General features: G+C 39.0%; 170 protein-coding genes, 2 tRNA genes and 1 riboswitch. Of the genes, 103 read left to right on the forward strand and 69 right to left on the reverse strand.

Annotated features, from left to right (window positions below; all coding sequences use genetic code 11):
• Nucleotides 1–327: 327 nt before the first annotated feature.
• Nucleotides 328–762, forward strand: coding sequence for a carboxymuconolactone decarboxylase family protein (locus DRW42_RS14665; protein WP_113949584.1), 435 nt, complete (start codon nt 328–330; stop codon nt 760–762).
• Between the two features lie 86 nt (nt 763–848).
• Here DRW42_RS14665 and DRW42_RS14670 read toward each other — a convergent pair whose 3' ends face one another.
• Entirely contained in the window at nt 849–1,631 is a 783-nt protein-coding gene (locus tag DRW42_RS14670) for a rhamnogalacturonan acetylesterase (RefSeq protein WP_113949585.1), read from the reverse strand.
• Between the two features lie 3 nt (nt 1,632–1,634).
• A complete protein-coding gene (locus DRW42_RS14675; protein ID WP_113949586.1) occupies nt 1,635–3,275 on the reverse strand; it encodes a glycoside hydrolase family 43 protein in 1,641 nt (546 codons plus the stop codon).
• 399 nt (nt 3,276–3,674) lie between these two features.
• Here DRW42_RS14675 and DRW42_RS14680 point away from each other — a divergent pair, with 399 nt between their 5' ends.
• From DRW42_RS14680 to DRW42_RS14730, 11 genes are all read left to right on the forward strand, one after another.
• Nucleotides 3,675–4,631, forward strand: coding sequence for a pectinesterase family protein (locus DRW42_RS14680; protein WP_113949587.1), 957 nt, complete (start codon nt 3,675–3,677; stop codon nt 4,629–4,631).
• A 159-nt stretch (nt 4,632–4,790) separates the two neighbouring features.
• Complete coding sequence (locus tag DRW42_RS14685) at nt 4,791–6,461, forward strand: glycoside hydrolase family 28 protein (RefSeq protein ID WP_113949588.1); 1,671 nt, start codon at nt 4,791–4,793, stop codon at nt 6,459–6,461.
• Between the two features lie 6 nt (nt 6,462–6,467).
• Nucleotides 6,468–8,399, forward strand: a complete 1,932-nt coding sequence (locus DRW42_RS14690; RefSeq protein WP_113949589.1) for a glycoside hydrolase family 88 protein — start codon at nt 6,468–6,470, stop codon at nt 8,397–8,399.
• A 166-nt stretch (nt 8,400–8,565) separates the two neighbouring features.
• On the forward strand, nt 8,566–9,597 hold the full coding sequence (pelA, locus tag DRW42_RS14695; RefSeq protein ID WP_113949740.1) for a pectate lyase: 1,032 nt from the start codon (nt 8,566–8,568) through the stop codon (nt 9,595–9,597).
• 112 nt (nt 9,598–9,709) lie between these two features.
• The gene (locus tag DRW42_RS14700; protein WP_113949741.1) at nt 9,710–11,221 is read left to right on the forward strand and encodes a tagaturonate reductase; all 1,512 of its coding nucleotides are present in this window, start codon (nt 9,710–9,712) and stop codon (nt 11,219–11,221) included.
• 1 nt (nt 11,222) lies between these two features.
• The gene (locus tag DRW42_RS14705) at nt 11,223–12,869 is read left to right on the forward strand and encodes a UxaA family hydrolase (RefSeq protein WP_113949590.1); all 1,647 of its coding nucleotides are present in this window, start codon (nt 11,223–11,225) and stop codon (nt 12,867–12,869) included.
• A 283-nt stretch (nt 12,870–13,152) separates the two neighbouring features.
• On the forward strand, nt 13,153–14,553 hold the full coding sequence (gene uxaC / locus DRW42_RS14710; RefSeq protein WP_113949591.1) for a glucuronate isomerase: 1,401 nt from the start codon (nt 13,153–13,155) through the stop codon (nt 14,551–14,553).
• Between the two features lie 114 nt (nt 14,554–14,667).
• Nucleotides 14,668–15,726 carry a sugar kinase gene (locus tag DRW42_RS14715; RefSeq protein WP_113949592.1) on the forward strand — a complete coding sequence of 353 codons (1,059 nt, stop codon included), beginning with the start codon at nt 14,668–14,670 and terminating at the stop codon, nt 15,724–15,726.
• Nucleotides 15,716–16,378, forward strand: a complete 663-nt coding sequence (locus DRW42_RS14720; protein ID WP_208643569.1) for a bifunctional 4-hydroxy-2-oxoglutarate aldolase/2-dehydro-3-deoxy-phosphogluconate aldolase — start codon at nt 15,716–15,718, stop codon at nt 16,376–16,378. The genes DRW42_RS14715 and DRW42_RS14720 overlap by 11 nt, the downstream gene beginning before the upstream one ends.
• A gap of 21 nt (nt 16,379–16,399) precedes the next feature.
• Nucleotides 16,400–17,839, forward strand: a complete 1,440-nt coding sequence (locus DRW42_RS14725; RefSeq protein ID WP_113949593.1) for an MFS transporter — start codon at nt 16,400–16,402, stop codon at nt 17,837–17,839.
• Between the two features lie 117 nt (nt 17,840–17,956).
• A complete protein-coding gene (locus tag DRW42_RS14730; protein ID WP_113949594.1) occupies nt 17,957–19,582 on the forward strand; it encodes an NADP-dependent glyceraldehyde-3-phosphate dehydrogenase in 1,626 nt (541 codons plus the stop codon).
• Between the two features lie 269 nt (nt 19,583–19,851).
• On the opposite strand, the gene DRW42_RS14735 is transcribed toward DRW42_RS14730, so the two are convergent.
• From DRW42_RS14735 to DRW42_RS14755, 5 genes are all read right to left on the reverse strand, one after another.
• Nucleotides 19,852–20,592 (reverse strand): rhamnogalacturonan acetylesterase, encoded by a 741-nt coding sequence (locus DRW42_RS14735; protein ID WP_113949595.1) that lies wholly within the window; start codon nt 20,590–20,592, stop codon nt 19,852–19,854.
• Between the two features lie 7 nt (nt 20,593–20,599).
• On the reverse strand, nt 20,600–21,622 hold the full coding sequence (locus DRW42_RS14740; RefSeq protein WP_113949596.1) for a pectinesterase family protein: 1,023 nt from the start codon (nt 21,620–21,622) through the stop codon (nt 20,600–20,602).
• 180 nt (nt 21,623–21,802) lie between these two features.
• On the reverse strand, nt 21,803–23,452 hold the full coding sequence (locus tag DRW42_RS14745; protein ID WP_113949597.1) for a fibronectin type III domain-containing protein: 1,650 nt from the start codon (nt 23,450–23,452) through the stop codon (nt 21,803–21,805).
• A gap of 18 nt (nt 23,453–23,470) precedes the next feature.
• Nucleotides 23,471–25,312: a RagB/SusD family nutrient uptake outer membrane protein gene (locus DRW42_RS14750; RefSeq protein WP_113949598.1), complete on the reverse strand. Its 1,842-nt coding sequence runs from the start codon at nt 25,310–25,312 to the stop codon at nt 23,471–23,473.
• A gap of 12 nt (nt 25,313–25,324) precedes the next feature.
• Nucleotides 25,325–28,546, reverse strand: a complete 3,222-nt coding sequence (locus DRW42_RS14755; RefSeq protein ID WP_113949599.1) for a SusC/RagA family TonB-linked outer membrane protein — start codon at nt 28,544–28,546, stop codon at nt 25,325–25,327.
• Between the two features lie 264 nt (nt 28,547–28,810).
• On the opposite strand from DRW42_RS14755, the gene DRW42_RS14760 reads away from it, so the two are divergent.
• Together DRW42_RS14760 and DRW42_RS14765 are read left to right on the forward strand one after the other, a co-directional pair.
• Nucleotides 28,811–29,827: a LacI family DNA-binding transcriptional regulator gene (locus tag DRW42_RS14760; protein ID WP_113949600.1), complete on the forward strand. Its 1,017-nt coding sequence runs from the start codon at nt 28,811–28,813 to the stop codon at nt 29,825–29,827.
• 165 nt (nt 29,828–29,992) lie between these two features.
• Nucleotides 29,993–31,177, forward strand: a complete 1,185-nt coding sequence (locus DRW42_RS14765) for a class I SAM-dependent rRNA methyltransferase (RefSeq protein WP_113949601.1) — start codon at nt 29,993–29,995, stop codon at nt 31,175–31,177.
• A 353-nt stretch (nt 31,178–31,530) separates the two neighbouring features.
• Here the strand turns inward: DRW42_RS14765 and DRW42_RS14770 are convergent, their stop codons facing one another.
• Nucleotides 31,531–31,782, reverse strand: coding sequence for a DUF6814 family protein (locus tag DRW42_RS14770; protein ID WP_113949602.1), 252 nt, complete (start codon nt 31,780–31,782; stop codon nt 31,531–31,533).
• Nucleotides 31,783–31,792: 10 nt separating this feature from the next.
• Nucleotides 31,793–33,316, reverse strand: a complete 1,524-nt coding sequence (locus DRW42_RS14775; protein WP_113949603.1) for an MFS transporter — start codon at nt 33,314–33,316, stop codon at nt 31,793–31,795.
• 146 nt (nt 33,317–33,462) lie between these two features.
• Here DRW42_RS14775 and DRW42_RS14780 point away from each other — a divergent pair, with 146 nt between their 5' ends.
• Nucleotides 33,463–34,353 carry a bestrophin family protein gene (locus tag DRW42_RS14780; RefSeq protein ID WP_113949604.1) on the forward strand — a complete coding sequence of 297 codons (891 nt, stop codon included), beginning with the start codon at nt 33,463–33,465 and terminating at the stop codon, nt 34,351–34,353.
• Here DRW42_RS14780 and DRW42_RS14785 read toward each other — a convergent pair.
• From DRW42_RS14785 to DRW42_RS14815, 7 genes are all read right to left on the reverse strand, one after another.
• Nucleotides 34,350–34,979, reverse strand: a complete 630-nt coding sequence (locus DRW42_RS14785; RefSeq protein WP_113949605.1) for a Pr6Pr family membrane protein — start codon at nt 34,977–34,979, stop codon at nt 34,350–34,352. The genes DRW42_RS14780 and DRW42_RS14785 overlap by 4 nt on opposite strands.
• Nucleotides 34,980–35,129: 150 nt before the next feature.
• The gene (locus DRW42_RS14790) at nt 35,130–35,681 is read right to left on the reverse strand and encodes a TlpA family protein disulfide reductase (protein WP_113949606.1); all 552 of its coding nucleotides are present in this window, start codon (nt 35,679–35,681) and stop codon (nt 35,130–35,132) included.
• A 68-nt stretch (nt 35,682–35,749) separates the two neighbouring features.
• A complete protein-coding gene (locus DRW42_RS14795) occupies nt 35,750–37,036 on the reverse strand; it encodes a hypothetical protein (protein WP_244215288.1) in 1,287 nt (428 codons plus the stop codon).
• A 162-nt stretch (nt 37,037–37,198) separates the two neighbouring features.
• Nucleotides 37,199–37,726 carry a hypothetical protein gene (locus DRW42_RS14800; RefSeq protein WP_244215289.1) on the reverse strand — a complete coding sequence of 176 codons (528 nt, stop codon included), beginning with the start codon at nt 37,724–37,726 and terminating at the stop codon, nt 37,199–37,201.
• Nucleotides 37,719–38,276: an RNA polymerase sigma factor gene (locus tag DRW42_RS14805; RefSeq protein WP_208643570.1), complete on the reverse strand. Its 558-nt coding sequence runs from the start codon at nt 38,274–38,276 to the stop codon at nt 37,719–37,721. Before DRW42_RS14805 ends, DRW42_RS14800 begins: the two co-directional genes overlap by 8 nt.
• 1,049 nt (nt 38,277–39,325) lie before the next feature.
• Entirely contained in the window at nt 39,326–42,163 is a 2,838-nt protein-coding gene (gene carB, locus DRW42_RS14810) for a carbamoyl-phosphate synthase large subunit (protein ID WP_113949608.1), read from the reverse strand.
• A gap of 212 nt (nt 42,164–42,375) precedes the next feature.
• On the reverse strand, nt 42,376–42,693 hold the full coding sequence (locus tag DRW42_RS14815) for a carboxypeptidase regulatory-like domain-containing protein (protein WP_113949609.1): 318 nt from the start codon (nt 42,691–42,693) through the stop codon (nt 42,376–42,378).
• Between the two features lie 421 nt (nt 42,694–43,114).
• Here DRW42_RS14815 and DRW42_RS14820 point away from each other — a divergent pair, with 421 nt between their 5' ends.
• The 7 genes from DRW42_RS14820 (at nt 43,115) to DRW42_RS29310 (ending at nt 50,668) form a co-directional block, all read left to right on the forward strand.
• Nucleotides 43,115–43,645, forward strand: a complete 531-nt coding sequence (locus DRW42_RS14820; protein WP_113949610.1) for an AAA family ATPase — start codon at nt 43,115–43,117, stop codon at nt 43,643–43,645.
• Nucleotides 43,646–44,881: 1,236 nt separating this feature from the next.
• Entirely contained in the window at nt 44,882–47,326 is a 2,445-nt protein-coding gene (locus tag DRW42_RS14830) for a TonB-dependent receptor (protein ID WP_113949612.1), read from the forward strand.
• Between the two features lie 231 nt (nt 47,327–47,557).
• The gene (locus DRW42_RS14835) at nt 47,558–48,202 is read left to right on the forward strand and encodes a thiamine phosphate synthase (protein WP_113949613.1); all 645 of its coding nucleotides are present in this window, start codon (nt 47,558–47,560) and stop codon (nt 48,200–48,202) included.
• A gap of 59 nt (nt 48,203–48,261) precedes the next feature.
• Nucleotides 48,262–49,554, forward strand: coding sequence for a hypothetical protein (locus tag DRW42_RS14840; RefSeq protein ID WP_113949614.1), 1,293 nt, complete (start codon nt 48,262–48,264; stop codon nt 49,552–49,554).
• A gap of 63 nt (nt 49,555–49,617) precedes the next feature.
• Complete coding sequence (locus DRW42_RS14845) at nt 49,618–50,178, forward strand: thiamine pyrophosphokinase (protein WP_113949615.1); 561 nt, start codon at nt 49,618–49,620, stop codon at nt 50,176–50,178.
• Nucleotides 50,175–50,474 (forward strand): hypothetical protein, encoded by a 300-nt coding sequence (locus DRW42_RS29305; RefSeq protein ID WP_244215290.1) that lies wholly within the window; start codon nt 50,175–50,177, stop codon nt 50,472–50,474. Before DRW42_RS14845 ends, DRW42_RS29305 begins: the two co-directional genes overlap by 4 nt.
• Entirely contained in the window at nt 50,447–50,668 is a 222-nt protein-coding gene (locus tag DRW42_RS29310) for a GNAT family N-acetyltransferase (protein WP_244215291.1), read from the forward strand. The genes DRW42_RS29305 and DRW42_RS29310 overlap by 28 nt, the downstream gene beginning before the upstream one ends.
• 135 nt (nt 50,669–50,803) lie before the next feature.
• Here DRW42_RS29310 and DRW42_RS14855 read toward each other — a convergent pair whose 3' ends face one another.
• Nucleotides 50,804–53,245, reverse strand: a complete 2,442-nt coding sequence (locus DRW42_RS14855) for an outer membrane beta-barrel protein (RefSeq protein ID WP_113949616.1) — start codon at nt 53,243–53,245, stop codon at nt 50,804–50,806.
• Between the two features lie 891 nt (nt 53,246–54,136).
• Nucleotides 54,137–55,816 carry a dipeptidyl-peptidase 3 family protein gene (locus DRW42_RS14860; RefSeq protein ID WP_113949617.1) on the reverse strand — a complete coding sequence of 560 codons (1,680 nt, stop codon included), beginning with the start codon at nt 55,814–55,816 and terminating at the stop codon, nt 54,137–54,139.
• Between the two features lie 114 nt (nt 55,817–55,930).
• Here DRW42_RS14860 and DRW42_RS14865 point away from each other — a divergent pair, with 114 nt between their 5' ends.
• Nucleotides 55,931–56,764 (forward strand): N-acetylmuramoyl-L-alanine amidase, encoded by an 834-nt coding sequence (locus tag DRW42_RS14865; protein ID WP_113949745.1) that lies wholly within the window; start codon nt 55,931–55,933, stop codon nt 56,762–56,764.
• 457 nt (nt 56,765–57,221) lie between these two features.
• Here the strand turns inward: DRW42_RS14865 and DRW42_RS14870 are convergent, their stop codons facing one another.
• Nucleotides 57,222–58,877, reverse strand: coding sequence for a glutamine--tRNA ligase/YqeY domain fusion protein (locus tag DRW42_RS14870; protein ID WP_113949618.1), 1,656 nt, complete (start codon nt 58,875–58,877; stop codon nt 57,222–57,224).
• Nucleotides 58,878–59,123: 246 nt separating this feature from the next.
• Between DRW42_RS14870 and DRW42_RS14875 the strand changes: the two genes are divergently transcribed.
• The 7 genes from DRW42_RS14875 to DRW42_RS14905 all read left to right on the forward strand — a co-directional run bounded on the left by DRW42_RS14875 (nt 59,124) and on the right by DRW42_RS14905 (nt 64,213).
• Nucleotides 59,124–59,543, forward strand: a complete 420-nt coding sequence (locus DRW42_RS14875; RefSeq protein WP_113949619.1) for a cobalamin B12-binding domain-containing protein — start codon at nt 59,124–59,126, stop codon at nt 59,541–59,543.
• A gap of 3 nt (nt 59,544–59,546) precedes the next feature.
• Nucleotides 59,547–60,326 (forward strand): enoyl-CoA hydratase/isomerase family protein, encoded by a 780-nt coding sequence (locus tag DRW42_RS14880; protein ID WP_113949620.1) that lies wholly within the window; start codon nt 59,547–59,549, stop codon nt 60,324–60,326.
• Between the two features lie 168 nt (nt 60,327–60,494).
• Nucleotides 60,495–61,901, forward strand: a complete 1,407-nt coding sequence (locus DRW42_RS14885; protein ID WP_113949621.1) for a sigma-54-dependent transcriptional regulator — start codon at nt 60,495–60,497, stop codon at nt 61,899–61,901.
• A 66-nt stretch (nt 61,902–61,967) separates the two neighbouring features.
• Nucleotides 61,968–63,017: an AI-2E family transporter gene (locus DRW42_RS14890; RefSeq protein WP_113949622.1), complete on the forward strand. Its 1,050-nt coding sequence runs from the start codon at nt 61,968–61,970 to the stop codon at nt 63,015–63,017.
• Between the two features lie 73 nt (nt 63,018–63,090).
• Complete coding sequence (locus tag DRW42_RS14895; RefSeq protein WP_113949746.1) at nt 63,091–63,357, forward strand: YtxH domain-containing protein; 267 nt, start codon at nt 63,091–63,093, stop codon at nt 63,355–63,357.
• 54 nt (nt 63,358–63,411) lie between these two features.
• Nucleotides 63,412–63,789 (forward strand): phage holin family protein, encoded by a 378-nt coding sequence (locus DRW42_RS14900; RefSeq protein ID WP_113949623.1) that lies wholly within the window; start codon nt 63,412–63,414, stop codon nt 63,787–63,789.
• Nucleotides 63,776–64,213 (forward strand): hypothetical protein, encoded by a 438-nt coding sequence (locus DRW42_RS14905; protein ID WP_113949624.1) that lies wholly within the window; start codon nt 63,776–63,778, stop codon nt 64,211–64,213. The genes DRW42_RS14900 and DRW42_RS14905 overlap by 14 nt, the downstream gene beginning before the upstream one ends.
• A 235-nt stretch (nt 64,214–64,448) precedes the next feature.
• Here the strand turns inward: DRW42_RS14905 and aspS are convergent, their stop codons facing one another.
• The 6 genes from aspS to DRW42_RS14935 form a co-directional block, all read right to left on the reverse strand.
• Nucleotides 64,449–66,194: an aspartate--tRNA ligase gene (aspS, locus tag DRW42_RS14910; RefSeq protein ID WP_113949625.1), complete on the reverse strand. Its 1,746-nt coding sequence runs from the start codon at nt 66,192–66,194 to the stop codon at nt 64,449–64,451.
• Nucleotides 66,195–66,453: 259 nt separating this feature from the next.
• Nucleotides 66,454–67,023, reverse strand: a complete 570-nt coding sequence (locus DRW42_RS14915) for a Crp/Fnr family transcriptional regulator (protein WP_113949626.1) — start codon at nt 67,021–67,023, stop codon at nt 66,454–66,456.
• A 27-nt stretch (nt 67,024–67,050) separates the two neighbouring features.
• The gene (locus DRW42_RS14920) at nt 67,051–67,275 is read right to left on the reverse strand and encodes a DUF2798 domain-containing protein (protein ID WP_113949627.1); all 225 of its coding nucleotides are present in this window, start codon (nt 67,273–67,275) and stop codon (nt 67,051–67,053) included.
• Between the two features lie 87 nt (nt 67,276–67,362).
• On the reverse strand, nt 67,363–67,767 hold the full coding sequence (locus tag DRW42_RS14925; protein ID WP_113949628.1) for a Cif family virulence factor: 405 nt from the start codon (nt 67,765–67,767) through the stop codon (nt 67,363–67,365).
• 291 nt (nt 67,768–68,058) lie between these two features.
• Nucleotides 68,059–69,366 carry a M20/M25/M40 family metallo-hydrolase gene (locus tag DRW42_RS14930; protein ID WP_113949629.1) on the reverse strand — a complete coding sequence of 436 codons (1,308 nt, stop codon included), beginning with the start codon at nt 69,364–69,366 and terminating at the stop codon, nt 68,059–68,061.
• Between the two features lie 207 nt (nt 69,367–69,573).
• Nucleotides 69,574–70,707, reverse strand: a complete 1,134-nt coding sequence (locus DRW42_RS14935) for a DUF4407 domain-containing protein (RefSeq protein ID WP_113949630.1) — start codon at nt 70,705–70,707, stop codon at nt 69,574–69,576.
• Nucleotides 70,708–70,835: 128 nt separating this feature from the next.
• Here DRW42_RS14935 and DRW42_RS14940 point away from each other — a divergent pair, with 128 nt between their 5' ends.
• Complete coding sequence (locus DRW42_RS14940; RefSeq protein WP_113949631.1) at nt 70,836–71,153, forward strand: rhodanese-like domain-containing protein; 318 nt, start codon at nt 70,836–70,838, stop codon at nt 71,151–71,153.
• Nucleotides 71,154–71,270: 117 nt separating this feature from the next.
• Nucleotides 71,271–71,468 (forward strand): DUF6358 family protein, encoded by a 198-nt coding sequence (locus DRW42_RS14945; protein ID WP_113949632.1) that lies wholly within the window; start codon nt 71,271–71,273, stop codon nt 71,466–71,468.
• On the opposite strand, the gene DRW42_RS14950 is transcribed toward DRW42_RS14945, so the two are convergent.
• Nucleotides 71,446–72,477 (reverse strand): dipeptide epimerase, encoded by a 1,032-nt coding sequence (locus DRW42_RS14950; RefSeq protein ID WP_113949633.1) that lies wholly within the window; start codon nt 72,475–72,477, stop codon nt 71,446–71,448. The genes DRW42_RS14945 and DRW42_RS14950 overlap by 23 nt on opposite strands.
• 78 nt (nt 72,478–72,555) lie before the next feature.
• Between DRW42_RS14950 and DRW42_RS14955 the strand changes: the two genes are divergently transcribed.
• Together DRW42_RS14955 and DRW42_RS14960 are read left to right on the forward strand one after the other, a co-directional pair.
• The gene (locus DRW42_RS14955) at nt 72,556–73,692 is read left to right on the forward strand and encodes a hypothetical protein (RefSeq protein WP_113949634.1); all 1,137 of its coding nucleotides are present in this window, start codon (nt 72,556–72,558) and stop codon (nt 73,690–73,692) included.
• A 161-nt stretch (nt 73,693–73,853) separates the two neighbouring features.
• On the forward strand, nt 73,854–74,837 hold the full coding sequence (locus DRW42_RS14960; protein ID WP_113949635.1) for a hypothetical protein: 984 nt from the start codon (nt 73,854–73,856) through the stop codon (nt 74,835–74,837).
• A gap of 345 nt (nt 74,838–75,182) precedes the next feature.
• Here the strand turns inward: DRW42_RS14960 and DRW42_RS14965 are convergent, their stop codons facing one another.
• From DRW42_RS14965 to DRW42_RS14975, 3 genes are read right to left on the reverse strand one after another with little or no spacing between them, the layout of a single operon-like run.
• Nucleotides 75,183–75,803, reverse strand: coding sequence for a rhomboid family intramembrane serine protease (locus DRW42_RS14965; protein WP_208643571.1), 621 nt, complete (start codon nt 75,801–75,803; stop codon nt 75,183–75,185).
• A gap of 5 nt (nt 75,804–75,808) precedes the next feature.
• Nucleotides 75,809–77,548: a M14 family metallopeptidase gene (locus tag DRW42_RS14970; RefSeq protein WP_113949637.1), complete on the reverse strand. Its 1,740-nt coding sequence runs from the start codon at nt 77,546–77,548 to the stop codon at nt 75,809–75,811.
• Nucleotides 77,549–77,578: 30 nt separating this feature from the next.
• Nucleotides 77,579–78,310 carry a hypothetical protein gene (locus tag DRW42_RS14975; RefSeq protein ID WP_113949638.1) on the reverse strand — a complete coding sequence of 244 codons (732 nt, stop codon included), beginning with the start codon at nt 78,308–78,310 and terminating at the stop codon, nt 77,579–77,581.
• Between the two features lie 59 nt (nt 78,311–78,369).
• Between DRW42_RS14975 and pepT the strand changes: the two genes are divergently transcribed.
• The 4 genes from pepT to DRW42_RS14995 all read left to right on the forward strand — a co-directional run bounded on the left by pepT (nt 78,370) and on the right by DRW42_RS14995 (nt 82,173).
• Complete coding sequence (gene pepT, locus DRW42_RS14980; RefSeq protein WP_113949639.1) at nt 78,370–79,623, forward strand: peptidase T; 1,254 nt, start codon at nt 78,370–78,372, stop codon at nt 79,621–79,623.
• Between the two features lie 149 nt (nt 79,624–79,772).
• Complete coding sequence (locus tag DRW42_RS14985) at nt 79,773–80,639, forward strand: aldose 1-epimerase family protein (protein ID WP_113949640.1); 867 nt, start codon at nt 79,773–79,775, stop codon at nt 80,637–80,639.
• A 112-nt stretch (nt 80,640–80,751) separates the two neighbouring features.
• Nucleotides 80,752–81,180: a DoxX family membrane protein gene (locus DRW42_RS14990; protein WP_113949641.1), complete on the forward strand. Its 429-nt coding sequence runs from the start codon at nt 80,752–80,754 to the stop codon at nt 81,178–81,180.
• Between the two features lie 567 nt (nt 81,181–81,747).
• Nucleotides 81,748–82,173 (forward strand): VOC family protein, encoded by a 426-nt coding sequence (locus DRW42_RS14995; protein WP_113949642.1) that lies wholly within the window; start codon nt 81,748–81,750, stop codon nt 82,171–82,173.
• Between the two features lie 270 nt (nt 82,174–82,443).
• On the opposite strand, the gene DRW42_RS15000 is transcribed toward DRW42_RS14995, so the two are convergent.
• Nucleotides 82,444–83,010, reverse strand: a complete 567-nt coding sequence (locus DRW42_RS15000; protein WP_113949643.1) for a Crp/Fnr family transcriptional regulator — start codon at nt 83,008–83,010, stop codon at nt 82,444–82,446.
• A gap of 135 nt (nt 83,011–83,145) precedes the next feature.
• Here DRW42_RS15000 and DRW42_RS15005 point away from each other — a divergent pair, with 135 nt between their 5' ends.
• Entirely contained in the window at nt 83,146–83,853 is a 708-nt protein-coding gene (locus DRW42_RS15005) for a DUF1349 domain-containing protein (protein WP_244215292.1), read from the forward strand.
• Nucleotides 83,854–83,960: 107 nt separating this feature from the next.
• Here DRW42_RS15005 and DRW42_RS15010 read toward each other — a convergent pair whose 3' ends face one another.
• Nucleotides 83,961–85,253, reverse strand: a complete 1,293-nt coding sequence (locus tag DRW42_RS15010) for a leucine-rich repeat-containing protein kinase family protein (protein ID WP_113949644.1) — start codon at nt 85,251–85,253, stop codon at nt 83,961–83,963.
• A 51-nt stretch (nt 85,254–85,304) separates the two neighbouring features.
• On the reverse strand, nt 85,305–86,891 hold the full coding sequence (gene abc-f / locus DRW42_RS15015; protein WP_113949645.1) for a ribosomal protection-like ABC-F family protein: 1,587 nt from the start codon (nt 86,889–86,891) through the stop codon (nt 85,305–85,307).
• 357 nt (nt 86,892–87,248) lie between these two features.
• Nucleotides 87,249–87,337: riboswitch (TPP riboswitch) on the forward strand.
• Nucleotides 87,338–87,400: 63 nt separating this feature from the next.
• Here abc-f and thiS point away from each other — a divergent pair.
• The 7 genes from thiS to moeB all read left to right on the forward strand — a co-directional run bounded on the left by thiS (nt 87,401) and on the right by moeB (nt 93,810).
• The gene (gene thiS, locus DRW42_RS15020; protein WP_113949646.1) at nt 87,401–87,604 is read left to right on the forward strand and encodes a sulfur carrier protein ThiS; all 204 of its coding nucleotides are present in this window, start codon (nt 87,401–87,403) and stop codon (nt 87,602–87,604) included.
• Between the two features lie 145 nt (nt 87,605–87,749).
• Complete coding sequence (gene thiC, locus DRW42_RS15025) at nt 87,750–89,633, forward strand: phosphomethylpyrimidine synthase ThiC (protein ID WP_113949647.1); 1,884 nt, start codon at nt 87,750–87,752, stop codon at nt 89,631–89,633.
• A 6-nt stretch (nt 89,634–89,639) separates the two neighbouring features.
• Nucleotides 89,640–90,254, forward strand: a complete 615-nt coding sequence (locus DRW42_RS15030) for a thiamine phosphate synthase (RefSeq protein ID WP_113949648.1) — start codon at nt 89,640–89,642, stop codon at nt 90,252–90,254.
• On the forward strand, nt 90,251–90,886 hold the full coding sequence (locus tag DRW42_RS15035) for a thiamine phosphate synthase (RefSeq protein ID WP_113949649.1): 636 nt from the start codon (nt 90,251–90,253) through the stop codon (nt 90,884–90,886). Before DRW42_RS15030 ends, DRW42_RS15035 begins: the two co-directional genes overlap by 4 nt.
• Before the next feature lie 11 nt (nt 90,887–90,897).
• Nucleotides 90,898–91,668: a thiazole synthase gene (locus tag DRW42_RS15040; protein WP_113949650.1), complete on the forward strand. Its 771-nt coding sequence runs from the start codon at nt 90,898–90,900 to the stop codon at nt 91,666–91,668.
• The gene (gene thiH, locus DRW42_RS15045) at nt 91,655–92,779 is read left to right on the forward strand and encodes a 2-iminoacetate synthase ThiH (protein ID WP_113949651.1); all 1,125 of its coding nucleotides are present in this window, start codon (nt 91,655–91,657) and stop codon (nt 92,777–92,779) included. The genes DRW42_RS15040 and thiH overlap by 14 nt, the downstream gene beginning before the upstream one ends.
• Entirely contained in the window at nt 92,773–93,810 is a 1,038-nt protein-coding gene (moeB, locus tag DRW42_RS15050; RefSeq protein ID WP_208643572.1) for a HesA/MoeB/ThiF family protein, read from the forward strand. The genes thiH and moeB overlap by 7 nt, the downstream gene beginning before the upstream one ends.
• Before the next feature lie 243 nt (nt 93,811–94,053).
• Here the strand turns inward: moeB and DRW42_RS15055 are convergent, their stop codons facing one another.
• Complete coding sequence (locus DRW42_RS15055; protein ID WP_113949653.1) at nt 94,054–95,283, reverse strand: hypothetical protein; 1,230 nt, start codon at nt 95,281–95,283, stop codon at nt 94,054–94,056.
• Nucleotides 95,284–95,648: 365 nt separating this feature from the next.
• On the opposite strand from DRW42_RS15055, the gene DRW42_RS15060 reads away from it, so the two are divergent.
• The 10 genes from DRW42_RS15060 to DRW42_RS15105 all read left to right on the forward strand — a co-directional run bounded on the left by DRW42_RS15060 (nt 95,649) and on the right by DRW42_RS15105 (nt 105,530).
• Nucleotides 95,649–95,849, forward strand: a complete 201-nt coding sequence (locus DRW42_RS15060) for a hypothetical protein (RefSeq protein WP_113949654.1) — start codon at nt 95,649–95,651, stop codon at nt 95,847–95,849.
• A 70-nt stretch (nt 95,850–95,919) separates the two neighbouring features.
• Complete coding sequence (locus DRW42_RS15065) at nt 95,920–97,575, forward strand: tetratricopeptide repeat-containing sensor histidine kinase (RefSeq protein ID WP_113949655.1); 1,656 nt, start codon at nt 95,920–95,922, stop codon at nt 97,573–97,575.
• A 10-nt stretch (nt 97,576–97,585) separates the two neighbouring features.
• Nucleotides 97,586–98,251: a response regulator gene (locus tag DRW42_RS15070; RefSeq protein ID WP_113949656.1), complete on the forward strand. Its 666-nt coding sequence runs from the start codon at nt 97,586–97,588 to the stop codon at nt 98,249–98,251.
• Nucleotides 98,252–99,026: 775 nt separating this feature from the next.
• Nucleotides 99,027–99,359, forward strand: a complete 333-nt coding sequence (locus tag DRW42_RS15075; RefSeq protein WP_113949657.1) for a YegP family protein — start codon at nt 99,027–99,029, stop codon at nt 99,357–99,359.
• A 9-nt stretch (nt 99,360–99,368) separates the two neighbouring features.
• Nucleotides 99,369–100,433 (forward strand): type I restriction endonuclease, encoded by a 1,065-nt coding sequence (locus DRW42_RS15080; protein WP_113949658.1) that lies wholly within the window; start codon nt 99,369–99,371, stop codon nt 100,431–100,433.
• A gap of 827 nt (nt 100,434–101,260) precedes the next feature.
• The gene (locus tag DRW42_RS15085; protein ID WP_113949659.1) at nt 101,261–101,590 is read left to right on the forward strand and encodes a hypothetical protein; all 330 of its coding nucleotides are present in this window, start codon (nt 101,261–101,263) and stop codon (nt 101,588–101,590) included.
• A 276-nt stretch (nt 101,591–101,866) separates the two neighbouring features.
• Nucleotides 101,867–103,861 (forward strand): phospholipase D-like domain-containing protein, encoded by a 1,995-nt coding sequence (locus DRW42_RS15090; protein ID WP_113949660.1) that lies wholly within the window; start codon nt 101,867–101,869, stop codon nt 103,859–103,861.
• Nucleotides 103,861–104,799: a hypothetical protein gene (locus tag DRW42_RS15095; RefSeq protein WP_113949661.1), complete on the forward strand. Its 939-nt coding sequence runs from the start codon at nt 103,861–103,863 to the stop codon at nt 104,797–104,799. The genes DRW42_RS15090 and DRW42_RS15095 overlap by 1 nt, the downstream gene beginning before the upstream one ends.
• Nucleotides 104,800–104,811: 12 nt before the next feature.
• Nucleotides 104,812–105,024 carry a hypothetical protein gene (locus DRW42_RS15100; RefSeq protein WP_113949662.1) on the forward strand — a complete coding sequence of 71 codons (213 nt, stop codon included), beginning with the start codon at nt 104,812–104,814 and terminating at the stop codon, nt 105,022–105,024.
• Nucleotides 105,006–105,530 carry a thermonuclease family protein gene (locus DRW42_RS15105; RefSeq protein ID WP_113949663.1) on the forward strand — a complete coding sequence of 175 codons (525 nt, stop codon included), beginning with the start codon at nt 105,006–105,008 and terminating at the stop codon, nt 105,528–105,530. Before DRW42_RS15100 ends, DRW42_RS15105 begins: the two co-directional genes overlap by 19 nt.
• Nucleotides 105,531–105,562: 32 nt before the next feature.
• Here the strand turns inward: DRW42_RS15105 and DRW42_RS15110 are convergent, their stop codons facing one another.
• The 4 genes from DRW42_RS15110 to DRW42_RS15125 all read right to left on the reverse strand — a co-directional run bounded on the left by DRW42_RS15110 (nt 105,563) and on the right by DRW42_RS15125 (nt 108,661).
• Nucleotides 105,563–105,880, reverse strand: coding sequence for a low molecular weight protein tyrosine phosphatase family protein (locus DRW42_RS15110; protein WP_113949664.1), 318 nt, complete (start codon nt 105,878–105,880; stop codon nt 105,563–105,565).
• A 60-nt stretch (nt 105,881–105,940) separates the two neighbouring features.
• Nucleotides 105,941–106,585: a uracil phosphoribosyltransferase gene (gene upp, locus DRW42_RS15115; RefSeq protein WP_113949665.1), complete on the reverse strand. Its 645-nt coding sequence runs from the start codon at nt 106,583–106,585 to the stop codon at nt 105,941–105,943.
• 168 nt (nt 106,586–106,753) lie between these two features.
• Entirely contained in the window at nt 106,754–108,022 is a 1,269-nt protein-coding gene (locus DRW42_RS15120; protein WP_113949666.1) for a DUF7033 domain-containing protein, read from the reverse strand.
• A 132-nt stretch (nt 108,023–108,154) separates the two neighbouring features.
• Nucleotides 108,155–108,661, reverse strand: coding sequence for a DUF6702 family protein (locus DRW42_RS15125; protein WP_147243754.1), 507 nt, complete (start codon nt 108,659–108,661; stop codon nt 108,155–108,157).
• 193 nt (nt 108,662–108,854) lie between these two features.
• On the opposite strand from DRW42_RS15125, the gene DRW42_RS15130 reads away from it, so the two are divergent.
• The 6 genes from DRW42_RS15130 (at nt 108,855) to DRW42_RS15155 (ending at nt 116,226) form a co-directional block, all read left to right on the forward strand.
• Nucleotides 108,855–109,439 carry a HupE/UreJ family protein gene (locus DRW42_RS15130; RefSeq protein ID WP_113949668.1) on the forward strand — a complete coding sequence of 195 codons (585 nt, stop codon included), beginning with the start codon at nt 108,855–108,857 and terminating at the stop codon, nt 109,437–109,439.
• Between the two features lie 11 nt (nt 109,440–109,450).
• Entirely contained in the window at nt 109,451–111,823 is a 2,373-nt protein-coding gene (locus DRW42_RS15135; protein ID WP_113949669.1) for a M1 family metallopeptidase, read from the forward strand.
• Nucleotides 111,824–112,182: 359 nt separating this feature from the next.
• Nucleotides 112,183–114,225, forward strand: coding sequence for an excinuclease ABC subunit UvrB (gene uvrB / locus DRW42_RS15140; protein ID WP_113949670.1), 2,043 nt, complete (start codon nt 112,183–112,185; stop codon nt 114,223–114,225).
• 79 nt (nt 114,226–114,304) lie between these two features.
• Nucleotides 114,305–115,597 carry a DUF3472 domain-containing protein gene (locus tag DRW42_RS15145; protein ID WP_113949671.1) on the forward strand — a complete coding sequence of 431 codons (1,293 nt, stop codon included), beginning with the start codon at nt 114,305–114,307 and terminating at the stop codon, nt 115,595–115,597.
• A 50-nt stretch (nt 115,598–115,647) separates the two neighbouring features.
• Nucleotides 115,648–115,845: a YwbE family protein gene (locus DRW42_RS15150; protein ID WP_090497912.1), complete on the forward strand. Its 198-nt coding sequence runs from the start codon at nt 115,648–115,650 to the stop codon at nt 115,843–115,845.
• Nucleotides 115,846–115,974: 129 nt separating this feature from the next.
• Nucleotides 115,975–116,226: a DUF4834 family protein gene (locus tag DRW42_RS15155; RefSeq protein ID WP_113949672.1), complete on the forward strand. Its 252-nt coding sequence runs from the start codon at nt 115,975–115,977 to the stop codon at nt 116,224–116,226.
• A gap of 277 nt (nt 116,227–116,503) precedes the next feature.
• Here the strand turns inward: DRW42_RS15155 and DRW42_RS15160 are convergent, their stop codons facing one another.
• Nucleotides 116,504–117,829, reverse strand: coding sequence for a paraquat-inducible protein A (locus DRW42_RS15160; protein WP_113949673.1), 1,326 nt, complete (start codon nt 117,827–117,829; stop codon nt 116,504–116,506).
• 31 nt (nt 117,830–117,860) lie between these two features.
• Nucleotides 117,861–119,186 (reverse strand): paraquat-inducible protein A, encoded by a 1,326-nt coding sequence (locus DRW42_RS15165; RefSeq protein ID WP_113949674.1) that lies wholly within the window; start codon nt 119,184–119,186, stop codon nt 117,861–117,863.
• 225 nt (nt 119,187–119,411) lie between these two features.
• On the opposite strand from DRW42_RS15165, the gene DRW42_RS15170 reads away from it, so the two are divergent.
• The 4 genes from DRW42_RS15170 to DRW42_RS15185 all read left to right on the forward strand — a co-directional run bounded on the left by DRW42_RS15170 (nt 119,412) and on the right by DRW42_RS15185 (nt 123,037).
• Nucleotides 119,412–120,383 (forward strand): aldo/keto reductase, encoded by a 972-nt coding sequence (locus DRW42_RS15170; RefSeq protein ID WP_113949675.1) that lies wholly within the window; start codon nt 119,412–119,414, stop codon nt 120,381–120,383.
• 45 nt (nt 120,384–120,428) lie between these two features.
• On the forward strand, nt 120,429–121,232 hold the full coding sequence (locus tag DRW42_RS15175) for a helix-turn-helix domain-containing protein (protein WP_113949676.1): 804 nt from the start codon (nt 120,429–120,431) through the stop codon (nt 121,230–121,232).
• 214 nt (nt 121,233–121,446) lie between these two features.
• Nucleotides 121,447–122,571 carry an NADH:flavin oxidoreductase gene (locus DRW42_RS15180; RefSeq protein WP_208643573.1) on the forward strand — a complete coding sequence of 375 codons (1,125 nt, stop codon included), beginning with the start codon at nt 121,447–121,449 and terminating at the stop codon, nt 122,569–122,571.
• 100 nt (nt 122,572–122,671) lie between these two features.
• Nucleotides 122,672–123,037: a DsrE family protein gene (locus DRW42_RS15185; RefSeq protein ID WP_113949677.1), complete on the forward strand. Its 366-nt coding sequence runs from the start codon at nt 122,672–122,674 to the stop codon at nt 123,035–123,037.
• A 199-nt stretch (nt 123,038–123,236) separates the two neighbouring features.
• Here the strand turns inward: DRW42_RS15185 and DRW42_RS15190 are convergent.
• A tRNA-Arg gene (locus tag DRW42_RS15190) sits at nt 123,237–123,308 on the reverse strand.
• A gap of 285 nt (nt 123,309–123,593) precedes the next feature.
• Between DRW42_RS15190 and DRW42_RS15195 the strand changes: the two genes are divergently transcribed.
• The 4 genes from DRW42_RS15195 to DRW42_RS15210 all read left to right on the forward strand — a co-directional run bounded on the left by DRW42_RS15195 (nt 123,594) and on the right by DRW42_RS15210 (nt 128,168).
• Nucleotides 123,594–124,595, forward strand: a complete 1,002-nt coding sequence (locus tag DRW42_RS15195; RefSeq protein WP_113949678.1) for a hypothetical protein — start codon at nt 123,594–123,596, stop codon at nt 124,593–124,595.
• Between the two features lie 78 nt (nt 124,596–124,673).
• Complete coding sequence (locus DRW42_RS15200) at nt 124,674–125,114, forward strand: hypothetical protein (protein WP_113949679.1); 441 nt, start codon at nt 124,674–124,676, stop codon at nt 125,112–125,114.
• 108 nt (nt 125,115–125,222) lie between these two features.
• Nucleotides 125,223–127,100, forward strand: a complete 1,878-nt coding sequence (locus tag DRW42_RS15205) for a hypothetical protein (protein ID WP_113949680.1) — start codon at nt 125,223–125,225, stop codon at nt 127,098–127,100.
• A 552-nt stretch (nt 127,101–127,652) separates the two neighbouring features.
• Complete coding sequence (locus DRW42_RS15210) at nt 127,653–128,168, forward strand: hypothetical protein (protein ID WP_113949681.1); 516 nt, start codon at nt 127,653–127,655, stop codon at nt 128,166–128,168.
• Nucleotides 128,169–128,189: 21 nt separating this feature from the next.
• On the opposite strand, the gene DRW42_RS15215 is transcribed toward DRW42_RS15210, so the two are convergent.
• A complete protein-coding gene (locus tag DRW42_RS15215) occupies nt 128,190–128,438 on the reverse strand; it encodes a helix-turn-helix domain-containing protein (protein WP_113949682.1) in 249 nt (82 codons plus the stop codon).
• Between the two features lie 83 nt (nt 128,439–128,521).
• Here DRW42_RS15215 and DRW42_RS15220 point away from each other — a divergent pair, with 83 nt between their 5' ends.
• The 3 genes from DRW42_RS15220 to DRW42_RS15230 all read left to right on the forward strand — a co-directional run bounded on the left by DRW42_RS15220 (nt 128,522) and on the right by DRW42_RS15230 (nt 130,600).
• Nucleotides 128,522–129,187, forward strand: a complete 666-nt coding sequence (locus tag DRW42_RS15220) for a hypothetical protein (RefSeq protein ID WP_113949683.1) — start codon at nt 128,522–128,524, stop codon at nt 129,185–129,187.
• Complete coding sequence (locus DRW42_RS15225) at nt 129,187–129,726, forward strand: hypothetical protein (RefSeq protein ID WP_113949684.1); 540 nt, start codon at nt 129,187–129,189, stop codon at nt 129,724–129,726. Before DRW42_RS15220 ends, DRW42_RS15225 begins: the two co-directional genes overlap by 1 nt.
• Before the next feature lie 85 nt (nt 129,727–129,811).
• A complete protein-coding gene (locus tag DRW42_RS15230; protein WP_113949685.1) occupies nt 129,812–130,600 on the forward strand; it encodes a hypothetical protein in 789 nt (262 codons plus the stop codon).
• A gap of 492 nt (nt 130,601–131,092) precedes the next feature.
• Here the strand turns inward: DRW42_RS15230 and DRW42_RS15235 are convergent, their stop codons facing one another.
• Nucleotides 131,093–131,290, reverse strand: a complete 198-nt coding sequence (locus tag DRW42_RS15235; protein ID WP_113949686.1) for a hypothetical protein — start codon at nt 131,288–131,290, stop codon at nt 131,093–131,095.
• 239 nt (nt 131,291–131,529) lie between these two features.
• Between DRW42_RS15235 and DRW42_RS15240 the strand changes: the two genes are divergently transcribed.
• From DRW42_RS15240 to DRW42_RS15270, 7 genes are all read left to right on the forward strand, one after another.
• Nucleotides 131,530–132,228: a uracil-DNA glycosylase family protein gene (locus tag DRW42_RS15240; RefSeq protein WP_113949687.1), complete on the forward strand. Its 699-nt coding sequence runs from the start codon at nt 131,530–131,532 to the stop codon at nt 132,226–132,228.
• A gap of 430 nt (nt 132,229–132,658) precedes the next feature.
• Nucleotides 132,659–134,179 (forward strand): P-loop ATPase, Sll1717 family, encoded by a 1,521-nt coding sequence (locus DRW42_RS15245; RefSeq protein WP_113949688.1) that lies wholly within the window; start codon nt 132,659–132,661, stop codon nt 134,177–134,179.
• 169 nt (nt 134,180–134,348) lie between these two features.
• Nucleotides 134,349–134,957 (forward strand): phospholipase D-like domain-containing protein, encoded by a 609-nt coding sequence (locus tag DRW42_RS15250; RefSeq protein ID WP_113949689.1) that lies wholly within the window; start codon nt 134,349–134,351, stop codon nt 134,955–134,957.
• A 276-nt stretch (nt 134,958–135,233) separates the two neighbouring features.
• On the forward strand, nt 135,234–136,427 hold the full coding sequence (locus DRW42_RS15255) for a PDDEXK-like family protein (RefSeq protein WP_113949690.1): 1,194 nt from the start codon (nt 135,234–135,236) through the stop codon (nt 136,425–136,427).
• Entirely contained in the window at nt 136,420–137,073 is a 654-nt protein-coding gene (locus DRW42_RS15260; RefSeq protein WP_113949691.1) for an 8-oxoguanine DNA glycosylase OGG fold protein, read from the forward strand. Before DRW42_RS15255 ends, DRW42_RS15260 begins: the two co-directional genes overlap by 8 nt.
• A 181-nt stretch (nt 137,074–137,254) precedes the next feature.
• Nucleotides 137,255–137,917, forward strand: coding sequence for a hypothetical protein (locus DRW42_RS15265; protein ID WP_113949692.1), 663 nt, complete (start codon nt 137,255–137,257; stop codon nt 137,915–137,917).
• 203 nt (nt 137,918–138,120) lie between these two features.
• Nucleotides 138,121–138,582 (forward strand): JAB domain-containing protein, encoded by a 462-nt coding sequence (locus tag DRW42_RS15270; protein WP_113949693.1) that lies wholly within the window; start codon nt 138,121–138,123, stop codon nt 138,580–138,582.
• Nucleotides 138,583–138,655: 73 nt separating this feature from the next.
• Here DRW42_RS15270 and DRW42_RS15275 read toward each other — a convergent pair whose 3' ends face one another.
• Together DRW42_RS15275 and DRW42_RS15280 are read right to left on the reverse strand one after the other, a co-directional pair.
• A complete protein-coding gene (locus tag DRW42_RS15275; protein WP_113949694.1) occupies nt 138,656–139,771 on the reverse strand; it encodes a tyrosine-type recombinase/integrase in 1,116 nt (371 codons plus the stop codon).
• Between the two features lie 53 nt (nt 139,772–139,824).
• Nucleotides 139,825–139,897 (reverse strand) — tRNA-Arg (locus DRW42_RS15280).
• Between the two features lie 243 nt (nt 139,898–140,140).
• Between DRW42_RS15280 and DRW42_RS15285 the strand changes: the two genes are divergently transcribed.
• Nucleotides 140,141–140,863, forward strand: a complete 723-nt coding sequence (locus tag DRW42_RS15285; RefSeq protein WP_113949695.1) for an SDR family oxidoreductase — start codon at nt 140,141–140,143, stop codon at nt 140,861–140,863.
• Between the two features lie 77 nt (nt 140,864–140,940).
• On the opposite strand, the gene metG is transcribed toward DRW42_RS15285, so the two are convergent.
• A complete protein-coding gene (metG, locus tag DRW42_RS15290; RefSeq protein WP_113949749.1) occupies nt 140,941–143,049 on the reverse strand; it encodes a methionine--tRNA ligase in 2,109 nt (702 codons plus the stop codon).
• A 40-nt stretch (nt 143,050–143,089) separates the two neighbouring features.
• Here metG and DRW42_RS15295 point away from each other — a divergent pair, with 40 nt between their 5' ends.
• Nucleotides 143,090–143,989 carry a S66 peptidase family protein gene (locus DRW42_RS15295; protein WP_113949696.1) on the forward strand — a complete coding sequence of 300 codons (900 nt, stop codon included), beginning with the start codon at nt 143,090–143,092 and terminating at the stop codon, nt 143,987–143,989.
• A gap of 1 nt (nt 143,990) precedes the next feature.
• Nucleotides 143,991–144,398 carry a DoxX family protein gene (locus DRW42_RS15300; RefSeq protein ID WP_113949697.1) on the forward strand — a complete coding sequence of 136 codons (408 nt, stop codon included), beginning with the start codon at nt 143,991–143,993 and terminating at the stop codon, nt 144,396–144,398.
• 52 nt (nt 144,399–144,450) lie between these two features.
• Here the strand turns inward: DRW42_RS15300 and DRW42_RS15305 are convergent, their stop codons facing one another.
• From DRW42_RS15305 to DRW42_RS15360, 12 genes are all read right to left on the reverse strand, one after another.
• Nucleotides 144,451–145,914, reverse strand: a complete 1,464-nt coding sequence (locus DRW42_RS15305; protein ID WP_113949698.1) for a RagB/SusD family nutrient uptake outer membrane protein — start codon at nt 145,912–145,914, stop codon at nt 144,451–144,453.
• An 18-nt stretch (nt 145,915–145,932) separates the two neighbouring features.
• Complete coding sequence (locus DRW42_RS15310; protein WP_113949699.1) at nt 145,933–149,115, reverse strand: SusC/RagA family TonB-linked outer membrane protein; 3,183 nt, start codon at nt 149,113–149,115, stop codon at nt 145,933–145,935.
• Nucleotides 149,116–149,914: 799 nt separating this feature from the next.
• Nucleotides 149,915–151,432 (reverse strand): RagB/SusD family nutrient uptake outer membrane protein, encoded by a 1,518-nt coding sequence (locus DRW42_RS15315; protein WP_113949700.1) that lies wholly within the window; start codon nt 151,430–151,432, stop codon nt 149,915–149,917.
• A gap of 14 nt (nt 151,433–151,446) precedes the next feature.
• Entirely contained in the window at nt 151,447–154,677 is a 3,231-nt protein-coding gene (locus tag DRW42_RS15320) for a SusC/RagA family TonB-linked outer membrane protein (RefSeq protein WP_113949701.1), read from the reverse strand.
• 419 nt (nt 154,678–155,096) lie between these two features.
• The gene (locus tag DRW42_RS15325) at nt 155,097–155,636 is read right to left on the reverse strand and encodes a DUF1735 domain-containing protein (RefSeq protein ID WP_147243755.1); all 540 of its coding nucleotides are present in this window, start codon (nt 155,634–155,636) and stop codon (nt 155,097–155,099) included.
• 30 nt (nt 155,637–155,666) lie between these two features.
• Nucleotides 155,667–157,304: a SusD/RagB family nutrient-binding outer membrane lipoprotein gene (locus DRW42_RS15330; RefSeq protein ID WP_113949703.1), complete on the reverse strand. Its 1,638-nt coding sequence runs from the start codon at nt 157,302–157,304 to the stop codon at nt 155,667–155,669.
• A 10-nt stretch (nt 157,305–157,314) separates the two neighbouring features.
• Nucleotides 157,315–160,449, reverse strand: a complete 3,135-nt coding sequence (locus tag DRW42_RS15335) for a SusC/RagA family TonB-linked outer membrane protein (RefSeq protein WP_244215293.1) — start codon at nt 160,447–160,449, stop codon at nt 157,315–157,317.
• A 285-nt stretch (nt 160,450–160,734) separates the two neighbouring features.
• Complete coding sequence (locus DRW42_RS15340; RefSeq protein ID WP_113949705.1) at nt 160,735–161,217, reverse strand: lipid-binding protein; 483 nt, start codon at nt 161,215–161,217, stop codon at nt 160,735–160,737.
• Nucleotides 161,218–161,244: 27 nt separating this feature from the next.
• Nucleotides 161,245–161,886, reverse strand: a complete 642-nt coding sequence (locus DRW42_RS15345) for a DUF5011 domain-containing protein (RefSeq protein ID WP_113949706.1) — start codon at nt 161,884–161,886, stop codon at nt 161,245–161,247.
• 20 nt (nt 161,887–161,906) lie between these two features.
• Nucleotides 161,907–163,382, reverse strand: coding sequence for a SusD/RagB family nutrient-binding outer membrane lipoprotein (locus tag DRW42_RS15350; protein WP_113949707.1), 1,476 nt, complete (start codon nt 163,380–163,382; stop codon nt 161,907–161,909).
• 11 nt (nt 163,383–163,393) lie between these two features.
• Nucleotides 163,394–166,564, reverse strand: coding sequence for a SusC/RagA family TonB-linked outer membrane protein (locus tag DRW42_RS15355; RefSeq protein WP_113949708.1), 3,171 nt, complete (start codon nt 166,562–166,564; stop codon nt 163,394–163,396).
• A 196-nt stretch (nt 166,565–166,760) separates the two neighbouring features.
• Nucleotides 166,761–169,256: a M14 family metallopeptidase gene (locus DRW42_RS15360; protein ID WP_113949709.1), complete on the reverse strand. Its 2,496-nt coding sequence runs from the start codon at nt 169,254–169,256 to the stop codon at nt 166,761–166,763.
• A gap of 84 nt (nt 169,257–169,340) precedes the next feature.
• On the opposite strand from DRW42_RS15360, the gene DRW42_RS15365 reads away from it, so the two are divergent.
• Nucleotides 169,341–170,642, forward strand: coding sequence for a UDP-N-acetylmuramoyl-tripeptide--D-alanyl-D-alanine ligase (locus DRW42_RS15365; RefSeq protein ID WP_208643574.1), 1,302 nt, complete (start codon nt 169,341–169,343; stop codon nt 170,640–170,642).
• Nucleotide 170,643: 1 nt separating this feature from the next.
• On the opposite strand, the gene DRW42_RS15370 is transcribed toward DRW42_RS15365, so the two are convergent.
• The 4 genes from DRW42_RS15370 to DRW42_RS15385 are packed head-to-tail and all read right to left on the reverse strand — an operon-like array spanning nt 170,644 to nt 174,279.
• Nucleotides 170,644–171,117, reverse strand: coding sequence for a hypothetical protein (locus DRW42_RS15370; RefSeq protein ID WP_147243756.1), 474 nt, complete (start codon nt 171,115–171,117; stop codon nt 170,644–170,646).
• Nucleotides 171,118–171,129: 12 nt separating this feature from the next.
• On the reverse strand, nt 171,130–171,627 hold the full coding sequence (locus DRW42_RS15375; RefSeq protein WP_113949711.1) for a gliding motility lipoprotein GldH: 498 nt from the start codon (nt 171,625–171,627) through the stop codon (nt 171,130–171,132).
• Nucleotides 171,596–173,128, reverse strand: coding sequence for a regulatory iron-sulfur-containing complex subunit RicT (gene ricT, locus DRW42_RS15380; protein ID WP_113949712.1), 1,533 nt, complete (start codon nt 173,126–173,128; stop codon nt 171,596–171,598). Before ricT ends, DRW42_RS15375 begins: the two co-directional genes overlap by 32 nt.
• A gap of 2 nt (nt 173,129–173,130) precedes the next feature.
• Nucleotides 173,131–174,279, reverse strand: a complete 1,149-nt coding sequence (locus DRW42_RS15385; protein WP_113949713.1) for a DNA polymerase III subunit — start codon at nt 174,277–174,279, stop codon at nt 173,131–173,133.
• Nucleotides 174,280–174,822: 543 nt separating this feature from the next.
• On the opposite strand from DRW42_RS15385, the gene ruvX reads away from it, so the two are divergent.
• The 7 genes from ruvX (at nt 174,823) to DRW42_RS15425 (ending at nt 179,951) form a co-directional block, all read left to right on the forward strand.
• Nucleotides 174,823–175,239 (forward strand): Holliday junction resolvase RuvX, encoded by a 417-nt coding sequence (gene ruvX, locus DRW42_RS15395; RefSeq protein ID WP_113949715.1) that lies wholly within the window; start codon nt 174,823–174,825, stop codon nt 175,237–175,239.
• Between the two features lie 7 nt (nt 175,240–175,246).
• Nucleotides 175,247–175,885, forward strand: coding sequence for an O-methyltransferase (locus DRW42_RS15400; protein ID WP_113949716.1), 639 nt, complete (start codon nt 175,247–175,249; stop codon nt 175,883–175,885).
• A 78-nt stretch (nt 175,886–175,963) separates the two neighbouring features.
• On the forward strand, nt 175,964–176,635 hold the full coding sequence (locus tag DRW42_RS15405; RefSeq protein ID WP_113949717.1) for a glucosaminidase domain and LysM peptidoglycan-binding domain-containing protein: 672 nt from the start codon (nt 175,964–175,966) through the stop codon (nt 176,633–176,635).
• Between the two features lie 254 nt (nt 176,636–176,889).
• Nucleotides 176,890–177,732, forward strand: a complete 843-nt coding sequence (locus tag DRW42_RS15410) for a glucosaminidase domain-containing protein (RefSeq protein ID WP_113949718.1) — start codon at nt 176,890–176,892, stop codon at nt 177,730–177,732.
• Nucleotides 177,733–177,780: 48 nt separating this feature from the next.
• Entirely contained in the window at nt 177,781–178,533 is a 753-nt protein-coding gene (locus DRW42_RS15415) for a hypothetical protein (protein ID WP_113949719.1), read from the forward strand.
• A 2-nt stretch (nt 178,534–178,535) separates the two neighbouring features.
• A complete protein-coding gene (locus DRW42_RS15420; protein WP_244215294.1) occupies nt 178,536–178,853 on the forward strand; it encodes a hypothetical protein in 318 nt (105 codons plus the stop codon).
• Nucleotides 178,854–178,946: 93 nt separating this feature from the next.
• Nucleotides 178,947–179,951 carry a DUF3078 domain-containing protein gene (locus DRW42_RS15425; RefSeq protein ID WP_113949720.1) on the forward strand — a complete coding sequence of 335 codons (1,005 nt, stop codon included), beginning with the start codon at nt 178,947–178,949 and terminating at the stop codon, nt 179,949–179,951.
• 2 nt (nt 179,952–179,953) lie between these two features.
• On the opposite strand, the gene DRW42_RS15430 is transcribed toward DRW42_RS15425, so the two are convergent.
• On the reverse strand, nt 179,954–180,685 hold the full coding sequence (locus tag DRW42_RS15430; protein ID WP_113949721.1) for an SIP domain-containing protein: 732 nt from the start codon (nt 180,683–180,685) through the stop codon (nt 179,954–179,956).
• A 96-nt stretch (nt 180,686–180,781) separates the two neighbouring features.
• Here DRW42_RS15430 and DRW42_RS15435 point away from each other — a divergent pair, with 96 nt between their 5' ends.
• Nucleotides 180,782–181,771, forward strand: a complete 990-nt coding sequence (locus DRW42_RS15435) for a helix-turn-helix domain-containing protein (RefSeq protein ID WP_113949722.1) — start codon at nt 180,782–180,784, stop codon at nt 181,769–181,771.
• A 69-nt stretch (nt 181,772–181,840) separates the two neighbouring features.
• On the opposite strand, the gene DRW42_RS15440 is transcribed toward DRW42_RS15435, so the two are convergent.
• The 3 genes from DRW42_RS15440 to DRW42_RS15450 form a co-directional block, all read right to left on the reverse strand.
• The gene (locus DRW42_RS15440; protein ID WP_113949723.1) at nt 181,841–184,264 is read right to left on the reverse strand and encodes a DUF5916 domain-containing protein; all 2,424 of its coding nucleotides are present in this window, start codon (nt 184,262–184,264) and stop codon (nt 181,841–181,843) included.
• Nucleotides 184,265–184,554: 290 nt separating this feature from the next.
• Nucleotides 184,555–186,711: a M56 family metallopeptidase gene (locus tag DRW42_RS15445; protein WP_244215295.1), complete on the reverse strand. Its 2,157-nt coding sequence runs from the start codon at nt 186,709–186,711 to the stop codon at nt 184,555–184,557.
• A complete protein-coding gene (locus DRW42_RS15450; RefSeq protein ID WP_113949724.1) occupies nt 186,708–187,070 on the reverse strand; it encodes a BlaI/MecI/CopY family transcriptional regulator in 363 nt (120 codons plus the stop codon). Before DRW42_RS15450 ends, DRW42_RS15445 begins: the two co-directional genes overlap by 4 nt.
• 207 nt (nt 187,071–187,277) lie before the next feature.
• On the opposite strand from DRW42_RS15450, the gene ffh reads away from it, so the two are divergent.
• A complete protein-coding gene (ffh, locus tag DRW42_RS15455; protein WP_113949725.1) occupies nt 187,278–188,615 on the forward strand; it encodes a signal recognition particle protein in 1,338 nt (445 codons plus the stop codon).
• Between the two features lie 835 nt (nt 188,616–189,450).
• Complete coding sequence (locus DRW42_RS15460; protein ID WP_113949726.1) at nt 189,451–190,989, forward strand: YifB family Mg chelatase-like AAA ATPase; 1,539 nt, start codon at nt 189,451–189,453, stop codon at nt 190,987–190,989.
• A gap of 3 nt (nt 190,990–190,992) precedes the next feature.
• Here DRW42_RS15460 and DRW42_RS15465 read toward each other — a convergent pair whose 3' ends face one another.
• Entirely contained in the window at nt 190,993–191,382 is a 390-nt protein-coding gene (locus tag DRW42_RS15465; protein WP_113949727.1) for a hypothetical protein, read from the reverse strand.
• 113 nt (nt 191,383–191,495) lie between these two features.
• Between DRW42_RS15465 and DRW42_RS15470 the strand changes: the two genes are divergently transcribed.
• The 3 genes from DRW42_RS15470 (at nt 191,496) to DRW42_RS15480 (ending at nt 193,467) form a co-directional block, all read left to right on the forward strand.
• A complete protein-coding gene (locus DRW42_RS15470) occupies nt 191,496–192,167 on the forward strand; it encodes a hypothetical protein (RefSeq protein WP_113949728.1) in 672 nt (223 codons plus the stop codon).
• 77 nt (nt 192,168–192,244) lie between these two features.
• Nucleotides 192,245–192,862, forward strand: coding sequence for an XAC2610-related protein (locus tag DRW42_RS15475; RefSeq protein ID WP_147243757.1), 618 nt, complete (start codon nt 192,245–192,247; stop codon nt 192,860–192,862).
• A gap of 230 nt (nt 192,863–193,092) precedes the next feature.
• Entirely contained in the window at nt 193,093–193,467 is a 375-nt protein-coding gene (locus DRW42_RS15480) for a hypothetical protein (RefSeq protein ID WP_113949730.1), read from the forward strand.
• 50 nt (nt 193,468–193,517) lie between these two features.
• Here the strand turns inward: DRW42_RS15480 and DRW42_RS15485 are convergent, their stop codons facing one another.
• Complete coding sequence (locus tag DRW42_RS15485) at nt 193,518–193,772, reverse strand: hypothetical protein (protein ID WP_113949731.1); 255 nt, start codon at nt 193,770–193,772, stop codon at nt 193,518–193,520.
• A 93-nt stretch (nt 193,773–193,865) separates the two neighbouring features.
• On the opposite strand from DRW42_RS15485, the gene DRW42_RS15490 reads away from it, so the two are divergent.
• Both DRW42_RS15490 and DRW42_RS15495 read left to right on the forward strand, forming a co-directional pair.
• Entirely contained in the window at nt 193,866–194,216 is a 351-nt protein-coding gene (locus DRW42_RS15490; protein ID WP_113949732.1) for a hypothetical protein, read from the forward strand.
• Between the two features lie 82 nt (nt 194,217–194,298).
• The gene (locus DRW42_RS15495; RefSeq protein WP_113949733.1) at nt 194,299–195,681 is read left to right on the forward strand and encodes an MBL fold metallo-hydrolase RNA specificity domain-containing protein; all 1,383 of its coding nucleotides are present in this window, start codon (nt 194,299–194,301) and stop codon (nt 195,679–195,681) included.
• A 243-nt stretch (nt 195,682–195,924) separates the two neighbouring features.
• Here the strand turns inward: DRW42_RS15495 and DRW42_RS15500 are convergent, their stop codons facing one another.
• Nucleotides 195,925–197,172 carry a glutamate-5-semialdehyde dehydrogenase gene (locus tag DRW42_RS15500; RefSeq protein WP_113949734.1) on the reverse strand — a complete coding sequence of 416 codons (1,248 nt, stop codon included), beginning with the start codon at nt 197,170–197,172 and terminating at the stop codon, nt 195,925–195,927.
• An 81-nt stretch (nt 197,173–197,253) separates the two neighbouring features.
• Nucleotides 197,254–198,333, reverse strand: coding sequence for a glutamate 5-kinase (gene proB / locus DRW42_RS15505; protein WP_113949735.1), 1,080 nt, complete (start codon nt 198,331–198,333; stop codon nt 197,254–197,256).
• Nucleotides 198,334–198,907: 574 nt separating this feature from the next.
• Between proB and DRW42_RS15510 the strand changes: the two genes are divergently transcribed.
• The 4 genes from DRW42_RS15510 (at nt 198,908) to def (ending at nt 203,609) form a co-directional block, all read left to right on the forward strand.
• On the forward strand, nt 198,908–201,058 hold the full coding sequence (locus DRW42_RS15510; protein WP_113949736.1) for a S9 family peptidase: 2,151 nt from the start codon (nt 198,908–198,910) through the stop codon (nt 201,056–201,058).
• A 128-nt stretch (nt 201,059–201,186) separates the two neighbouring features.
• Entirely contained in the window at nt 201,187–201,639 is a 453-nt protein-coding gene (locus DRW42_RS15515) for a hypothetical protein (protein WP_113949737.1), read from the forward strand.
• 26 nt (nt 201,640–201,665) lie between these two features.
• Entirely contained in the window at nt 201,666–202,898 is a 1,233-nt protein-coding gene (locus DRW42_RS15520) for a M16 family metallopeptidase (protein WP_113949738.1), read from the forward strand.
• A gap of 150 nt (nt 202,899–203,048) precedes the next feature.
• Nucleotides 203,049–203,609, forward strand: coding sequence for a peptide deformylase (gene def / locus DRW42_RS15525; RefSeq protein ID WP_113949739.1), 561 nt, complete (start codon nt 203,049–203,051; stop codon nt 203,607–203,609).
• Nucleotides 203,610–203,988: the final 379 nt, after the last annotated feature.

Here is a 203,988-nt window from a genome sequence, read left to right on the forward strand (position 1 = left end):
TTATAAATAGCTTAAGTTAATAGCATTGGTGGAGACACGAATCACTAAGCTATTATATACTTTGATATGTTATCCGTGTATCCGTGGCAAAACGAGATATTTTTTGTGCAATCGATGATTCGAGCAGTGGAATGAAGAAACCCTGAAGTGTGTGATCAAGCAAAATATCGAAGTCATAAAACAAAAAACTTTGTGTCTTTGTGCCTTTGTGGTCAGAATTACTGCTATAACCAACCCTTCCTACTACAAGATTCATTTCTTAAACTACATTAAGTTTTTTGTTTTTTATGATGCCGACCTTTACATCGTAATCAAAAAACAAATAACATGGAAAGTAGAATTGATATCCCAAAAGTAGAGCCTGCAGCTTATCAGGCCATGTATGGTTTAGAGAAATATTTATCAACCAGCAAAATAGATCCGATCCTTTTAGAGCTGATCAAAATGCGTGCTTCTCAAATTAACGGCTGTGCATTTTGTTTAAACATGCACTCAACCGATGCACGTAAAATTGGTGAAACTGAACAACGTTTGTATCTGTTAAACGCCTGGAAAGAAACCACTTTGTTTAGCGAAAAAGAAAAAGCTGTTTTGGCTTTAACAGAAGAAGTAACATTAATCAGCCACCACGTTGCTGATGCCACTTACCAAAAAGTAGCAAGCTTTTTTAACGAGCAGGAGGTAGCGCAAATTATTATGGCCATTGTAACCATTAACGCCTGGAATAGATTAGCTATTACTGCAAAAGTAATGGTTGGGTAATTTACAGCTTAAGGTTAACCACAAAGACACTAGGGCACAAAGTCAGGGTTAGAAAATCCTTCGTGACTTCGTGTCTTCGTGGTTATTTACTGCACGCCACTAATTTCTTTCAATCCCTCATACACCAACCTTGCCACTTCTTTAGCTCCCTCTGGCTGGAAATGCGTATTGTCTTTCTGCCCTTTCGGGTAAGCCTCATATTTGCCCGAATCTAAATTCATAAAATAGTGTTTGCTTATAAATTCGTTTCCTTTAGTGGTGAAAAAATCAGCTGAAAGTGAAGTAAGATCAATTATGGGTACATTTAATTCTTTAGCCACATCTTTTACAGCCTGTGGATATTCGCCATGTGCACTGCCCAGTTTACCGTCTTTCCATGGATAATTTCTGGTAACAGGCGTAATGAGGATGAGTAAAGCACCTTTAGCCCTCGTTTCTTTTACATACATCCTTAAAAATTCTTTATAACCGGCAATAGCTACATAACGTTCGGGTTTATCTTTGGCGGCATCATTGTGCCCAAACTGGATCAATACCAGATCATTTTTGTCTAAAGTGGATAAAACATCTTTCCATCTGCCCTCTTCAAAAAAAGTGCGGGTGCTTCTGCCACCCTTTGCTTTGTCAACAACCAAAGCGCTATCGCTTTTAATCAGATTCGTTAATTTTTTTAAGCTATCTTTTGCTAAAAATTGCTGAAAAACCTGCCCCCAGCCCGTTATGGGATATTTCTTTTGCATATAACCTTCATCCAAAGTATAATCTGCAACAGTTGAGTCGCCTATTAAATAAACTTTAACAGGTTTAGGTTTGATGGTGAAAGACATGAATAAAACAGCTGCAATAAGAAATTTATATTTTTTCATCATATTTTACTTTAAAGCTTCTACACGGAACCAATCATACTCTGCAATTCCCGAATCATTCGTTTGTGTATCTCTGATGGCAAATATTCCCACTTTTGCCCCAATCCATTGCCCGGCTGTGGCCTGAAATTCATCACCCGCATTGCTGAAATTTATTCCGTCCTCACTGTAACTAAACTGGCATTTAGCACCTGCGGTAACCTTTACACGGAGATAAACCGAAGCAGATTTTAGTTTAATTATTTCTTTTTCGTTCTCCGTTTTTTCCTTATCGGCATTTTGACAAGTGCCATAAACCAGATACAATCCTTCCTTTTTGCTTTTGATGCTGATCTCCGCATAACTGCGTCCCATGATCACTAAACCCGTTTTTTCGTTTTCCAGTTTAGGATTAGGTTTAAACAAAAGTTTTGTGGTTGCCATAAATTCATCGGCAGGGAATTTCTGCATCAATAAATTCGGAACATCCCACAGGTTTTTCGCTTCATCAGGCATCCTGGCCGTATATAATTTTAATGTACCTTTAGCGGCATCGGTAAATAGCCAGGTTGGCTGCGGATTGGCCTGCCATTGCCATTGCAAACCTAACTTCGCGGTATTAAATTCATCACTTTCAATCGGAGTTTCAATCGGGTATATCTTGCCCACATTTGGTTTTTTATAAGTACTAACCGGTTCTCCTTTTCCATCACCATCTTTATCAATACCGATAACCGGCCAGTTATTGATCCATTTCATAGGCTGTAAATGCACCACTCGTCCGTAGGCATCTTTATCCTGAAAATGCAAAAACCAGTCTTCACCGCTTTGTGTGTTTACCCAGGCACCCTGATGCGGCCCGTTAACAGCAGATTTCCCCTGATCCATCACCACTTTTCTTTCATACGGACCGTAAATGTTTTTACTCCTTAAAACGAGTTGCCATCCTGTAGAAACTCCTCCGGCAGGTGCAAATAAATAATAATAAGCATTGCGTTTGTAAAATTTTGGACCTTCAATGGTGGGGTCCAATTCGTGCCCATCGTAAACAATTCTACCGGTTTCTGTTGCCTTAGAGCCATCGTTGATGAGCGGCATAATGGCCAGTACACTTTTAATCCCCGCACGACTGCCGGCATAGGCATAGGCCAGATAAGCCCTGCCATCTTCATCCCACAGCGGGCAGGGATCGATCAAACCTTTACCTGCCGCGACTAATTTAGGGGCACTCCACTCGCCTGCAATGGTTTTGGCTTTAGTTAAATAAATGCCAAAATCGGGATCAGGGTAATAAATGTAAAATTCGCCATTGTGGTAACGGATAGCAGGTGCCCAAACGCCGTTGCCATGCTGTGTTTTTTCGAAATGCTCGAAAGGAGGCTGGCGTTTTAAAGCATGACCAATAATTTTCCAGTTCACCAGATCTTTCGAATGCAATATCGGTAACCCGGGGATGGCATCGAAACTGGAGGCGATCATATAAAAATCGTCACCTACGCGAATGGCATCAGGATCAGAATAATCGGCATTAATTACCGGATTTTTATAAGTTCCATTACCCTGATCGGCAACCCAAACTTTAGAAACATATCCTTTATCCGGCATTTGCTGGGAAAATGCATTTATAGTAAAACTTAAAATCAGAATTGAACTGTATAGATATTTCATCTTACAATGATGTTTGTGATAAATTTGGTTAGTGCTAATTAAAAAAAGCAGGCCGTCGTGAAATTATTTCTTAAACAGTTTGTCCCATTGATCCTCCCGACGAAAAAAGTCGAAACGTTTCGTAATACTTTAATACAAATCCTTCGATAAGCTCAGGACGACAATTCTCTATTTATGATGAATTTAGCCTAACAACAAGATTAAGCCTTTTTTTATTTTAAGGCAAACTGATATTGTGCAATCGTTCCCGACATCGTTTGCGATGTTTAATATTTGAAAAATTTCTTTCTGATAAATATTAATGTTTAAAATTGTTCATCATATATTTTAAAACACGGCTGCGTTACGAAGTTTATACTTTTACGTGGCCGATTTTAATTTAAGCCTAACCAAATTAATATGAGAGCAATCATTTTATTTTTCCTTGTTATTATTTCGTCGGCTGTAAATGCCATAAATATTAAACCCGATTTCGTGGTGGCAGCAGATGGCAGCGGAAACTTTAAAACCGTACAGGAAGCCATTCATGCCGTTCCCGATTTCAGAAATAAAACCACCATAATTTTTATTAAAAAAGGCATTTACAAAGAAAAACTGGTACTGGCGGCTTCTAAAAAGAATGTAAAGTTTATCGGCGAGAGCCTGAATGAAACCATTTTAACCTACGATGATTATGCCCAGAAGAAAAATACTTTCGGCGAAGAAAAAGGCACTTCGGGTTCATCAAGTTTTTACATTTATGGCGAAGGTTTTTCTGCCGAGAACATCACTTTCGAAAATTCTTCTGGTCCGGTAGGGCAAGCTGTAGCCGTTTGGGCCGGCGGTGATAAACTGGTTTTTATCAATTGCAGGTTTTTGGGTTTTCAGGATACACTTTATACTTATGGAGGCAATAACCGCCAGTATTATAAAAACTGCTACATCGAAGGAACAGTCGATTTTATTTTCGGTGCCTCCACGGCCTGGTTCGAAAGTTGTACCATCTTTTGTAAAAAGGCGGGCTACATCACGGCTGCTTCAACAGCTGATACCACAAAATTTGGCTACATCCTGAACAAATGTAAAATCAGGGGAGATGCTCCTGCCAATAGTTTTTACCTGGGTCGCCCCTGGAGGCCTTATGCAAAAGTTGCCTACCTTAATTGCGAACTACCCGATTTTATCCGTCCCGAAGGCTGGAACAACTGGGGGAAAGAAAGCAACGAAAAAACGGCTTATTACGCTGAATATAAAAGCACTGGCAAAGGTGCCGATCCTAAAAACAGGGCCAATTGGTCGCACCAGTTAACGGATAATGAGTATAAGGCTTACATTTTGGAAAACGTTTTCCGTGGGTGGAATCCCGAAGTCAAATAACAGCTATAACTACCTGCTTTTCAGTCATTAATGAAGTTTTTAAATTGGTTTTCTTGTCCGGGTTTCCGGTAACGATTGCATAGATTTCTCTTCTGTTTTAAATGCAAACAACGTACACTTGTTATTACAATAACCAAGTATAATTTAACAACGCGAATAATGAAACATATTTCTGGTCGTTTATGCCATATTAAAATAGCGCTCGCATGCTTAATTTTATCTTCTGCAATGGCTATGGCTCAACAAAAGCAAAGCTTACCCGTTATTCAGCAGGTTAAATTTAAAAAAGATACTACGAGCATTGTAAGTTTTGGTGCAAAAGGCGATGGAATTACCTTAAATACCCAAAGCATTAATAAAACCATTGCCAGTGTGAGCCAAAAAGGCGGTGGTGTGGTGTTAATTCCATCCGGCTTATGGTTAACCGGGCCTATTGAATTAAAAAGCAATGTAAATTTACACATCAAACGCGACGCAATTCTTCAGTTTACTGCCGATTTTAGTCAGTATAAACTCGTTCAGGGAAATTGGGAAGGCCAGCCGGCATGGCGCAACCAGAGTCCGATTTCGGCTATAAACCTCGAAAATATTGCCATTACCGGCAGCGGGATCATTGATGGTAACGGTGGTGCCTGGCGCATGGTTAAAAAAGATAAACTCACCGAAACACAGTGGAAAAACCTGGTGGCATCAGGTGGTGTGGTTAAAGCTGACGGGAAAATGTGGTATCCGTCAGAGAAAACTGTTAAAGGTTCGAATACCAAAAATGCCGGCGTAATCGAAGCAGGAAAAACTGCGGCAGATTATGATGATATCAAAGATTTTCTTCGCCCTAATTTATTGGTATTAACGGGCTGCAAAAAAGTGCTTTTAGAAGGCGTTACTTTTCAGAATTCGCCAGCGTGGAATTTACATCCTTTATTATGCGAAGATTTAACTTTAAGGAATTTACAGGTAAAAAATCCATGGTTTGCGCAAAATGGTGATGGTGTTGATGTAGAATCGTGCAAAAATGTATTGATCGAGGGCAGCACTTTTGATGTTGGCGACGATGGGATCTGTATAAAATCTGGTCGCGATGAGGCCGGACGTAAACGCGGTGTGCCAACAGAAAATGTAATTATAAGAAATAATATTGTTTATCACGCCCATGGCGGTTTCGTAATCGGTAGCGAAATGAGTGGTGGTGCCAAAAATATCTGGGTGTACGATTGCTCCTTTATCGGTACCGATATTGGTTTGCGTTTTAAAACCACCCGCGGACGTGGCGGAGTGGTAGAAAATATCTATATCAATAACATCAACATGATTGATATCCCTGGCGAAGCCATTTTATTCGATATGTATTATGCAGCCGTTGATCCGGTTCCGCTGGCCGGCGAAAAACGCGAAGCTGTTAAAACGGTTACTGTTCCGGTTACCGAAGCAACCCCTCAGTTCAGGAATTTTTACATTAAAGATGTAGTAGCCAACGGTGCCGAAAAAGCAATCTTTTTCAGGGGATTACCTGAAATGAATATCAAAGATGTGCATCTGGAAAATGTAACCATAAAAGCTAAAAAAGGCATCGAGATTATTGAAGCAGCAGGAATTTTCCTTAAAAACGTAAATATAATTGCAGAAGATACCAGTCCGGTGGTAATGATCCAGAACGGATCCAATATTAACATCAGTAAACTCACCTACCCAGCTAACAGTAAGGTTTTATTCGATGTTTCAGGCGAAAAATCAAAAGGCGTAAGAATTAGCGGAACAGATGTTTCCAAAGCAAAAACAACTTCGCTTTTAGCCGTAGAAGTAGATAAAAAAGCACTGGAAATTTCAAAATAACGAAAAATGAAGAAATCAATCTTATATACAGCAGCTGCATTTATCGGTTTTTCCATTTTAACACAAAGTGGATTCGCCCAAAAGAAATTGTCGGAACAGTTAACCCTAACGGCCATGGAACAGCTTTGGCAGGATACAACGGTTTTAAAAGGCCCAAAGGGGCCGAGATGGAGCTACGATATGGGTGTGGTTTTAGAAGGTGCTGCAGCAGTTTGGCGCAATACCGGAGATGGAAAATATTTTAAATATATCCAGAGTTCGATGGATGCTTATCTGGATAAAGAAGGCAATATCACCACCTATAAACCCGATGATTTTAACATTGATAATATCAAAAACGGTCGGTCATTATTATTACTGTATAAAGTAACCGGACAACAGAAATACCTTTTAGCGGCAACTAAACTGTACGACCAGTTGCAAAAACAGCCGCGTACCAAAGAAGGTGGCTTTTGGCACAAGAAAATTTATCCAAACCAGATGTGGCTGGATGGTTTATACATGGGTGAACCTTTTTATGCTGAATACGCAAAGCTGATGAAAAAGGATGCGGCTTTTGATGACATTGCCAAACAGTTTATCCTGATGGAAAAAAACTCTCGGGACGCTAAAACGGGTTTGCTTTATCACGGCTACGATGAAAGCCGAACCGAACAATGGGCTGATAAAACCACTGGCCAATCGCCAAATTTCTGGGGAAGGGCAATGGGATGGTACATTATGGCCCTGGTTGATGTGCTGGATAATTTCCCTACTAATCATCCACAACGAAAAGAATTACTGGCCATTTTAAACCGTACAGCAACGGCTGCCGTAAAATACCAGGATCCGAAATCAGGGGTTTGGTTTGATATTCTGGATATGCCAGCCCGTAAAGGAAATTACCTTGAAAGTTCGGCATCGAGCATGTTTGTATATGGCCTGGCCAAAGGGGTACGTAAAGGCTGGTTAGCACCATCATTTATGGCTGCTGCAAATAAAGGTTATGCCGGTTTAAAGAAAGAATTTATCGAAAAAGCAGGCGATGAAAGGGTAAACCTCACTAAAACCGTTTCAGTATCAGGCCTCGGCGGAAAACCGAAATATCGCGATGGCAGTTTCGATTATTACATCAGCGAAAAGGTAATTACGAACGATCCGAAAGGAATGGGCGCATTTGTTTGTGCAGCCGCCGAAATGGAAGTAGATCAGTTACCGAAACCGGGCACAGGCTTGACCGTAACCGTTGATAATTTCTTTAACAACGAATACATGACAGGGCCAACCGGCGATAAAATCCCTTTCCATTACCTTTGGGAAGAAGATGACAACAACGGTTTCTCTTTATTCGGAAAAGTATTTAACGATGCCGGCGTAAAAACGACTACGCTTAAAACTTCACCAACTACTTCAAATCTAAAAGGAAGCAATATTTACATTATTGTTGATCCTGATACGGAAAAAGAAACCGCTAATCCAAATTTCATGAATGCCGCACATGCCAAACAGATCAGCGAGTGGGTAAAAGCAGGTGGTGTTTTGGTATTGCTGTTAAATGATGCAGGCAACTGCGAAATTTCGAAATTTAATGTATTGCCCGAAACTTTTGGAATCCATTTTAATGAAGACAGCCGCAATAAAGTACAGGGAACAAACTTTGAACAGGGTGCAATAAAAATCCCAGCCGGGAACTCCATTTTTAAAACCGCTAAAAAAGTATACATCAAAGAAATTTCGACTATCGTGGCGAAAAATCCGGCAGTTTCGGCCTTAACTGATCAGGGAGATGTAATCGTTGCCATTGCTAAGTATGGCAAAGGAACAGTTTTCGCGGTTGGCGATCCATGGTTTTATAATGAATATATCGATGGAAGAAAATTACCTGCAGATTTTGAAAACTTTAAAGCCACCAATGATTTAGTGAACTGGCTAATTAAACAGGTGCAGGTAAAGAAATAGAGTTGTCATCCTGAGCCTGTCGAAGGATTTGGCTAAACTATTAATCCGTGTCTCCGTGGCAAAAAGAATAAATGCAAAAAAGAGAATGGTTACTGGTGACACATACCATAGCGTAGGAAAAAGAAAATTAGTGGTTTATGAGGACACAGACCACGGAACAAACAAAATGATGAAAATAAAAATATTGTTCACCCTTATCTGCAGCACTTTATTACTATCGTGTTATGCGCAGCAACCAACCGATGCTACAGCAGATAAAATGCTTGTATACCAATTGGGTAATGGCGGCTGGCCAAAACAACTGGAAGATAAAAGTGTGGTTAATTACGGCGCTGCTTTAACCCCCGAACTGTTAGCTAAAATAAAAGCAACTCAAGATCTTCATGCTACCTTCGATAATAAGGCCACCAGCAGAGAAGTAGTATACCTGGTAAAAGCCTATAAAAAAACACAGAATAAAACTTACTTAACTGCTGCCGAAAAAGGACTGGATTATATTCTGTCTGCCCAATATGCAAATGGAGGCTGGCCGCAATATTATCCTGATAAGGCCTTGTACCGCTCAGAAATTACTTACAATGATGATGCAATGATTAATGTGCTGAACATTTTGCAGGATATAGCTACGCAAACAAACGATTTCGAGGTGGTAAATCCTGCTTACATTGAAAAAGCAGAAAAAGCAGTTGCAAAAGGTATCGATTGCATTTTAAAAACCCAGGTAAAACAGAACGGAGTTTTAACCATCTGGGCTGCGCAATACGATAAAGATACCATGTTACCTGCAAAAGCCAGGAATTTCGAGCCGGCTTCGTTAAGTACAAGTGAATCAGCCGGGATTGTGAGGTTTTTAATGCGGATGAAAAATCCTTCAACAACAGAAAAAAATGCAATAACAGCAGCAATTAAATGGTTTGATACCTATAAAATTGCAGGCTACCGTTTCGACAGGCCGAGCGACCCAAAAACCAATATTAAAACCGCTGCTTTGATTGCCGACAATACCGCCAGTACCTGGGCACGTTTTTACGACCTGGAAAAAAACACCCCGATTTTCGGTGATCGGGACAATACCATAAAAACAAAATTAGAAGAACTAAGTCCCGAAAGACGCAACGGTTATGCCTGGTATGGTAACTGGGGGCAAAAATTAATTGAAAAAGAATACCCGAAGTGGTTAGCCACAAACGGGAAATAAACATCATATAACTCGTCATTGCGAGGCACGAAGCAATCCTACTACTATGGGTGGGCATTACTACCGCTTTAAGATTGCTTCGTTCCCCGCAATAACGGAAACAGGAAGACCAATGATTTTAAACAAAGAAAATTTAAAAAGCATTAACGGCGATAAGGTTATAAAACCAACTGCCGGAATTTTAGCCTTACCCGAAAAAGTAATCCAGTTTGGAACAGGCGTTCTATTACGTGGATTGCCAGATTATTTTATTGATAAAGCCAATCAGAACGGCATTTTTAACGGTCGGGTTTTAGTGGTTAAGTCAACCTCAAGAGGTGGATCTGATGAATTTTCCAAACAGGATAACCTGTATACCCTTTGCGTAAAAGGAATTGAAGATGGCGTGAGTGTAGAAGAAAATTCAATTAACGCCTCCATAAGCCGTGTTTTATCAGCATCGCAGGATTGGGCAGAGATTTTAAAAGCAGCACACCAGCCCGAAATGCAGGTGGTAATTTCGAATACTACTGAAGTGGGCATTGTGAAAAGTGAAGATAAAATTAGCGATAATCCACCACAATCATATCCGGGCAAATTACTGGCTTTTCTGCACGAAAGATATAAAGCTTTTAATGGTTCTGCCGAAAGCGGAATGGTGATCGTACCTACAGAACTCATCAGCGATAATGCCGATAAACTAAAAGAAATTTTATTGGACCTTGCCATCCAGAATAAACTGGGCTGGGATTTCGAAAACTGGTTAAAAACAGCTAACCATTTCTGCAAAACCCTGGTTGATCGCATCGTTCCAGGAAAACTTCCTGCGACCGAACAAAAAGCCATCGAAAATGAATTGGGTTATGAAGACGAACTCATGATTATGGCCGAACCTTTCAGGCTTTGGGCTATAGAATCCTCAAATGAAAAAGTGAAAGAGATTTTATCTTTCGCCAAGGCCGATAAAGGCATTTTTATTGTTCCTTCTATCGATAAATTTAAAGAGTTAAAACTCCGTTTACTTAACGGTACGCATACCATTAGCTGCGGATTAGCCATTTTAGCTGGTTTCAACACTGTAAAAGAGGCAATGGCAGATGAAGATTTCGCCAACCACGTGCTAAAACTGATGAAAGAAGAAATTGCCCCTGCCGTGGTTAACGAAGATATTACCTACGATGAGGCCCTGGCCTTTGCCGAAAGTGTAACCGATCGTTTCAGTAATCCGTTTTTAGAGCACCAGTGGCAGGCCATTACCTTAAACTTTACATCAAAAATGCAGATGCGTAACATTCCGCTTATCAGAAAATATTACGCCTTAAAAAATGAAGTGCCACAGCTTACCGCTCTTGGCGTTGCTGCTTATATTCTTTTTATGAATGTGGCTAAAGAAGGTGAAAATTATATTGCAAGTGCGAATGGAAAAACTTATCCGGTACAGGATGAATTTGCAGAAATAATAGCCGGTTACTGGAAAAATCCTGAAACGGTTATAGACAATACGCTTGGCGACAGACGCCTTTGGGGCAAAAACCTGAATAACTACCCTGGCTTTAACGCAGCCGTAAAATCATACGTCGAATTATTACAAAATAAGGGTGCTAAAGAAACTTTAAGTAATTTGCATTCAGAAAGAACTATTTAAAATGGTGACAAGAATTTTAAAAATCCACCCCAACGATAATGTGCTTGTAGCCTTGCAAAACCTGGCAAAAGGCGAAACGGTTATCTATGATGGACAGGAATATACTTTGCAGGACGATATTCAGGCAAAACATAAATTTTTTATGCAGGATATGAATGCCGGTGATCATATTATTATGTATGGTGTACTGGTTGGTAAAGCACAGCATTTTATCCTCAAAGGTGGTTTAATGGATACCGAAAATACCAAACATGCATCCGATCCTTACGAATTCCGCCCGTACCATTACGAGTGGCATGCTCCGGATGTTTCTAAATTTGCAGGACGCACTTTTAACGGGTATATCCGTAGCGATGGCCGTGTGGGAACCGCAAATTACTGGTTATTTATCCCCACAGTATTCTGCGAAAACCGCAATCTGGACGTGATCCGCGAGGCTTTACACAATGAGTTGGGTTATGCGGTAACCGACAAATACAAATCGTACGCTCACCAGTTGGTAGAAGCCTATAAAAATGGCGAGATTTTAGAAGAAGCTGATCCAAATTCTATCGGATTGGCCAATCCATCAGCCAACCGCGTTTTTAAAAATGTAGATGGCATTAAATTCCTGAACCACCAGGGTGGTTGTGGTGGTACCCGTCAGGATGCCGCTGTGTTGAGCAAGCTTTTAGCTGCTTATGCCGATCATCCCAATGTGGCTGGTGTAACCGTGTTAAGCCTGGGTTGCCAGAATTTGCAGGTGAAAGATTTTGTGGACGATTTAAAACAACGCAGTCCTAATTTTGATAAACCACTATTTATTTTTGAGCAGCAACAATCGCAGAGCGAAGAACAATTGGTTAAGGAAGCTATCCGTAAAACTTTTATCGGTTTAACCGAAATCAATAAAATAGAGCGTCAGCCGGCACCATTGAGTAAATTGGTTTTAGGCGTAAAATGTGGCGGTAGCGATGGTTTTAGTGGTATCAGTGCTAATCCCGCAGTAGGTTATACTTCTGATTTATTAGTGGCGTTAGGCGGAACGGTACTTCTGGCCGAGTTCCCTGAACTTTGCGGTGCTGAACAACAACTTATAGATCGTACCAAGGATGAAACTGCTGCCCGTAAGTTTATCCAGTTGATGACGGCTTATAACCAGGCTGCTGAAAATGTGGGTTCTGGTTTTTTTATGAATCCATCTCCAGGCAATATCAAAGATGGTTTAATTACCGATGCCATTAAAAGTACCGGTGCAGCCAAAAAAGGTGGTACATCACCCGTTGAAGATGTATTGGATTATACCGAACCTGCAACAAAACCAGGTTTAAATCTGGTTTGTACCCCAGGAAACGATGTAGAAGCCACCACCGGAAAAGCAGCATCGGGTGCAACCTTAATTTTGTTTACTACCGGTTTGGGAACACCTACCGGAAATCCGGTTTGCCCTACCATCAAGGTATCAACCAATAATGCCTTAACCAAACGCATGGGCGATATCATCGATATCAACTGCGGACCGGTAATCGAAGGAGAAAAAACCATTGAACAAATGGGGGAGGATATTTTGGAATATTGTATTAAAGCGGCCAGTGGTGAAGTCATACCGAAAGCAGTATTGCTTAATCAGGATGATTTTATACCATGGAAACGGGGTGTGAGTCTTTAGTCGTGAGACCTTAGTCTTGGGTGTAGAAAAACCTAACGCCGTGGGCTGTGGTCTGTGTCTCCACAGACCATTAAGTAATCTTCCGGTTCGTGATGACACGAACCGGGGCGAGGGGGACACAGACCGGGGACAAACTATAAACAACGTGCTATTTAGATTAATTGAATAGAAATACGCATAAAAAATAATACCTTGGTCTGCATCATCTCAAACCAAATAAAAAGAATAAAATATTAACTGGATATGATCAGAAACAGCTTCATATCATACATCTAACCATAGAATGAAACCTTTTTTAGACGAAAATTTTCTTTTGCAAAATAAAACAGCAGAAAAGCTTTATCACAATTTTGCAAAACCACTACCAATTATCGACTATCACAATCACCTCATCCCTGAGCAGATTGCCAATAATACACAGTTTGCCAATATCAGTCAGGTTTGGTTATATGGCGATCACTATAAATGGAGGGCCATGCGTGCCAATGGCGTTAATGAAAAATACATCACTGGCGTAGGATCAGATTATGAAAAATTTGAGAAATGGGCTGAAACCGTTCCTTACACTTTGCGTAATCCGTTATACCACTGGACACATTTAGAACTTCAGCGTTATTTCGGTATAACAGATCTGCTTTCGGGCAAAACGGCACAGAAAATTTACGACGAATGCTCGGCTAAGTTGCAAACGCCCGAATATTCCGTACGTGGTTTATTGGCCAAAATGAATGTGGAAGCTGTTTGTACTACCGATGACCCTTTAGATAGCTTAAATTTCCACCAGCAACTGGCACGGGAAGGTGCAAACCTGAAAATGTTACCTGCTTTCCGTCCGGATAAGGCCATGAACAGTGATGATGTTACAGCCCTGAACGAATATATCGATAAACTCGAAAGCGTGGTTGATAAAACCATCAGTAACTTTCAGGATTATATCGATGCCTTAAAAAGCCGTCACGATTACTTTGCCGATAATGGCTGCTCGGTTTCAGACCATGGTTTAGAGCAAATTTATGCCGAGGATTATACCGAAGCCGAAATTTCATCAATTTTTGATAAAATCCGCAGCAAACAACATATTTCTCACGAAGAGAACCTGAAATTTAAATCGGCCATGCTGGTTTATTTTGCAGAGTGGGACCACGAAAAAGGTTGGGTGCAACAATATCACCTCGGTGCCTTGCGTAACAACAATGCCCGTATGTTAAGGCAGTTAGGTCCTGATACCGGCTGGGATTCGATGGGTGATTTTAGCCAGGCCCGTATGCTTTCTAAATTCCTGAACCGTTTGGATAACCAGGATAAACTGGCCAAAACCATTATTTACAACCTAAATCCTGCCGATAACGAATTAATTGCAACCATGATCGGCAATTTTAACGATGGCTCAGTTGCCGGTAAAATTCAGTTCGGTTCGGCATGGTGGTTTTTAGATCAAAAGGATGGTATGATCAAACAGTTAAATGCACTTTCAAACATGGGGCTTTTGAGCCGCCTGGTGGGTATGCTTACCGACTCGCGCAGCTTCCTTTCTTTTCCCCGTCATGAATACTTCAGAAGGATCGTTTGTAACCTCTTTGGAGAGGATATCGAGAATGGAGAATTACCTAACGATTTGGAGTGGGTTGGCAAGATTGTTCAGGATATTTCGTATTTTAACGCAAAAAATTACTTTAAATTTTAACCAAAATCAGGCTTTAAGGCGGTATTTCGTTGGAATCAATTCATTTCAATCGTTTTCCTTCCTTTTTCATACCGTTGCAGAAAACAGCATGAAATACGCCGATTAGATATAAAAATGAGCACCCAAATATTCGCTTCATCAAAAAAAGGAAAAAAAGTTTTAAGCTTTGGTGAAATACTTTTACGCATCTGCCCTGATATGGATGGTGCATGGTTAAAAGAAAATAAACTTCCGTTTTATGTTGGCGGTGCAGAGCTGAACGTAGCTACTGCACTGGCCCTTTGGAATGTTCCTTCTGCCTATTTATCGGCTGTGCCCGATAATTCGGTAACCAGGGAAATTATGGATTATCTTGATGCCCGGAATATTGATACTACACCAATGGTATACGATGGCGAGCGTTTGGGTTTATATTATCTTCCTAAAGGAAAAGATCTGAAAAATGCCGGCGTAATTTACGATCGGGCAAATTCTGCTTATGCAGGTTTAAAGGTTGGCCAGATCAACTGGGATGAAGTTTTTGAAGAGGTGAGCTGGTTTCATTTCAGCGCGATATGCCCGGCCATTAACCAATCTATCGCCGATGTTTGTCTGGAAGCCTTAAAAGCAGCAACCGAGCGAAACATTACCATTTCACTCGACCTGAACTACCGTGCCAAACTTTGGAAATATGGTAAAGATCCGATTGATGTGCTACCGGAACTTGCTCAATACTGCAGCCTGATAATGGGAAATGTTTGGGCAGCCAATAAAATGCTGGGTACGGCAATCCATGATGATTTATTGCCAACCGAAGGTTACGCTAAAGAAACGCTTTTACAACAGGCAACCGATACTTCTAAAGAAATATTAAAGTTATTCCCTGCATGTAAAGCAGTGGCCAATACCTTCAGGTTCGATCATGGTAAAGGTATCAGGTATTACACCGCTATTTACACCGAAGGTGAATTAACCGTATCAGAAGAATATGTTTCTGAAGAAATTTTAGATAAAGTGGGCAGTGGCGATTGTTTTATGGCAGGCTTGATTTATGGTTTTTACAACCAGCTCCCGGCTAAAGAAACTTTAAACTTTGCCACCGCAGCAGCTTATGATAAATTATACATTCCAAGCGATGCTACAACCAGCACCGTTGCCGATATAGAAAAAAGAATTATACGCAATGATCAGTAACAAACACAAAATTTTAGATGCCATTTTAGAGCAGGGCATGTTACCCCTGTTTTATCAGGATAGCGAATCGGGTAGTGTAGAAATATTACGCACGCTGTATAAAGCTGGTGTGCGCGTTTTCGAATACACCAACCGCGGTAAATCTGCTTTGCCGAACTTTAAAAAACTAAAAGAAATCCGCGATGCCGAAATGCCCGATCTGTACCTGGGTATCGGAACCATCAAAACCCCTGCCGATGCACATGCTTTTATCGAAGTCGGAACAGATTTTATCGTTGCACCAATTGTAAATCCGGCTGTTGCCGAAATTGCAAACAAAATTGGCATGTTGTGGATCCCGGGCTGTATGACGCCGACCGAAATCAGCGTAGCACAGGAACATAAAGCCATGTTAATTAAAATTTTTCCTGCCAATATTTTGGGCCCGGAGTTTATATCTTCGATTAAAGATCTTTTTGCCGGACAGCTATTTATGCCAACCGGTGGAGTAGAAATTAATGCCGATAACCTCAAAACCTGGTTTAAAGCCGGCGTTTGTGCTGTTGGTATGGGTAGTAAATTAATCAGTAAAGATGTAATGAGCAAAGGTCTTTACGATGAATTATTCGACAACACCAAATTAGCACTCGAACTTATTCAGCAGAGCAAATAAAAACTTAACATCCCTAACCAAATGAACCAACCCAAAACAAGCAAATATAGATGGACCATCTGTTTGCTGTTATTTTTAGCCACTACGATAAATTATTTAGACAGACAGGTTCTTTCTTTAACCTGGACGGATTTTATTAAACCAGAATTCCATTGGGACAATAACGACTATGGAAATATAACGGCGCTGTTCTCTATTTTTTATGCCATATCGATGCTTTTCGCAGGTCGTTTAGTTGATAAACTTGATACCAAAAAAGGTTTTTTATGGGCTATCGGGGTTTGGTCGGTAGGAGCTTGTTTACATGCTTTTTGCGGTATTGCAACCGCAGGTATTGTTAACGGAAACTGGTTTGTAGGTTTTGAAGGTGCTAAAGAAGTAATTGCCCGTATTAACGATACCGGTTTAGTGGTTTCGGTAAGTGTTACCCTGTTTATTTTTGCCCGTTTTGTACTGGCAGTTGGGGAGGCAGGTAATTTTCCGGCAGCGATTAAAGCTACAGCCGAGTATTTCCCTAAAAAAGACCGCGCATTTGCCACCAGTATATTTAATGCCGGTGCTACTGTTGGTGCTCTTGCTGCACCCATTACCATTCCTTTTATTGCCAAAGCTTACGGCTGGGAAATGGCTTTCATCATTATTGGCGCGTTGGGTTTTGTATGGATGGGCCTTTGGGTTTTTGTATACAACAAACCAGAATTGCATAAAAGGGTGAGTGCCGAAGAACTGGCTTACATTCAGCAGGATATAATTAACGATAGAAAACTGGCAGATTACGTTGAAGAGACGAAAGAAAAGGTTTCATTTATCGATTGCTTTAAATACAAACAAACCTGGGCTTTTGCTTTTGGTAAATTTATGACCGATGGCGTTTGGTGGTTCTTCTTATTCTGGACACCAGCTTACCTGAAATCAGTGTATGGAATGGATTCAACACAAAGTGCATTGCCATTATTTGTACTTTATATGATTACCTTACTGTCTATCGTTGGCGGATGGTTACCCACTTATTTTGTTGATAAAAAAGGCATGAACCCTTACGAAGGCAGGATGAGGGCCATGTTGATTTTTGCCTTTTTCCCGCTTTTGGCTTTAGCAGCACAACCTTTAGGCCACATTACCTACTGGATCCCTGTAATTATTATCGGTATTGCCGGTGCGGCCCATCAGGCATGGTCGGCTAATATATTTTCTACTGTTGGCGATATGTTTCCTAAAAAAGCCATTGCAACCATTACCGGTATCGGTGGGATGGCTGGTGGTATAGGCGCTTTTATCATCAATAAAGGTTCTGGTTTACTGTTCGATTATACGGGCAAAAACGAGATCGTTTTTATGGGTTTTAAAGGTGAAGAAGCCGGGTATTTTATTATCTTTTCCATTTGTGCGGTATGTTATTTAATCGGCTGGACCGTAATGAAAACCTTGGTGCCAAAATATAAAGTTATCGAACTAAAATAATTGCAGATTTAATACGCAGGTAAAGTTAAACTATCTGCGTATTGATATATTTGCAACAAGGTTAATCTATACTTAAACCATAGATTAACAATTATAAACCCTAACAACCAACCCAAATTGAGTACACCTCTAAACCTCGAAAGTATTTTCGTTGAAGAGAGCCAGATTCCAGATGAATTTAGGCTCACGGAAGAAATCAATCAAAAGGAGTTTCTTTCAAATGGAGAAATGAAACCGTGGAACGGACCATTTAACGAAGTGTTTTCTCCAGTATGCGTAAAAACCCCTGAAGGTTTGAAACGAAAGCGTATCGGTAGTTTTCCGGTATGTACAGAGAAAGAGTCGACAGAAGCATTGGATGCCGCTGTAGCTGCTTACGATAACGGCCGCGGACAATGGCCAACCATGAGTGTTGCCGACCGCATTGCCTGTGTAGAAAATTTTACCCATAAAATGATCGAGCAAAAAGAAATTGTTGCGAAACTGATTATGTGGGAAATCGGAAAATCTTATGCCGATTCGGTAAAAGAATTCGACCGTACAGTTGAGTATATCTATGCTACCATCGATGCGTTAAAAGATATCGACAGACAGTCATCACGTTTTGAGATAGAGCAGGGTATTGTGGCCCAGGTGCGCCGTTCGCCGCTTGGAGTGGTACTTTGTATGGGGCCGTTCAACTATCCGTTAAATGAGACCTTTACTACGCTGATTCCGGCTTTGATTATGGGCAATACTCTTTTATTCAAACCACCTAAACATGGTACTTTATTGCACTATCCTTTGCTTGAAGCCTTCCGTTCAAGTTTCCCTAAAGGTGTGGTAAATACAATCTATGGTCGTGGTAATACCATTGTTCCGGGATTAATGAAATCGGGTAAAATCAATGTGCTTACTTTGATCGGTTCGAGTAAAGTAGCCAACGAATTAAAAAAACTGCACCCTAAAGTTAACCGCTTAAGGGCAATTTTAGGTTTGGATGCTAAAAATGCAGCCATTATTACCAAAGATGCAGACCTGGATTTAGCCGTTTCTGAAACGGTTTTAGGTTCGCTTTCTTTTAACGGACAACGTTGTACCGCAATAAAAATCGTTTATATACACCGCAGCCTGGCACAGGAATTTTTAAAGCGTTTATCTGCAGAAGTAGAAAAACTGAAATTCGGTATGCCGTGGGAAAAAGGCGTAAACCTTACGCCATTGCCAGAGCTTAATAAACCAGAATATTTAAAAGAATGCATTGATGATGCGGTTTCGCACGGAGCGAAAGTGGTTAATAAAAACGGTGGACAAACTTTAGAAACTTTTGTTTATCCCGCCATTGTTTATCCGGTAAACAGCAATATGAAATTGTATCGCGAAGAGCAGTTTGGTCCGATTGTGCCGGTTGTACCTTTCGACGATCTGGAAGAGCCAATTGAGTATTTAATCGGTTCGCCGCACGGACAACAGGTAAGTATTTTCAGCAATAATGCCGCGGTGATTTCTTCACTGATTGATCCTTTGGTGAACCAGGTGAGTCGTGTAAATATCAACTGCCAATGTCAGCGTGGACCAGATGTTTTCCCTTTCACAGGTCGTAAAGATAGTGCCGAAGGAACGCTTTCTGTAGTGGATGCCCTGCGTTCATTCTCGATCCGCTCGTTGGTAGCTACCAAATTTACTGATGATAATAAAAAATTACTGAACGAAATTGTGAGGGGAGATGATTCGAACTTCTTAAGTACGAAGTATATTTTCTAGTTGCTAATTAACTAGCGCAGATCGTCATTGCGAGGAGGAACGACGAAGCAATCTTAAACGATGAACTAATCATCAGTTCTAAGAAGATTGCTTCGTCGGCTGAAAAAGCCTTCTCGCAATGACGATTTTTTTTATTTCGAACTGTTAATAGCCCTCGTTTATAACGAAGATTAGCGAGGTTCGCATTTGTAATGCATTAAGAGCAATTATTGGCGATACAATCACCTTTTTCGTAAATCCCGATTGCAAATCGGGACGATATTTTGTTTCTACTTCAAACTTTTAACCAAACTCAATTTTAACTCTTTAATCCCTTTCACCACCAAACCTGCCACCTGTTTAGCTCCCGCCGGACTTAAATGGGTATCGTCTTTTTTGCCATTTGGGTAATTTACATTTCCGGAATCAACATAGTTGAATAATTTAATTGATGGCTCATCTCCCAATCGGGTTAACAAACTTTCTGTTTTTGCCAGCATATCAATTAAGGGCACATCTAACGAATCGGCCACCTGACGGGTGATTCTGGGATAATCGCCATGAGAATCAATCAAAATACCATTTTTGAAACTCCTTCTCGAAATGGGTGTTAATAAAACCGGAAAAGCTTTTTTGCTCCGGGTTTCCTTCACATAATTAATCAGGTTGAGTTTAAAATCTGATAAGGAAACACCAATATTCGGCTTGTCGACTTTTTCATCATTGTGCCCGAATTCGATAAACACATAATCACCCGGGGCTAATTGTGCCAAAATTGGATCCCAGCGTTTTTCTGCGCGGAACGATTTTGTACTGCGTCCGTTCAGTGCCCGGTTATCAACCGTAACATCAGGTTTAAAAAAAGATTGCAGCGCCATGCCCCAACCCGTTTCCGGATAAGCTTTTTCTTCTTTGTTGGCAGCAGTAGAGTCACCAATAATGTAGAGTTTTGTTTTCTTCTGGATAAGCGTAAAAGAGCATAAAATAACTAAAGTTATTGCCGCAAAAAGTTTGAAGAAATTCGTTTTCATGTTATAGTTAATTTGTGAGTGGATTCCATGCGTCCGTTCCACCCAATATATTTTTTAAAGTATATTTTTTTGCTTCTTTATCTGTAAGCTGTTTCGTCCAGGCTAACCTTGTTTTTGGCGATGCCCCTGCACCTGTATTTTTATATTCTGCATAAAAAACAGTTTGTTCTTTATCCGGAAACATCTGATCACCTTTCCATGGGTTCCAGCCTTCTGCCACAATGTGTTTCCCTAAATCACAATTAATAAATACCGTTTTGGCATACGGTCGCCATGGCCGGCCTAAATAAGCTTTCTTCACCGATGCCGCTGCAATGAGCTTACAATTTAGAAAAACAAATCCGAATTTTTGCTGCGCAGAAGTAGAAGCTGCTGTAACATAAGAGTCGCTTAAATTTTTGACCGTACAATCCTGGAAAACCACGGTAGCCTTACCAAAAATAAAATCGGTTGTACCTTCGATATAACAGTTTTGATAATATTGCCTGCTATTTTCAACAGCGGCATAAAGGGTATCCTGATTGCCTAAAAACCGGCAATTTTTTGCCGTAAAACGATCGCCCTCCACATGTAAAGCTACCGCCTGACCAACGCGACCAGCTGAATTACTAATGGTTAAATTTTCAAGGTGGATATCATTGCCCTGAACCAATACTGTAAAAGAGGTATAAGTGCTGAATTTGGCATTGCCATAAACATCTTTGCCACCAGGATTAGGTTTGCCCGAATAACCGTCAAAAGTAATAATGGTATTTTCTACATCTTCTCCTATAATCGAGATTCTGATTTTCCAGGAGGGAATAATCAGTTTTTCTTTATAAGTTCCTTTTTTAACATAAATTTTTACCTCTTTTTCACCTAAATCCCTTACCGAATTTACAGCTTCCTGTATGGTCTTATAATTTGCATCACCATCCTTCGAAACGGTTATTGTTGAAGGGTATTTTGGATCCTGAGCCTGTGCGAAAAGGGTAGAAATGGTATAAAAAAGAAGTATGGTAATTAACCTAAAACAGGATGATGTTTTCATTTTTTATTAAAATCTGATTAACGGTTCATCATCTCGAAGCAGATCTCTCCACTTCGCAATGCTCCGGAGATGACGATTTTTTAGTGGGACCTCCCCGCATTAACGAACGCTTTTGCTCCGCATAAATTTCATTAAAAAAGGGCAGATTAAAACCTGCCCTTCGTAAAATAACTGTTGTTTTTAAAAAGCCCAGCGTGGATCGCCTATCGCGGTTCCAGTGGTGCTCGAAGTTCTCAATGTTGAACCAACAGGTAAAGTAAAATCGGTGGTGGTTGCTGTCCAACCTAAATTTTGCTGTTGCGTAACGCTTAAAGTTGCCGTACCAAATGTTAAAGCCGTACCAGCGGTTAATGCGCTGTTCAGGTTAAAATAATTGGTATTAGAAATGGTAATCGAACTTCCTGCTCCGGTACCTCTTATCGCTGCAGCATTAACTGTTCCTGCTTTTGGGGTATTGGCCAAAATACTATTCTGAATGCTGAAATTGACCGGATTGGTATTGGCATCCAGCAAGGCATATTTAGCGCTTCCGCCAAATGCATTGATGGTAGAATAACTGATCAGCACAGTTGGGGTTTGATCGCCAACGAAAGCAGTTGAAGTAAGCACCAAACCCGGACCGCAGTTATAAAATGTAGATTTCGATACCGTAAGCGTATTAAACTGCAACTTAGTGATGTTGAAAGTATAATAGGTAGAGGTTCCATTGGCACCCATATCGTAAACAATAGAGTTGTTAATGGTGATACCCGTAATTTTAAAATCTTTCGCCGCAGTACCCCGGTCTCCACGTAAAAACGCGGTGGTAGATCCATGTGCAATACAGTTATCAACCACAAGGTTGGTAAAGGTTGCGGCTGATGCATTATTGGCCTGCGAGCCGATCAGGTTGATAAAATAAGGCGAAGCGCCGATTGTTCCATCAAGTTCTAATCCTGATAAGGTTAAACCAGCTCCTGTACCTTCCAGATCAAATTCCTTGTAATTGATTTTTGTATCTGTGGCATTGCCCGAAGTTGATTTTAGGGTGATGGTTTTTTGTGTGATAAATGTTGTTGCCGCAGTTAGGTTATAGGTACCCGGATTTAAGCCGATTACTGCACCATTTGCTGCAGAAGTAATTGCAGCAGCTAAATCATCGCCTGGATTTAATTTTACGGTGTACGTGGTTGGTGCAAGAGTGGTAAAAGTGGTAATGCCTTTACTTTTTGTGCCCGCAAATAATTCGGCACTGTATTTAATGCCTGCAGTTAAACCGGTAATGTTTTTTAATCCTGCAGCTGCTTCGGCTGTACTTAAAGTAGCTGTTATTGCAGTGCCAGCGGTTGGTGTTAATACAATCGAGGTAAGCCCTACCGTTGGGGTATAACGCAGGGTGATCCCGGTTTCTTTAATCTCCGAATCCCTAACCGGTAAAAACAACTGGATCCCGGTTAACTGGAAGGATGAACTTACCAGGTATTTTGATTCCGGCTGTGCATCAGTTGCATTTGCTTTTATCCTCGCAAAATATTTTGTCCTTACGGATAAGTTTTCTTCTGTTACCGAAACACCAGTGGTATCAGATGTTGTAGAATATTTTACCGTTGAGAAGAGAGAATCCGTAGAAAAATCGATGCTGTATTTTAAAGCTTTTCCTGTCGACATTAAAGGCGCTGTCCACGTTAATTTGGCTGAAGTTGCCGATGCACTTACCTTAACCTCACTTGGTTTAAAGGAGCGGGCGGGCTCAGTTGGCTGATCAACGTCTTTTTTACAGGCCCAAATAGAAATCATTATTCCTAAAAGAAAAGTTATTTTAAAGCCCGATTGGTTGATATATTTTTTCATGATTTATACTTAAAACGGTTAATAACTAACGTTCTGTTTAATTTTAGGGTTCTGGATAATGGCCGTTGCCGGAAATGGAAACAACGATTTTGCCGGAACATAACCTGGCGCCACACCTTTGGCCGCGCTGGTAATTACATCTTCGGTAATGTTGGTAGACCAGGCCAGAGAAGTATAACCCGAAGGCGTAGAAACAGCTGTTGTTGGCTGGAACAATACCGTATTTGCATTACCCCCGTAAAAGTTTATCGTAGCCACCTCTGTAACGCTTGGCGATAAATTATAAGCAGAAGCAATGTAATACACTGTTTTAGGCACACTTGCAAACGCACCTGCATTGGTCATAAATAACCTTAATTTATCCCTTGTTTCTTCAAACTTAGTTTGTAAAAGGTTCCATCTGATCAGATCGTACTTGCGGATACCTTCGCCACCAAACTCCAGTAATCGTTCTTTTACAATAGCATTAAAAAAGCCGGTTTTATCGGTAGCAACGGCAGGGATTTGTGTTTCATAACCTGCATAGGCACGTTTCTGAACTTCCTGTAGAGCCGAAATGGCTGCTGCAGAAGGTGCACCATTAATTTCGTTATCGGCCTCGGCATACATTAACAGCACATCAGCAAAACGCAGGATCGGCCAGTTGATTGAGAAATTCTGCGAGGTACTCGCATTGTTAAACGCTGTCCACGATTTGCGGAATTTAGAGTTGGTTTGCGAAGTAGGCAATACGGGTATTTTTAATGAAGAAGCATTGATCTGGTAAGAACCGATGGTTACATCCCTGCGGCAATCTTTGGTTTGATCGAACTCGTAAAAATAAGTCGGGATGGCATTTACCCCACCACCAGCGGCCTGTGCAGCATAGGCTGAGCCTGCTGCGAATAATAAACCGTCGTAATAACCAATTTTACTATCTGTAGAGGCATTGGTACCAAAAGCACCAACTTCGAACATCAGCTCGTGGGCATCGTCATAACGGGTGGTGGTATGCAGTGGTTTAAAAACATTTTCAAAAACCGGATTTAGGCTGTGATCGCCCCTGTGGTTCATAATGTCAAGGCACTCCTCTTTAGCTATTTTGTAAAAATCTAAATAATCAGCCCTGCGTACCATTGCATTTTCGGTAGCACGGAAAGAATAACCTCCTCTGGCCAATGCAATCCTGGCCCTTAATCCTTTTATCGCACCTTTTGTAAAGCGGAAATCACCATAAGTTGGAAACTCACTTCTCCACGGTACCAGGTCTTCAGCTATTTTTAAATCTGCAATTATTCGGTTATAGGTTTCGTCGCGGTTAGTATTGGGGATATACACATCTTCCACATCGGTAGGTGCATCAAAATAAGCCGGCACATCGCCCCAGTTGCGCAACAATTCGGCATAAAACTGTGCCCTGAGTGCTAAAGCCTCACCATAGTAACGTTTCATTTCTACTTTTTCGGCATCCGACCCACTGGTATACAGCTGCGAAAGCGGAATATATTTTATGGCATAATTTGCCCTCGAAATCCCGCTGTATAACTGCAGCCATGGATTATACAAATCAGAGTTATCGGGCGTGGCCGCATACATGCTGATTCCCCTGCGGTCTGATCCGTTAGTGAAATTTCCGGATGTTCTGAAATCGTCGGCCATTTGTGGGAAAAGGGCTGATAGACGGTTACCGTAGCCATTATCGCCACACAGTTTATTGTACACGCCAATTAATACGGCATTGGTGTTTGATGTACTTCCAAAAGCCGATTCGGGAGAAGTGGTTGATGGAGAAGTTACATCAAGGTATTTTTTGCAGGAGGTAAATGTCATCAGTCCCAACAGCACCGCCAATAATTTATATTTTAAATATGTTTTGTTCATGATCAGTTCAAATTAAAATGTAACATTTAAGCCCGCCAAAATGTAACGGCTCCGTGGATAGGCCGCATAATCTACACCTGGTGTTAGGGGGTTGCTTCTGCGTGTACTGGCTTCAGGATCATATCCGGTATAGCCTGTAATGGTATAAAGGTTATTTACAGTAGCATAGAAACGCACCTTGTTGATTACTTTGGTTCTGGCAAGTAATTTTTGAGGTAACGAATAACCTAAAGTGACATTGGTGATCCTTAAATAAGAAGCATCTTCGATACTGTAAGAGGTTAAGAAATAGTTATTGGTAACCGGTGTCCAGATTTTTGTATCCGCATTGGCAGCAGCAAGCTGATCCCAGTTGGTAATCAAAGAACCGTTTGAATTGTACCATTTCCACCTGTCGTTCATGGTTGATAACAGGTTATTGTCTTTTACATTGTATTGAGAAGTAAACTCCACCTTGTTGGCATTATATTCTTTTCCACCAACCGAGAAGTTAACAAATATGCTCATATCAAAACCTTTGTAAGCAAATTGCTGGTTTAATCCACCTGTAAACTTCGGTTGTGCATTACCCAAAACGGTTCTGTCATCAACAGTAATTACGTTACTGGCCGAATTGGTGGTTTTGAGTAATTTCATATCGCCAGGCGCAACTGTTGCTTTACCAATGATGGCTGCATTATCTGTTATACCAGGTTTTAAAACCCATCTGTTTGTCGATTCGTAAGTGGCACGGTCAAAATCATCAAGGGTATAAAAACCGTTTGAAACATAGCCATAAAACTGCCCAACAGGTTTACCTACTTCAACGTAGAAATCATCTAAACTATTTACCCATCCCGAAGCTGCTTTAACTGCAGTAACGCCCGATGCAAGTCCCAAAACCTTATTTCTGTTAAAAGCAATGTTAAAGCTACTGTTGTAGGTAAAATCTTTGGTTTTGGCAATTAAGCCGGTCAACTGAAATTCAAGCCCCCTGTTCTGCGTAGAGCCCACATTTTGAAGCTGGAATGCATTTCCCAGAATAGAAGGAATATCGGCATTTAAGATCAGGTTTTTCACATGGTTCTGATACACGTCAATCGAACCTGATAAACGGTTTTTGAATAAACTGAAATCAACACCGAAGTTTAATGAAATGGTAGTTTCCCATTTTAATCCGGGATTGGCTAGGGCGGTTGTTGCAAGGCCAGGGGTAATAGAGGCATCACTCGCCGGGTAACCGGCACTCACCGAATTGGTGTAAAACAATGTTTTATAGAGGTCTGGATCAATCCGGTTGTTTCCTGCCGAACCATAACTGGCCCTGATCTTTAAATTATCCAGCCAGCTTAACTGTGCATTTTTGATAAAACCTTCTTCTGAGGCCCTCCATGCAAATTGTGCAGAAGGAAAAGTTCCCCAACGGTTGTTTGCGGCAAAGAGTGAAGAACCATCACGTCTTACCAACGCTGTTAAAATGTATTTGTTATCGAAAGTATAGGTTGCCCTTCCAAAATAAGAGAATAACCTGAAGCCGCTTATGCCTGTTGTAGGAGCATCCTGCACCTGTCCGGTTCCCGGACTTGCTTTCTGAATATTCCCAAAAGCTTCTTCGGCAGTAATGTTAAGCGGGAAATATTTAACTGTAGTGCTGTTCTGGTTGTTATCAGATTGGTTAATTTCCTGACCGATTAAAATGTCAAGTTCATTTTTTCCGCCCAGATTTGGCCTGTAATTAAGCGTATTGGAATTGGTTAAGGTAGTAGTGCTCGAATTGGCCAAAACCACAACCGGTAAGCCTGCCGCGTTACGGGCTACACCACTTAAAGGGCCATTAAAAGTATTCGTTTTACGATCGGTAAAGTTTAAACCAAGTGTACTTTTAAAGCTTAGGTTTTTTAAGATCTGATAGCTTAAATAAGCGCTGCTGATAAAATCGTTACGGTAATCATATTTCAACTCCTGATTAGCCAGAGTAATCGGGTTGGTTAATAAAGTTGCTCCATAATCTGCATCAAACTGATCGCCCGAATCGCCGGCGCCATTGTAAGGCTGGTAACGAACCGAGTTACGCAAACGGTTGGTACCTTGCGAACCTGTGCTCGAAGTACCAACGCCATCTATACGCTGACGGCTGTAACGCAAATTGATGCCTGTACGAAATTTATCAGAAATTTTATGGTCGAAACGTAGCGATGCAAAAGTACGGCGGTAACCTGAATTTAGCATAATTCCATCTTCCTGCGTGTTATTTGCAGTAAAATTGAAGGTAGTGGTTTTGGTACCACCAGCCAGGTTGATTACCTGGGTATTCGAAAAAGCCTGACGACCAAAAACTTTGTCCTGCCAATCGATATTCTGAACATTTTTATAGATGTCAAGATCTTCAAAAGTGCCATAACGTTTTGTAAATGCATCTTTCACATCCTGAGAAGTATTGTAGTTATAAAGCTGGTACTGGTATGAAACATAATCGTAAGGATTCATTACCGATAATTCATTAACAATCTGTCTTGCCCCTGCATAAGCATCAAAAGAAACGGAAGTTTTCATTTCCTTGCCACCTTTTGTGGTAATAATAACCACGCCATTGGCAGCACGCGCACCATAAATGGCGGTTGAGGCAATATCTTTTAACACGTCGATCGATTGAATCTCGTTTGGTGACAATAGCGATAACGCATTATCCAGCTGAACCCCATCAACAATGTACAGAGGTTCATTACTTTGCGTTAATGAGCCACCGCCCCTTACTTTAACCTCAATTTCTGCACCCGGAGAGCCCTCAGTTGTGGTTACCGAAACACCGGCAAGTTTACCAGCCAGTGCCTGTGCTGCAGTACTTACCGGAAAATCAGCCAGATCTTTAGCGGTTACACTCGAAACGGCAGAAGAAAGTTTATCCCTCGAAACGGTTCCGTAACCCACATTTACCGTAACCTCCTGAAGATTGTTTGCATCCTCTTCCAAACTAACATCAACCTTAGTTTGGTTGGTTACGGTTACATTTTTGGTTTTGTAACCTACATAGGTAAAAGTAACTGTTGCGCCATTGGCCGGAATGTTGATTTTGTAGGTTCCGTTTGCATCGGTACTGGCTGCAATTTTAGAATCTTTAACGTTTACACTAACCCCTACCAATACCTGGCCATCAGCTTTATCTTTTACCGTTCCGGTAAGCTGTCTGTTCTGTGCTTTCGCTACAGATAATCCAAAAAAAGCGAAAAATGCTAAAAAGAGTAGAACTCTGCTCATAAATTATTTATTTGAAGTGATTTGGTTATTTTTAAGATGCTGCAATCGCTTGCATGTAGAATTAAATTCTATTTCGGGATGTTATTGTTTGTTTATATTTGGTTACGTTGATGTAACAATTTTACAAACTAAAAACCGTTTGAAACCATTTTTAACTAAAAAAGTGTGCAAACGTTCCCAAAAACGTCTTTACGACGTTTATTAATATTGCTTTTGTAATCTACCTTAAATGGATATTTTTTGTAACTTGTACACAATACGAAAATGAGATTTGAAACATCTACCATAAAGGATATTGCTAAAGCACTAGGACTGTCAACCTCAACGGTATCCAGGGCTTTAAGAGACCGTTACGAAATTAGCGAAGAAACAAAAAAACTTGTTCTGGCCTATGCCGAAAAAGTAAATTACCGAGCCAATCCTATTGCCCGGAGTTTAAAGGAACGCCGTAGTTATTCTATCGGTATCATTGTAAGCGAGATTGCCAATAACTTTTTTTCGCAGGTCATAAACGGCATTGAATCAATAGCTTACGACCGTGATTACCACGTCATCATTTCTCAGAGTCACGAATCTTACAAACAGGAAAAACTGAATGTTGAGCACCTTGCCTCGCGTTCTATTGATGGGTTATTAATTGCACTTTCATCCGAAACACAGGATATTGATTACCTGCGAAACCTCTATGCTAAAGGTTTGCCGATTGTTTTTTTTGATCGGGTACCTGAGGATTTTGAAACACATAAAGTAATCGCCAATAATTTTAAAGGTTCTTTCGACGCTACCGAACACCTCATTTTATCTGGAAAAAGGACCATTGCCCATTTAACCAATTCGGAAAACCTTTCGATAACGAAAGAAAGGCTCGAAGGTTATAAGGCAGCACTTACCAAATACCATATCGAATTTAAACCCGAACTGGTTAAATATTGCCAGCACGGCGGCATGCATAGTGCCGAGCTCGAACAAGCCGTTAAAGAACTTTTACCCTTAAATCCGGATGGGATTTTTATTTCGAGCGACCGCTTAACTACAGGCTGTATCATGGCCCTGAAAAAAACCAATCCCGAAATTGTACATAAAATTGCCATTGCCGGTTTTACAAATTCCAACCTCGTTGAACTGTTTTCTCCATCATTAACCTCTGTAAAACAGCCCGCTTTCGAAATGGGACAGGTAGCAACCGAACTGTTAATTTCGATGATCGAAGCCAAACGTTCGGTAACTGAATTCGAAACGAAAGTGCTTGATACCGAGTTGGTTAAAATGGTTAAGCGCTAGGCGTGTGGCGGTTGGCGTTTAAGGCTATCCTCTCCAAACTAATTTACTACACTTAACGCTAGGCGCTAAACGCCATCTCATCCAAACCCTCAACTCCAAACTATCTACCACGCTTGGCGCCAACCGCTATACGCTAAACTCCTTACAAATTATTACCTTTGCACCATGGTAGAAATCGTATTAAAAAAGGGTAAAGAAAAAGCAGCATTACAAAGACATCCATGGGTATTTTCCGGAGCATTGGAAAAAGTTAAAGGTAAACCCGAAGATGGTGATGTGGTAAAAGTTTTTGCTTTCGATAACGAATTTCTGGCCTATGGTTATTTCAACAGCAATTCGCGTGTTGCCGTTCGTTTGCTGGAGTGGGATGAAACACAAACCATCAATAACAACTGGTACCAAAACCGTTTAAAACAAGCCATTGCCTCGCGTCAGTTTATCTTGGATGAAAATACCAATACCTGTAGACTGGTATTCAGCGAGGCTGATTTTCTGCCGGGTTTAATCGTTGATCAATATGCTGATTTTCTTTCCCTGCAGATTTTAAGTTCGGGCATTGAAAAAGTGAAAGCAGAAATTGTCGACATTTTAAGAACAGAGTTAAAGCCCAAAGGCATATTCGATAAAAGTGATGCCACTGCCCGTACCCACGAAGGTTTACCTGTTGAAAACGGTTTGCTTTGGGGCGAAAATCCGCCTGAATTTTTAGAGGTAAAAGAAAACGGGATTACTTATAACATCAATATTGCCGAAGGACAAAAATCGGGATTTTATTGCGATCAACGCGATAACAGAAGTATCTTGGCAAGTTATACCAAAGGTAAAAAAGTGCTGGATTGCTTTAGCTACAGCGGTGGTTTCAGTTTAAACAGTCTGGCCAATGGAGCAGCTACTGTAACCAGTGTTGATAGTTCTGGTTTAGCGGTTGAAACCTTAAAGCAAAATGTAGCTTTAAATAAATTCAACGTAGATAAAGTAACGGCAATACAGTCGGATGTAAACAAACAATTACGTGCTTTTAAAGAATCAGGAGAATTATTTGATGTAATTGTACTCGATCCACCTAAATATGCGCCATCACGCTCCGCATTAGATCGTGCAGCAAGGGCTTATAAAGATTTAAACCGCCTGGGCATGTTATTGCTTGAAAAAGGAGGTTTATTAGCCACGTTCTCTTGTTCAGGAGCAGTTGATATTGAAACCTTGAAACAGATTATTGCCTGGGCCGCACTCGATGCCGGTAAAGAAGTACAGATTATTAAACAATTCTGCCAGCCGGAGGATCACCCGGTAAGGATTTCTTTCCCGGAGGGAGAGTATTTGAAAGGGTTGTTACTGAGGGTTTTGTAGAGGTTCATTGGTTCATTTGTCATTTGTTTATTGGTTAGCATGATGCAGAAACCTGAGCATTGCCAAATGAAAACTTTCTTGTGTCTCCGTGCCTTGGTGGCTAAGGATGGTTCATTTGTCATTCGTTCATTGGTTAGCGTGGTGCAGAACCCAGTTCTCTGGTCTGTTTCCCACAAACCATGACGTCATTTCGAGCGGAGTGTAACGTAGCCGAGAAATCTATCTAGAGCGATATTACCAGATAGATCTCTCCCTGCCCGTAGCAGGCGGGCGTTCCACTTCGTTCCAGTCGAGATGACGGCACTTTTTTTGTAAAAAACTTTGTGTCTTCGTGCCTTGGTGGTTAAAATACGCTACAGCTCCTCCGAGTTTTCCGGCAAACGATCGTACTCACCTTTCCAGGCATAAAAACCAAAAATCATCAAGCCTAAGCTAATCGGCAGAAAGATGAACAGGATAATGGCCCATTGCAAAATCGTATTGGTACGCTCGATATCGGTGTGCGTTAAACCAACCTTTTCAATCGCTTGTAAAAACAGGAAAGTCATGGTTAAGGGACCTAACACCATCCAAACCAAACCTAAAAATTTCTTTAACGTGTTCATCTTTTTTGTGTTAATCGTTAATGCTTTCGTCTCTTTTATTGGATAAATAAATGGCTCCGATAATCAGGCTTAAAGTTGCAATACCTATCGGATACCATAAGCCCGATAATGGCGTAGAACCCGAAAAGCTTGCAATCAATGTGGCGATAAACGGAACAAGCCCTCCAAAAACACCGTTACCAATGTGGTATGGTAACGACATGGAAGTGTACCTGATCTTTGTCGGGAACAACTCCACCAGAAATGCCGCAATCGGACCATAAACCATGGTTACCAATAAAATCTGAAAGAAAATTAAACCCACAAACTTCCAGAAAACCGGTGTAGGCAAAACTTTGTCTTTGATAAGCGCTTTGCCTGGCAGAATTCCTTTAGTAGCAGAAACAGTATCTATCTGAACTTTATTAAACGATGCTCCGTTTTTGAGGAGTACTTTAACAGATGTTGTTCTTAAGCTATCTGGCGAATCTGCAATTAAAACAGAACTTATGGGCGCCGGTGTTGATGATAAAACAGCTGTCTGTTCAATTTTTGTATAATCCGTATCATCCAAAAATACCTGATAAATTGGCCGGTAAAAAAGAATTCCCAGCAACATCCCGCTCAACATAATCCATTTTCTTCCTACTTTATCACTCCAGGCACCAAAAACCACAAAAAATGGTGTGGCAAAGGCAATTCCCCAAAGTAAAATATACCTCGAATCGTTAAAATCCAGTTTGCATGTATTCTCTAAAAACGATTGTGCATAAAACTGACCTGTGTACCATATTACACCCTGCCCCATGGTAGCTCCAAAAAGTGCCAGCAGTACCATTTTAAAGTTTGCTTTATTGTTAAAACTTTCTTTGAGCGGATTTTTAGAAACATTACCTTCAGCCTTTAGTTTAGAAAACATAGGCGATTCGTGCATTTTCATGCGGATATAAATCGACACCACCACCAGTACAATTGATAGCAGAAAAGGAATCCGCCAGCCCCAATCGCCAAAAGTTTCAGCGCCTAAAATATTCTTGGTAATCACGATAATCCCTAACGAAAGAAACAGTCCAAGCGTAGCGGTAGTCTGGATCCAGCTAGTAAAAAATCCCCGTTTATTTTTCGGTGCATGTTCGGCTACATAAGTTGCCGCACCACCATATTCGCCGCCCAAAGCCAGGCCCTGAATCAATCTCAATACCAAAACCAGAATCGGTGCCGCATAACCAATGCTTTTATAGGAAGGAATTAAACCGATAAAAAATGTCGATCCACCCATCAGTACCAGTGTGAGCAAAAAGGTGTATTTCCGGCCAATTAAATCGCCGAGCCTTCCAAAAACCAATGCACCAAAAGGGCGAACAATGAAACCTGCAGCAAAAATAGCAAGGGTATTAATTAAGGCAGAAGCACCTGCATCTTCGGGGAAAAGCTGATGGCCAATGATAACAGCAAGGCTCCCGAAAATGTAAAAATCATACCATTCTATCAGTGTGCCCAGTGATGATGCACCAATAACTTTAAAAATATTATTTCTGGGTAGGGTTTCGCTCATAAGAAAAGGATATTTGGTTCTCCAAGATAAACATTTGAGCGACAATCGGCAACCTGTACTGTCTGTCAATTAATTTGTTACATTCTAAAACATTTCAGCTTTAGTTTTGTATTTTCAACCGTAACAATTGTTTCCAATCAAAATATATGCTTTTAATACAGAACATCCGGTTAAGCAGGATTTTAAGAAATACATGGCACGTTGATCTGATTATGATCGCTTCCTGTACGGCAGCGTATCTTGTGCGCGAATATTTAATTGCCCACCATTTCTCCATTCCATCCATTATTCCAACCGTTTTAGGTACAGCAATTGCCTTTTTTATCGGTTTCAACAATAATCAGGCTTACGATCGGTGGTGGGAAGCCCGGAAAGTTTGGGGTGCATTGGTAAACGATTCCCGCTCATATGCACGGGCTTTGATTAATTATGTTGATGAGGATGAAGAAAGTGTGAAACGTATGGTTTACAGGCATATTGCCTTTTTATATGCACTAAAAGCAAATTTAAGGAACACGGTTGATGAAATTTATACCAAATACCTGTCGGAAGGCGATTTAAATGAAATCAAAAAACACAATAATGCGCATAATGCCCTGCTTAACATCCAATCGCGGGATCTGCAGAAGTTAGCAAAAGCAAATAAAATTGATGGTTTCCGTTTTATAGAGATCAACGAAATGCTGACGCGTTTTTCGGATTCGATGGGTATGAGCGAAAGGATAAAAAATACCATATTCCCTACAACGTACACTTACTTAACCAAAGTTTTTATCTGGTTGTTTGTGGTAACTTTTACCCTTGTAATTAGCCAGGATGCTGGGCCCGCAGCCATATTTTTGGGTTGGTTAATCGGTTTTGTATTTGTGTCGACGCAAATTAACGGAATGAGCCTGGTAAATCCTTTCGAAAATAATTCTGCAGGTGTGCCGCTCAATCAGATCACCCGCACCATCGAAATTAACCTGTTGCAGATGCTTGAAGAAGAAGAAATCCCGGAGCCTGTTAAGCCAATCAATAATGAATATATTCTTTAAATTTTTGCGGTTTTTTTGCTAATAAAGATAAAAAACAACGATAAGAGCCAAAAGAAGAAGATTACTATAACAGCATTAAGAATAGCTTTGGGATAGCCCAGTTGTACCACATCGATAAATGGATAAGGATATTTATTGATCAGATAACCTCTGATTACAATAAATACCACATACAATAATGGATAAATGAGCCAGTTAATGGCCTGTTTATATCGGAGGGTTGATTTTTTAACAAAGAAAATCCAGAAAAGCAGGAAAATCAACGGATTTACCACATGTAAGAGTTCGTCTGCAGCCCTTGCCCAACCCCTGGGCGAAACAATGCCCCTCAGCATTACATTATAAATTAACCCTACCACTATAATGTAAACGGCTATTGCAGTTAAAGTGGAAGCCTTTGTAAAAAAATTTCCTTTGTCATTCCGTTTAACAAATGATAAACAGCTAAAACAAACGGCAACAATAATATTGGTGGTTACCGTAAAATAAGATAAGAATATTTTAATGGTTTCAATATAATTGCCTGCCAGGAGATTCAAACTTACACCAAACTGAAGAGCAAGTGAGAACCATACAAATATGGCCGTACAAATAGTAAAAGGCCTGAAATTTTCTTTTAAATCCATAAGGTGCGAAAAGGAGATGATCAGGCGAAAAAATTAATGCCTTAAAACTAAGATAAGCATTTCTGATAAAATGCGGCTTTGTGTTTGTTTGAAGCTTATAGGAGTATTTCGCAATAATTTTAAGTCGAAGTCTCAATCCTCACCAGGATATCAAAAGCTGTTCATCCCTACTTCAACCTTTAATTTCTCTTCAAACAGTATCGATTTTGCCTTAAACTGAGGATCTGTGAATGAAATATTTGCTATGGCATAGATAATCTTTCCATCCTTTCCAACCAAAACATTTGACGGAAAACCATGGTTGATGTTCAATCTGCGGATTTCATCTTTACTCAACGAAACAATTTCATATTGATAACCATTCCGTTTTTGAAAACTTTTGGCGCTTGCAGGAGCATCGTGGGTAATACCGATAAACCTCACGCCATTTTTGCCATATTTGGTTACCAGCCTGTTTAACTCAGGCATTTCGGCAATACAGGGCGGACATTTTTCGAACCAGAAATTGATTACGGTTACCTGGTTTTTTAAATCAGCATTGCTGAAAGCTTTTTTGTTAATCGTTAATCCTTTAAAAGCCGGGATTTCTTTTCCTGCCAGATCTTCGAAAAAGGTTTCCTGTGTGGCCCATTTAACCGGAGCATCCTGTGCCAGTAAGGGTAAATAAAAAACAGAAAGCAGAACAACCAGGTAAATTTTCATCGGCCATAAATATAAAAAAAGTCCTACCCATTTGGGAGGACTTTATAGTTTGTTTGGTCTGTAAAAATTTATTTAAAGGTAACCGAACCGTATTCTGTTTTTACGGATACGGTTGAAGCTCCGCCACTTCCAATCTTACCGGAATATTTTTTAGTTTCATCATCTTTGCTTACCATGCTCGATGATACATTAGATCCGTATTTAAAGCCGGCATAAGAGGTAGAAACATTAAATGTACCATTATAGCGTTCGCTAAAACCCAAACCTACACTTACATATTCGCCACCAAAGGTGAAGTTTTTACAGGCCGGCGTAATTTCGCTTACGCTTAGTTTGTTATAATCCATATTGATGTTGGCATCACCATTTAACGTACCTAAAGTAACATTCGAATATTCGGCATTTACAGCAATTTTACCCGCCCATGCTATATTTAAATCGCCGTAAGCCTGTTTGGCAACCGTATTGCCTTTAACGGTATTGATGTTTACTTTGGCATATTCTGAATTTAAAAGCAGGTTACCGCCAATGGTACCTATTGTTAAACCTTTTCCGTACTGTACTTTAATATCAGCCGATTTCCTGATGGTATTGATGTTTACTGCAACATATTCTGCATCCAGCTCTAATGTGCCTGCTGCACCAATATTTACCGGACCATTGTATTCGTGTTTTACCACGGCAGCATTTAAATCCTGAATGTCGCATTTGCCGTACTGAACATTAATGTAATTATTGGTGTTGCTTAAATTACCTGCAACCAGGTTGCCGTACTCTACTTTTAGTGAAGTTGGGCCAGCGAAATTTCCCATTTCTACACTGCCATATTGCTGCGAAACCGTTAAAGGATTTACAGCAGGCATGTATACCGTGTAAATTACCTTAATTTCCCTTCTCCAGGTGGTTACACCGTTTTTAACACTGCGGCCATAACGTCCGCTCCTGTCGCCCATGTTGGTTCTTATCGAAACCACATCCCCATTTTTAGTAGCATCTATATTTACACCATCAATTAACCTTTGTACGTCGCTATCCGAATTGCTATAGGCTTTAATGTCTACATCAACTTTTACTTCTTTCCTGTCCCAGGTTTTAATGGTAATGGATCCGTACTGGTTGTTTAAGTTTACCTTATCGTTATTATCTACGCTAAAACTCTTGCTAAAAGACTTTGATCGTTCTGCATCACCTCCCGTTTGGGTATTTTTCGCATAATTGACCATAGCCAGTGAAGAAGATTTATCAGAAGCTTCTGTAATGGCTTTTTCAGCCGGACTATTTACCGCAATTTCTTGCGCATTGATTTTTACGGCGATTAAAGCCATAAAGGCTAAAAATATTTTTATTGTTTTCATGTTGTTAATTGTTAAACATTTAAAGGCTTAAAACCTGCCGGCTGGTAATAAGCAATGTAAATGTGGTGAGCGTTCCCCCTCTATTAGTATTAAGTAGCCTCCAATTATGTATCAAGTAATATAAATTGAGTATCAAGACTAACTATTCTATTCGCTTTTGGCTTAAATCTGGTTAACCCTTTTGTAATCGTCAACCTGGTTAATAATCAATAATTGTTGTTTTAATAACTGTAACTGTATCTCGCGGTTTTTAACCATCGCTTTAACCACAAAGGTTTGGTTAGGCGAGGTTGGCAATTCTGCTTTTAACCTTTCGTAATCCTCGTCGAGCTTTTTCAGGTCGGCAGTAAATTTTTTATACAATTCAGGGTTTGCCGATGCAAAAATGGCCAAACTGTCTCTTTTTTCGGTAATTAAACCTGCAAAATGGACTTCTTTTTTCGCATACGATGCACTAACGTCGGCTATTTCTAAATCTTTGTTTTGCAACTTTCCTGCGTAAAGCCAAACTAAACCGAAAACCACCACGATGGCTGCTGCCGCACTCATCCATAAATACAGTTTTACTGGTTTTTTTTTCTTTTTGGTATCTAATTCCTGCTCAATCTTTGCCCAAAGTCCTGCCGGTGGCTCCATAATGTCGAAAGCCTTGCGGTTATCCTTTACATAGGTTTCTAATCTGTTATTCATCTCTCATCCCTTTCTGTTCTAAAATACTTTTTAACTTCTTTTTTGCCCTCATGTACTGTGTACGGCTGGTATTTTCACTTATTTTTAAAATGTGTGCAATCTCTTCATGGTCATAACCTTCTAGCAGATACAAGCTCAATACTACCCTGTAACCGTCTGGTAGCTGGGTAATGGCTTGTCTGATCTCTTCAGCCTGCAACTGCACATCACTGTCATCAAAACTGTCTTCATCAGGCACTTCAGATATTTCTTCCGTACCTACAAATTCCATCTTGCGTTTACGCAGGTAATTGATGGATTTGTTGATCACGATCTGCTTGAGCCAAAGTCCGAAGGTTGTTTCCTGCCTGAAATCAACAATTCTGGTAAAAGCATCCAAAAATGCTTCCTGTAAAACATCTTCTGCCTCTTCTTCATAATTTAAAATGCGCAGCGCCACATTATACATGGCCTTTGCATACAGCTTGTACAATTCAAACTGTGCTGCACGGCTGCCCTGCATGCATTTTTTTACGAGTTCCAGGTTTTTATCGATGTATACGGCTTCCAAAATTTCGAATATTCTGATTATAAGACATAAGGGATTTTAAAACGTTGCATCAAGGTATAAAAAAAATTAAAAATATATTAATACAGTTTTAAGAGCAGATGAAATATGCTATCGTAATGATGCGAAAGGTATATTTTCTGTAATAAAACGTGGTTCATTAGTTCGAAACTGGTTTTTTTGATCGGAAATGAATGGCTCTGTGCGTCTGGCTTTTCTGTCCCGCTTTTTGGTACGAGTTCCGATGAAGGATCGGAAGCTCTTCCCGTCAATCGGGTTTATTTTACTTAAGCCTGTGCAGAAAAATCAGAATCTTTCATCCGGCTATGAACGAATGATAGTTTTACCATCGTCCTCGTTTTTAACGAGGATGTATGAGAGAAGCGATTTTATCGCTTTATGTATTTTCTTTGTATGCATTATAAATGCACCTCTCGGTAATCATCGTTACAAACGAGGACTATAAGTGATATATGAAAACCCTGCGAGGTTTAAGCAAAATAAACAAAAAAGCTCCCGATTTACACCGGGAGCCTTTTGTTGTTTTAAAACGTTGCATCAAGGTATAAAAAAAATTAAAAATATGTTAATACAGTTTTAAGAGCAGATGAAATATGCTATCGTACTGATGCGAAAGGTATATTTTCGGTGATGAAATGTAGTCCTTTATTTCGAAACTCTTTTTTTGATCGAAAATGAATGGTTCTGTGCTTCTGGCTTGTCAGTCCCGCTTTTTGGTACGAGTTCCGATGAAGGATCGGAAGCTCTTCCCGTCAATCGGGTTTATTTTACTTAAGCATGTGCAGAAAAATCAGAATCTTTCATCCGGCTATGAACGAATGATAGTTTTACCATCGTCCTCGTTTTTAACGAGGATGTATGAGAGAAGCGATTTTATCGCTTTATGTATTTTCTTTGTATGCATTGTAAATGCATCTCTCGGTAATCCTCGTTACAAACGAGGACTATAAGTGATATATGAAAAACCTGCGAGGTTTGAAACGATCTAACAAAAAAGCTCCCGATTTACACCGGGAGCCTTTTGTTGTTTATTACTTACTTAAGTACATCGATTTGTCTTTGTAAAGTTTGCGGAAGTAAGGATCTTCTAAATCTTTGATGAAACGGATCGCCTCACCTGTAGATTTCATTTCCGGGCCTAATTCTTTCGCTACCTCTGGAAATTTCTCGTAAGAGAAAACCGGTTCTTTAATGGCGTAACCTTCAAGCTTGCGAACGATCGTAAAATCTTTCAGTTTTGCTACACCCAGCATAATTTTAGCTGCGATGTTGATATATGGTACATCGTAAGCTTTTGCAATGAAAGGAACCGTACGCGATGCCCTTGGGTTAGCTTCGATTACATAAACCTTTTCATCTTTAATGGCAAACTGGATGTTCAATAATCCACGTACATTTAAAGCTTTGGCAATTTTGATTGAGTATTCTTCCATCGCTTTAGTTACCTTTTCTGATAAGCTAAAGGTTGGCAATACCGCGAACGAATCTCCTGAGTGGATACCCGCTGGCTCAATGTGTTCCATCATACCTACAATGTGAACGTCATCGCCATCCGAAATTGAATCAGATTCTGCTTCTTCAGCCCTGTCTAAAAAGTGGTCAATCAATACACGGTTGCCCGGTAAATCGCCCAGCAACTTTACAACTGCTTTTTCAAGGTCTTCATCGTTGATTACGATGCTCATACCCTGACCACCCAATACATAACTCGGACGTACCAAGACCGGATAACCAACCTCGTTTGCTACAACAATTGCTTCTTCGGCATTTTCCGCAACACCATATTTTGGATAAGGGATATTTAATTCTTTTAACAGATCAGAGAAACGACCGCGGTCTTCGGCGATATCCATATTTTCGAAAGAGGTTCCGATGATTTTGATTCCTTTTTCGGTTAGTTTCTCGGCCATTTTCAATGCGGTTTGACCACCTAACTGAACAATTACACCTTCAGGTTTCTCAAGCTCAATGATTTCACGTACATGCTCCCAGAAAACCGGCTCGAAGTATAATTTATCGGCCATGTTAAAGTCGGTAGAAACCGTTTCAGGATTACAGTTAACCATGATGGCTTCGAAACCCGATTCTTTTGCAGCCAGTAAGCCGTGTACACAAGAATAATCGAATTCGATACCCTGGCCGATACGGTTAGGACCTGAACCTAAAACAATTACCTTTTTACGGTCAGAAGGTTTAGATTCGTTTTCCTCTTCAAAAGTTGAGTAGTAATATGGAGTTTTGGCCGGGAACTCTGCTGCGCAGGTATCAACCATTTTATATACCCTGTTGATGCCCAATGCCTTACGGCGATCATAAACTTCATCTTCAGTAACGTTTCCTAACAACCAGGCAATCTGTACATCAGAGAAACCTTTTTGTTTAAGGTTTACAAAGAAATCCTGAGGGATATTATTTAAAGAGTATCTTTTTAATTCGGTTTCAAGCAGCACAAGCTCCTGAATCTGGTTTAAGAACCATTTATCAATTTTGGTAACCTTACGGATCGACTCCAAAGGTACGCCCATTGCCATGGCATCTTTTATCAGGAATATACGGTTCCATGAGGCATGCTCCAAACCGTCCATAATTTCTTCAATATTGCGCACCTGTCTGCCATCTGCGCCTAAACCTGCACGGTTAATCTCCAAACTCTGACAAGCTTTTTGCAAAGCTTCGATAAAGGTACGGCCAATGGCCATTACCTCACCAACAGATTTCATCTGTAAGCCAAGTTCTTTGTTTGCACCTTTAAATTTATCGAAGTTCCAGCGTGGTACTTTAACGATTACGTAATCTAAGGTAGGTTCGAAATATGCAGAAGTGGTTTTGGTAATCTGGTTTTCAATTTCGTCCAGGTTGTAGCCGATAGCCAGTTTAGCAGCAATTTTCGCAATCGGATAACCAGTTGCCTTACTTGCCAAAGCTGATGAACGTGATACACGCGGATTAATTTCGATGGCGATAATCTCGTCGTTAGCCGGGTTAACCGAAAACTGAACGTTACAGCCACCGGCAAAGTTGCCGATTGCACGCATCATTTTAATGGCCTGGTTACGCATATCCTGATAGCAGCGATCAGATAAGGTCATTGCAGGTGCAACAGTAATCGAATCTCCGGTGTGGATACCCATCGGATCGAAGTTTTCGATCGAACAGATAATAATTACGTTATCGTTACTATCCCTTAATAACTCCAGCTCATATTCTTTCCAGCCTAAAACAGCTTTTTCTACCAAAACCTCGTGGGTTGGCGAAGCTTCTAAACCACGTTTTAAAGCCGCGTCGAATTCTTCTTTTTTGTGTACGAAACCACCACCTGAACCACCAAGGGTATACGAAGGACGGATTACCAATGGGTAACCGATTTCCTGTGCAGCCTCTTTACCTTCTAAAAATGAATTGGCAATTTTCGATTGTGCAACACCTACGCCAATATCAACCATTAACTGGCGGAAAGATTCGCGGTTTTCGGTTTTTTCGATCGCATCAACGTCTACACCAACTACTTTTACGCCATATTTTTCCCAAACACCACGTTCTTCAGCCTCTTTGCAAAGGTTTAATGCCGTTTGACCTCCCATTGTAGGAAGTACCGCATCAATCCTCGGTAAATCTGCAGAATTAATGTGCTCCTGTAAAATAACCTCAATTGAATCAACGGTTAGCGGACGCAGGTAAACATGGTCGGCGATAACCTTATCCGTCATGATGGTTGCCGGATTGGAGTTGATAATGGAAACGGTAATCCCTTCTTCTTTTAAAGAAAGGGCCGCTTGCGAACCCGAGTAATCAAATTCACAGGCCTGACCAATGATTATTGGTCCAGATCCTATAATCAGTACTGAGCGGATGGAAGTGTCTTTAGGCATGATAAAGCTTAAACAATAATTAAAATTCTAAAGTAATAAGGGCCTTTTAAAACCCAGGAAGCAACGAGATTTTGTGCTTGTAAGAAGAAAAATCCCAACTGTTCTGTCGGGATGCAAAGATACATCTTTAGCGCGATTTTAAGCTGATTTTTTTAAAATAAAAAAGAGGATTTGTTAAGTCCTCTTTTTAAATTTTTCTTTTGTTAAAATCGCTACTGTTGCAATTTAATTTCGCCTAAATCTGTAGTGGCGCTATCTTTTACGGCAACCTTTTCAATCACGGCATCTTTGTATGGTGCATTGGCTTTAATTACCACATTATAAACGCCCTGTTTAAGGTTGGTGAATGTAAAAACGCCCTGATTTACCTCTGCCTTTAAAGTGTCTGTTGCAGCTACAAGCGTAACAGAAGAAGCAGCATCAACCGGGCTGATTTTTCCGATTATTCCACCCAGTTTAATCTTTGTAAAGGCAATTGCGCCTAGTGCAAATACAATTACCAGGGATAATACAACGCATATTTTTTTCATGGTATAACGTTTTAGTAGTTCGTGTCCGAAATAAATAACACCATTTGCTACAAATAGTTTTAAATAATGAACACTAAAAATACAGATTGTACTATAAATTATACATGGTTGTAAAATGGAAATGTACAATAATACCGCAAACGTTAATTTTTGTTAAAATAAATCCGCAAAATCAGGCTTACGCGTCAGATTTAAGTCACGAAGTTGTGAAGATCCAAATATTGGCAATAATGTTGTAATAAGCAGAACATATATGCGTTTTGTATATACTTTAGAAAAAGATCTAAAGCTTCCTCCGCGGATTAGTTACCCGCCATGAGGATTTCTTCATAAATAGTTTGTTTGGTTTATTATCCGGTTAGAGGAGCCCTCCTCAACCGGATTTTTTCTTTTAAGGCTTTTTCCTTTACATTTGGCTATCGTGAATAAAAATATCAAAAAAATCGCCATTGTTGGTCCGGAGAGTACCGGGAAATCGACCATATCACAATTACTTGCAAAATACTACAAAGTTTCGTGGGTGCCCGAATATGCCCGTTACTATTGCGAAAACCTGGTTGCGGATTATACCCTGCAGGACGAAGTTAATATGTATTACGGTCAGGTAGCTTTAGAAGACGCGGTTCTGGCCATTACCGAAAGCGATTTTATTATCTGTGATACCACATTTATTACGGTAAAAATATGGAGTGATGAGGTACTTGGCGAAACACCACAGGTGGTGCTGGATGCATTGCCAAAAAAACCATACGATCTGTATTTGTTAATGGATATTGATTTGCCATGGCAGGACGATCCGCTGCGCGATTTCCCTAACAAACGCGAATATTTTATGCAGGTTTGGCATCAGGAACTTCAGGCGCTCAATGCCAATTACAAAGTTATCGACGGCTTGGGTGAAGAAAGAATTGCGAATGCGGTTAATGCCATTGGTGAATTTTTAGGGAGATAAAAAATAAGATTCTTCCATTATTTGGAAATGAATGTTTGTGGCTTTTGGCTGCGGACAGTCCCGCCATTCGCTTTATCCCGATGAAAAATCGGGATGTCCGCTACGGTCGGGTTTATTGAACAGGAGCTTGTTATCATGAGGCATAACATGAAACGTTCTTACGGAACGAAAAAACACACGTCATTTTTTTCGCCACACATGCAACGTCTTGATGGATAGGCGGCTTGGGTGAAGAAAGAGTTGCGAATGCGGTTAATGCCATTGATGAATTTTTAGGGAGATAAAAAATAGGATTCTTCCATTATTTGGAAATGAATGTTTGTGACTTTTGGCGGCCAGTAGTCCCGCCATTCGCTTTATACCGATGAAAAATCGGGATGTCCGCTACTGTCGGGTTTATTGAACAGGGGCTTGTTAGCATGAGGCATAACATGAAGCGTCTTTATGGATCGGCGGCTTGGGTGAAGAAAGAATTGCGAATGCGGTTAATGCCATTGATGAATTTTCGGAAGATAAAAAATAAGATGCTCTATTTTTTTGGAAATGAATGTTTGTAGCATTTGGCGGCCAGTAGTCCTGCCATTCGCTTTATCCCGATGAAAAATCGGGATGTCCGCTACTGTCGGGTTTATTGAACAGGGGCTTGTTAGCATGAGGCCTAACATAAAACGTTCCTATGGAACGAAAAAACACACGACATTTTTTCGCCACACATGAAGCCTTCCAATAGAATGTCAAAAACATAATATTTACAGATCGTCCCATCGGGACGATTCATCGGTAGCCAATTGTATAAATTGGCGTTGGTCGTTCCGTAGGAACGTTTGGTAATTTGCCGTTAAATATTTACCTGCCTGAAAATGCCATGTGCACAGAACCATTCATTTTCTAAACCTAAAAGCCTTCATTTTTCAAATAATACCGTCAATTTTTGCCCGGTTAACCGGTAACGCATTAAAACCCGTCCGAATTACCAAATATTTTATACATTTGCCTCATCATTAGGGGTGCCTTGTTTAAATAAACACAAAAACAGGCTGAGATCATACCCATTTTATAGGTGAAAGGTAGAAGGTAAAAGGCGGAAGGTAAAACCCTAAGCCCTAAACCTCAAAACCCTAAACCTTATAAATGCACCTGATCCGGGTAATGCCGGCGTAGGGATTGGAGTTATGGAAGTTTAACTGAAATCGGGGAAGCCCCTTTTTCCGATGGGTTTAACTAAAAACAAAAACATTGAAAAATTTACTTTTTGCAGCACTTGTTGCAATACTGCCTTTCTTCGTATCGGCACAGGTTTCGGTTACCGGAAAAATAACAGATCAAACGCAGCAAGCTCTTCCCGGCGCCACCATTAAATTGAGAAATCAGAAAACGGCTGTGATGAGCGATGCGAACGGAAACTATACCATCACAAATCTATCGAACGGAAAATATACCCTGGTGGTAAGTTATGTTGGTTATAAATCCGTAGAGAAGACGGTAGAAATCACGCAAAACACCACCTTGGATTTTAGCCTTTCGCCACAAAATTTCCTAGCGGATGAGGTAATCGTTCGCGCAACGCGTGCCACAGATAAATCGGCTACTACCTACAAAAATATCGGTAAGGAAGAAATTCAGCAGAATAACTTCGGACAGGACCTGCCATTTATTCTGCAGAACACACCCGGTGTAGTGGTTAACTCTGATGCCGGTGCCGGTGTGGGCTATACTGGCATCCGTATCCGCGGGAGCGATAACAGCAGGATTAACGTAACCGTTAACGGTATTCCGATCAACGATAGCGAAAGCCAGGGAACGTTTTACGTAAATATGCCCGATTTTGCCTCATCAGTTGATAACGTACAAATCCAGCGTGGGGTAGGTACCTCAACCAATGGCGCAGGTGCTTTTGGCGCAAGTTTAAACATCCAGACAACTGCCAGCGAAACGGAACCTTATGCAGAGGTAAACAGCACTTATGGAAGTTTCAATACCTGGAAAAATACGGTAAAAGTAGGAACAGGTTTGATTAATAACCGTTTTAGTTTTGATGGCCGTTTATCGAGAATCAGTTCTGATGGTTATGTAGACCGTGGATCATCGCTGCTAAAATCGTATTTTTTATCAGGCGCTTACCATGGGAATAAAGATTTACTACGTGTAAATGTATTCTCTGGAAATGAGAAAACCTACCAATCGTGGAATGGTATTCCGCAATCGCGTTTAGAAAATGATGTAGCCGGGATGAATGCCTATATCGACAGAAACGGATTAAGTACCGAAGATGCGGCTAACCTTTTAAACTCGGGCAGGAGGTATAATAGCTTTCTGTACAATAATCAAACAGATAATTATACACAAAACCATTATCAGTTAATTTATGCAAGGCAGTTTTCTGATCAGTTTTCTTTTAACGGAGCATTACATTATACTCAGGGACAAGGCTATTACGAAGAATACCGGGTGCAGGATGAACTGAAAAATTATGGTTTAAATCCGGTTGTTATTCCTGGCGGTACTCCGGTTACCAGTACAGATCTTATTCGCCGCCGCTGGCTGGATAACGATTTTTATGGAGTTACCTATGCTTTTAACTATGTACCTGAAAAAAGCCTGAACTTTACTCTGGGCGGTGCCTATAATGAATATAAAGGAGCGCATTTTGGGCAGGTAATCTGGGCGCAATATGCATCGAACGGAGATATCGACAGGCATTATTATGATAACAATGGTTTTAAGACCGATTTTAACATTTACGGTAAGGTAAATTATAGTCCGGTTGAGGCTTTGAGTTTATTTGCTGATTTACAGTACCGCCGCGTATATTATGATATTGCTGGAACAGAAAATAAGTTGAATTCTTTGGCCATTAACCAAACCTTAAATTTCTTTAACCCGAAATTTGGTGCAACTTATTTTATCAATCCGCAGAGCAATTTATATGCTTCGTTTAGCGTGGCTAACAAAGAACCTAACCGCGATGATTATACAGATGCAACAATAGGTGTTACCCCTAAACCGGAGCGCCTGAACGATGTAGAATTGGGCTACCGTTTTAAAAATGATCAGTTTAATATTGGCGCTAATGCTTACGGTATGTTCTACAAAAACCAATTGGTGGTAACCGGAAAAATAAATGATGTTGGTGGTAATTTCCGCCAGAATGTAGACAAAAGTCATCGTATGGGTATTGAATTGGATGGTTCTTATACCATCAGCAAACAGTTTATCGTAAATGCCAATGCTGCGTTTAGTCGCAACAAAATCAAAAACTTTACCGAATATTATGATGATTACGATAACGGCGGACAGGTTGTAAATAATTATAATCTTACTGATATTTCGTTTTCTCCAAATACCGTGCTTTTTGGCGAACTGGTTTATAAACCTGTTAGTGGATTTGCTATTGCTTTACAGAGCAAATATGTTAGCAAACAATATTTAGACAATACGCAAAATAACGACCGGACCATTAATGGTTACTGGGTAAATAACGCACGTTTAGGTTACGATTTTAAATTTGCGGGCGTTAAAAATGTAAACATCGGCTTATTGGTAAACAATATTTTAGATAAGAAATACGAAAGCAATGGTTATACCTACGGCTATCTTTTAGGTGGAAGTAGGATAACTGAAAACTTTTTCTATCCACAGGCCGGAACTAACTTTTTGCTGAGTCTGAACGTTAAGTTTTAATAAAGACCAAAGCTAAAAGCAGAAAGACTAAAGCAGAAAGTTAAAAATCATTAAAATCGCCATTGGAAACAAACCCCAATGGCGATTTTGTTTATCTTGCCACGCTGATCTTAAAATCCTTTAATCTTACTAATCCTGATCCAGAACAAATTCAGGGTACGCTTACGATGGCGATTTTGTTATCTTGCCACGCTGATCTTAAAATCCTTTAATCTCACAAATCCTGATCCCATGAAGTACATAGAAAAATTTCAGTACATCACACACGATATTCCAAATTTAAGCCATTTAGAGCAGGCACAACTGGCTTGCGAGGCAGGTGCAAAATGGATCCAGTACCGTTGTTTGAGCAAAACAGATGAACAACTCCTGCAGGATATTAATGCCATTGCCGAAATCTGCGATGATTGGGGTACCACTTTAATTGTTACCAATCATGTGCATTTAAACGGAAAAGCCGATATCCAGGGTTTTCATATCGAAGATATGGAAGCTGATTTTATCGCACTTCGTAAATTGGTTGGTAATGATATTACCTTGGGTGGCTCGGCAAATACACTTGAAAATTTAATCAGGCTTGCAAAAGAGGGGGCAGATTATGCAGGTTTTGGTCCCTATGCCGAAACTGAAACCAAACCTAACGATTATTTAGCATTGGGCCTCAAAGGTTACCAGCAGGCGGTTAGTGAATTGCATGAAAAAAGTATAAACCTTCCGGTATTGGCGGTAGGCGGCATAAAAATTTATGATGTGGAAGCTTTAATGCAAACGGGCATGTACGGAATAGCGGTTTCGGGAGCCATAAATTTTGCTGACGATTTTATAGAAGCCTATCAGGATTTTTACACATCTGTTAAAGAAAGTGCTGTTAATTAACATTTTATAATTTGAAGCCTGTTGGATAATTTTTAGTTTTGGGTTAAACCCCATCTAATATGTCAGAAAACGCTCTTCAAACCAATACACCTTGGAATATTTATAAAAAAGTATCCTTCAGGTTTTTCTTTATCCTGCTGCCTCTTTTTATCATCCTCAACAACAACGGGGCTTTCACTTTCCTGTCGGTCATACTACAGCTGCCTGGTAAAGTATTGCACAATTTCATTCCATGGTTTTCTAAACATATTATCCACTACAATTACGATTTTACCATCTATACCAATGGCAGTGGCGATACCTCTTACGATTGGGTACTGTTACTTTTTATATTCTTTGTTTCGGTAATTGGCTGCATCATCTGGTCGGTTTTAGATCGTAAACGCAAAAGCTACAACGCGGCTTATTATTGGCTGGTGGTATTAGTAAGGTTTTATCTGGCCTTTACCCTGATATTGTACGGCTTAATAAAAGTAATCAAACTCCAATTCCCTGATCCGTCGCTAACCAGACTGTTACAGCCTTTTGGTGATGCATCGCCAATGGGCCTCGCCTGGACTTTTCTCGGTTTTTCGAAAGGTTACAATGTTTTTATGGGCATTGTAGAAGTTTCGGCGGTTTTGCTTTTATTCCGTAGAACGGTGGTTGTGGGTGCATTTCTTTCGCTGGCAGCAACTGCACACGTAATGTCTATGAATTATTTTTTCGATGTTCCGGTAAAGTTACTCTCTACCGCATTGGTGGTAATGAGTCTTTTTATTTTGGCTCCCCATTTTGTTAAATTATACCGTTTCTTTATTAAATACGAAAACCAGCAGCTCGAAAAAATGTACCGCCCAACATTTAAAAAACGATGGATTTACATTTCGGCTTATAGCTTAAAATACCTTTACATTACTGCTTCTATTGGTTCCTTATTGTATGCGTTCATCCAGCAAACAAAAGTTTATGGCAGTGCGGCTCCAAAACCATTTTTATACGGTATTTACAATGTAGAAAGCATGAAACTTAAAGGCGCAGTACTACCACCATTAACTACCGATAGTATCCGCTGGAAACAGATGATTATCAGTTACGAAGGCTATGCAAAGGTTAAAAAAATGAATGATAGTACTGTCAATTTCACTACCGTTTTTAACCAGAAAAAGAAAGAACTGGTGTTAAAATCAACCGCCAGAGATTCATTGAAATATGTGTTAAATTATAACATTGTTGGTAAAGATAAACTCATCATTTCTGGTTTGAGAGACCAAGATTCAGTATCGGTAAGCTTTAAAAAGAAAGACCTGAAAGATTTCAGGCTCATTAACAGGGGCTTTCACTGGGTAAGCGAATACCCTTACAACCGCTAATCATTTTACCCCGAGCTGATTCTTGATGTATGCTACTTAATACGAAATTTCTATATTCGCAGTATGTCTTCACACCATATTGTAAAAGAAAAACAAGAGCCTGCTTTATTTATAGAGGAGCTTGGAAATTTTAACGAAGAGTTATTAGGTCAGCTGTTAGAATGGAGCCCAACCTTATTGGTTAACGCGGAAAATTATGATAAAATATTTTCTATCGGTTTAAAGGTTGATGTTTTGGTTAACGGCAACGGCCAGGAAGTACAGGAAGACACTAAAATAATTCAGGGGCCTGTTGATGCTTTGATGGTAGCCATTAATTACCTGTACGAGGAAAAATATCCTGCAGTAAATGTAATTACACGCAAATTCGATTTAGAAAAATATGCAGGCTTTGAAGATAAAATCAATTTGGTTGTTTTTACCGAAAGGGCAAAACATTATCCGATTAAATCGGGATTTTCGGTTTGGAAACCGGCAGGAAGCGAGTTTTGGATCCACGGCAACCGCTACCTAGAAGTAACCAATCTGATGCAGGACGAAGACGAAATTTTTAAAGTGGTTAATGATGGTTTTGTAGAATTCACTTTTTCAGGACAACCCATTTTTATTAGCGAGCCGATATGATTACCCTTAGAAAAGCAAAAGAAGAAGATTTAGAAATTATCAGGGATATTGCAGCAGCAACATGGCCGTCAACCTACCTGGATATTATCGGACAGGCGCAGATTGATTATATGTTGGATAAAATGTACAACAAAGGCGAACTGTTGAGACAATTGATGGAAGGGCATATTTTCCTCATCGCCGAAGAAGGCGAAAATCAATTCGGTTTTGCGGGTTATTCCATTATAGGGCATGAAGAGCGGATTTATAAACTGCATAGCTTTACGTATTGCCATCGGCACATGGAAAGGGTGTAGGTAAAATCCTGATCAACGAGGTATTTAACCAGGTAAAAGATGCAGGTGCAAGTGCCTTACAACTTAACGTAAATAAACATAATAAAGCCAAAGATTTTTACCTGAAAGGGGGATTTACCATTAAAGAATCGGTAAAACTTGATATTGGTGAAGGTTTTTTTATGGATGATTATGTGATGGAGTATAAGTTTTAATCCTTTTCACATTAACGTCATTTCGAGCAGAGTGCAGCGAAGTAGAGAACCACGCAGTGAAGCGAAGCTAAATCTATCTCGGGATAGATCTCTCCGCTCCACTGCGTTTCGGTCGAGATGACAACTTTTTTATTCCTAATTCTTCATCCTTCCCTGTTCTGCTTCTGTACCGGTTGAACGGCGACGGGCTGGTTTAATCTCGTTTTTACCAAAACGGTAAGTGAAACTCATCCGTCCAATCTGCGTTTCATTTTTCTGGTGCACATCATAGGTCAGGCCTGGTAATGCGCTTGATAAATTATTTTCAGACATATTGAATATATCAGATAGCGCAAGTTTTAAACTTGCTTTTTTATTAAATAACGATTTGCTTAATCCTGCATCAACATAATAACGTGCTTTTAAACTTAAAGTACCGTAATCGAGCGGCGATTCGTAGCTTCCATTTAGCTCTGCCGTAAAACCGTTAACAATGGTAAAGGTTTGCTGTGATTTAAATTGGAAAGATGTTTTTCCTGTTTTTAAAGCACTTCCAGCTAAATCGGGTGCTTCAAAACTCAGGTAAAATACATTTAAATTGTTGTTGGTTTGCCACCACTTCGTAATCTGAACGGGCACATTTAAATTGGCATTATAGCTGATGTTTCTTGCAATATTGGCATTGGTTTGGTACAGCGCTTTATTCGCCGCATCTGGTAAAATCACTTCGGCAATTACATCATTTACCCTGCTGTATCCGACAGATAACATATATTTCTGCAATAAGGTATAGCTGAGTTCAAAATTATGCGTGTATTGCGGATTTAAAAAAGGATTTCCTTTACTGTAGGTATATTGATCGAGATAATAAATAAAAGGATTTAAAGCATCATAACTCGGGCGGTCGATCCTTCTGCTATAAGAAAAGCCCAACTGATTATTTTTTGAAAGCGTTTGCTGAACAAACAATGTAGGGAAGAAATCCCAGTAACTACGCTCCACAACGGTATTCGTGGTGATTAAATTCCCTTTCGAGTTGGTTTGTTCCATCCTTAAACCAATCTGTACACTCGTATTTTTAAACTGCTTGTTTAAATTGGTATAAGCTGCATTTACATTTTCATCGTAAATAAACTGGTTGCTTCGACGTACATCGTTCTGCCAGTTATTACTCACAAATTCTTCGGCCTGTAAATCATTATCGGTTTTAACCCAACTGCTTTTAACACCTGCCTCCAACTTAACCGTTTTGCTTAACGAAACATTATAATCAACTTTAAAGGCTTTAATATCTATAATGGACGGGGTATTGTTCCGGGTAAAAATCGTAGGACGGATCCTGTCTCCATTAGGAAACAGGTAATCATTATCATATTTTGAGCCATCGTTACCATTATATCTCGAATAATCTACATCGGCAGAAATTTCCGAACCTGCCGTATCCAGAACCGATTTATAGTTAAGGTTGTAAGAAAGGCTATTATATTTGTTGTTCTGCAAGGTATTGGTAATCAAAACCGTATCTACTTTTTGAAAAGACGGACCAATTAGTGTGTTGTTTATCGAAGCCTCTGTTCCATGGTTAAAATAGCCGTTTACCAATACCCCAATGGTATTTTTCTTATCGATAAAATAATCTAATCCGGCCTTAAAATTGTTATTCTGCTGTTTCCTGTGGCTTGTACCCACCTGCATAAAGTATGTATCGGGCGTACCCTTCGAAATCCTGTCAATGGCAATCAGGTTGTCGCGTTCATTTCGGCCATAATTGTAGTTACCAAAAAGATTCAGTTTTTGCGTTCTGTGGTTAAGGTTTAAACCGGTATTTCCCCTAAAATTTTTACCATATCCGGCTGTACCGGTTAAACTGCCGTTGGTACCTCCATTTTTGCTTTTCTTGGTTTTAATATTGATAATCCCTGAGTTACCCGAAGCATCATATTTAGATGAAGGATTGGTAATCAGCTCAATACTTTCGATCTCTGTACTTTGCATATTGCGAAGCAGATTGGCTACATCTGCACTGCTCATATAAGTTTGTTTACCATCCAGCTGGATCAGCACGCCCTGTTTGCCCATCATCGAAATTTTATCGTTCTGATCTACTGTTACACCCGGAGCCTTTTGCAAAACCTCCAGCGCCGTAGAACCGGTCATGATTGAACTGTTAGAAACGTTCATCACCACCTTATCCATTTTCCTTTCTATCAACGGTTTGGTTACTGCTACATTTACTTCACTTAAGTTTTGGGCAGTTGCAACAAGCTGTGCCGTTCCAAAATCTACCTTTTGGTTATCTTCCGTTAGAACGATGGTTTTACTTTTCAGGGTTTTGTAACCCATGTTGCTGGCTTTGTAAAAATAGCTTCCTTTATTAGCTACATTAAAGGCAAAGGTTCCGCTAGGATCGGTAAATGCAGTTTTAACTACGCTCGAATCGGAAGCTTTAAACAGTACAACTGTAACATAATCTGCAGGTTTTTTATTTTCATCTAAAATTATCCCGCTGATATTAGCTTTGGGATTTGTTTGTGCAAAACCCGCTGTAATAGTCAAAAACAGCGTTAATGTTAACGATATGGTGTAAAATATTTTCATTTTCAGGTTTTATTAGCTTAAAAAATGGGCAAAAAGATTCCATAACGCTTTTACATGCGCTTTTTACCTTGTGCTTGCTTATTTAAAGTTTAGCTCGGAACGAAAGGTTCCCCATTGTTTAGTTATAAGTAAGACGACCGTTTTTTGAAAAGGTTACAGGGATTTTTAAAAAGTCTGAAGTCAGAGGTCCGATGACAGAAGTTTAGCATTAGAAGTTGACAGTGACTAATGAACAATCCTTTTACCACAAAGGCACGAAGACACAAAGACTTTTCAAAAAAAGCATCGTCATCTCGACTGTAGCATAGTGGAACGGAGAGATCTATCTCGAGGCAGATTTCTCCACGTTGTTACACTCCGCTCAGAATAACAGACTAAATCCATGGCTAAAATTATAGAATACTGATTTGTGAGGGACACAGACCAACCTAGCTGGGTTGTATAGCATGCCAACTAATAAACAAATGAACCAATCTTAACCACAAAGGCACAGAGACACAAAGACTTTTCAAAAAAGCATCGTCATCTCGACTGTAGCATAGCGGAAAGGAGAGATCTATCTCGAGGCCAATTTCTCCACGTCGTTACTTTCCGCTCAGAAACAAACCAAATCCATGGCTAAAATTATAGAATACTGATCTGTGAGGGATACAGACCAGCCTAGGTGGGTTGTGTAGCATACTAACCGATAAACAAATGAACCAATCTTAACCACAAAGGCACGAAGACACTAGGAAGTTTTCAGTTAGCAATTGGCAGTACTCAAATCTGCACCATGCCAATTAACCAATGAACTAATGGCAAATGAACCAATGAACTAAACAAAAAAAGCCACAGATCAACAAGTTTACACCTGCTGCTCCATGGCTGTTAGATCTCTTGAAGAGAATATTATTTTACACCTAGTACATCAACACCCTGTTCAAAAACAACGTCAACCGGGATATTCTTTTTGGTTAAGCGATCTAAATCTGTTTGAAGTTCGGTGTGGATAATTGCTTTTTCTTTCTGTGCTTTTTCTACTGCAGCTTTATCACCATTACCCTGAAGTGTGATGATGAATGCACTTAAGTCGTTCATTGCCGTAGCAAATTTTTCGAAATTCACTTTATAGGTACCATTTGCAGTCCGTTCGAATGCGCCTTTTTCCTGAAAGTAGTTAAAACACTGCATATTGGCTTTTCCGTGCGCTTCTGAAACGCCAAAACGTACCGAGCGTAAAATGCCGGCCATAAATGTGGTATAGTAATCTTTAATATCGCCTTTTAACTCGCCTTTTTTAAGCAATCCGGTTACCATGTATAAACCTAAAATATCGGCTTTACCTTCTTCTAACCAGCTGTATTGTTCTTTTAGTGCTGTACGTACAAAGCCTTTTCCGGTAATGGTTTTTTTAATCCCTAATCCATGTGCCACTTCATGGAACATTACATTGGCAAAAAAAGCATCGAATTTAATATACTTCTGTTGTTCTGCATCGATCAATTCTTTCGAAATCGGCACCAGGATCTTATCAAATTTGGCCTGCATGGCGTTTTTTAACTGCGAACGGCGGGTACCTTTTTCTTGTTGTATTTTTTCATCGTTAGGTAAGTTCACCGCAATGGTTTTCGATCCCGCATTACAATCACCGGCATAATAAACCACATCATACGCATTCAGTTCAGAATCTGTACCAGGAGTTTCGGTTTTATATTTTGCTGCAACAGGCAGGTTTTTTTGTAACTCGGGAAGCATTTTTACATATTTGGCCAAACGCTTGCTCCACTCTTTATCTTTAATTAAAACATAAGCCTCATAACTGGTACGGGCATTAAAAAGTTTATCCTCGTAATTTTCAATCGGACCAATAATAATATCCAATCCATTGGTTTTCATATCCAGCCAGGCATAATCACTCGCCGTAAAATTATCAGTTACCAGGGCATCGGCCCTTAAGTTTAAATATTTTTTTAAACCTGCATCTTCGGTAATTAAAGCAGCCTGTTTTAAAAGCGAACTCACTTTCTGCAATTCTGAAGCGTATAAAACATGGTAAGGTACCGTCGATAATTTACCGGTACTATCTTTTTGAACCACAGAATAAGCGCCAAATTTATCTGCCAGGTCCGATTTTTCAATTGCATCTTTTGTAATTCCATAAGGATAAAAAGAAGCGCCTTCTGGTTTGGCTCCAACACCTTCAACAAAAGCTTTATCGTTATTTAACCTATCCCATGGACCATAATTGATATTCACAAAATCACGTGTTTTTTCATCCTTAATAGTCGCCATTAAGCTATCTCTTTGCGGATAAGCCTGTTTCCAGTACAATTCGTCCATAATTTCGGCTGCCTGGATCAGCAAAGGAAGAATTTTACGGTCGTTAACACTTAATTGATTGATATTGGTGGTAAGTTTAACTTTTTCGTAAATGGCCAGGCGTTGTGCAACATAATTGGTCAAACTATCCTTTTGTACCGTTACAGCTTTTTCTTCCGTTGGTTTGTTATTACCGGTGCAAGATGACAGTGAGCCGGCTGCAATAGCCAGGGAAGATAAAATTAGGGTTGATTTGTATAAATTCTTCATATTAAAGTATATCGGTGCTAAATTAGTAATTTTTGAAAGCTTTGTATAAAGTTTGATGCATTGGCCCAAGTTTCGTATAACTTTGTAACTTCAAATCGCTAACAATTCATGCCCATGTTATTTTCAAAATCAAAGTTTCCATCTGTTTTTACTTTTTCTCTCCTGCTAATTTTATCAGCGTGTGGCACCAATAAATATGCTGCAACAGAAAAAATATATAAAGATAAAGCGAAAGATTTTTCAAAAATAATCGGCACGGTACCTCCAACTGGTCAGCTATATGATTCATTAGGAGCAACAAATCAGGAGTGGGTTGGTTCTGTAAATTTTGGGATACGTAAGCCTAATTTTGTAGTGATACACCATACCGCACAGGATAGTTTGGCACAAACCATTAAAACGTTTTTCTCAACCAAAGCTGGTACCAGCGCACACTATGTTATTAGCCGCGATGGGAAGGTAGTACACATGGTGAACGATTACCTTCGAGCAAACCATGCCGGAATAAGTAAATGGGGCAAAGATACCGACCTCAATTCTTCGTCAATTGGTATAGAACTGGATAACAACGGACTAACTGACCCATGGCCAGATGCGCAGATTAACAGCTTGCTTAAACTTTTAGCTACCCTTAAAAAGAACTACAGCATACCAACGGCTAATTTTATCGGCCATGCCGATATTGCCCCAAAACGTAAAAACGATCCGAAAAATTTCCCCTGGAAAAAACTGGCAGATAAAGGTTTCGGATATTGGTATGATGACATATTAAAAAACCCACCGGCAGATTTCAACACCGAAATGGCCCTAAAATATATTGGGTACGATACCAGCAACCTTCCTGCTGCAATTACTGCTTTTAAAATCCATTTTATACAGAGCGATATTACACCGACTTTAACGCCAGTTGATGTTTTGGTGTTGTATAATGTGTATACGAAGTATTAGCGAATGGTGCGAGCAGTTGGCGTAGATTTGCACTTAAACCCAATCCGTCCTGAACTGTTTTCAGGATCTTTAGTGAGAATTTGTCCGAAGTCGGAAGACCGGGGTCCGAAGTTTGGTTGCCCATCTCCAATCTTTGAGTGCTCAGTGCTTCTTTCTTTGCGGTTAATGATGGAAGATGGGGAATGGGATAAGTCCGAAGTCGGAAGACGGATGTCCGAAGTTTAGGTGCGAAATACCCACCAATTAACCATCACAGCTTACAGTTTTTGGCAATATGTAGTAAGACTTTAACAACTCTGCAATTAAAAAATATATTCATAAACAGTTAACCGGTTTAAACAATTAACCGATTAACCAAAACACAACAAAAAAGCACAGACAAACCACATTAATCTGTGTTCATCTGTGCCTTAAATTTTATGTAAAGCCATCCCCTTTAGGGGAGGGTTGGGTGGGGTTAATTCGGCTTCTTAAATGTATCTTTCAGTGTTACTGTTCTATTGAAAACCAATTTATCGGCAGTAGAATCTTTATCCAAACAGAAATAACCTTTACGGATAAACTGATAACGGCCATCTAAATCTGCATCGGCCAAAGCCGGCTCGATATAAGCATTAGGCAATACCGTTAAACTTTCGGGGTTTAAATAATCTTTAAAATCGCCTTCTTCTGCATCAGGTGTTTCTGAAGTAAATAAACGGTCGTATAAACGGATCTCGGCAGTTTTTGCATGTGCCGCACTTACCCAATGTATGGTTCCTTTAACGTTGATACCGCTGGTATCGCTTCCGCTTTTAGATTCCGGGATATAAGTACAACGGATTTCGGTAACATTGCCATTTTCATCTTTCACAAAATCTTCGCATTTAACAATATAGGCGAATTTTAAACGTACCATTGCACCTGGCGCCAAACGGAACCATTTTTTTGCAGGTACTTCCATAAAATCTTCGCGCTCAATCCAAAGTTCGTTACTGAAAGGAATTACGCGGGTGCCACCACCATCTTCTGCTTCCGGATTGTTCTCACCGATTAAATCTTCAGCGTCTTTATCATAATTGGTAATTACCAGTTTAATCGGATCTAAAACCGCCATTACACGGTTCGCCGTTTTATTTAAATCTTCGCGGATACAGAATTCCAACAAACTAAGTTCAATTAAATTCTCGCGTTTTGCAATACCGATACGTTCGCAAAACTCGCGGATACTTTTTGGTGTAAAACCTCTTCTGCGCAGCCCCGAAATAGTAGGCATCCGTGGGTCGTCCCAACCGCTTACCAGTTTCTCGTTAACCAATTGCAAAAGCTTACGTTTGCTCATTACCGTACTGGTAAGATTTAAACGGGCAAATTCATACTGTTTTGAAGGGAAAATCTCCAGTTTTTCGATAAACCAATCATACAGCTCTCGGTGCGAAACATATTCTAAAGTACAGATCGAGTGGGTGATATTTTCGATACTATCGCTCTGTCCGTGCGCAAAATCGTACATCGGGTAAATGCACCATTTGTTACCCGTACGGTGGTGTTCGGCATGTTTAATACGGTAAATAATCGGGTCGCGCATCAACATATTCGGACTTGCCATATCGATTTTAGCCCTTAAAATATAAGCACCATCGGCAAATTCACCATTTTTCATTCTGGTAAAAATATCGAGGTTTTCTTCAACACTACGGCTACGGTATGGGCTATCCTGGCCAGGTTCTGTTGGTGTACCTTTTAAAGCAGCAATTTCATCTGCCGAGCTTTCGTCAACATAAGCCAACCCTTTTTCGATCAGTTTAACCGCAAAACCATATAATTCATCAAAATAATCAGATGCGTATAATTCGTTTTTCCAATCAAAACCCAACCACCTGATATCTTCCTGCTGGCTGTTAACATATTCTGTTTTCTCCGTTACCGGATTGGTATCATCAAAACGCAGGTTAGTATAACCGCCGTATTTTTGTGTTAGTCCGAAATTCAAGCATATTGCTTTCGCGTGGCCGATGTGCAGATAACCATTAGGCTCCGGCGGGAAACGCGTAACCAAAGTTTCATACTTACCACTATTTAAGTCGTTCTCAACAATTTCTTCAATAAAGTTCAATGACTTCTCTTCACTCATAAAAACCTGTAAATTAGGAATGCAAATGTAAAAAGATTGAGCGTATTTATGCAATGATTAACGGTTTATTAGCATAGGGTTAATATTAGGTGTGTTTGAATTACTTTATTGAGCTGGTATGTACTGTGTAAGATTAATTCCGGTTAGCCGGTAGATAAATGCCCTGGTTGCGAACCATCAAACCATGATCTTATTTCTATATTAGATAATAAATTCGATACATTTACGTCAACTTAATATTCATTTATGAGCAAAGCATTAAATCGACCGATCCGTGTTTTGGTGGCAAAAGTTGGCTTAGATGGTCACGATAGGGGCGCCAAGGTTATTGCAACTTCCTTACGCGATGCGGGTATGGAGGTGATTTACACCGGATTACGCCAAACCCCAGAAATGGTGGTAAATACGGCGTTACAGGAAGATGTTGATGCAATAGGGATCTCCATCCTCTCAGGCGCACATATGACGGTTTTTCCGAAAATTATCCATTTTATGAAAGAAAAACAGCTGGATGATGTGTTATTAACCGGTGGAGGGATTATACCTGAAGCTGACCGGTTAAAGCTTGCCGAACTGGGCGTTGGAGAATTATTCCCCCCGGGCACAACAATGGCAAGTATTGTAGAATATATTCAAAATTGGGTTACTGAAAACAGAAATTTTTAAGCTATGGCATACCAGAATTTAATATCAGAAGTAAAAGAAAACATTTTATACGTTACTATAAACCGCGAAAAGGCGCTTAATGCATTAAATAAAGATACTTTGGCCGAACTTGCAGATGTAATTGCTTATGCAGGTAAAACTGAAGAGGTTAGAGGCGTTATTTTAACCGGGACCGGTGAAAAGGCTTTTGTTGCGGGCGCTGATATTAAAGAGTTTTCGGAATATAATGGAAAACAAGGTGAAGAATTGGCCAAAAGAGGGCAGGATGAAGTTTTTAATGCCATAGAAAATTCGCCAAAACCTTTTATTGCAGCTGTTAATGGTTTTGCTTTGGGCGGCGGTTTGGAATTGGCGATGGCCTGCCACATCCGGATCGCATCAGACAATGCAAAATTAGGACTGCCAGAAGTTACTTTGGGTTTAATTCCGGGTTATGGAGGCACGCAACGTTTAACACAACTGGTTGGAAAAGGTAAAGCAATAGAAATGATTACCACTGCAAATATGATTACTGCAGCCGAAGCCGAGAAAATAGGTTTGGTAAACCATGTTGTGCCACCCACCGATTTGATCAGTAAAGCAGAAGAAATACTCAATCTGGTAAAGCAAAGGGCTCCATTAGCTGTTTCTGCAGCTATAAAAGCAATCATTGCATCGGTAAATAATGATAATGGTTATACTACAGAAATTGAAGCTTTCGGCAGATGTTTCGAAACCGCCGATTTTAAAGAAGGAGTTTCTGCATTTGTAGAAAAGAGAAAAGCTAATTTCTCGGGACACTAATAGCCTTGTAGTATTTGTTATATGGCCTAAATACTCAAATTGTATAAAATATTTCACAAAATCATATTTTTTGCCTAATTATGCATTATCTAAAATGCATAATCTCAATCATTTTGACTCATCCCACTTAATTATTCGGGGTTCTTTTTAGGGCTAAAAATCCTATTAATGAAAAACAAAATACTTATAATCGACGATGAAATAAACATCGGCCTGTTACTTACTAAATTTTTAATTAAAAACAGATTTGAAGTTTTTACCACCACCACGGGGGCGTCGGCCCTGGAAATATTAGAGCGGGAAAAATTTGATCTGATTTTGTGCGATTATCGCCTGGATGATACCGATGGTAAAGAAATTCTCATTTATACTAAAGAAAATTACCCATCCACAGGGGTAATTATCATTACAGGCTATTCAGATATCAAACTTGCCGTAGAACTAATTAAACTCGGGGCCTGCGATTATATTGTTAAACCTTTATATCCCGATGAAATATTAAATACAATTAATAAGGTACTGGAAAGCCGGAAAATATTAAAAAAACAATCAAATATTGCTGTAACTGAGCCACAAGCCGCTAATTATCCTAAATATATAGAGGGTAAAAGCAAGGTCTCGTTAAATCTTTTAGAACAGGTTAATCTGGTTGCCCCAACCAATTACAGTATCATCTTGAACGGGAAAAGCGGCACCGGAAAAGAATGTGTAGCTAAAATTATTCACCAGAACAGTTTACGCAAAAATGCACCTTTTGTAGCAATGGATTGCGGCTCGTTAAACAAAGAATTGGCCGTAAGCGAATTTTTCGGGCACGAAAAAGGATCATTTACGGGAGCCATATTTACTAAAATAGGCCATTTTGAACAGGCAAATGGCGGAACATTGTTTCTTGATGAAGTAGCCAATCTGTCATACGAGCTGCAGGCAATTTTACTAAGAGCGGTACAGGAAAGAAAGATCAGAAGAATAGGTAGTACCAAAGAAATAGAGCTTGATATGAGGATTATCGTAGCTACCAACGAAAATCTTGAAGACTGTATAAAAAAAGGAACATTCAGGGAAGATCTGTATCATCGTTTTAACGAATTTTCTATCAATATTCCCTCCTTAAGCGAGCGAAAAGAAGATATCCTTCTTTTTGCTAATGCATTCCTGGCTGAGGCAAATGAAGAGCTGAACAAAAGTATTACCTCTTTTTCCAAAGATGTTAGAAATCGTTTTTTAAACTATAGCTGGCCAGGCAATGTGCGTGAGCTTAAAAATGTAATCAAACGAATAGCATTGTTAACTAATGGAAACCAGATCGAGACCAAAGTTTTGCCGCCAGAAATCGAAAAAAATATATTAGCCAAAAACCAGGTGTTCGAAAAGAAATTCTCCGGCCTTTTTCCTGGTCAGAAAAATAGCGCCCGGCAATTGAGAAAAACAACTGAGGAGGCCGAATATGCCGCAATTTTAACCGTATTAAAAGAAGTTAACTTTAATAAATCAAAAGCAGCTAAAATCCTCAAGATTGATAGAAAAACCCTTTACAACAAAATAAATATGCTTAAACTCGATAAAGAAGAATAAATTAAAAATCAATAAAACAAAACAGGCAAATCAAACATTTAAGAGATATCCCAAGCACCTTTAATTATGTCGGTATTCTCTTATAAACAGCGTAACAATATTAATCTGGTTATTATCATTGCGCTGGGAGTTTTAATTGCATATTCTTTACAGAGCATCTTTAGTGCAATTCTGAGTACGTTGGTGCTGTATACCATTATGCGACCTGCATATATCCATCTGGCCGAAAATAAGGGGTGGAATAAAAGAGTAGTGGCCATTTTGCTGATTACAGTTAGCATTATATTAATTGTTCTGCCTTTTTATGCGCTGAGCAGTATGGTTATCAGTAAAATTTCGGAGTTGCGTAACAATGAAATCTTTTTCAGGAACCTGCTGGTTAAATTGCAGCACCTGGTTCCCGTTAAAATCAACCAGGATCTCATCCAGGAGGGCATGAACCGTTTGGGTAATTGGGCTACCCAGCTTTTCCCTTCCCTGATTTCCAGTGCCGTAAATATTGTACTGAGTTTATTGGTGATGTACTTTTTGCTTTATTTTATGTTAATTGAGCGGAAAAAATTCGAGTTTTCGATGATAAAGTATGCACCTTTCAGAGAGCAGAATGCACTGCGTTTTGGTGATGAAATGCGGAATACCACCTACGCTAATGTTTTGGGCCAGGGCTTAATCTGTTTGGTACAGGGCTCGTTGGTGAGTCTTTCATTTTATGTTTTAGGTTATAAAGATCCCATGTTTTGGGGTGTAATTACCACATTTATTTCTTTTGTTCCGGTTTTGGGGCCTCCGGTTGTTTTTGTGCCGGCTGCCATTTTGCAGATTGCCGAAGGAAATAATTTTGCGGGCTGGGCCATGCTTATTTTCGGTTTTGTTGTGATTATAAACATCGATAACGTGCTGCGGTTTATCATCGCAAAAAAAGTTGGCAACATTCATCCTATAATTACAGTAATTGGCGTAATTATTGGTATCCCTTTATTCGGAATACTGGGCCTTGTTTTTGGCCCGTTACTATTGTCTTATTTTATTTTGCTTGTTAAAATTTACGAAACCAGTACGCTTGCATCAGAAAGATTGGAAAGAATTAAAACAAATAATGAGCATAACGAGTTATAAATATAGCTTAACAATAAAATAATGTAGTAGTTTTATATTGTACATGATTGTTAAACCCTTAAAATACATTATTATGAATGATAACTCAAAAGTTGTAGTTGCGCTTTTAGCTGGATTAGCTGCCGGTGCAGCATTAGGAATTTTGTTCGCACCTGATAAAGGTGAAGAAACCCGCGATAAATTAAGCCAGTCGTTAAAAGACCTGGGCGATTCTATCAAAGATAAAGCCGCTGATGAGATTAACAACCTGGCCAGCCTGAAAGACAAAGTTGTAAGCTCAATCAAAACCAAATTGAGAAGCGTAGAAGAAGAATACAGCGACGATATCGAGCACGCTTAATAAATAAAATATTGCATAGCCGGGTGTTTTGCCCGGTTAAACCTCATCTGAATTATGCAGGAAAATAAGGATAAAAGTATCGAAGATCTGGTAGATGATGCCAAAGGCTTTCTAGAAGCCAGGGTAGAGTATACCAGGCTTTACCTGGTTGAAAAAGTATCGAAGGTTTTTGCCGATCTGGTAACGAGCACTGCCGTTATTGTTTGTTTTATTTTGGCCTTTTTATTTGGCTCAGTAACCCTGGCGCTCTATTTATCCGATGTTTTGGGTAGTTATGCCGGTGGTTTTGGCTGTGTTTCGTTATTCTACATCCTGCTGGCCATAATTGTTTATCTAACGAAAGATAAATACATAGAGAAAGCAATTATCAATGTTGCCATCAGAAAATATTTCGACAAACTTGCAGATAAGGAGGAAGATGAAAAGCTATAAAGACATCCGTAACCTAACCGACCTGCAGGCTAGAAAATTAGAGCTTAAAGTTGAGTATACACTCAAGCAGGAGATGCTTAAATCAGACACCAAAACTTTTTTGAAACAGTTTACATTAGGTGCATTGATTAAAAGATACGCTACGCCAAGTAATTTATTTAAAGCCGACGAAAAGTTAAACATTAGCAGTACTGCAATGTCTCTGCTTTTACCTATGGTGATGAATAAAACCATTTTCAGAGGTGCAGGTTTTTTAACCAAGGCTGCTGTAGGATTAGTTTCAGGTAAAGTGGGTAAATCACTTGATGCAGAACATTTGTCAGCCATTTTTAATTCTGTTAAAGGCTGGTTTGGCAAAAAAAAAGAGAAGAAAGATAAAAAGTTTATCGATTACGGTATTCCACCCGATAGCGAAACTTATTAGTTCAGTGGTTCATTTGCCATTTGTTTATTAGTTAGCAAATTGCAGATATCATTTCAAACAAAAAAGCCTCGAAATTTAAAAATTTCGAGGCTTTTTTAATAAATTTGGTCACCCTGAATTCATTTTAGGGTCTTCGGTAGAAAGATGCTGAAATAAATCCGACAGCTATCGGATCAGCATAACAGATTTGTTTATAAGTGCTTACCAATGAGCCACTGGCCAGTAATTATTGAGCCTACAAATCAGTCTTAATCTTTAATTCTTTCAACTGTTTCTCATCAATAGTGCTTGGACTATCAATCATTACATCTCTGCCCGAATTATTTTTAGGGAAAGCAATTACATCACGGATTGAATCTAAACCTGCGAAAATAGAAGTTAAACGATCGAAACCAAAGGCAATACCACCGTGAGGAGGAGCACCAAACTCAAAGGCATCCATCAGGAAACCAAATTGTTTCTGCGCTTCTTCTGCACTGAAACCTAAATGTTTAAACATCAAAGCCTGTAAAGCACGGTCGTGGATACGGATAGATCCGCCGCCAACTTCCGTTCCGTTAATAACCATATCATAAGCATTGGCACGTACTTCACCTGGTTTAGTATCCAACAAAGCAATATCTTCAGGTTTTGGAGAAGTGAACGGGTGATGCATGGCATGGTAACGTTCAGTTTCTTCGTCCCATTCTAAAAGCGGGAAATCAAGCACCCACAGGGCAGAAAAAGTATTTTTATCGCGTAAGCCCAAACGGTTACCCATTTCTAAACGGAGTTCGTTTAACTGTTTACGTACTTTATCGGTAGAACCGGCTAAAATCAATAATAAATCGCCTTTTTCTGTTGCAAAAGCTTCGCTCCATTGTTTAAGGTCTTCTTCATTGAAGAATTTATCAACTGATGATTTAATCGTTCCATCCTCGTTGTGGCGGGCATAAATTAAACCTGTAGCACCAATCTGCGGACGCTTGATAAAATCGGTCAGCTCATCCAACTGTTTGCGTGTATAACCTGCAGCACCTTTTGCATTGATACCAACCACCAGTTCGGCATTATCAAACACCGGGAAACCTTTACTTTTCACCAACTCGTTAAGCTCTACAAATTGCATCTCAAAACGGGTATCGGGCTTATCAGAACCATATAAACGCATCGCATCGGCATATTGCATACGCGGAACTTCCGGCAGATCGTAATTACGAACTTCTTTAAACAAAGTACGGATCAAACCTTCGAAAGTATTTAAAATATCTTCCTGCTCAATAAACGACATTTCGCAGTCGATCTGTGTAAACTCCGGCTGACGGTCGGCCCTTAAATCTTCATCCCTGAAACATTTTACAATCTGGAAATAACGGTCGAAGCCCGAAACCATCAGCAATTGTTTAAAGGTTTGTGGCGATTGTGGTAAGGCATAAAACTCGCCTTCGTTCATGCGGCTAGGCACCACAAAATCTCTTGCACCTTCAGGTGTAGATTTAATCAATACCGGGGTTTCTACCTCGATAAAATCCAAAGCATCCAGATAACGGCGAACGGATTGGGCCATTTTATGACGTAAAACCAGGTTATTACGCACCGGGTTACGGCGTAAATCCAGATAACGGTATTTCATGCGCAACTCATCGCCACCATCCGTTTCATCATCGATCATGAACGGTGGAAGTTTTGCAGCATTTAGAATTTCTAAAGCAGTAACTTTAATTTCTACATCGCCGGTTGGCATTTTTGGGTTTTTGTTGCTTCTTTCTACAACGGTACCAGTAGCTTTGATCACAAACTCACGTCCTAATGTACGTGCAGTTTCGCAAAGCGCTTTATTATCGTCCATGTTAAAAACCAACTGGGTAATACCATAACGATCGCGGATATCGATAAAAGTCATACCGCCCAAATCTCTTGATTTTTGTACCCAACCACATAGCGTAACACTATCGCCTAAGTTGTTTAGGTTTAATGCACCACAAGTTACTGTTCTTAACATATATAGTAATCTAAATTGAGCGGCAAAAATACCGATTTTGTTTTAAAGTTGGCACTATAGCCGAAGGTTTTTAAGATAGGATTTTTAGCTGGCAAAAAAATGCAATTTGATAACTCTTTGGATAAGTTTAACAAAGGGGATACCCTTTACAGGCCGTCTCCCTGAATTCATTTCAGGGTCTTTTTCCATTCAGCATGACGATCGAATTCTCCAAAGAAGTCAAGTTTTTAAAAACTTGACTTCTTTTTTAACTGATTTACTATGCTTTTGATTTTAACCGGCTCAATGTTTCCTGCGAAATATTTAAATAAGAGGCTACCATTTTGTTTGGCATGTGTGTTACTACCCTCGGGTTTTGAGCGAGCAACTGGCGATAACGTTCTGTAGCATCAAGCGTAATAAACGACATTAATCGGTTGGTGTTGGTTACATAAGCATACTCCAGGTAATGGCGGTAGAGTTTTTCCCATTGCGGAATGATTTTTAGCAATTCGTAAAAATCGCTTTGCCAGATGTAGTACAATTCGGTATCTTCTACAGCCTGTACATATTCTTTAGAAATTTCGTCGGTAATAAAACTTACCAATGCCGTGGCAAACTGATTTTCGAAAGCGAAATGCCTGGTGGCTTCAGTACCGCTTTCGGTAAGGAAAAAAATCCTCAAACAGCCACTCACAACAAAGTAAATCCTTTGTGGTTTTTCGCCCGGACTAACCAGAATTTCATTCTTTTTAACCTTTAATGTTTTAAAGTACGACAAAACTGTTTCCAGATCTGCATTGCTGATCGTTATTTTTTCGTTGATATAAGCCGGAAGCAGTTTGTACATATTGTATAATTACCCACGTGAGGATGTTTAGGATTTGCCTGTAATTTTTTCAGCAAGCTTTCGGGCGTTCGGAATGATAATAAATGCAGCAAAATAAGCTACGGGCAGCATCACACTCCATGCTTTTAAAAATTTAATGATCCAGTCTTCGCCAAAACCATAATTGCGCATTAAACCCACAAACGCCATAATTAAAGTCATGGGTATTACCACAAATAATGTGTTAATGTATCTAAAGTAATCTTTTTTCATTGTATATTTTTCTAATACCCCAAAAGTGCGGGTATTAAAAAGCCTAACCTTTGATGTAGGTCAAAAAATGAAAAAGCTCGTCTTATTTCAGTACTTCTCTTCTAACACAATTTCCAGGGCAATCACCTTCCATTCTCCCTTAATGTTTTTCCAGTGATAAATTTCTTCTGTCTGGATGGTTTGTTTTTTGGAAAGAATAAGTAACCTAGGTTTTAAAAGAACCGATTTACGGGCAATTTTTTCGGTAAAAATATCTTCTCCAACAGATGATTTTATCCTGTAATAACTGGTATGGATTTCTTTGGTTCCACTGAAATATTTTTTTATATCGACAGTATAATCGCGTTTATTTATTGCCGGTTTTTCGAATGGAGTAAAACTCAAGGCATCATCAAAAATGGCCATATAAGCGGCTACGTCTTTATTTTCTAAAGCCTGGCTTGCTTTCTGGTGTATCTCATTTACTGTTGAAAGGATTAAATCAGTTTCCATGGCATGAAGTTAATGGTTTGCATCAGGGTTTTCAAATTTATGATGATCCTGTGGTTGATTTTCCACAAATGCAAAATACATAGAAATGTACATGTGATTAATGATGAAGTATTTTTAGGTTTTGGAAATGAAAGGGCAGCATTTCATAGGTGCTGTAGCCCCGCCATCCGCTTTACTTCGTTACACTCCGTGTTCGCTCCTGTCGGGTTTAATTAACAAAGGATTGTTCTAAATCGCCCTGTTTTTATCCTTAACCTCACAGGTTTTAAAAAACCTGCGAGGTTTGATGCATTATTTCTTCAGTTTCGGTATCCTGGTTGGGGTATCTGTTCCGTTTACAATGGTAACGGCACTTTTTGCAATGGCTTTAATGGTAGAAAGGATGTTCTCTACATCTAAAGAGCTGTATTCATCTTTTACACTGTGGTATAACTTATCGATATCTATTTTATCGGTACTAATCGTGTGTGCCGGAACGCCTAAAGCTGCCAAAGTAGCATTATCGCTTCTGTAAAATAAATTTTGCTCAGGATAAGGGTCAGGATGGAAAGTAAATTCAGTTCCAGCTAAGTTTTTCTGTAAAATTTTGCCAAAATCCGATCTTTCGTAACCGGTAATAAAGGCGGTGTTTTTACCAAATTTAGAATCTTTACCAATCATTTCGATATTGAACATGGCTACTACATCATCAGGGTTTAATTTTTCTGAAAAGTATTTTGCACCAAAACCGCCGATTTCTTCTGCTGTAAATGCAACAAAAATTAAGGTACGTTCGTTATTTTTCTGCGCTTTATAATATTTCGCCAGGGCGATCATCGCTGTTGTGCCCGATGCATCATCATCGGCTCCGTTGGCAATACTATCGCCATCTACTGGTTTTAAAAAACCCAAATGATCGTAGTGACCAGAGAAAACCACAATTTCTTTTGCTTTAGATTTACCCGGTATAACGCCCGCAACATTGAATAATGGCATTTTGGTAACCTTGTTTTTAAAAGTTGCTGAAAAATCTGTTGCGGCATCTTTACCTAAAATAAAAACCTGTACAGCACTGGTTGTTTTTTTAATATCTTCTTCATCAACAGTTGCCGGTTTGCTGAAATGATCCCTATAACGATTAAAAAGGTCTGCAAATTTACTGTCGACCAAAACAATCTGACTCTTTTCTGCATTGAGCATAGCCCTGAACTGAGCTACAAAAGGCTTTTCGGGGTCTAATTTAACTACTGTGGCATTCGATTTATCAAGTGTAATATTTTCGGTGGTAGCGCCGGTAACCATTAAATTTTCCGGTGCAATTTCCTGCCCGTCTAACTTAACACTGGTACTTTGGTTAGCCACCTGGTATTTGTTAAAGGTTTGGCGGAATGTTTTTTCACCTGTAAGTGGTTGTAAACCTATTTTCTTAAATTCTGATTCGATAAATGTTGCAGCTTTATCAATGCCCGGCGTAAAAGTTGCACGGCCCTGCATTTCATCTGCGCTTAGGGTTTTAATCAGGCGGTCGGTATACTCACGGGTAATGATTTTATCGATGTTCTGCGCTTTAAGCTGCAAACTTGCCATGCCGACAAGGGTAAAAAAGAATACTTTCTTCATATAATAAGTTATAAAGGGTCAATTTAGCGATTTTGATTGAGAATTTCGTAGTTGCTTGCCTATGGGTTGATGGTCTTTTAGTTCATGGCTGATAGCCAGGTGATTCAAACTCAGTTGTGGTTAATAACTTTTGCTTTTAAATCATAATCTATGAACCATTATACCATGAAGCCCTTTACTGCTCCATCATCCATTTTCCGTCTTCCCTTATCCATTAGTATCTCCGTCCCAGTTGTATTTCTCCAGATCTCGGTAAGCTTTTCCTTTAATAATTTCTTTCTTTTTGGTTGATTCAGAATCGACCCGGGTTTCGTGGATATTATCAGCTACTTCGAAATGGAAATCCTTATCTTTTTTTGAATGATAAATGGCAACTTCATCACCATCTGATATGGCATAATCGTAAGGTCCGCGTGCACTCATCAGTTTTACAAACACCGGTAAACATTCGAAAAAGATAAATAACAGACCAATAAAGGTAACGGCAATTGCGGTATTGTTGTCGCTGGTGCCATCTACATTAAATTTTAACTGACCTAAGGCCCAGTTGCGGTCGGCAAAACCAGCAATATCTGATAAGCTATCTAACTGCTTTTTGGTGTAAAGTTTCTCAGTAAATAAGCCATCAAATTCTTTACGTTTATCTACAAAACTTTCTGATTTATTAATAGCAGCTTTTAGCGAATCGAGCTCTGTGGTCCGCTGTGCAATTTCGGCTTCCTTACGTTTAGCATAGGGGCCATAGCCCATTACACCCGAAGTTTCGGTGGTTTTGTTACCAAAAATTTCGAAATTAAGCTTTTGTCTGTCGGCTTTTATCCCTTTTTCAAGCGAATCCCTAGTGGCTTTCTGTTGGTTCAGCCTGCCAAATTCTACCTGGTATTTTTTCTCGAAAGCTTTGTTCAGCGTATCAATTTTAGCGCGTTGACCGTTAAGGTAACTTACTTTCAGGCGTTCTTTAATTTCTTTATCAAAAATCTTCAATTCAATGGGTCGCGATATTACCATACCAATCATAATGGCCAGTAAAATACGCGGTGTGGCTTGCAATAACTGTTTATTGGTGCTCGCGCTTTTATTAATGCTCGATACAATATAGCGGTCCATGTTAAAGATGGCTGCGCCCCATAAAAAGCCAAAAATGATAGCGAAGATTACAGCCAGGTCTGATCCTTTAAACACAAAATACATGGCATAACCGCCCGAAAGTGCGGCAAATAAGCCTGTAAAAAAGATAGTGGCACCAATGCCGGTATATTTATTTTGTTCTGAAGGATATTTTTCCAGCGTTGAGATATGCGCGCCGGAGCAAAACCAGAAGAAACGGTTCAGTTTGTCCATTTGTAACTATTTATATTTAAACGCCTAAGGGTTTCAGTTGTTACAGTTTTAAGCAAAATTTTATGGCATTTTTTTGATGGGTAGTGTAAAGCTGATTTTCCTATATTTGCATAAATACATTTAATAAAATGAAAGAAATATCGGTACAAGAACTAAAAGAGAAAATCGATAACAAAGAAGATTTTCAACTAATTGATGTCCGCGAAACATTCGAGTATGAAGTTTCCAATCTTGACGGGGAAAATATTCCTTTAGGAGGGATTTTAATCGAGGCCGATAAAGTTGCCAAAGATAAACCGGTAATTATCCAGTGCCGTAGCGGAAAAAGAAGCGCAGCTGCTGTAATGCAATTGGAACAACAGTACGGATTCGACAACCTTTACAACTTAAAAGGTGGAATTTTAGCCTGGCAGGAAGCTTTTGATCCAAATATGCCAGTATATTAAAATAATTATTGAATTTTGAATGAGAGAATGATTGAATTAGTTTAAGCTAATCCCATTCACTCATTCGAAACTCAGTCATTCTATTATTCAATCCTTCTCTCATTCAACTTTTCTATTGTGGGCAAAAAATTCGCTTTAAACATCTTTTATAACCTTGCCATTATCCTGTCTGTTTTTGGATTGGTTTGGTGTTATAATAACCATAAATACCTGCCTGCAGCTTTTCTGGTTGGTGTGGTATGTTGCTTGTTTTATTTCAAGTATCAGTTAACAAAAGAAATCAGGAAGTCTTTTAAAGAAAAAGATCCGAAGTAACCCCCTCCAGTCCTAATCCTGGCAGGTTTTTTAAAATGTATTTTCCATTTTCGAAAGCCGGATCGGTAAAAGGGTTGTTTTTAGTAAGCCATGGTCCATCCAGATCTGCCCAGTTACATAATGGCGCCAAAGCGGCGGCAGCAAGGGTTGCACAACTGGTTTCGCTCATGCAGCCAATCAGCACTTTCATGCCAAAAGAACGGCCTTTCAAAATCATCTGGTGCCCTTCGTACATCCCACAGCTTTTCATCAGTTTTACGTTAATACCGTGATAAACGCCACGCAGTTTATCCATGTCGGTTAAACGTTGTACCGCTTCATCAGCCAATAGTGGAACCGGACTACGCTCGGTAAGCCATGCATTGCCATCAGGATTGTTTTTATCCATGGGCTGCTCAATCAAAACTACCCCCTGGTTATGCAACCAGTAAATCAGGTCTATCGCTTTTATCTTATCTGCCCAGCCCTGGTTTGCATCCACATAAAGTGGTACATTGGTCATACTGCGGATGGTTTCGATAATTTCACGGTCGTTATCCCTGCCCAGCTTTACTTTAATCACTTTAAAAGCTTCGGCATCTTTTAGTTTTTCGCGGATTACTTCAGGCGTATCAATCCCTATAGTATAAGAAGTTACGGGCATTTTTGCCGGATCGGCACCGTAAATTTCGTAACAGGGTTTATTCAAAATTTTTCCCTGAATATCGTTAAGTGCAATATCAATAGCCGCTTTAATGGCTGGTTGGCCAGGCGCTAACCTATCGAGATAGGCGATAATTTCTGCAAAATTAAATGGAAACCGGATTTGATCCCAGTCTACCAGTTTAAGAAAAGCATTTGCACTTTCGTAACTCTCGCCCATGTAAGGCACCATAGAGGCTTCTCCATAACCTGCCACGCCTTCGTGTTCAATCTTTAGTAACATTAAGGGTGTACTGGTGCGGGTAAATTTCGAAATCGAAAAGGGATGTTTTAATTCTAATTCAAATTGCTTGCAACTAATCTTCATTATCAAACGTCTTCTAAATAAATGAGGTAATTGTCGTCTCACAAATTATCTTTGTTTATTAACGCAAACTATCCTGCCATGAAAAACATTTCAAGATTACGGTATTTTATTTATTTATCCTTAATAATTATTGGAGGATGTACCACAGGGAAAAATGCCCTTCAAAAAGGTGATTATGATTCTTCAGTTGAAAAATCGGTTAGCAGACTACAGAATTCGCCAAAAAACAGCGAAGCCATGCAGGTATTAAAAACAGCTTATGATTTAGCTTTAAAAGATCACCTTAGGAAAATCGACGAAGCTAAAATGAGTAACGATCTGTTCAGGTGGGAATCGGTGATGTACGATTACCAAAAAATCAATCAGTTGGCTGATAATATCAATAGCTGCCCTGCATGTTTGGCCATTGTGCCCAACCCCACCAGATACATCAGCGAGCTTGCCGAAAGTAAATATAATGCTGCAGCGGCAAGATACGGCTCTGGTTTGGGTTATTTAAGGGAGAATAACCGTTTATCTGCTAAAAAAGCTTATTATGAATTTGAGAAAGTGTTAAACCTTCAACCCGATTATAAAGATGCAAAAACCAGGATGGACGATGCTTATTGGGCAGCGGTAACCAGGGTTGTAGTGCAGCCGATTATTGTAAACAGTGGGATGTACAAATTGAGCGCTGATTATTTTCAACAGCAAATTGATCAGTTTATCGGAAATTATTCAAGAAATAAATTTGTACTTTTTTATGGGGAAGAGCAGGCAACCAAGCAGAAAATTGTACCTGATCAGGTATTGAGTTTAAATTTTGATGATTTTATAGTTGGTCAAACCTATGTTAAAGAAAGGGTAGAAAAACTGAAACGCGATAGTGTGGTAATTGGCGAAACGCGTGATAAAAAACCGGTTTATGGCAAGGTAAAAGCTACCCTTAGCATTTTTGAAAAAAACATTTCTTCATCGGGTTTATTAGATATGAGCATTACCGACTGGAAAACCAGAAAGCTGGTACGCCAGCAGAAATTTCCGGGAACATTTATTTGGCGCGATAGCTGGGCGAGCTTTAATGGCGATGACAGGGCTTTAAGCAAAGAACAATTGGCTATAACAAGAAGAAAAGAGCAATTGCCACCACCACCCAGTGCCCTTTTTCTGGAATTTACCAAACCCATTTATAAACAGTTGGTAGATGATATCGGGTATTTTTATAATAATTATTAGCCGCCTCACCCTGGGTAAAGACCCTGCTTAACGCGCTACCTGTGCATCCCTCTCCTGCAGGAGAGGGAAATGGAGGACATTGCTATATTACTTCCGCTAACAGGGTGAGGTTGTAATCCCTGCGTTAAATTAAATTATCGATATAAAGCCCTAAAAATATAATGGCTAATATTGCAGTGATGAATACCGGCTTATACAATCCTTTCCAAAATTTCGATTTTTTATATAAAACCTGCTTTTTAAGTGGTAAAACCTTTAATTCGCAGGTAATACAGGTACCTTTACTCCCTAAATGGCTGTTAGCGCAGGCAGGTTTAAGCGGCGAAGAGCAAATCCAGTTTTTGGATGAGAGCATCCGTTCGTACAATACACTGGTTATTCCGGTAAACAGCGAGGTAAATGAACAGTTTTTAAATCCGCTGGAAGCCAAAATTGAAGCGGCTTTTGCGAAAGGTTACGATGCGGTTGCTGCGCTGCCCGAGTTGGATCTTTTCAACTGGATCGGCAAGTTTTTATATGGTTTTGTGTACATCGAAATGCATTCGGCCCTGCGCAAAGAAATGACTGCTGATGGTTTAAATATGTCGCAATCGTTGATGATGAAGTTCGCCAACCTGAATTTCATGATGCAAAACCTCTACACCAGTCTGGAGTTCGAAGATTTCTCGCCGTGGTCTATCACCGTTGTGAAACTGCAGGATGGAGAAACGCCATTTAGTTTCCGCGACGAAATTAATACGCTTACTTTCTCGTTAAAAATAAAAGATTTTGGGATTATTGCCTGTTTGCAGGATAATGGTACCAATAAACGCTATCATCAGGACATTATCAACGAAGTAAAAGGCAAAGCTTTAACAGCCGAACAGTTTGAAGAATTATGTGCCCGTTTTTATTATTCAGCCTATCTTTTTAACCGCCTGCCCGAATATACCTTTATGCCGGTTGAAGGTACTACCTATATCGAAGCCATGCCTTTGCGTGGCAACATGACCAAACCACTTTTTGATGTCTGGCAAAACAAGATATATGCACAGGTACTTGAAAATTTCTGGAAACCCTGGGGTTATGTAGTATTCGAGATTATTAAAAACCCTGATGAACCGATGAGTTTCTTCGAGAAACCGTATTTGCCTACGGCGGGATAGGTTCTTAGTATTTAAGGTTTTTTAAAACGGATGCATAGATTTTCTTAGTGACACTTCCGTCATCTCGACCGCAGCGGAGAGATCTATTTCTTAAACTGCGTGCTTAGCATTCCAAAACTTGTTTAATCTGCTTTTTTATCTTTTTAGATCTGCGGGGAAATGTGGAATGCAATCGTGTTTTATTTCCCGCTGATTACGCAAAAAGCGCAGATTAAGAAAAAGGTACAGATTACCGTGATTTTGAGTAGAGCGGAGAGATCTATCTCGAGATAGATCTTTCCGCTCCGCCGCGCTCCGGTCGAGATGACGACATAATGGTAGTCGGGATGACTAAACCTAGAGCAACTAAATCCCCAGTTTTGTTCTGATAACGGTAAAGAAATTTTCCAAAATTCCGGGAACAAAAATAATTGTAAAAATAAGTCCTGTTAATGCGCCAAATAAGTGGGCATCGTGATTGATATGGTCTCTTGCATTACGCGATGCATAAGCGCAATAAAATAAGTACAACACCCCAAAAATGATGGCAGGTATCGGAATGGGAATAAACATCAGGTATAGGCCTGTTAACGGGCTGTATAATATGTAGCTGAATACTACAGCACTTATTGCTCCTGATGCTCCCAAACTATTGTAGTTAAATGTGTCTTTATGCCTGAAAATTGTAGGAATATCACTTAAAATCAGGGCAACAAAGTACATTAATCCAAAACGCCAGCTTCCCATCATGCTTTCGAGTTGAAATGCAAAGGCATAAAAGGTAAACATGTTAAAAAAAAGGTGCATCCAATCGGCATGGATTAAGCCACTCGTTAAAATGGTATAAAGGTTTCTTCCTTTTGACACGGTGTATGGGTGCAGCATAAACTTTCCGTAAATCGAATGATCGTAGAAAGCATAAAGACTGGTAATGATCGTAAAAACGAATATTAACGATGCAACTGGTGCAATATTGAAGTATTCCATTAGGGTTATTTTAAATCGAGTTTTACATCTGTAACCAAACGTGCAACCGGATATCTGTTGTGTGTTTTTTCGTAATAATCAGAATTTTTATACACAAAATCAAGTTGTGCGGCGCCATTCTTTGCAAATTCGGGATCAGCAGATTTTTTGGCCTCGAGTTTACTTTTTAAATCTGCATTATTTTTAAGCAGTTCTGTAGCGGTATCCTCAAAAACATAAGCCGAGTAATGTTCTTTCATATCCAGGATAGAATCGAAAAAATTCCAGTTAAAATACGAATCAGTGGCCTGGGGTTCTAAGGTTTCTATAATATAACGGTTAACCGGCTGGTTTACATAAACCACGTAATCGCCCGCATAATACTGCAGATTTTGCTGCAGGGTATTCAGTTTTACGGCCGAATGCAGGTAATGCCCTTCGTAAGGCCTGGTACCTGTTTTAAAATCGCTGATGTAATAACTGTCTACCGCAATTTTCTGGTCGGTTTTTAATTCCCTTAGTTTAACATTATTCAATTTAAGCAGTGCAATTACACGGTCCCAGGCTTTCGGAATAATGTAGGCAACGGGTTTCTGCACGGAAACTGCCGGTTCAAATTTATTCCATTCCTTAATGGTTTTGGTATAAGGTTTTGTGCGGTCGTAGTATAAACGATCGGCGCCGCTTACAGTACTTGGTTTTTGTCCGGCTTCGAAACCTTTAAAAGTTAAATCGTTTACCTCGGTTTTATTCAATTTCCACTCCAATGAAAACTCTTTTTGCAAGGCAACAGCTTCATCAGCTTTGCGTTTATTCTCCCCGATCATTTTGGCATCCCGTTCTACAATGCGGATATAATTTTCGAGCAGTTTATAAGTGGCATCCACACGCAGATCATACGATTTTAACATGTGTGTTTCGGGCATAAAACCAATGGTATTGTGCAAAGTGGTATAACCTGTTGAGTAACGAGGCGATTCGATAAAACCGGTTATTCCCGTTTCCGGTGTTTCGCCGATCGAATTTACATAAGGGATCATCGGATAACCCAATTTCTCCATTCCGCTATACAGGTCAGGAACCAAAGTTTTGGTTAAATAAGCAGAAAGTATGGGGTTTAGCTTATCCTTTTGTGTTGGAATAAGCGTCATCACATATTGGTAATCGGCACCGTTACTGGTGTGGGTATCTACAAAGATTTCGGGCTGCCAGGTATTAAAAATCAATTGAAAGGCAGCCGAGTTTTTCGAATCGGTTTTAATAAAATCACGGTTCAGATCGAGGTTTTTGCTGTTTCCCCTAAAGCCATAAGCAACAGGGCCGTTCTGGTTGGCCCTCGATGTACCCGTACGGTTAAAACTCCCGTCGATGTTATAAAGCGGGATAATGCAAATCACTACATCTTTCGGTAATTTACCTGCCTTTAAAAGGTCGCGGGCAAGCATCATGGATGCATCTACCCCCTCAGGTTCCCCCGGGTGGATCCCGTTATTGATTAACAGGATTCTTTTGTTGCTTTTTCTGATCAGTACCGGATCAAAAACTTTATCCTGTGATAAAACCAGCAGGTGTAATGGTTTTCCAAAATCGGTATTTCCGTAAGTCAGTAATTTAGCCTCAGGATATGTTTTGGCCAGGTTTTCGTAATAAGCTATTGCAGCAGTGTAAGTTGTGGTTTCTGTTTTGCCACTTAACTCAAAGGGCGTTTTTTGTGCGGCAGCTTTTAGCCTCATTGAAAGCAAACAAAGCACAAAGAATTTTCTCATGCGTTAAAGCTAAGAAATGAAACGTTTTTATTAAAGTGTTTTGCGATAAGATTTAATCGTGCCGAACATGTACTTAAAGCCGATGGTATAGGTATTGTAAACATCAGGCGAGTAGTTTTTGAATTTGGTGCTCGAGTCGTTATAACCATCCAAGCCTTCGCCAAAAGTAAAATTCGATTGTGCATTGATGTTAATGACATACCTCATGTAGCCATAGCCATCGTAAATGAAATAGTTGAAGCCAAAATTTAACGGCACCAGTAAGTTAATACTTTTATCTTCTCCCGGAAAAGGGCCATAACCAGGGTCGTAAGCTGCCCAGCTCGGTTTATACCTTACAATATCGGTTATTTTATTTTTAATGGCACCAACGCCCATCCCAACATACAAACCACGCATGTTGTACAAAAATTCACTTTTATCATAATTAACCAGTTCGCCAAGCATCAGTTTTGCATTGGCAGAAATAGCCATATATTGATTTACAAACTGGCGGTTGTGCGGATCGGTTGCAATATCGCCTCCCTGAACCATTCCATACTGACCTTCTAAACCGAATGTTACAAATGGGGTAATATGATAATCGAACACACCATAAGCCGTATAGCCATAACTGCCTTTATAAACGTCTGTGTAAGATTTGTTAATCCCTCCGCCAAAACCGTACGACATTTTGAAATAGTTTGACTGGGCAAAAGAAAAACTTCCGATAAAAACAAGCAGAATTGTGATATATGTAGCTCTCGGCAAATTAAAAATCATATCGTTTTTTTACAAAAATAATATGTTTATCGAATATCTATAACTTTTACCTTTGAATTATGAGCACTTACAGCAACTTTAACAAATCTTTAGAAGAGCGTTTTATAAAATATGCAAAGATTGATACGCAATCCGATCCAAATTCACCTACCTGCCCGTCGACCCTAAAACAAAAGAATTTAGGACGTGAGTTAGTTCTTGAATTATTGGAAATCGGTATTTCTGATGCGGAAATGGATGATAACGGCTATGTGTATGGCACCATCCCTTCAAATACAGATAAGCAAATCCCGGTGATTTTTTTCTGCTCACACATGGATACTTCACCCGATAGCAGTGGCGAAAATGTAAAACCGATTATTCATGACAAATATCAAGGCCAGGACCTGATCCTGCCTGATGATCCAAAAATAGTGATCAGAATAGCCGATCATAAAGACCTGAAACATCAGATCGGAAATGATATTATTACCGCCAGTGGAACCACTTTATTAGGCGCCGATAATAAAGCCGGTTTAGCCGAAATTATGGAAGCTGCTAGTTTCTTCATGAAAAATCCGGAGGTAAAACATGGAACAATAAAAGTGCTTTTTACGCCTGATGAAGAAATAGGGAGAGGGGTAGACAAGGTTGACCTGAAAAAACTAGGCGCCGATTTTGGCTATACGATAGATGGTGAAACGTTGGGATCGATAGAAGATGAAACTTTTTCAGCCGATGGCGCTGTACTTAAAATTTATGGCGTAAGTACACATCCGGGTTTTGCAAAGGGAAAAATGGAAAGCGCCATTAAAATCCTAGCTGAAATTTTAAATACCTTACCAAAAGATACGTTAACGCCTGAAGCCACACATCAAAAAGAAGGTTTTATCCATCCGGTAAGTATGCACGGACAGGTTGAGGAAGCAGAGGCACAATTTATCATCAGGGATTTTACCGACGAAAAACTGGCTGAACATGGCCGTTTTTTAGAGGAAACTGTAAAACAGGTATTGGCAGAATATCCAAAATCGAGTTACACTTTGGAAATTAAAGCACAATACCGCAATATGAAGCAGGTGCTGGACAAACATCCAAAAATTGTACAATATGGAATTGAAGCGATTGAACGAGCTGGTGTAGCACCGAAACAGCAGAGTATCCGTGGTGGAACTGATGGATCGAGGCTTTCGTACATGGGGCTGCCTTGTCCGAATATTTTTGCAGGTGAACATGCTTTTCATAGCAAACAGGAATGGGTAAGTGTACAGGATATGGAAAAATCTGTGCAAACAATTATCAATATTGCCTGTATCTGGGAAGAAAAAGGCTAGTTTTGAGTTGGGAGTTAGGTGTTTGGAGTTGAGCGGCTGCCATACTTCAAGCACCTGACGCCAATCGCTAAACGCCAAATCAGAAAGAAATTCTTTTAATTAACAAATAATATCCCCAAAGCCCATCTTTTTGCTAATTTAGATTGCAAATGATTACTCTCGAAAACGACTATATAAAAGTTAGCCTGGCGGCTAAAGGTGCAGAACTTCAAGGCTTGTTTAGCAAAGAAACCAAACTGGAATATTTATGGAATGCGAATCCAAAATATTGGGCAAAACATAGTCCGGTTTTATTCCCCATTGTTGGTTCGTTAAAAAACAACAGCTTTAATTACCAGGGTAAAAATTACGAACTACCCAGGCATGGATTTGCCCGCGATCATGTTTTTAATTTCGAAAAAATAAGTGAAACTGAAGCGGTTTTTACTTTAACCCAAACAGAGGAAACCCTAAAAGTTTATCCTTTTTATTTTGGCCTGAAACTGAAATATCAACTGATCGACCGGAAGCTGAATTTAACTTATGAGGTCATTAATACAGGTACTGAAGAACTTCTGTTCTCATTAGGTGCTCACCCGGCATTCGCTGTTCCCAATACACCCAATACTGTTTACGAAGATTATTATTTAGCATTTAATGCCGACGAGAAACTAACTTTCTGGAAACTGGAAGATGGTTTGGTGGCTGATGAAACCGAAAACATTGAGCTTGTTGCACACAAGCTAAAACTTAAACACGATCTGTTTTATAATGATGCTTTGGTTTTTAAAACCTTACAAAGCAACTGCATCAGTTTATTGAATACCAAAAACGATTATGGTCTGCACTTTCATTTCGAAGATTTCCCTTTCTTCGGGATATGGGCAGCAACCGATGCGCCTTTTGTATGTTTAGAGCCCTGGTGTGGCGTGGCCGATGGTATTAACCATGACCAGGAACTGGAACATAAAGAAGGCATTATTAAGCTGGAGGTTGGCGAAAAATGGTCGAGGTTTTGGGAGGTAGAATGCTTTTAAGCCTGTTCTTCCTGAGGAAGTAATTTTAGCAAAAGTCATTTCTTAATCTAGTTTAAGAAAGTTGTAATGGTTAGATGCTAAATTGCCTCAATTCTATTCATTAAAAAACAAGATGAAAAATACACCATATTTTGCACAATTATTTCTTAGGCTAGCTTTGGGCATTGGTTTTATTTTACCCGTTATGGACCGTTTCGGTTGGTTGGGTGCACCGGGTTCGCCAACTGTTGGCTGGGGCAGTTGGACCATATTTGTAGATTATACCCATTCGCTTATGCCTTATTTAAGCCGCCCTTTGGCCAATATTATAGGTATTATTGCTACTGCCGGAGAACTGATTTTTGGCATATTGCTAATTATCGGTTATAAAATTAAACTGGCAGCCATAGGCAGCTTTTTGCTTACACTGGCTTTTGCGCTATCGATGCTGATTTTTGCAAATTACAGGGCGCCTTTTAATTATTCGGTGTTTGTAGTAAGTGCTTCGAGTTTGTTGCTGAGTACTTTTTCAAGTTATAAGTGGAGTATTGATGGGAAGTAGTCCGAAATCGGATGAACGATATCCGAAGCCTAAAGCCTTTAAAAAGCTTAGCTTTAGCACCCTCTGCGTATTCCCTCTACGGTTAAAATGAGGTGTTTGACCATTAAGAAGTTAAGGTGATTAAGCCCGGCGCTACGCAATCATGCGGTAATCATTTTCTCCGTAGCCTGTATTCTCACAGAACATAAAAAAACACGCCCAATAGAGCGTGTTTTAATCAAATTTAAAATTATTGTCTGCACAATTGAGAACCATTCAAATGGATTGTTTAAACCTTTCACAAATATGAAAAAGATAGACTATAAATTTTTGTTCAGTTTTATTCATCTGTAAAAGAGAGGATTACTTTTCTCCATAGTCTTTGCCCTCATAGCCAATTAAATACCTGTTACACAAATGTGAAAAACAGGTCGGGTATCTTTATTCACCTGTAAAATAGATGATTGTTCGCAGCATTAACTTCCTGAATAAACCTGAATGTTCGAATCACCCTCAAATTTGTCCGTTCTACACCCATTTCGTTGTTTTTTGTAGCCGTAACTTGGTCTTAACAAAATAGATAAGATTATGGCAACTATGCACCCTTACTTAAACTTCGATGGCAAGGCCGAAGAAGCGTTTAATTTTTATAAATCGGTTTTTGGTGGAGAATTTATCTTCCTTGCTAAAATGAGCGATGCGCCAGAATCCGATAAATTATCAGAGGAAGAAAGAAACCGTGTAATGCATGTGGCTTTACCAATTAACGAGCATACCATTTTAATGGCTTCTGATTGTGTACCTTCTATGAGGCATGTGCTTAAAGAAGGCAATAACATGTATATCAACATTAACGCCGAAAGCCGCGATGATGCAGATCGTTTATTTAACGGTCTTTCTGCAGGTGGCACCATCGAAATGCCTATGGAAGATATGTTCTGGGGTGATTATTTCGGGAGTTTTAAAGATAAGTTCGGTATTCAATGGATGGTTAACTTTGGAAGTTATAAATAGACATTTGTTTTAACCACAGATGCACACGGATAAACACGGATGGTGTTGGTGTGTATCTGTTTTTTCTCCGATACTCGCTAAGTATTGATTAGGTAGCCTAAGTGTCTGAAGACTGATGTCCCAGGTCAAACAGTCCTTTATACGATCTGTCATCCTGAGCGGAGTCGAAGGATTCTTTCCGAACTTTGTATTTAAAAGATCAAGGTGTTTGCCATTAAGAAGGATAATTTCTATGTTCATAGTTGTAAAAAACTACAACAAAGGCCTGAGCTAAACCGATAACCTGCTTAACGTCTCCCTGGTTACCCCCAGGTAAGAAGCAATAAGCGTTTTCGAGATCCTTTTCTGTAGAGATGGGTATTGGTTACGCCATTGTTTATAGCGCTCGCCCGCATTATTGCTCAATAAGGCCAGTACCCGTTTCTGCAAGGCCATATTGCCCGTGGTATACTTTTTCCTGAAGAAATATTCCATTTTGCGTGATGAAGCACAGAGTTTTTCCTTGTTTTCAAAAGAAATCGAAAGTGTTGTGGTATCTTCAATACAATCCACATTTAAGGTTGCCGGCGTACCTGTATTAAAAGCATTCGGATCCGAAAACCACCACTCTTCCATGGCCAGTTGTAAGATATATTCTTTACCTTCATTATCGGTGTAAGAAGATTTTACAATACCTTTTACCACAAAATGCTCCATACTGGCGGCATCTCCTGCCTGGATAATGTACTGGTGTTTTTTGTATTTTCGTTTAGTAAAAAAAGACGCAGCATGTTCAAATTCCTCATCTGTTAAACAAATGATCTGGTGGATGTGCGCTCTTAAAAAATCTAATTCCATGTTCCTGATACAAACAAATATACTATTTATTGCAAGTTTTTAAAGCCCTTGCGTTTGTATCCATCAAATATAAGCGTGATAATCATCACATTAAAATAGTGATGTAGGTCCTTTTCTAAAATTTAACCTTCCATTATGTTTGCAGAACACAAACACACAAAACCAACCAATAACACACAAATGAAACTTAAATTACTAACCCTGATTACCGTATTATCCTATTTAATTATTCCAAAAGCCAACGCCCAGAGTTTGGCCAAAATGAACTGGTTCAATGAACCTGAAAAATGGGAAATTAAGGATAAAAATACCTTTAGCATGTTCGTTCCGGCCAAAACTGATTACTGGCGAATTTCGCACTATGGCTTTACGGTTGATGATGCCCCTTTCTATTATGCCACTTATGGTGGTGAGTTTGAGGTAAAAGTAAAAATCACCGGAAACTATGTAACCACTTTCGATCAGATGGGACTCATGCTCCGCATTAATGAAGAAGAATGGATTAAGGCCGGTGTTGAATTTGTAAACGGAAAGCAAAATGTGAGCGCCGTGGTAACACATAAAACCAGCGATTGGAGCGTGGTTGAACTGGAAAAGGCACCGGCATCAATCTGGATGAAAGCAGTTAGAAAACTGGATGCCGTAGAGATTTTCTATTCGTTTGATGATAAGAAATATACCATGCTGCGCACCTGTTATTTTAAAGATAATGTACCTGTAATGGTAGGGTTAGTAGCTGCCTGCCCGGACGGAAAAGGTTTTAATGCTACTTTCGAAAATTTTAAGGTAACCACTACACCCGATCAGCGCAGGTTGGATTGGGCCAAGAAACAGCAGAATTAATAAAGTTCTTAATGTACCGTCATTTCGAGCGAAGTGCAACGTAGTCGAGAAATCTGTCTAGATAGATCTCTCCATTTCGCTGCGCTACAGTCGAGATGACGATTTTTCTATTGCAACGCCTCAACTAAATCCTGAAAGCCAGGCCTGTTTAAAGGTAAGGTATCCAAACAAGCATCTCTAAGTTTGCCGATGGTTGCATAAACCTCCTCACTTACCTCATCATCTTTTAAAGAAAGTAAATCATCGAGCAGATAACCATAGGCACTTACCTCTATTCTTTCGAGTGCCATGGCCGGTTGAGCTGTTTTATCATAAAAACTTGCTGCACCAAAATCGCCGAACAGCGTGCTGCCTTCATCGTCAACCAAGGTATTGTGGGCATATAAATCACCATGCATAATACCTGCTTCGTGCAATTGTGCAGCTAACGAAGCAATGGTTTTGGCGATGCCGACTATTTGTTTTTCCGAAAGTTTCCTGTCGGCAGGAAAAACATCCCTTGTACAGCTTTCTAAGCTGGGTGGATTGCCGAGGTTGTAAAAATGATGCGGAATCAGGTCCATCACCAATCCTTTTTTATCTTCCGGATGGTGGGCAATTTGCCCGATCAGATTAACCAAACCCGGGTGATAACCTGCGGCGATGTAGGCTGTCATTTCATCTTCCGGCAGGCCATCGCTGGTAACATTACCTTTAAATATTTTAACAGCTACCTCGGTGGTTTCTTCCCCAATAGTTCTGCTGGCCTTCGAAATAATACCCGATGCACCTTCGCCCAATAAATGGTTGATTTCTAAATCGTGCCAATGGATGAGCGAAAGCGTTTCAACAGCTGGTGTTTTGCTAAAATTATTGCCAGAAAATGCAATCCACGATAATTTTGGCATCTCAGTTACCCATTGCGGCAACTCGTGCAATTTATTCGCAGCGATCCGCAACAAGGCCAGATTCTGGCAATTGTCCAATTCTTCGGGCAGGGCCGATAAACGGTTGCCCGAAAGCATCAGTTTTTGCATCCGTTTACAAAGACCGATTTCCTTGGGCAATTCGGCAATGTTGTTATTCGTTAAAATCAACCAGCGGATATTTGCATTGAGCGATTTCGGCGGCACGGTTTCAATCCGGTTCGATTTAAAACCAACAATATCCAGCAAAGGGCAATCGGCCAGTACCTCTGGTAAAACCGTAAAAAGGTTTTCTGAACAAAAGAAAATTTTCAGCTTCTTTAAACGGCCAAAATCCTTAGGTAACGCACTTAATTGATTAAATGATAAATCCAGCACTTCCAGGGTATCGGCCAGTTCGAATATTTCCTCCGGAAATTCCGTTAAGTTTTCAGAAAGTTTTAACGATACTGCTCCTTTTAGTTCGCCGCGTTGTAGTGCTAACAGGTTTTGCATAGGTGGTGCTGGTTTTAATAATTTGGAACGAAGATAAGTCTATATATTTATTTAAAGATGAACCGTATGTTCTACATGGATTTGATCTAGGAAATATTCATCATGCGACACCACCAAAAGTGTACCCTGGTATTCGTTAATGGCGTTAGTCAAAATCTCAACATTTTGAATATCGAGGTTATTAGTGGGCTCATCCAGGATAATCAGATCGGGCGATTGGTTGCTGATGGTTAACGAACAAAGGATCAGCCGCATTTTTTCGCCACCACTTAATGCCAAACAGGGCTTACTCCAGTCGGTTTTGCCAAATAAAAACCTGTTTAAACGTATTTTTACTTCATGTTCCTGCAACTCGCCCAAATTGTATTGCTGTGCCTGTTCGTAAACCGTAAGCTGATTATCAATCAACGAATAATCCTGATCAATATACATGGCTTTAATATCTGCTTTGTTTAAAATCCCCTTTGATGGTTTTAGTTCTCCCAAAATAATCCTGATCAGTGTGGTTTTGCCCGATCCGTTTCGGCCTTTAATTACATAACGCCCGCCACTAAACACCTGAAAGCTGACTGGTTCCTTCCAAAGAAGATCAGAATGAAATCCAAAATTGATTTCCCTGGCCTCAACAATACTCTTACCCTTGTGCAACATGGCCTGATTAAAACCTATTTTCATTTTATCCGCATCGGGCAGTGCCGAACGGAGCTGTGTAAGTTCTGTTGAAATATGATCGAGTTTTTCAGTATGTACACCTTTCATTTTTGCAGTGCTCTTCTCCGCGTTGTTTTTTAACGTATTCATCGAGATGGTAGGCAAACCGGCTTTTTCCTGTTTTTTCTTCCCTCTGGCATCAAGTTTCTGTTGTCGCTCTGTCGATTCCCTCTCCACCTCTTTTGCCTTACGGAGCGCCTTTTCTTTTGCTTTTAAATCGTTGCTCAGTGCATCGTTTTCAATTTTTTTCTGTGCAGCATAAAAATCGTAATTACCGCCATAAACAGTTATTCCCTTTGAACTAAGCTCGCAAACTTTACTGATCAGGTTTAGCAGGGTGCGATCGTGACTTACCACAACTAAAGTATTTCTGGTCGAACGGATGTAATCGTACAACCTGTTTCTACCTTCCACATCCAAATGATTGGTAGGCTCGTCGAGTAAAACAATTTCCGGGCGGTGGATGATGATCCCGGCCAAAAATACACTGGTTTTTTGCCCGCCACTCAAATTTTCCATTTTTTGGTTTAAATCCAGTCCATTTAACCGCCAATAGCTTAAAGCTTCCTGGCAACGCTCTTCAATGGTCCAGTCATCATTTAGCAAGGTTATATTTTCATCTGTTACCTCTCCATTCAGGATTTCGTTCAGCGCTTTCAGTTTATCTTCAATTTTCAGTGCCTGCGCAATGGTAAGATCATTAAACTGACCGAAAAGCTGGGGTACATAATATGGCGTCGATTCCGTTTTTACATGTCCTGCAGTTGGCATGAGGTTGCCAGCCAAAATTTTTAAAAGTGTCGATTTTCCCGCACCATTATGGCCAATAAGTGCAATTTTTTCGTATTTGTTGATGGTGAGATTTAAATCTGAAAACAGTAAATCTCCATTAAGGTGGATATAGGTAGCCCCTTGTAGATTAAGCATAAATTTCTTTTTTATCGGTAAATAATTGCAGCAACGGAACCGTTCTGCCTGTTATCTATTTTCTGAAAAGAAATGAATCCTACATTTATTGGGTAATTTGGTGATGGTACAAAGGTAAGGATTTTTTGCGTTTTGCGAAGAGGGGTTGGCGTGGTATAGTTCGAAGTTGAAATTTTGGCAGAAAAGTGCCGTCATTTCGAGCGGAGAGCAGCGCAGTCGAGAAATCTATCTAGGTAGATCTCTCCATTCCACTATGTTCCAGTCGAGATGACGAATCGATGATATCTCAATCATGAATTATAGATTTTATCTATATCAATTTTTATTTGCATTAGAAATTTAATGCTATATATTTACAAAAAACTTTAGGGGTGCCTACGTGCTGAGAAATACCCTTTGAACCTGATGCAGTTAGTACTGCCGAAGGGAAAAGTGAAAGCAATTACGATTGCTGTCTTTTCGATCTCCATTTTGGGGCAATCTCTATAGTTTTTCCAATTTTTTAAAATATGGAAGTAACTATCAACAATCAAAACCATCAACTCAACGAAGCCTGTTCCATCGAACAGATGCTCGCTGCTGTTATTCCAACCGGTACGGATGGCCTTGCCATAGCCGTTAATCAAACCATCATTTCTAAATCCACCTGGGTTAAGCATGTGTTGCATTCCGGCGATCAGGTGATAATCATTAAAGCCACACAGGGGGGGTGAAAGAAAATGATTGAATGATTGAATTTTGAATGGAAGATGCAGTCCAATTAATCACTCATTCAAGCCTTCTCTCATCGGGTCATTCTCTCATTCAATCAATCTCTCCTTCATTCATTCCTTTAATCAATAATTCTATCACTCAAATATGAAACAAGAAAAAACACCAAACCAGGAAGTCATCAGCCGTAGCCCATTTCCGGCATCACGCAAAATATTTGTTCCCGGAAAAATCCACGATATTCAGGTGGCGATGCGCGAAATCAGCTTGTCGGAAACTAAAATTCACAATGGATTTGGTTTAACCGAACCCAACCCACCGGTAACCGTTTATGATACCAGCGGTCCTTATACCGACCCAAATGCAGAAATTGATGTGAGGAAAGGACTTCCGCGGTTAAGGGAGCAATGGATTAAAGACAGACAGGATGTAACGCAACTTGATCAACTATCTTCTGCCTACGGACAGCAACGCCTGGCCGATGCCAAACTCGATGTTTTACGTTTTAACTATACCAACAAACCTTATAAAGCCCAGCCAGGAGCCAATGTATCGCAAATGCATTATGCTAAAAAAGGCATTATTACAGCCGAAATGGAATACATTGCCATCAGGGAAAACCAGCAGATCGAACGATTAAATGAACAATTGGGCGATCAGCATGAGGTAATGAATCACCAGCACAACGGTAATAGTTTTGGTGCCAATACCCCGAAGGACTACATTACACCTGAATTTGTACGGTCAGAGGTGGCAGCCGGACGTGCGGTAATCCCCTGCAACATTAATCACCCCGAGTTAGAGCCGATGATTATCGGGCGTAATTTCCTGGTAAAAATCAACGCAAATATTGGTAATTCGGCAGTTACTTCTACCATTGAAGAAGAAGTGGAAAAAGCCGTTTGGGCCTGTCGCTGGGGTGCCGATACCATTATGGATCTTTCTACAGGGAAAAATATCCACGAAACACGTGAATGGATTATCCGCAATTCGCCTGTGCCGATCGGTACCGTTCCCATCTATCAGGCGCTCGAAAAAGTAAACGGCAAAGCCGAAGACCTTACCTGGGAAATTTTCCGCGATACCCTGATTGAGCAAGCCGAACAAGGCGTTGATTATTTTACCATCCACGCAGGGGTGTTGCTTCGTTATGTGCCTTTAACTGCCAAAAGGATAACCGGCATTGTTTCTCGCGGTGGATCGATCATGGCGAAATGGTGTTTGGCGCATCATAAGGAAAACTTCCTATATACTCATTTCGAAGAAATTTGCGAGATCATGAAAGCTTATGATGTTGCTTTTTCTTTAGGCGATGGTTTAAGGCCGGGTTGTATTGCTGATGCCAACGATGCTGCACAGTTTTCGGAACTCGAAACCCTTGGCGAACTGACCAAAATAGCCTGGAAACACGATGTGCAGACCATTATCGAAGGTCCTGGGCACGTGCCCATGCATCTGATTAAAGCAAATATGGAAAAACAGCTCGAGCATTGTTCGGAAGCACCATTTTATACCTTAGGCCCGTTAACTACCGATATTGCCCCGGGTTATGACCATATCACCTCAGCCATTGGCGCTGCGATGATTGGCTGGTTCGGAACGGCCATGCTCTGTTATGTTACGCCTAAAGAACATTTGGGTTTACCGAATAAAAAAGATGTGAAAGATGGGGTAATTACCTATAAAATTGCTGCACATGCAGCCGATCTGGCTAAAGGCCACCCTGGTGCACAATACCGTGATAATGCCTTGAGTAAGGCAAGGTTCGAATTCAGGTGGGAAGACCAGTTCAATTTATCACTCGATCCGGATACGGCAAAAGAATTCCATGATGAAACCCTGCCGGCAGATGGCGCCAAGATTGCACATTTTTGTTCAATGTGCGGACCAAATTTCTGTTCGATGAAAATTACACAGGATGTGCGCGAATATGCTGCACAGCAAGGGGTGGAAGCAGACGAAGCTTTAGCCAAAGGCATGGAAGAAAAATCGAAGGAGTTTACCGCAAAAGGAAGCGAAATTTATTCTTAACCCACAATGGAACTGATCGTAATCGCCAAACCAATCCTTTTTAAGGAAGAAAGTAATCTTATAAATCAGCTTTTCGAAGCCGGTTTACAGGTATTTCACCTGCGTAAAGAAAATGTTGATGAGGCCGATTATCGGAAAATTATAGAGGAAATTCCAGCAGAATACCATCCACGGATTGCTTTGCATCACTTCCATTCGCTGGCCAACGATTACGATATTCACCGGATCCACCATACCGAAAGTTTCAGGAAAGAAAGTAATAATGGATCATTACCAGAAAATAAAATCTACAGCACTTCTATTCATCACTTAGCTGATATAGAGCAGATCGGGCAGTATGATTACAGTTTTTTTAGTCCGGTGTTTAATAGTTTTTCCAAACCGGGTTATCAGGGGGTAATTCCGGTAGATTTCCGTTTAGAAAAACAAGATGCTAAACCAAAAATCATTGCTCTTGGCGGCATTGGACTAAACCAAATCGATCAGGTAAAAGAAATGAATTTCGATGGCATAGCGTTATTAGGCAGCATCTGGAACGATCCTTCTCAGGCCCTCCTCACCTTTAAAAAAGCACAGGCAAAATGCCGGGCTTATTCTCAAAATTTAACAAGACAAACATGATTCAGCCCTTACAATATATCTCACAGGCACCTCAAACCGGTACCCATATCGATGCCATTCAGCAGGTGTTAAAAGCCGGTGGTAAATGGATTCAGCTCCGCATTAAAAACCAATCCGAAGCCGAAATCCTGCCCTTTGCAAAAGCTGCACAGGCCTTATGCGAAAGTTATGGTGCCAAACTGATTATAAACGATTATCCGCACCTTGCCAAAGCCGTAAACAGTTATGGTGTACACTTAGGGTTGCAGGATATGCCCATTCTGGAAGCCAGAAAAATTATCGGAAAACACCAGATTATCGGCGGTACGGCCAATACTTTCGAACACATTAAACAAAGGGTTGCAGAAGGTGCCGATTATATTGGTTTAGGACCATTCAGGTTTACGCGGACAAAAGAAAATCTGAGTCCGATTGTAGGTTTGGAAGGCTACCAGAAGTTAATGGAAAAGGTAAGGAAAGCCGGAATCAGTATTCCAATTATTGCCATTGGTGGTATCGAAGCAGAAGATATTCCGGCTATACTCGAAACCGGAATTTACGGAATTGCCATATCGGCAGCGCTTACCAACCAAATTCAAACGGCTGCCGTTCTCGAAGAGATCAACAGCAAATTCAACATTCATTCGATTTAAAAATTACAGATATGTTAACCATAGCAGATCAAACTTTTAGCTCCCGCCTTTTTACCGGAACCGGAAAATTTAGTTCGGCCAGAGAGATGGAAAGCGCCTTAATAGCCTCGGCCTCCGAATTGGTTACCGTGGCCCTTAAACGTGTCGATTTAAAAGGAAAAGACGACGATATCCTTCATCACCTCAAATATCCACACATCAATTTATTGCCCAATACCTCTGGCGTACGCAATGCGAAAGAAGCTGTTTTTGCCGCTCAACTGGCACGCGAAGCATTGGAAACCAATTGGATAAAACTCGAAATCCATCCCGATCCGAAATACCTGATGCCTGATCCGATCGAAACACTTAAAGCAACCGAAGAACTGGCGAAACTAGGTTTTGTGGTGCTGCCTTACATTCATGCCGATCCTGTTTTATGTAAACGTTTAGAAGATGTGGGTACTGCTGCGGTGATGCCTTTAGGCTCACCAATTGGTAGCAATAAAGGTTTACGAACCATCGATTTTTTAGAGATTATCATTAGCCAAAGTAAGGTTCCGGTAATTGTAGATGCCGGTATTGGCGCACCATCTGATGCCGCAAAAGCAATGGAAATTGGTGCAGATGCCGTTTTGGTAAACACCGCTATTGCTATTGCCAAAGACCCAACCAGTATGGCCGTTGCCTTTAAAATGGCTGTTGAAGCCGGCAGAATGGCTTTCGAATCTAAACTGGGCAATCAGCAGCATTATGCCGCAGCCAGCAGCCCATTAACCGCATTTTTAGATGAAGAGTTTTAACGAGGTATTCGAATCCTACAACTGGGACGATACCAAAGCCAGTATTTATGATAAAACGGCTGCTGATGTAGAGCGGGCGTTAAGCAATCCGCAACGGACGCTGGAAGATTTTAAAGCACTGATTTCCCCGGCGGCATTACCCTATCTTGAAGATATGGCACAGATCAGTCAGCGTTTAACCTTAGACCGTTTTGGCCGCGTAATCCAGATGTATATTCCGCTTTATCTCTCCAACGAGTGTAATAACATCTGTACCTATTGTGGCTTTAGCTATGATAATAAAGTACGCCGGAGAACGCTTAATCCGATGGAAATTATGCAGGAAGTGGCTGTAATTAAGGGGATGGGCTACGATCATGTATTATTGGTAACAGGCGAAGCCAACCAGACCGTACATACTGATTATTTTAAAAAAGTATTGGACTTGATTAGTCCGCATTTTGCCCATATTTCGATGGAAGTACAGCCTCTGGATGTGGCCGATTATGAAACGCTGATTCCACATGGCTTAAATACCGTATTGGTTTACCAGGAAACCTACCACCAGGATGATTATCGAAAACACCATCCTAAAGGTAAAAAGTCGAATTTTTTATACCGTTTGGAAACCCCAGATCGGTTAGGTCAGGCCGGAATCCATAAAATGGGATTGGGTGTGCTCATTGGACTGGAAGACTGGCGTACCGATTCGTTTTTTACGGCCCTGCATCTATCTTATCTCGAAAAACAGTACTGGCAGAGTAAATTCAGCATCTCTTTCCCGAGGTTACGCCCTTTTAGTGGTGGTTTAGAACCAAAGGTAGCGATGAACGATAAAGAACTGGTGCAGCTCATTTGTGCTTACCGCTTATTTAACAGTGAAGTGGAGCTTTCTATCTCTACCCGCGAAACCGTGGCTTTCAGGAACCACATCATTAAACTGGGAATCACCGCCATTAGTGCAGGCTCTAAAACCAATCCCGGCGGTTATGAAGTAGAACCGCAATCGCTTGAGCAGTTCGAAATATCCGACGAACGTTCGGCACAGGAAATTGCAGTTATGATCAGAAAGCAGGGTTACGAACCGATATGGAAAGACTGGGATATGAGTTTGATCAGTAAATCATGTTAATAAAAGAAGAATTAAACCGTTATAACAGGCAGATGATTTTGCCTGAAATGGGCCTTATTGGACAAGAAAAGTTAAAAGTCGCCAAAGTATTGGTTATTGGTGCTGGCGGTTTGGGCTGCCCCATATTACAATATCTGGCCGCAGCCGGAGTCGGAACAATCGGAATTGTAGATGATGATGTGGTAGAATTAAGCAACCTGCACCGGCAGATTTTATATAACCATACCGATATTGGTTTATCCAAGGCCAAAACTGCAGCAGCTAAACTTAAACTGCTTAATCCGCATATAAGTTTCACTGCTTACCACGAGCGTTTTACTATAGATAATGCAGCATCTATCTGCCGCAATTATGACCTGTTAATCGATTGTTCAGATAATTTTACTACCCGTTATCTCGTAAATGATACCTGTGTAGAATTAGGTAAAACACTCATTTTTGGTTCTATTTTACAGTTTGAAGGTCAGGTGGCGATATTTAATCATAACAGTGGGCCAAGTTATAGAGATCTTTATCCTGCACCACCGACAGAAAACATCAACTGCGTAGAAGGCGGCGTAATCGGAATCCTGCCCGGAATAATCGGATTGTACATGGCCAACGAAGCCATCAAACTGATCTGTGGCATTGGCGAAACCCTCTCGGGGAAATTAATGACTATCGATGCATTGAACAATACCGTACTGGTATTTAAAATTGCGCAGGAAAAACAAGCCGAAACAGTTAAAACTGAAGCTACAGTTCGTGAAACAAAGGAAATCGATAAAACGACTTTAGAGCAATGGCTTACTGAATCTGCAGATGAAATTTTCCTGATCGATGTACGCGAAGATTATGAACATGAAGAAAACAACATTGGTGGAGTAAATATTTCCTTATATGACTTAACAGCTTCGCTTGAAACCATTCCAAAGAATAAAAAACTGGTGTGTTATTGCCAAACCGGGCAAAGGAGTAAAATGGCCGTGCAGTTGCTAGAGGGAGTTTATGAAGGGGAGGTTTTTACTTTAAAAGGAGGGTTGGTTCATTAGTTCAGTTGTTCATTCGTCATTAGTTCATTGGTAACTGTATACTGCAAATTGAAAACTGCGCATTGGGTTAACTGGTTAATTGTTTACCCTTCGACAATGCTCAAGGGATTAACCGTAGTATGGCGCTTAACGGAATCAATTTTTAACCGCCAAGCTCGCAGAGAAGAGGTGCAGAGAACGCAAAGCGACGAGGTATTTTTTTGCGCCATTAACTTCGGACCCCGGTCATCTGACTTTTCGAACTTATACCTTTACCACCTTTAATTCGGCTCCGTTCATTACCTCATTCGTTTCTGATGCCGAGAGCTTCTCTTTAATATCGTTTTCTTGAAGTTTATCTTTTGATTTAACTTCTTTCTCAAGCTTACTTACTCCATAACCACAAAGTCCCACAAAAAAAGCTGCACATAAAAACCATGCTAAACGGGTAAATAAATGCCGATAATTGGAAGTGTATTTTGTCAAGATTAAACTTGAAAGTGGTTTCAGCACTCTTTGTGTGTCTAAAGGGTATGTACCACTATCAGTAAAAAACTCATGGTCTTTCACAAAACCTTTATACCATACTTTACCTAAAGAATAACTCGTTAGGGTATCTGGTAAAGTGATTTTTTGTTGCTTTTTTAAAACTTTAAGATTTAAAGGGATGATTGTAGCATTGGCAATTGTTCTTTCGCAATTAATCGGCTCATAATGATCTTCATCCCAATACATACACTTTTCGTCGGAGTTGGGCATTCTAACGGTAGTTGGGCTGTTTTCCCAGGCAACAAAAGAGGAGCTGCCGATAAAAAGTAAGATAATGCAGGAAATTGTGACGGACGAAGTTGAAAAGCGGGGGATGTATTCTGTTTTAGGTGGGTTCTCTGTGATTATTTTCTCCTTGTTTCTTGATTGTTCAATAACTTTTATATTGGTTGAGCCTGAGGATTCTTTTTTTTCTATTTCAACTAAATCTCCATGTTCATTTGCTCCTTGATCTATGCTCATCACCTCATTTTCGTGATTCTTCTCTCCTTCACGATTTAGGTCTACCGTCCCATTCTGTGTTTCATTTATCTTAACATCAATTATATTGGTGATTTCTCTCTTTTCTTTATCAAATTGCTTGTCAAAACTATTATAATAAGATATGCTTGTTCTTGGCTGAAAATCTATTAGCCAAGCCAAAAGTTCGATGAACTTTATTCCTGGGTTTGTTACTTTGCCTTTTAGGATTTTAGGCATTTGTTTAAATTTCTGTGCCCGAGAGTTTTCTATTACATAAAAATACCCCTTTTCTTGATCTTTTGGGCCGAAGAACTGTCGAAGTATCTCCAGGTCATTTGGGTTATGCTGTCTCTCACGATAGACGATTAAACATTCTTCACGCAAATCCCCTGGCGTTGGTGCTGATAAATTGGGAGAAAGACTTCCGTCTAACTTTTTATTCTCATAAGCAGCAAGTACTACTTTTCTATAATCTTCAGGCATTTTCAAAAATTTAGTCGTAAAAATAAGACGGAATTTCCGGAATTTTTACGGTTAACCGGAATTCCAGCGGAATGAAAGGAACGAACGGAATCTTTTGATAACTAGTGATTTGAAGCCCCCATATTTGTATCGTTGATCAGCACAGGTGGCGATTCATTCTCAAAGCTAAAATAAAAAACTGATTAATAAAAGAGTAGAAATCGCGGTAGTTATTAACCGGTTTGGGAAGCAGTTATTAGCTCCCGCGACAGACACTCAGACACTTCCCAAAAATTTTCAGAAGGCCTTCTGATGACCAATTGTAGCAACCCCCACGCATGGGGCGTGGGGAACTACGTGTACATCAATTCTAAAATTTTTGAATCATGTTTATTCCATTATTTATTGCCATATTATTAGGCTTGGCTAGCCCTTCAAATACAAATAACAATTGCAGCCACAATGGTGGTACAACGGTAAGTACCAACGGTGCACAAGACGATCAAGGGACGGACCCTGGTGATGGTGGCGACAATGGTGATGATACCGGAGGTGAAACAGGGCATGTACCACCTATAAAACCGTAATTTTAAAAAAAGTAAGGTGGTGCATACTGCCTTACTTTTTTTATATTTGAGAGATTAAAGTTCTCATACATTGAAAAATTCTATACTATTTATAGCTATTACAGTTTTACTTCTGGCCTGCCAAAAGAAGGAAATCAGTAAAAAAGAGATCCGAGACGCCGATTTTGATAAAGCAAGATCTCTGGTCAATAAAAACAATGATTCTGCTTTCTTTTATTTTAGTAAAGTAGCTACAAGTAATAAAGATAGTTTAAAGGTTGCATTGTCATATAATTATATGGCTTCGATTCAGGCAGAATCCAGTGATTACTTTGGAAGCCTAGAAAGCTTAGCCTTATCCTTAAAGTTTTTAAATACAAATAAAAAGGAGGATTATGATTGCCTATCTTCTACCTATAATGAACTTGGTGTAAATAACTATAACTTAAAAAATTATCAACAAGCACTAACTTATTTCGAAAATGCACTCAAGTTTTCAGAAGATGATTTCTTTAGACTTATAATCCTAAATAATAAAGCGCTTGTTTATCAAAAAGCAGGAAAATACAATTTGGCTCTTAATATCTATGAGCAACTTCTTTTAAAAAAAAGTAAAAATACCAGTGAATATGCAAGGGTGCTTTCTAATATTGCTAAAACTCAATGGCTCCAAAATCCTAGATATGATGCTGCACCAAAATTATTAATGGCGCTTAAGATTCGTAAAAATGAAAAAGACGAATGGGGATTAAATGCAAGTTACTCCCATCTTTCCGACTACTACTCTATTAAGTCACCCGATTCGGCTCTAGGTTATGCAATCCAAATGTATAAAATTGCCCAAAAATTAAGCAGTCCTGATGACCAATTAGAAGCACTGCAAAAACTAATTAAACTTAGTCCATCTACTTCAACTAAACAGTATTTTCAAACCTATCAAAATCTTAATGATAGTATACAAACTGTTCGTTCAGCTGCTAAAAATCAATTCGCGGTTATCCGTTACGCCTCAGAAAAGAACAAAGCCGATTTTCTAAAAGCCCAGGCAGAGAATATTGAGAAACAAAAAGACATACTCTTAAGAAATATAGGTATTGCTACCTTGTTTATATTTTTAATATTGGGCTATATTTTCTATCAGAGAAGACAAAAAAGTTTACGACAGGAAAAAGAAATAGAAGTTAAAAAAACAGAGCTTAAATATGTTAAAAAAGTTCACGATGGTGTTGCCAATGGTCTATATCTGATTATGAACAAACTCGACAATCAAGAGTCTTTAAAAAATAATCCGATTATTAATGAAATAGAAGAACTTTATGAGCAATCACGGGATATTTCTTATGAAAGACCAAGATTGAAAAAATTGCCTTTTAACGAAAAAATAGCTGATATCTTAAAATCATTTGCTTCTGATGATACAAAAGTGATCATTGTAGGAAACTCTACCCAACTTTGGGAAAAAGTAACAGAACAGGCAAAGGATGAAATAGAACATATCCTTCAGGAACTGATGGTAAATATGGATAAACATAGCCAGGCAAGTGATGTGCTTATCAAATTTGAGCAGGCAGCACAGAAAATAAACATCTATTATACCGATAACGGCATTGGCATTTCGGGGCAAGTGCAGCCCAATAACGGACTCACAAATACGGGAACCCGTATTGCAACAATTGGTGGTAGCATTACCTTTGATACCAATGTAGAAAAGGGGCTTAAAATCCAGATCTCTTTTCCGGTTTCCTAATTGTATAGATATGTTTAAAAGAATACTAATTGCCGAAGATCAAGAAACACAGAATATTTCGCTACAAAAAACATTGGCCGAACTGGGTGCTGCAAAGCCCGATTACGTATATTATTGCGATGATGCACTTACCTGGATCAAAAAAGCCATTAAAGCAGAGCAACCTTACGATCTCCTGATTACCGATCTATATTTTGAGGAAGATAATAATCAACAAAGGATTGATGGTGGTGCCGAACTCATCAAAGCTGCAAAAGAGGTACAACCCGATTTAAAAACACTTGTATTTTCAGGAGAAAACAGACCTGCGGTTATCGATATGTTATTTAAAGAAATGCATATTGATGGCTATGTTCGTAAAGCCCGTCACGATGGGCAATACCTGAAATTAGCTATATCGGCTATCCACAACCATAAAAAATACCTTTCGCCCGATTTAAAACAGGCTAGGAAAGAAAATAACTCGCACGATTTTACCGATCTCGATATTGCGATCATTTCTCAACTGGTTGATGGAACACCTCAGAAAAATATCCCCTATTATTTACAGGAAAACAACATTAAACCATCCGGACTAAGCAGTATCGAAAAACGCCTTAACCTAATGAAAGAAGTGCTGGGCTTTTCTAAAAACGAACAACTGATCGCTTATTGTAAGGATATCGGGATTATTTAGCGCTGCGTTAAGCGTGGAGCGTTTGGCGGTGTATTAGTCCCAAGTCTTCAGTCTATAATCCTGAGTCTGGTCATTACTTTAACGTACTTATCATCCTGAGGTAGCGAAGGACCTTTACGATGGATTAGCCGCTTAACAAGCTCTGTGTTCTCCGTGCCCTTCTCCATGATTCTCTGTGGTTAAAAAAAGCAATAAGTCCGAAAGTCGGAAGACCGATGTCGGAAGCTAAGTTGCAAAATAACGCAACAGTTTAGTATTCTTTGTGTTTTTATCGGTGGTTAAAAAAGCACTTGTCATCCTGAGGGATAATTTATTGTATAAAATCAATATGAATGACAGAAGAATCTTAGCGCAATGAAAAGCCGCCAAATTCGTCATTGCGAGAAGGCTTTTTCAGCCGACGAAGCAATCTTTCTAACAACGATTGCTAGCAGGAAAGATTGCTTCGTCGTTCCTTCTCGCAATGACGACTTTTCTAAATCTGTTAATGGTAGCGGAGTTGAAGGATCTTTTACGATGGAGAGTGAACCTCAACTACTAAACAACCTCTGCGCTCTCCGTGCCCTTCTCCATGATCTCTGTGGTTAAAAAAGCGGTTGTAATATGGCGCTTGGCGGGGGTTGCAGAATTAGCCCTGAACAATCAAGCCATAAAGCAATTTTAACAATTAGCCATCCCAATGAACTATTGACCAATAAACAAATGAACCATCCTACGGTTTCCCGTAAGGCCTCCCCACATTCCCTTCCTATTTTTGAGCAAATAAAAAACAAGCATGGGAAAATTTATCATCACCAAAAGAACCAACGGCGAATACCAGTTTAATCTTAAAGCTGCAAACGGACATATTATCCTCACCAGCGAGGGTTACACCACAAAAGCATCATGCAACAAGGGCATCGAATCGGTTAAAAACAATGCCCCAACCGATGCGAGGTACGATAGGAAAATTGCCAAAAACGGATCTTACTATTTTAACTTGAAGGCAGGTAATGGAGAAATTATCGGTACAAGCCAAATGTATGGCACGGAAGATACCCGCGACAATGGCATTGAGTCGGTTAAAACCGATGCGCCTGATGCCGAAGTAACTGATGAAACCATATAACAGAAAACTATGGATCTTAAACTAAAATTAGAGCAGCTTCATCAACGGGTGGTGGGTTTAAAAGACCAGATCAATACCGAGGAAGCCACTAAAAACGCATTTGTAATGCCTTTTATCCAAATCCTGGGTTATGATATTTTTAACCCTACCGAGGTAATCCCCGAGCACATCTGCGATATCGGCACCAAAAAAGGTGAAAAAGTGGATTATGTGATCCGTAAAAACGACCAGCCCATCCTTATTTTCGAATGTAAACACTGGAAAGAAAGTGCCGATGCCCATAATTCGCAGTTGCACCGCTACTACCACGTTTCTAAGGCCAGGTTTGGTGTGTTAACCAATGGTACGGTTTATAACTTCTACGCCGATCTGGAAAAGCCGAACATTATGGACGAGAAACCTTTCCTCACCATAGATCTTGAAGACCTGAAAGACAATGCGATTAAAATCCTCGAAAGTTTTACTAAAAACGAATACAATTTAGAAAGTATTCTCGATTCGGCCGAAGGTTTAAAATACATCAAAGCCATCAGAAAAGAATTTGAAAAAGAAATTGATACGCCTTCCGACGAGCTTGTGAAATTATTGGTGAACCGTTTTTTCGACAAACCTTTAACGGCAAACCGGATGATTGCTTTTAAAGAATATACCAAAAAAGCCTTAGCGGTTTCCATCAACGAATCCATCAGCGACCGTTTAAAATCTGCTTTGAATATCAACGAAAAAATAGAGAAAAAAGGTGAAGAGAAAGTAATTCCCATTATCGAAGACCCCGATACATCTAAAATTGTAACCACGGAAGAGGAACTGGAAGCCTTTCAGATTGTAAAGGCCATTTTGCGTGAAAAGATTCCTGCTGCACGCATTGCCGCCCGCGATACACAATCGTACTTTGGGGTACTGTTGGATGATAATAACCGGAAACCCATCTGCAGGTTCCACTTTAATACTGCTAATAAATACCTCGAAACTTTCCAGAACGGAAAAGATGCCGGTGAGAAAAAACAGTTGTTTAGTCTTGATGAACTTTACGATTACAGGGTTCAATTGCATCAAACTTTAGAAAATTATTAATTATCCGCTCAATACTCAAAAAAAATGCAGGGATTGCTCCATGGTTTGTTGGGAGCAGGCAGAGCAATCTCTCATTTTTAATAATCCACTCCTGCTTCTGTCAATCCAGAGGGATAATTTATTTTATAAAAATCAATATGAGTGATAGAAGAATCTTAGTACAATGATAAGCCGCTAAATTCGTCATTGCGAGAAGGCTTTTTCAGCCGGCAGCCTGCCCCGATTTCGGGGAAGCGATCTTTATAACAAGGATCGCTGCAGGAAAGATTGCTTCGTCGTTCCTCCTCAGCAATGACGACCTTTCTAAATCTGTCAATGGTAGCGGAGTCGAAGGATAGTTTTGCTAAAATTGTCACCAAATAGGTGTACTCTCTTTATTGTTAAACCACCTAAGTCCTCTGAGAACATTTAAGCTTATTAACCTTGAATAAAATTGCTTACCCTAAGGTGAACTAAGGTGCCTTAGGTGGTAAATAAACAAGACGGTAAGCCATCTAAGCTTATATTTTCTTCAACGTATTAATGCGCAAAACAATCTCTGCTATTAGTCAACCATATCAGAAATATAAGGTCATTTAAGCTTGAATAATCCCCACTGCTCATCGTCATTTCGAGCGGAGTACAACGTAGTCGAGAACCACGTAGTGCTCAGCGAAGCTAAATCTATCTCGAGATAGATCTCTCCCCGCCTGTACGGGCAGGCATTTCGCTGCGCTACAGTCGAGATGGCGAACATTCTATTGGAGTCTGTCAAGGGTAGCGGAATCAAGAGATCACCCTAAGGTTAGCCGTAAGGAATCCATTTTTAGTCTGAATACCTTAGCACAATGAAACACCTGTTTATCCTGCTCTTATTCACATTCGTGTTAAAAAGTGCCCGGGCACAAAAAGTTTTAACCTACCAGTTAATGGAACCCGGTTTTAATTCTAAAGTTATTAACGGTACCATCAGCGAAGTGTATACTACAAAGCGCTACGGAAAAACTTTCTGGTGGGTACGCATCGGGCCCGATACCATTATCCACGTATGGCCCAGGCACCTCGATACGGCTACGATGAAACCTGGTATTACCCGGGCATTCTACTCCATTAAACGCCTTGATAACAGTTGGTGGAAGAAAGAAAAATCAGATGATTATTTGAAGCCGAAGCAATAATTTATTGAATAAAAGTCTCCTCGCGTTATCGTCATTTCGAGCGGAGTGCAACGAAGTCGAGAAATCTGCCTGGATAGAGCTCTATCCCGAATCGGGACGTTTCAGGCGAGATGACGACCATTTTTATTAAGTGTTTCATTGATAGCGGGGGTGCGCAGTCAAGAACCCGAAGGAGTAGTTTGTCCTTTTACGGTTTCCCGTAAGGAAAGCCTCTTTAAGCTACATAGTTTTGGGGTATTAAAATTAAAAAATGTATTCATGCATAAATAAAATCCCATGCCCACAGAAAATACCCAACTTGATCAGCAAGTGTTGCAAGACAACAAAGAGATTTTTGCCCGGATAGTTAAAGAGCTAGAGGGAGCAGATTTCGAAATTCTAATTGCCAGTGCATGGTTTACTGACGAGGAATTATTCAATATTGTTAAAAGTAAGGCCTCTCAAAATGTAAAGGTTAAGTTAATCATTGCAGATAATCAAGAAAACCTAAAGTTAGATTTTGATGAACTCGTTTCGTTGGGAGCTTCAGTAACTAAAATAAAAAATGTGGGCTATGGTATCATGAACCAAAAGTTCTGTGTAATTGATAAACGGATCGCGCTGCATGGCTCTTATAATTGGTCAGTAAATGCCAGGAAAAACAATCACGAAAGTATAATTGTAACCAATCATGACGAAACTGTAGCGCATTTGATCGCCAATTTTAATGACATTAATAATAAAGCGGCCCTGCAACGGGGCGAGACAGTTGATATTCCCTCAGTACCTTTAAAAGTTGAGACAAAAATCGAAACCCACACAGCTAAAGAACATGCTATTTCTGAGTTTACCAAGGTGCTTGATTCGATGATTGCTTCTGAGATTGGAAATTTTGATCGATCCATGTTAAGGGGGCAAGGTTATGAGCGTTCCAAGTTTAATAATGGCGATCATCAGGTACTTACTAAATCATTAGATACAGTTTATTCGGTTTTTATAAATGACATAGATGTAGTTGAAGACAAAAAGAAACGTTTAAAAACAAAGATTGATGAGCAGGAAGTGAAGAGCCTTAATGCATTTGAAGAAAATCTTAATTTGCAATTGCAAACTGCTGAGGCAGAAGCAGAAAATGAAACGTTAAATGCCAGAAACCAGCTCATTAATCTAAAAGCAGACACCGAAAAAAATAAGCAGGAAATTCAGAGCCTTAAAGAAAATAAAATTGGTTTTCATGAAAAGATTACTGCCGAGATAAAGAATAAGATACGTATTGCACAAACAGATTTCGTTAGCCCCAAGTTTAAATGGTATGAATTTATTCCGGTATTGTTCGCAAATATCTGTCTAATCACTTACCTTATTATCTTCTACTCTTCAGCATGTTACATTTTATTGTTTGCTGTTGAAGACTCAAAGGCGGCTAAGGCTGCGGGACTCGATGCTATACCGATGGAAATATTTAATCCTAAAGCATTGTCTTTAACCTTATCAAAAGGTGGCGCAGGTATCATTTTTATCTTGCTCTTCGTAAGTATCCCGCTTTTCTGCGCACTCATCAAACTTTTTACAAAGAAAACGTGGATTATTATATCTATGTTCCTCGTTGGGATTGTATTGGTTGATACAGCCATAGCTTACAAAGTTTCGGCAGCCATTTATCAGATGAAATATGATATAGGAGATGCCACTGAGGCTTGGAGAATATCAATGGCTTTTAAGGATCCTAATTTCTATTTGGTGTTTTTATTAGGTGCCTTCGGTTTGCTGATGCTAAAGTTTGCTTTCGAAAAAATCATGTCAATTTTTGACGAAAGAAATCCTGATGTTGCTACGTTAAAAAACAACCTGCTTATTAAGCAGATGGACGAGGATTTAAAGTTAGAAGAACAAAAAAGTCTATTGGTTAAAGGTGAAATCTACTTGATAGAAGCAAAGAACATTGGTTTAGAAGCACAATATAAGATCATTGAATCCAAGCTCGCGTCTATTCCAAGTAAGTTAAACTTATTGCGGGAAATTAAAAAAACAGAATTAATTACAGGAAAACAACATATTGTAGATATTGCTACTATATACAAAAGCCATGTTGAAAATGATAATCTTCCAATTTCAATTGATTCGTTAAATGATAGGATTAATATCTTTTTAGAAGGATGGAACGATTACCTACACGAAGAATACGCAATCATAAAAGCTACAGAAAAATCACGCGAGGCATTTGATACTGCTGTAAACTGGCAAAACGAAAAGGTAAAAAGTTCACAAATAGATAAACGGGTTGTAATCTAATGAAAAAGTATTTTTTAATAAGCATTTTGATATGCTCGGCCTGTACCTATGTAGCGGCTCAAAAAACAAAAGAGGTTACTGATTATAACATCGTCTTCGCACCCGATTTATCAAATCGGCTGAACCCTAAATTTTATCCGAAAGCGGTAAACGATGTAGATATTGTACAGGGTGTATTAAAGAAAGTCTGGCCAGGCATATTGAAGTTTAAAAGAACAGATGGCCAATTAGATCATTATAGCGTCGATTTCGTCAACAAAGGATTAATAGGATTATATAAAATCAATACGAATTTATTAGCTATCGACCTTCAGCAATTTGATAAACAGGCTGATAGAATTAATTATATATTAGAGAGAAATAAAGTTACCACTTCACTCCCTAAAGACATCAATGGCTTTACTGCAGAATACAGGAAGTTTAATGATAAAGCCGCAATCTCCAACAATGGAGCAGATATTTGGACTTATTTTCAATCTGGTGTCGATGATCGGATTATTCTGCCAGATGTAGCTGTTGGCAAAATAACACACAAATTTCGCAACATCATGGTATTAATGACTGATGGTTATATTGAGGCCGGTATTTATAATAAAGGCTACGATTTAAGTGCCAAAAAGATTGATGATTTTCGAAATGCCTTTTTGAAATCTAAGAGTGGGGATATGGCTGTATTCCTATCTAAAAACGCTAAATATAAAATTAATCCTGCAAAAAATCCATATTTAAAGAACCTTGAGGTGATTGTGATCGAAATGTATGACCGATCGCTATCCAAAACAGGCGCAGCCACAAAACATCCTACAGATATGGAAATCATGCGGTTAATCTGGACGGATTGGATGAAAAGCTCAGGCGTAAAAAGATTTGAACTTAAACCTGCAGCAAGCAATCAAGCTGAAGCTGTGAAGTATATTCTAGATTTTATAAAAAAATAAATGTCCCAAATCATGAAAACACTCTCTTTACTCATCCTCTTCTTTTTAACCAACATTACCTGCAGAGAAAGCACAACGGTGTATATTTGCGACAGTCCGAATGCCAAAAAATACCACAACACTTCGAAATGTAAAGGTTTAAGCAATTGTACCTATAAGATTATAAAAGTAGATATCGAAAAGGCAAAAAAAGACGGGAGAACACTATGCGGCTGGGAAAAATAAGTTTATTGGTATTGTTGTTAACGCTCCAGGCCTGCATGATACAGCCTGGAGAAAGTAAAACACTCCATAACAACACGCTGTTTTTTACCGCCAAAGTGATCCGCATCCTCGATGGCGATACCATGGAGGTACTGTACGAAAACCACCCCATTAAAATTCGTTTGGCACATATCGATTGCCCCGAGAAACGTGGCCACCAGCCTTTTGGTACCAAAGCCAAACAAGCCCTGTCCGATCTGTGTTTCGGACAAATGGTAATGGTACAGGGGCAAAAATACGACCGTTATAAAAGATTGATTGCTGTGGTGATTAACGATAAAAAACAGGTAGTCAATCAGGAAATGATTAAACTGGGCATGGCCTGGCATTTTAAAAAATACTCCAGCGATCCGCTCTATGAGCAGTTAGAAGTTACCGCAAGGAAAAATAAATCAGGTTTATGGCAGGATAGCACTGCCGTAGCTCCCTGGGATTGGCGGAAAACCAAGCATGTCCTGGCAAAATAAGTACGGGGCAACTACCATTTCAATTAATATTTTTATAAATACCCCTCCACTTTAGCATTAAGCTCCTCAATAAGTTCCTCATCCATGTACTGATAATCGTCCGGAATATCCAGTATGATCATTTCCTTTCCGTCGCTTTCTTCCGGGAAACGAGCTGTGATTCTTTGTTTGTGTTTTTTCTCCATTACAAAGATCAGGTCGGCCCAGATAATCAGTTTAGCATTGATTTTAATCCTTGCTGAAGGCTCGGTACCCGCAGAACGCACCTGATGATCGGGATGGTTTTTATAAATCGTTTCGGCAGTGGCGCTACGCCATTTATTCCTGCTGCACACAAAAAGGATATTCAAATTTATTGTTTTATGAAAACGTTCAGACTGTGAACCAGAGATTTTAGACTAAGAACTAAATTAAACTTTCTCTCCATAGGCCAGGTCACCGGCATCGCCAAGTCCGGGAACGATGTACGATTTGCTGGTCATTTCTTCATCAATGGCTCCAACCCAAATTTTCGCCTTAGGCAAATGGGCGCGCACATGCGTAATGCCTTCGGTACTGGCTATTGCGGCCACGATATGAAGTTCGTCAATTTTATAGCGGTTAATCAGTTCTTTGCAGCACATCACCATGCTTTGTCCGGTTGCCAGCATAGGATCGGCCATAATCAGCACCTTGCCATCCAGATCAGGTGTAGAGATATAGTCCATCTGGATCACAAAATCGCCACCCTTTTCTACCTTTCTGTAAGCCGAAATAAAACAGCATTCTGCCCTGTCGAAAATGTTGAGCAAACCTTGTTGCAAGGGCAATCCGGCCCTGAGTATGGTTGCCAGAACAGGTTGTTGCGCCAAAATTTCGCACGAAGATACACCGAGCGGGGTTGTGATTTCTTTTGTGGTATATTTTAAACTTTTACTGATCTCGTAGGCAAAAAATTCGCCAAGTCTTTCCAGGTTCTTGCGGAAACGCATCGAGTCTTTCTGGATATTTTCATCCCGAAGTTCCGCAATAAAGGTATTGGCAACAGATTTTGTTTTGCTTATATCAAAAATCATTTTTCTCGTTTTCGGATCTTGTAGAATTATTCTTGTTTTAACCACAGCCGGTCAGGCGGGGATGAGCACAGATAAACACGGATTTATTTCGATAAATACCTTCTATATCCCTGAATATTTGCTTTATCGTTTAAATTTAGCAATTCTGAAGCAGATAATTTAAAAAAATCAGTTTCCTGCGTAATTGAGCAATTCGATAAACAGCAATTTCAGCTTCTTATATTTTGGATGACCTGATAAACTTTTTAAACTCCAGCTACTGTAAAAAGTACCGTTTACCACCTTAACCGCATCAATATATTGGCGTAAGGTTTTCGTTGCCGCATCTGTTGCCAAATATTGTAGAACATAATCTGTTAAACAATAAGAATTTACCACCAATGGGGTTACTTTTTCGAGTTGAAGATCGTACCAGTTAAAAGGCGTACAGGTACCGGCCCTAAAACCCGCCATATTGCTGTAACCCATAGAATAATCGGCTGTAATGCCAGAATTAAGAATATTCAAGTAACAGATCGGAAATTTTAGTACTTCTAACTGCTGACTGGTTAAAGGAATGGCGGCAGGATGGATTTTTTTCAATTTAACCAGATTTTCTTTAATTTCAGCCATTTTTTGCTTGTCGCTGGCACATAGCCTTAACAAACCCAACGATCGATCAGCAAGGTTTTTAACAACACCATCCACTCTGATATAATCCATTGGTATTTCAGGAAAACCCGCAAAATAAAGCGGAATACTGCTCTTCGTCGACGCGATTTTATTTACTTCTTCCAATACTTGTTCATTATTGATCCCAACACCGGTAAGCTGGTCGAATTTAGTGCTCAGGTAGTTATTTTCCTTTTTAAAAATTGCACTAAATACAAATCTTGTTCGGTTTAAAAGGCCTTCCGGCGCGCCGGGCAGCATATTGAAATGGATAGTAGGCTGCTGCTGGAATTTCTTTTCATGGAATTTAAAGCCCGGATTTTTCTTTTTAATGATGCTTTTAATCATCAGGGCCCATTCATCAATAACCGGTTTATCTAAAACCTTCCATTTATACTGATAACTTTTTGAAGGCTTAAATTCTTCCTCTGTTTTTTGCTGGTGGAGGTATTCCTCATACCTGCTTACAATAAAAAATGAAGCGGCAAAAACATCGAAGGGCAAAGCCGATGCTTCAACCGGGAAAGGGGCCTGGTATTCGCCAAAAGAAATGGTTTTCGGTTTAATTTCTACCAGTTTACTGGAAAAGAGTAAAGCTGTGCTTTTAAAGAAAAGTTCATCACCCAGCGGCAGCTCACCATAGCTAATCTTTACCTGATCGCTTTGCAGAAAATACTGGCTGTTGCCTGTAAATTCAACTTCAGCTTTAAGGATATCCTTAAAAATAAAATTGAAGATATACTTTATCCGCGGCGTTAATATATTGGAGAAGATGATTAGATGCATAACTTATTTTAACAAACAGGACTTAAAAAAAGATGACAAGAAATATTTCTCAGCTAATATTAACCTATAATATTGCCTATTAAAATTAACGGTAATTTAACATTGAACCGTTATCTAATACAAAAATTACAATTAAAAGTTTGCGGTAAACCTTTTTTCGGGGTAAAGGATCTTGGTACTTTTGCGCACTTGTCCCTTCACTACATGCACTATACTCATCTGATCATCAAACATATCGTACAAAATAGTATCGTTAACCTCAACAGATTTTATAGCGGTGATTTTTTCAACCTCAAGGTAAATATTGGTGGCTTCGTGATCGATTTCGAATCCGACATAACTCAGTGCAACGGCTTTTCCATTGGCTTTTAACTGCAGGTGGCTCAGCAGGTATTTTTTTACCAGTTCATCCATTGCGGTTTTCATGTTTGGATTGCTTAAATCGGTTTTTTGTTTATACAATCTGGCTAAAATAGCTTCAAAATCATCAGAAAAAATCCGACAGCTTACTTCAAGTGTTTTGTCCTTTGCATTAAAATTTACTTCAGTGGTACTCACATGTAAAGGATGTTTTGTTCCGGCTTTAACAGTTAAAAAAGCACAGCTCAAAAGCAAAAGGATATATTTTAATCTACACATTAATATTTTCATGTTAGGATAACCAAAGTTAAGATTTAAGGATCAAACGAAATAATGGGAATATTAGTCCAAAAATCAGTAACAAATTTGGTATTTATGGTTTTGTATTAAGAATATTTGGGCTTTTTACAATTAAAAACATAATTTTAAGCCTTATAATCTATTTTAACCCCACTAGTTAGCTTATTATTTCATGCCATTACAGGATTTTATCTTTTACTTTAAATTAGGTTGGGAGCATATTATAAGTGCTGATGCTTTAGATCATCAGCTTTTTATTTTGGCATTGGTAGCCATTTACAGTTACCATAACCTGAAACAGGTGCTGATATTGGTTACTGCATTTACTATTGGCCATTCGCTAACCCTGTTTTTAAGTGTTTCTGATATCATCAGGTTCGAAAGTAAATGGGTAGAGTTCTTAATTCCCTGTACCATTGTTATTACAGCAATAAGTAATCTGTTCAGGAAGAATTTTTCATTAAAATCAGTTAAAATCAACTATTTTCTGGCATTAGGTTTCGGACTGATCCATGGTATGGGTTTCGCTAATTCAATCAGGATCATGCTGGCAAAAGACCAGAACATTGGCTGGGGATTGTTCGGCTTTAACGTAGGGCTGGAGGCAGGGCAGATTTTTATGGTTTTTATCATTTTGTTGATTACTTTTTTTATTTTTAATTATACCCGCATTAAACGCATCAGCTGGGTTTTATTTGTATCGGCAGCCGTATTTAGCCTGGCTTTAAAAATGGCTTTGGAAAGAATTCCTTTTTAACAAAACATAACATGAATAAACTGTTTACTTTAACCGGCCTTTTACTCTTTACGGGTAGTTTGACCATGGCCCAAAACATTTTGAACAACCCGGGTAGCAACCACGGAAACAAGTTCGAACAATTGGGTACGATTTTACCAACGCCAAACGAACAACGCACGGCAAGTGGAGCACCAGGTGTTAAATACTGGCAGCAACGCGCTGATTATAATATTAAATGTGAGCTGGATGAAAAAAACCTGCTTTTAACAGGATCGGAAACGGTAACCTACACCAACAATTCTCCTGATCCATTAACCTATATCTGGTTACAGCTCGATGAAAACGAACATAGTACCGATAAAAATGCAAACTATCAGGATGCTACTAAAATGCCTGCTACAGGTACAACCAAAAACCTCGATCAGTTAAGTGCAACGGCAAACAATGGCAATGGCATAAACATTACCAAATTAACTGATGCCATGGGTAAAAACCTGAAATATACGGTTAACAAAACCATGATGAGGATTGATCTGCCCACAGCTTTAAGAACAGGACAGAAATTGATCTTCAATATCGACTGGAATTATAAAATTACCGACAGGATGAGTGTTGGCGGTCGTGGTGGTTATGAGTTTTTCCCGGCTGATGGCAATTACCTGTTCACCATGACGCAGTGGTATCCACGTTTATGCGTATACAGCGATTTTCAGGGCTGGCAGAACCACCAGTTTACCGGCAGAGGTGAGTTTGCCTTAACTTTCGGTGATTTTAAAGTACAGATGACTGTTCCGGCCGATCATTTGGTTGGTGGAACCGGAGAATGTATCAACTATAGTGCAGTATTAAACCCAACGCAGTTAAGCAGGTACAACTCGGCAAAAACCGCAGCTGCTCCGGTAGAAATACAGACACTGGCAGAAGCTAAAACGGCTGAAACAAAAAAATCTACAGCTAAAAAAACCTGGGTTTTCAATGCCAATAATGTGCGCGATTTTGCATGGACTTCTTCCCGTAAATTTATCTGGGATGCCATGCCGCAAAAAATCCAGGCCAACAACAATACCGTAATGTGTATGAGTTTTTATGGTAAAGAAGCCTATAACCTGTACAGCAAATTTTCTACCCGTGCAGTAGCGCACACCATTAAAACCTATTCGGATTTTACCATCCCTTATCCATATCCGGTTGCGCAGAGTATCGAAGCGGCTAACGGAATGGAATACCCGATGATCTGTTTCAATTATGGCCGTACCGATGCCGATGGAACCTATAGCGAAAGCACCAAAAACGGTATGCTGGGTGTAATTATCCATGAGGTTGGACACAACTTTTTCCCAATGATTGTAAACAGCGATGAGCGCCAGTGGACCTGGATGGATGAAGGCTTAAATTCTTTTGTAGAATATTTAACGGAAGAACTTTGGGACAATAAATTTCCAAGTAAAAAAGGTCCGGCTTATACCATTGTTGATTATATGAAACTGCCAAAAGATGAGTTGGAGCCGATTATGAGCAATTCTGAAAATATTGCACGTTTTGGTCCTAACGCCTATTCTAAACCAGCTACAGGCTTAAACATCCTTCGCGAAACCATTATGGGCAGAGAACTTTTCGATTATGCCTTTAAAGAATATGCCAGAAGATGGGCTTTTAAACACCCTGAACCTGCAGATCTTTTCCGCACGATGGAAGATGCAAGTGGCGAAGATTTAGACTGGTTTTGGAGAGGTTGGTTTTATGGAACCGATCCTTGTGATATTTCATTGGACAGCGTGAAATTTGCCAAAGCCGATTTCCCTAAAGAAGTTCCTGCAGCAAGATCAAGAATGGTAAAAATTGATAAACCTGCGGTAAATGCTTTTGAAGACATTTCAAAAATCAGAAACCGTGAGGATAAAAAAATCAGTTTTTATGTAGACAAAAACACAGCTGCACAGGATTTTTATTATAAATATGATAGAGGAATGGTTTCCGTTGATACCACTGTGGCTACCAAAATGGATGCTTCAATGCCTGTAGAGGTTGTTGCGGATGCTGATCAAAGTAAATATAACAACAAGTTTTTATACGAACTGAGCTTTAGCAACAAAGGTGGTTTGGTAATGCCGGTTATTGTTGAGTTTACCTATAAAGACGGTACAAAGGAAATTGATCGTATCCCGGCGCAGATCTGGAGACATAACGAACTGAAAACTTCTAAATTTTATGTCAAAGACAAGGAAGTAGCCTCTATTTTGGTAGATCCATTACGCGAAACTGCAGATATCGATACCTCAAACAATACCTGGGGTGGTAAAGCAAAAGAAAGCAAATTTAAAGTTTACAAAATGAAAGCCGGAGGTGCCGTGAGGGGCCAATCGGTTGGTAAAAACCCAATGCAGGCTGCTGCAGGGAAGTAATAACCCTATAGTCATTTCGACCGTAGTGGAGAAATCTACCTCGAGATAGATCTCTCCATTCCACTGCGTTCCAGTCGAGATGACGACGATTTTTAATAGCAGATGGCGGAACTTTTTAACAATCCCCGTTGAATTCGATTCAACGGGGATTGTTTATATTACATCAACCTAGTAAATCAAAAGTTAAACTTTGGATTTACTAGGTTGATATCTATTTAAACGCTTTAAACGTACTTTCTTGTTTTTACAATAAATTTATCACTGCAAACGAAAATCCATTATAAATTGAACGGCCTTCAACTTTCCTGACTTTCATCTGTTTTACTCTTTGCGGCCTAATCCCTATATTTGATATACTCATGAAATTTAAAATCACCTCAGAATACCAACCTACCGGAGATCAGCCAAGTGCCATTAAACAACTGGTTGATGGGGTAAATGCCAACGAACATTATCAGACGTTATTGGGTGTTACTGGTTCGGGAAAAACCTTTACAGTAGCAAATGTAATTGAGCAGACCCAAAAGCCAACCCTGATTTTAAGTCACAATAAAACCCTGGCGGCACAGCTTTACGGCGAGTTTAAAAATTTCTTCCCCGAAAATTCGGTTAATTACTTTGTTTCTTACTACGATTATTACCAGCCGGAGGCTTTTATCGCTTCCAGTAACACCTACATCGAAAAAGACCTGAGCATTAACGAAGAAATCGAGAAACTGCGTTTACGTACTACATCGTCGCTAATGAGTGGCAGGCGAGATATTATCGTGGTATCATCCATTTCCTGTATTTACGGTATGGGAAATCCCGAAGATTTTTCCAGAATGGTTTTCCGCTTTGGTGTAGGATTAAGGATTTCGAGAAATGCATTTTTACATAGTTTGGTCGAGATTTTATATTCGCGTACCACAACAGACTTTAAACGCGGAACTTTTAGGGTGAAAGGCGATACAGTAGATATTTTCCCTGCATATCTTGACCATGCTTACCGGATTTCGTTTTTTGGCGATGACATCGAAGAACTTTCTGCCATTGATCCCGTTTCTGGTAAAACTTTAGAGAAACTTGAAGATATGGCCATTTATCCCGCCAATCTTTTCGTTACCCCCAAAGACCGTTTCAATCAATCTATCTGGGGCATACAGGAAGAATTAGAGGTGCGTAAAAACCAGCTAATTGCCGACAGGCATTTACTGGAAGCGAAGAGGCTCGAAGAACGGACCAACTTTGATATCGAAATGATGAAAGAACTCGGCTATTGTTCGGGTATAGAAAACTATTCGCGCTTTTTTGATGGCAGGCAGCCTGGCATGCGTCCTTTCTGTTTGCTGGATTATTTTCCTGATGATTATTTAATGGTGATAGACGAAAGCCACGTTACCGTTCCGCAGATCAGGGCCATGTACGGCGGAGACAGATCGCGTAAACTATCATTGGTTGAATATGGTTTCCGTTTACCCGCAGCACTGGATAACAGGCCGCTAAATTTTAACGAATTTGAAGCCCTTGCCCCGCAAACCATTTATGTAAGTGCAACACCTGCAGAATACGAACTCGAAAAATCGGAAGGGGTAGTGGTAGAGCAGGTAATCAGGCCAACCGGCTTGCTTGATCCAGTGATCGAAATCAGACCGGCCATTAACCAGGTTGATGATCTTTTGGATGAAATTGATATTACCATAAAAGATGGCGGACGTGTATTGGTGACCACTTTAACCAAACGTATGGCCGAAGAGCTGACCAAATATCTGGATCGCTTAAACATTAAAACCCGATATATCCACTCCGAAATTAAAACCTTAGAGCGTGTAGAAATCCTCCGTGGTTTACGTTTAGGAGAATTTGATGTTTTAGTAGGGATTAACCTTTTACGAGAGGGTTTGGATTTACCAGAAGTAACCCTGGTTGCCATTTTAGATGCCGATAAAGAAGGTTTCCTCCGTTCCGAAAAATCGCTGATCCAAACCATTGGTCGTGCTGCGCGTAATGACAGGGGCCGCGTAATTATGTACGCAGATGGCATTACCGAAAGTATGGAGAAAACCATATCAGAAACCAACAGGCGCAGGGATATACAAATTGCCTATAACCTTGAAAACGGAATTACGCCAAAAACCGTTGGAAAATCGAGAGAGGCCATTCTAGAACAGACTGCCGTACTCGATTTCTCACAAAAAGCAAGCGATAACAAAGCCAGGGCTTATATAGAAAATGCTGAAATCAGTATTGCTGCCGATCCTATAGTACAATATATGGGTAAGGCGGAGCTGCAAAGGGCAATTGACAATACCCGAAAGGATATGCAGAAAGCAGCAAAGGATATGGACTTTTTACAGGCAGCAAAACTCCGCGACGAAATGTTTGCGCTGGAGAAAATGTTTAACGAAAAGTTTGCTAAGTAACGATTTAGATTAAAAGAATGGTTTTTAGATAAATTTGGATTACAATTGCAGTTCAATAAGTTATCTAAAAATCATTCAAATGAAATCTTTTAAACTCGTAACGCTGATCGTACTCGGCGCTATCGGTCTGAAAAGTCAGGCCCAAAATTCTGCAGCAATTTCTTTGCCGCTGGCAGGCAATGCCTACAGTTCCTTGCATCAGGATTCGGAAAGAACCTTATCCAATAAAGGGATCGTAAACTGGAGCAATCCAAAAGAGTATTTTACCGCTTATTTCAGGGTTTCAAAACCTGGAACAATCATCATTTCATTAGGTGAAAAACCAATGTTTGATGGGCAATCCACACTGGAATTTTCCATTAACAATCAGTCCAAAAACGTAAATTTCGATGAAACCAAACCTTTCGATGGTAAAATTGGTGAATGGACGATTAAAGACACTGGTTACGTGGCCCTCACCATTAAAGGGCTAAGCAAAAGCAGTTCTAAATTTCCATCCATCCAAAACTTAAGCATTAGCGGAACTGCTACCGAAGGCAAAACAGCTTATGTTAAAAATAATGAGGGCAACTTTTTCCATTGGGGCAGGCGCGGACCATCGGTACACTTAAATTATCAACAACCTGAAAATGTAAATGCAGAATGGTACTATAACGAGGTAACTGTACCAAAAGGTGAAGATATTTTGGGGTCTTATTTTATGGCCAATGGCTTTGGCGAAGGTTATTTTGGTATGCAGGTAAACAGCCCGACTGAAAGACATATCCTGTTTTCAGTATGGAGCCCGTTTAACACTGATGATCCGAAAAGTATTCCTGAATCGCATAAAATTAAAATGTTAAAAAAGGGCGAAGGTGTGCATACAGGAGAATTTGGCAATGAAGGTTCAGGCGGACAGAGTTACTTAAACTACATGTGGAAAGCAGGAAATACCTATAAGTTTTTGCTTCACGGTGTACCCGGAAAAGATAGTCTTACTACGTATACGGCTTATTTCTTCGCTCCTGAAAACAATAAGTGGCAACTGATAGCCAGCTTTACCAGACCACAAACTAAAACATATTTAAAACGCTTTCATTCTTTTTTAGAGAACTTCTCTCCGGTACAGGGCGATTTATCACGAAAAGTGCTGTTCGATAACCAATGGATCTGTGATGATAAAGGCAATTGGACAGAATTAAAGTCAGCACGTTTTACCACTGATAATACGGGAGCAAAAGGATACAGAATGGACTATCAGGGCGGAGTAGATCAGGGTGCCTTCTATTTAAAAAATGGTGGTTTTTTTAATGATTACACTACACCAAGAAAAATCTTCGCCAGAACCTCTTCAGGCAAAAAACCAGACATAGATTTTAGCAAATTACCTTAACATTCAAAATAATTATGGAATTTTGATCTTCATCATTAATAAAGAGCACAATGGACGGGCAAAACAGAAAGGATATTTATCCAGGATTAGAAGTCGGGATTATTTTGAAGAAAGATCAGCGGTCTGGAAACATCACTTATGGTGTGGTTAAAGATCTGCTTACTTCATCGGCATTTCACTCGAGGGGGATAAAAGTGCGGCTCGAAGATGGTCAGGTAGGCCGCGTAGCTGAAATAGTTGAAGACTAATAAGAATCCCATCAAAACCTTTGTAGCTATATTTACGTATTATATTGTAATCGCAATGCAATTAAAGGCTAAAAAAGTAACAAAATAAATGTTACGACGTCTATATTTGTAACAACAGTAATTTAAAGAATGGCATTAGTAAAATTTATTTTTATCACAATAATGGTACTTTGGCTGATCAGGATGTTGATCAGACTAATATTACCTATGCTGTTTAACAACCTGGCTAGCAAAATGCAAAGTCAGGCAACCGGGCAGCAGCAACAACAGAGAAGGCAAAAACCCGAAGGTTCTATTTCGATAGATTATATGCCGCCAAAACCCGATCAAAGTAAAACCGATAAACTCGGCGATTTCGTAGATTACGAAGAGATTAAATAAAACGAAACCCTGAACCTGCTTCAGGGTTTTTTGTTAATACAAGCCGTCATCTCGACTGTAATGGAGAGATCTATCCCGAGACAGATTTCTCGACTTTGTTGCACCCGATAGCTCCTATCGGGTTCGCTACCATTGACAGAATCAATAAAAAAGTCGTCATTGCGAGGCACAGCCAGTTCCGATTTTCGGGAAAGCAATCTTAATGCGCAGGCGAAGTAGCGATCGTTGTAAGATTGCTTCGTCGGCTGAAAAAGCCTTCTCGCAATGACGGCTTCTATTAACAAGGCCCGTTTTGTTCGTCGATCTTTTTAAGAATATAAGATAGAACTATTGTATATACCACATACGTTACGAAAACCCAAAAGCCCAGTTGCAGCGCAGAGTTATTTACTGTTACGGTTTTTAAAGTATCATTTTGCATGTTAAGCCCCGAAAGTTGACTTTTCAGGATACCGTTTAAACCAATATAGGTCATTCCGATACCCACTACCATTACATCTGCCATATCCCATTTACCAAGATCGAAAGCTAAAAACCGAAGCACTTTTTGGCTGCCGAAAAGATGCCCGCATGAAACATGCACCCCCCTGGCAACAATCCGCAGTAAGGGAAGAACCACTACAAAAACGAGTAATAATATACCAACCAGTACAGCATCGGGTTTGGGCTGCTCAATCAATGTACCTATAATACCCAGTATACTTTTGCTCTGGAAAAAGAGTACCTGATTGGTAAATGCAATTTTATCGCCCAAAAAAGCAAATTCGAGTGTTTGGAGGCGCGCATCAACTTCTATAATTGGCGAAGTAACACCAACGGCGAGCAAAATAAACGCAAACAACAGCGACATAATGAAGAGTGGAACGTGCAATTGCACTCGTTTTCGTAAAAATAGCCACAAAATAAGCGCAATAGCTACACAACCCAACATCCCCAATGCAAACTGAAAACTGTCTTTTTTAATTTCAGACAATCTTGAATTTACCAGGCGATCGTAAGCTTTGGCATCTGCAACGTGATACTTACGGTAAATATTACGTTCAACAGTAGTTATGGTTGTATCCGTACTATCGTAAGTTTGTGCCTCAAGTTCGTCCATTTTACTGGTGGCAATGCCTTTTAACCGTTTTAAACTGGTTGGGCTCGTAATTTTTGTCACAATGGTTTTAGCGAATGAGGGTACCTGGGCATGAATTTCACCTACATCAACAAAAGTTTTAAAAGCCAGTTTTTTAAGCTTACCACCAAGGCTTTTCTGCGGTTTAGTTACTTCCGCCACGGCCTTATTTACCAAACCATGCAATTCCTTTTCAACCTCCTTACGCATTTCCGTTTTCTGCTGGTTTGTGAGTTTGAAACCTTTTACCCTACGATCAACAACTGTAGAAATTTTCTCACCCCAGCGATCTACCGAGAATATACCGAAAGTAATGTTGTTTGATAAGCTGTAATCTTCTTTAAGATATTTCTGCTCAACAGAAAGCTGGTGGAAGCGGTATCCAAAAAAGGCTTCCCCAAATAAAAGAATACTTAAAGCCGCAATAAGCAGAATAGGTGCTATCCTACTCTTTTTTTCCGGTATATCTTGTGTTATCGTTGCCATAATAATTGATCAAACAGCTGAAATAAATGGTTTAGTGGGTATCGTGTGGTGTAATGAACTTCAGTATGGTAGAGAGAATAAGTCCATAAAGCACAAAACTGATAAAGATGATATACCCTGGCTGCAATGCCGTATTGTTGGTGGTTAAAATAGTAAGCGAATCGTTTTTAATATTGAGTGCCTGTAACTGGCCTTCTAACAAACCATTTAAACCAATATAGGCCATCAGGACGGCAATTACAATTACATCGGCCATACTCCACTTGCCCGATTGAAAAGCAAAATATTTAATCACGCCGTTTTCTGCCAGTTTTTTATTTCCTAAAAGATGGATCCCTGTTGAAGTCAGTTTCACTACCGGAAAAAGAATACTAAAGGCCAATATCAGCACCCCAACCAATATCGAATCGATACCTTCCTGCCCAAGCAACACCCTAACCACGTCCATAATGCTTTTGCTCTGGAAAAACAGCACCTGATCCTTAAATAATACATGCTCTCCCAACAACACGAAATCGAGCGACCGGATCCGCGCATCTACCTCAATCATTGACGCCGTAAGTCCTACTGCCAAAAGAATAAAGGCAAAAAACAACGACATTACAAAAAGTACCACATGCAAATCTTTACGTTTGCGTAAGCCCCACCAAAAGCCCAGCACAACTACCACACAGGCCAGCATACCTAAAGAATAAGCATAAGTTTTGCTCCATATCTGAACCAGGGTTGTGGTTAATTTTTTATTCAGTGCCTCAGTAGATGATACCTGGTATCTTTTATACATGGATTTTACAGCATTAGCGTTGGCAACAAAAGCACTATCAAACTTCTCTTCATCTGCGAGTTCGTTAAACTCCCCAATGGCCATTTTGCTTAACTGTTTTTTATTTTTCGGATTATCTACCTCTGCAATTATCTTCCTTGCAAAGGCAGGTACCTGCGCTTTTATGCTATCCGAATTCACAAAATTTTTGATGGCAAATTTCTGTATTTTTCCGCTTATCGTTTTTTTAGGTTTATTCACCAGGCCTTCCGCTTTATCAATCAGCGCAAGCAGCACCTGTTCCACTTCTGTTTGCAAAACCTTTTTCTGCTTTTTGGTCATTTTTAGGTTGCGTACTTGATGATGCACAATCCTGGATACATTATCTTTCCATTGCTGCACAGAAAAGAGTCCATAAGTAATGTTATTAATATCGGAATAATCCTCTTTGATACGCTCCTGTTGATCGGACAGCTCATGTAAGCGAAAACCAAAATAGCCTTCAGCACCAAGCAGAAGGGCAAGTGCTACTATAAGCAGCAATTTAGGAAGAAAAGACTTCCGCTCCTTTGTATGTTTTTCCTGTGTTTCCAAGCCGATTAATTTAAATGGTTATGGCCAATTGATGGCAATATTTGGTTTGGTACCGTCAGATAAAACCATTAACATAAAAAAAGGTTTTAAATGTAAAAGAATATAGTAGCAAACAAAGGTTAATGCACTTTATGTTGAGCCATACGGTCAAGTAAATTGAGCTGTGGAGAAAATAAACGGCACACAAAAGTGCTGATCTTTGTGATGTTAATAGATAAATCAACAATGGAAAATATAACAAAAATAAATTTAGGTAAAAACGGGCCGCTGGTTTCTAAACTTGGCTTAGGCTGTATGCGTATGTCGTCTGTTTGGGGTGGCCCGGTAAAAGATGAAGCAGAAAGTATCGCAACCATTCAGGCTGCTTTGGATAACGGCATCAACTTTATCAATACAGGCGATTTTTATGGTGCAGGCCATAATGAGTTACTTATCGGCAAGGCCATTAAAGGCAGGAGGGACGATGCTTTTATCAGCGTAAAATTTGGAGCTATTTTTTACAATGGCCAGTGGTTAGGACTGGATCTTCGCCCCATGGCCATTAAAAACTTCATCAATTATTCTTTGGTTCGTTTAGGAATAGATACCATCGATCTTTACCAACCCTGCAGGTTAGATGGCAGTGTACCTGTTGAAGATGTAATTGGGACAATTGCCGATCTGATTAAAGAAGGAAAAGTGCGCCATTTGGGTGTTTCTGAAATCACTGCAGATCAACTCCGTCAAGCTAACGATATTCATCCTGTTACGGCATTGGAAATCGGCTATTCACTGGCCGACCGTCAGATAGAAAAAGATTTATTACCAACGGCAAAAGAACTGGGAATTGGCGTTGTAGCCTTTGCCAATACAGCCGAAGGTTTACTCACCGGCGACATGAAAGCTCCTTTGGCCGCTAATGATTACCATAGCCATTTCTCCAGGTTTCAGGGCGAAAACCTGATCAAAAACCTGGAAAAAGTTGAGGTATTAAAAAATATGGCAAGGGACAAAGGTTATACGCCTACGCAATTGGCCATAGCATGGGTAAATACACAGGGCGAACATATTATGCCATTGGTAAGTATGAGTAAAAGATCACGTTTACCTGAAAATATAGCGGCGATGCAAATCAGTTTCACAACTGAGGAAATGAATACACTAAATACGCAATTTTCGCCAGGTGCAATACTTGGCGGAACCTATCTGCAGCGATAAAAAGGCAGGGCTTACATTAGCCCTGCCTTTTTATATCTTTATATTATGGTAAACCCAACCGAAATTATTCCTGGTGTGATTTTCTATTCCTATTTTTCACATAAACGGAAAGAAAAGGTAGCCTTTTTGGCGCATAATACCCTGGTGCTTCAGGTGGCAGGGCGTTTTGAAATAGAAACAGCTACTGAAAAATTTGCCATGGAAAAAGAACAAATGTTATTGATCCGCAAGAACCAATTGGCAGAACTGACCAAAACACCTTTAAATGGGGAGAATTATCAAACCATTATTATCTGTTTAAAGGAAGATTTACTGCGACAGATTGCATTGGAAGAGCAGATCGATACGGACAAAAGGTATAGTGGACCAAATAATATACTGATTCCGACCAATGAATTTTTACGGGGCTTTTTTCAGTCCATCATCCCATATGTGCACCATCCCGACGAAAGCATTACCAATGCTATAGGGATGCTTAAGGTAAAAGAAGCGGTACAGTTGTTATTGCATACCATGCCGGAATTAAAAACTTTTTTATTCGATTTTTCTGAGCCATATAAAATGGACCTGGAAAAATTTATGATCAATAACTTTCATTTTAATGTACCTGTTGAAAAGTTTGCTCAACTTACAGGTAGAAGCCTGGCCGGTTTTAAGCGTGATTTCCAAAAAACATTTAACATGGCGCCCCGACACTGGCTACAGGATAAAAGATTGTTAGCAGCAAAGCACCTCATCGAAAGTAAGAATAGAAAACCATCTTCAATTTACCTTGAGCTGGGATTTGAAAGTTTATCACATTTTTCGAGATCATTTAAGAAGAAATTTGGAAAAACTCCTACGGAGTAAGGAAAATCCGAGGTTTTGGCAATCTATTAAGCCTCCATACTTTTAAACAGGTTCTTGTGCAGCGTTCTGCAGAAGGAAATCATCGAAAAGGTAATTGGCCAAACAGAGGCTGAAAGTGCGGAAAGAATCCTAAAGGAAGTAGTCAATCAGGCATAAAAACATCCATGAGATTGTGAAAAACATCCATTTTTACTGAATGGGTATCGAGCCATCTTTGACACACAATAATTTATACATAAAATTAAATAAAATGTCTGTTTCTGATTTATTCAAACCACTTACTTTACTGCACGGCCCTGAAATGAAAAATCGTTTCATGATGGCACCGCTAACCAGTCAGCAGAGCAATCATGACGGTTCTGCTTCTGAGTTCGACCAATTCTGGATCGCGCAACTTGCACAAAGCGGTTATGCTTTAATACAAGCCGGTGCTTCTACTGTAGAAGCAGGGGGAATTGCCTTTGAGCGCCAGATGGGTATCCACAGCGATAAGCATTTGCCGGGACTAACCCAAATGGCAACAACTATTCGTGAAGGGGGAAGTTTATCTGCAATACAGTTACACCATGCCGGGCATCGTGCAGTACCAGAGGTGGGAGGAATTCCAGCACCAGCTTCGGGCAAAACACTGCCGGGTATAAAGGCGCTCACAACCGAAGAGGTGGAGCGAATCCGCGACAGCTTTATTGCAGCAGCCAAAAGAGCTGAGCTGGCTGGTTTTGATGGGGTCTCTGTACACGGTGCTTTCGGGTGGATCCTTTCAGAGTTCCTTTCTCCTAACCTGAACGACCGGACAGATAAATATGGTGGCAGTGTAGAGAACCGCGCCCGTTTTACGCTCGAAGTTATAGAAGGCATCCGCCAAGCCTGTAGCCCGGATTTTCAGATCGGCTGGCGCTTATCTATTGAGCGCTATGGACTTCGCCTGGAGGAACTACGCGAGATTACCGCTGAGATTTTTGATCGTGAACTGATCGACTACCTCGATCTGGCATTGTGGGATTCGGCGCAACTTGTTAGGGAAGGAACCTTCCAGGGAAAACCTTTGCTGAGTGTTTTTACAGAACTTCCGCGAAAGCGTGTTCGTTTAGGCGCAGCCGGAAAGATTTACAGTGCACAGCGTGCCGGAGAGCTGCTGGAGGAAGGTTGTGATTTTGTGCTCATTGGGAGGGCAGGAATCCTTCAGCGCGACTTTCCGCTGCAGGTTAATGCAAACCCAATGTACGAAAGCCCGGCAATGCCGGTAACGGCCGAATATCTGCGCCAGGGTGGATTAAGCGAGCGCTTTATCGAGACCATGCGTGGATGGCAAACTTTTGTTCGTCCAGGTTCCAGGTAATTGCCCGTCTGGTGGAAAAAGTCTCCATGCTATAGTAAAAATCATCCATTCTATAAGCATCCCAATTACAACAACTTTGTATTATAAATAAATATCTAAAATGAAAAAAACAGCAATTATTGTTCTTTCTGATCCAAAAGCAGGTTCGGAAGAAGCGCTTGGCCGCGTATTTAACGCTTTGGCATCAGCATATGAATTTAAACATGCAGGTGAAGATGTAAAGATCATTTTTCAGGGCGCTGGAGTAAGATGGCCAGAACAACTGGAGAAATCGGAACATCCGGTGCATGGCCTTTATTCAGAGGTAAAAGATCACGTGCATGGTCTGTCTAAAGGATGCGTTGCCGTATTTGGTACAGAAATTTCAGGTTACGATTTGTTAAACGATAATGAAGTACCGGGTACTCCTGGTCTGCCAAGTTTCGTGAACCTGAGAAACGAAGGTTACGACCTTTTGATTTTTTAAAAAATTACCCCACTGTCTCCAGTCAAAACCTGGGGACAGTTTTTAGTTCCCACTATGTAAGAAAAGTTAACCAACCATACTAACGAAAAATTTATTATTATTTTGGTTGGAAGAAACACACCGTCTCAGTATTTCCTAAAAACAAAAATGGCTTTTCAATTGCAGAAAAGCCGTTTAGTGCTGAGATTACTTCTATTAGTGGTCCCGACGAGAATCGAACTCATATCTAAAGTTTAGGAAACTTCTATTCTATCCGTTGAACTACGGGACCATTTTACTCTATAGCAAAAAAACACAATGCAATAGAATGATTATCAATCAATTAAATGCTAACCAGAGCTTTTAAGGCTTTGTTCATATTTTATTAATTGCTGCAAATATATCAATTTATATCAAAAGTTTATTATCATTTTGCCTCATCTGATGCCCCAAATTTATTAAGGTAAATCTGGACTATAAAGGTCATGAACATCGTACTTGGTAAAAACACTCTAACTTCCCAAAAAACTAAAGCTTAAGCAATACCTTTATAACAAATCTTCATATACCCATAAATATGTACACCTTTAGAATTGAGACTATTCATAATATTAATGCCGATTTAAACATCATAGCTAAATATCACAAAGGAACAAGCCTTCAACTAGACAAAATCAAGAATAAAAACAAAATAAATACGCAAGTTGATATAAAACAATTGTATATCAGTATTAATAAAAATGAGGAAGAAGTTACGGATGATTTCTCTTGTGGCAATTTAATTAAGCTCCTTAATAGTGAAGAGCATGCCGCCAATTTATTAATTCTGGTGAGAAATATGATAAATTTAGAGTGGGCATACTACCAGTCTTATCAAATGGAAACAACAGATATAAAATCAATAAATTTATATAAAGAGTTGGAAAGCCTTTTGAAAGAACTGAAAATATTAAAGAGCCAATCGGTCAGTGAAAAAATCCTGCAAACTAAAATAAAACTAAGAGTTAAAAATCCTTTAACAAAAATAGTCACGGACTTCGAAGATGGTGGTATAACAATAGATAATGTCAACGAAAACCAAGAGATAATTCAGCTATTGATTAATAACAGGGTTCGTCTAATTAAAGATCTAGAACATCTTTATATTCCCATTACAACAGTGCATCCCGAAGATTGGACTGATGAAATTATTAATAAGATTCTGCCTATCGTGCATCAGACATTCGACGATCAAAGGGCAAAGTGGAGATTTGGTCGATTCGTTGCAAAAACAATATTGAATTATCTTAACGAAGAAACAGATCTAAATCCCCAAAACGTTGATTTGACCCAAGATCAGGCAGTTATAATATATACTTTGTTACTATTATTTGGTATCCAAGAGATAGAATTTGCTGGCGAATACAATATGAAGTCATCAAGACAAAAAGCAAAAATAATACGATCATTTATACGCTCTGATTTAGATAATGAGGAGAAAGAGTTTTATGAATTCTCAGTAATAAAGAAGATGTCAGTTGAAGAATTTTTAGCTAACAGCGAACAATACATGATTGCCCCAGCAAATTCAAAAAAGTAAATTCATGGGTCGAAAGAGCCTTTTTTATCATTGCAGTCAGAAAGACAGGTGTCTTTCATAAACATAATTAAAAACTCAATGAATAAACATTTCGCGGCTTTCGGCCAAACAGCAACAGCACGCTCTACAAATAGAGCTTCAAACATTGTAAACACTGTAACTGCAAAGCAGTTCTTTATCGAAGACAATGTTAATGGTTATTTAACCAAAGAGCGATTTATCAGTTATGGCCAATCTTTAACTGATTCAGAAGCGGAACACCTTGAAGATTTGTTCAAATTTACATCTCAAGGTTGTTCATTCAACAATGTTATTAAACCAAAGTTTGATAGGATTAATGGCGAAGAAATGCTATGGTTTAAAGTCAAGCTAACCCGTGCAACAATAAACTTGCGCATTCCAAATTTAGACGGCTTGTTACGATTGTTGACTGAGTACCAACTTGGCAAAACTCAAATTAATTTTTCTTTAGATGAATTGAAGGCGGAATGCCAATCGATGACTGAAGAGCAAAATTAATTAAACTCAAGGGGGGGAGCAATCTCTTCCCCCTACTTAACAAAAAACTTTAATGACATTTTAAAACATGCGACAGGCAACGCATAGGAATTCTATTGCCTTTAGATTATGAAAAACAAGAAAATCAAAACATATAAAATCAATAAAGGTCAATATCTAAATCAAATTGAGCCTTTCAAGTCCAAGGGAATACCTAGCAATATTATCCTATTCAAAGAATTGCCAGGCTGTGGAGCAACAAGGTGCGAAATTGAGTTCCCTCGACACAGCATAATTGTCGAGCCAAATGTTCCAGTAATTAAGGGGAAAAAGAGACAGTTTGGCATGTTAGTATGCGGCATATTCGAAGGAGTAACAACGGATGATATACTGGCATATCTAGAAAATAATATCGAATACAAGAAATTAATCGTTACGCCAGAATCATTCTGGAAAGTTAAGGAAGCGCTTGAAGATTCAACATTTGAAATTTACACTGACTTTTTTCTGTTATTTGACGAGTGTGAGAAAATCATTCAAGATATTAGTTACCGTGCGGATATTGCTTTACCAATGGACGACTTCTTCCGTTTTGAACATAAGACATTTGTTTCAGCTACACCTATAGTACCAAGTGATCCCAGATTTGAGTTAAACGAATTCACTGTACATAAAATTCGACCCAGCTTTACCTATTCACAGAGTTTGCGACTAATTTGTACCAATAATGTGCTAACGACGATCAAAAAGTTTATAGATGAAAATCCAAATGATAAGTACTTTATGTTCTTCAATACAACCGATACAATTCACGAACTAATTACCAAGCTTAAAATAAAGAATGAAAGCATGGTCTTTTGCGCAGAGAAAAGCAGAAAAAAGCTTCGAATTAATGGATATAATGACTCTGATGTAAAAACTGAAATAACTGCATTTAAAAAATATAACTTCTTCACTTCCCGTTTCTTTTCTGCTGTTGACATTGATTACGACCTCTTCCAATGCAATCCAACAATCGTGTTGATTACCGATATTGTTTCGGCACAGCACTCCATGCTAGATCCATTTACGGAAGCTATACAAATTCAGGGTCGATTTAGGGAAACGAAAGAACATCCGTTTACAAGAAATCTTGTGCACATTTCAAATGTCGATCCTGAATTGATATCGATGTCCGAATCAGCGGTTAAGACATATTTATCAGAGTGCCATATAGTGTTTAAGGCAGTTCATCGGTATCATGAATCTGCTACTACAGCGGCGGCAAAAGACGTACTCAGTCAAGTACTTAAGAGAATTGACTATGCTAAATACTTAAAGAAACATAGCTTAGAGAGAAACTATGATATGATTGACAACTTAATATTTGAGGAAAAGGTAAAAGGCATTTACCAAAACGCCAATAAGTTGAAAGATGCTTACTCAAAGTGTTCTCACTTTAAAATCGACAATAAATATGCTGAAGAGTTGTATTCTTTTACTGATAAGGATCGTAAAAAGGCTAATAAAAAAAATATCCGTTTAAAGAGCTTAAATGAAATAGTTGCTGATAGTCTGACAGATCTACACACTAGAAAACGAATGAACCTAATTACAGAATTTGAATATACAATGGAGATCACAAGCTTTCAGTTAGACTTTCCAGAGCAAATGGCAATAATAAACAAATATGGTATTGACAACTCGGAGCTGGTAAATTTCAATATCTATCAAATACAGCATCTACTAATTAAACAGAAAAAGCAGGTCGACCACTTCGGAATGATGACCTATATCCAGCAGAATTTCCAAATAGGTAAAGCATATACGGGAAATAGAATGACAGCACTTTTGAAGGTTGGATTTAAGGACAACAATATTCACGGAATTACCCCCAGTCTAGACTACTTAAGAAAGTTTGCCGAATTCAATCCCTCTAATAAGAAGGTTTGGATGGGCAAGAATGAGTTAGGAAAAGATATAAGAGGATACATTATTACTAAATTCAAGGATGGAACTTTAAACTAGGATTTTGATAACGTACAGTTTTGTTAAAAAGGTTAATCTATATGACCCGAGTTAGAAACTGTACGTTTGTTCTAAAAATCGCCTAAGCGATAAATATAGCTTCCCATTTAAAAATATTTTTTTTTAATTTCAACTAGCCACTTAAATTGAAGTTTATTCGCCGCATTTAGCAGGTATACCATATCATACCCCCGCATTTCACTAGAGGGGAAGATAAAAAGATTTCCAACTCTAACATAGAAAAATCCATTCTGAAAGTCGAACAACAAGCCTATCTAAAACCACCACTTTGAATTTAAACACTGATGGGTTACGATTTATCATTTACCAAAACAACACTTTATACCTGTACGACATTTTAACTATAAAAGGATCTAAATAGGATAAAATCGACCAAATATCCTTAGCAATACAACTACATCAAAATCGAGAATAACACAATGCACCGCCTAAAAATGGTACATTTTCATTTATATATCAATTCAACATAGATGCTTCCAGTCGGAGGCATTTTTCATTTAATCCAAGTTTTACATTTAAAAATCTATTAAGATGCAAGCAAAAGCAAGAACTGCAAAAGCAGTACAAACACAGACACAATTTGTTGTTATAAACGAGCAACAAGTTTTAGTAAACACAGAAGTACATAAAGCATATAATTTAATCGTTGATGCTGCTACAGAACAATTAAGAAAGTTCGACCTAGCGAAATACAGGACTTATGCAACGGTTGACCATGTGAAGAACGAATACAAAAGCAATATGATAAGTGAACACCTGAATTACTTCTGGAATATTACTTTATCCAATAGCAAGGATGGCCGTTCGTTTATATTTATAGATCTTGGTGCTGAAGCCCTAGAGCGCTTCGGCTCAGGTTTAACAAATATTTTTCTTCGAAAGGCATATGAGATTACCCAATCTAATGACAACACGAGCGGAATCGAATACGCATTAAGGGTAAACTTCCGAGAAGCTGATCAGCATCACAACTTCTTTTACAGGAGAGTTGCAGAAGGAGAAAACAATTATGTGTCAATAGCAACGGTCGATAAACTGGAATCATAAAATAAGGCGCAGAGATGCGCTTTATTTATTTATGTTGGTTTCAGGCAGAAAATCTTTAGGGGAACAGCTGAATATTACTGCCAGTTTATCAATATGATCTAAATTGTATTTGGATGGTGAATTAGGACTTTCAACCTGTCCTATAAATCCATTTGAGACATCAAGCTTAAAAGCAAGTTCAGATTGACTAAGGTTAGCCTGCTCCCTTAAAGCTTTCGCTTTACTGATTACAAACAATTCTATCTCTGATTTTACTACCTCTTTAGCCACACGCTAAAGAATAAATTAAATAGCAACGCTATACTTAGCTATTACTAAGTATTTACTAGTTTTACGTATCTAAATAAATTAAAATGAAATCTACACTAACAGTTATGATCTGTCTGCTTTTTACATCGTGTAACTTCTTTAAGAAAAGCCCTGAAGATAGGTACAGAGAGAAAATGGAGAATGCAACAGACGAGGAATTAATGAATGAGATTATTGGCAAACCATTAATGTATGAAGTCGTAAATTATGATTACATCTCGCAACGTAAACGAAAATTAGATGGCAAGATCATGTGGAGCAGTTCGCAACTTAACAACTATACTATTTACAGAAATGCTCAAACTGGTGGTTTACTACCGACTTCTAAAGAGGAAGGAGATAAATTGGGTTATGAAAAGCTTGGAGTATCATCTGGCGCAGTGGTACAAGTTATTTTTACTAAAGGTTCGATTTACATTGAGAAGTTTGGCCGTCTAAATGGAAGCTATGAGCAAGGAAAATATGCTAATGCAGATGGTACAATCAAGCTTGAATTTTATAAATACATAGAAGCCGGTTTTGGCAATCTTAAGACTAGGACGATGAGAGACATAGATTTTATAAGAGATAATCCTGTAAGAAACTGCGCTTTGATGGGAATAAAGTATTACAGGTTCGATCAAATCTCGAATAAAAAAGTTGTAGTGCACTATTATCTAAAGACACTAACAGACCCAGGATACTTCCACAAAGATTCAAACGAAAAGTAATGGAGAAGTTCAAAACAGATTGTTTACCATTCTTATACCAAAGTGAATTTTATAGCATAGCATGGGGAATGGAACATTATGGTTTCTTTATCGATCCACAAGGACGGAAATGCAACTATAGAATATCCAAAGATTATCGGTATGGAGTTACCGATAAATGGAACTTGTCTAAAACTACCGATAAGGTTGACCCATCAGATAACACAGCGTATGAACACGAAGAATATGAAACAATAGCACCTGATGATCTATTTGAAAACCTATTGAATTCTGTGGAGTATAAACCATGGTTTGGATATCAAAAGAAAACAAATATTATAACCGAAGAAATGATAGCGGATCTACTACAATCACCGATTGAGGATCATGGAGATATTGCCTTAGATGCAGGATCATTTACCAATTCTTTATATGTTTATGATGCTGAAATGGGCATTTACAAACGAATCCTATTGTCAATGGACGGTGATGTTAAAAGGGTTAACCAAAGTATTTATACGCACAATATAATTAGAAGCTTGGGTCAGATTAAATTATGAAGATTCTGCTGAATAATACCTGTTAATTTGGAGTCATAGCAATATGGCTCTTTTTTGTTATACTTGGATTCTAAATACTAACTAAATGGTTAAAGACACTCTTAATTCAATGCTTGATAACATCAAAGAACGCACAACTAATCCGTTCTTAGGTACATTCGTAATCGTCTGGATTGTAAAAAACTGGAAACTAGTGTATAGTCTATTTTACTTTGATAGTGCATTTACACTTCCTAAGCGTTTAGCATATATAGAACGTTACTTTAATGAGAAGTCTTTTTGGTGTAACATGCTTGTTGTGGTTGGCTTTACCATATTGGTATTGGTAATAACGTATATCCTACTCGCACTCTCTAGACTGTTAACAGAATTCTATGATAAAATGGTCGTACCAAAGATTGCGAAAATTACCGATAAGAGTTCTATTGTCCTAAAAAGCAAGTATAATGAACTGGAAGAGGCATTTAAGTTGCTTGAAAAAAGGTATGAAGAAGAGCGGTTAGCTAAAGTCGCTGCTCAAAATGAAAGAGATACATCTGATACCAAATTATTAGAATACATGTCTAAGCCATCAGAATCAACGGAATTAGAAAGTATTCCATCCTCAGTACCAGCTAGCTTTACTAGAGTATCCAATAAAGCTCGTCAAACATGGACACCTGAAAAATTTAACAACTTCTTAACAAACATCACTAACGGTGCATTGATGAATACATCAGATGAAATAATGAAAGTACTTTTACGTGAGAATTTTATAACGCCTGCTGGTAGATCGGCAACAACAGGTAAAGATTATAAGCTAACAGACGAAGGAATGGCCTTTCTAAAATACTGGAACAACATGGCTGATGACACTTCTAATTCTGGAGAGTAAATGTAATTCATAGCATCCTAAATCCATTCCTCTCTCCAAAAAGTGGCTTACGCGGAGAAAGGAATGGTTTAGTCTTTACATTAGTGGTGGGGCAACAATCAGCCTTCTTTTAAGTTTCTGCGGTTACTTTTAGTCAGTGATGCATCGGATGGGGCACTGCAAACCCGATTAGGGAGATCGGTATTCCGCACTGTCTAAGCTCACGAAAAACACAACGCCATCGCTGTACTCTGTCATGGTTTTTCTTTTGAGCAAGCGGAGTGCTCCATGAGCCTTTTCTCTATCTTTATCTAGGATTTGCTTCGCCTCATCCTGGATAAATCTAGTCAGGCTCCACTTTTCAGCTCACCTGCGCAATCGAAAATGCTGCACGACCGTCACGATATTTGGTCAAATATCTCGCCAGTCGCTTGTGTTAAAACATAGATCGAATCCCGTTGCTCCGCAACTGCTGATTCTCACACATTTTCTCAGTTCGCAGGCGGTGAGCATTTATTTTTTATCAATAGGATTGCTGTTAATTTGTAAATATCCCATATAGCAAGGAATGCACGTCTCTAACAATAGTTCTTCCTCAGGTGTTTTAGGTTTAGCATCGGGAATAAAGTATGTTAGGCCAGTTAACAAAATGCCAAATATCACACCCGCTTTAAGTAATTTCCATCTAAACTCTTCATCAATTGATTTCATAGGCTAGGTTTTTACCAAATTACAAAAGGATCTGATAGCAAGCAAATTGTAAAACCTATTACTGGGCTAATAGCCTCTCAAATGCTATACATAAACTAGCCGCCAGTTCTATGAACTTTACTGCAACAACCTTCGTCCCATACGCATGTCGGTACGCTAAAATACTTCACATTTCTCTTGTTTTATTATTATTATTTTATTATACTTAAATTAAAGCAACTAATTAACATCTCAATTTTATGCCTGTTATCAATCATCAAGCGATCCAAAACAACTGGACGACTCCAGAGCAAATCATAAATCCTCAAACCTTAATATTAGGCTCTTTCAACCCTTTCAATGTAAATGGCAATATTGTCGACTATTATTACGGAAGACCAAGCAATTATCTCTGGAAAAGGATTGCTGTCATTATGAGATATGAGGAAGAATATGTCTTTGATACTATATTTGGTAACCAGAGAAAGCTTGATGTGATGCAAAATAGGTTTTGTTTCCTAGACGTAATAAATCGTATTGATGTTACAGGAAATAACCTACAAGCCATTCAAGAATATATCAACGACCATATTTTCACCAATTTCTCTGATAGCAAAATATTTATCAACCGCACTAATAGACGTCAAGTACAGTTGACTAGGGAATACAATAATGATATAATTACATTCCTCCAAAATACCTCGACGATAAAAAAGGTTATTCATACAATTGGCAATACCAGAATTGTTACTCCATTAAACGTCAGTCCGAGAGAAAATAATCTGGGAATAAGTGGTTTTAGTGGCTTCATGTCTTTGATTAATGATGTTTGTGAAGACAAGGGAATAAGTTTTATCCACCAATCTTGGAGTCCTAGTGCATACGCTGTTAGAAAGGGATCAACTCCTATAGCCGAATTAGATGCATGGCTCATGGAACACCTAGATTTAGCTGTGTAAATAACTCAAGGTGGAACTCAGGACATTATCTAATAATTGGAAAGAATAACGAGGTCATTGGAATAAAGCCACATGGCAAGCGTGACACTAAACTTTTTGAGGTTTCGGGATCACACAACAATTAGTGTTAACTTTTAGTTAATTGCCAGCCCTTTGTTTTTGATATATACAACGTGATCGCTGTGCAATTATCAGCACTCACACATTTTCTCAGTTCGCAACCGATGAACAAATGTATTAAATCACATTCCTTGTCTATCTAACACTCTGTCTTGCATAAATAGGCTTCAACCTTCAAGAATTGTATTCAATAAATTGGCGCTTAACAATGAGTAATCAAAATTTCTGGTCTTCATCTACTTTTTTATTTTTATCTTAGAAAATTAAACATTCATAACCAAAAACTATCTGTTCCATAATTTTCCAATTAATGACTATAAGTGAATATGTGAGAAATTTGGGATTTAAAACAAATCCCTTTCAATTTTCTAATGCAGATAAAGAAACCGAATTTTTAAGTCAGTATTTTATTAAACCTGATTATTTCGAAGATATATGGGGAGATCCGTATTCACCCGTATCTAGTATTATTTATGCTCCTAGAGGTGCAGGTAAAACTGCTCAACGAGTTATGATTGAGAAAAGAGCGAGAGATTACGACGACATTCTCGCTATTTCTTACACAAATCATGACCTTTCTGAATTAAAAAATATTTCTGAAATATCATTGTCCTATCACTTAATTTTTTTAAACCGACTTCTTTTAGTTGCCTTATTCAAAAGAATTGAAGACTCTAATTTTGAATTTGACGATACCTATTCATTTAATGAGCGACAGTTTTTGTATAAGATCGCAAGAATTTATTTATATAATACCCCTGCGTCATTTCCAAATCAAGCAATATCATCACTCAAAACTTTAACAGATCGAGCAGTTGATATCTGGAACGGGTTTAAGGAACCAATTACAAATGTTATAAAGCAGATCACCAAAAGCAAGGGGCTAGAAATTGATCTATCAAAAATTGAGATCGACAAAAAACTAGAATTAAGTCATAAAGACAATTTCTTTAATATTATAGCTTTGTTAGTAAAGGCTAATTACAATTCAATATTTATATTGGTTGATAAAGTTGACGAGCAGAGCTTAACAGGAAATAATCCGGAGGCAAGTTATACATTAATAGAGGATCTTCTCAAGGATCTTGAATTATTGGAAACTCCAAAAGTAAGCTTCAAATTCTTTCTTTGGGATGCCTTAAAGCCTTATGCAGCTGCAACCGCGAGACCCGACCGAGTTTTCTCCTACGATTTAAATTGGGACTGGAACCAATTATCTATTATGCTGGACAAAAGAGTTTCCTCGTATAGCAATGGTAAGGTGGCGAGCTTTATTAAAATGTTCGCGAATAAAAAGCTATTAGGAAGAGTAATACTTTTTTCTGGGTTATCCCCACGTGACTGTATTCGTATATGTAATCGGATTATTTCCGAACAATTCAAAAAAGATATTAATAGCACCATATTTGATGAGGAGGTTGTCCATCTTTCTATTCAGCATTTTTGCATGGAAAAATCTAAAGAGCTTATTATCAATGAAAATAACTTTAGGTATTTGATCAAGACAAATCAAGTTTCATTTACAATTGAAGAATTAGTAACCAACAAGGTTGCATCTGATACACCAGCTATAAGAAATATCATTCTTCCATGGCAAACTGCGGGTTACCTAAAGAAAATCGGCATTGTTCCAAGAAAAAATGCTAAAGCAGTTAATGAATATGCTTTCCAAGATATAAGGCTCGCCTATACCGCATGTCCAAAACTTGACATCTTACAATTTATATTTCAGAAAGTAAAAAGATGTAAAACAGACACCTGTCATCAAATATATTTCAGAGATTTCAACCGGAAAGAATATATATGCCCAATTTGCAATACGCCTAACTAATATCTACATTTATTCTAAACGGCAATATGCTCCCTTTCAATCATTTATTCTAATACGATACCAATTTATGAAAATTGACGCCTATATTGAGATAATAAACAAACGATTTAAAACTGGGATATCAAGAGAACATACTTATAGGGGCGATCTCAAATAATTAACGACTCCAATGATTAAATTTCTAGATGGCGATGCCATCAGCGCTAAAATAATTCAAACAATAAGAGAAACAAATGTTTATTTAACTCTGGTTTCTCCTTATATTAAACTTACTAATAAAATAAAATCAGAGCTCACCTACTTGACGAAGAATAAGCCAGAGATTGAAATTGAGGTTGTATTTGGCAAGAATGATAATAATCCTAATAAAAGTTTAAGCAATGAAGATTTTGAATTTCTAAAGACATTGCAGAATATCCGTATCAGCTATGTTAAAGAACTGCACGCTAAAATTTACTGTTCTGAAGATCGATTAATGCTGACCTCATTAAACTTACACGAATTTTCACAAGCTTATAATTTTGAAGCAGCATTTGTAATTGAGAAACCATCATCCATTTTAGGTGCACTAAATAACTCAAAAATTGAGTTGGCTTGGGATGAAGCTTTAGAATTTGTTGATAAAGTAATTGAAAGCTCGATACCAGTTTACCATAAAGGAAAAGTTTATGAAAGTTCATGGCTTGGGTTTTCTTCCAAATTAGTTGAGGAATATGATGAAGATAATTCTGAAACCTTTTTTAAAAAGCCTATAGCTGTTAGGGTTCTATACACCTAGGATTCTGTATAAGGACTGGTGTTAATATACCATTTAACATTAAAGCTCCGTATTCTGATGCTGCATACAAATCATGGAAGCGATATGGCAATGAAACCTACAAAGAAAAGTATTGCCATTACTCAGGGGAAAATAGTGATGGTGAAACTTCTTTAAAATCGCCAATCTTAAAAAAGAACTGGAAAGAAGCGAAAATGAAATTTAACTTCTAACATTCTAGGACAGTTTATATTCAAGGGTAATACAATTTATTTTAGTGTCCTTTAATTTTTAAATATGCAAATACTAAACGACTGGCGTCAAGTAATCGAACAACAAGCAAAGGAAACTAAATCCTACTTGCAAAATGTAAAAGAGCCTGCAAGAAATTATGACTATTCTTCCCGAAATAGGTCAGAAATTGGGTTTAATGTTTTTACTATTTCATCAGACTTATACTACCGAGAAAATTTTCATAGCGACATTATTAAGGCTTTCTTAGATCCAAACGCGAAACACGGAGAAGGGAATAAGTTTCTACATGCATTCATTCATCTATTAAATAAATGCAATCCTCAACGGAACATAAATCTATCTGATTTTCAAAACGCAAGAGTGTCAAGAGAGGAGAATAACATCGATATACTCATTTCGGATTCAAATAGTGGCAAGGCTATATTAATCGAAAACAAAATATATAATGCAATAGATCAGCACAGACAAATACCAAGATATTTCGAAATCGTGTCTGAAAATTACATCGTTGAGGCAATTGTCTATCTAACTTTGAATTCATCTAAATATCTAAATCAGAGCGACTGGACGATTGACGAGATTCAAAGGATAAATCCAGTGATATATTTCGTACCCTCATATAGTCTCGGAAGCACAAATTTATTTGATAATTGGATAGTTCCATCAATAATAGAATGCAATAATTCTGAAAGTCTTTTTATACTACGACAGTACGGCAACTTAATTAAGTTTTTAAATACAAACTCTATGGACACAATTACACTAGAAAAATTTTACCTAACCTTAAAGGAAAGTGATAATCTACAAACATCGCTTTCCGTAAGAAATATGCTGAACGATCTACCTGAATATTTAGCAATCAGAATTGAAGAAAGATATAAGGGAAAATGCTATCCATTTAAAAATATTTGGAGGTATAAAAATCGCGATACAGTATTTGAAGCTTTTGAATTGGAAAATTTATATCTTAAAATGGATATTTGGTGCAGCGAAAGAGGCTATAAGGTGCACTTTTGGAATTCTAAAGATGAGAATTATGATATTAAAGTAAATCTCCCATTCATATCATCGTTAAAAGATTTTAATTACGAAGGAGACAACAAATCTAATGTTGAAAAACATTTTAGCTTCAATCAAGAAGAATTACTTTTCGAGTTTATCGATAATTTATTACTAGAGCTAAAAGAGTTTAAGACTCAACCGGTTTCAAATCTAGTTATTGAAAAGCATGATTAGCTTATACGCAGGTTTAATCAAGGAACTTCCAGTACGAGACATCTGTTTTTCTACAAAAAGATCAACATGGGTTAAAGCAGAAAAGGAAGTACCTTGGTTAAGAGTATTAAATGATGAAGTGTTTGGTTCGTATTTGAAATTAAGTATTTCTAGGAAAGATATCTTTAGTTGTATTTCAAATATTCGACAAAGCATAATTTTAACTATCTATTGGGGCTATCCACAAGGAATGCGAGGTGAGCATTTCATAAATATGCTAAAATCAATTGAAATTATCGAGGAGTCTATTTTTACCATAAGAAACAAAGAGAATCCAACAACAGATGACTATTGGGTATTGATGGATAAGCTGAAAGGAGTAAAAGGTTTAGCATTATCTACAATTAGTAAACTACTTTACTTTTTTGAAATAAAAATCAACGGGCATCAGTGCCAGATTTTAGATCTTCGACTGATTGATGCATTATCAAGTAAAGGCTTTTCGCAGTATGAAACTCTGTTACCAATAAGCTACGGAACTATTGCAGAGAAAAAATATCCCTTGTTTTTAGAACTTACTACCTCAATTGCGAATAAGTTGGAATGCGAACCTGAAAACATTGAAATGTTTCTGTTTACGTTTGGAAAAAACCTCAAACCGGATTAGGACACTTTTTTATTGTGGTTATAGTATAAATATTTATTGTCTTAAAATATTTGATTTGAAATGATACATAAATTACTTCTTGAATTCAAGATTGAAATATAATTATTCTTTAAAAAATAAACCTAAGAACTATTAATTTATCTCTTCGAGATTTTATCATATATCCATTATAAAGAGTTCAATGAAAACAAAGCAAATCTTAATAAATTTTCTACTTATTACATCTAACCTATTGCTATTTTCTTCTTGTCAAGAAACAAAAAGTTCTGAAGAGCTCAATAGTCCATCAAATGGGCAAACCGAAAGCATCAATGATCCCAACAACTATAGCGGCAGTGGAATCGGAACTTATAGTGAAAAGTATGGAATCTTATTGAGGCAAACGTTAGAGTATGATATAAAGCCTGAGGTATCCATAAATAATAAAATTGATTTTAGTTTCTTTAACTATGGGGAAGATTTGAGAATTAGTGCAAAAATGCTTCCGAATGTTTTCTTGACTAACATTTCACGAAATATACTTCTAGAAATCATTCAATTAGATCAAATAAGTAATTTTATACAACATCAGTCTAACTCTTACGGAACTTGGGGAGAGGCCAATATATTTACCACCAAAAGTCAAGTGGTTTTAAAAGATGTTATAATCAGCCCCTTGGCAGCAAAATTTATACTTAGCAAAACGCAGAATGATTCCGACGCTTTAGTTTTGGCGAGATTTGTCGATCAAGATAATGTTACTAAAGAATATGTTTTTTTAGGAAGCTACCTTTCCAAAGAAATAATAGATCGGTATTACAAGGAGATTAAGACTAGTTCCGATATATATAGCGGAATTAGATAATTCTTTTAACATAAAATCTCCTTCGATATTTGATTTACCATTTTTATATAATCAATTATTACACAAATTTAAGCTTTAATCTGCTGAAGCGTCCAAAAACTTCCCGCATAAACGCTCAATCCCACAGCACAGGCTATTTATTCGTTTGCTTCTTGGACTTGATTGATTAAAGCTTGCCCTCGTACCATATTAATTTAAATTTCATGGTACAAGAACAAAACCCATTCAAAGTGGCTGAAGTCGAAGTCAGTTACAAATCAGACTACAACATTACGGAACGACCAAAAATTAACAGCTCTCAAGATGCTTACCGAATATTAATGCAACATTGGCAAGTTGGAAAGATTGAACTGTTAGAAGAATTTAAGGTGATATTGCTAAATACCAGTAACCGAGTATTGGGAATAGTGGATATATCCACAGGTGGAGTACAGGGAACGTTAGCAGATCCGAAGATTATATTTTCAGTTGCTTTAAAGACGAATAGTAGTAAAATAATATTGGCACACAACCACCCAAGCTCTAACACAGCCCCAAGTGAGGCTGATAAAAGACTGACCCAAAAGTTAATGGATGGAGGAAAACTATTGGATATCGAGGTCTGTGATCATTTAATCGTTACCAATTATAACTATTACAGTTTTGCAGACGAATGCATGAGGTAAAAATAAATGCCTTGGGCAGTGCTTGCCCAGGGCATTATAAAACTATAGTTTATCAAATGATTATAGGTTGTGCCTATAATGATGGAAGCACATCCTTTAATTTATCATCATTTATCTCACCTAAGCCCCTCAAGTAATTAAGGGTAACGATCATATTAGAATGCTGTAAAAGTTGCTGTACGATGTGTAAATCCTTAGTTTTTTGGTAAACATTAATAACAGCAGTATGCCTAAATGAATAAATGGTTTGGTTCGCTTCCAGTATCTTTTCTTTAAACATCTTGATCTTCTCCTTTCCCCACATCAAGTTAAAGTAACCAACGCTATACGGTTCGCTAGTGAGCGTAAAGATATTCGCCTCTGGATCATCAATAGCTTGTAACCGTTCACGAAGCACATCCTGAATATAAACAGGAATATGAACTGTTCTAATGCGTTTACTTTTGTTCTCACTTCCCGATAGCTGAATTTGAGCAAAATCCTTAACGATATGCCTTAACTTTAATAACCGTATTTCATGATGTGGCCTAAGCAAACACCCATAAGTCAACAAACAGCATAAGTGAAGATTTGGTTGATGGCATTTTAAATAATCAAGTACGCCTCTCAACTGCTTATCCGAGTAAGGAACATGTAACGATGCTTTTGCTTTAGCAGGTTTTGTATTCTTTACAATATTGTGTGTTGCAAATCCTTTCCTAACCATTTCATTGAAGAACATACCTAAGCATCTACGCCTATTAATATAATTTCGTTCACTGGTTTGGAACTTGTTCAAGAAAGTTTCTACTTTATCAAGCTTTAGACTATCGCATTTTCCATTTAAATCGGATGATGGCAAAAACTCAACAAACATTCGATGTACAGCCTTTAGGTTACGTTTATAAAGGTCACAAAGATTAGATTCCAATTTCTCTGCGAGTATTATCGATAGGGACTCTTTTAAACTTGGTTTTTCAGATTCTACCTCAAAAGGATTCCATCCACTTTTTAAAGCAGAGTTTACCTCAAATAATAATTGCTGAGCAAGTCTGTCTCTATCCTTAATATTGGTAAACTGATTGGGATTGATGTTAAGATTTAAACAGTTCCCGTTATAATGACGAACTCTTTTTCCATCATAATTATAAATTACATAAGAGCGTCCTTTTGACGATTTGGGAGTAAAGATTTTTGGTGTTGTAAACATGGTTTAACCTCATTTGATGCCTCAAGGCTGAGATTAAATCATTTAAAGCATTGATAATCAGACGAGAATCGAACTCATATCTAAAGTTTAGGAAACTTCCATTCTATCCGTTGAACTACGGGACCATTTTATTTGAGCAGCGCAAATATAATAAAAGTTTTGATGCAGGGAAACCAATTTAAAAAGCATTTTATGAAATGAAATTGTTTATTAAAAGACACAAAAATAAATGACAGCTTATCCCTGCCTGGCAAAAGAGATTTATTTAAAGGATATTTTTTTATTAACAGGTTAAAAATAAAAAACTGTACTACTCACCATAAAAAATCTTTTCAATAGCCTCATCTTTGACTATCAATTTATTAGAATATGAAATTAGCAAATAATAAAATCCTGATCACAGGCGGAGCGACAGGCATCGGCCTTGGATTGGCCGAACGTTTTATACAAGAAAACAATACTGTAATTATCTGTGGCCGTCGTGAATCCGCCTTGCAGGAAGCAGCAGAAAAATTGCCCACAGTAATCACCAAAGTATGCGATTTATCTGATGAAAAAGGCAGAATAGACTTGTACAACTGGATTGCAGAAAACCACAGCGATTTAAATGTATTGGTAAACAATGCCGGTATCCAAAACTGGATGAATGTTGGTGATAATGATTTTTATGAAAAAGCAAGTGATGAAATTACCACCAATGTTTTGGCGCCACTTCATTTAACAAAACTCTTTATCAATCTGAATTCGTTAGATACTATTATTAATGTAACATCAGGATTGGCATTTGTGCCTTTTTCTCAGGTGCCTGTGTATTGCGGAACAAAAGCTTTTATGCGTTCATTTACACTTTCGTTACGCCACAGTCTGAAAGATTCGAAGATAGAAGTAATCGAAATGATTCCGCCAGCGTTAAATACCGATTTAGGTGGTAAAGGCATCCATGATGCACACCCTGCCGTAAGCGATTTTGTAACATCCGTATTTGATCAGATGAAAGAAGGAAAAACGGAATTAACCTTTGGTACTAGTGCGGATAGGGCAAATGCAAACAACGACACCATAAGTGAATATTTTAACCGTATGAACCCATAATCCGCTTTTATTATTAAGCAAAAAGCCATTTGACCGGAACAGATCAAATGGCTTTTTTTTATTTTGACAGATTGGATTTATCTGATCACACTACCTTCCTGAAACTTCTCTGCAGGAGCCACAAAAGTAAGTTTTCCTTCAGCATTTTCTGCCATCAGGATCATTCCCTGTGATAAAATTCCCTTAATTTCTCTTGGTGCAAGGTTTACGATCATGCTTACCTGTTTACCAACAATATCTTCAGGTTTATAATATTCTGCGATGCCTGAAACCACTGTCCTTTCATCAATTCCAGTGTTTACGGTTAATTTCAACAGTTTTTTTGTTTTTTCTACCTTTTCAGCAGCAATAATGGTGGCTACACGGATATCCATTGCCGAGAAATCATCAAACTGGATATTTTCTTTTGCAGGTACAGCCGTTGCCGTAGCTGCCGCATTGCTCACTTTGCTTTGGTTTAATTTTTCAATCTGGAAATCAATTTCGGAATCCTCTATTTTTTCGAATAAAAGCACAGCTTCACCAATCTCGTGACCTCTTTTTAACAAGTTAACAGTACCTGCATTTTCCCAATCATGTCCGCCGTTTTTAAGCATTTTCATTAGTTTTTCTGCTGTAAAAGGCAGGAAAGGCTCGATCAAAATCTGGATATTGGCCGCAATCTGAAGTGCAATGTGCAATATTGTCCGAACGCGGTCTTCATCTGTTTTAATCAGCTTCCACGGTTCGGTTTCTGCAAGGTATTTATTACCCAAACGGGCAACATTCATTACTTCTGATAAAGCTTCCCTAAAACGGTAATTTTCGATAGATGCAGAAATTTTAGCAGGATAGCCAGCCAGTTCATCGATAACGGCCTGGTCAACCTCGGTAATCTCCATACAGGTAGGTACCGAACCACCAAAATATTTATGGGTAAGTACCACTACACGGTTTACGAAATTACCCAGAATAGCAACCAATTCATTATTGTTCCGTGCCTGAAAATCCTTCCAGGTAAAATCGTTATCCTTGGTTTCAGGAGCAGTTGCCGTTAATACATAACGTAAAACATCTTGTTTGCCTTCAAATTCCCTTAAATATTCGTTCAGCCAAACTGCCCAGTTTTTAGAAGTGGATATTTTCTGACCTTCGAGATTTAAAAACTCATTTGCCGGAACGTTATCTGCCAACGTATATTCACCATGCGCCATTAACATCGCAGGGAAAATAATACAGTGGAACACGATATTATCTTTACCTATAAAGTGCACCAATTTGGTTTCATCACTTTTCCAGTACTCTTCCCAGCCACACTTATCATTTTCATAGCTACTAATATAATATTCTTCTGCTTTCGGGTTCCATACGTCGAGTTTTGCATAATTGCAAAGTTCTTTTGTGGCCGAAATGTAACCTATAGGTGCATCAAACCAAACATAAAGTACTTTACCTTCTGCATCGCGAAGCGGAACACGAACGCCCCAATCCAAATCCCTTGTCATCGCCCTTGGCTGTAAACCTGCATTTAACCAGCTTTGGCATTGCCCGTAAACATTCGGGCGCCATTCTTTATGACTTTCGATATATGTACGTAATCGGTCTTCGTATTTATCAAGTGGTAAAAACCAGTTTTTTGTCTCTTTTAAAATCGGTTTATCGCCGGATAGGGTAGATTTTGGATTGATTAAATCAGTGGCATTAAGTGTAGAACCGCAGTTTTCGCACTGATCGCCATAAGCATTTTCGTTACCACATTTTGGACAGGTACCGGTGATGTAACGATCGGCCAAAAATTGTTTGGCACTAGGATCGTAGTATTGTTCGGTGATTTCTTCGGTAAAAACTCCTTTTTCATAAAGCGTTTCGAAGAAATCGGCAGCTGTTTGGTGGTGGGTTAGGGAAGAAGTACGGTGGTAAATATCAAAAGAAACCCCAAACTCTTTAAAAGAATCGCCAATAATTTTATGGTACTTATCTACCACTTCCTGAGGAGTAATACCCTCTCTTTTGGCCTTTAAAGTAATCGGAACACCGTTTTCGTCAGATCCGCAGATGAATTTCACATCGCGTTTATTCGATCTCAGGTAACGGGCATAAATATCTGCAGGAATGTAAACACCGGCAAGGTGCCCAATATGAACCGGTCCATTGGTATATGGAAGCGCTGCAGTTACGGTATATCTTTTTATTTTACTATTATCCAAAACAATTTTTATTAATTTGGCAAAGATAAGTGTTTTGAAGATGATTAAGCAGCCCCCGTATTTAAAAAAAGGAGATAAAATTGCCCTCGTTTGTCCGGCAAAAAAATTACCCAAACCGATAGACCAAGCCATTGAAATATTAAAAAGCTGGGGTTTAGAGGTAATTTTAGGTGATAGTGTGTATGCAAGTCACCACCAATTTGCCGGAAGCGACAATTTAAGGACAAAAGATATCCAGCGTTTTCTGGATGATCCATCTATAAAAGCCATTATTTCTGGTCGTGGGGGTTATGGCACCATCCGCATCATTGATGACCTTGATTTTACTGAATTCGACAAAAACCCGAAATGGTTTGTGGGCTTTAGCGATATCACCGTACTCCTTTCACATTTAATTGCGCAATGCCATACACAATGTCTGCATGCACAAATGCCCTATACTTTTGATGAATCTACTCCGGAGGCCCTGACGTCTTTACAGAAGGCCTTATTTGGCGAAAAACAGACATATAATTATCAAAGCACATTTAAAAATAGGGCAGGGAATACCACTGGTATTTTAATTGGTGGTAACCTCACGCTATTAGCCATGATGCAGGGTTCGGTTTCGGAAATGGATTTTACAAATAAAATCTTATTTATGGAAGATGTTGGCGAGCATGAGTACAGCATCGACCGTATGTTGCGGATGTTGAAAAGAGCTGGTAAACTATCAAAGTTAAAAGGTTTGATTGTTGGTGCTTTTAATGAAATAGCGGAAGAAAAGATTTCATTTGGACAGACAGCTGATGAGGTAATCTGGGATATTGTTAAGGAATATGATTATCCGGTTTGTTTTAATTTTCCAACAGGACATATCGAAAACAACTTATGCATGACTTTAGGTGCTGAGGTAGCATTAAATGTAGAAACCAATAACGTTCAATTTAAATATTTATAAGATGGCGATTTTAGATAATTTAGGGAAATACCGGAATACAGGTTTACTACTTTTGCGTTTAGGCATAGGAGTAATGTTCATTATTCACGGTTTTCCAAAACTTGCCGGCGGGCCAAATGGCTGGACAGGCTTAGGTGGGAGCATGAAAGTAATCGGCATAGATTTTCTGCCAATATTTTGGGGTTTTATGGCTGCGGCGACAGAAACCTTTGGCGGTTTTCTATTAATTGTAGGCTTATTTTTTAGACCGGCATTGATTTTATTAATCTTCACCATGATTATTGCCGCTTTGGTGCATTTCGGCAAAGGCGATGGGTTGGGCGGAGCCAGCCATGCAATAGAATTAGGCATTGTATTTTTCGGATTGATCTTTATCGGACCAGGGAAATATAGTGTGGATAAGAAGTAGAGAAAATTTACAAAATAAAAAGGGGATTGTAGATTCACAACCCCCTTTTCATTTAATTGTCTGTCATTAATCTATTCAATGATAACTCTTCTGAAGATATTGGCCAAATGTAACCGGTTTCAGTTGGCGATTTAGCTGGTGCACTACCTTTTAGTGGAATAGTTAGCAATAATCTCGTTAAATCCGGTGCCCTTAAACCTTCTCCTAAAAACTCTATTCTTCTTTCTAATAATAAAGCATCAGTAAAATCGCTAACAGTAGCAGGAGCAAGCACTGTAGTTGCATCTGAACGCTGACGTACCGCATTCAGCAACAATAATGCCTGAGCATCAACAGTATTTGTACTACGCACTCTAGCTTCTGCCAAGTTTAGAAGAACCTCAGCCCATCTGATTACAGGAACATAATCTGTATAAGGACTGGCTGTAGTAAATTTAGCTACAAACTGTTTTGATGCTGCTGAGGTAAAAATCAAAGCTCTTCTTTTATCAGTCGACTTCCAGCCAGTATTAGCGATAACACCAGCAGGGTTTAATGAAAACTCTGTTGTACCAGGTGTGGCATTTGTAAAATAAAAATACGAAGCCAAAGAATTTTGTGTGCCAGGATAATCTAACGGGCTGGCTGAAGTAGTCATTGGTAATGAAAATACAGATTCAGCAGTTGTATATGGTGTTTTGAAAACAGATGCAATATCTGAAACTAAATCATTCGGAACATTCACCTTTGCTTTAAACGGCGCCACTGCTGGCACCAATTTATTTGCTTCTGTAATAACGTCGGTCCATTTGCCCATACTTAAATAAACTCTTGTTTTTAAAGCAATCGCTGTATTTTTATGTGCTCTTGTAGTGTTAAGTAAAGCTGTAGCATTTGTTGCCGGAAGATTTGCTTCTGCATAATTTAAATCAGAAATAATTTGGGTATAAACCTGATCAACTGTACTTCTTGCTAAATCTGAAAATCCAGGCCCGGTAATACCTGTTAATCGCAATGGTAGGCCAGGCTTACTTCCGTTTCCATCTGCGTATGGCCTTGCAAACACCTGCAATAGGCTGTAGTAAGATAGAGCTCTAATTAATCTTGCTTCGGCAGTATATTTCGCACCTAACGCATCACCTACAACCGAATTACCTTTCGAGGCCATACCATCTATAAAAACATTACACCTGTTAATGGTAACATAAGCTTGAGACCATAAACTTTTAACCGAAGTTGCACTATTGGCAAGGTTCATGCTCCAAACATCGGATGCTGTCACCAAGTTTCCGGTTTCGTTTATAAAATCTTCTCCTCTAATGCTTCCATAAACCAAATATCTACCCCCGTAAAATGAGCCATTTTTTAATGAACCATATAATGAGTTTGCCTGACTTTCAATTCGGAATTGCGTATCGAAAGCATTTTCTGCAGCCACAGAAGTTTTTAGTGCGGGGTCTAGAAATTCTCTTTTGCAAGAACTTGTAAATACGACAGCCGAACATACTATTGCTATATATAAATTTCTTTTGTTCATGATTTTTTCCTTTAAATTTTAAAAACCTAAGCTAAGTCCCATGGTATAAGTTCTAGCATTTGGACCAGAGTTTCTATCCGAACCTTGACCAGATGAGCTTGATCCATTTGAAGAAACTTCCGGATCTGGACCTGGATACTTAGTTATAATGGCAAGGTTTTGACCTGCTACATAAACACGAAGGCGGTTAATACCCGATTTTCCGAACGCAGTTTGAGGAATAGTATAACCAAGGCTTAGATTTCTTAATTTAACAAAATCTCCTTTGAACACATTTATATCCAATGGAATAGTATTACCATAAGAAACGTTATCAGTATACACCGCTCTTGGGAAATCGGTGATATCACCAGGTTTTTGCCAACGGTTCAACACATCAACTGCATTGTTCCAATACCTCTGATCGTGCAAACCTGCATTAGTTCCATAAGATACCCAGAAACCTAACTGATAAGTTAGCATCACATTTAAATCAAAATTTTTGTAACGAAAAGTATTATCAAAACCACCATAGAACTTAGGGGCAGTATTGTGATACATTTCCGCATCAGCACTTTGGGTTATAGCTGGAGCAGTAGCACCATTATCAAGATAAGTCCAATTTGCTTGACCAGTAGGTACTATATGTTGATAAGTAACTGCTCTACCTGCTTTGTTATAGAATATTCTTCTTCCAGTTGCAGGATCTACCCCCCCTGTACGCACCACATAAAGGTAACCAATGGAATATCCAGGAATGGAACGGTTAACATTTTCTCCTGTTGTAGTAGAGCCTGTTGGGGTTATAATTTCAGTTAAACCAGGAGCTAAGGCAGTAACCTCGTTTTTATTATAGGCAATATTGAAGTTACTGGTCCAAGAAAAATCTGTAGATTTGAGTGGTGAAGCATTCACATTAAACTCCCAGCCCTTATTATACATAGAACCAATATTGGTAGCAACTGTTGACGGAACCCCGGTTGATGGGGATTGAGATACATTAAGGATCAAACCATCAATGTTGTTTTTATAATAATCAATTTCAAAATCGATCCTACCTTTTAAGACACCGAAGTTAATACCAATATCCGTTTTTTTACTCGTTTCCCAGGTAAGCTCTTTGTTTCCGGCAGCACTATATATAGATGATGGAATACCACCATACAAAGCAGAACCATAAGTAGAAAAAGTAGCATAATCTCCGATACCAGAAATATTACCAACTTTACCATAACTACCTTTAATTTTGAAACTGCTAAATACTTTATCTAAACCGGCACTAACCCAGAAATTTTCTTTGGTGATTTCCCATCCTGCAGATGCTCCCCAGAAAGTTCCTTTTTTAATCCCCAGGGCCGAATATTCATCTTGTCTTAAGTTACCACTCAAGAAATATTTACCGTCGTAATTATAATTTAAACGACTGAAGTAAGAAAGCAGGTAATTTTCTCCATAAGCTGCTCCAGTAGAATTATTCAACGTAAATCCCGCCTGTACTACATCATAGGCCGGGTCTGTTAAACCTTGGCGGTCGATGCCGTAACCAGTAACCGTATTTCTCTGTTGCTCTTGTCCAACCAATAAATTGAAACTATGTTTAGAAATTTCGTAATCAGCCTGAGCTGTGTTGGTCCAGGTCCAGTTTTTTCTTTTTCTGAAAGCTCCAATGGCCTCTCCACTTACACCCTGACCAGGCCCGTGAACCGGATTATAGAAAATATCGTTATCGCTATTAATATAATCAATACCATACATTGATTTCAAATTTAACCACTTGAATGGGCTAACCTGTAAATATGCATTGGATTGTAAATGATCTAATTCGTTGTTTTCACGGTTTAAAGAAAGTACCTGTGCAAAATTATAAAAACCAACCTGATTACCAGTTACAATATTGTTCATTGGTCCAACAAATGTAGCACCTAAGTTAAAGCTCCCGTCATTATTATATGGTGATACATTTGGCGAATTTACCAATGCCGTTCTGGCTAAACCCGATGTGCCGTAAGCCTCTCCATTTAACGAACCTGAAGAAATTGCAGCCAAATTTTTCTCATTAGAGTATGATAGCTTGCCACCAATGGTGATGAATTTATTCAATTTACTATCAATATTGAATAATCCATTTAATCTTTTAAAATCATTTTTCTGATAAATACCTTGTTGGTTAGTATAACCAAAGCCCATATAATACTTGGTATTTTCAGTACCACCAGAAATATTTACGTTATGGTTTTGCGAAACACCTGTACGATAAGCATAATCGTACCAGTTTGTATTGATGGGCTGGCCATCAGGACCATTTGTTAAAACGAATTTCTGAAGTTGCGAAACACCGTTGAAAGTTACGTTAACACTTCCAGGGCGGATAGCATTTGCATTGGCTATAGCTTCGTTTTTATAATCTGTATACTGAAAAGCATCGAGTAATTTTGGCAAGCGATAAGCTTCAGACCAACCTACCCAAAAATCGTAATTTACTTTTGGTAAACCTGTTTTACCTCTTTTAGTAGTAACAAATACAACACCATTAGCAGCACGGCTACCATAAATAGCGGTTGAAGCAGCGTCTTTGGCAATATCGATACTCTCAATATCATTTGGGTTAATACTCGATAACGGATTTGCTGCAGAAGCAGTTAAGCCCTGGTCTCCAGTGGTTGCTACCACACCATCAATCACGAACAAAGGCTGAGAACTTAACGAAATAGAATTAGTACCCCTTATCCTGAATACAGGCGGAGTATTTAATACACCTGCCGGTACAGTTATCTGCACACCAGAAGCCCTACCTGCCAAACCAGCTTCTAAACTCTGAATTGGTTTTTGAGCTATAGCTGAACCGCTTACAGATGCAGTGCTTCCAGTGGTTTCACCACGCTTTTGGGTACCATACCCCACAACAACAACATCAGTTAATGTTTTCGAATCACTCTCTAACGCTATATTTAATGTATTTGAAGAACCAATAGATTTGGTTACTGATATAAATCCGATAGAAGAAAATTCGAGTGATGATATGCTCCGGGGCACTTTAAGCGAGAATTTTCCATCTGCTCCCGTTGTGGTTCCGCCGGTTGCACCTTTGATTTTAACACTTACTCCTGGAAGTGGTAACCCATCTTCACTGGCCGTAACTGTCCCTGTGATTGTTCGATCTTGCGCTGTTGCAGAGGTGGCAATAAACAGCAATATGAACAAACTTTGTAGAAGTTTTTTCATAAAAAAGTTTAGTTTAGTTAATAATAATACAATATAGGATTTAGTATTTTGTAATACAAATTTTACAATAAAAAATACATATTTTTTATTTTTACTGCTTAAACCCTGCTAAATAACTGATTATTAGAAACACTGAGCAAACCTCTGACTGAATAAATTTAAAAACAAACAACTACTGTGGTTCCCGTAGCTGAAATTTTAGTTTTAATATTTACTGGATGGCAATTACGGTCTTAATTGACCATTGAGGCACTTCCAATTGTTCGATTTGGGTTATTGCTCCGGTTGCAATAAGCAGCAATACGAACAAACTCTACGCGAGTTATTTCATAAAAGTTAGTTTAGTTCTGGTTAATAATACAATATAGCACTTAGATAGATGTCATGCAAATTTTACAAAAAAAAATCAGCAGTAATTTCTACAGGATTAGGTGCTTATTGATTAAAAACTAAGCAAAACCTACCAAAAAGCCGCTAAAACAATAAAAAAAAAAAAGACAATTAATTTTTAACCACCTTTCTTGATAAAAATGATACAATTACATTAAAAATAGATTAAAAAATTATCAGCAGGAAGCAGCAATACCAAGAAAAACTTAAAAAATGGCCCAAATAGCTATAGAATAAGTATAAAACTACACATATTTAAATATTATTGATATAGTTACCTTATAATTAGTGTTTTAATGTTAAAGCAGTGCAGATCTCGAAAATTAGATCTAATCAGCATTCCATATTTTAAAAAACAAAAAGCCCGGATCACTTTTGATGAACCGGGCTTTTTATTAACCTTAATATATTACTTTTTAAGGTTTGGATTATTAATTACCTCAGCCTGAGGTATTGGAAATGTTAGTTCATCAGAATCGTAGGCAAACGTTTCACCTGGAAAGAATAAGTTTGCAGAACCACGAGTAACGGAGTGTTTGTTACGCTTTACAGCCAGGTAAGTTTTACCCTCGCCCCATAACTCGATACGCGATTGAAGGTAGATTTCTTCTTTAAGCGCATTTCCACTTAAACCGTCTACATAGCTAAAATCTGTAATTCTTAAAGCCAATAGTTTCTTTAATGCATCCCTGGCAGGGGCATCTTGAGATAATCTTGCTTTTGCTTCTGCATTTAACAATAGCATTTCATCGGCTCTCATATAAATGTAATCTGTTGTAACCTGTCTTTGGCCCTGAATTACTCTAGCAGGGTCGAAAAATTTACCTGTCGGGATCAATCCTTTATATGTAGCAGAATTTACAAACTGATTTTTTCTTACGTCATCAGCACGTATGGATGCATAAAGAGCATTATCAGCAACCTTTGCATCCCCTACCGACGCATAGCTGTATGTATAAACATCTACCTGGCCCCACCATGAAACTAAATCCAAATTACTTGCAATGGTTAAATCTGCGCCCCAGATCCAGCTTGGTGTTGCTACATTATTAAATCCTGATTCTGGATTAAGTAACTTACCTGTACCATCCAATTGAGCTACCACAGCATTTTTGGTTGTTAAAGGGAATTTAGCAAGAACTTCGTCTGTTAAGGTTATTACTTTTGCCAAATCAGCATCTGTTCCCCTGGCAGCATAAGTATACGCCAACAAACCCTTTGCTACATCAGCATTAATTTCTCCTTTGTTTGTGCGATTATAAGTAGCTAAAATCTGTATAGACTCTGTTAAATCTTTTACAATCTGATCAAATATTTGGGCTGAAGTGCTTAAGGGCTGATTTGGAGCTTTTGTATCTATATATAGTGGCAGAATTTTTTCTGCACCTGTTCCATAACCTTTTTCAGCATAAAATTGCGTTAAGTAAAAATAAGCATATGCCCTCATTGCTTTCGCTTGCCCCATGTAATTCTTCAGGTTCACATCTGTTAATACTGCGTCATTTCCACCTAAAACATCAATCACGGTATTTGCTGCAAATATGATTCGATAATAATAACGCCAAGGAACATAAGCTTGGTTAGAAGTAAAATCCTTAGTAGCCTGATATCTTGCTACTGTTGCATACCAACCATATGTTTGAGCCCCCAGCATCATATCTGATGCGAGCATATCAGAATAGATATCGTTGCCTTTCTGACCAAAATCATCATGACCTGTTGTTCCTCCAGTACCTGTATTGTACATTGTGGAATACAGCCCCGAAACCATCCCCTTTAATAGCGTTGGATCTTGTTTAACGGCATCAGCTAACTGATCTGTAGAAATTAATTCATGTGGCTTTTCATCCAAAAATTCTTTTTTACAGCTACTTGCAAAAACACTTAATGCAATTGCTCCGGTAATGATATATTTTAAATTTTTCATCTTGATTTCTTTAATTAAAACTTAGCTCTTAAACCAGCAGACAATGTTGAACTTGGCAAATATCTGTAGGTATCGGAGTTTCCTGCCTCAGCTGTTTGAGGGAAAAATCCTTTACGTTTACTTGTGAAATACAAATTATCACCAGAAATCCAAATGCTTAAACCATTTAGACCAAGTTTAGTATATATTCCAGATGTAAATGTATATTGTAAACGAACGTTATTTAAGGCTAAATAATCCGCCTTAGTGATAAAACGTGTTGAGTTTCCATTAGCACTTGGTGTTTGGTTGTTTGATAATTTTGGCACATCTGTGATATCACCTGGTTTTTGCCATCTTCTCAAAATATCGGTACTCCAGTTATTACTTCCCACGGTACCATTGTGCATTAATGCTGCATAGGCACCATCGTAAGCATAACCACCTAAACTATATAAAGCTTGGACACTCAAGTCGAAACCTTTGTAACCAGCTGTTAAGTTAACAGCACCCCTAACTTTCGGTATTGAAGATTGTCCGGTATATTGTTGGGCAGCATCTGCGTAAGTTTTAGTAGTTGTTTTTACAATTTTCGCATTTGGGTTAAGCGCCAAGTATGGAGCTAAAGATGAAATATATTCTCCTGCTCCCGTTTCAATAGAACCTGATTTTGGTGTTCCGTTTCCATCAACATCTACATAATATGCTTCCCAAGTTGCCCTACCATCAGCAGGATCTACACCGGTTGATACTCTAGTGTAAAAATCATAGATAGAATGGCCAACTGCATAACCATAGTTTCCTTGGATATCGATCAATTTTTGTTGTCCGGTTGCAGCATCTATAGGCATCGCAGTGATCTTGTTGCTCACAATCTCTCCATTAACACCCAGATCCAGACGGAAAGCACTATTTTTTATGATGTGGCCCGTTACATCGAACTCTAAACCTTGGTTTCTAAGTTTACCATCATTTACTTTGATTAAAGCGTAACCAATTGATGGTCCAACCCTTTTATCAAAAATCAGGTTATTTGTATTTTTCACATAGTAATCAACAGATGCTGAAACATATTTACCTAAATCAAACTCAACACCGGTTTGGAACATTTTAGCTGTTTCCCATGTTAAATCAGGATTACCCTTGGTATTGAACGAAAATCCAGGCTGATCTCCAACATTGTCAATATTGAAAGTATCGTATCCTGGGTAATAGCCAACACCAGCCTGATCACCGATTAAACCATAACTAGCCTTAAGTTTTAAAGAGCTAAAGATTTTTTGAGACTTCATAAAATCTTCCGCTGAAATTAACCAGCCAGCACCAACTGAACCAAATGTTCCCCATTTACTTCTAACAAACCTAGAAGAACCGTCTCTCCTTAAACTTCCAGATAAGAAATATTTGCTTTGATAATCGTAATTAACCTGTGCAAAATAACTATCCAATTTGTACTCTAATTTATAAGAGGTACTTGGATTGCTCACGATACCGTTATTCAAGTCTTCTGAATCATTCTGCACAAGATTAAACCTTGATGCATTTAAGTAGCCTTGTTTATAGTTGGTGATTTCATGTGCGGCAAGCATTTCAAAATTACTTGCCCCAAAACTCTTTTTATACCTTAACAAGTTTAACAGGTTTATCGATGTTAAATCCTGTCTCGTCAATGAAATAGATCCTTTCTGAGATGCGGCTGAGCCATAAAACTTATTGGTTAACGATACGTTTGCATTGTTCCAATAGGTTATACCGAAAGTATTTTCGAAAGTAAGGCCAGGAATAATTTTTGCATTTAATGCTACGTTTCCGTTCAACTCATTTCTATCATTCCTACGGGTATTGTATTTAGTGTCAGCAATAGAGTTTGTTAAAGCTGCAAAACCCCTTCCGGTACCGTAATCATACTGATCACCACCAAAAATCGGATCAGCAACTTTATTACCATTTGCATCCCTTAAAAATACCGGGTACAAAGGTGGCATGTTATCAACAAACCAGAATAGGCTTCCTGAATCGCTGGTTTGGCCAGGGTTATTTTGTTTAGCTGTAATAAAGCCTACGTTAACCGAACCCGATAACCATGGTTTAACTTCGTGAGTCAAATTCAATCGCCCAGCTAAACGCTCATATCTAGATTTAATGGCATAACCTTTATCATCTAAATAACCGAATGATGTATAATAGCTAGTTTTTTCTGAGCTTCCTCCAAATCTTACCACTGCTTCTTTACGAGCAGAACTTTGGAAAGCATAGTCTTCCCAACTTTCAGGATCAAATTTCCTGGTTATACCGTCGTAAAACTGCCTGGTTGCCGGATTGATCAAAGAACCACCTGCAGCATTCCAAATATTCCTCGCGGCAGGAAATCCTCCAGCCGTTGGCCCAAATAGCCTAGCATTTGCATAAGCAACTGGATCAGCTGTTGGCGTAGCCAAACCTAAGCCTTGATTGTATAAAGATTCCCATGCTAAAGCAACGTACTGCTCTGGGGATTTAATCACATCGTAACGTGGTTGCCAGTTTGCATTAGTACCAAAATTAACCTCAGCATCAATAAATCCAGTTTTTCCTTTGCCTGATTTTGTAGTGATCACCACCACACCATTGGCACCTCTAGATCCATAAATAGCTGTTGCCGCTGCATCTTTTAACACCGTTGTTGATTCGATATCGGCAGGGTTGATGGAGTTTAAACTTCCATTGAATGGAACTCCATCTAACACATACAATGGATCTCTATTACCATTAATTGAGCCAATACCCCTAATTCGGATAGTAGCAACAGTTCCAGGCTGGCCGCTGGTGTTGATTACCCTTACACCTGATACCTCACCTGCTAGCGCCTGTGAAACATTTGATACCCTCTTTTTTTCGAGATCTGCAGCGCCTACAACTTTAGCAGAACCCGTAAAGGCTTGTTTGGTGGTAGTTCCATAACCAACAACAACAACATCGGTTAAAGTTTTTGAATCTGCTACCAATGATACGTTGATAACGCTTCCATTTGAAATAGGTTTGCTTTGGGTTAAGAAACCGATGTAGGAGAAATCCAATGTGGTTGCACCTGATGGGATACGTACAGAGAATTTTCCGTTTGCATCTGTTAAAGTACCAGATTGGGTACCTTTAACTTTTACTGTTACTCCAGGGATAGGCATTTTATCATCTTGCGATGTAACTATACCTGTTAATGTTCGTTCCTGAGCCATTGCAGCAATTGCAATAAACATCATCACGAACAAACTTTGTAGAAGTTTTTTCATGAAATTTAAGTTAGTTTGGGATAATTGATTAATTAGGCTTCTAATTTAAAAAATAATTTAAGTGGGGCCGAATTTTAAGTCCCAAAATTTTAAAAAAGCGAGACTTTAGTTAAATTATGACGTTTTGATTACTATTACCCAGGCGAAATAGGCAACTAACAAGCTAGTTGTCTGATTGTTGAGACGGGATTCTGAGGTTTTTATTTAAAAACAGAAGCCATACAAGTATTGATCAAAGAATTGAGCTTTTCTCATAGATGCACTTTTTCTGCCTAGTTAAGTGAAAATAAAAAATGGTAATTTTCCTAAGGAAAATTACCATTTTTTATTACGATTATATATGATAAAGAGGAAGCTATTCCAAATTCATCAAGAAATCTAAGCTTAAGTATTAAACACTTAAATAAATTATCTATTCTTTACTGAGCAGCAACCGCTACGATTATTGCACCAAAATTCCCGCTAATTGTTCCTTGAGAGGCAGAGGTTATTTTTAATGGTAACGCATAAGTTTGACCAGTAACATAGTTATTCGTATTAATTGGAATAATAAAATCTACTCCGGCTTGTCCGGCAGGTATTACCACAGTTGACGGCAAGGTATACCATGTAGCTGGTATGAGATTATAATTTTTACTCGCTTGGGTATTGTGCAAAGTTAAAGCGGCAGCATCAACCCCTAAACCAACAGTTACATCTGAAGGTGCTGATTTACCTGTTCCGCTATAATTTACTCTAATCTTCAATGGTGAAGCAGCACCCTTAGGTAAAGTTAATTGATACCTTGCCAATTTAACACTTGCGGTCAAAGATCCAGAAGCAATGTAGTCTGGATTATCGAATTCTATAATTGCTCCTACACTATTTTTTGCATCAGGCCCTATCAAATCATCAGATTTAAGGCAAGAACTCAATAATAATACCGATAGCAACATTGCTATACTTAATATTCTTTTCATCTTATTTTCTTTTATATTATTCAACCTCTTTTATCTAGCCCAAAATATTTTACTAGTGTATTTATTTATTCCACTAGGCACATTGGCTGAATTATATGTAAATTCAGTACTTGGATAAAGTAATCTTGCTGGAAGCTTATCGGCAGCAGTAGACAAACCTGCGATAGAAACTATGGTCTGCGCAGGTGTAGCCTGATTAATATCAGAATTACTTGCAGGATAACCAGTTCTTCTATACTCATTCCAAGCCTCATCACCAAAGATTAGGTTAAGTGCAATATACTTTTGAGTAATGATTGCTTCCAATTGTTGTGCTGGAGTTAATGCCAAGTTATAGTTCGCTAAATAGCTCCCTGCATTTGCAACCTGGTATGCGGCTGCGTCAGCTACAGGATCTTTACCTGCTGCTATTGCGCCTGTATTCGTTTTATATAAATATCTGAATGAAGCTTGAATACCAGAATTAAAGGCTGTTTGGGCAGCACCAGTGAGCAAACCAGTTTGAATAGCTTCAGCCTGTAAGAAATAGCTATCTGCCGCTAGCAAAATTGGCTGCGCAGCATCCGGACCTTTGAAAATACCAATAGACTCATAAGACGTAGAACTTGTTCCTCTGAACCAAGAATTTGGTACTGCTCCACGGCCAGCAGTAGCTAACTGGTTACCCAATTGGTTTGTTGCTGTAGCTGTTCCTGATTTATAAACAACATTTGCTCTAGCTACATCGCTCAATTTTGAGCCGTTATAGAATCCCATAATGAATGGTGTTGGAGTATATTGGGCTCCGGCAGCTACAGCCGCGCCTGCAAATGAATAAGTGAAACCATTCCATCCTGGATTTTGCTTACCTGAAACCTTTCCATAACCAGGATTAACCTGAGCATCATCTGTTAAAAAGCCAGCAGCATCAAAAGTTTTATTCGTAAACGCAACTTTAGTACCACCTCTTAAAATCAATCTTAATTTTAAAGTGTTAGCAAGTTGAATCCAGCGCGTTATTTCCACAGTTGTAGAAGAACTACTACCAAACATTACATCTGCACCTTTAAAATTGCTAGCTGCAGCAGGGTTTGCCTTGAATGCAACAATTGCTGCATCGCAAAGGTCAGCAAGTGATTTGTAAATGTCAGTTGCTTTGTCGTATTTGGGAGTAACACTAGCAGCTCCTTTTAATGCATCACTATAAGGTACATCTCCATACTGATCAACCAAACGCTGAAAGGTATAAGCTTTCATAACTTTAGCCGCAGCATTAAACTGAGCATAACCTGCTTTACCTTCAGTATTATCAATAACATATTGTAAGTCGGTTGCAACATCATAACTATTATTCCATAAACGTTGCCAGTCTGTAGAAGCATAATCATACGAGATAATTGCTCCCCAACCACTTACTCCACCGCCATTGGATACATAACCAACAACTTGTGAACCATAAAAATTGAATGAACCAGAAGTTGTTGCGTTAGCTGAATTAGGAGGTGTACCTTCTAATGGTACCTGACCCCAAGTTAAGCCAGCCACCGCTGTTAAAGCCTGAGGCAGTACTAATTCTGGCGTACCACTGGTAGGTTGATTTGTATTTGTATTAATATCGAGGTATTTTTTGCATGAAGACAAAGAAATGCCCACCGTCGCTGCAAAAAACAATATAAATATTTTCTTCATGATCTATGTTTTAAAAAGTTAGTGACAATGTAGCTCCGTAATAACGTGATGGAGGCGTTTGAGTGCCGTTTAAGCCAACTCCGTTTCCACTATTTGTTGTAGCATTACTATTATACTCAGGATCAGTATATACGTTAGTTTTTGGCAAGAAAATAAATAAGTTACGCCCCTGGGCACTTATTCTAGCAGAGCGAATAAATTTCGATTTTGCCAATAAAGATGCAGGAAAATCGTATGCAAGTGAAATCTCTCTTATCTTCCAGAAATTACCTGAAGTAATGTAATTTTCATCAATGTTTGTTCTAGGCCCACCTATAGACCAATAACCTGGACCACCATCTTTAACGGTAATATTAGTATTAGCTACATAAGTATTAGTAGTTGGATCTAAATAAGATGAATTAGGAATCACAAAACGCTCTCTATTGTAGGCAACAGTATTGATACCAGCTCCGCTAAAATCAAGACTACTTGGACCTATTCCGTTATACACATTATATCCACCCCTATATTCAGCTAAAGCAGACAAAGTAATACCTTTAAAAGAAGCAGTAAAGTTTAGTCCAAAAATATCAGTTGGAGCGGCGGCACCAAAAACAGAAAGAGTTGATGTACCTGAAGGATAACCAGTTGCTCTATCAACAATAATTCTTCCCTGAGAATCTCTATTGTATGATCTTCCCTGAAGAACTGGGAATGGCTGACCAGCAATGCCATAAGATCCGGCATTAGTTGTAGAAGATAGGTTGATACTAGGAATACCAGCTAATAATTCATCAACCATGTTGTTATAATGAGAATAATTAGCACCTACTGTGACTCTCCAGTTAGCCGTTTTCACTGGCACCAAATTTAAACTGGTTTCTATACCTCTACTGCTTGTTTGACCAGCATTTAGCAAATATGTACTGTAACCAGATGAGTTTGCGACAGAAGCTGTTACTGTTTGGTTTTTAGATATGGTATGATAATAAGTGAAACTTGCATTAATTCTCTCTTTCAAGAATGCCATATCTGTACCTGCCTCAAATGAATAAGAAAATTCTGGGGTAATATTTGGAGAAACAATACTATTTCCTACAGTAAAGCCACCAATACCATTAAATGGGAATCCTGAGTTTTGATAGAAAACGGGATCAAGGCGGTAAGCACCTAGTGATGTTGATGATCCTCCTACGTTAACCAAACCTACTTTAGATAAACCAGCTCTCAATTTTAAATAGTCTAATTCTTTAAACTGCTTTAGTGCAGGAATTGCATCTGTAGGTACAAATGATAAATTCGCAGCAGGATAGAAGAATGAGCGGTTTGCAGCTGAAAGACGGGAATCCCAATCATTACGAGCTGTTGCATTTAAGAACAGATAGTTTTTGAAAGCTACGTTTAATACCGCATATACCGCTTGTTGTCTAGCAAGATAGTTAGATTCATTTGCTGTTGGCGTATTGGTACTATTACTCAAATTAAACAAACCTGGCTGTACTAAACCACTTACTGAAGCATCTAAAGATTTTGTACGATCCTGACGCAAATAGGCAGCTAAAACCAAATTAAAATCAAAGTCACTTACTTTTTGTTTAAATGCAGCTTGGAATTCATTTACTATTCTGGATGTATATAAAGAGTTATCAGTAACACCACCTACAATATCAGTTTTTTTGTAAGCTCCTACTTCAGGTCTTGTTTTGATATAATCATTGAATTTGTAAATGTCAGAATAAGATTTACCAGAATTATTACGGCTATTGAAACCAACACGATAAGTTAAATCAACCCATTTAGCAGGGCTGTATTTTAGATCCCAGCTTCCTGTAAAATAATCATTTCTTACTTTTTCGCGGAAGTTATCTATACTAAAATAAGGGTTTGTGTAATATGCATTTGGATAACCACTTGGATCTGCAAATGGATCTGTTTTCCAATCTTTTAATGAGGTAATTGGAAGGTTACCTGGGCTTTGTAACATTTGATCATAAAAACCAGTAGAGGTTGTTTGATCATAACGGTTTTGAGCATAACTGATGGCGAAACTGGTTGAAAGATTTTTCAATAAATTTCTTGTACCATTAAACCGCACATTAGCTTTATTGAATTTATCTTTTGGCAGTGTTCCTCTTGCATCAACATATTGCCCAGAAATAAATAAGGTTCCTTTATCATCTCCTGAAGAAATAGATAAATCGCTTTGTGAAGTTAATCCATTGTCCCAGAAGTCATATTTATCATTACCCCATTGATAAGGACTTGTTTTAACCGTTCCATCAGCCAACGGTAAACCTATTGGTCTTGGTACACCGTCAAATGCCGGACCATATTGTTGGTTTTCATAACCTAAATAAATTTTAAGATCGTTATCAGAACCTCCACCAAATTGTTCTTGCAATTTAGGAAAAAAAGCAACCTGTTCAACTGTCAGTGTTTGTTGAGCTTTGATCTCAAGTTTACCAGCTTTACCTTTTTTAGTTGTAATAATTAACGCACCGTTTGAAGCATCTGAACCATAAAGAGCTGCACCACTTGCACCATTCAACGTAGTAACATCTGCAACATCCTCAGGATTAAGGTTACCCAAAACTGAATTAGGTACAATTACATTATCTAATACAATAAGAGCTTCGTTGTTACCCGTTAAAGATCTTTGTCCCCTTAATATTACTCTGTAATTAGGGTTTGTTCCACCAGAAGTAGTGTTGATTTGCAAACCAGCCACCTTTCCAAGTAAACCACTTGCAATGTTCGTTGGTTTTCCGGCAATTAATTGATCAGCTTTTACAGTAGTTGTTACTGTACCGATTGATTTCCTTGAATTTGTTAAACCACCTGCTGTAACAATTACTTCATTTAGCGATTGAGCATCGCCAACCAAAGCAACATTTAATACAGAGCCAGTAATTGTTTTACTTATTGCTACATAGCCAACGTAAGTAAACTCAAGCGTTGTAGAATTTGCAGTTACCTTAACGGAATACTTTCCGCTGGCATCTGTTACGGTACCTGTTTGTGTACCTTTTACTCTTACACTTACACCAGGAATCGGCAATTTGTCGTCTGATGATGTAACTGTACCAGTGATTGTTCTTTCTTGAGCCATTGCTGTTACAGCAACAAACATCAATATGAACAAACTTTGTAGAAGTTTTTTCATAATTTGAAAATAGGTTAGTTAATGATTAATTAGTGCTAATGTATAGTTAGTTAGGTGTAACACCAAATTTATTTTAACAATTTTTAACAATTGTGCCTCTCTTTAGTTAGAACAAATATTTTTTTTTCACACAACAGAGAAAAACTAAATAATTAGTTGATAAACTGCGTAAACATAATAATACACAAATGAATTTCCGACGTCTTTTTAATCGTTATATTTTAGCTAAAATGACAAAGCCTTTCAAAATAATTGAAAGGCTTTGCAATAAACATTAACTAAATTTTAATGGTCGTCGTCAACAAATTTGGTCCGGTGGTAACCTTTAAGATGGTAAACTGTTCCCGGGTCATCCGAAAATTCAACATCCAGCGCTATAGCATCGGTTTGGGCTTTAGATGATGGACCAAATGCACCATTTGGTGTTACTTTACCATTGGTTACGGTAAAAGTTAAACCACCGGCATATGTTCCTTTATTAACAACATTCTGCCCAGTAAAGGTCTTGTTATCAACATTCACATTTACTTTACCAAATATAGTATTATCAGCATTACCATAAAACTTGGTAACATTCAACCACATTTGGCTTGGAGAGTTATCCGCTGTGTTATAGGTAGAAATCCCATAATAATCGCCAGTTCCATCAATCTGAACCCACCACTCTCCCGAAAGGTCTTGTACTGCTGTACCGCCCACCGGTTCATCCTTTTTGCAGGCAGATATGCTTAATACAAAAAGTGTTAGTATATAAAAATATTTTTTCATCGTGCTCTAATTTAATAATCTAACTTACTATTTCTTAACCCAGCTTCTGGTCGAATTGCTGATACCCTGCTCAGGGATGCTCACCACATATTTTAAACTGCTTCCTGCCAAAGTTCCTGTGCCACTAAGGGTCCCAAAAGCATTTGCCTGACTTGGAACAATAATACTTTGCCCATCAACCGAGAGCAGATAGGCCGAAATTGTAGTTGCTGCCGACCAAATATTATTTGCCTGATAAAACCCTGGTGCCAACTTGCTAATTGTGGAAGTTGTTCCTCCGGTTGCATAATTATAATCACCTGCAATAGTTGAGCCGGCAACCTCAGCTGAAGGAAGTACTGCAATGTAACGGTTAACCGTTGCCGGAAAACCATCTCCATTAGTTGCACTATAGGTAATAACATACAAACCTACCGTTGCGGTATTTACCGAACCTGAAACCTTAACAGTTAAATCGCTGCTCCCTTCTTTGGCTGTAACCCCCTGTTCGGTATAAGTACTGCCTTTAACGATCGATTGATATGCATCACCTTTCATGGTAAAGGTGGCATATTTTGTGATTTTAGATATTCCAACGTATCCTTCGGGATAGTTGAAATCTTGTTTCTTACAAGAGCTATAGATCATACCTATCAACCCGAGTATTATTATTGCGAAATATTTTTTCATGTTGTTCTAGATTAAATTGCTTACTTACCCCACCAAACCTTTGTGGTAATTGGCACTTCTGCAGGTGTATTGTTATTTCTGTCCCTCGATGAAGCAGGATATACCAGGCGTTTAGGAAAAAGACCAGAGGTAACACCATTTTTAGAATATACCCATTGGCCAGCAACGTAACTACCATCGGTTGAGTATACAGCACTGGTTTTTGGATACCCAGTACGTTCCTGTTCAAAAAAGCCTTCCAAACTATGCGAGCCCGGAAAAGAAGCCCATTTCTGCACAATAATCTGCTCTAATTTCTGCTCAAAAGCACCTGTTGAATAAACCAAATAAGGAGCAGGGATTGTTGATGAAGCCAAACCAACCTGTGTAAATGCTGCTCTTACCCCATTTTGATACATCGCTGCAGCACCGCCACCACCAAAGTACCTCTCTAAGGCTTCGGCCTGCATAAAGTAGGATTCTGCTGCAGAAATAAACCAAACCGGATCTTTAGCCGATTGTGCAAAAACGGTTGCGCTGGCATAAGTAGGCTGTTGAATAGCTGTTGCTGTGTAATCGCCCTGATTCATTGGTACCGGACTGGGTGTCCCAAAGTAATAACGAGCCCTCGGATCGCCATTTGCGGCCAACCAACTGGTAAAAGTTTTACTTGCCCTTAAATTGGTTGTGGTATTTAATCGCCTTACATTATATTCGTAAAAAGGATTACTGTTATCGGGTGTATCATCAAATGAGGCAATACCAGCATCTGTAGTCAAAAAGTTGGCACCATTAGCATACAATTGGTTAATACCGGTTTGGGCTTCAGCAGGTTTTGCATTTACCATCCTCAGATACATTTTTAACTTTAATGTATTTGCAAATTTAGTCCACTGATCCATATCGCCGCCAAAAATAAAATCAGTTTTTTTCTGTTCGCTGTTCAACGGAGTACCGGTGTAATCTTTGGCGAGGGCTGCATTTATTTCGGCCAGCAAGCCTACATAAATGGTATAACCGTCATCAAATTTGGGCTGTAAATTATTAACACCTTTTAAGGCTTCACTATAAGGTACTTTATCATATAAATCAACCAGTACCTGATAGGTATAAGCTTTCATAACAGTAGCCATTAAATTATAGCGCCAATCAGCTTTTGCGGTCGCCAAATTTATAGCGAGCTGATAATCGGCCAGCGCGCCAGAAAACAGCTCGTTGTAACTGCCATTTAAATCATTACGGGTTAAGGCATACGAATCGATGGTTTTATATTGATTAGAAGCATTGGCCTGGGTATAATATTGAGACCAAATGCCACCCAAAATGGTTAATTCGCCACCAACACGCCCCGCAGTTGATGCAACCGCCGAAGGAAATAATACCTCGGGGGTTGTAGTTTCTATCAAAGGGTTGTTTGGACTTACATTTATATCAAGTGTTTTCTTACATCCAAAAACGGTAAGAAGCACCATTGCTGATAACATCAGCGTTTTATATTTGATATGATTATTTTTCATTACGAGATAGATTAAAATGAAACTTTTAACGATGCACCAAAGAATCTTACCGGCGGCGCAGTTCTAAACTCTCCAAATTCACTTCCCAAATCATTTCCAAAATTAGAAACCTCTGGGTCGATCGTTTTATTGGTCTTTGCAAGCCATGTTAATAAATTTCTTCCGAAAACAGATACACTAGCTCTCTGTGCACCAACTTTTGCCACAATAGATTTAGGAAGACTATAGCTCAAAGTGGCCTCTCTTAGTTTTAAAAACGATCTATCCAGAATACGGTTGGCATAGGCATCCGCCTTGTTTGATGTGGTGTAATAAAAATCGTCGGTGTTGGCTTCGGTTATCGGTGTAGTGTTTTCTACATAAGTGCCATCTGCCAATTTTTGAACAGAGTTTGGAACGATAAAAGGCCTACGATCGTTATAAATCGTTTTCTTATCAGCACCAACAAAGTTTAATAAATCGGCTGTTCCTGAATAAAACACACCGCCCTTATGCCAATCTAATGTAAATGAAAGTGAAAAGTCCTTATAACGGAACTGGTTACTCAATCCCATAACAAAATCTGGAATAGTTGAACCAAAACTTACATTTTCGGATGAATATACCGGATAACCGTTAGCATCAACAATAACCTGTCCACTTGGGCTATACGTACGGGTAGGCGCTTCGATAATACCTAATGGCTGACCAACACGCGCCACAAATTGTGCATCATAAGCAGAATTTAAAACTACTTTATCCAATCCTATCGGTAGCTCCGTTACCTTACTGTTTTCTTTTGTAAAAGTGTAGTTTAAGTTCCAGTCTATATCAGTGGTTTTAATAGGCTTAATATTTACCGCAAGCTCTATGCCTTTGTTGCGAACTGAACCAAAGTTTACGATATAAGAAGAATACCCTGTGGCCGGATCGATAGGTAATGGGATAATCTGATCTTTCCTTAATTTGTTGTAGTAGGTTGCATCAATACCGATACGATCCTTTAAGAACCTAATCTCAGCTCCCAATTCTACTTCTTTAACCCGCTCGGGCTTAAAGTTATTGCTATTTAGCTGGTTAGAGATCGAATAACCCGGAACGCCAAAAATTGGAAAAGTTAATGTTCCGAAACCTAAAGGAACAGATGTTCTAGTGGCACTGTTAAATACACGGTAGGGATCGGTATCACTTCCGGTTTCGCCATAACTCGCCCTAAACTTTAAAAAGCTGATTGGCGTTTTAGACAAATCGAGTGCCTGCGACGCAATAAATGCTAAACTGGAAGCAGGGTAGAAGTAATTGTCGTTATTTTGCGGAAGGGTTGATGACCAATCGTTTCTGCCGGTCAAGGTTAAATACAGATACTTATTATAACCGATGGTAGCAGAAGCATAAGCACCAAATAAGCGGCGGTGTGATTCGGCGCTGGTTGATGTTGGCTTATTTGCAGAGTTATTAATCTGGTAAAAACCCGGGATCGCCAAATTCTCGATACCTGTAGTTAAAACTCTCGTACCGCGGTCGTTATAATTTACCCCGATTAAACCATCTATATCAAAATGGCTATTTAATTCTTTGTTAAAAAGCGCATTCAATTTGGTATCATATTCAAAAGTTTTTACCGATCCGTCAATCACATTACCTACATCGGCAGCTCTTTTAGAACCTTCTACATTTCCTCCATCATTGTAACTTCCCGGACTGGGCGCATTTTTGTTGTGCCAGATTTTGCTTATTGCATTGTCAACATCAGCACCTTGTTGGAACTGAAAACTCAACCAATCAGTTGCCTTATAATTTAAATTAACATTTCCATATATACGATCGCTTTTATATCTGCTCCCATTTTCGTATAGGGCATAATAAGGGTTTTCGGCATAAGGTGTGAAATAATTATCTACATTAAAGAACTTATTCTTGTAATCTTGTAAATCTTTAATAGGAATATCGCCAGGGATTTGTAAGATTTCTTCATAAAACGAAGAACCAATACCCGAAGCACCACCACCCTGGTTAATAAATTTTGTGGTTTTACCAACATAGTTTAATGAGGCATCAGCTGAAAATTTACCATATTTAGTTGATCCCTTTAAGGTAAAGTTATTTCTTTTGTACGAGTCGTTATCAGATGGGAGATAACCATTGCTATAAATATTACCATAAGAGAAATAAGCAGTACTATTTTCATTACCCCCGCTTAAGGCTATATTATTGTTTAGTTCAACACCTGTTGTTAAAGCATCCCTAACGTTATTTTTAATAAAAGAGAAAGGTTTCAACAGTTGAGAATTATCAACTATAGCCCCCCATGATCTCAGCTGTCCGTCGTATCTTGGCCCCCAGTTACCGTTTTCAGAAGGGATGTAGGTACCATCCCAACCTTGGCCAAACTGATCCTGAGGTTTATAAACCGAAGCAACATTTGTTAAAGTTGTAGATGTAGAAAGATCAATCTTTAATTTGCCTGCAGCTCCCTTTTTTGTGGTCACGATTAAAACGCCATTTGATCCACGCGAACCGTACAATGCTGTTGCTGCAGATCCCTTTAAAATACTGATACTTTCAATGTTGTTCGGATCAATGTCATTGGCATTGTTACCGAAATCATAATTGTCATCAGAACCTGCAGTTGAATTATCTAAAGGCACACCATCAACAACATATAGTGGCTGATTACTGCCTGTTATTGAAGAAAATCCCCTTAAAATAACTTTTGTTGACCCACCTGGCGCACCAGAGGTGTTAGAAATATTAACACCGGCTACTTTTCCCTGCAAACCACCAAATAAACTTGCCGGTGCTGAAGCATTTACTTCAGCTGATTTTAAAGTGCTTTGAGAGTAACCCAAAGTTTTGGTTGCCTTGTTAACACCCAATGCAGTAACAACTACCTCGCCCAGGGCTTTAGAATCGGCAGTTAAAATTACATTGATCACACTTGAACTTCCGATAGATTTGGTTTGACTGGCGAAACCGATTGAAGAAAATTCAAGGGCTTTAGCATCAGACGAAATTTTAATGGAAAATTTTCCATTCGAATCGGTAGAGGTACCGCCTGCGGCACCCTGAATTTTTACGCTTACTCCAGGAACGGGCAATTTGTCATCTTGCGACGTAACTGTTCCTGTGATTGTTCGATCTTGTGCTATTGCATTAAATGCAAAAAACACAACAATGAACAAACTCTGTAGAAGTTTTTTCATAGTAGAAATAGGTTAGTTATGTATAAAATAATACACTAAATTAGAGTTAGTAAGCGCCTCTAACAAATTTATTTTAACATTTTTTAACAATTAAGGCTTTAAATTATAATCAGAGCCTATTTCATATAAGTAACTTTTTTGCTATTCAGTCATTTTAACTAAAAAATTAGGCAAAAGCTACATACAAACGTTGAAATTAATAACTACAAAACAGAATATTCCCAAAAAGGGTTTTGCCGCCTTCCCAGAAATTTCTGAACAGGGGATCGTTGGCGAGATAAACAACCTCTCCGCGACCAAAATCCTGAACACCAATCAACAATCCGGTCTTCAATTCTTCACGTGCTTTTTTACCAACAACACCGGCCATTAAACTTTTATCGTTAATCAATCCTACGTTCCATCCATTGGCAAATGGTTCATAAATTTTGCGGTCGGTTTTTAAACTGTAATAGGCTTTACCCAGGCCGTAAGAAAATGGATGGGAAGCATCGAGATTGATCCTGTAAATGGCACCGGGGATGGTGGTTTCGAAATCATCTCTGTCCTTATCCTTAAAAAGTAGTTTGCTGGCTCCCGGTTTTTCATCTTTTTTAACCACCGTTTCTTTCTTCTTAATATCGAAACCTTTTTTCTCCAGCACACTTTCTATGGCATCTTCCATTAAAATCAGCTTACCGCCTTTATTTAACCATGCGGTTAAACCATCGCCGATAAACGGGGAATAACTTCCATCAGGAAGGATAAGTGTATTGATTTTATTGATATCTAAATTATTGATGTCTTTAGCGTTGATAATGCTTGGCGACAGGTTTAAATCATGTTCAAGAAAAAACCAGGTTTCGCCAAAGGCCAGAGATGAAACCTCCATGCCTGATACAATAGCGATTTTAGGTTGTTTTAATAAAGGATAAACATTAGATCCAAAATCCTTTCCCTTTTCTACAAAGCCACTGCTTACTGCCTGAATGGGTTTATCGAGCATTTTTGCAATAAAAGTAACTTTGTCTTTTATGCCTTTAGCAATACGCTCGTTTTCGGCCCTTAGCACAATCAATGTTCCGGCAGGATAATCTTTACCACTTACTGAGAAAGGCTGATCGGCCTGCCTTACTTTAATGTTCTCTTTCTGCAGCGCAATTAAAACATGCGCATCTTCTGTTGTGCCCCAGTTAAATAACCAGGCCAGGGGTTTATCAACGTCATTACTTATTGCTTTAGGTTCATCCAGTGAAGAAAATTTCCCTTTTATGCTTTCTTTACTGGCATAGCCTTTTAAACCATATACATAGGGGAGGGCCCAGGCCGTAATATCGTAAGTGTTAGAATCGGTTACAAAGGTTTGCGGTTCTAGCAATACATTAGCTAAAACAGCTCTCGATTGCTGCACATTTACAATCAAATCATTTCGGCCGATGGTAAAATTTTCTTCTTTTTGGGTATCATAGTCGTAAGCCCTGCCAGTTTTATCGCCGCCATAGGCAAATTCGATCTTATTTTTAGTTAAAAGTTCAGCCAGTTTTTTCAACCGCGATAAATTGGTCGGTTTAATAATATAACTTTTATATATACCCGGAGGATTGGCCATTTCCTGCTGGAAATACTTTTTGTACTCTTCTAAAAGCTTGTTGTGGTTTAAAGAAGTTACTTCAAGCGTAGACATTCCTGTTGTAAAGTGATGTGCTATACGATCTTTCAAGGTCAAAGTATCGTCATCATTGGTGACTACCGATAATCCTGCCCTGATGCCGCCCTGCTCATAAGTCATACCGATAGATCCGTTATATAAAGGATAGGTATCGCCATAAGAAGGGTAAAGCAGGTCGAAACGCTCTTTGGTAAAATATTGCCAGCCTTCAGCATCAAAGTATTTAGCATTGTTTTTACCCACAACTACCTGAAAGCTTTTTTGCCAGGCCGTAATATCCTGATGTACAGGTTCTGCAGCTGGCGCAAAATAATAGGGTTCGTTATAACTTTGCTCATGAAAATCGACATGTACCTGCGGCATCCACTGGTTATACAGGGCCAACCTTTGCTGACTTTCAATCTGTGTTTGCCAGGCCCAGTCGCGGTTTAAATCAAAATAATAATGGTTTGGTCTGCCGCCCGGCCAAGGCTCAATATGTTCTCTGGAAGACGGATCTGAGTTGGGCACTTTACCCACCACACTGTTAAAATAATTTACATAACGATCTCTTCCATCAGGGTTTAAACAGGGATCAATTACCACAACAGTATTTTTTAACCACTCGCCGGCAGGTTTATTTGTTCCCGAAGCAAGAGTATAAAGCATTTTCATCGATGTTTCAGTCGAATTTGCTTCATTACCATGCACGTTATAACTTAACCAAAGTATTGTTGGCTGTTTTGCCAAATCGATACTGGTGTTATTGCCTGTTGTTAACGAAAGGTTATTATTTCTGATTTGCTCCAGCTTTTCTATGTTCTCGGCAGAAGAAACAAAAGCTACCATTAGCGGCCTGCCCTCGTTCGTTTTACCATACTCTACCAGTTTAATATTTTTAGGGGATGCAGCAGCCATTTGCCTAAAATAATCGGCTACTTTATGGTGCGGGGTAAAGTGCGAACCCAATGCATAACCCAAAAATTCATCAGGAGATTTTAGCTGGGCCTGTACAAAAAAAACAGAGCTTAGGGAGATTAGGCAGAACGTTAACAGTCTCTTCATGTTAAAATAATTTTACCTAATGTACTAATTTTGTTTTTTGTTGTTACTAAAGCTTAATTTTACATCACATTTTTTACGATCAGCATGATTACAACCGAGAAATTATACCATTATTACCTGGAAAACCCTGTTATTTCTACCGATACAAGAAACATTACACCCGGTTGTATATTTTTTGCGCTTAAAGGAGATCTTTTTAATGCCAACGAATTTGCTGCACAGGCCATAGAAAAAGGGGCAGCTTATGCTGTAATTGATGAAGAAAAATATGTATACAATGATAAATGTTTGTTGGTAGGCGATGTGTTAAGTGCTTTACAGGATCTGGCACGCCATCACCGTAAACAACTTAACATCCCGGTTATCGGTTTAACGGGTAGCAATGGAAAAACCACCAGCAAAGAACTGATAAATGCGGTTTTGACCGAACGTTATAAAACCTTTGCCACTTTTGGCAATTTAAATAACCACATTGGCGTTCCGTTATCCATCTTATCGATTACGGAAGATGTGCAGATTGCGGTAATTGAAATGGGTGCCAACCACCAAAAGGAGATAGAACTACTCTGCACTATCGCACAGCCTACTCATGGTATTATTACGAATGTAGGTATGGCACATTTAGATGGATTTGGTGGTTTTGAGGGCGTAAAAAAAGGAAAAGCAGAATTGTATGCCTATTTAAAAGAAACCAATGGTTATACCTTTATCAATAGGGATAATCAAAATTTACTCGAAATGAGTGCTGTTGCAGGTTTAAATAAGCTGATTTACTATGGAACAGAAAATGGTAATACCATAAAAGGTGCTTTAAAAAGCAGCGATCCTTTTATTGAAGTAGACTGGACCAACCACGATATTTCTTCGACTGTAAAAACGAATTTAACAGGCAGCTACAATTTCGAAAATATACTGGCGGCAATCTGTATCGGCGATTTTTTTGACATGGTCCCAGAAGAAATCAATACCGGTTTATCCAACTACCAACCCAAAAATAACCGCTCGCAGTTAACTAAAACCGAAAAGAATACGGTAATCTGCGATTTCTATAATGCCAATCCGAGCAGTATGGCGGCTGCTTTAAAAAATATTTCGGTATTAACTGCTGATAAAAAAACAGCCATTTTGGGCGATATGTTCGAATTAGGACCAGAATCTCCCATTCAGCATGAAATTATTGCAAAACAGGCTGCTGACAGTGGTTTAGATCAGGTTATTTTTATCGGAAAAGATTTTTACCGTTATAAAAATGATTTAAAAGGTATATTTTTCGAAACACCTGCAGAAGCAGCTACTTATTTACAGGAAAATACTGTTACCGATAATTTAGTACTATTGAAAGGATCAAGAGGTATGAAACTGGAGAACTTGCTGCAATATTTATAACTTACTTTGAAAATTGAATTTCGTACCTGTCATTACCAATTTCTAAAAGTTCAGGCTTTATTTTATCGGGATAGGTAATTAGCAATATTCTTTTTAAACTTTTTTGAGGTTCTAAAGTTGTTTTATTTTTCGCAGGTATGGCAACAACTGTAGCTTGGTATACAAAAGAAACTGGATATTTTACCATATTAATAACATCTAATAATGCCACTTCTGAGAAATCAACATCAACGGTTTCATTTGTTTTATTAGTCACTTTCATCTTTACACTTACAAAAGTATAGCCTTTTTTAGCAACTATTCTACTGTTTCCCGTGGCTTGTTGGCTTGCAGAACTCATTCCGTAAACCTCATACTCCATATTATTTTTGGCGTTGAAATTGTTTTTCGCCGGACTAAGTTGGTAGATGGTTACACATGAGGAAAGTGTTAAGATTAAACCAAAAAAGATTAATCTAAAGAGCGCTATTTTCACGAACTATTGATTTTAATTACTTAAAGATTCACTTACAGTTAAGCCGACGTCGCTAACCTCCAAAAGCGGATTATCGCGCATATTCTGTTCAATTTCTATCTCAAACTTGCCATTTCGTGGAAAATGATAATTGGTAAGCATGGGTAAAGTATAGCTAAATACATTGCCGGAGCCACTGCCCAACCACTCGCCATCATTTTTGGCCAGTTTATACTGATAACGCCTCGTTACCATCTTTTTTCCATCTTTAAAATGGACAAGGATAAAAATATTGGCGTATTTATAATCTGCGGTATGCCTTAACTTAAAGTAGATATTGTAGGCTTTGGTATTGTCTTTAATTTCAAATGGCGTAGAAATATGGTTACGGTAAGTCCACCTGCGATCGGCAATTTCCACATTACTATCAATTACGCTTGATGTACAGCCTGTAAATAGCGAAGTGATCAATAAAAAGCCAAGCAAAAATACTTGTCGTTTATTCAGCAGCAGGTTTATTTTCTGAGCCATTATTATTGTTTCGGCGGTTATTGTTTTTCCTACGGTTATTTCTGTTCTTATTTTTGCTTTGCTCTGGCTTAGTTCCTTCTGCCGCAACACTTCCTTCAACTTTGGCTACAACAGGTTTCTGTCCCTGCGGCTGTTGTTGTTTTGGCTTGTTATTTTGAGGTTTTGGACCATTAACATGCTGTGGCTTTGGCACTACCTGCTGAGGTTTTGGACCTGTATTTTGCTGAGGTTTTTGCCCTTGTGGTTTTCCGCCATGTTGAGGTTTCTGTCCGCCATGCTGAGCTTGCTGGGGTTTATTGTTCGGTGCAGTATTTTTCTCTCCCGCAGGTACTCTATCCCGTCTGTTTTGATTGTTGTTGCGGTTGTTTTTCTGGCTATTGTTCTTGTTTTTATTACGCGAACGCTCATCCAAACGGGTTAAACTATCCTGACCAACCACATTTTCGTAATCGAATGATTTTTCTACCACAACCGGCGCTGCAATCTGAACAGCTTCTTCTTTAAGGTTAGGTGCTTTTTTGCCAGCCTTGTTCATGGCCATGATCTCTTTTACACGGGCAGCTTTAACCGGAATCCAGTTTTCATCGCCCTGGTAACTGAACCACATGATTTTTTTGAAAATATCGGTTTTCTGGTGACGTGCATATCCGGCTTCGGTATCGAGGTTTTCGATACGATCTGGAATATCTTTTAAGGCATCCAGATAAGTATCCAGTTCGTAGTTTAAGCAGCATTTTAATTTACCGCATTGCCCTGCAAGCTTTAAGGTATTCAATGATAAATTTTGGTAACGGGCCGCAGCCGTAGAAACGGTTTTAAAATTGGTTAACCAGGTAGAGCAGCATAATTCGCGACCACATGAACCAATTCCGCCTAAACGGCCAGCTTCCTGGCGCATTCCGATCTGGCGCATTTCGATACGGATACGGAAACTTTCGGCCATTTTTTTAATCAGCTCACGAAAATCCACACGTCCGTCGGCAGTATAAAAGAAAGTGGCTTTGGTTTTATCTGCCTGATAATCCACATCGCTGATTTTCATCTGCAAACGGAGGTCGAGTGCCAGTTTACGGGCTTTGTGCATGGTTTCCCATTCCATCCCTTTGGCGGCATTCCATTTTTCTACATCAGCTTCTGTAGCTTTACGGTATATTTTTTTGGTTACCTGATCAAGCGCGGTTTTGCGGCGTTTCATCTGGATCCTCACCAGCTCGCCCGTAAGTGAAACGTGACCTACATCAAAACCACCGCTGGGTCCTTCAACAGCAACAAGTTCACCAATTTCGAGGTAAATATTGTCGTTATTAAGGAAAAACTCCTTGCGCGAACCTTTAAATTTGATTTCGGTAACCTGAAAAGGCTTATAATTAGAAGGCATATCCAAATTAGACAGCCAATCGTGAACTTCCATTGTTTGGCAACCACCGGTGCCGCATGAGCCATTACTTTTGCATCCGTTAGGGGTGCAACCACCACCTGTAGAACAACTTCCACATCCCATAATTAATTATATATATATTGAGTCCCCGCAGGGAGCGTTTTAAACTTGATAATTTTTACCAGTTGTAAAGATACATCTAAAAACAGAATTTTCGGGTTTGCGTTTCTTTCAATGTGGTAATGTGCCTTCTCCAGCTCGGCAATAATGGCTTCAGCCATAGGCAAACTAAGCACATGCGTACTGAGCTTTTTAGCCGTTTCGAAGGTAAGGGGCGGTAATTTCACCAATTCTTCGGCACCACTTAAAATCAAACAGCACTCACGTAAATAATTTACGCCGTATTTTAAAAAATTCTTCTGGTTTTCCCTTCCCCACTTCGCGGCATCGTCGGTAAATTCGATCAGATCGGGTACTTTATTGCCAAAACCCATCCTTAACCAGGCGGTAAAGGTACCCGAACTATCACTTTGTGTATCGGCTGCCAAAGCTTTAGCCTCAATTAAATTCCCATCCGCTAAAAAAGAATAATCAATGGCCTGGTTTTCATTTAAGCCGCTGCTATTTAATAAATATCCGGTCACTTCTTCCGACGATAGTTTGGGGATCTTAACAATCTGTGTACGTGATAAAATAGTGGTTAAAATCTGGTCCTGACTTTGGGCAATTAAGATAAACAGCGTGTTTGCTGGTGGTTCTTCGATTAATTTAAGTAAAGCGTTACCAGCCTTATCCAGGTATTCGGGCAACCACATAATTAAAACCTTGGTTTCGGCCTCAAAAGCTTTATAACTTAGTTTTTTTATAATATCGTGGCATTCGGCAATGTTGATATTGGCCTGTTTATTGGCCGCATCGAGTTTGGAGCGCCAGATATCGATATCAAAATAAGGATCCTGCATTAGCATACCGCGCCATTCTTCCAATACATCAACAGCAGTTTTTACACTGGCCGAAGCAAAAAACGGATAAGAAAAATGCAGATCGGGATGGATTAAACGCTCATATTTCCTGCAGCTCGAACATTCGCCACAACTATCATGTTCGCCCTTATCAAGGCAATTGATGTATTGCGCATAGGCAATGGCCAGCGGCACAGCACCCGAACCAGCAGGCGACAAAAACAGTTGCGCATGGCTAATGCGGTTTTCTTTAACCGTTTGCACCAATTGTTGCTTCACTCTTTCCTGTCCTATGATCTCTTTAAACTGCATTTGGTGCAAAATAAGAAATAGATATGATATTCACACATTCGTGACCATGATCTTACGTTTTGGGTACAAAAATGGAGAGGTTTAAAGAATTATTATTTTTTGAAAATGAAGGGTTCCGTTTTAATGGCCGTTGCAGCCCTGCTATCCCTCCAAGTCCTCACTCATGCTTCGCTCCGGGCTTTCCGTTCTATCAGGTTTATTTTACAAAACAGGTGGTTCTTAGCAAATTACACGCCCTGCAACCTTGCCCAAGCTGTAATGGCCTATCGCAATTAAACCTGATGGGAGCGGCAGCCCCGAAATGTGAGGGCTAAAGCGTACAGCAGGATCATCCTTACCCAAGCGCTACAGGTTTTGCTTTCCAAAAAATGAAAAAAGCCAATTAACCAAGTTTTCGATGCATATAATAGGTTAAATAAAGCTTGCGGTTTTTAAAGTCTGCTAGGTTAATACCGATTATTTCAAAAAGCTTACCTTTGGACTTTTAATTTTTAAACAGCCGTTAAACGCTCAGCGCCAAACGCCTTACGCTTAACTATTTTTATGGCACGGATCCTCGCATTTGATTACGGAACAAAACGCATCGGCATTGCGGTAACTGATCCTTTGCAGATTATTGCAACAGGCCTGGATACGGTACATCCTAAAGATGTGATCGAATATGTAAAAAAGTACATGCTTACCGAGCAGGTAGATGCATTTGTACTGGGCGATCCTAAACAAATGGACGGTTCGCCCTCAGATTCGGCACAACATGTAAAAGGTTTTGCCACGCTACTGAAAAAATCATTTCCCGATATCCCCAGGCACTGGGTTGACGAACGTTTTACCTCAAAAATGGCACACCAGGCCATTATGCAAAGCGGGTTAAAAAAAACCGACAGAAGGGACAAAGACCGGGTTGATACCATTGCGGCAACCATCATTTTACAATATTTTATGGAAAGTAACCGTTTATAACCAACAAATGAGCCTGATAAACGACGATTTACAAGATTTATTAATCGCCTATTGCGAGCCTGAAAGCGAATTGCTGCAACAGATAGACCGCGAAACCAACCTTAAAGTTTTAATGCCACGCATGATCTCTGGTCATTACCAGGGCAGGGTTTTGAGTATGCTCAGCAAAATGCTTTCACCCAAAAGGATTTTAGAAATAGGTACTTTTACGGGATATGCCACCCTTTGCCTTGCCGAAGGCTTAACCAAAGATGGTCTGTTATATACGCTGGATATTAATGTTGAGCTTGAAGATATGGTTCGCGGCAATTTTGCAAAATCTGTGTACAATGATCAGATTCATTATATCCTTGGCGATGCGACCAAAACAATAGCCGGTTTAAACGAAGTGTTCGATATTGTTTTTATCGATGCCGACAAGAAAAACAATGGCACTTATTACGACATGATTTTCGACCGTGTGCGCCCCGGAGGAATTATTATTGTGGATAATGTACTGTGGAGTGGAAAAGTACTTCAGGAGAAACAGGACAAAGACACCAGGAATATTACTAGTTTTAATGATAAAATAGCTGGAGATGAACGGGTTGAAAAACTAATATTACCTGTCCGCGATGGTTTGTTCGTGATCAGGAAGAAAATTTAACATATAAAGGTTAATCGGTTAATTGTTAAATCGGTTAATCGTACAGTTAACCAATTTAAACAGTTTGTACAGTTAACCATGAAAATTTTTATTTTTTGCCTGCTCTTTTTATCGGGAATTGCTGCCAAAGCACAAGATACTGACGATTATATAGCAGAACATGTAGAATACGCCCAGGAACTAATGCGGGATCACAAAATTCCGGCAAGCGTTATTTTAGCTGTTGCCATACACGAATCGGCAGCAGGAAACAGTAAAATTGCACAACACCTTAACAACCATTTTGGTGTAAAAGGCCCGAATAACAACGCAGAAATCCGCTCTTCGTATCGCGATTACCTGAATGCCGATGAATCTTACAGCCATTTTGTAGAAATTATGGAAACGCGCGAGCCTTTCAACAATCTTTTCGCAAAATACGATCAATACGACTATAAAGGCTGGGCTTATGGCATTCGTCGCTGTGGTTACGCCCGAAGCAGAAGCTGGGCCAGTCAGGTTATTGGTTTGATCAAAAAATATGAACTTTACCAATACGATGAAAGGCCAGAAGGTTATGAAGAGCCGGTTTACGCCACGCCGGTACGCCACCATAGCAGGGGTAGGAGGACAACAAAAACCTATACCGTAAAATCTGGCGATAACCTCAGCATTATTGCCAAAAAGAAAGGTACAACCGTTAAAAAACTGATGCAGAAAAACGGTATCAAAAAGGCAAATTTAAAACCAGGACAGAAGATTAAGTTTTAAGTTCACAGTTAACTTGTAAGTTAGCGTATGGCGCCCGGCGTTTAGCGCTTACTTTAACAATTAGCAATTTAACAATACAATTAACCAATTTAAACAATTAACCACTATTGGTAATAATCAAATTACAATGACCAAACTAGAGCAATCGGTCCAACAATTTAACAATTAAGCAATTTTACAATACAATTAACCGATTAACCAATTTAAACAGTTAACCATATTTAACAACCGATTTAAACAATTAACCCTATACAATGCGTTCATCCAATCATCTTATCCTACTAGCGGCAATCCTTGTTTTTTTGAGCTCATGCGGTACGCGGAAGTTTTCGAAAAACAACCGTAAAATCGAGAAGGAAGCCAATAAAGCCAACAATAATTCATACAAAAGCTATAATACCCTAAGTTATATCGACGAATTTAAAGGTGTAGCGATAGAGGAAATGAACTCAGCCGGTATCCCTGCAAGTATTACTTTAGCGCAGGGGATTTTAGAATCGGGTAGCGGAAACAGCGATTTAGCCAAGTATGCCAACAACCATTTCGGTATAAAATGTACTTCCGAATGGAAAGGGAAAAACTATTTCCGCGATGACGACCAGAAAAATGACTGTTTCAGGGTTTATAAAGATGCCCGGGAGTCGTTCAGAGACCACTCTGAATTTTTAAAACGCAAACGTTACAGTTTTCTGTTCCAGTTGGATAAAAACGACTATAAAAGCTGGGCACAAGGTTTAAAAACGGCAGGATATGCCACTAACCCTAAATACCCCGATCTGTTAATTAATACCATAGAGAAATATCAGCTTTACCAGTACGATCAACCAGAAAGTGAAAAGCAGAAAATCGCCCGCGAGGACAGGGTTTTTACGGAGATCAATCAGAACATCCCACAGGAAAAAGCGAAATTTACACCTGTTGATACGCCTCCCCCGGGTGCAAAGCCAATTGTTGCCGATGGCACCTACACTGTTGTTAAAGGCGATACGTTATATAATATTTCAAAACGTTTTAACTTAACGGTAGATGAGTTAAAAATGCTAAACGGAATAACTACAGACGGGATTAAATTAGGCCAGGTACTTAAGGTTAAATAATGTTAAGTACAAACATTGCCTGCCTAATATTTGTAGTTTTGTAACCTGATGAAATTTTTTTTCACCCTTATTATCCTTATAGGCCTCTCTAAGCTGTTGTATGCGCAAACAAAACCTGTGCAGGGGATTGTTATTGACAAAGAAACCAAACAGCGCCTGGCCAAGGTTTATATTTACAACATCCGTACAGGCGACGGTTTATATAACACCACCAAAGGCGAATTTAGTACCGTTGCCATACCCGGCGATACTTTGGTTGCGGCTTTATCGGGCTACGGGGTAGATACCATGGTTTTTAAAGGACAAACCGCCATGTATTTCCAGCTTAAAACATTGGGGATCAGGCTTCGTGATGTGGTTATCCAGCAGAAAAGATTAACGCCGCAGCAGCTTTACGAAAAAAATGTACAGGAATACCGCTACCAAACCATGAAAGGCAGCAGTAAAGATCTACTAAATCTCGGTAATGGTGGCGTAGGTTTGGGCATCGATGCCATTTACAACCTGTTGAGCCGCCAGGGTAGAAATGCCCGCCACCTGCAAAAAATCCTTGAAAAAGATTACCGTGAAGATTTGATCGATTACCGTTTCAATGCCAATCTGGTGCGCCAGGTTTTAGGGATACAAGGTGATGAATTAACTGATTTTATGCAGCAGTACCGCCCAACCTACCAGTTTGTGCTCGATGCAACAGATTATTCTTTTAATCAGTTTATACGGAACGCCTATAAAAGTTACAGGTTAAACCCAAAAGCGTTGCAACTGCCTAAGCTGCCAAAAATAACCATCGATAAACTGTGAGGGTGCCGATCATCATCGTTAAGAAACTTCCTGCAGCCGGCATGGCCATCTTTCCATTTATACTGCTAAAATCAAAAAGCTTTAAGAAAGATCCGGAAATCATCAACCATGAGAAAATCCACCTACGCCAGCAGTTAGAATTGCTTGTTTTTCCTTTTTATTTCCTATATTTTTTCAATTACCTCATCAATCTTTTTAAATATAAAAACCATGATAGGGCTTATCGGAACATCATTTTTGAAAGGGAAGCCTACGACCATGAAACCGACCTTAATTACCTGAAAAACGGACATTGGTACGGATGGATCGGAAAGATCTAACCCCTCTATTTTCTGTACATTTTCAATTGTCGATCTGACAATCATTTCGTTAAATGCTTTTTATCTCTGAAATTTTTCTTTTTCTTTGTAACAATGAAGAACTGTTTAGCTGCCATAATCCTGATTCTAAGTTTCTGCTCCATCCAATTACATGCACAGGAAATTGATACGATTCCCATCAATACCAAAGACCTGAACATTAAGTTGAAACGCAGTCCGCTGCCGAGCAGACAGGGGCCATTAAACTTCGAGCCTGTAAAAATCAAACCTTTGGTGGTTAATGCAAAAATCAATTACTGGAAAACCAAAACCAGTATCGGCATTAACGTTAACCAGGCACAGTTTAGCAATAACTGGAAAGGTGGGGGTACGAACTCTGTAGCCGTTGGTGGTTTGGTTAACTGGAAAGCAGAGTATAACAAAAACAGTTATAGCTATGTTAGCGAATTGGTTTTACAGTATGGAAAAATTAAAAACAAAGACCAGCTGCAAAAGAAAACCAACGACCGTATTTTTTGGGATAATAAGGCTTCTTTTCAACTATCTAAAAGTTGGTTCTTTTTCGGATCGGTAAGTTTCGAATCTCAGTTTGATAAAGGTTTCAGATATTACAGGGATGGCAATGGAGACGAGCAGGCTGTTTTAATTTCAAAATTTATGGCGCCGGGTTATCTAACCGAATCGATCGGTTTTGAATATAAGCCTGTAAAATATTTCTCCACCCGTATTGGTACAGGTACCGCCAGACAAACCTTTGTACTTGATACGGCGGTATACGACAGTAAAAATGAGGTATACGCGGTAGAAAAAGGAAAAAAGTTTAAAAATGAGCTGGCTTTCCAGGTGGTAAGTGCTTTTGATAAAGATATTTTCACCAATACTAACCTGAAAGCCAGATATGCCATGTTTATTCCTTATAAGGATTTTAAGGCCAGTAAAATTGACCACAGGCTGGATATTGCTTTAACAGCAAAAATCAACCGTTTTATGAACACCAGTTTAACAGGCGTATTACTATTTGATGATGATACAGGCACCAATAAAATACAGGCCAACCAAACGCTGGCCCTGGGTTTTGGCTTTACCTTCCCGAGGTAGCGTTAACCGCCACCAACTTTACCAATTTCCCAGTAAGGCATGGTAATAATTTGCCTGAAACTTACGCCCCTTTGTTTTAGGTAACGTTTAAACTGCTGTACCGATTTTGCCCTTCCGGTTAAATAAAAAGTTGCATTCTGCCACATTTCCCAACATAGGGGATGCATATTATCCATCCAGGTGATGGCATTTTTTGCCGGGGCATTTACATCTGATGGTACGGTATCAATTAATAATTTAAGGTGCCCAACCGAATTCAGGTTTTCTTCTTGAAGCTCCAGTACGCCAAAATATTCTACATCTTCTTCCATCACTTTTTTACCCAGCGATTCGTACAGGCCAAGGCTTGTTTCATCACCAAAAAAGAAATGCTGGTTAGAGGCTTCATTATATTTAACCTTCGCACGGTCTACAATCAGTTTTAAATGGTCTCCTTTTTGAATATTTACGGCCAGGTGATGACCCGGCCCCTGTCTGTTCAGGTAAAAAATTACCTCACAGGTTTCGTTCGCTTCATCATAGCCCGATAAGGTATAATGCCTGTATTCGTTGGCATTAACCCTTAGCAGCACTTCGTTTCCGGGTATAAATTTGGCATCAAAAAAGTCTCCTTTAAAGGTAACGCACTTTAAGTTGCTGCTTAACATTTTGGTTTCGGTAACTTCTACTTGATATATTTTATTGCTGATCACTTTTTCCATTGTGTTGGCCAGCCATGAAGGTAATTTAGGCATCGTATTCTTTTGTTTAGTAACTTTGAACAAAAGTAGTTGTCTAACAAAAGGATCTTTTTATACCAAAAGGATTAAAGTTTATATCAAAAGGATTTTATGGCCTTAAACATTTATGATAGCGACGATAGCTATTACATTGTAGGAGACAAACTCGATAATATTGCCCTTAATCAGGCATTGGTAACCGAACGAAGGAACAAATACAGTTTTCCGTTTGGCGATGCAGAGATTGTAGAGATCGCTTTTTCGGGGATTTACATTGTTTACGGCGATATGCTTGTGAAACAGAGCCGTTTGCGCATAAAATCTTTTGATGAACCCGATATGGTAGAGCTTCATTTCGCGCTTACGGGCGGAGGGATTATGGAAAATTACCTCACCAATAAACGTCTGGATATTAAAGCCAATCAGCATAATATTATCTATAGTCCTGATTTTGACGGCACAGCAGAGTTTGACACAGGCGGTCCGCATAAATTTTTTGAGGTAAATTTCGAAAGGTCGCGTTTTATCGATTTAACCAGCGAGAGCAGCATTTTGTTAAAGAATTTTGCCGAAAACATCATGAATAACCGCTCGGTAGAGATTTCGTCAGAAAACCTGCCGATTACGCTCGCTATGCACAGCTGCATTAACGATATTATGAACTGCCATTTTACAGGTGGATTAAAATTATTGTTCCTTCAATCTAAATGTCTGGAACTTTTAGCCTTACAGGCACAGGCATTTGAAGAGGCAGCCAAGAAAACAGAAAGACCGGCCCTGAAATCGGCTTATGATAAAGAAAGAATTTACTACGCCAGGGAATACCTGCTGGCCAATGCCAACCACCCGCCATGTTTAACCGAACTGGCCAGAATTGCAGGTATAAACGAATTTAAACTGAAACATGGCTTTAAAGAAGTATTTAAAAATACCGTTTTTGGCTATTTAAGCGATTATAAACTGATGAGGGCCAAAGAGCTCCTGGCAGATAACCGTAAAGACATCAAAAATATTTCGGATGATCTGGGTTATTCTTCGGTACAACATTTCAGCAATGCTTTCAGCAAAAAATTTGGAATAAGCCCTGGGAAAGCGCGTTGATTTAGTCCTGATTCGAAAGTTATTCCTGGCCTTGGGTTTAAACCCAAGGCCAGGAAAGAACCCAATCTATCATTCAAGTTTTTTCCTTTTCTTCTTCAAGTCAAGATAATCTACATAATACAAAACCTTAACCGAGAGGCTGTTGTTCTGCGGTGCATTCAAAATTCCGCTCAGGTTTTTATTGTAGCGCTCCGTATAATAAGTATCGTAAGTTTCGGCTGCATCTTTGTACGAAACAGACAAGGTGCTACCAGGTGCAAACTGCCAGGTATATATTAAATCGATGTTGAACACATTGTAATTTCTATCCAGTCCGCTTAGTGGTGCACCGGTATAATCCGTTAAATTGCCATCGGGTTTAAGCAGAAAATATTCTTTATTCCGCCTGTCGCTCCAATAATGCCTCAACACTACCGTAAAACCCATTAAATTGGTAAAAGTATATTTCGCATCGAACGAGTTTTCAACCGTCCGGCGGTCGTATTTAGAAAAAACAGCTTTATCGCCCTGCGCTGTTACCCAGTTTACATAATTGTAATTCGGATTAAAATTAAGGTCTAAACCAAAGGCGATTTTGTCATTTATCCGCAGGTTTTGGAAAAAGTAAAAGTTGTACTCTTTCCCTTTAAAAAGCTCCTGTTCCTTGTAACGGATGTTCCCTCCAAAGTTGTAGGCCCTGGCACGGTTTGGATTAATATATAGAGCGAAACCAAAACTTTCGGGTGCCTTATATACCTGCCCGTTTCTCGATTCATAGAAATCATTTTTTGCAGCAGTATAAATGCCATTTATTTCTGCCGACCAAAGGTTTTTGAATTGAACATAAGGACCACCTTCTACTGAAAAAGTCTGAAAACTGCCCGGCATCGCCCTTCTCGAGTATAAAATATTAAAATAGCTTAAAAACTGATTATACCAGCTGCTTGGCTTGTAAATATTGTAATGAAAATCCAGTACCTGATCTAAAAAATTGTTATTGGTAAAAAAGCCTAAATCAGAGGGATCGAATTTATCATCGGCATATTGCTGCGAATAGCTCCAAAGGAAATTACCGCTCTGTTTACCGAACTTAACGCCGTAACTATATCCGGTGCTGGTTTCTTTACCCTTTAAATAACTCATTTTACCACTGCCGTTAACAAAATATTTATTGCCTTTATTGTTCAGGTTAAACAGCAATGCCGTTACATTGGCATCGTAAGCCGAGCCCTGCCTCAACACATTGGAATTGATAAATGTTGCCGAACTGTTGTTTTTGAGCGACTGGTCGAAAACCAGGATATTGTAATTGGTAAGCGGTTGTGTTTCTACCCTACGCAGGTTACCCTGCGCATCTTCTACTTCTGTTTCCATACGATTGGTAACTGCATTAAAAATCCCGATACCCAGGCCTTTTGCTGTACGACCCGAAATTTTTGTGGCATTTAATACCTTGGCTTCCGTTTGATCTTTTATAATTTTATCATTGCCCACGCCACTGTAATCATAATAAGAAGGGATAGAACCGATACGTTTCGAATAAAACAGATCGCCTTTGTTGAAAAGCTCGGTCCCTTCCGTAAAAAACTGCCTGTTTTCGTTAAATTTTACTTCAAAAGGAGTAAGATTCAGGATCCTGTTATCCGATTGTACCTGACCGAAATCAGGCACTAGAGTCATATCCAGGGTAAAGCTGTTATTGATCCCGTATTTTACATCCATCCCACCGTTAAACCTTGATGTTGTGTTTTTTACGCCGGGCAAATTAACCGGATAATGATTAACATAAGCCGATATGTATGGCGAAAAAGATAACCTTAAAGGTGGCTTGATATCTTTTATACCCGTCCAAAGGCCTTCCTGGTTGATAAAACCATTCACTTTAGGATCAACAAAATTCCAGAAAGTTTGCGTATTGCTCCGCTGGATCCTGCGGCTAAAATTCAGGCCCCAGTTCTGGATATCTTTGCCAGAGAAGCGCAAAGCGGAATAGGGGATTTTTATTTCGCAGGTCCAGCCTTTATCATCCAGTTTAACAGCACTTTCCCACACGGCATTCCAGTTGGCATCTTCATCACCCACCTGCGAGTATTTGGCATCAAACTGTACACCCGCAGCCGTAACAAAAAAGCCATTTCCATTCATTTTATCATAAAACGGATCTACAATGATTGAAATGAAATCGGCATTGCCAATATTATCCCTCGAAACCAGCTCGTGCGAAACACTATCAGGATGATCGTACATGCGGGCATAAACATAAATCGCAACATCATCGTAAAGCACTTTCATTTCTGTCCGCCGGTCATGGGTTTCTACTCTACCAGGATTGGGTCTGATCTGAAAAAAATCGGTGGCAACTGGAACATTGTTCCAGCATTCATCATCCAAAACACCATCAATTTTAGGTATTTGTGATGTCCTTTTAGCATCCAATTGCTTTTGTTTTGAAATATCCTGGGCAGAACAAAAAGCACAGATAAGCAGAAAAAAAACAGAAATGTAGCGTTTCATTAGTTCAGGTTAATTGAATATAAGACTGCTTCGATTACGAAATGTTGCATCAAAACAGAATATAATTGAGGGATTTGTCTCTTCTACCATGACAGACTGCATTAATCAGGCTTGATATCCTTTAAATCAAGATATGTTTTTGGAGAAAGACAATAAAGTTCCGGGTTGCTCAATATTTAAGCGACCGGCTTTTTTAAGAAATAATTGTTTTTTGAAAGATAAAACCTGTGCAACTATTCCTGGTACCGAAGTACCAAAAATAGTTGTTTTGGTTTATTGGTAGCGGAATGCTAATTTATAGCAAGTACCTTCATTTTGATATAATCTTCAATAGAATTGTAGTTATGTCCCTTTTTTTTCATTGAGCCTACAAATACGGGGGAGGTTCCGGTTGCTTTTGCAGATATAATATCATCTACACTCAAATTTTTAAAGCCCAGTTTTTTAAACTCGCTAAAATCAGAAGCAGCTACATTCAAAGATTTTAAAGAGATGATCTGTTCAGAAGTTAAATCAGCTAAACCCGCTGTTTTAAAGCTTGCATAATAATCAGGAGTAACCCCTAAAGATTTCATAGCGATTAAATTACCGTCAGATACTTTCAGCCCCAGGGCCGAGAAACCTGTGTAATAATCGGCAGTCACCCCTAACGATTTCATGGCAACCAGGTTTTCTTCCGTAACTTTTAAACCTTTGTCTGCAAAGCTTTTAGCATAATCAGGGGTAATATTCATTACCTTTTTAGTAATCAGCATGTTTAGCTTTTCGTCTTCATCAGTGTCTTCTCTTTCATTTTTTCGAGGAGTTTTATCTGGCTTTGCTTTTACAGGCGCTGTTTGTGCATTTGCTGCCCGGCTTTCTTCATCGGCTGCTTTAGCATTTTTAAGGTATTCGCCGGTAATGCCCTGCGATTTGAAGGTGATCATTTTTTCAGCCGTTAATTTGGTAAAGCCTGATTCTTTAATGCCCTTTATAAAATCGGCATCAACATCCAGGGCTTTTAAGGGTATCAGCTCACTAAGGTCTGCATTTGTTAAACCTGCCGCTTTCAACGATTTGATATATTCAGGTGTTACATTTAAAGCAGCCAAAGGGATCAGGTTATCTTTAGAAATATCATTGTATCCCATTGCTTTTATCCCGCTAACATAACTTCTTTTTACATTAACCATAAAAAACACCAGGTTATCTTTCGCCCTTACATTGCTTACACCCTCTTTGGCCAGGAAGCTGGTAAAATCTTCATTAGCGCTAAATTTGTAACTGCCCATGCCCGTATTGTTATCAAATTTTCCGGTAAAATTCATGGTTCCGGCATCCCGGGTAACCGAGAAAGTGCCTTCGTTTCCCTTTGGCAGGTTTTTAAGTTCTGCCAATGAAAAAGACTGACTGCTGTTGTTATTTTTCCCATCTTCGTCTGATTCAAAACGGATATGTACCTTATCGCCTTTAATAGTGGCAAACCAGGTACCATCGTTTTCCATCAAGTTAAATTTTCCAGTATTTTTTACCTTGGTGCTATTTTTTCCATAAGCCACCGGCTCGTTAAGAAATGCGATAAATACCAAAAACAGTGGTAAAATAAAGAGGTATTTCCACGTAGAATTTACGTTTGATTTTTTTGAGTTCATCATAACTAATCTTTTTTTAAGGATGGATTGATTGTAATTAGTAGTCAAACTTGCTGGAAAATGTGGGGCCGACACTTTTACCAAACTCATTTGATAGCTGGCTGGTTCTATATTTGAGCTGGCCAGCAGTTCATTATCCGTTAAAAATTCGAGGTTGTCTTCTATTGCCTTCCTGTACATCCAGCCAAAAGGATTAAACCACTGAAAAACCAAGGCCAGTTCGGCGATCAAAATATCATAGCTATGCCCTTGCTGGATATGGATTTTTTCGTGCAGGATAATTTGGTTATAAGTATCCCAATCGTACTTTTCGGGATTAATAAAAATGTTATTGGCAAACGAGCAGGGTGCCTGGTTACCGGCCAGTTCAACAATTCTGAAACGGCCATCAATAATTACCGGCCTCGAGTATGCGCGGTAAAGCAAAACACAAAGCTGAAACACAAAGTTGATGGCAAATACAATTACGCCCAGCCAATAAGCCCATAAAACCAGTTTTAAGATAGAAATGTCTTTAAAGAAAGAATTGTTTGCATTGTTCTCCGTGCTGTTTGTAGCCTTAACCGTTTGCTTTTGCTGCGGTACGTCTACCACAGCTGCCTTTGGCTCATTTACGATAAGGGCTGCTTTTACATTTGCTTTTCTGAAAGACAATTGCTCAGGCACCGGCATAAAGGGCAGGCTAAAAGACAATACCAAACAAATAAGCAATACATACCTGTTTAAAGGAAAAAAGGTTTCGTTTTGCAATAAAAGCTTGTAAAATATCAGGCAGCCTGTTAAAATCAGGGCTACACTCAACACGTAGAACATCATGGTTTCTTGGTTTTAATGAGGTTAACGATTTCTGTTAATTCATCTTCTGATAAATTTTGTTCTTTGGCAAAAAAGGCCAGCATACGCGGATAAGAATTATCGAAGTATTGGCTTACTACATCCTTTAACGCGTGTTTCTGATATTCTTCCCGTCCAATAACCGGAAAGTAACAGAACATGTTGCCAATTACATCATGACCTAAAAAGCCTTTATCTTCCAAAATTTTTACCATCGTGGCCACGCTGTTATAGTGGGGCTTAGGTTCGGGCAGTAAAGGGATAATATCCCTGATAAACGCCTTTTCTACTTCCCAAAACACCTGCATAATCTGCTCTTCTCTTTTTGCTAATTTGATCATGTTGTAAAAATTGATAAACAAACATACTACTAATTTATTAATAGCAATACTAATCAATTAGTATTAAAGTAACTTTTGTATTACAATTAATTTTTGATTCGCTATATTTTTAAAAATCAGGCGTTAAAATTGCCGTTTAATTACGATTGAACTCTATTTTAGGCAAAAAAACAATATCTTTGCATTTACAAAAATTTGTACCCAATTATGTTTGATAATTTACAGGACAAGCTAGACAGAGCATTTAAAGTATTAAAAGGACAAGGCAGCATTACGGAAATAAACGTGGCAGAAACCATGAAAGAGATCCGTAAAGCGTTATTGGATGCCGACGTAAATTATAAAACAGCAAAAGCATTTACCGATGATGTAAGGCAAAAAGCGTTAGGACAAAATGTATTAACAGCGGTTTCTCCCGGCCAGTTGCTTACCAAAATAATGAACGATGAACTTGCGGCCTTAATGGGTGGCGAGGTTACAGAGTTAGATACTAAAGCAAATCCAACCATCATATTAATTGCAGGTTTAAACGGTGCGGGTAAAACTACCTTCGCTGGTAAACTGGCATTACACTTAAAAGGCAAGGGTAAAAAGCCTTTATTGGTTGCCGGAGATATGTACCGCCCTGCAGCGGTAGATCAGTTAGAGGTTTTAGGAACATCTGTTGGTGTATCGGTTTATGCCAACCGCGATTCAAAAGATCCTGTTGGTATTGCCTTAGAAGGTATTGCACACGGTAAGCAAAACGGAAATAACGTTATTATTATCGATACAGCCGGTCGTTTGGCCATTGATGAGTCGTTAATGAACGAGATCTCAGAGGTGAAAGCCAAAACAAATCCGCATGAGATATTATTCGTAGTAGATTCGATGACCGGTCAGGATGCGGTAAATACAGCAAAGGTATTTAATGATCGTTTGGATTTTACCGGTGTGGTTTTAACCAAATTAGATGGTGATACCCGCGGTGGTGCGGCCCTTTCAATTAAATCGGTGGTTAATAAACCGATTAAATTTATTGGTACCGGCGAGAAAATGGAAGCATTGGATGTTTTCTATCCTGATCGTATGGCATCGCGTATTTTAGGTATGGGTGATGTGGTTTCGCTTGTTGAACGTGCGCAGATGCAGTTTGATGAGAAAGAGGCTGCAGAATTACAGAAGAAAATCCGCAAAAATAAATTCGATTTCAACGATTTTTACAACCAGATCCAGCAGATCAAGAAAATGGGTAACATGAAAGATCTGATGGGCATGATACCTGGTGTGGGTAAAATGATGAAAAACGTGGATATCCAGGACGATGCTTTTAAATCGATCGAAGCCATTATTAATTCGATGACCCCGTTTGAGAAAGAAAATCCGGATGCCATCCAGCAAAGCCGCCGTTTACGTATTGCAAAAGGTTCGGGCAGCAAAGTTGAGGAAGTAACCAAGCTGATTAAACAGTTCGAAGATATGCGTAAAATGATGAAGCAGTTTTCTAACCCTGCAGCCGCAGCAGCCATGATGAAAGGTATGCCTAAAATGCCTTTCGGAAGATAGGTTTTAGCTGAAAGGTTAAAGACAAAAGCATAAAGCTATAATCGCCGCGTCGTGCTGAACTTGTTTCAGCATCTGTTATATAAAAAGAATCCCGATCAGAAATGATTGGGATTTTTTGTTTCGTGGCTTAAGATAATGGCAGTAAATCCTCTCTTTGTCATCCTGAGTAAAGCGAAGGATCTTTAAAACCTGAGTTCGATTATTAATTTTTGTTTAAAAGTCTCCCGCGAATATTTTCAACGTACAGTCGTCACGCCTGATCCGATTGCTATCGGATTTATTTCAGGGCCGATCTAGCAGGAAAGATGCTGATCCCGAAAATTCGGGACAGCATAACGATCGCTCTAGGAAATTAGGCTAAAACTAATCAAAACGCATAAATATTAATCTAACTCAGGTTTAAATGATGTTTTTAGAAAATGTTAGGTCCTGTTCGTTTGGCGGTCAGCACTCCCGCTTTCCGCTCCAAGTCCTCGCTGCGCTGCGGGCTTTTGCTCCAATCGGGTTTAGGTACAACGGTTTGATGCCTGTGGCACCCTAACAGCAGGCCATTCACGGTAAACCTGACAGTAGCGGGCATCCCGATTCTTCATCGGGATAAAGCGGATGGCAGGGCAAAAGTTGCCAAGAATTACTGAGCATTCATTTCCAAATACCCTCATCTAAACAACCATCATTTCGACCATAGCGGAGAGATCCTTCGCGAAAAACTTTAATAATATTTCAAAGTCAACACTACTACATCAACTTTGAAATAAATAAAAAATCACTATATTGGTTTCCATATTCATCCCGAATAATTTACATCCCACTTTTATTTTTTAATTAAATACGAATGCTTGTAAAAACATACGGGAGTGCTGTTTATGGCGTAAATGCACTAACCATAACCATCGAAGTGAATATCAGTGCCGGCACCAAATACTACATGGTAGGCCTGCCCGATAATGCCGTAAAAGAAAGTTTGCGGCGTGTGGCCAGCGCCATCAACATTTCGGGCCTGCGCATGCCGAAGCAGAAAATTGTGGTCAATCTGGCCCCTGCTGATATCAAAAAAGAAGGTTCCTCTTACGACCTGCCCATTGCCATCGGCATTTTAGCTGCATCGGGGCAAATCCCCCACGATGAACTGGAAAACTATTTCATTATGGGCGAACTTTCCTTAGATGGAAGCATCCAGCCTATAAAAGGCGCCTTGCCCATTGCCATACAGGCCCAGCAGGATGGTTTTAAAGGTTTCATTTTACCCAAACAAAATGTACGGGAAGCAGCCGTTGTTGATGGCCTCGAAGCTTACGGAGTAGACAATCTTGCACAGGTAGCTGCATTTTTCAACAAAAGCGAAACATTAGAACAGGTTAAAGTTGATACCAAAGAAGAATTTTTAAAAAATATCAATAACTACGAACACGATTTCTCAGATGTTAAAGGGCAAGAAAATATTAAACGGGCACTCGAAATTGCTGCCGCTGGCGGGCATAATGTGATATTAATTGGTCCGCCGGGAGCGGGAAAAACCATGCTTGCCAAACGCCTGCCAACCATTTTACCGCCATTAAATTTAAACGAAGCACTCGAAACCACCAAAATTCATTCTGTTGCCGGCAAACTTTCTGCTGCCGATTCGTTAATGACCTCGAGGCCATACCGTTCGCCGCACCATACCATTAGCGATGTGGCTTTGGTAGGCGGAGGAATAAACCCACAGCCGGGCGAAATATCGCTTGCCCATAATGGCGTATTGTTTCTGGATGAGCTACCAGAATTTAAACGCACCGTTTTAGAAGTAATGCGACAGCCGCTGGAAGATCGTAAAGTTGCCATTGCCAGGGCAAGGTTTTCAGTCGAATATCCGGCCAGCTTTATGCTGGTGGCTTCGATGAATCCTTGTCCATGTGGTTTTTATAATCATCCCGAAAAAGACTGCGTTTGTGCTCCCGGCGTAGTTCAAAAATACCTCAGTAAAATATCGGGGCCACTGCTAGACCGCATCGACTTACACGTAGAAGTTACGCCGGTTAACTTTACTTCCCTTGCTTCTTCAGCTGATGCTGAAAAAAGCGACATCATTAGAAATCGTGTAATCAAAGCCCGCGAAATTCAGGATAAACGTTTTGCTGATAAACCCGAATTGCATTCCAACGCACAAATGAGCCCAAAAATGGTACGTAAAGTATGCGAAATAAATGAGGATGGGATCATCCTTTTAAAAAACGCGATGGAGCGCCTGGGCTTATCCGCACGCGCTTACGACAGGATTTTAAAAGTAGCACGCACCATTGCCGATTTGGCCGGAAGCGAAAATGTAGAACTCGAACACCTCGCCGAATCCATCAATTACCGCAGCTTGGATAGGGATGGTTGGGCAGGGTAATGTTTAGCCCCTGCATACTGCCGTTAAAATAAACTCGGTATCAAATACAACACTATAACTAAGATAATCCAAAATAAATCCAGAATGGGATTCTAACGAAAATGCCAATGTATATGTAATGTGATTAGACACATAAGAATGTTGTCCTGTATCTTCTATTGTAATCTCGTCAAGTTCAAAATATCCTTGTTTTTTTTCATATTCATCTTTAAAAATCTGATTAGTAAATGGGACTAAGACATTTAGTGCTTTATTAATAATAACTTCTATATTTTCAGAGATTAGAAAAGTTGTCATCGATAGAAATTCATTCTTATTTCCTTTTAAGTTTTTAATTTCAAAATGCAAAGGAATCTTATTCTTATAATGTATATATGTTGTTGTATTTATCATATAATCTTAATGGATTATTAGTAAATATAGCTAGAAAAGATAAATTGCAGTTTTGGAGATTATACTTTCACTTAAAGAGATTTGTAATGAATCTTTGCACAAGAAACAGCCCTATGAAAAAATCAATTTTTGCGCTTTTTAATTTATTAATAATTTCCTTTTATGGCTCCAGCCAAACCTTGCCCGATTTTGCAGCACCAAAAAATTACAAGTTAGTCCTCGAAACCAAAGGCGATTTAGATAAAGATGGCATAGAAGAAATAGCATACGCCTTTGATACCGATAAACCTGACGGCAAAGACGGGCTAAAAAGAATCCTCTATATCTGCAAACAGGTTGACGGAAAAATTAAACTCTGGAAAAGCAACAGTACCATTTTACGCAGCAACAAAGATTGCGGTTTCTGTATTGATGCGGGGGTTAACCTTTCGATAAAGATTAAAAATAATACCCTGATTACCGAGCAAACATTTAACCACAACAGCAGACATTTTACTACCTGGAAAAACATATACCGCTATCAAAATAACGATTGGTTTGTAATCGGCTCTACCATGAAAGATTACGACACCTGCGATTTTGATTACCAATACGATATTAATTTCTCTACGAAACAAGTCAATGTTGCTTATACTTACGGAAGTTGTGATGACGACAGAAAAATACCAAAAGATAGTTTTTACAATTTTAAATATCCATTTAAAGTTATTCCAAAAATGGATGGTTTTGCTCCCGGAAGGGCAGAATTAAAAATTCCGAAATCCGATCGGTATTTTTATTATTAAACAACATGTGGTTATCGACTTCAATACAACTCGCTCGAAATGATGATATGTGGAAAACAGTTTTTTTAAATTTGAATATGAATAAGATACTTTGTTTACTCCTGATGCTTATTTCCAGTCACTTATTCGCGCAGAAAATATTTAATCAGCCAAATGCAAAAGGCACCTGGCAATACGTGTATCCCTTTCAGGATAAAAGCTATGTGCTTGCAATACAAAATGGAATAAATGAAAAAGAACCCGTTGGAGAGGATATAAACACTAATATATATTTCGGCAAAAGCAGCCCGACAGCTGATACAATTTTTTGGAAAGAGCAAGTATATTTAAAATTGATCAACGACAATATTTCCTATGAAGACTATAATGGAGATGGCGTTAAGGATATTGTTATTTTTTCGGAAACAGGAGGCCGTGGCGGCAATGCCTTTTACCATTTATTCCTCCTAGCGCCCAAAAACAAAAAAATCATCAGGGTTAAAAATTTCGAAAACATTGTGAATCCCGAATATAACAGGAAACATAAAGTAATTGTTTCTTACGGCCTATCCGGCACAAACCACTATAGCATTTATAAAATTTCGAAGGATAATAGAGCCTTTCAGATCGGCAAAAGTTTTGAAGATACCTTTGATAGCGATCCTACAGAATTGGATAAGAGGATTATAAAAATTTTGAAAAAATCTGTCTATTAATTACGATTATTTTGAAAAGAATCCGTGACCAACTGTTTATTCTTGTACAGCATAAAAATTTAGCTTCCAACAACTAAAAAACAACTCAATAAACTCATTATAAGCAATTTAAAATTTAACAGGCTACATCAAATTACTATGATTTAATGGGTAATAAATTTTCTTTGGCATAGTCATTGTCAAAGGACTGTTACATTTATTACCTATTTAAAATAAAAAAAGTGAAAGAGATGAAAAAGATAGTTCAAATTTTAAGCATGCTTTTAATAGCATTAACCGTAATGGTATCGTGTAAGAAAGATACCGATCCTGCCGATCGCGATTTTTTTGTGGGCACCTACAATGGAACGGTTTCTTACCGTAACGGTGAAACAACCATTAACAGTAGCGATGGTAAAGTAACCGTAAGTAAAGTTGGCGAAACCTATAATTTTTACTTCGGCAACAGCATCCCTGACATTACAGGCGTAAAGTTTGAAAAAACCGGCGACAACAGCTATGTGAGTATTGGTTCGGGTTTAACCGGAATTAGCATTGATGCCAGCAACCTTAAAATCCTGGTATCGAAAGATGGACAAACCTGGACGGCAAACTGTACAAGGTAAGCCATCATAACACAAAAAAGGCCCGATCAAAAAAATCGGGCCTTTTAATTTTATAATTCCTCTTCTTCCTCATCATCTTCTTCAGGCACATAATTTTCAATCGCCTGCCCAATGGCATTCACTTCTTCATCTTCTTCAAAAATCGGAAGCTCTGTTTTATAATCCATTTTCAACCAGATTGATGAAGTATCCTTTTGGATCTGAATATATTCCCTGCCATCTTTAAAAATAGTATAAGAATCATTTCCTTCAGGAAAAACTGAATAATTGATCGGGCCGATTTCGATATCGAAAGGTTCTTGCATAACAGATATTTTTTGACAAAGATAAAAATCTTTTTGTTGAGGTAACTAGCCATAAACTAGACTTTACTATCTTTATCCTCATAAATTTAACCTATGGATTTTTCAAAAGCAGACAATAAAGTTGCCCGAAAATTATTCGAAGTAGCTTTACAACGGGAACTAAAAAAGGAAATGCAGTTATTCTCCGAAATTTTAGACCAATGGAAAACGCAACAGCCCGAAGACAACAGAGATGATTATTATAAAATTTTTTCTGCAGTAACAGATTTTGATAAACATATTGCCAGAAGGTACGACGGACTTAGAAATTCATGGTTTTTAGGTACCGTAACTGCCCTTCTCGTAGAGAAAATCATTACAACAGCTGATTTAGAAGATTTTTCAGAAGAGGGAAAAAGTCAAATATTAAGAAATCTCCGATTCAGAGAAGAAAATCAACTATAATTAAAAAATTACGCCTGATTGTTTAAAAATCCCATCATTTATACTACTTTACGGCTAAAGAATTTACGCGAAAGATAAGAAGATGAAGTTAACGTTTTGGGGCGCAGCGCAACAAGTAACAGGGAGTATGCACTTACTCGAAATCGGGCATTATAAAATACTGATAGATTGCGGATTAGATTATGAAAAAGAGACCTATCAGGAAGAAAACCAGCAATTCCCCTTCGATCCGGCAAGTATTAACCTGGTAATTTTAACGCACGCACACATCGATCATTCTGGTAATCTGCCAACATTGGTACGCATGGGTTTCGATGGTCAGGTGCTTTGTACACCGCCCACAGCCGATTTAACCTCAATATTACTGTTCGATTCTGTTGAACTCTTTTTAAGAAAAGCAGGACGAAAACCACGTACCAAACGTGGCAATTTCAGCGGTCCAAAACCTTTATACCTGCACAAACATGTGATGGATACCATCGATCGTTTTGTAACCATTGCTTTTAACAAACCTTTCAAAATAAATGGCGATATCAGCTTAACATTTGTGCCTGTTGGCCATTTGTTGGGTGCCGCAGCGGCTATTTTAACCATAAATGATAACGGTATTGAGAAAAAAATAGCTTTTACAGGCGACATCGGCAGAGAAAACTATCCGGTTCTGGTAAACCCTGAACCTTTACCCGAAGTAGATTATGTGGTGAGTGAAGCTACCTACGGTGGCAGGATGCATACCAAAGACCAGACACTGGAAGAGCGTCTGGTACAGGAAATTACCGAAGCCTGCATTAAAAGTCCCGGTCGATTGATTATTCCTGCATTTAGTATCGGCCGTACGCAATCGCTTGTATTCGCACTCAACCAGATTTTTACCAAAAAGCTATTACCACCAATCCAGATCTTTGTAGATAGTCCGATGGCTATCCAGGCAACAGAGGTTTACCGCAAACACCATAACCTGGTAAATCAGGAAGCGAAAGATTTTTACCAGACGATGGGTGACGAGTTCGAATTTGAACACCTGGCCTACGTGCAAACCATGAAAGAAAGTAAGGATGTTTCCAATTATTTCGATCCCTGCATTATCATTTCATCTGCAGGCATGTTAGAAGGCGGAAGGATCCAGGATCACTTATATTATAACATCCAGAATTATTATTGTACCATACTTTTCATTGGTTATTGCGCAAAAGGAACGCTCGGCTACAAATTATTAAGTGGCGCACCAATCGTAAGAATTAAAGACCGCGAAATGATGGTATACGCCACCATTCGCCAAACCGATCTGTTAAGCGGCCACGGCGATCATAACGATCTGGTAAAAACCATTAAACAAACCGGACAGCCGAAAAAGGTTTTCCTGGTACATGGTGAGGATAAAAGCCTGCAAAGTTTATCGCTGGCACTACAGGAAGACGGTTTTAATGTAGAAGTACCTGAAAGGGGACAGGCTTTTGAGATTTAATCGATGGCTTTCGATAAAAAGCGTCGTCATCTCGACTGAAGCAAAGCGGAACGGAGAGATCTATCTCGAGACAGATTTCTCGGCTGCGTTACACTCCGCTCGAAATGACGGGAATTATAGAAGGTGGATTCACCACCATTTACACGCTACAGCACTTCGACCATTAAGAAATTAAGAACATTAAGGTTTTATTGGTCATTGTAAATTGGTCATTCAATCCCATTTTCCATCTTACATCAAACGTCACTTCCTGATTTGTCCGTCACCCCTTACCACCCACTTATAACTTGTTAACTCTTCTAAACCCATAGGGCCACGGGCATGAAGTTTCTGTGTGCTGATTCCTATTTCGGCACCAAGGCCAAATTGTGCGCCATCGGTAAAACCGGTAGAGGTATTGGCATAAACCGCAGCAGCATCTACTTCATTTAAAAACCGGGTTATATTTTCCGCATCTTCAGAAATAATGGCTTCGCTATGCTTGGAGCTATAATCGGCAATATGGTTCAAAGCTTCAGTTAAATCAGCTACGATTTTAATCGCTAATTTTAGCGATAAAAACTCTGTACCAAAGTGTTCAGGAGCTGCCTGGTTTAAGAGATTCTCCGGATAGGAAGATTTTAATGCTTCATGGCTTTTTTCATCTGCATATAATTCTACATTTCCATCAGCTAAAGGAGATAAAAGTGCAGGCAGATCATTTAATCTGTTTTCGTTAACGAGTACACAATCTAACGAATTACAAACGCTCACCCTTCTGGTTTTTGCATTAAAAATAATGGCTTTACCCTTCTCTAAATCGCCCGATTCATCGAAATAAGTATGTACAATACCCGCTCCGGTTTCAATCACGGGGATTTTACTGTTTTCGCGCACATAATTAATTAACGATTGGCTTCCCCTCGGGATCAGCACATCAACAAAACCCCTTGCATTTAATAAAGCTTCGGTTGCAGCCCTTTCAGCAGGCAATAAGGTTAAAACATCGCGGTTAATTTGATGATTATCCAACACGCTATGTATCACCTTAGCAATGGCTAGATTAGAAAATTCGGCATCGCTACCACCTTTTAATACGGCAACATTTCCTGTTTTAAAACAAAGAGAAAATACATCAGCCGTAACATTCGGGCGGGCTTCATAAATCACGCCAACAACACCCAAAGGCACACTAACTTTTTGGATATGCAACTGATTATCGAGTATTTTATCAGAAAAGATTTTACCCAACGGACTATTTAAACCCGCAACATTTTTTAGATCATTCGCTATATCTGCAATCCGTGTTGCGCTCAGCTTCAATCTGTCGTATTTGGGGTCTTCGATCGGCATTTTAGCTAAATCTTTGGCGTTTTCCGTAAGAATTTCAGTAGTATTAGCCACTAAAGCCATAGCCAGCTCCCTTAAAACAGCATCTGTTGTTTCTTTGCTTAGGCTAATCAAAGTGCGACTAGCTTGTTTTGCTTTTTCGAAGTATTGTTTGTAATCCATTTTAATAGTATCAAGTACGAGGGGTATAAAGTATCAAGACTTAAATTGGTTTAAGTTGGCCATGCCCTTCGGTATTTCAGCTTAAATAGCCGAGTAAAAATAATCGTAATGTACTAGCGCTTTTTGTTTCTTCTGCCCGATGCGTTCTCTGGCCTTATCCGATCCATATTCTGCGATTCCCAATCCAATCAGGTTATTTTTTTCGTCGATAATTTTAATGATATCACCTTTTAAAAAGTCGGTCTGGATTTCGATAATCCCTACAGGCAACAAACTGGTTGCTTTGCCAGAGGTTAATACCGTTTTCGCTCCATCATTCAGCTTCACTACGCCTGTTGCTGCTGTTTCTGAATGGGCGATCCATTTTTTCTTGCCTGATTTACTTTTTTCGGGCACAAAACGGGTATGTACCAAATCATTATTCAATAAAGAAATCAGCACATTATCTTTTGTTCCATTGGCGATATGCACAGAAATACCCAATTTGGCCACTTTTTGCGCCATGGTTGATTTGGTAATCATGCCACCCCGGCCAAATTGCGATTTACCGGTTTGTATAAACGAAGCCAGATTAGCAACCGAACCGTTAATTTCTTCGATCACTTCCGATCCTTCAATTTTCGGGTCGCCATTGTAAATACCGTCCACATTTGATAAAATAATCAGTGCATCGGCATTTAACATCGAAGCAATAAGGCCCGCCAGCTCATCATTATCGGTAAACATCAGCTCGGTTACCGAAACCACATCATTTTCATTCACTACCGGGATTACTTCGTTCTGAAGTAAAATCTGCAGGCAGTTTTTCATATTTAAATAATGGGCCCGATCTCGGAAATCTTCTTTCGTAACTAAAACCTGGGCACATTGTATGTTATGTGTGGCAAAAAAATTGGAGTAGGTATTAATCAGTTTCACCTGACCAATAGCGGCTAAAAGTTGCCGGGTAGTTACCGCATCCTGTTTTTCGGAGACCTTGATTAAACTTCTCCCTGATGCCACCGCACCCGAAGAAACTAAAATTACCTCAATGCCCTGTTTTTTAATATCGGCCAGTTGATTAACCAGGTGTTTAATCCTGGCTTCATCCGGCAAACCATTTGCCTGCGTAATTACATTCGAACCAACTTTAACAACTATTTTTTTGTACCCTAATTTCATTATAATCTTTCAACCTGTTTGGATGTGGCAATTTAACATCAATTTTTCTAAATCAGATCATTATCTATGGGCTTAATGGATTTTTGCGAAAATGATAATTGGGGTTTGCGTATGGCGCTGATTAACCCACTTTAATAAGTCCGAAGACAGATGACCGAGGTCCGAGGTTTTGAGAGAGCAAGACAATTAACCAGTTTTCAGTTGGCGGTTTACAGTTAACAATTTAGCCACTCAACAATAAACAATCCGCCCTACAGTTAACCGATTTAAACAATTAACCAGTTAACCAATTTTCAGTTAACAGTTTTCAATTAACAGTTTGCTGAGCAGTTAACCGATTTAAACAATTAACCAGTTAACCAATTCTCAATTGACAGTTGCCTACCAGTTACCCCCCCGAGCGTAGTCGAAGGGTAAACAATTAACCGATTAACCCTTAATAACAGTAAACAATCTAACCATTCAACAATAAACAATCCGCCCTACAGTTAACCGATTTAAACAATTAACCAGTTAACCCAATGAACAAATGAACTAAATTAATTAAATTGCAACTGAACCTAACTCAAACCAAATGAAACGTATCTTACCCGGCCTTATTTTGCTCAGCGCAATTACGGCCTGTAACCACCCTCAAAAGAAAGAAATGAAAGCAATAAAGTGGCCTGATGCAAAGGCACCCATAGCGGAGATTATTCCGCACCAACGGATTGTACATGGCGATACGGTAGTAGACAATTACTATTGGATGATCGATTATTTTAAAAAAGGACCTGATAGTACCAAGGTTGTAAATTACCTGAAAGCAGAAAATGCTTATCTGGATACCATGATGAAAAGTACCGATAAGTTTCAGGCCGATTTATTTAAGGAAATGAAAGGCCGCATCAAAGAAAAAGACGAATCGGTTCCGGTTTTTAAAAATGGCTATTATTACTACTCACGTACTGAAGACGGACAGCAATATTTTAAATACTGCCGCAAAAAAGGAAGTTTATCAGCGGCTGAAGAAATTTTGCTGGATGTAGATCAGCTTGCTAAAGGCCACGCTTATTACAGCGCAACTGGTTTTAGCATCAGTCCTGATAATAAACTGCTTGCTTATGGTGTTGATATGGTTTCGCGCCGTCAGTATACTATTCAGATTAAAAATTTAGAAACAGGTGAGATTTTAAAAGATGCTATTACCAATACCCAGGGTGCAGTAGCATGGGCTAATGATAACAAAACCTTCTTTTACACGTCAAAAAATCCAGTTACCTTATTAAGCGAAAAAATAAAGAAACATGTGCTTGGTGCCGATGCAAAAAACGATGCGGTGGTTTACGATGAAAAAGACAATACCAATTATATCGGTGTGGGGAAATCAAAAAATGGCCGGTATATTTTTGTTGCTTCGCAGGGAACGCTTACTTCAGAATATAAAATAATCGATGCCGACCATCCAGAAAGCCCGTTTAAAGTTTTTGCGGCCCGTATCAAAGATGTGTTGTATGATGTAATGCCGGTTGATGGCAAATTTTTGATCCTCACCAACTGGAACGCCAAGAATTTCCGCCTGATGCAGTGCCCTTTGGATAAAACTGAAAAAGAAAACTGGAAAGAGGTGGTTCCGCACCGTGCCGATGTTTTATTAGAAAGCGTTGAAGAATTTAAAGATTTTACCGTTTTATCAGAACGTAAAAATGGCTTAACCGAACTGCGTGTACTGAAAAAAGATGGCAGCGATTATTACATCAAGTTTGATGAGCCTGTTTACGATGCCGGTGTTGGCGCCAATCCCGAATACAATAGCACAACCTTACGTTATGCATATACCTCATTAACTACACCTAACTCTACCTACGATTACGATCTGATAAAAAAAGACCAGAAATTAATGAAACAGCAGGAAGTTTTGGGCGGCTACAATCCAAAAGATTATGTTACGGAGCGTGTTTTTGCAACAGCGAAAGATGGCACTAAAGTTCCAATTGCTTTGGTTTATAAAAAGGGTTTTGAAAAGAATGGTAATTCGCCTTTGTTGCTGTACGGTTATGGATCTTATGGTGCAAATTCTGATGTTTATTTCTCTTCGCCCCGTTTAAGTTTGCTGGATAGGGGCTTCGTATTTGCCATTGCCAATATCCGTGGCGGACAGGAAATGGGACGCCAGTGGTACGAGGACGGAAAACTGATGAAAAAGAAAAATACTTTTACCGATTTTATTGCAGCAGGGGAGTATTTAATTGATCAGAAATACACTTCAAAAGGCCATTTATATGCACATGGTGGTAGCGCAGGTGGTTTATTGATGGGCGCGATAGTAAACATAGCCCCTGATTTATGGAATGGAGTTATTGCTGATGTTCCTTTTGTGGATGTTATTAATACTATGCTCGATGAAAGTATTCCCTTAACTACTAACGAATTTGATGAGTGGGGAAATCCGAAACAAAAAGCCGCTTACGATTACATGAAAAGTTATTCTCCTTACGAAAATATAGAGAAAAAAGCCTATCCGAACATGCTGGTTACAACCGGGCTGCACGATAGTCAGGTACAATATTTTGAGCCGGCCAAGTGGGTAGCCAAATTAAGGGCAACCAAAACTGATAAAAATGTATTGTTGCTTAAAACCAATATGGAATTTGGTCATGGCGGTGCCTCCGGCCGTTTCGATTATTTAAAGGATGTATCCTTACGATGGGCATTTTTATTCTCGTTAGAAGGGATAGAGAAGTAAATACATTAACCTCGTCATCTCGACTGAAGCGCAGCGTAATGGAGAGATCTGTCACGAGATAGATCTCTCCGCTCCGCCATGCTACGGTCGAGATGACGAGTTCTTATTAAAAAACCTTAAACTATATCATGAACACCAAACTAAAAACACTCCAAATTATCCACCTTGCTTTATGCACAGGCGTATTCCTGTTTGCATTGGTAACCATTTTTCTTAACCGCGAAATCATGTTTTTTGATGCCAATCCGCAAACCACTTCGCCTTTTAACCCAATATTTCCGATTATGGGGCTGATTACCATATCCGGAAGCATGTTTTTTAACAGAAATCTCATTGCCAAAATTGATAAATCTGCCACTACCGATACCAAAATCAACATGTACCAAAGTGCCTTTATCATTAGCGCTGCGCTTTTAGAAGGTGGCGCACTTTTTAATATCGTAGGCTTTTTTATGACACATAATTCATTCTTTTTAATTTTTGGGGTAGCTAATTTTATTTTTTTAGTCCTGAAACGCCCAACAAAGGATAAATTGATCTCCACTTTACAATTGCAATACCCCGATACAGAGGCTTTGTAAGCAATTAGCCTTATCTTTGCCCCTCAATGGAATACAATGTTCACACCCTGCCAAACGGTATACGCTTATTGCATGTGCCTTCGGCATCAGCCATATCTCACGCCTGCATCATCATCAATACCGGATCTCGCGATGAACCCGAAAATAAAGCTGGTTTAGCACACTTTATCGAGCATTTAATTTTCAAAAGGACCGAAAAACGCAGTACCAACCAGATTTTAAACCGATTGGAAAGTGTTGGGGCCGATTTAAATGCCTACACCACCAAAGAATATACTTGTGTACACGCTTCGTTTTTAAATCCATATCTCGATCGTACATTAGATCTTTTTAATGATATCATGTTCCATTCTATTTTCCCCGAAGAGGAAATGGATAAGGAAAAAAGCGTGATCCTGGATGAAATTTCTTCTTACCTCGATCAGCCTGAAGAAGCCATTAACGATGATTTTGAAGATATGCTTTTTGCTGGTCATGCATTGGGAAACAATATTCTGGGCACAACAGATTCCGTTAAGAATTTTACCCGAGAGGATGTTATTAATTTCAGAGAGGCCAATTACCGCACCAACGAAATTGTAGTGGCCGTTTTGGGCAATTACACATTAAACAACGTTGTAAACAAAGGAAGCAGACATTTTGCCGATGTTGAAGAGAACAATCCGGACAAAAAAAGGATTAAACCAGGCATTCTTCCTCAAAGCAACACCACCATATACAAACCGATTATGCAGGCACACTGCATTTTGGGCACACAGGCGTACTCTACCTATCAATCTAAGAAAGTGCCTTTAATGCTGCTTAACAATTACTTTGGCGGTAATGGCATGAGTTCGGTTTTAAACCTGCAGATCAGGGAGAAATATGGCATTGCCTATACTATTGAATCTAATTTCTCGCCATTACACGATACAGGTATTTTTTCTATTTACTTTGGCACCGATAAGGAAAAACAGACCAAAGCACTCTCTTTGATTTTCAAAGAGATCAAAAAGCTGAAAGAAAAACCTCTAAACGAGCTGCAGTTGCAAAAGGCCAAAAACAAATTTATCGGACAAATTGCGCTGGGTGAAGAAAACAGGATCGGTTTAATCATTTCGATGGCCAAAAGCCTGATCGACCATGATAAAATAGATTCGCTGGAAACTGTTTTTGAGAAAATTAATGCTGTTACCACTGCACAAATGGCAGATGTGGTACACGAAGTTTTAGATATTGATCAACTGAATATCTTTACTTTCTGCCCAATAGAGGAATAATTGTTATTTTTGTAAAAAAATGCAATTTGCATTGCTTGACTTTTTTCGTCATTGCGAGGCACGAAGCAATCCTACAACAATCGCTAGTTCACCCAGCGCTATAAGATTGCTTCGTGCCTCGCAATGACGGACGACATAAAATACAATACAATGAAATTACCAATAGTAGCTTACGGAGATCCTGTTTTAAAAAAGGTAGGAACCGATATCGATAAAGATTATCCGGAACTAAAACAATTGATTAGCGATATGTTCGACACCATGTATTATGCCAATGGTGTGGGTCTTGCTGCTCCACAGATCGGTTTACCGATCCGTTTATTTATTGTTGATACAGGTGAAGACGAAGACGGCAAACCGGGTTATAAAAAAGTTTTTATCAATGCCGAGATTGTGGAAGAAACCGGCGAAGCCTGGAGCTTTAACGAAGGCTGTTTAAGTATTCCCGATATCCGCGAAAACATTATGCGCAAACCAAACATCAAAATTACCTATTTCGACGAAAACTGGGTAGAACATACCGATGATGTTGACGGGATGCCTGCACGCGTAATTCAGCATGAATACGATCATATTGAAGGTAAATTATTTACCGATAAAGTAAGTGTGCTCCGCAAAACGATGCTAAAAAGTAAACTTGATGCCATTTCGAAAGGAAATATCAAAACAGATTACAAAATGAAGTTTCCGAACAAAAGCAAGAAAAGATAGGCTTTGATGGAAGATGTAAGAGGGAAAATGGAAACGTTTTCCCTTTTTTTTTTGCAAAAAATACGCTAAGCAATTACCGTCTCAAATACTCGTCATTTCGAGCGAAGTGCAACGAAGTCGAGAACCCGAAGGCTCTGCAAAGCAAAATCTATCTCGAGGCAGATCTCTCTATTCGTCATTCTGAACTTCTTTCAGAATCTTATTAGCGATAGTTTTACGCAAAAAGTCGTCATTGCGAGGCTTTTTCAGGCGGATGCTCTTAGCGATCGTTGTAAAATTGCTTCGTGCCTCGCAATGACGATCGTTTTACTTGAGTCTGTCAATCCGTGCCTTGGTTCGTGTCTCCACCAATGCTATTAACTTAGTGTTATAAATATTT

The sequence above is a fragment of the Pedobacter miscanthi genome, assembly GCF_003315595.1.
GTDB lineage: Bacteria > Bacteroidota > Bacteroidia > Sphingobacteriales > Sphingobacteriaceae > Pedobacter > Pedobacter miscanthi.

What these genes read in the sequence shown, in the direction of transcription:
- DRW42_RS14665 (WP_113949584.1), top strand. Translation starts at nt 328, where the DNA reads ATGGAAAGTAGAATTGATATCCCAAAAGTAGAGCCTGCAGCTTATCAG.
- DRW42_RS14670 (WP_113949585.1), bottom strand. Translation starts at nt 1,631, where the DNA reads ATGATGAAAAAATATAAATTTCTTATTGCAGCTGTTTTATTCATGTCT.
- DRW42_RS14675 (WP_113949586.1), bottom strand. Translation starts at nt 3,275, where the DNA reads ATGAAATATCTATACAGTTCAATTCTGATTTTAAGTTTTACTATAAAT.
- DRW42_RS14680 (WP_113949587.1), top strand. Translation starts at nt 3,675, where the DNA reads ATGAGAGCAATCATTTTATTTTTCCTTGTTATTATTTCGTCGGCTGTA.
- DRW42_RS14685 (WP_113949588.1), top strand. Translation starts at nt 4,791, where the DNA reads ATGAAACATATTTCTGGTCGTTTATGCCATATTAAAATAGCGCTCGCA.
- DRW42_RS14690 (WP_113949589.1), top strand. Translation starts at nt 6,468, where the DNA reads ATGAAGAAATCAATCTTATATACAGCAGCTGCATTTATCGGTTTTTCC.
- pelA (WP_113949740.1), top strand. Translation starts at nt 8,566, where the DNA reads ATGATGAAAATAAAAATATTGTTCACCCTTATCTGCAGCACTTTATTA.
- DRW42_RS14700 (WP_113949741.1), top strand. Translation starts at nt 9,710, where the DNA reads ATGATTTTAAACAAAGAAAATTTAAAAAGCATTAACGGCGATAAGGTT.
- DRW42_RS14705 (WP_113949590.1), top strand. Translation starts at nt 11,223, where the DNA reads ATGGTGACAAGAATTTTAAAAATCCACCCCAACGATAATGTGCTTGTA.
- uxaC (WP_113949591.1), top strand. Translation starts at nt 13,153, where the DNA reads ATGAAACCTTTTTTAGACGAAAATTTTCTTTTGCAAAATAAAACAGCA.
- DRW42_RS14715 (WP_113949592.1), top strand. Translation starts at nt 14,668, where the DNA reads ATGAGCACCCAAATATTCGCTTCATCAAAAAAAGGAAAAAAAGTTTTA.
- DRW42_RS14720 (WP_208643569.1), top strand. Translation starts at nt 15,716, where the DNA reads ATGATCAGTAACAAACACAAAATTTTAGATGCCATTTTAGAGCAGGGC.
- DRW42_RS14725 (WP_113949593.1), top strand. Translation starts at nt 16,400, where the DNA reads ATGAACCAACCCAAAACAAGCAAATATAGATGGACCATCTGTTTGCTG.
- DRW42_RS14735 (WP_113949595.1), bottom strand. Translation starts at nt 20,592, where the DNA reads ATGAAAACGAATTTCTTCAAACTTTTTGCGGCAATAACTTTAGTTATT.
- DRW42_RS14740 (WP_113949596.1), bottom strand. Translation starts at nt 21,622, where the DNA reads ATGAAAACATCATCCTGTTTTAGGTTAATTACCATACTTCTTTTTTAT.
- DRW42_RS14745 (WP_113949597.1), bottom strand. Translation starts at nt 23,452, where the DNA reads ATGAAAAAATATATCAACCAATCGGGCTTTAAAATAACTTTTCTTTTA.
- DRW42_RS14750 (WP_113949598.1), bottom strand. Translation starts at nt 25,312, where the DNA reads ATGAACAAAACATATTTAAAATATAAATTATTGGCGGTGCTGTTGGGA.
- DRW42_RS14755 (WP_113949599.1), bottom strand. Translation starts at nt 28,546, where the DNA reads ATGAGCAGAGTTCTACTCTTTTTAGCATTTTTCGCTTTTTTTGGATTA.
- DRW42_RS14760 (WP_113949600.1), top strand. Translation starts at nt 28,811, where the DNA reads ATGAGATTTGAAACATCTACCATAAAGGATATTGCTAAAGCACTAGGA.
- DRW42_RS14765 (WP_113949601.1), top strand. Translation starts at nt 29,993, where the DNA reads ATGGTAGAAATCGTATTAAAAAAGGGTAAAGAAAAAGCAGCATTACAA.
- DRW42_RS14770 (WP_113949602.1), bottom strand. Translation starts at nt 31,782, where the DNA reads ATGAACACGTTAAAGAAATTTTTAGGTTTGGTTTGGATGGTGTTAGGT.
- DRW42_RS14775 (WP_113949603.1), bottom strand. Translation starts at nt 33,316, where the DNA reads ATGAGCGAAACCCTACCCAGAAATAATATTTTTAAAGTTATTGGTGCA.
- DRW42_RS14780 (WP_113949604.1), top strand. Translation starts at nt 33,463, where the DNA reads ATGCTTTTAATACAGAACATCCGGTTAAGCAGGATTTTAAGAAATACA.
- DRW42_RS14785 (WP_113949605.1), bottom strand. Translation starts at nt 34,979, where the DNA reads ATGGATTTAAAAGAAAATTTCAGGCCTTTTACTATTTGTACGGCCATA.
- DRW42_RS14790 (WP_113949606.1), bottom strand. Translation starts at nt 35,681, where the DNA reads ATGAAAATTTACCTGGTTGTTCTGCTTTCTGTTTTTTATTTACCCTTA.
- DRW42_RS14795 (WP_244215288.1), bottom strand. Translation starts at nt 37,036, where the DNA reads ATGAAAACAATAAAAATATTTTTAGCCTTTATGGCTTTAATCGCCGTA.
- DRW42_RS14800 (WP_244215289.1), bottom strand. Translation starts at nt 37,726, where the DNA reads ATGAATAACAGATTAGAAACCTATGTAAAGGATAACCGCAAGGCTTTC.
- carB (WP_113949608.1), bottom strand. Translation starts at nt 42,163, where the DNA reads ATGCCTAAAGACACTTCCATCCGCTCAGTACTGATTATAGGATCTGGA.
- DRW42_RS14815 (WP_113949609.1), bottom strand. Translation starts at nt 42,693, where the DNA reads ATGAAAAAAATATGCGTTGTATTATCCCTGGTAATTGTATTTGCACTA.
- DRW42_RS14835 (WP_113949613.1), top strand. Translation starts at nt 47,558, where the DNA reads ATGAAGTACATAGAAAAATTTCAGTACATCACACACGATATTCCAAAT.
- DRW42_RS14840 (WP_113949614.1), top strand. Translation starts at nt 48,262, where the DNA reads ATGTCAGAAAACGCTCTTCAAACCAATACACCTTGGAATATTTATAAA.
- DRW42_RS14845 (WP_113949615.1), top strand. Translation starts at nt 49,618, where the DNA reads ATGTCTTCACACCATATTGTAAAAGAAAAACAAGAGCCTGCTTTATTT.
- DRW42_RS29305 (WP_244215290.1), top strand. Translation starts at nt 50,175, where the DNA reads ATGATTACCCTTAGAAAAGCAAAAGAAGAAGATTTAGAAATTATCAGG.
- DRW42_RS14855 (WP_113949616.1), bottom strand. Translation starts at nt 53,245, where the DNA reads ATGAAAATATTTTACACCATATCGTTAACATTAACGCTGTTTTTGACT.
- DRW42_RS14860 (WP_113949617.1), bottom strand. Translation starts at nt 55,816, where the DNA reads ATGAAGAATTTATACAAATCAACCCTAATTTTATCTTCCCTGGCTATT.
- DRW42_RS14865 (WP_113949745.1), top strand. Translation starts at nt 55,931, where the DNA reads ATGTTATTTTCAAAATCAAAGTTTCCATCTGTTTTTACTTTTTCTCTC.
- DRW42_RS14870 (WP_113949618.1), bottom strand. Translation starts at nt 58,877, where the DNA reads ATGAGTGAAGAGAAGTCATTGAACTTTATTGAAGAAATTGTTGAGAAC.
- DRW42_RS14875 (WP_113949619.1), top strand. Translation starts at nt 59,124, where the DNA reads ATGAGCAAAGCATTAAATCGACCGATCCGTGTTTTGGTGGCAAAAGTT.
- DRW42_RS14880 (WP_113949620.1), top strand. Translation starts at nt 59,547, where the DNA reads ATGGCATACCAGAATTTAATATCAGAAGTAAAAGAAAACATTTTATAC.
- DRW42_RS14885 (WP_113949621.1), top strand. Translation starts at nt 60,495, where the DNA reads ATGAAAAACAAAATACTTATAATCGACGATGAAATAAACATCGGCCTG.
- DRW42_RS14890 (WP_113949622.1), top strand. Translation starts at nt 61,968, where the DNA reads ATGTCGGTATTCTCTTATAAACAGCGTAACAATATTAATCTGGTTATT.
- DRW42_RS14895 (WP_113949746.1), top strand. Translation starts at nt 63,091, where the DNA reads ATGAATGATAACTCAAAAGTTGTAGTTGCGCTTTTAGCTGGATTAGCT.
- DRW42_RS14900 (WP_113949623.1), top strand. Translation starts at nt 63,412, where the DNA reads ATGCAGGAAAATAAGGATAAAAGTATCGAAGATCTGGTAGATGATGCC.
- DRW42_RS14905 (WP_113949624.1), top strand. Translation starts at nt 63,776, where the DNA reads ATGAAAAGCTATAAAGACATCCGTAACCTAACCGACCTGCAGGCTAGA.
- aspS (WP_113949625.1), bottom strand. Translation starts at nt 66,194, where the DNA reads ATGTTAAGAACAGTAACTTGTGGTGCATTAAACCTAAACAACTTAGGC.
- DRW42_RS14915 (WP_113949626.1), bottom strand. Translation starts at nt 67,023, where the DNA reads ATGTACAAACTGCTTCCGGCTTATATCAACGAAAAAATAACGATCAGC.
- DRW42_RS14920 (WP_113949627.1), bottom strand. Translation starts at nt 67,275, where the DNA reads ATGAAAAAAGATTACTTTAGATACATTAACACATTATTTGTGGTAATA.
- DRW42_RS14925 (WP_113949628.1), bottom strand. Translation starts at nt 67,767, where the DNA reads ATGGAAACTGATTTAATCCTTTCAACAGTAAATGAGATACACCAGAAA.
- DRW42_RS14930 (WP_113949629.1), bottom strand. Translation starts at nt 69,366, where the DNA reads ATGAAGAAAGTATTCTTTTTTACCCTTGTCGGCATGGCAAGTTTGCAG.
- DRW42_RS14935 (WP_113949630.1), bottom strand. Translation starts at nt 70,707, where the DNA reads ATGGACAAACTGAACCGTTTCTTCTGGTTTTGCTCCGGCGCGCATATC.
- DRW42_RS14940 (WP_113949631.1), top strand. Translation starts at nt 70,836, where the DNA reads ATGAAAGAAATATCGGTACAAGAACTAAAAGAGAAAATCGATAACAAA.
- DRW42_RS14950 (WP_113949633.1), bottom strand. Translation starts at nt 72,477, where the DNA reads ATGAAGATTAGTTGCAAGCAATTTGAATTAGAATTAAAACATCCCTTT.
- DRW42_RS14955 (WP_113949634.1), top strand. Translation starts at nt 72,556, where the DNA reads ATGAAAAACATTTCAAGATTACGGTATTTTATTTATTTATCCTTAATA.
- DRW42_RS14960 (WP_113949635.1), top strand. Translation starts at nt 73,854, where the DNA reads ATGGCTAATATTGCAGTGATGAATACCGGCTTATACAATCCTTTCCAA.
- DRW42_RS14965 (WP_208643571.1), bottom strand. Translation starts at nt 75,803, where the DNA reads ATGGAATACTTCAATATTGCACCAGTTGCATCGTTAATATTCGTTTTT.
- DRW42_RS14970 (WP_113949637.1), bottom strand. Translation starts at nt 77,548, where the DNA reads ATGAGAAAATTCTTTGTGCTTTGTTTGCTTTCAATGAGGCTAAAAGCT.
- DRW42_RS14975 (WP_113949638.1), bottom strand. Translation starts at nt 78,310, where the DNA reads ATGATTTTTAATTTGCCGAGAGCTACATATATCACAATTCTGCTTGTT.
- pepT (WP_113949639.1), top strand. Translation starts at nt 78,370, where the DNA reads ATGAGCACTTACAGCAACTTTAACAAATCTTTAGAAGAGCGTTTTATA.
- DRW42_RS14985 (WP_113949640.1), top strand. Translation starts at nt 79,773, where the DNA reads ATGATTACTCTCGAAAACGACTATATAAAAGTTAGCCTGGCGGCTAAA.
- DRW42_RS14990 (WP_113949641.1), top strand. Translation starts at nt 80,752, where the DNA reads ATGAAAAATACACCATATTTTGCACAATTATTTCTTAGGCTAGCTTTG.
- DRW42_RS14995 (WP_113949642.1), top strand. Translation starts at nt 81,748, where the DNA reads ATGGCAACTATGCACCCTTACTTAAACTTCGATGGCAAGGCCGAAGAA.
- DRW42_RS15000 (WP_113949643.1), bottom strand. Translation starts at nt 83,010, where the DNA reads ATGGAATTAGATTTTTTAAGAGCGCACATCCACCAGATCATTTGTTTA.
- DRW42_RS15005 (WP_244215292.1), top strand. Translation starts at nt 83,146, where the DNA reads ATGTTTGCAGAACACAAACACACAAAACCAACCAATAACACACAAATG.
- DRW42_RS15010 (WP_113949644.1), bottom strand. Translation starts at nt 85,253, where the DNA reads ATGCAAAACCTGTTAGCACTACAACGCGGCGAACTAAAAGGAGCAGTA.
- abc-f (WP_113949645.1), bottom strand. Translation starts at nt 86,891, where the DNA reads ATGCTTAATCTACAAGGGGCTACCTATATCCACCTTAATGGAGATTTA.
- thiS (WP_113949646.1), top strand. Translation starts at nt 87,401, where the DNA reads ATGGAAGTAACTATCAACAATCAAAACCATCAACTCAACGAAGCCTGT.
- thiC (WP_113949647.1), top strand. Translation starts at nt 87,750, where the DNA reads ATGAAACAAGAAAAAACACCAAACCAGGAAGTCATCAGCCGTAGCCCA.
- DRW42_RS15030 (WP_113949648.1), top strand. Translation starts at nt 89,640, where the DNA reads ATGGAACTGATCGTAATCGCCAAACCAATCCTTTTTAAGGAAGAAAGT.
- DRW42_RS15035 (WP_113949649.1), top strand. Translation starts at nt 90,251, where the DNA reads ATGATTCAGCCCTTACAATATATCTCACAGGCACCTCAAACCGGTACC.
- DRW42_RS15040 (WP_113949650.1), top strand. Translation starts at nt 90,898, where the DNA reads ATGTTAACCATAGCAGATCAAACTTTTAGCTCCCGCCTTTTTACCGGA.
- thiH (WP_113949651.1), top strand. Translation starts at nt 91,655, where the DNA reads ATGAAGAGTTTTAACGAGGTATTCGAATCCTACAACTGGGACGATACC.
- moeB (WP_208643572.1), top strand. Translation starts at nt 92,773, where the DNA reads ATGTTAATAAAAGAAGAATTAAACCGTTATAACAGGCAGATGATTTTG.
- DRW42_RS15055 (WP_113949653.1), bottom strand. Translation starts at nt 95,283, where the DNA reads ATGCCTGAAGATTATAGAAAAGTAGTACTTGCTGCTTATGAGAATAAA.
- DRW42_RS15060 (WP_113949654.1), top strand. Translation starts at nt 95,649, where the DNA reads ATGTTTATTCCATTATTTATTGCCATATTATTAGGCTTGGCTAGCCCT.
- DRW42_RS15070 (WP_113949656.1), top strand. Translation starts at nt 97,586, where the DNA reads ATGTTTAAAAGAATACTAATTGCCGAAGATCAAGAAACACAGAATATT.
- DRW42_RS15075 (WP_113949657.1), top strand. Translation starts at nt 99,027, where the DNA reads ATGGGAAAATTTATCATCACCAAAAGAACCAACGGCGAATACCAGTTT.
- DRW42_RS15080 (WP_113949658.1), top strand. Translation starts at nt 99,369, where the DNA reads ATGGATCTTAAACTAAAATTAGAGCAGCTTCATCAACGGGTGGTGGGT.
- DRW42_RS15085 (WP_113949659.1), top strand. Translation starts at nt 101,261, where the DNA reads ATGAAACACCTGTTTATCCTGCTCTTATTCACATTCGTGTTAAAAAGT.
- DRW42_RS15090 (WP_113949660.1), top strand. Translation starts at nt 101,867, where the DNA reads ATGCCCACAGAAAATACCCAACTTGATCAGCAAGTGTTGCAAGACAAC.
- DRW42_RS15095 (WP_113949661.1), top strand. Translation starts at nt 103,861, where the DNA reads ATGAAAAAGTATTTTTTAATAAGCATTTTGATATGCTCGGCCTGTACC.
- DRW42_RS15100 (WP_113949662.1), top strand. Translation starts at nt 104,812, where the DNA reads ATGAAAACACTCTCTTTACTCATCCTCTTCTTTTTAACCAACATTACC.
- DRW42_RS15105 (WP_113949663.1), top strand. Translation starts at nt 105,006, where the DNA reads ATGCGGCTGGGAAAAATAAGTTTATTGGTATTGTTGTTAACGCTCCAG.
- upp (WP_113949665.1), bottom strand. Translation starts at nt 106,585, where the DNA reads ATGATTTTTGATATAAGCAAAACAAAATCTGTTGCCAATACCTTTATT.
- DRW42_RS15120 (WP_113949666.1), bottom strand. Translation starts at nt 108,022, where the DNA reads ATGCATCTAATCATCTTCTCCAATATATTAACGCCGCGGATAAAGTAT.
- DRW42_RS15125 (WP_147243754.1), bottom strand. Translation starts at nt 108,661, where the DNA reads ATGTGTAGATTAAAATATATCCTTTTGCTTTTGAGCTGTGCTTTTTTA.
- DRW42_RS15130 (WP_113949668.1), top strand. Translation starts at nt 108,855, where the DNA reads ATGCCATTACAGGATTTTATCTTTTACTTTAAATTAGGTTGGGAGCAT.
- DRW42_RS15135 (WP_113949669.1), top strand. Translation starts at nt 109,451, where the DNA reads ATGAATAAACTGTTTACTTTAACCGGCCTTTTACTCTTTACGGGTAGT.
- uvrB (WP_113949670.1), top strand. Translation starts at nt 112,183, where the DNA reads ATGAAATTTAAAATCACCTCAGAATACCAACCTACCGGAGATCAGCCA.
- DRW42_RS15145 (WP_113949671.1), top strand. Translation starts at nt 114,305, where the DNA reads ATGAAATCTTTTAAACTCGTAACGCTGATCGTACTCGGCGCTATCGGT.
- DRW42_RS15150 (WP_090497912.1), top strand. Translation starts at nt 115,648, where the DNA reads ATGGACGGGCAAAACAGAAAGGATATTTATCCAGGATTAGAAGTCGGG.
- DRW42_RS15155 (WP_113949672.1), top strand. Translation starts at nt 115,975, where the DNA reads ATGGCATTAGTAAAATTTATTTTTATCACAATAATGGTACTTTGGCTG.
- DRW42_RS15160 (WP_113949673.1), bottom strand. Translation starts at nt 117,829, where the DNA reads ATGGCAACGATAACACAAGATATACCGGAAAAAAAGAGTAGGATAGCA.
- DRW42_RS15170 (WP_113949675.1), top strand. Translation starts at nt 119,412, where the DNA reads ATGGAAAATATAACAAAAATAAATTTAGGTAAAAACGGGCCGCTGGTT.
- DRW42_RS15175 (WP_113949676.1), top strand. Translation starts at nt 120,429, where the DNA reads ATGGTAAACCCAACCGAAATTATTCCTGGTGTGATTTTCTATTCCTAT.
- DRW42_RS15185 (WP_113949677.1), top strand. Translation starts at nt 122,672, where the DNA reads ATGAAAAAAACAGCAATTATTGTTCTTTCTGATCCAAAAGCAGGTTCG.
- DRW42_RS15195 (WP_113949678.1), top strand. Translation starts at nt 123,594, where the DNA reads ATGTACACCTTTAGAATTGAGACTATTCATAATATTAATGCCGATTTA.
- DRW42_RS15200 (WP_113949679.1), top strand. Translation starts at nt 124,674, where the DNA reads ATGAATAAACATTTCGCGGCTTTCGGCCAAACAGCAACAGCACGCTCT.
- DRW42_RS15205 (WP_113949680.1), top strand. Translation starts at nt 125,223, where the DNA reads ATGAAAAACAAGAAAATCAAAACATATAAAATCAATAAAGGTCAATAT.
- DRW42_RS15210 (WP_113949681.1), top strand. Translation starts at nt 127,653, where the DNA reads ATGCAAGCAAAAGCAAGAACTGCAAAAGCAGTACAAACACAGACACAA.
- DRW42_RS15220 (WP_113949683.1), top strand. Translation starts at nt 128,522, where the DNA reads ATGAAATCTACACTAACAGTTATGATCTGTCTGCTTTTTACATCGTGT.
- DRW42_RS15225 (WP_113949684.1), top strand. Translation starts at nt 129,187, where the DNA reads ATGGAGAAGTTCAAAACAGATTGTTTACCATTCTTATACCAAAGTGAA.
- DRW42_RS15230 (WP_113949685.1), top strand. Translation starts at nt 129,812, where the DNA reads ATGGTTAAAGACACTCTTAATTCAATGCTTGATAACATCAAAGAACGC.
- DRW42_RS15235 (WP_113949686.1), bottom strand. Translation starts at nt 131,290, where the DNA reads ATGAAATCAATTGATGAAGAGTTTAGATGGAAATTACTTAAAGCGGGT.
- DRW42_RS15240 (WP_113949687.1), top strand. Translation starts at nt 131,530, where the DNA reads ATGCCTGTTATCAATCATCAAGCGATCCAAAACAACTGGACGACTCCA.
- DRW42_RS15245 (WP_113949688.1), top strand. Translation starts at nt 132,659, where the DNA reads ATGACTATAAGTGAATATGTGAGAAATTTGGGATTTAAAACAAATCCC.
- DRW42_RS15250 (WP_113949689.1), top strand. Translation starts at nt 134,349, where the DNA reads ATGATTAAATTTCTAGATGGCGATGCCATCAGCGCTAAAATAATTCAA.
- DRW42_RS15255 (WP_113949690.1), top strand. Translation starts at nt 135,234, where the DNA reads ATGCAAATACTAAACGACTGGCGTCAAGTAATCGAACAACAAGCAAAG.
- DRW42_RS15260 (WP_113949691.1), top strand. Translation starts at nt 136,420, where the DNA reads ATGATTAGCTTATACGCAGGTTTAATCAAGGAACTTCCAGTACGAGAC.
- DRW42_RS15265 (WP_113949692.1), top strand. Translation starts at nt 137,255, where the DNA reads ATGAAAACAAAGCAAATCTTAATAAATTTTCTACTTATTACATCTAAC.
- DRW42_RS15270 (WP_113949693.1), top strand. Translation starts at nt 138,121, where the DNA reads ATGGTACAAGAACAAAACCCATTCAAAGTGGCTGAAGTCGAAGTCAGT.
- DRW42_RS15275 (WP_113949694.1), bottom strand. Translation starts at nt 139,771, where the DNA reads ATGTTTACAACACCAAAAATCTTTACTCCCAAATCGTCAAAAGGACGC.
- DRW42_RS15285 (WP_113949695.1), top strand. Translation starts at nt 140,141, where the DNA reads ATGAAATTAGCAAATAATAAAATCCTGATCACAGGCGGAGCGACAGGC.
- DRW42_RS15295 (WP_113949696.1), top strand. Translation starts at nt 143,090, where the DNA reads ATGATTAAGCAGCCCCCGTATTTAAAAAAAGGAGATAAAATTGCCCTC.
- DRW42_RS15300 (WP_113949697.1), top strand. Translation starts at nt 143,991, where the DNA reads ATGGCGATTTTAGATAATTTAGGGAAATACCGGAATACAGGTTTACTA.
- DRW42_RS15305 (WP_113949698.1), bottom strand. Translation starts at nt 145,914, where the DNA reads ATGAACAAAAGAAATTTATATATAGCAATAGTATGTTCGGCTGTCGTA.
- DRW42_RS15310 (WP_113949699.1), bottom strand. Translation starts at nt 149,115, where the DNA reads ATGAAAAAACTTCTACAAAGTTTGTTCATATTGCTGTTTATTGCCACC.
- DRW42_RS15315 (WP_113949700.1), bottom strand. Translation starts at nt 151,432, where the DNA reads ATGAAAAATTTAAAATATATCATTACCGGAGCAATTGCATTAAGTGTT.
- DRW42_RS15320 (WP_113949701.1), bottom strand. Translation starts at nt 154,677, where the DNA reads ATGAAAAAACTTCTACAAAGTTTGTTCGTGATGATGTTTATTGCAATT.
- DRW42_RS15325 (WP_147243755.1), bottom strand. Translation starts at nt 155,636, where the DNA reads ATGAAAAGAATATTAAGTATAGCAATGTTGCTATCGGTATTATTATTG.
- DRW42_RS15330 (WP_113949703.1), bottom strand. Translation starts at nt 157,304, where the DNA reads ATGAAGAAAATATTTATATTGTTTTTTGCAGCGACGGTGGGCATTTCT.
- DRW42_RS15335 (WP_244215293.1), bottom strand. Translation starts at nt 160,449, where the DNA reads ATGAAAAAACTTCTACAAAGTTTGTTCATATTGATGTTTGTTGCTGTA.
- DRW42_RS15340 (WP_113949705.1), bottom strand. Translation starts at nt 161,217, where the DNA reads ATGAAAAAATATTTTTATATACTAACACTTTTTGTATTAAGCATATCT.
- DRW42_RS15345 (WP_113949706.1), bottom strand. Translation starts at nt 161,886, where the DNA reads ATGAAAAAATATTTCGCAATAATAATACTCGGGTTGATAGGTATGATC.
- DRW42_RS15350 (WP_113949707.1), bottom strand. Translation starts at nt 163,382, where the DNA reads ATGAAAAATAATCATATCAAATATAAAACGCTGATGTTATCAGCAATG.
- DRW42_RS15355 (WP_113949708.1), bottom strand. Translation starts at nt 166,564, where the DNA reads ATGAAAAAACTTCTACAGAGTTTGTTCATTGTTGTGTTTTTTGCATTT.
- DRW42_RS15360 (WP_113949709.1), bottom strand. Translation starts at nt 169,256, where the DNA reads ATGAAGAGACTGTTAACGTTCTGCCTAATCTCCCTAAGCTCTGTTTTT.
- DRW42_RS15365 (WP_208643574.1), top strand. Translation starts at nt 169,341, where the DNA reads ATGATTACAACCGAGAAATTATACCATTATTACCTGGAAAACCCTGTT.
- DRW42_RS15375 (WP_113949711.1), bottom strand. Translation starts at nt 171,627, where the DNA reads ATGGCTCAGAAAATAAACCTGCTGCTGAATAAACGACAAGTATTTTTG.
- ricT (WP_113949712.1), bottom strand. Translation starts at nt 173,128, where the DNA reads ATGGGATGTGGAAGTTGTTCTACAGGTGGTGGTTGCACCCCTAACGGA.
- DRW42_RS15385 (WP_113949713.1), bottom strand. Translation starts at nt 174,279, where the DNA reads ATGCAGTTTAAAGAGATCATAGGACAGGAAAGAGTGAAGCAACAATTG.
- ruvX (WP_113949715.1), top strand. Translation starts at nt 174,823, where the DNA reads ATGGCACGGATCCTCGCATTTGATTACGGAACAAAACGCATCGGCATT.
- DRW42_RS15400 (WP_113949716.1), top strand. Translation starts at nt 175,247, where the DNA reads ATGAGCCTGATAAACGACGATTTACAAGATTTATTAATCGCCTATTGC.
- DRW42_RS15405 (WP_113949717.1), top strand. Translation starts at nt 175,964, where the DNA reads ATGAAAATTTTTATTTTTTGCCTGCTCTTTTTATCGGGAATTGCTGCC.
- DRW42_RS15410 (WP_113949718.1), top strand. Translation starts at nt 176,890, where the DNA reads ATGCGTTCATCCAATCATCTTATCCTACTAGCGGCAATCCTTGTTTTT.
- DRW42_RS15415 (WP_113949719.1), top strand. Translation starts at nt 177,781, where the DNA reads ATGAAATTTTTTTTCACCCTTATTATCCTTATAGGCCTCTCTAAGCTG.
- DRW42_RS15425 (WP_113949720.1), top strand. Translation starts at nt 178,947, where the DNA reads ATGAAGAACTGTTTAGCTGCCATAATCCTGATTCTAAGTTTCTGCTCC.
- DRW42_RS15430 (WP_113949721.1), bottom strand. Translation starts at nt 180,685, where the DNA reads ATGCCTAAATTACCTTCATGGCTGGCCAACACAATGGAAAAAGTGATC.
- DRW42_RS15435 (WP_113949722.1), top strand. Translation starts at nt 180,782, where the DNA reads ATGGCCTTAAACATTTATGATAGCGACGATAGCTATTACATTGTAGGA.
- DRW42_RS15440 (WP_113949723.1), bottom strand. Translation starts at nt 184,264, where the DNA reads ATGAAACGCTACATTTCTGTTTTTTTTCTGCTTATCTGTGCTTTTTGT.
- DRW42_RS15445 (WP_244215295.1), bottom strand. Translation starts at nt 186,711, where the DNA reads ATGATGTTCTACGTGTTGAGTGTAGCCCTGATTTTAACAGGCTGCCTG.
- DRW42_RS15450 (WP_113949724.1), bottom strand. Translation starts at nt 187,070, where the DNA reads ATGATCAAATTAGCAAAAAGAGAAGAGCAGATTATGCAGGTGTTTTGG.
- ffh (WP_113949725.1), top strand. Translation starts at nt 187,278, where the DNA reads ATGTTTGATAATTTACAGGACAAGCTAGACAGAGCATTTAAAGTATTA.
- DRW42_RS15460 (WP_113949726.1), top strand. Translation starts at nt 189,451, where the DNA reads ATGCTTGTAAAAACATACGGGAGTGCTGTTTATGGCGTAAATGCACTA.
- DRW42_RS15465 (WP_113949727.1), bottom strand. Translation starts at nt 191,382, where the DNA reads ATGATAAATACAACAACATATATACATTATAAGAATAAGATTCCTTTG.
- DRW42_RS15470 (WP_113949728.1), top strand. Translation starts at nt 191,496, where the DNA reads ATGAAAAAATCAATTTTTGCGCTTTTTAATTTATTAATAATTTCCTTT.
- DRW42_RS15475 (WP_147243757.1), top strand. Translation starts at nt 192,245, where the DNA reads ATGAATAAGATACTTTGTTTACTCCTGATGCTTATTTCCAGTCACTTA.
- DRW42_RS15480 (WP_113949730.1), top strand. Translation starts at nt 193,093, where the DNA reads ATGAAAAAGATAGTTCAAATTTTAAGCATGCTTTTAATAGCATTAACC.
- DRW42_RS15485 (WP_113949731.1), bottom strand. Translation starts at nt 193,772, where the DNA reads ATGCAAGAACCTTTCGATATCGAAATCGGCCCGATCAATTATTCAGTT.
- DRW42_RS15490 (WP_113949732.1), top strand. Translation starts at nt 193,866, where the DNA reads ATGGATTTTTCAAAAGCAGACAATAAAGTTGCCCGAAAATTATTCGAA.
- DRW42_RS15495 (WP_113949733.1), top strand. Translation starts at nt 194,299, where the DNA reads ATGAAGTTAACGTTTTGGGGCGCAGCGCAACAAGTAACAGGGAGTATG.
- DRW42_RS15500 (WP_113949734.1), bottom strand. Translation starts at nt 197,172, where the DNA reads ATGGATTACAAACAATACTTCGAAAAAGCAAAACAAGCTAGTCGCACT.
- proB (WP_113949735.1), bottom strand. Translation starts at nt 198,333, where the DNA reads ATGAAATTAGGGTACAAAAAAATAGTTGTTAAAGTTGGTTCGAATGTA.
- DRW42_RS15510 (WP_113949736.1), top strand. Translation starts at nt 198,908, where the DNA reads ATGAAACGTATCTTACCCGGCCTTATTTTGCTCAGCGCAATTACGGCC.
- DRW42_RS15515 (WP_113949737.1), top strand. Translation starts at nt 201,187, where the DNA reads ATGAACACCAAACTAAAAACACTCCAAATTATCCACCTTGCTTTATGC.
- DRW42_RS15520 (WP_113949738.1), top strand. Translation starts at nt 201,666, where the DNA reads ATGGAATACAATGTTCACACCCTGCCAAACGGTATACGCTTATTGCAT.
- def (WP_113949739.1), top strand. Translation starts at nt 203,049, where the DNA reads ATGAAATTACCAATAGTAGCTTACGGAGATCCTGTTTTAAAAAAGGTA.